Origin of the sequence: Paenibacillus sp. B2(2019), assembly GCF_008370385.1 — a bacterium.
In the GTDB taxonomy this organism is placed as follows: domain Bacteria; phylum Bacillota; class Bacilli; order Paenibacillales; family Paenibacillaceae; genus Paenibacillus_AQ.
The window spans coordinates 1-230686 of sequence record NZ_VTZR01000013.1 but is presented as its reverse complement, the minus strand read 5'-3'; the positions used below and the strand labels follow the sequence as shown (position 1 = coordinate 230686).

184 protein-coding genes, 1 pseudogene and 2 riboswitches (1 of these 187 cut by a window edge) are annotated in these 230686 nt (G+C 43.9%); of the genes and pseudogenes, 164 read left to right on the top strand and 21 right to left on the bottom strand.

Annotated elements, in window-relative coordinates; all coding sequences use genetic code 11:
- The 10 genes from PAENI_RS11815 to PAENI_RS11770 all read left to right on the top strand — a co-directional run.
- Positions 1-1215: the 3' portion of an ABC1 kinase family protein gene (locus PAENI_RS11815; protein ID WP_149645368.1), read on the top strand. The gene continues 453 nt to the left of window position 1, outside the view; 1215 of the gene's 1668 nt are visible here — the last part of the coding sequence; its start codon lies beyond the left edge, outside the window; it ends in the stop codon at positions 1213-1215.
- 394 nt (positions 1216-1609) lie between these two features.
- Positions 1610-3415 (top strand): DEAD/DEAH box helicase, encoded by a 1806-nt coding sequence (locus PAENI_RS11810; protein ID WP_076297932.1) that lies wholly within the window; start codon positions 1610-1612, stop codon positions 3413-3415.
- Positions 3416-3616: 201 nt separating this feature from the next.
- Complete coding sequence (locus tag PAENI_RS11805; protein ID WP_149645367.1) at positions 3617-4480, top strand: M15 family metallopeptidase; 864 nt, start codon at positions 3617-3619, stop codon at positions 4478-4480.
- 241 nt (positions 4481-4721) lie between these two features.
- Positions 4722-5198 carry a glutathione peroxidase gene (locus PAENI_RS11800; RefSeq protein WP_149645366.1) on the top strand — a complete coding sequence of 159 codons (477 nt, stop codon included), beginning with the start codon at positions 4722-4724 and terminating at the stop codon, positions 5196-5198.
- 250 nt (positions 5199-5448) lie between these two features.
- Entirely contained in the window at positions 5449-7083 is a 1635-nt protein-coding gene (locus PAENI_RS11795) for a formate--tetrahydrofolate ligase (RefSeq protein WP_149645365.1), read from the top strand.
- A gap of 337 nt (positions 7084-7420) precedes the next feature.
- The gene (locus PAENI_RS11790) at positions 7421-8785 is read left to right on the top strand and encodes an FAD-dependent oxidoreductase (protein WP_149645364.1); all 1365 of its coding nucleotides are present in this window, start codon (positions 7421-7423) and stop codon (positions 8783-8785) included.
- 276 nt (positions 8786-9061) lie between these two features.
- Positions 9062-9889 (top strand): formate/nitrite transporter family protein, encoded by an 828-nt coding sequence (locus tag PAENI_RS11785; RefSeq protein WP_042192534.1) that lies wholly within the window; start codon positions 9062-9064, stop codon positions 9887-9889.
- A 433-nt stretch (positions 9890-10322) separates the two neighbouring features.
- On the top strand, positions 10323-11543 hold the full coding sequence (locus PAENI_RS11780) for an MFS transporter (protein ID WP_076118992.1): 1221 nt from the start codon (positions 10323-10325) through the stop codon (positions 11541-11543).
- Positions 11544-11613: 70 nt separating this feature from the next.
- Positions 11614-12144 (top strand): GNAT family N-acetyltransferase, encoded by a 531-nt coding sequence (locus tag PAENI_RS11775; RefSeq protein WP_149645363.1) that lies wholly within the window; start codon positions 11614-11616, stop codon positions 12142-12144.
- A complete protein-coding gene (locus tag PAENI_RS11770) occupies positions 12125-12769 on the top strand; it encodes an MOSC domain-containing protein (protein ID WP_076285632.1) in 645 nt (214 codons plus the stop codon). Before PAENI_RS11775 ends, PAENI_RS11770 begins: the two co-directional genes overlap by 20 nt.
- Positions 12770-12862: 93 nt before the next feature.
- Here the strand turns inward: PAENI_RS11770 and PAENI_RS11765 are convergent, their stop codons facing one another.
- Entirely contained in the window at positions 12863-13411 is a 549-nt protein-coding gene (locus PAENI_RS11765; protein WP_076285633.1) for a GNAT family N-acetyltransferase, read from the bottom strand.
- A 230-nt stretch (positions 13412-13641) separates the two neighbouring features.
- Here PAENI_RS11765 and PAENI_RS11760 point away from each other — a divergent pair, with 230 nt between their 5' ends.
- Positions 13642-15348, top strand: a complete 1707-nt coding sequence (locus tag PAENI_RS11760) for a glutamine--tRNA ligase/YqeY domain fusion protein (RefSeq protein ID WP_149645362.1) — start codon at positions 13642-13644, stop codon at positions 15346-15348.
- 81 nt (positions 15349-15429) lie between these two features.
- Here the strand turns inward: PAENI_RS11760 and PAENI_RS11755 are convergent, their stop codons facing one another.
- Complete coding sequence (locus PAENI_RS11755; protein ID WP_405175197.1) at positions 15430-16662, bottom strand: MFS transporter; 1233 nt, start codon at positions 16660-16662, stop codon at positions 15430-15432.
- 369 nt (positions 16663-17031) lie between these two features.
- Here PAENI_RS11755 and PAENI_RS11750 point away from each other — a divergent pair, with 369 nt between their 5' ends.
- The 4 genes from PAENI_RS11750 to PAENI_RS11735 all read left to right on the top strand — a co-directional run bounded on the left by PAENI_RS11750 (position 17032) and on the right by PAENI_RS11735 (position 24096).
- Positions 17032-18888: an ABC transporter ATP-binding protein gene (locus tag PAENI_RS11750; protein WP_149645361.1), complete on the top strand. Its 1857-nt coding sequence runs from the start codon at positions 17032-17034 to the stop codon at positions 18886-18888.
- A complete protein-coding gene (locus PAENI_RS11745) occupies positions 18818-19498 on the top strand; it encodes a response regulator transcription factor (RefSeq protein ID WP_149645360.1) in 681 nt (226 codons plus the stop codon). The genes PAENI_RS11750 and PAENI_RS11745 overlap by 71 nt, the downstream gene beginning before the upstream one ends.
- On the top strand, positions 19491-20543 hold the full coding sequence (locus PAENI_RS11740; protein WP_149645359.1) for a HAMP domain-containing sensor histidine kinase: 1053 nt from the start codon (positions 19491-19493) through the stop codon (positions 20541-20543). The genes PAENI_RS11745 and PAENI_RS11740 overlap by 8 nt, the downstream gene beginning before the upstream one ends.
- 130 nt (positions 20544-20673) lie before the next feature.
- Positions 20674-24096 carry an S-layer homology domain-containing protein gene (locus tag PAENI_RS11735; RefSeq protein ID WP_262495581.1) on the top strand — a complete coding sequence of 1141 codons (3423 nt, stop codon included), beginning with the start codon at positions 20674-20676 and terminating at the stop codon, positions 24094-24096.
- A gap of 91 nt (positions 24097-24187) precedes the next feature.
- Here the strand turns inward: PAENI_RS11735 and moaA are convergent, their stop codons facing one another.
- Positions 24188-25189, bottom strand: a complete 1002-nt coding sequence (gene moaA, locus PAENI_RS11730; protein WP_149645357.1) for a GTP 3',8-cyclase MoaA — start codon at positions 25187-25189, stop codon at positions 24188-24190.
- Between the two features lie 415 nt (positions 25190-25604).
- On the opposite strand from moaA, the gene PAENI_RS11725 reads away from it, so the two are divergent.
- Positions 25605-26297 carry a TorD/DmsD family molecular chaperone gene (locus PAENI_RS11725; protein WP_042192508.1) on the top strand — a complete coding sequence of 231 codons (693 nt, stop codon included), beginning with the start codon at positions 25605-25607 and terminating at the stop codon, positions 26295-26297.
- Between the two features lie 557 nt (positions 26298-26854).
- On the opposite strand, the gene PAENI_RS11720 is transcribed toward PAENI_RS11725, so the two are convergent.
- Complete coding sequence (locus tag PAENI_RS11720; RefSeq protein ID WP_149645356.1) at positions 26855-30016, bottom strand: efflux RND transporter permease subunit; 3162 nt, start codon at positions 30014-30016, stop codon at positions 26855-26857.
- 114 nt (positions 30017-30130) lie between these two features.
- Positions 30131-31048, bottom strand: a complete 918-nt coding sequence (locus PAENI_RS11715) for a TetR/AcrR family transcriptional regulator (protein ID WP_149645355.1) — start codon at positions 31046-31048, stop codon at positions 30131-30133.
- Positions 31049-31274: 226 nt separating this feature from the next.
- Here PAENI_RS11715 and cls point away from each other — a divergent pair, with 226 nt between their 5' ends.
- Positions 31275-32783, top strand: coding sequence for a cardiolipin synthase (gene cls, locus PAENI_RS11710; protein ID WP_076285643.1), 1509 nt, complete (start codon positions 31275-31277; stop codon positions 32781-32783).
- Positions 32784-32840: 57 nt separating this feature from the next.
- Here cls and PAENI_RS11705 read toward each other — a convergent pair whose 3' ends face one another.
- The gene (locus PAENI_RS11705; protein ID WP_149645354.1) at positions 32841-34370 is read right to left on the bottom strand and encodes a phospholipase D family protein; all 1530 of its coding nucleotides are present in this window, start codon (positions 34368-34370) and stop codon (positions 32841-32843) included.
- Between the two features lie 187 nt (positions 34371-34557).
- Between PAENI_RS11705 and fni the strand changes: the two genes are divergently transcribed.
- The 89 genes from fni (at position 34558) to argH (ending at position 134805) form a co-directional block, all read left to right on the top strand.
- Positions 34558-35697, top strand: coding sequence for a type 2 isopentenyl-diphosphate Delta-isomerase (fni, locus tag PAENI_RS11700; RefSeq protein ID WP_149645353.1), 1140 nt, complete (start codon positions 34558-34560; stop codon positions 35695-35697).
- Between the two features lie 39 nt (positions 35698-35736).
- A complete protein-coding gene (locus PAENI_RS11695; RefSeq protein WP_234530757.1) occupies positions 35737-36210 on the top strand; it encodes a GNAT family N-acetyltransferase in 474 nt (157 codons plus the stop codon).
- A gap of 168 nt (positions 36211-36378) precedes the next feature.
- On the top strand, positions 36379-37731 hold the full coding sequence (locus tag PAENI_RS11690; protein ID WP_188114536.1) for a S41 family peptidase: 1353 nt from the start codon (positions 36379-36381) through the stop codon (positions 37729-37731).
- 143 nt (positions 37732-37874) lie between these two features.
- Positions 37875-38975 (top strand): redox-regulated ATPase YchF, encoded by a 1101-nt coding sequence (gene ychF / locus PAENI_RS11685; RefSeq protein ID WP_060625988.1) that lies wholly within the window; start codon positions 37875-37877, stop codon positions 38973-38975.
- Between the two features lie 234 nt (positions 38976-39209).
- Positions 39210-40283 (top strand): peptide chain release factor 1, encoded by a 1074-nt coding sequence (prfA, locus tag PAENI_RS11680; RefSeq protein ID WP_042192496.1) that lies wholly within the window; start codon positions 39210-39212, stop codon positions 40281-40283.
- Entirely contained in the window at positions 40276-41274 is a 999-nt protein-coding gene (prmC, locus tag PAENI_RS11675; protein WP_149645351.1) for a peptide chain release factor N(5)-glutamine methyltransferase, read from the top strand. Before prfA ends, prmC begins: the two co-directional genes overlap by 8 nt.
- A gap of 140 nt (positions 41275-41414) precedes the next feature.
- On the top strand, positions 41415-42599 hold the full coding sequence (locus PAENI_RS11670; protein WP_149645350.1) for an FtsW/RodA/SpoVE family cell cycle protein: 1185 nt from the start codon (positions 41415-41417) through the stop codon (positions 42597-42599).
- Positions 42600-42798: 199 nt separating this feature from the next.
- Positions 42799-43983, top strand: coding sequence for an FtsW/RodA/SpoVE family cell cycle protein (locus PAENI_RS11665; protein ID WP_149645349.1), 1185 nt, complete (start codon positions 42799-42801; stop codon positions 43981-43983).
- 83 nt (positions 43984-44066) lie between these two features.
- The gene (spoIIR, locus tag PAENI_RS11660) at positions 44067-44822 is read left to right on the top strand and encodes a stage II sporulation protein R (RefSeq protein WP_081382658.1); all 756 of its coding nucleotides are present in this window, start codon (positions 44067-44069) and stop codon (positions 44820-44822) included.
- Positions 44823-45029: 207 nt separating this feature from the next.
- Positions 45030-46271, top strand: coding sequence for an L-threonylcarbamoyladenylate synthase (locus tag PAENI_RS11655; RefSeq protein ID WP_149645561.1), 1242 nt, complete (start codon positions 45030-45032; stop codon positions 46269-46271).
- Positions 46272-46398: 127 nt separating this feature from the next.
- On the top strand, positions 46399-46971 hold the full coding sequence (locus tag PAENI_RS11650; RefSeq protein ID WP_042192488.1) for a manganese efflux pump MntP: 573 nt from the start codon (positions 46399-46401) through the stop codon (positions 46969-46971).
- Between the two features lie 47 nt (positions 46972-47018).
- Entirely contained in the window at positions 47019-47606 is a 588-nt protein-coding gene (locus tag PAENI_RS11645) for a low molecular weight protein arginine phosphatase (protein WP_042192486.1), read from the top strand.
- 48 nt (positions 47607-47654) lie between these two features.
- Positions 47655-47737: riboswitch (ZMP/ZTP riboswitch) on the top strand.
- Between the two features lie 74 nt (positions 47738-47811).
- Positions 47812-48396, top strand: coding sequence for a TIGR01440 family protein (locus PAENI_RS11640; protein WP_149645348.1), 585 nt, complete (start codon positions 47812-47814; stop codon positions 48394-48396).
- A gap of 113 nt (positions 48397-48509) precedes the next feature.
- Positions 48510-49757, top strand: coding sequence for a serine hydroxymethyltransferase (locus PAENI_RS11635; RefSeq protein ID WP_042192482.1), 1248 nt, complete (start codon positions 48510-48512; stop codon positions 49755-49757).
- Between the two features lie 421 nt (positions 49758-50178).
- On the top strand, positions 50179-50808 hold the full coding sequence (gene upp / locus PAENI_RS11630; protein WP_042131376.1) for a uracil phosphoribosyltransferase: 630 nt from the start codon (positions 50179-50181) through the stop codon (positions 50806-50808).
- 60 nt (positions 50809-50868) lie between these two features.
- Positions 50869-52029, top strand: coding sequence for a non-hydrolyzing UDP-N-acetylglucosamine 2-epimerase (gene wecB, locus PAENI_RS11625; RefSeq protein WP_042192480.1), 1161 nt, complete (start codon positions 50869-50871; stop codon positions 52027-52029).
- Positions 52030-52206: 177 nt separating this feature from the next.
- On the top strand, positions 52207-52440 hold the full coding sequence (locus PAENI_RS11620; protein ID WP_042192476.1) for an AtpZ/AtpI family protein: 234 nt from the start codon (positions 52207-52209) through the stop codon (positions 52438-52440).
- Complete coding sequence (locus PAENI_RS11615; protein ID WP_076285650.1) at positions 52433-52810, top strand: ATP synthase subunit I; 378 nt, start codon at positions 52433-52435, stop codon at positions 52808-52810. The genes PAENI_RS11620 and PAENI_RS11615 overlap by 8 nt, the downstream gene beginning before the upstream one ends.
- 29 nt (positions 52811-52839) lie before the next feature.
- Positions 52840-53607 (top strand): F0F1 ATP synthase subunit A, encoded by a 768-nt coding sequence (gene atpB, locus PAENI_RS11610; RefSeq protein ID WP_042192471.1) that lies wholly within the window; start codon positions 52840-52842, stop codon positions 53605-53607.
- A gap of 104 nt (positions 53608-53711) precedes the next feature.
- Positions 53712-53927: a F0F1 ATP synthase subunit C gene (gene atpE / locus PAENI_RS11605; RefSeq protein WP_060625974.1), complete on the top strand. Its 216-nt coding sequence runs from the start codon at positions 53712-53714 to the stop codon at positions 53925-53927.
- A 97-nt stretch (positions 53928-54024) separates the two neighbouring features.
- Positions 54025-54513, top strand: coding sequence for a F0F1 ATP synthase subunit B (atpF, locus tag PAENI_RS11600; protein ID WP_060625973.1), 489 nt, complete (start codon positions 54025-54027; stop codon positions 54511-54513).
- Entirely contained in the window at positions 54510-55061 is a 552-nt protein-coding gene (locus tag PAENI_RS11595) for a F0F1 ATP synthase subunit delta (RefSeq protein ID WP_060625972.1), read from the top strand. The genes atpF and PAENI_RS11595 overlap by 4 nt, the downstream gene beginning before the upstream one ends.
- Positions 55062-55072: 11 nt before the next feature.
- Entirely contained in the window at positions 55073-56584 is a 1512-nt protein-coding gene (atpA, locus tag PAENI_RS11590; RefSeq protein ID WP_042131369.1) for a F0F1 ATP synthase subunit alpha, read from the top strand.
- Between the two features lie 153 nt (positions 56585-56737).
- Entirely contained in the window at positions 56738-57607 is an 870-nt protein-coding gene (gene atpG, locus PAENI_RS11585; protein WP_042131368.1) for an ATP synthase F1 subunit gamma, read from the top strand.
- Positions 57608-57868: 261 nt separating this feature from the next.
- Positions 57869-59269 carry a F0F1 ATP synthase subunit beta gene (gene atpD / locus PAENI_RS11580; RefSeq protein WP_042192466.1) on the top strand — a complete coding sequence of 467 codons (1401 nt, stop codon included), beginning with the start codon at positions 57869-57871 and terminating at the stop codon, positions 59267-59269.
- Between the two features lie 103 nt (positions 59270-59372).
- Positions 59373-59789: a F0F1 ATP synthase subunit epsilon gene (locus PAENI_RS11575; protein ID WP_042131365.1), complete on the top strand. Its 417-nt coding sequence runs from the start codon at positions 59373-59375 to the stop codon at positions 59787-59789.
- 196 nt (positions 59790-59985) lie between these two features.
- Positions 59986-60243: a DUF1146 family protein gene (locus PAENI_RS11570; RefSeq protein WP_076285651.1), complete on the top strand. Its 258-nt coding sequence runs from the start codon at positions 59986-59988 to the stop codon at positions 60241-60243.
- A gap of 200 nt (positions 60244-60443) precedes the next feature.
- Positions 60444-61820 (top strand): UDP-N-acetylglucosamine 1-carboxyvinyltransferase, encoded by a 1377-nt coding sequence (gene murA, locus PAENI_RS11565; protein WP_149645347.1) that lies wholly within the window; start codon positions 60444-60446, stop codon positions 61818-61820.
- Positions 61821-62172: 352 nt separating this feature from the next.
- Positions 62173-63306 (top strand): stage II sporulation protein D, encoded by a 1134-nt coding sequence (spoIID, locus tag PAENI_RS11560; protein WP_262495580.1) that lies wholly within the window; start codon positions 62173-62175, stop codon positions 63304-63306.
- Between the two features lie 61 nt (positions 63307-63367).
- On the top strand, positions 63368-64102 hold the full coding sequence (locus tag PAENI_RS11555; RefSeq protein WP_042192459.1) for a M23 family metallopeptidase: 735 nt from the start codon (positions 63368-63370) through the stop codon (positions 64100-64102).
- 276 nt (positions 64103-64378) lie between these two features.
- Positions 64379-64666 (top strand): sporulation transcriptional regulator SpoIIID, encoded by a 288-nt coding sequence (gene spoIIID / locus PAENI_RS11550; protein WP_019915029.1) that lies wholly within the window; start codon positions 64379-64381, stop codon positions 64664-64666.
- Positions 64667-64795: 129 nt separating this feature from the next.
- Positions 64796-65794, top strand: coding sequence for a rod shape-determining protein (mreB, locus tag PAENI_RS11545; RefSeq protein ID WP_042192456.1), 999 nt, complete (start codon positions 64796-64798; stop codon positions 65792-65794).
- A gap of 47 nt (positions 65795-65841) precedes the next feature.
- Entirely contained in the window at positions 65842-66720 is an 879-nt protein-coding gene (locus PAENI_RS11540) for a flagellar hook-basal body protein (protein ID WP_149645345.1), read from the top strand.
- A gap of 52 nt (positions 66721-66772) precedes the next feature.
- A complete protein-coding gene (locus PAENI_RS11535; RefSeq protein WP_076285654.1) occupies positions 66773-67594 on the top strand; it encodes a flagellar hook-basal body protein in 822 nt (273 codons plus the stop codon).
- A 10-nt stretch (positions 67595-67604) separates the two neighbouring features.
- Complete coding sequence (locus tag PAENI_RS11530) at positions 67605-67841, top strand: DNA-directed RNA polymerase subunit beta (protein ID WP_042192450.1); 237 nt, start codon at positions 67605-67607, stop codon at positions 67839-67841.
- 257 nt (positions 67842-68098) lie between these two features.
- Positions 68099-68521, top strand: coding sequence for a 3-hydroxyacyl-ACP dehydratase FabZ (fabZ, locus tag PAENI_RS11525; RefSeq protein ID WP_042192447.1), 423 nt, complete (start codon positions 68099-68101; stop codon positions 68519-68521).
- Between the two features lie 47 nt (positions 68522-68568).
- A complete protein-coding gene (locus tag PAENI_RS11520) occupies positions 68569-70290 on the top strand; it encodes a phospho-sugar mutase (protein ID WP_149645344.1) in 1722 nt (573 codons plus the stop codon).
- Between the two features lie 134 nt (positions 70291-70424).
- Positions 70425-72461, top strand: coding sequence for a DUF5693 family protein (locus PAENI_RS11515; RefSeq protein WP_076297912.1), 2037 nt, complete (start codon positions 70425-70427; stop codon positions 72459-72461).
- Positions 72437-73573, top strand: coding sequence for a polysaccharide pyruvyl transferase CsaB (csaB, locus tag PAENI_RS11510; protein ID WP_149645560.1), 1137 nt, complete (start codon positions 72437-72439; stop codon positions 73571-73573). The genes PAENI_RS11515 and csaB overlap by 25 nt, the downstream gene beginning before the upstream one ends.
- 6 nt (positions 73574-73579) lie before the next feature.
- On the top strand, positions 73580-74335 hold the full coding sequence (locus PAENI_RS11505; RefSeq protein WP_262495579.1) for a WecB/TagA/CpsF family glycosyltransferase: 756 nt from the start codon (positions 73580-73582) through the stop codon (positions 74333-74335).
- Between the two features lie 116 nt (positions 74336-74451).
- Positions 74452-75579 (top strand): glycosyltransferase family 4 protein, encoded by a 1128-nt coding sequence (locus tag PAENI_RS11500; protein WP_060625958.1) that lies wholly within the window; start codon positions 74452-74454, stop codon positions 75577-75579.
- Between the two features lie 207 nt (positions 75580-75786).
- Positions 75787-79686: an S-layer homology domain-containing protein gene (locus PAENI_RS11495; RefSeq protein ID WP_223178938.1), complete on the top strand. Its 3900-nt coding sequence runs from the start codon at positions 75787-75789 to the stop codon at positions 79684-79686.
- 260 nt (positions 79687-79946) lie between these two features.
- Positions 79947-80288, top strand: a complete 342-nt coding sequence (locus tag PAENI_RS11490) for a hypothetical protein (protein ID WP_042131350.1) — start codon at positions 79947-79949, stop codon at positions 80286-80288.
- An 820-nt stretch (positions 80289-81108) separates the two neighbouring features.
- Positions 81109-83883, top strand: a complete 2775-nt coding sequence (locus tag PAENI_RS11485; RefSeq protein ID WP_188114535.1) for an S-layer homology domain-containing protein — start codon at positions 81109-81111, stop codon at positions 83881-83883.
- 85 nt (positions 83884-83968) lie between these two features.
- Positions 83969-84505, top strand: a complete 537-nt coding sequence (locus PAENI_RS11480; RefSeq protein WP_149645341.1) for a hypothetical protein — start codon at positions 83969-83971, stop codon at positions 84503-84505.
- A 153-nt stretch (positions 84506-84658) separates the two neighbouring features.
- Complete coding sequence (locus PAENI_RS11475) at positions 84659-84925, top strand: alpha/beta-type small acid-soluble spore protein (RefSeq protein ID WP_042192433.1); 267 nt, start codon at positions 84659-84661, stop codon at positions 84923-84925.
- Positions 84926-85267: 342 nt separating this feature from the next.
- Complete coding sequence (metK, locus tag PAENI_RS11470) at positions 85268-86470, top strand: methionine adenosyltransferase (RefSeq protein ID WP_042192431.1); 1203 nt, start codon at positions 85268-85270, stop codon at positions 86468-86470.
- Between the two features lie 201 nt (positions 86471-86671).
- Entirely contained in the window at positions 86672-90712 is a 4041-nt protein-coding gene (locus PAENI_RS11465; protein WP_149645340.1) for an Ig-like domain-containing protein, read from the top strand.
- Positions 90713-90940: 228 nt separating this feature from the next.
- Entirely contained in the window at positions 90941-93673 is a 2733-nt protein-coding gene (locus PAENI_RS11460) for a stalk domain-containing protein (RefSeq protein WP_149645339.1), read from the top strand.
- Between the two features lie 57 nt (positions 93674-93730).
- Positions 93731-94891: a sensor histidine kinase gene (locus PAENI_RS11455; RefSeq protein WP_042131343.1), complete on the top strand. Its 1161-nt coding sequence runs from the start codon at positions 93731-93733 to the stop codon at positions 94889-94891.
- Between the two features lie 4 nt (positions 94892-94895).
- Positions 94896-95618 (top strand): response regulator, encoded by a 723-nt coding sequence (locus tag PAENI_RS11450; protein WP_042131342.1) that lies wholly within the window; start codon positions 94896-94898, stop codon positions 95616-95618.
- 236 nt (positions 95619-95854) lie between these two features.
- A complete protein-coding gene (locus PAENI_RS11445) occupies positions 95855-96301 on the top strand; it encodes a glycosyltransferase family A protein (RefSeq protein WP_149645338.1) in 447 nt (148 codons plus the stop codon).
- 127 nt (positions 96302-96428) lie between these two features.
- Positions 96429-98432 (top strand): helicase-related protein, encoded by a 2004-nt coding sequence (locus PAENI_RS33025; protein WP_149645337.1) that lies wholly within the window; start codon positions 96429-96431, stop codon positions 98430-98432.
- Positions 98433-98689: 257 nt separating this feature from the next.
- Positions 98690-99247 carry a ComF family protein gene (locus tag PAENI_RS11435; protein ID WP_262495578.1) on the top strand — a complete coding sequence of 186 codons (558 nt, stop codon included), beginning with the start codon at positions 98690-98692 and terminating at the stop codon, positions 99245-99247.
- 168 nt (positions 99248-99415) lie between these two features.
- A complete protein-coding gene (locus tag PAENI_RS11430; protein ID WP_149645336.1) occupies positions 99416-99826 on the top strand; it encodes a TIGR03826 family flagellar region protein in 411 nt (136 codons plus the stop codon).
- Positions 99827-99928: 102 nt separating this feature from the next.
- Positions 99929-100213, top strand: coding sequence for a flagellar biosynthesis anti-sigma factor FlgM (gene flgM / locus PAENI_RS11425; RefSeq protein ID WP_042192418.1), 285 nt, complete (start codon positions 99929-99931; stop codon positions 100211-100213).
- Between the two features lie 12 nt (positions 100214-100225).
- The gene (locus PAENI_RS11420; protein ID WP_149645335.1) at positions 100226-100726 is read left to right on the top strand and encodes a flagellar protein FlgN; all 501 of its coding nucleotides are present in this window, start codon (positions 100226-100228) and stop codon (positions 100724-100726) included.
- 54 nt (positions 100727-100780) lie between these two features.
- Positions 100781-102364, top strand: a complete 1584-nt coding sequence (gene flgK / locus PAENI_RS11415; protein WP_149645334.1) for a flagellar hook-associated protein FlgK — start codon at positions 100781-100783, stop codon at positions 102362-102364.
- Positions 102365-102379: 15 nt separating this feature from the next.
- Positions 102380-103297 (top strand): flagellar hook-associated protein FlgL, encoded by a 918-nt coding sequence (gene flgL / locus PAENI_RS11410; RefSeq protein WP_188114534.1) that lies wholly within the window; start codon positions 102380-102382, stop codon positions 103295-103297.
- 15 nt (positions 103298-103312) lie between these two features.
- Positions 103313-103879: a DUF6470 family protein gene (locus PAENI_RS11405; protein ID WP_223178937.1), complete on the top strand. Its 567-nt coding sequence runs from the start codon at positions 103313-103315 to the stop codon at positions 103877-103879.
- A 107-nt stretch (positions 103880-103986) separates the two neighbouring features.
- Positions 103987-104433 carry a flagellar assembly protein FliW gene (gene fliW, locus PAENI_RS11400; protein ID WP_149645332.1) on the top strand — a complete coding sequence of 149 codons (447 nt, stop codon included), beginning with the start codon at positions 103987-103989 and terminating at the stop codon, positions 104431-104433.
- A 1-nt stretch (position 104434) separates the two neighbouring features.
- Positions 104435-104677: a carbon storage regulator CsrA gene (gene csrA / locus PAENI_RS11395; protein WP_149645331.1), complete on the top strand. Its 243-nt coding sequence runs from the start codon at positions 104435-104437 to the stop codon at positions 104675-104677.
- 231 nt (positions 104678-104908) lie between these two features.
- Complete coding sequence (locus tag PAENI_RS11390) at positions 104909-105721, top strand: flagellin N-terminal helical domain-containing protein (protein ID WP_149645330.1); 813 nt, start codon at positions 104909-104911, stop codon at positions 105719-105721.
- A gap of 76 nt (positions 105722-105797) precedes the next feature.
- On the top strand, positions 105798-106322 hold the full coding sequence (locus PAENI_RS11385) for a hypothetical protein (protein WP_149645329.1): 525 nt from the start codon (positions 105798-105800) through the stop codon (positions 106320-106322).
- A gap of 2 nt (positions 106323-106324) precedes the next feature.
- Positions 106325-108004 (top strand): motility associated factor glycosyltransferase family protein, encoded by a 1680-nt coding sequence (locus PAENI_RS11380; RefSeq protein WP_223178936.1) that lies wholly within the window; start codon positions 106325-106327, stop codon positions 108002-108004.
- Between the two features lie 6 nt (positions 108005-108010).
- Positions 108011-109012 carry an NAD-dependent 4,6-dehydratase LegB gene (locus tag PAENI_RS11375; protein ID WP_149645327.1) on the top strand — a complete coding sequence of 334 codons (1002 nt, stop codon included), beginning with the start codon at positions 108011-108013 and terminating at the stop codon, positions 109010-109012.
- Positions 109009-110160 carry a LegC family aminotransferase gene (locus PAENI_RS11370; protein WP_149645326.1) on the top strand — a complete coding sequence of 384 codons (1152 nt, stop codon included), beginning with the start codon at positions 109009-109011 and terminating at the stop codon, positions 110158-110160. Before PAENI_RS11375 ends, PAENI_RS11370 begins: the two co-directional genes overlap by 4 nt.
- A gap of 15 nt (positions 110161-110175) precedes the next feature.
- Entirely contained in the window at positions 110176-111306 is a 1131-nt protein-coding gene (neuC, locus tag PAENI_RS11365) for a UDP-N-acetylglucosamine 2-epimerase (protein ID WP_149645325.1), read from the top strand.
- Positions 111303-112382 (top strand): N-acetylneuraminate synthase, encoded by a 1080-nt coding sequence (gene neuB / locus PAENI_RS11360; RefSeq protein WP_149645324.1) that lies wholly within the window; start codon positions 111303-111305, stop codon positions 112380-112382. Before neuC ends, neuB begins: the two co-directional genes overlap by 4 nt.
- Entirely contained in the window at positions 112375-112998 is a 624-nt protein-coding gene (locus PAENI_RS11355; protein ID WP_188114533.1) for an acetyltransferase, read from the top strand. Before neuB ends, PAENI_RS11355 begins: the two co-directional genes overlap by 8 nt.
- Before the next feature lie 4 nt (positions 112999-113002).
- A complete protein-coding gene (locus PAENI_RS11350; protein WP_149645322.1) occupies positions 113003-114052 on the top strand; it encodes a nucleotidyltransferase family protein in 1050 nt (349 codons plus the stop codon).
- The gene (locus tag PAENI_RS11345) at positions 114049-114735 is read left to right on the top strand and encodes an acylneuraminate cytidylyltransferase family protein (protein WP_149645321.1); all 687 of its coding nucleotides are present in this window, start codon (positions 114049-114051) and stop codon (positions 114733-114735) included. Before PAENI_RS11350 ends, PAENI_RS11345 begins: the two co-directional genes overlap by 4 nt.
- A 298-nt stretch (positions 114736-115033) precedes the next feature.
- The gene (locus PAENI_RS11340; RefSeq protein WP_149645320.1) at positions 115034-115423 is read left to right on the top strand and encodes a flagellar protein FlaG; all 390 of its coding nucleotides are present in this window, start codon (positions 115034-115036) and stop codon (positions 115421-115423) included.
- A gap of 16 nt (positions 115424-115439) precedes the next feature.
- On the top strand, positions 115440-116999 hold the full coding sequence (gene fliD / locus PAENI_RS11335; RefSeq protein ID WP_149645319.1) for a flagellar filament capping protein FliD: 1560 nt from the start codon (positions 115440-115442) through the stop codon (positions 116997-116999).
- Positions 117000-117027: 28 nt separating this feature from the next.
- Positions 117028-117426, top strand: coding sequence for a flagellar export chaperone FliS (gene fliS / locus PAENI_RS11330; protein WP_149645318.1), 399 nt, complete (start codon positions 117028-117030; stop codon positions 117424-117426).
- Positions 117419-117754, top strand: a complete 336-nt coding sequence (locus PAENI_RS11325; protein WP_149645317.1) for a flagellar protein FliT — start codon at positions 117419-117421, stop codon at positions 117752-117754. The genes fliS and PAENI_RS11325 overlap by 8 nt, the downstream gene beginning before the upstream one ends.
- A 235-nt stretch (positions 117755-117989) precedes the next feature.
- A complete protein-coding gene (locus PAENI_RS11320; RefSeq protein ID WP_019915069.1) occupies positions 117990-118187 on the top strand; it encodes a cold shock domain-containing protein in 198 nt (65 codons plus the stop codon).
- Positions 118188-118573: 386 nt separating this feature from the next.
- A complete protein-coding gene (locus PAENI_RS11315) occupies positions 118574-120010 on the top strand; it encodes an S-layer homology domain-containing protein (RefSeq protein ID WP_188114532.1) in 1437 nt (478 codons plus the stop codon).
- Positions 120011-120239: 229 nt separating this feature from the next.
- Positions 120240-120788 (top strand): ribosome hibernation-promoting factor, HPF/YfiA family, encoded by a 549-nt coding sequence (gene hpf / locus PAENI_RS11310; protein ID WP_042131328.1) that lies wholly within the window; start codon positions 120240-120242, stop codon positions 120786-120788.
- Between the two features lie 279 nt (positions 120789-121067).
- Positions 121068-123575: a preprotein translocase subunit SecA gene (gene secA, locus PAENI_RS11305; protein WP_149645315.1), complete on the top strand. Its 2508-nt coding sequence runs from the start codon at positions 121068-121070 to the stop codon at positions 123573-123575.
- 364 nt (positions 123576-123939) lie between these two features.
- Positions 123940-125053 (top strand): peptide chain release factor 2 gene (gene prfB, locus PAENI_RS11300; RefSeq protein ID WP_143759238.1). Its coding sequence is split into 2 segments (ribosomal slippage): positions 123940-124011 and positions 124013-125053, totalling 1113 coding nucleotides; the frame shifts between segments, so codons are not numbered across the junction.
- Between the two features lie 151 nt (positions 125054-125204).
- Positions 125205-126089: a YitT family protein gene (locus tag PAENI_RS11295; RefSeq protein WP_042131326.1), complete on the top strand. Its 885-nt coding sequence runs from the start codon at positions 125205-125207 to the stop codon at positions 126087-126089.
- A gap of 175 nt (positions 126090-126264) precedes the next feature.
- Positions 126265-127320, top strand: coding sequence for an N-acetyl-gamma-glutamyl-phosphate reductase (gene argC / locus PAENI_RS11290; RefSeq protein ID WP_076285680.1), 1056 nt, complete (start codon positions 126265-126267; stop codon positions 127318-127320).
- A 20-nt stretch (positions 127321-127340) separates the two neighbouring features.
- Positions 127341-128573 (top strand): bifunctional ornithine acetyltransferase/N-acetylglutamate synthase, encoded by a 1233-nt coding sequence (argJ, locus tag PAENI_RS11285; protein WP_149645314.1) that lies wholly within the window; start codon positions 127341-127343, stop codon positions 128571-128573.
- Positions 128574-128614: 41 nt separating this feature from the next.
- Positions 128615-129445 carry an acetylglutamate kinase gene (gene argB / locus PAENI_RS11280; RefSeq protein WP_149645313.1) on the top strand — a complete coding sequence of 277 codons (831 nt, stop codon included), beginning with the start codon at positions 128615-128617 and terminating at the stop codon, positions 129443-129445.
- A gap of 70 nt (positions 129446-129515) precedes the next feature.
- Positions 129516-130802 carry an acetylornithine transaminase gene (gene argD, locus PAENI_RS11275; RefSeq protein ID WP_149645312.1) on the top strand — a complete coding sequence of 429 codons (1287 nt, stop codon included), beginning with the start codon at positions 129516-129518 and terminating at the stop codon, positions 130800-130802.
- Positions 130799-131767: an ornithine carbamoyltransferase gene (gene argF, locus PAENI_RS11270; protein ID WP_149645311.1), complete on the top strand. Its 969-nt coding sequence runs from the start codon at positions 130799-130801 to the stop codon at positions 131765-131767. The genes argD and argF overlap by 4 nt, the downstream gene beginning before the upstream one ends.
- Positions 131768-132059: 292 nt before the next feature.
- Entirely contained in the window at positions 132060-133295 is a 1236-nt protein-coding gene (locus PAENI_RS11265) for an argininosuccinate synthase (protein ID WP_042192353.1), read from the top strand.
- Positions 133296-133389: 94 nt separating this feature from the next.
- Entirely contained in the window at positions 133390-134805 is a 1416-nt protein-coding gene (gene argH, locus PAENI_RS11260; RefSeq protein WP_076285684.1) for an argininosuccinate lyase, read from the top strand.
- A gap of 77 nt (positions 134806-134882) precedes the next feature.
- Here argH and fliB read toward each other — a convergent pair whose 3' ends face one another.
- The gene (fliB, locus tag PAENI_RS11255; RefSeq protein WP_149645310.1) at positions 134883-136127 is read right to left on the bottom strand and encodes a flagellin lysine-N-methylase; all 1245 of its coding nucleotides are present in this window, start codon (positions 136125-136127) and stop codon (positions 134883-134885) included.
- A gap of 88 nt (positions 136128-136215) precedes the next feature.
- Positions 136216-136302, bottom strand: a pseudogene (locus PAENI_RS32590) (esterase family protein); the annotation flags it as partial.
- A gap of 292 nt (positions 136303-136594) precedes the next feature.
- Between PAENI_RS32590 and PAENI_RS11245 the strand changes: the two are divergent.
- The 3 genes from PAENI_RS11245 to PAENI_RS11235 all read left to right on the top strand — a co-directional run bounded on the left by PAENI_RS11245 (position 136595) and on the right by PAENI_RS11235 (position 139980).
- Positions 136595-137794, top strand: a complete 1200-nt coding sequence (locus PAENI_RS11245; RefSeq protein ID WP_149645309.1) for a phosphoenolpyruvate hydrolase family protein — start codon at positions 136595-136597, stop codon at positions 137792-137794.
- Positions 137795-137893: 99 nt separating this feature from the next.
- On the top strand, positions 137894-139102 hold the full coding sequence (locus PAENI_RS11240; RefSeq protein WP_042131317.1) for a Tm-1-like ATP-binding domain-containing protein: 1209 nt from the start codon (positions 137894-137896) through the stop codon (positions 139100-139102).
- A gap of 41 nt (positions 139103-139143) precedes the next feature.
- Entirely contained in the window at positions 139144-139980 is an 837-nt protein-coding gene (locus PAENI_RS11235; protein ID WP_149645308.1) for a phosphoenolpyruvate hydrolase family protein, read from the top strand.
- 181 nt (positions 139981-140161) lie between these two features.
- On the opposite strand, the gene PAENI_RS11230 is transcribed toward PAENI_RS11235, so the two are convergent.
- A complete protein-coding gene (locus tag PAENI_RS11230) occupies positions 140162-140950 on the bottom strand; it encodes an alpha/beta hydrolase (RefSeq protein WP_149645307.1) in 789 nt (262 codons plus the stop codon).
- Positions 140951-141138: 188 nt separating this feature from the next.
- On the opposite strand from PAENI_RS11230, the gene PAENI_RS11225 reads away from it, so the two are divergent.
- Genes PAENI_RS11225 through PAENI_RS11215 form a run of 3 tightly spaced genes read left to right on the top strand, consistent with a single transcriptional unit; the run spans position 141139 to position 144068 of the window.
- Complete coding sequence (locus PAENI_RS11225; RefSeq protein WP_149645306.1) at positions 141139-141729, top strand: type IV pilus modification PilV family protein; 591 nt, start codon at positions 141139-141141, stop codon at positions 141727-141729.
- Positions 141713-142258 (top strand): PilW family protein, encoded by a 546-nt coding sequence (locus tag PAENI_RS11220; protein ID WP_188114531.1) that lies wholly within the window; start codon positions 141713-141715, stop codon positions 142256-142258. The genes PAENI_RS11225 and PAENI_RS11220 overlap by 17 nt, the downstream gene beginning before the upstream one ends.
- Before the next feature lie 13 nt (positions 142259-142271).
- Positions 142272-144068 (top strand): hypothetical protein, encoded by a 1797-nt coding sequence (locus PAENI_RS11215; protein ID WP_149645304.1) that lies wholly within the window; start codon positions 142272-142274, stop codon positions 144066-144068.
- A gap of 70 nt (positions 144069-144138) precedes the next feature.
- On the opposite strand, the gene PAENI_RS11210 is transcribed toward PAENI_RS11215, so the two are convergent.
- Entirely contained in the window at positions 144139-148578 is a 4440-nt protein-coding gene (locus tag PAENI_RS11210) for a choice-of-anchor A family protein (RefSeq protein WP_188114530.1), read from the bottom strand.
- A 376-nt stretch (positions 148579-148954) separates the two neighbouring features.
- On the opposite strand from PAENI_RS11210, the gene PAENI_RS11205 reads away from it, so the two are divergent.
- The 8 genes from PAENI_RS11205 (at position 148955) to PAENI_RS11170 (ending at position 157427) form a co-directional block, all read left to right on the top strand.
- Entirely contained in the window at positions 148955-150619 is a 1665-nt protein-coding gene (locus tag PAENI_RS11205; RefSeq protein WP_149645302.1) for a GspE/PulE family protein, read from the top strand.
- A gap of 44 nt (positions 150620-150663) precedes the next feature.
- On the top strand, positions 150664-151713 hold the full coding sequence (locus tag PAENI_RS11200) for a type IV pilus twitching motility protein PilT (protein WP_149645301.1): 1050 nt from the start codon (positions 150664-150666) through the stop codon (positions 151711-151713).
- Entirely contained in the window at positions 151713-152918 is a 1206-nt protein-coding gene (locus tag PAENI_RS11195) for a type II secretion system F family protein (protein ID WP_076119116.1), read from the top strand. The genes PAENI_RS11200 and PAENI_RS11195 overlap by 1 nt, the downstream gene beginning before the upstream one ends.
- Positions 152919-153085: 167 nt before the next feature.
- Complete coding sequence (locus PAENI_RS11190) at positions 153086-153547, top strand: type II secretion system protein (RefSeq protein WP_149645300.1); 462 nt, start codon at positions 153086-153088, stop codon at positions 153545-153547.
- Between the two features lie 103 nt (positions 153548-153650).
- Positions 153651-154400, top strand: a complete 750-nt coding sequence (locus PAENI_RS11185) for a prepilin peptidase (RefSeq protein WP_149645299.1) — start codon at positions 153651-153653, stop codon at positions 154398-154400.
- Between the two features lie 14 nt (positions 154401-154414).
- Positions 154415-156040, top strand: coding sequence for a pilus assembly protein PilM (pilM, locus tag PAENI_RS11180; RefSeq protein ID WP_149645298.1), 1626 nt, complete (start codon positions 154415-154417; stop codon positions 156038-156040).
- Positions 156024-156629, top strand: coding sequence for a type 4a pilus biogenesis protein PilO (gene pilO / locus PAENI_RS11175; RefSeq protein WP_149645297.1), 606 nt, complete (start codon positions 156024-156026; stop codon positions 156627-156629). Before pilM ends, pilO begins: the two co-directional genes overlap by 17 nt.
- A gap of 195 nt (positions 156630-156824) precedes the next feature.
- Entirely contained in the window at positions 156825-157427 is a 603-nt protein-coding gene (locus tag PAENI_RS11170) for a DL-endopeptidase inhibitor IseA family protein (RefSeq protein WP_188114529.1), read from the top strand.
- 46 nt (positions 157428-157473) lie between these two features.
- Here PAENI_RS11170 and PAENI_RS11165 read toward each other — a convergent pair whose 3' ends face one another.
- Positions 157474-157875, bottom strand: coding sequence for a CBS domain-containing protein (locus PAENI_RS11165; RefSeq protein WP_149645295.1), 402 nt, complete (start codon positions 157873-157875; stop codon positions 157474-157476).
- Positions 157876-158032: 157 nt separating this feature from the next.
- Positions 158033-159460: a VanW family protein gene (locus PAENI_RS11160; RefSeq protein WP_149645294.1), complete on the bottom strand. Its 1428-nt coding sequence runs from the start codon at positions 159458-159460 to the stop codon at positions 158033-158035.
- A gap of 229 nt (positions 159461-159689) precedes the next feature.
- On the opposite strand from PAENI_RS11160, the gene ftsE reads away from it, so the two are divergent.
- From ftsE to PAENI_RS11135, 5 genes are all read left to right on the top strand, one after another.
- Positions 159690-160376: a cell division ATP-binding protein FtsE gene (gene ftsE, locus PAENI_RS11155; protein WP_042192319.1), complete on the top strand. Its 687-nt coding sequence runs from the start codon at positions 159690-159692 to the stop codon at positions 160374-160376.
- Complete coding sequence (gene ftsX / locus PAENI_RS11150; RefSeq protein ID WP_149645293.1) at positions 160366-161280, top strand: permease-like cell division protein FtsX; 915 nt, start codon at positions 160366-160368, stop codon at positions 161278-161280. The genes ftsE and ftsX overlap by 11 nt, the downstream gene beginning before the upstream one ends.
- Positions 161281-161310: 30 nt before the next feature.
- The gene (locus PAENI_RS11145; protein WP_149645292.1) at positions 161311-162618 is read left to right on the top strand and encodes a murein hydrolase activator EnvC family protein; all 1308 of its coding nucleotides are present in this window, start codon (positions 161311-161313) and stop codon (positions 162616-162618) included.
- 125 nt (positions 162619-162743) lie between these two features.
- On the top strand, positions 162744-164210 hold the full coding sequence (locus PAENI_RS11140; RefSeq protein ID WP_149645291.1) for a S41 family peptidase: 1467 nt from the start codon (positions 162744-162746) through the stop codon (positions 164208-164210).
- Between the two features lie 425 nt (positions 164211-164635).
- Positions 164636-165946, top strand: a complete 1311-nt coding sequence (locus tag PAENI_RS11135; protein ID WP_149645290.1) for a PDZ domain-containing protein — start codon at positions 164636-164638, stop codon at positions 165944-165946.
- 48 nt (positions 165947-165994) lie between these two features.
- On the opposite strand, the gene PAENI_RS11130 is transcribed toward PAENI_RS11135, so the two are convergent.
- Positions 165995-166648: a response regulator transcription factor gene (locus PAENI_RS11130; protein ID WP_149645289.1), complete on the bottom strand. Its 654-nt coding sequence runs from the start codon at positions 166646-166648 to the stop codon at positions 165995-165997.
- A 57-nt stretch (positions 166649-166705) separates the two neighbouring features.
- Positions 166706-167863 carry a sensor histidine kinase gene (locus PAENI_RS11125; RefSeq protein WP_149645288.1) on the bottom strand — a complete coding sequence of 386 codons (1158 nt, stop codon included), beginning with the start codon at positions 167861-167863 and terminating at the stop codon, positions 166706-166708.
- Between the two features lie 166 nt (positions 167864-168029).
- Between PAENI_RS11125 and PAENI_RS11120 the strand changes: the two genes are divergently transcribed.
- The 6 genes from PAENI_RS11120 (at position 168030) to PAENI_RS11095 (ending at position 176392) form a co-directional block, all read left to right on the top strand.
- Positions 168030-168965 (top strand): ABC transporter ATP-binding protein, encoded by a 936-nt coding sequence (locus PAENI_RS11120; protein ID WP_149645287.1) that lies wholly within the window; start codon positions 168030-168032, stop codon positions 168963-168965.
- A gap of 16 nt (positions 168966-168981) precedes the next feature.
- Entirely contained in the window at positions 168982-170154 is a 1173-nt protein-coding gene (locus tag PAENI_RS11115; protein WP_149645286.1) for an ABC transporter permease, read from the top strand.
- Entirely contained in the window at positions 170147-171307 is a 1161-nt protein-coding gene (locus tag PAENI_RS11110; protein WP_149645285.1) for an ABC transporter permease, read from the top strand. The genes PAENI_RS11115 and PAENI_RS11110 overlap by 8 nt, the downstream gene beginning before the upstream one ends.
- A gap of 117 nt (positions 171308-171424) precedes the next feature.
- Positions 171425-171748, top strand: coding sequence for an L-rhamnose mutarotase (locus PAENI_RS11105; protein ID WP_042192298.1), 324 nt, complete (start codon positions 171425-171427; stop codon positions 171746-171748).
- A gap of 222 nt (positions 171749-171970) precedes the next feature.
- A complete protein-coding gene (locus tag PAENI_RS11100; protein ID WP_042192295.1) occupies positions 171971-173125 on the top strand; it encodes a cation:proton antiporter in 1155 nt (384 codons plus the stop codon).
- Positions 173126-173377: 252 nt separating this feature from the next.
- On the top strand, positions 173378-176392 hold the full coding sequence (locus tag PAENI_RS11095) for an efflux RND transporter permease subunit (RefSeq protein ID WP_149645284.1): 3015 nt from the start codon (positions 173378-173380) through the stop codon (positions 176390-176392).
- Positions 176393-176891: 499 nt separating this feature from the next.
- Here the strand turns inward: PAENI_RS11095 and gcvPB are convergent, their stop codons facing one another.
- The 3 genes from gcvPB to gcvT all read right to left on the bottom strand — a co-directional run bounded on the left by gcvPB (position 176892) and on the right by gcvT (position 180920).
- Positions 176892-178352: an aminomethyl-transferring glycine dehydrogenase subunit GcvPB gene (gene gcvPB / locus PAENI_RS11090; RefSeq protein WP_076286983.1), complete on the bottom strand. Its 1461-nt coding sequence runs from the start codon at positions 178350-178352 to the stop codon at positions 176892-176894.
- A complete protein-coding gene (gene gcvPA / locus PAENI_RS11085) occupies positions 178349-179701 on the bottom strand; it encodes an aminomethyl-transferring glycine dehydrogenase subunit GcvPA (protein ID WP_149645283.1) in 1353 nt (450 codons plus the stop codon). The genes gcvPB and gcvPA overlap by 4 nt, the downstream gene beginning before the upstream one ends.
- A gap of 106 nt (positions 179702-179807) precedes the next feature.
- Positions 179808-180920 (bottom strand): glycine cleavage system aminomethyltransferase GcvT, encoded by a 1113-nt coding sequence (gene gcvT, locus PAENI_RS11080; protein ID WP_149645282.1) that lies wholly within the window; start codon positions 180918-180920, stop codon positions 179808-179810.
- A gap of 185 nt (positions 180921-181105) precedes the next feature.
- Positions 181106-181204, bottom strand: a riboswitch (glycine riboswitch).
- Between the two features lie 179 nt (positions 181205-181383).
- On the opposite strand from gcvT, the gene gcvH reads away from it, so the two are divergent.
- Positions 181384-181776, top strand: coding sequence for a glycine cleavage system protein GcvH (gene gcvH / locus PAENI_RS11075; RefSeq protein ID WP_076286985.1), 393 nt, complete (start codon positions 181384-181386; stop codon positions 181774-181776).
- A gap of 457 nt (positions 181777-182233) precedes the next feature.
- On the opposite strand, the gene PAENI_RS11070 is transcribed toward gcvH, so the two are convergent.
- Positions 182234-183070, bottom strand: coding sequence for a flagellar motor protein MotB (locus PAENI_RS11070; RefSeq protein WP_149645281.1), 837 nt, complete (start codon positions 183068-183070; stop codon positions 182234-182236).
- Positions 183067-183849, bottom strand: coding sequence for a flagellar motor protein (locus tag PAENI_RS11065; RefSeq protein ID WP_076286986.1), 783 nt, complete (start codon positions 183847-183849; stop codon positions 183067-183069). Before PAENI_RS11065 ends, PAENI_RS11070 begins: the two co-directional genes overlap by 4 nt.
- Positions 183850-184126: 277 nt before the next feature.
- Between PAENI_RS11065 and uvrB the strand changes: the two genes are divergently transcribed.
- The 7 genes from uvrB (at position 184127) to galU (ending at position 197476) form a co-directional block, all read left to right on the top strand.
- Complete coding sequence (uvrB, locus tag PAENI_RS11060; RefSeq protein WP_149645280.1) at positions 184127-186118, top strand: excinuclease ABC subunit UvrB; 1992 nt, start codon at positions 184127-184129, stop codon at positions 186116-186118.
- Between the two features lie 429 nt (positions 186119-186547).
- The gene (gene uvrA, locus PAENI_RS11055) at positions 186548-189421 is read left to right on the top strand and encodes an excinuclease ABC subunit UvrA (protein ID WP_149645279.1); all 2874 of its coding nucleotides are present in this window, start codon (positions 186548-186550) and stop codon (positions 189419-189421) included.
- 709 nt (positions 189422-190130) lie between these two features.
- Positions 190131-190340 carry a DUF2759 family protein gene (locus PAENI_RS11050; RefSeq protein ID WP_042192275.1) on the top strand — a complete coding sequence of 70 codons (210 nt, stop codon included), beginning with the start codon at positions 190131-190133 and terminating at the stop codon, positions 190338-190340.
- Positions 190341-190493: 153 nt separating this feature from the next.
- Positions 190494-191603, top strand: coding sequence for a S1C family serine protease (locus PAENI_RS11045; protein ID WP_262495577.1), 1110 nt, complete (start codon positions 190494-190496; stop codon positions 191601-191603).
- 27 nt (positions 191604-191630) lie between these two features.
- Positions 191631-193544 carry a stalk domain-containing protein gene (locus PAENI_RS11040; RefSeq protein ID WP_149645278.1) on the top strand — a complete coding sequence of 638 codons (1914 nt, stop codon included), beginning with the start codon at positions 191631-191633 and terminating at the stop codon, positions 193542-193544.
- Between the two features lie 206 nt (positions 193545-193750).
- A complete protein-coding gene (locus PAENI_RS11035) occupies positions 193751-196273 on the top strand; it encodes a U32 family peptidase (protein WP_149645277.1) in 2523 nt (840 codons plus the stop codon).
- Between the two features lie 315 nt (positions 196274-196588).
- Positions 196589-197476: a UTP--glucose-1-phosphate uridylyltransferase GalU gene (galU, locus tag PAENI_RS11030; protein ID WP_149645276.1), complete on the top strand. Its 888-nt coding sequence runs from the start codon at positions 196589-196591 to the stop codon at positions 197474-197476.
- A 72-nt stretch (positions 197477-197548) separates the two neighbouring features.
- On the opposite strand, the gene PAENI_RS11025 is transcribed toward galU, so the two are convergent.
- Positions 197549-200302 carry an O-antigen ligase family protein gene (locus PAENI_RS11025; RefSeq protein ID WP_149645275.1) on the bottom strand — a complete coding sequence of 918 codons (2754 nt, stop codon included), beginning with the start codon at positions 200300-200302 and terminating at the stop codon, positions 197549-197551.
- 156 nt (positions 200303-200458) lie between these two features.
- Between PAENI_RS11025 and PAENI_RS11020 the strand changes: the two genes are divergently transcribed.
- From PAENI_RS11020 to PAENI_RS10900, 25 genes are all read left to right on the top strand, one after another.
- Positions 200459-201262, top strand: coding sequence for an ABC transporter permease (locus PAENI_RS11020; protein ID WP_149645274.1), 804 nt, complete (start codon positions 200459-200461; stop codon positions 201260-201262).
- 15 nt (positions 201263-201277) lie between these two features.
- A complete protein-coding gene (locus tag PAENI_RS11015; RefSeq protein ID WP_149645273.1) occupies positions 201278-202588 on the top strand; it encodes an ABC transporter ATP-binding protein in 1311 nt (436 codons plus the stop codon).
- A 17-nt stretch (positions 202589-202605) separates the two neighbouring features.
- The gene (locus PAENI_RS11010; RefSeq protein ID WP_149645272.1) at positions 202606-204228 is read left to right on the top strand and encodes a class I SAM-dependent methyltransferase; all 1623 of its coding nucleotides are present in this window, start codon (positions 202606-202608) and stop codon (positions 204226-204228) included.
- Positions 204221-205132, top strand: coding sequence for a glycosyltransferase family 2 protein (locus tag PAENI_RS11005; protein WP_149645271.1), 912 nt, complete (start codon positions 204221-204223; stop codon positions 205130-205132). Before PAENI_RS11010 ends, PAENI_RS11005 begins: the two co-directional genes overlap by 8 nt.
- 14 nt (positions 205133-205146) lie before the next feature.
- On the top strand, positions 205147-206253 hold the full coding sequence (locus PAENI_RS11000) for a glycosyltransferase (RefSeq protein WP_188114528.1): 1107 nt from the start codon (positions 205147-205149) through the stop codon (positions 206251-206253).
- A 12-nt stretch (positions 206254-206265) separates the two neighbouring features.
- On the top strand, positions 206266-206952 hold the full coding sequence (locus PAENI_RS10995) for a PglD-related sugar-binding protein (RefSeq protein ID WP_149645269.1): 687 nt from the start codon (positions 206266-206268) through the stop codon (positions 206950-206952).
- Between the two features lie 24 nt (positions 206953-206976).
- Positions 206977-208116, top strand: a complete 1140-nt coding sequence (locus tag PAENI_RS10990) for a DegT/DnrJ/EryC1/StrS family aminotransferase (protein WP_149645268.1) — start codon at positions 206977-206979, stop codon at positions 208114-208116.
- The gene (locus PAENI_RS10985) at positions 208113-208856 is read left to right on the top strand and encodes a sugar phosphate nucleotidyltransferase (RefSeq protein ID WP_149645267.1); all 744 of its coding nucleotides are present in this window, start codon (positions 208113-208115) and stop codon (positions 208854-208856) included. The genes PAENI_RS10990 and PAENI_RS10985 overlap by 4 nt, the downstream gene beginning before the upstream one ends.
- 19 nt (positions 208857-208875) lie before the next feature.
- Positions 208876-209427 carry a dTDP-4-dehydrorhamnose 3,5-epimerase gene (gene rfbC, locus PAENI_RS10980; protein ID WP_149645266.1) on the top strand — a complete coding sequence of 184 codons (552 nt, stop codon included), beginning with the start codon at positions 208876-208878 and terminating at the stop codon, positions 209425-209427.
- Positions 209428-209457: 30 nt separating this feature from the next.
- Positions 209458-210480, top strand: a complete 1023-nt coding sequence (gene rfbB / locus PAENI_RS10975) for a dTDP-glucose 4,6-dehydratase (protein WP_149645265.1) — start codon at positions 209458-209460, stop codon at positions 210478-210480.
- Between the two features lie 23 nt (positions 210481-210503).
- Complete coding sequence (rfbD, locus tag PAENI_RS10970) at positions 210504-211367, top strand: dTDP-4-dehydrorhamnose reductase (RefSeq protein ID WP_149645264.1); 864 nt, start codon at positions 210504-210506, stop codon at positions 211365-211367.
- 152 nt (positions 211368-211519) lie between these two features.
- Complete coding sequence (locus PAENI_RS10965; protein WP_149645263.1) at positions 211520-212446, top strand: glycosyltransferase family 2 protein; 927 nt, start codon at positions 211520-211522, stop codon at positions 212444-212446.
- Position 212447: 1 nt separating this feature from the next.
- Entirely contained in the window at positions 212448-212897 is a 450-nt protein-coding gene (locus PAENI_RS10960) for a GtrA family protein (protein ID WP_149645262.1), read from the top strand.
- 18 nt (positions 212898-212915) lie between these two features.
- Positions 212916-214343 carry a DUF6056 family protein gene (locus PAENI_RS10955; RefSeq protein WP_223178935.1) on the top strand — a complete coding sequence of 476 codons (1428 nt, stop codon included), beginning with the start codon at positions 212916-212918 and terminating at the stop codon, positions 214341-214343.
- Between the two features lie 61 nt (positions 214344-214404).
- Positions 214405-215439 carry a glycosyltransferase family 2 protein gene (locus PAENI_RS10950; RefSeq protein ID WP_149645260.1) on the top strand — a complete coding sequence of 345 codons (1035 nt, stop codon included), beginning with the start codon at positions 214405-214407 and terminating at the stop codon, positions 215437-215439.
- Positions 215440-215596: 157 nt separating this feature from the next.
- Positions 215597-216496: a glycosyltransferase family 2 protein gene (locus PAENI_RS10945; RefSeq protein ID WP_410477465.1), complete on the top strand. Its 900-nt coding sequence runs from the start codon at positions 215597-215599 to the stop codon at positions 216494-216496.
- Positions 216493-217899, top strand: coding sequence for an undecaprenyl-phosphate glucose phosphotransferase (locus tag PAENI_RS10940; protein ID WP_149645258.1), 1407 nt, complete (start codon positions 216493-216495; stop codon positions 217897-217899). Before PAENI_RS10945 ends, PAENI_RS10940 begins: the two co-directional genes overlap by 4 nt.
- Before the next feature lie 121 nt (positions 217900-218020).
- Positions 218021-218887: a phosphatidylinositol-specific phospholipase C/glycerophosphodiester phosphodiesterase family protein gene (locus PAENI_RS10935; RefSeq protein WP_149645257.1), complete on the top strand. Its 867-nt coding sequence runs from the start codon at positions 218021-218023 to the stop codon at positions 218885-218887.
- Positions 218888-219049: 162 nt separating this feature from the next.
- On the top strand, positions 219050-219769 hold the full coding sequence (pcrB, locus tag PAENI_RS10930; protein WP_410477464.1) for a heptaprenylglyceryl phosphate synthase: 720 nt from the start codon (positions 219050-219052) through the stop codon (positions 219767-219769).
- A 160-nt stretch (positions 219770-219929) separates the two neighbouring features.
- Entirely contained in the window at positions 219930-222269 is a 2340-nt protein-coding gene (pcrA, locus tag PAENI_RS10925) for a DNA helicase PcrA (protein WP_076297846.1), read from the top strand.
- A gap of 78 nt (positions 222270-222347) precedes the next feature.
- Complete coding sequence (gene ligA / locus PAENI_RS10920; RefSeq protein ID WP_149645256.1) at positions 222348-224360, top strand: NAD-dependent DNA ligase LigA; 2013 nt, start codon at positions 222348-222350, stop codon at positions 224358-224360.
- 202 nt (positions 224361-224562) lie between these two features.
- On the top strand, positions 224563-225270 hold the full coding sequence (locus PAENI_RS10915; protein ID WP_076297845.1) for a response regulator transcription factor: 708 nt from the start codon (positions 224563-224565) through the stop codon (positions 225268-225270).
- Positions 225271-225289: 19 nt separating this feature from the next.
- Positions 225290-226402: a sensor histidine kinase gene (locus tag PAENI_RS10910; RefSeq protein WP_262495575.1), complete on the top strand. Its 1113-nt coding sequence runs from the start codon at positions 225290-225292 to the stop codon at positions 226400-226402.
- 64 nt (positions 226403-226466) lie between these two features.
- Positions 226467-227066: a hypothetical protein gene (locus tag PAENI_RS10905; protein ID WP_149645255.1), complete on the top strand. Its 600-nt coding sequence runs from the start codon at positions 226467-226469 to the stop codon at positions 227064-227066.
- Complete coding sequence (locus PAENI_RS10900; RefSeq protein WP_149645254.1) at positions 227063-228970, top strand: transglycosylase domain-containing protein; 1908 nt, start codon at positions 227063-227065, stop codon at positions 228968-228970. Before PAENI_RS10905 ends, PAENI_RS10900 begins: the two co-directional genes overlap by 4 nt.
- A gap of 3 nt (positions 228971-228973) precedes the next feature.
- Here PAENI_RS10900 and PAENI_RS10895 read toward each other — a convergent pair whose 3' ends face one another.
- The gene (locus PAENI_RS10895; RefSeq protein ID WP_149645253.1) at positions 228974-230230 is read right to left on the bottom strand and encodes an MFS transporter; all 1257 of its coding nucleotides are present in this window, start codon (positions 230228-230230) and stop codon (positions 228974-228976) included.
- Between the last annotated feature and the right edge of the window lie 456 nt (positions 230231-230686).

The following is a 230686-nucleotide window of genomic DNA, read 5'->3' as shown; positions in this document are numbered from 1 at the left end:
GTTCAGCGCCCTGGCATACTGCGAACGATGAGTAGGGATTTGGAAATTCTCAAAGATCTGAGCGCCCTTGCTGAGAAGCAGCTAGGCTGGGCGAGGCAATATCAGTTGTCCCGTATGGTAGAGGAATTCTCGAAATCTCTGCTTGGCGAGCTGGATTACGGCCAAGAAGGACGCAATGCAGAGAAAATTGCTCAACAGATGGATTATGACGGAGTATACATCCCGGATATTTATTGGGACTATACGTCAGCACGAGTGCTGACGATGGAATATGTGGTAGGGATTACGCTAAGTCGTCGCGATGAACTACTGAATAGCGGCGTTAAGCTTAAGGTTATTGCTCAACAGCTCGTGGAAATGATGCTAAGACAAATTTTCATTCATGGCTTTTTTCATGCAGATCCGCATCCAGGGAATGTTATGAGAATGGCTGATGGGAAGCTGGCTTTGATTGATTTTGGCATGATGGGGCGGCTGAACGAAGAGATGAAAGAGCAGCTGTCTGCGCTTGTCATCGCACTAATGCGCAAGAATACGGATGCGATGGTCCGGGCAATTTTGCGTCTCGGCGTCATCCCTGAGGATGCTGATCGAACGGCATTGCATAATGATATGGATCGACTTCGCGAAGAGTATTATGATGTTCCGTTTAGTAAGATGAGCATAGGTAAAGCGCTAAATGATCTGTTTGGCATTGCTCGCAAGCATCGATTAGTCCTTCCCCCGGATCTAACGATGCTTGGTAAGACGATGCTGACGCTTGAGGGTGTCATTAGCAACTTGGATCCAACGATTAGCATTTTAGAGATGGCAGAGCCTTTTGGACGGGAACTTGTGAAGCAGCGATTTAGTGGTCCCCGATTGCAGCGCAAGTTCCTTGGCGGCGTAGCCGATTTAACGGAGAGTCTTCTAGAGCTTCCTGGGCAGGCAAGGCAGTTATCCGCGCTAATTAGTAAGGGAAAGCTAAAGGTAGAGATTGCGGCACCTGAGCTGGAGCATTTGGAGCGAAAGCTGGACCGGGTTGGGAACCGCTTAGCGTTTAGTATTGTGATGCTTGCGTTCAGTATTATCATGGTTGGACTCATTATTGGAACTGCGATGCGCGGTCAGCCTTCAGTGTTATGGAATTTCCCTACAGTGGAGATTGGCGGCGTAGTAGCGCTTCTGATGTTCTTATGGTTGATCTTTGCGATTTTTAAATCGGGAAGGTTCTAACCTACAACTACAGGATAGAATAATTATTATTCTGCAGTTTCACACAAATGCCGTTCTATCAAGTACAATATAAAAGATAACTTTCTAAGCTTAACTTTACTTCTATTGTATAAAGTGGAATGGAACGCAAATGGAGTGCCGTCTAAACGTCCGGTGGATCGCTGCTGCCCAGAAACCGAACTTTGACCGCACTCTTTTAACGGGTCAAGGGATACATGGGACGGAAGAATGCCGGTGACGGGGTTCTTCCGCTTTTGTTTGAATATAGCTGAATCGGAAGCATACGCCCCCAAAAGGACAGTCAGGTAGGGGCTGCCTGAATAGGGCTTTGGAAGACGGAAGTTAAGTAAGAGATGTAATCAAATTTAACTGAGAAAATAGTGAGGTGGAGAATTTGCCGGGATTTAAAGAATTAGGTGTTTCAGAATTACTGTGTACATTGCTTCAAGGTCAAGGCATCGTTAAGCCTACACCAGTGCAACAGGAAGCAATACCGCCATTGGTGCAGGGTCTGGATGTAATTGCAAGAGCGAAGACTGGTACAGGGAAGACATTAGCTTTCTTGCTGCCAATTATGGACAAGATCCACACGGAGCGAGCTTATCCGCAGGCGCTAATTATGGCCCCAACACGTGAGTTGGCTTTGCAGATTACAGAAGAGGCACGTAAGCTGGCGCGTCATACGGATATTAAAATCTTGGCCGTTTATGGTGGTCAGGATGTTGAGAAGCAGCTGCGTAAGCTCGAAGGTGGCAGACATCTTATTATCGGTACACCGGGCAGACTGCTAGATCATATGCGCCGGGAGACGCTCGATCTTAGTGGCGTTAAGATGCTCGTTCTGGACGAAGCGGATCAAATGCTGCATATGGGATTCTTGGAGGATGTAGAGACCATTATTACGGCTGTTCCTTATCGCCGTCAAACGATGTTGTTCTCTGCGACGATGCCAGATCCGATTAAACGTCTCGCAGCTAATTACATGAAAGAGCCTCTGGATATCATTATTAAGAGTGGTTCTCCGATTCCGCTGGATAATATCAAACAGCAAGTCGTGGAAGTCTCGGATCGTAATAAAGAAGAGGCACTCAAAACATTGATTGAACGGGATCGTCCTTACTTGGCTATTATTTTCTGCCGGACCAAACGTCGGGTGTCCAAGCTGAACGAAGCACTCCAAGCAGCAGGTTATGATTGTGATGAGCTGCACGGTGATTTGTCTCAAGGTAAACGCGAAGGTGTAATGAAGAGATTCCGTGATGCGAAGCTGCAGCTTCTTGTAGCCACAGATGTAGCGGCTCGGGGGCTGGATGTCGAAGGTATCACTCATATCTTTAACTACGATATGCCACTTGATGTGGACAGCTATATTCACCGGATTGGCCGGACAGGCCGTGCCGGAGGCAAAGGGCTTGCGATTACGTTCACTTCTCCGCGTGAGCAAGATGGACTAGACTTGATCGAGCACGGCATTTCGCAGCGCCTGGATCGTCGCCGTTACGACAAGGATGAATTCGGCGTTGGCGAATTCGTCGCAGTACAAGGCGGCGGACGCCACGGCGGTCGCCAAAGCGGCGGCGCTGAGGCAGCACGCACGGGCCGCGGACCAAAGACCGGCGGCTCTGGCCGCGGCGGTGCTCCGCGCGGCGAAGGCGGAGCGCGGCAGGGTGGCCGCGGCCGCGGTAAGGAAGCAGGCGGCTGGGGTGCGCCTGCAGAAGGTCGCCGCGGCGGTCGTTCCGATGCGGCGGCTGGCAAGCGCGGTGGCAGCGGCTTTGATGCTGCCGCACCTAAGGGCGGCGGCAAGGCTGCCGGCGTAGTACGAGTAGGCGGCGGCTATGGCGCCTTCGCCTCCAGAGGCGATGCGCCAGCTAGCGGCAACGCAGCAGCGCCTAGCAGTGCCGGTTCGCGCGGTGCGAACCGGAAGGGCGGCCCAAGCACTGGCTACAGCGAGAACGTAGCCAGAGGTGCAGACGGCGGCGCTTACGTTGGCGGCACACCACGAGGCGGCTTAGGCAGCGGCTACGGTACGGGCCCGTCTAGAGGCGGCGGCAAAGGTGGTAAAGGTAGCAAAGGCGGCTATAGCGGTGCCAAGGGTGGCGCTGGTAAAGGCGGCCGCAACAGCGGAAATACGGGTTCCTCACGGGGTGGACGCGGCAGCTCCGGCGGCTTTAAAAGCGGCGGCAGAGGCACATCCAGATAATGTGAGTGGAATTTCATAACTAAAACTTGTTACCATAGGGAAGTTAGCGGACAAGCTAACTCCCTATGGTAACTTTATTTTGTAGGCACAATTATCCGAACGATATTTGTCTAAAAAAGGATCTTAGTGTAACATTTTTGAAGGAAAGCTTGTCTAATAGATAAATAGAGTGTTTCGACTTCGAGGAGGAAGATCTTGCAGATGTCTAAAAAATTAAAAATAATAATCTTGTTAATTGTCGTTATTGCTGTTGGGTGGGGGATTGGGAAGTATACGACGCCTTCTCCTTCTGCTTCAGATAGTAGCGGTTCCAATATAAATGTGCAGGATGATCTTCAAGCTAAGCCTGGTGAAGATGGTAATAGCACCGAAGAGGGCATAACAGACCCAGTGGTAGCTAATCCATCTAATACAACGGATCCCTCTGATCCGTCCGAACCGGATAGTAACGGAAAGGGAAATAGCACTGATGATTCTTTTAAAGAGCCTGACAGCATAGCTGTGATGGTGAATAAGGAGTATGGACTGCCGGAGAACTATAAGCCAACGGATCTAGTCTACCCGGAAGTACGGTTTACATTTAAAGAGAAAATCGAGAAGCGTATGATGCGTAAGGAAGCTGCCGAAGCATTAGAGAAACTGTTCGCAGGCGCAGAGGAAGACGGGATTTACTTGGCTGGCGTTTCGGCCTACCGTTCTAAGGAAACCCAAACAAGGCTGTTCAATCGTTATGTTGAGAAAGACGGAGAAGAACTGGCTCGTACTTACAGTGCCGTGCCTGGCTATAGCGAGCATCAGACAGGGCTTGCTATCGATGTCTCAGGAAGTGACGGAAAATGTGCTGCGGAGAGCTGTTTTGGTGGAACGAAGGAAGCGGAGTGGCTAGCGCAGCATGCAACCGAATATGGTTATATCATCCGCTTTCCAGAAGGAAAGCAGGACATTACAGGATATAAGTATGAGCCTTGGCATATCCGTTATGTGGGCAAGGATATAGCTACTTATATTGCGGATAAAGGGATTACGCTGGAAGAATATTATGATGTCGTACCCGTATCCAAATAACAAAGTGATAGAGAGCAGTCCTAAGAAATACATAGGGCTGCTTTTTCTATAAGAAATTATAAGTTTCACACTATACTGTATCCTCATATTTCTCGCATAAACGCTTACCGTCCTTTAGGGACGCCGAAGGCGTGTTTGCTTGTTCTTAGTGTTTACAGAAAGTGTCGATAAGTTGCAATCTGTTACAATTCGGGTAAGATACGTAGTGTAGTCTAAGTACATGGAAGGAAGGGGAATTAGGATGTCGATCTACAATTTTTCCGGCGTTACGCCTTCGGGTAAAGAAGTGTCATTTACAGAGTATGAAGGTAAGGTAGTGCTGATTGCCAATACGGCTAGTAAATGCGGACTTACACCGCAGTATGGGGATCTCCAGAAGCTATACGAGCAGTATAGGGATCAGGGACTTGTAGTATTAGGATTCCCCTGCAACCAATTTGCGGGTCAGGAGCCGGGTACAAGTGAAGAGGCAGAAGAATTCTGTCAGATTAATTATGGCGTTACATTTCCTGTGTTTGCCAAAGTGGATGTGAATGGACCGGATGCCAGCCCTCTTTTCAATTATTTAAAAGAGCATCAGCCGGGTACTGGTGACAGCAGTGATATCAGCTGGAATTTCACGAAGTTTCTTATTGATCGTGGCGGTAATGTAGTAGCTCGTGTTGAGCCAAAGGAATCGCCAGAAACGATGTCAGAACAGATTGAGTCCTTACTGTAGACCATTTAGGGTCTGATAAATTGTTATTTTACAAGTATCCTTTCGAGCTCGGTCTTTTGACCGAGCTTCGACGGGATTTTCTTTTTTACATAGGAATATGAAATAGCTACTTGGAAATTTGTTGTGATAAATTATACTTGACGCTTTACAGAGACCATGTATTCTTTGAAGAGAATGTAATGCCCATGCAAAATATGCATAAAGCGTGGAATACAGCAGGATAATAACGGCAGGAGGGTTCAATACAAGCATGAAGTTAATTACAGAGGTAGCAGCACAAGCGGGAATTGGCGAAGAGCATCTGGAACTATACGGCAAATATAAAAGTAAACTTTCACCGTCCTTATGGGAAGACATGAAGAACAAACCAGATGGCAAGCTGGTATTGGTCACTGCGGTGAATCCAACCCCTGCTGGCGAAGGGAAGACCTTAACAACCATTGGGCTGGCACAGGCATTGAACGCAGCAGGAGTAAAGACCGTGGCTGCCTTGCGCGAACCATCCCTCGGACCATGCTTAGGCATGAAAGGCGGTGCCACGGGCGGCGGCAAGTCACAGATCATTCCGGCAGATGAGATTAATTTGCACTTTACGGGTGATATTCATGCGGTGACTTCTGCACATAATTTATTGTCTGCGATGATTGACAATCATATCTTCCAAGGTAATGAGCTGGGTCTTGATCCGCAGCGTATCGTTTGGAAACGCGTGATGGATATGAATGATCGCAGTCTGCGGAATATTGTGACAGGGCTCGGAGATGGAAATGGAGCCGTGCGGGAAAGTGGATTTCAGATTACAACAGCTTCTGAGATTATGGCTGTATTATGCCTATGCGATAATCTGAGTGATCTCAAAAAGCGTCTGAACCGTATTTTGATTGGGTATGATCAAGAGGGACAGCCTGTAACGGCCGAGCAAATAGGGGCAGTTGAAGCGATGACAGCGCTGCTGAAGGAAGCAGTTAAGCCTAATCTGGTGCAGACCTTGGAGGGCACTCCTGTTATTGTACACGGTGGTCCATTTGCGAATATCGCCCATGGCTGCAGTAGTGTTATCGGTACTCGTTATGCACTCAAGCTGGGAGATGTTGTTGTTACGGAAGCAGGCTTCGGAGCGGATCTTGGTGCAGAGAAATTCATGGATATCAAATGCCGGCAAGCGGGTCTAACCCCTTCAGCGGCAGTGCTTGTAGTGACGGTGAAATCCTTGAAATATAACGGTGGTGTACCTAAGAATGAGCTCCAAACGGAGAACCGGACGGCGCTGCGCTCTGGATTGTCTAATTTGGAGCGTCATGTAGAGAATCTCGGCAAATTTGGGGTGCCTGTTCTTGTTGCCATTAATCATTTTGAAGGCGATAGCCCAGAAGAGATTAATGACGTTGTGGAGGCTTGTCGCCGATTGAACGTTCCTGCGGCAATATCCAAGGTATGGGCAGAAGGTAGTGCGGGCGGACAAGAGTTGGCTTCGGAATTAAAGAAACTTCTGGATCATAGCGACACTGAACGTTTTGCTCCTTTGTATGAGAATGAACTCGACATCTCTTCCAAAATCACCAAGATTGTTCGCGGAATTTACCGTGGTGCGGAGGTTAACTTTTCCCCTGCGGCCAAACGCAGCCTAGCGGTGATTGAGCGTCTTGGGTTAAATGATCTTCAAGTATGTATGGCGAAGACCCCTTATTCCTTCTCAGATCAGCCTAGATTGCTTGGCGCTCCAGAAGGTTTCACGGTAGGTATCCGTGATATTACCCTTTCGCTCGGTGCAGGGTTTGCTGTAGTGATTACGGGCAATATCGTTACGATGCCAGGTCTACCGGCTAAGCCAGCTGCTGAGGCACTATGGATGGATGAGGATGGCGTGATTCACGGTTTGGTGTAGATACAGTTTATGATCAGGCTTTTCCCTGTTGGTGTAGGGGAAAGCCTTTTTTTGCGCGTTATAAGAAAGTATATCCTGAGGGGGCAGAACATAATGTCCTACGCCCATGGCAAAGCTAACGAGGTCGCAATCGGCAGCAGTGACGGAAAATGCTTGAAATTGTGAACAATCTGAGAATATAGGCGAAAAGACTTGTAATGTGATAAATATCACAATATAATCAGTTTATAAAGTGAAATAAATCACAATTAACTCATCGGTGATCAGATATCTAATTTGGTCAGTCAAGCAATTCGAATATATAACCAGGTTGTCCATTTGAAGGAGGAAGAAAATAATGAAAGTAGCTGTCATTGGATGTACCCATGCCGGAACTGCCGCAATTGTAAATACTGCCAAGCTTCACCCGGAAGCCGAGATTACGGTGTATGAGCGTAATGATAATATTTCTTTCTTATCTTGTGGAATTGCTTTATACGTAGGTGGAGTGGTCAAGGACCCACACGGGCTGTTCTATTCTTCCCCTGAGAAGCTTGCTGAGCTTGGTGTAAAAACCAACATGCGTCATGAAGTGACCGTTGTGGATACGAAGTCCAAAACATTGCGTGTTCGCAATTTGGTAACCGGACAGGAGTTTGACGATACCTACGATAAGCTGATTATGACTACGGGATCATGGCCGATTGTACCAAAGCTCGAAGGGATTGAGCTGGAAGGCGTCTTGCTTTGCAAGAACTATGATCATTCCAATACCATTATAGAAAAAGCTAAACAAGCGAATAAAATCACAGTCGTAGGCGCTGGATATATCGGCGTTGAGTTGGTGGAAGCCTTCCAAATGAACGGAAAGCAAGTTACGCTGATTGATGGCGAAGATCGTATTTTGAATAAATATTTGGACCCAGAGTTTACTGCGCCGATCGAACAATCCTTTAAGGATCATGGTATTAAATTAGCGCTGAATGAGAAGGTAAGTTCTTTTGCTGGTGAAGGTGGCAAAGTTACCAAGGTTATCACAAGCGAAGGGGAGCATGAAGCGGATCTTGTAATTCTCTGCATCGGCTTCCGTCCGAATACTGAGCTGTTAAAAGGTCAAGTGGATATGCTGCCAAATGGCGCAATTCTGGTCAATGATTATATGCAGACTAGTTGCCCAGATGTGTATGCCGCTGGTGACAGCTGCGCGATTCATTACAACCCTACAGGTAAGCACGCTTATATTCCACTGGCAACCAATGCCGTACGGATGGGCACTTTGGTCGCACGTAACTTAGTGAAAGAGACGATTCCTTATATGGGTACTCAAGGGACTTCGGGCATTAAGATTTATGAAGATAATATCGCTGCTACCGGTCTTACTGAAGAAGGGGCTAAGGCTGAAGGAATGGACGTAGAAACTACCATGATTATTGACAACTACCGTCCAGAATTTATGCCAACCTTCGAGCAGGTGCAATTAAAAGTGGTATTTGATCGCGCCACACGCCGCGTTCTCGGAGCGCAAATCTTGTCCAAGACGGATTTGACGCAATCGATCAATACAGTATCTGTATGTATTCAAAATAAAATGACAATCGATCAGCTTGCCTTTATCGATTTCTTCTTCCAACCTCATTACAACAAGCCTTGGAACTTCCTGAATACAGTAGGCCTCGAATCGCTACCGGCATCAGTACCAAGCAAAGAGGCAGTAACCGTATAATTTAATTGCCTATGAACAATAAAGTTGGGTAAACCGGAGCCATATATGGCTCCGGTTTTTTTGTGATTGAAGCTGGTACTATTTACCTTTAAAATAATATGGAGCCTGTTCTTACAAATGTAATTATGGATGCGCTTTGTTAAATTTGACATGTCAGTGAAAAGTTTCACTTAGTTTTTCATTAAGTGATAATTATCACGTTAATGTGTTTTATGACACGCTACAATGGTCGTAAAGGAACAAATTTTAAGTAAATAGATGAAGGGGATAGGAATCATGGCTTATAATAAACCGCAGCAGATTGCCGCAGTCACGGTCGAGAACGGCATAAAAAAGGCGCACAATCCTTTAAGCACCGTACTAATTCTGGGCTTTCTGGGAGGAGCGTTTATCGCGCTCGGATTTTTACTGGATATTCGCGTCATTGCTGGCGCACCACATGAATGGGGATCCATCGCTAACTTTATTGGGGCAGCTGTCTTCCCTGTTGGATTGATTCTAGTACTGCTTGCAGGGGGAGAACTGCTGACGGGCAATATGATGGCTGTGCCACTTGCTTTTATGGCGAAGAAGATATCCTTCTGGGAAGTGGTTAAGAATCTCGTATTGATTACCCTGAGTAATCTAGCGGGAGCTTTGTTTGTAGCTTACTTTTTCGGTCATGTGGTTGGTTTAACCTCTGACGGTGTGTATTTGGAAAAATTAGTGGAGATGGCAGGACATAAGCTTGAGGCAGACTTCTTGCCGGCATTTGTTTCCGGTATCGGTTGTAACTGGCTCGTAGCTTTGGCGGTATGGCTCTCCTATGGAGCAGATAACTTCAGTGGCAAAATCCTCGGCATCTGGTTCCCAACAATGGCTTTTGTAGCTATCGGCTTCCAGCACGTTGTAGCCAACATGTTCTTAATTCCGGCAGCTATTTTTGAAGGTTATTTTTCATGGGGAGAGTACTTCAACAATTTTGTTCCGGTATGGCTAGGAAACTTGACGGGCGGTGCGATCTTTGTTGCGGCAGCTTATTGGATGGCTTACCTGCGCAAAGAGCCTGCATCTATTCAGTCCGTGGACAGCATGTCCGGCAGCGGTGTAAAAAAACACGCCTAAACCTATCTTATAGAGCACTCCTTAGAATAGTCGAGGGGTGCTTTTTGCTGTATAGACAAATAAAATCCGCCGTGATGTATCCGAGCTCGGGGGAACGAATTCGGATGCACAGCGAATTTTAAAAGGGGGAGTGTTTCTAGGCTCTATTACCCCGACTTTGTAATAACGAAACACTTCATTATTGTTTAGTCTACTTTACGGAAGACAGCGGCAACTATAAAATATAAATAGATAGTAGAAATCGGGAGGACTGCGGACGTGAAAGGTGCTACTTTTTTCTCAGCTACGGTAGAAGTTAGTCCTAAATAAGAGGTAAAGTATACTGAGACTTTATCACGATAGCACGTCAATGCGTCTGCTTGCCCTGAACCCTGTTTTGGGATAATACTGGATGGAATAATGACACATATATTACAGGGGATGTACACTACTTATGAAGTTTTTACAGAATTATCCTAAAGAAGTTAAGATATTTTTAATTGCTAGTCTTATTAATGCAACGGGTAGTGCACTGATGTGGCCATTGGTTACAATGTATGTTTTTGATGAGCTTGGACGCAGCATGTCGGATGCTGGATTAGTGATTCTTATTCAATCAGTTGGAGGAATTGTGGGTCAACTACTCGGGGGCTCACTCTATCATAAGGTAGGCGTTAACCGGTTGATTGTTGGAGCGCTGGGCATGAATGCACTTGCTCTTTTCACTTTGCCGGCAGCAAGTAACAACTGGACGTTATTTATGGTCGCGATGGGACTGGTAGGGCTCTTTAATTCACTGTCCTTACCTGCGATTCAGGCATTTATCGGCTTTCGTTTTACGAAGCAGCGCGGAGAGCTGTTTAATGTTATTTATGTCGCTAATAATATTGGTGTAGCACTGGGTACGGCATTAAGTGGTTTTTTGGCCGATATTTCTTATATGCTCAGCTTTGTGATGAACGGCGTAACTTCAGCGGTATTTGCGGTATTCTTTTTTGTATATCTCAAGAAAGTCGGAGGAGATTCTTCACAGGAGGTCGCAGAACACCAGAAGGCTGGTCCTGACAAACAATCTACCTGGAAGCTAATGGGGCATACACGAATTTATCTTTATATGGGTATTGCCTCGATGTTCCTACTATTAGGGAATTCTATCTGGAATACAGGGGTATCTCCGTTCATTATTTCTGAGGGCTGGCCTAAGAAGACTTATGGTTTTCTCTGGACGCTTAACGGAATTCTCATTTTTGCGGCTCAGCCGCTCGTAACAGTAATTAAACGCTGGTTCGCATCTACCTCAACGGCGCAAATGACAGTAAGTGCTCTATTTTATTTGGGTGGGTATGCTGTTCTTTTATGGATGCCGACTTATTCAGGTCTAGTGCTTGGGATGGTACTCGCTACGCTTGGGGAAATGCTGATATCTCCGGCCATGCCTTCCTTTATTTCGGATCATGCAGGTCGTAGTGCTCCTTTCTATTTAGGGCTAAGTGGAGGCATGGGGGCAGTCGGTAGGGTGATTGGACCATACTTGATGGGTAGGTTATACGATAGTGGAGGCTTAGCGCCTACCGCATGGTTGGCATGTGCGATGGCACTGCTGTCAGTAGGATTCTTTATCGTTCATGCGTATATCAACCGCCGAGGAAATTCATTGGAGCGGTCAATAGGATAGTTGAGCATAGTGGATTCAAATGATCTACTGTGAATTCTATAGAGGTGCAAGGCAAGGGGTGTACATCTTTATGAAACTTAGCAACAGGGATAGGTTTATAATAAGGTTCTCAGAGATTAAAGACGTGCGGGAGCTGATTCATCTGGATCATATGATCTGGACGGAGAACACTAGCCCGGGGCCATTACTGTGGCGTTCCCAAGAGGATTATCTACTGAATGCTCCCCCGGGTTCGCAGCTAGTAGCGCTAAAGGATGACAAGCTATGCGGATATGTTGGGTTTGGCTGCCCTAGTCGAATGGAGAGTAACAGGCATGTGTGCGAGGTCAATATTGCTGTTCATCCGGATTATCAACGTTTAGGTATTGGCCGGCAGCTCATAGAGGCTATTAAGGAACATGCCGCAGATAACGCCATTCGTAAGCTGCGTCTACGCGTATTATCCTGTAATGAATCAGCGCTTTCTTTTTATCGTAAATGCGGGTTTGTGGAAGAGGGACGTCTGCGGGAGGAGTTTTATCTTGGCGGTCGATATGTGGATGAAATCTTTATGTGCTGCATGCTGACAGGAGGAGAAGGATATGGAGATCATCTCACTTAATGTGGGGCGGCCGGTAACAGTGGATTATAGGGGGAAACCTTTGGAGACTGGGATTTATAAAATGCCTGTAGAAGGATCAGTTCAGCTAAATACCAATGGTTTTATCGGAGATGGTCAGGCGGATCTGAAACATCACGGGGGCCCTGACAAGGCAGTTTGTGCCTACCCCATCGAGCATTATCCCTACTGGGAGCAGCAGCTTGGGAAGAAACTGGAATACTCTGCCTTCGGAGAAAATATAACAACTGCCGGCTTATTAGAGACAGATGTGTGCATTGGCGATGTGTACGAAATAGGTACCACTGTGCTGCAGGTCAGCCAGCCACGTTATCCTTGCTTCAAAATCTCACAAAAGCATGGCCCGGCAGATCTCCCGGCTCAAGTGCTGGACACTAGATATAGCGGATTTTACTTGCGTGTGCTTCGTGAAGGAAAGATCTCAACCGGAGATGCGATTGTCAAAAAAGAAAGTGGAGCTGGCGATGCGTCCGTGGCGCATGTACTACATTTAATGCAAGTGGGGCTGCAAGAGGAAGCTGCACTGGCAGCTCTTGCGGAGCTAGGAACTCTCTCCGCCGTAGTGCGGAACAAGTTTCGAAAACAGCTGGGTCTGCCGGAGAGTTAAACACTATCTACAAACCAAAATAAGCCTGGAGGCGTGTGCCTTCCAGGTTTATTTCTATTTATGAGCTTATATGTGTTGCTTGCTTAGCCTAACTTAGCCGAGCAGCTGCCATTCACTACGCAATAAACCGTATACGGCATGGTTGACGTAGCCGTCAGGCAGTTTCTCTGACTGTCTAATCACACCCTCAAGGACAAAACCAAGCCGTTCCGGGATCGCCCGGCTGGAAACATTTCCGGTCGCGCAGCGAATTTCTACACGCTGCAGCTCCATTTCCAGTAGTGCATAGTCTACTAGCACCCGACAGGCACTGGTCATATACCCTTTACCTTCATATCCTTCACCCAGCCAGTAGCCGATCCCAACAGATCGGTTATGCCAGTCAATCTGGTGATACCCAATAACACCGGCGAGCTCACCGCGAACCCATAGTCCAGCGGTAAAAGCACCATTGTCAGTGCTTTGTTTAACCGCATTTTTGATGAAATTTAGAGTGTGGGCCTGTTCCGTAACGGCATCCACCCAAGGGAGCCATTGTCGTAGTCGTTCCCGTGAGTGCTCTACTAACGCGAACATGTGCCGAGCGTGCTCTGGCATTAACGGCTTTAACATCAGCTCTTCATCGATGACATAATTAAACAAGCGGTTGCCTCCTTTTCGGCACAAGGCCTTATGTATGATTATGGATTATTTCTTATGATTATCATGCTACTCTATCGCCCTGACAGAAGTCAAAAGGTCTAAAGACACTAAAAAATGATCCTTGCCTTGTGCCCCCTTTTATTGAACAATCTACGGTTAACGGGTATATTAGTAGGAAACATGTTTATACAAGAAGTAGTGTAACACTACAGAATGAAAGGTTGATAGCTGTGGAGAACCGTAGCACCCCCTCCAATTTTATTAAGAATGTTATTACCGAAGACCTCCGTACCGGTAAAGTAAAGGAAGTTATCACACGCTTTCCGCCGGAGCCGAACGGTTATTTACATATCGGACATGCCAAGGCGATCTGGATTAACTTTACACTGGCGGACGAGTTCGGTGGCAAGACTAACCTAAGATTTGACGACACGAATCCGGCTAAAGAGGATACGGAATATGTAAACTCGATTCAGGAAGATGTAAAGTGGCTCGGTTATGAATGGGAAGAGCTGCGTTTTGCATCTGATTATTTTGAGGAAATGTACAAACGTGCCGAATTATTAATTACAAAGGGCAAAGCCTATGTCGATGACCTCAGTGCGGATGAAATTCGTCAATTGCGTGGAACGCTGACGGAACCAGGAAAGAACAGTCCGCATCGTGATCGTAGTATCGAAGAGAATTTGGATCTGTTCCGGCGTATGCGTGCAGGCGAATTCAAGGACGGTGAGAAGGTTCTTCGCGCCAAGATTGACATGTCGTCACCGAACATTAACCTGCGTGATCCTGTAATTTATCGGATTACACATGCACATCACCATAACACAGGCGATAAATGGTGTATCTACCCAATGTATACCTTCGCTCATCCGTTAGAAGATGCTATTGAGGGGATTACTCACTCCCTTTGCTCGCTCGAATTTGAAGATCAACGTCCATTCTACGATTGGGTTGTAGCTGAATGTGAGATGCCAGCTGTCCCTCATCAATATGAATTTGGTCGTCTGAATCTGGCTCAAACGATGACTAGTAAGCGTAAGCTGAAGCTGCTTGTAGACGAAGGACATGTGGATGGTTGGGATGATCCACGGATGCCTACGATTTCTGGTCTACGCCGTAGAGGATATACGCCGGAAGCGATTCGTAAATTCGTGTATGAAGCAGGGATCTCCAAGAGTCAGGGTCTGGTGGACCTGCAAATGCTGGAGCACTTTATCCGTGAGGATCTTAAGCTAACTGTACCGCGTACTATGGCTGTGTTACGACCGCTTAAGGTTGTTATCACCAATTATCCAGAAGGTCAAACAGAATGGCTTGAAGCGGAGAATAATACTGAGAATGAGGAAATGGGTGTACGTCAAATTCCGTTCTCGCGTGAAATTTATGTTGAGCGTGATGACTTTATGGAGAATCCGCCGAACAAATATTTCCGGTTGTTCCCTGGCAATGAAGTACGTCTGAAGCATGCTTATTTCATTAAATGTAATGAGGTTATTAAGGATGAGAATGGCGAGGTAGTGGAGCTGCATTGTACGTATGATCCAGAAACGAAGAGCGGAAGTGGATTTACAGGCCGCAAGGTAAAAGGTACGTTGCACTGGGTTGAAGCTAGCCAAGCGGTTCCTGCGGAATTCCGTCTATACGAGCCTCTGATTTCTGCTGAAGAAGCGGATGAGGTTGTGGAGGTTGAAGGTTTGGATTCCTCGGTAGAGAAATCGGAGCCTAGCTTCTTAGATCAGCTTAATCCTAAGTCCATAGAAATCCTGCAAGGGTTTGTTGAACCTGCGCTTAAGGATAGCGTGGCTCAGGATAAATTCCAGTTCTTCCGTCATGGCTATTTTAATGTGGATAGCAAATATTCGGCGCCTGGACATCTCGTATTCAATCTTATCGTTTCACTGAAGAGTTCATTTCAGCCTCCTAAACAAGGCTAAACAGATAAATTAATCAAGGTAACAGCAAAAAGCAGGCTCAAACGTCCCGAATAGGTACGTTTGAGCCTGCTTTTTGTTGAATTATAATGCTTCGATGTCGAAGATCTCTTCATCTTCCTCTGAAGGGGGGCGATACCCTCCACGGCTAACAAAGAGCCACATGAAACCAAAGCCAAGCGTTCCAATAAGCGTCAAGAATACACCCGTCTGATACATGCTTTGTGCACCCAGATACTGATACATCCAACCTCCGAGAATACCTCCAATGAAACCGGATATCCCACTCCAGCTTAGGGTGTAGAGCGCTTGTCCGGAAGAGCGATAAGGCCGTGGAATCAGGAGCATCGTCAATTGGGTACCTACATAGAAAAAGCCGCCGAACGTTATGCAGTGTAAAATTTGAATGAACACCACTTGAAGGGCAGTAGTCGCATCAGCCATAAACCACCAACGCAGAACGAACAAACCACTGACCAATGCAAGCCAGCCGAGCAGAACAGAAATTTTGCGTTTCAGGAACCGGTCACAGAGAACGAATACGCCTACCTCCAAAATGGAGGAGAGGAATACGGCAAGACCGATCATTTTTTTAGAGCCGCCCAGATCCGTAATATACAAGGATATAAATGTGGTGTTCATAGTGTTTGGAATGGATACCAGAATACCAAACAATAAAAAGCACAAGAAAAAAGGATTGAAAATCAACTTACTTAAGCCCTTATACGGCATCGGAGCTCTCATAATGGTATGGTTAATTTTAGGCAATACAAGAACGGATAGGATTGATGCACCTAGTAACGCTGTAAGCAGATAGGTCAAGATAGATACATCAGCCCAATCCAGGATAAAGCCGGCGACAATCGCAATCACTGCCCACCCTATTGAACCCCAAAGCCGGAAAGAACGGAAGCGCTGATTAGTTCCGTCAATATAGCTGAGAATCATTGTGTTGCTTTGAGCAAATAGTGGTCCTTGGAAGAAATAGAACAAAATAATGGCGTTATAGATCGTTTCATATGTATTTGCTCGAAACATAAACTGTGAGAACACTAGCGTTCCGAATAACATTAGCAAAACGATACGCCGTATATTCTGAGAACGGTCTGTTAAGAACGCCCAAAATGGATTTGCAAATATGGATACTAGCGCTCCCATAGAGAATAAGACACCAATCTCTAATTTGTTCATCCCTACATCCAGCAGGTATAGTTGAAAGAAGCTGGTGAAGAGGACCATGGTTCCATATACAAAAAAATTGAACCATTTTAAAGACGTGATAGAAGATGGAATAACGCCTTTTCGCAAATGGTTCACTCCTTTCTCACTAAATATCTTGCATGGAGTAGAGTGGCCAATAGTAGGCCCTTCTATCACTGTAACACGTGTTGAAAAGGGATACAAACACCCTTTTTTACTTTTTTACATTATTTTGGGTTTTATTTATGTTTGAGACGATAAGCGACAAAAAATGCGTGAACGCGTGCGTAGAAGGTACAAACGCTAAGTGTAACGGGCGTTATTTTGGCCTTTGACTATTCCCGCAGGATGGGAAATGACAAGGCAGTATTGTCTGATCGGCGCGTTTAACTTCAGTTTACAATCTGCAGATAGGATGGGTGTAAGGCGAGAAAGATATTACTATGCTTTTCTCGTAGAGCTATTAAGAAAAGGGGAGTCATTGTCATGAAGAAATCCGAATCCAAGCGAAAGATGGCGCTGAAGCCGTTCTTAACGCTACTAAGAGAAACCAAGCCTTCATACGGCTTATTGGCTATAGCCATTGCGTTAAGCATGATATCGACATTGGTTAGTCTGGTCATCCCGATGTTCACTAAGAACTTAGTGGATGGCTTCTCTCTGGCCTCCGTGAGCAAGCTGCAGATTGCGGGTATAGCAGCTGCGTTTATTGCGCAGACCATTGCGGGAGGGATCTCTATCTATCTGCTCAATTATGCAGGTCAAAAGATGGTTGCAGGTCTGCGGGACCGACTGTGGCGTAAATTTCTAGTTCTGCCTGTGGCTTATTATAATGACAACCGAACGGGAGAAAGTGTCAGCCGCATGACGAATGATACAGGGATCATCAAAACGCTGATTTCTGAACATCTAGCCAGCTTATTTACCGGAGTGATCTCCATTGTAGGTTCGATCTCAGTTCTGCTATTTTTAAATTGGAAAATGACACTTGTTCTATTCACTGTTCTTCCACTTTCGGCGCTGATACTAGTACCACTTGGGCGGCAGATGTACAAAATTTCCAAGGGAATGCAAGATGAGACAGCTTCTTTTACTGCTACACTTAGTGGTGTTTTATCTGAGATCCGTCTGGTCAAATCCTCAGGCGCAGAGAAAAAAGAGTACGAGGCAGGCAAGACTGGAATTATGAACCTGCTTTCCTTTGGTATTCGTGAGGGCAAGATTAGCGCGATGATCAGTCCACTCGTCTCCTTTGTTTTTATGATGCTGCTTGTGGTCATTATCGGTTATGGTGGGATGCAGGTATCTTCCGGCGTCTTGACGGCTGGAGAACTGGTCGCCTTTATTCTTTATCTTATTCAGATTATTATGCCACTTACTCAACTGACTACGTTCTTCACACAGATTCAGAAAGCTAAGGGTGCCTCAGAGCGTATTATTGAGACCTTGGCAGCAGAAGAGGAAGTATATGAGGGACAGGAAGAGGCAAATGGCGCAGAAGGTCCGATCTCAGTAGAGGGATTAAGCTTTGGATATAAAAATGGTGAGAAGGTATTGAATGATGTAAGCTTCCAGATGCTTCCTGGTCAGGTAACGGCTATTGTCGGACCGAGCGGGGGCGGCAAGACCACTTTGTTCTCGTTGCTAGAACGTTTTTACGAGCCTCAGTCAGGTCTGATAAAGCTGGGTGACAAGCCAGTGTCTACATTCTCATTGCGTTCGTGGCGGAAGCTTATAGGGTATGTCTCGCAGGAAAGTCCACTGTTGGCTGGTACGATTGCTGAGAATTTAACCTATGGATTGGATCGTGACGTTAGCAGGGAGGAGATGCACGCAGCAGCAGCAATGGCTTATGCAGATGGCTTTATTGATGCCCTTCCTGAAGGATATAATACGGATGTCGGCGAAAGAGGCGTGAAGCTGTCTGGTGGACAGCGGCAACGGATTGCTATTGCTAGAGCACTGCTGCGGAACCCGAAGATTCTTATGCTTGATGAAGCCACTTCCAGTCTGGATAGCCAATCAGAAGCCGTGGTGCAGAAGGCACTGTCCAATCTGATGAAGGGTCGGACTACGATTGTAATTGCGCACCGTTTGGCTACTGTTGTAAATGCAGAGCAGATTATTTTTATGGAAAAAGGTCAAATTACCGGAAAGGGAAGTCATGAGGAACTACTGGAAAACCATGAGCTGTATCGTGAATTTGCCACCCAGCAGCTACAGATGAATAACCCCGAGGTTCAGGACATTGAAGAGGAGGCTCCAGTGCTACATGACAAAAATACTAGTAGTGGACGACGATCCGCACATCCGCGAATTGGTAGAAGTATTTCTGAGAGCTGAAGGAATGGATGAGATCTATGGAGCTTCCGATGGACTGGAGGCTCTTCAGATTCTGGAAGGTAATAACATAGATTTAGCTATTATTGATGTGATGATGCCCAACATGGACGGCTGGGAGCTATGCCGGCGGATGCGCCAGAACTATGATTTCCCGATTTTAATGCTGACAGCCAAAGGGGAAACCTCACAAATTGTAAAAGGCTTTGAGCTGGGTAGTGATGATTATTTGGTCAAGCCATTTGAGCCGGTTGTACTTATTGCGAGAGTAAAGGCGCTGCTTAAACGATATCAGATTTCTGCCGCGCAAAGTGTGACTGTAGGCCGATTGCGTATGAATCGCAAAACCTACGAGGTGTCCTCAGAGTATGGGGAAATTACCTTGCCGCTTAAGGAATTTGAGCTGTTGTTTAAGCTGGGCAGCTATCCGGGGCAAACATTGACAAGAGACAGGCTGATCGAAGAAATTTGGGGTTATGATTTTGAAGGGAATGAGCGGACACTCGATGTGCATATCAACCGTTTGCGTGAACGGTTCAATCAGGATAACTATGGATTCGTTATTCGTACGATCCGTGGTCTAGGGTATCGGTTGGAGGCTGAGCATGAATAAGTTTAAGGAGATTCTCAAGCGGATTGGGATGACTCTTGTGTATTTCGGTGGCGTTGGGATTAGCTGGAGTGCAGCTTATTTCCTGATGAACTGGATATATAGCAGGGTTGGGCGTCCCTCCTCGGAGTATGTTGTTCAATTAATCAGTGTGATGGTCGGTATTGTGATCTTGTTCCTGATGGCATTATTAACCTCAAAGTTTTTTCGGGGCTGGGAACGTGTTTTCTATAACTCGATCATCGAAGGTTTAGGGCGTATTGCTAAGGGTGATTTCGATGTGGTGCTGGATAATAAAAAGGACTACAGGGAATTCGGTGAAATTGTAGAGAGTATCAACGTAATGGCCAGCGAACTGAGCCAGATGGAGACTATGCGTCAGGATTTTATCTCCAATGTATCGCATGAAATCCAGTCTCCGTTAACCTCGATTCGGGGGTTTGCTCTTGCACTTCAGGATGAGACTGTAAGTGTGGAGAGTAGAAGGCATTATCTTAATATTATTGTGGCTGAGAGTACCCGTGTATCTGGGCTCAGTGATAATTTATTGAAGCTGTCCGCGCTTGAATCGGGCAATTTCCCGTTTGAAAGTCAGGTTTACCGTCTGGATAAGCAGCTTCGTGATACTATTCTGGCTTCTGAGCCACAGTGGCTGGAGAAAAATATAGAGGTAGAGGCCGAACTGGAAGAAGTGAATGTAACTGCGGTAAAAGATTTAATGACCCAGGTCTGGACCAATCTTCTTCATAACAGCATTAAATTCACTCCCCAGAATGGATGCATTCATATCAAACTTCGAACGGTAGATGAGCGGGTAGAGGTGGAGATTCAAGATAGTGGGATTGGTATCTCTGAAGAAGACTTACCTCGCATCTATGATCGCTTCTATAAGGCAGACAAAGCTAGAACAGCGAGCGGAGGCGGTAGTGGACTGGGTCTATCACTGGTTAAGAAGATCGTTGAGCTGCATAAAGGTAAAGTAACCGTGGCCAGCCGACCGGGTGAAGGAACGGCTTTTGTAGTGAGCTTGCCAATGCAAAAGAAATAAATCGGCAGTGTTTATGTAAATATGAATATTTACATAAACATGCAACAAAATCCGGCATGTCTTTACAATCTTCTACTATTCTAAATATAGAATAATAGAAAATTAAAAAGTCATCGGAGGATTAATCATTTTGAAGAAGAGCAAAATTCGCGTTTTTCTAACTAGTTCGCTTGCCGTATTATTGTTAGCACCCAACTTTTCATTACAGACAGTTTATGGTGCTTCAGGAGAATCAGCGCCTGATATCACGTCTACAGCCTCTGAACATTCTGGGAAATGGATGACAGGTGAATACCATGCACATACGTTTGAATCGAACGATGCTCAGGAGTCATTGAAAAGTGTGCTCGATGCTGCATTTGAACAAAATGGTTTTGACTGGATGGCATTGGCTGATCACCTTCGGGTATCTGACCGGGATGACGAAGGGGTGAATCTACCTGGCGGCTCCATTCCGATGTCTCAAGGTATTGTGGATTATCAGAATGAGAAAATTAAGAAGTTACAGGCAGAAGGCAAATATGCTGGAAAAATCATTTTTTCAGGCTTTGAGTGGGATATGCCCCAATACGATCATGCTGCAGTTGGGATTGTTACAGATCATCCAGGGTCTGCAGAAGCTTTGAAGGCCATTAATCAATTTGAATATTTATTTACTAATCGGGATGTAAGTATGTTCGATCCTGCAGATGTGGCTAAGTGGAGTGTAGCAGATAAGAGATCTTTTTCTACAAAAGAAGATACTCGCACAGCTATGAAATGGCTAAGTAGTCATTATCCAGATAGCTATGTCCTGATCAATCACCCCTCCAGAAAAAATGGTACAAGCTCGGAGCTTAAAATAGAGGATATCCGTGACTTTAACAATATCGATCCGAATCTTGTCTTCGGCTTTGAAGGTATGCTGGGCAATCAGATGGCGAGTGATCGGGGAGAGACGTCTGAGACTTACGGAGGTACAGACGTCAAGGTTGCACAGCTTGGAGGAATGTGGGACGCACTGCTGGGTGAGGGCCGCAGATTTTGGAATTTTGCTAACTCTGATTTTCATTTCAAAACAAAAAATGATCAATTTTCCAGCGGTTACTGGCCTGGTGAATATTCCAAGAACTATACCTGGGTGGATGGCTCCGATATTAACGCTGTCGTAGATGGCATGCGGTCAGGGAAATCCTTCTCTGTTTTTGGGGATCTCATCAACGCATTAGAGTTTAACGTGTCTGGAGATGGACAAGAGGAAGATATGGGTGGCGAACTGGACGTAAAACAAGGCGACGACCTAGAGCTTACGATCCGTTTCAAAAGTCCACAGCAAAATAATAATGGCGACGCCGTTAAGGTAGACCATGTAGATTTGATCTCCGGTGAAGTCCATGGCAAGGTTGATCCAGGTACACCTGATTACACCAAAGCGACTAACGATACAACAAAAGTGTTGAAACGCTTCACAAGCGAGGACTGGACTACAGATTCCGAAGGCTACAATGTTATTAAGTATAAGGTAGAGGCAGCGGACAAGGATCGTTATTTCCGGTTAAGAGGGACTAACCTTGGAACTGATGTTGCGGGAGAAACGGTTAACGGTGAACCGCAGATTGATCCAAAAAATAATACCGTCGATAACCTGACTCGTTTCGAAGAAATCAACGCCCGTAATTATAGTGATATGTGGTTTTATTCCAATCCGATTTTTGTGGATGTGGAGTCGTACAGCGATCAGCAGGCAGTTAACGATACTATGACTGCATTAGATCTAGGAGACACAAGCGCAGTAACTTCTGATCTAACGTTGCCTACTGAAGGCAAACACGGGACAAGTATTGTGTGGAAAAGCTCCAATCCGGTTCTAATGACGAACGAAGGTAAAATCATATACCAACCTAAGAAGGATACGAAGCTGACCTTAACAGCTACAATTCAGCGGGGATTGGCTACGGAAACGAAGGCTTTTGAAGTAACGCTAAGCGGAGATGATAGTATCACCCCATTGCTGCTTCATAGCACATTAAAGACTGAGAACGGACAAGCTTATTTAAGTGGTGACTGGACGAATCAGAGTGTTTCGGTAAGCGTGTATGCTAGCGTATATATTCCTGGTGCGGATGTATCCATTCAATTAGCGACTGATGTAAACGGAAATTTCCTGCCCTATGAAAGTGGGAAAGTGGTTGAGATTTCGGAAGAAGGCCAACATCAACTGCAATTCAAGGCAACGGATTCTTTAGAAAATAAGACAACATTGCCGCTTGCTGTGAATATCGATCGTACAGCACCTGTGATTACCCTGAAGGGGGATAGCCGTCTTAGTCTGACCCAAGGGGATGACTTCAAGGACCCGGGCGCAGACGTTACTGACAAGGTTGGGATTGCAGGCTCTATCCTGGTGACAGGAACAGTGGATGTTCAGACTCCAGGAACCTATACACTGAAGTACAATGCGACAGATTTGGCTGGCAATGCGGCTACTGAGGTTGTACGCACAGTAGTTGTAACTGCGGGCACTAGCAGTGGAGGGGGGAATAATAACGGAGGAGGCAGCGGACCAGTTGCAACTCCAGCTCCTACCGCGGCGCCATCTCCTACAGAGCAGCCTTCTACAACTCCGCGTGTGGAATTGGAGGTAAAAGCACAGCAGGGAGGAACGGGCACACTTAAAGACGTGGGCAGCTTTACGATTCCAGCTGGAGCGTTGTCTGGTAACAGCGAAATTGCCTTTTCGGTTATTGCTGCTGATGAGACACCAGCAATGGGCGCTCTTCAGGCTGTGAGTGCAGCAGTAGAGCTTACTAGTGACAAGGCAGGCATGCTCAATAAGCCTGTGGAACTGTCCCTCAATTACGATGCGGCCAAGATTACATCGGGGCATAAAGCAGCTATCTACTATTACAACGAGCAGCTTAAAAAGTGGATTTATGTTGGTGGTCAGAGTCAAACGGGTGGAACTATAACTGCAAGCTTAAATCAGCTTGCCAAATATGCTGTGTTTAATTATCAGGCCCCATCGATTACCGATTTGAATACACATTGGTCCACGGCGTTTACAGACCGTCTAATCGGTATGGGCGTCATGAAAGGGTACGAGGATCATACCTTCCGTCCGAATGAGGATGTTACTCGGACACAGTTCGCTTCTATGATTGTACGGGCGCTTGGTTTGCAATCAACAGGTAGCACAGTGAAATTCGCGGATCAAAGTGCGATTCCAGCTTGGGCTGCAGATGATGTAGCAGCGGCGGTAAATGCCGGAATCCTTCGTGGATATGATGTGAACGGGAAAATGTTCTTCGAGCCTTCAGAAAAGATTACCCGTGCCGAAATGTCAGTTATGCTCGCGAATGCTTTGAAGGCTAATGCCCATAAGCAAACGGATAAAGAGGGGGACTTCGCGGATCTTACCTCCATTCCACAATGGGCACAGGCATCTGTAAAAGCGGGTGTTGAAGCGGGTATTTTGGGTGGATTCGAGGATAACACATTCAGACCTGAGAACAATGCTACAAGAGCGGAGGCAGCAACGACGCTTTACAAGCTGCTCGAGGCTCTATATCTATAATAGTGGATGGTGAAGGCTATCCTTTAATCTCTAAATGAAACGCCGCTTTTCCCAGATGGCTTGGGGAAAGCGGCGTTTTTAATGAGACGGACTAGCCTCCAATTTGAGACATACGCCGAGCCGTCGGCGTGTGGCTTTGTGCTTTTTTCTCCAAGGCTAATGCCATTTCGTGGTTATGTGGCTTGTTACCCAGAGCTTTGCGGAATAAGGCCTGCACTGCTGCGGGATCGCTTATTAGGGGACGGACATTGTACTCATCTTCCCAATACAGACAAGCTTTGATATGGCCATCTGCTGTTAGTCTTAGACGATTGCAGTTATCGCAAAAGTGATCGCTTACGGGATGGATTAATCCGAACGTTCCTTGCGCTCCAATAACCCGCCGATTCTGGGAAGGGCCATTACCAGATGGCATCTCAGCTTCCTCGGTTTCCCTGCCGGCCGCAGTACAAGCTTCTATAACAGTTTCCAGCGGCAGATAGGATTGGCGCCAAGAATCAGTAGCACTTCCGATAGGCATGTATTCAATAAAACGTACATTTAGTGGACTGTTCAACGTAAGGGAGATGAAGTCTTTGATCTCGTCATCATTAATCCCTTTCATCAATACAACGTTAAGCTTGATCGGCTCCAGCCCGGCAGCTTGTGCTGCCTCGATCCCCTTTAGTACCTTGGAGACCTCACCGCCGCGTGTAATCATAGAGAAGCGATCTTGCCGTAAAGAGTCCAGACTGATATTCACCCGTGACAACCCGGCTTCTTTTAGCAGCGCTGCTTTAGCTGGAAGCATTAATCCGTTCGTAGTCAGTGAAATATCATCGATCCCCGGAATGGCAGATATCATAGTTACTAGCTTCTCCAGGTCTTTGCGTACAAGAGGTTCTCCACCTGTTAGCCGTACCTTGCGTAATCCAAGTGGTGCTAGCGATTCCACAACTGCGGTGATTTCCTCATAGCTCAGAATCTCGTCCTGCGGCTGGAATTCCATCCCTTCCGCTGGCATACAATAAATGCAACGCAGGTTGCAGCGGTCGGTAACCGAAATGCGGATGTAGTCATGTAAACGTCCAAAAGGGTCCGTCAGCGGCTCCATAGCGTTGCTCCCTTCATTTGTTGGTGTTTTGAATGCTTCCCGCCTTAAAAGGAAGCGAAGGTGTTTATACTTGTTTAGAATTTTAAAGATCGCTCGCGGGTACGTCAATGAGCAAACTATTGAACGGGTTAAACTCCCCCTATTTGAATAAGGAGGGTTGTGATTTAATTGCATAATAATGGACAAACTAAATAGAATGACAAAGCCGAAATAGACTTGCGAAAATGTGACAAAAGTACGACAAATGAAGTGATTAGTCATAGAATGCTCACGGAAAGCGTTTTTAATATCCGATATAATCTAGGTGCGGATTACTTTTACGTTCACTTTTGCGAAAACAGAAAGGATACCGGAAATTGCACGTCGATCATGTGACGGTGTGTGACCGGGAAACCCAATGAGGAGGATTTGCAAAATGACTATGCAAACTGTTCCATCGCTCGCCGTGCCGGAGGCATTTAGCCATTGGTTGGAAAGTCGGGGATTAATATATCAGCTTTTAGTGGATTTTTTGGGCAGAAAACCATCACTCTCACTTGTGGCTCAGTGGAGCCGCAATCGCAAGATGAGTGTTGCTGCAGAGATGACGGAAGGCGGACGGGAACTGAAGCGCTATCTGAGTCAGGAACCGAATAAGCTACCCCATATATGTGAGAAAGAGACCCAAGAATATAAACGGCTTATGCATGAACAGACAGTAAGCTCTTTTAAATTACGTGAAGCTGCTATTCTGGGTCGTTCTGAAGATTTCTGCAACGTGCTTGCTGATGTGTATACTTCCGCAGGAATTGTATTTAACAAATGTAATGGTGAAGCTGATGATCATATTGCTATTGAGCTGGAATTTATGGCAGTAATGCATGAGCGGATGTTGTACAATAGCTTCTCAATTAGAAGTGCTATGGATCTACTTGATATTCAGGTAGCCTTTTTGGAAGATCATTTATTGCAATGGACTCCACAGTTCTGTGAGAAGTTAAATGCAGCAACGAATAGTACGTTGTATTTGGGACTTTCCCATATGCTCGCTGAGTTTCTACCCCTTGATCTGCAGATGCTACGTTCCTGGAGAGCTTCGCTGGAGAGCAGTGCAACAGCAATGGTATAACAACACTATAATGCAGAGCCCGGCCTATAAATTAGGTCGGGTTTTTCTTGCTGTGGAAGTGTAAATAGTGATTTAAATGGAGGTCCAATTGGAGCAAGTAAATGAAAACCTGAGTGAAGTCCCAAATGACGATCCAATTGATGGTCTAGAAGAATAGTTAGGGAATTTCTCCCTGAAATTCTGAGTTTATTGATCACAAACCTTGTTATTAGGGAAAACCTCCCTATAATTCACCTGATTTGGCGCTAAATCAGGGAAATTAGCTAAATTACAGGGAGAAATTCCCTGATTTTATTAATTTAGAGCGATTATCGGAAATTTAGAGGGAGTTTTTCCCTAATTAGTTTTAGACCCACTGTCCACCGCACAACTACCCATCGCACAACCGCCTATCGTCAATCCCCCGCCCGCCCGTCCAACCACTCATCAACCACCTACAAAAGTCTAATGGGTTACTTTGCCCATTCCATAAAAAAGAAGCTGCCCCATAAGTAGTATTCACTACTTTGGAGACAGCTTCTTCATTTAGCATGTTTACTTGATATGCATCAAGTGTTCTAGTCAATTACCTTTTTACTGCGGAATTTCATCAGGAATTCATACACGACTGGCACTACTACAAGTGTCAGCAGTGTGGAGCTGATCAAGCCGCCGATAACGGTAACGCCTAGCCCTTTGGAGATGATCCCTGCACTGTTTTCAAGTCCTGTAACCAGTGGCAGCAATGCACCAATCGTTGCAAGTGCAGTCATCAGGATTGGACGTAAACGTGTGCCGCCTGCTTCAAGCAAGGCTTGACGTGTGGTCATTCCTTCTTTTTCCTTATGAATAACGCGGTCGATGAGGACAATGGCATTCGTGACTACGATACCAATCAACATCAGCGCACCCATGAGGGAGGAGACGTTTAAGGTTTCCCCAGCGATCAGAAGGGCTACGAGTACCCCGATAATGGTGAAAGGAAGTGAGAACAGGATAGCAAATGGAGCTAATCCACCGCCAAACGTAACCACAAGCACGAAGTATACGATGGCAATAGCAGCCGCCATAGCAATACCTAATTGACCAAATGTGTCATTGATCTGCTCGGTTACACCACCGAAGCTAACCGTCACGCCATCTGGTAATTCCATAGCATCTATTTTTTCCTTCACGAGGTTTGAAGCACTGTTGACGTCACTTGAAATAATCTCGGCAGTGACATCCACCTTCATTTTACCGTCCATCCGAGTAATCGAGTCAGGGGAAGAGCCGTTTTCAATTTTAGCGACTTGCCCGATTGGCACGGAAATGCCTAGTGGTGAAGTCAATGTAGCCTCTTCCATTTCTTTAATACTCTTATACGTTTCTTTATCAGTTTCGATATAGACTTTGTAGTTCTTGCCGTCCATTTCTACTTCTGTGAGTACTGGACGTGTACCTGCAGGAGCAAGCTTCATCGCAATTTGTCCCGCTGTAAGTCCAAGGGAGCTAAGCTTTTCTTGATCCGCTACAATCGTATATTGATCGTAAGCTTCTTTGAGACTTGTTTCGCCATCCTTGAAATTAGTGGTGTCAGCCTGTACGATCTTGGCGATCTCATCCGCTACCGGCTTAATTTGATCTAGTTCGTCTCCGAATACATTCACGGTTAACGTGCTTCCACCCATACCTCCGCTCATCATCGCGGACATATCGCCCCACACACCATCTGGGACTTCTGCGGTTAAGCCTTCGATCAACTTCTCTTTTACATTTTCGAAATCAGGAGTATTACTATCGTAAACGATGAAAAAGAGTCCTGAGTTGCTGGATCCGCCCATACCCATCGGGCCGCCGCCACCAATGGAATATTGCATTTTATCTACATGCTGCTGCGCTAAAATATATTTCTCAGCTTTCAGGCCTTGTTCTTGAACTTCTTCAGTTCTTTGTCCAGCCTTCGGTGAGTAGGTTAGCATAACCGTTTTATCCTCTTGGGAAGGCATAAAGCTAACGCCGATAGGCTTGATCAGGAACAAGCTGCCCGCCAGGAGCAGAACCGCTACTCCGAACGTAACGAGTTTATGGGAAAGACACCAGTTCAGAATCTTTTGGTAACCGGCAGACATTCTGTCTGGTTTCTCACTATGCGTCTTCTTACCTTTCAATCCGTTGCGGAACAGGGAGTGTGCCATTGCAGGAACCAGGGTAATCGCAACTACCAACGAAGCGAGCAGGGCGAAGACCATGGTTAAAGCGAAAGGCAAGAACAGCTCTCCAACCATACCACTTACTAGAGCAAGCGGTAAGAATACCGCGATGGTTACAATCGTAGAGGACATGATTGGTACGAACATTTCACGAGTGGCTGCACTGATTAATTCCCGGCCTTTTAGCTTCTCGCCAGATAACGAGAGTCGCCGGTATATGTTCTCTATGACTACAATCGAGTCATCGACTACCCGTCCGATGGCAACGGTCATCGCACCAAGGGTCATCATATTAAGCGTAATGTCCATTTGACGCAGACATAACACTGCGATCAGCAATGATAAAGGAATAGAGATGATAGAAATGATTGTCGAACGAATATTCCGCAGGAAGACCAAAATGATAATTACTGCGAAAAGGGCGCCAAATACAGCTTTGGACAACATTGTATTTACGGAGTCCTCAATCGGCTTACCTTGGTCAAGCAGAACTGTAAGGTCAATGCCTTTATATTGTGCTTTTAATTCTTCAGTTTTGTCCTTAACACCATTTACGACATCAACAGTGTTGGCATCGTTGGCTTTGACAATCTGGATACCGATCGATTCTTTACCATTCGTACGGGAGATCGATTCAGAATTACCAACAACCTCAATTGTAGCAAGCTCTCCCAGCTTCACGGTTGGCAATCCCATATTTGCAGCTCCGCCAGCAGCGCCTGCACCAGCAGCACTTCCAGCACCTGCATCGGCAGCGCCAGCTCCAGGAGCCCCAGCGCCAGCAGCGCTCGCTGCACCAGTTGGCATAACTGGAATGGTCACATTTTTAAGATCTTCAACGGTGGTGATGTTGCCATCCACAACCACTGCCTTTTGAGCTTTGTCCATCTCGAACAGTCCTAGTGGAACACGGAGGGAAGAGCCTTGAATGATCCCTTTAACCGTATCTTCAGTCAGTCCGTATTGCTTGAGCTTCTCTTGATTGAACTTAAGCGAAACTTCTTTAACGTATTGTCCAGAGATTTGAATAGAAGCAACACCCTCAACATCTTCAAGGGCAGGGCGAATATCGTTCTCGGCAATACGGGTTAGTTCCTCGAGATCTTCTGAATCCCCATTCGATAAACTAAGGGAGACGACAGGCATTGAGCTAAGGCTAAAACGGGAAATGGAAGGCTTTTGCACATTGTCTGGCAATGAGACCTCATTCAGCGCTTCGCGAACAGCTGCTGTAGCATTATCCAGATTCGTTCCATAATCAAACTCGATTTGGATACTGGAGGCATTCTCCAGAGAAGTGGAGGTGATTGTCTTTACACCATCCACATTGCGCAGCTTTTGCTCCAACGGTTTGCTGACATCATTAACGACGCCTTCTGGTGCAGCACCCGGATAAATGGTTGTTACGCTAAGATAGGGTATACTAATATTAGGTAAGGTTTCTTGCTTCATTGTCAGTCCGCTATACAAACCGGCAAATACAATAATTATCGTCAGAAGCCAAATGGCAAATTTGTTCCTGAGCGAGAAATTAATTAAGCTTTTCATAAGTGTTGTTTCTGCTCCTCTCGGGCCTTTTCTTTACGAAATAGGGCGCCATTTTGAAAATTTATAATACTCGCTATCCATGTTCTTCTCTCTCACGAACTCTTTATAGAGCAATTAACGAAATAAGCATGAATGATTTGAAAAAGAGGTAACCAGCTTCCTCAATTCTTCCAATGGTGTAGTGAGCTCTGAGCAGGATTGGAGGTTAGACAACATCCCCTGTATGATTGCTTTGCGTGGGTGTGGTAAGAGAACTTCACCTTCTAGAATGTTGAGTGATTCCAGCAAATCGGCTGACTCTTCGGGTTCTATACTATCTAATTTACTGACCACAGTCTTCATGTCCTTAATGATCTGCAGTGGATTCTTACGCTTACTCTCCTCATTCTCCTCCATCCAGCTTGCAAGAATAGTAGAGTTGATGAGAGGAGCCTGCTTACTTGTAAGAAGTCCAGCTACAATAATATCTAGCAGATTCATTAGATGATCAGCCATAACGGCAAGGGACAAGTGGGTATCCTGACGAAAAATAACCGCAATATATGACTTGATTAGTCCATGACCTACAATACATAAATCTCCGGTATAGGGAACGATGTCTTTTCCATAAAGGGTCTCCATCTTCACCTGAAACCAGCGCAAGAAGGAAGCATTGTTTCTACGTAGCCATTCCGGTACTTCAGTATCAAATCCTTTTCCGGCAACTTCCTGAATTTGACGCTGTAAGAACTCCCGTAATTCGTATACATGGCTCAGTAGAATTTCTATTTGATTCCTAAGCTTCTCACGCGGTGTTCTTTGGGTCTCTTGTTCTTCACGTAATAAGGGATCACGAATCATTCGGTAACAATAGAGAAAAATACTGCGTTCCAGTTCTTCTTTGGATTTGAATACTAGATACAAGCTTCCCTTCGAAATTCCGCATAATTCGGCGATCTCTTGCATGGACGTGGAAGAAGAGCCTTTCACAGCGAATAACTGCATGGCGATCTTAATAATCTGTTCCTGCTTGTCCACAGTTTTATCGCTCATTGGGGGGATAACCTCCTTTCTGACTACCCAGTTCTATAATTGACTAATTGGTCAAAATAATTATATTCGATCCATCCTGTCATTACAAATTTCAGAACAGAAGGGTTACAGTTTTGTTGTAAATAGATTTTTACACAGTAATTGTCTAGGAAGATATAGGTTCTTCATGTAATATATAAATGTGTCATTTTGGTGTTGCTTTTATGAATAAGAAGGTAGGTACAATATGAGAAGAGGACTTCAATCTATAATTATTATTGGGGCTTTCATAGCATTTTATTATTTTGGTTTTGGTATTTTTGGAAGTACTGCTGGAACGATTATTAGTATTTTCTCCACACTGACAGTCGTTTCAATTAGCTTGGCTATTTTTATGGAGAACCGTAATCCTTCTACTACGATGTCATGGATTCTTTTGCTTGCGTTGATCCCGGTGCTCGGTTTGGTCTTTTATTTTCTATTCGGACAGAATGTATTTAAACGTCGTAAATATGATAAAAAAGCACAAAGAGATCTTATGGCCTATGAGCGGATTGAGAATGACGCTTTGCGTACGCATCAAGATTGGTCGGTCTTTGACCCCTCGCGTCAAAAACTACTATTATTATCCAAGACTCTAGCACGTACCCCTATTTCCTTTGCTTCAGAGACGCGTATCCTAACCAATGGTGAAGAGACGTTTGGGACATTACTGCTAGAGCTGCGACAAGCGAAGCACCATATACATATGGAGTATTACATCTTCCGTGCAGATCACATTGGAACGCGTATTCAACAGATTCTGATCGCAAAGGCGCGTGCGGGAGTATCTGTCCGATTTATGTATGATGCTGTAGGTAGCTTTCAACTCTCCAGAGCCTTTTTGAAGGAGTTAGTTGACGCTGGAGTACAGGTGGCTTCGTACGGTAATTCCACCTCCTTTTTCTCTAGCCGGGTCAATTACCGGAATCACCGAAAAATCGTCGTCATCGACGGTGATGTCGGGTTCATGGGTGGACTCAATGTGGGCGATGAATATCTAAGCCGTAGCAAAACTTATGGATTCTGGCGTGACACCCATATGTTAGTTAGAGGTGAAGCGGTACGGACGATGCAAATCATCTTCTTGCAAGATTGGATGCATACTACAGGTGAAAAAATACTGGAGCAGGATTATCTCACACCACAGCTACACTTTATGACAGGGGACGGAGCAGTACAGATCATTGCGAGTGGGCCGGACAATGAACGCCGTGCACTCAAAAATATATTTTTCTCCATGATCACCTCAGCTGAAAAATCAGTTTGGATTGCCAGCCCTTATTTTATTCCGGACGAGGATATCCTGACTGCGATACGTGTAGCGGCTATATCTGGTCTAGATGTTCGCTTGTTATTCCCTGCTAAGCCGGATAAATGGATTCCGTTTCTGGCTTCGCATTCTTATTTCCCGGCATTGCTGGAGGCTGGAGTGAAGATTTATGAATACGAGAAGGGCTTTATACACTCTAAGCTGTTAATCGTGGATGGTGAAATAGCGACTATTGGTACAGCAAACATGGACATGCGGAGCTTCCATCTTAACTTTGAGGTAAACGCATTGCTTCTTCAGACAGAGAGTGTTACACGAATCGTTGCTGATTTTGAACGCGATTTATTGTCCACCACTCAGATTGTACATGAGACCTTTATGAATAAACGCATGGTGGTACGTATACTGGAATCTGCCGCCAGATTAATGTCTCCACTGCTATAACTTCATTACAGATTAAACCACCGCGGAGGGTGCTGCCTTCTCTGCGGTGGTTTTTGTTTAAAAAGTAGTAAAGCCCAGGTTAGTCTGCAGCCGGAACAGGATGTACTTGAACCAGGTCACATCGCTCTGGTAGGCCTCAAAAGGTAAAGTGAACGTATGACCCTCGTTATTCCATAGCCGATTAAAGTAGGCTTCCATATCTTTGAACAGCGGCTGATCTCGCTTCATAGAAATCCACAGATCATTCTCGAGATTGTAGTCATCTAGATTGCGTGTGGTGAAATTGGTGGAACCGCCAAGAACGATGGAGCTGCCGGTTTGTTTGGCGATAAAGAGCAGCTTTGGATGATATTGCTCTTTGGTTGTATTGTACCAACGAATAGAGATTTCACCGTTCGTGCGTTTGTTCAGATCCATGGCAACTGGACGGTTGGGGATCCCGATTTTATCGCGCCCGAAGGCGTTCTGATTTGGATCCAGAATTAGGTTTACCTTAGCCCCGCGTGATGTAGCCTCTACCAACGCATCCAGAATGGCATCATCAGCAAGATAAAACATCCCCATCCATACGGTATCCCCCTTCCGGGCGGACCTAATGCCTTGCAGTGCATATTTGTATACCTTTCCTTCTGTTAAATAGCGAACTTCTAGAGCTTCCGCTGATGGTAGGTTCTTTTCTTGGGTGAAATTGGGCTTATGAAGTAGCAATGGACCTGCATCTGAAAGATTGGCTGCCGCCTGCTCGGTCTGGAGAATATCGGCAATAATTGGACCTTGTACCTCCAAAGCAATATTGGAGTGGTAGGCGCTGGCATCGTGAACATTTCCAGAGGAAATTAGTGCAGTGTTCTCACTGACAATTACTTTGCGATGGTTCGCCTTCACATTCAGCAGCTTCAGATAAGATCGAGCGGTAATATCCGGTCCACCACTGGCCATAAGATTGGGGATAAAGCCCTTACCGGATTGTCCGAACAATTGAATGAAGGTGCGCCAGACGGCTGAATAGGCAGGTGTAGAATCCCGCAGCGAATTAACATCGGTCATGATGACTCGGATCCCCACGGCCTTCATTTCTTCCAGAAGATGATTGGGCGCCGAGTTGTAATTGGTATTGACCTCATCGGTGATGAAGACAATCTCCATTTCGGGATAGGTTTGCTTTTGTGAGATTAATTTATCTGTCAGCATTCGACTGACTGGAGGGAATGACTGATCTTCATGGGTATAATCATTGAACAGGAACAGGTCGATGACTAAGAACTCCCTTGACTCCTCGATGATATGTAGCATTCTCGGAAGAATTTCACTCTCTTGCTTACCTGTGTCCGTACCGTCTGGATAGGTTAGGTCATGCCAGAAGGATATATTATTCACTTTGTATATGGGACTTTCATAGGAAATCCCTACGGGTAGAGGTTTATGTGTCTGGTATATCATGACGCCGATTAACCAGAGAATTAAAATGACGCAAGCCCATATCACTCGTTTGCGGCGTCGTGAAGAGGTGCGTTTCTTTGGAGCAAAAGTATGGGTTCTATCTTGTATCGCTTGGGGCTGAACGGGTTGTTCACGATCTGATCTCATCGGAAGTTCCTCCTGAAAGTATTGCAGAGCACTTCCTTTATAATTATTATGCTCCGGCGTGTACCAACCTATTAACACCTAGTGGGTAGAAATGAAGCAACCCTCGTATTTCACTCACCTCATATTGTAAATTCATCTGGAGGGATATGTTATAATAAGTACAGTTTAGGAATAGGAGGAACGGAGCATGAATCATACGCCAGAAGAGGCCGTACCATATGATGCGAATAGGCAGTCTGGCGCGGATCATGGCAATGGCCTACCAATTGTAGAGGTTTCGGACAAGAAGTCTTTATTGCCTGCATCAAGGACAGGTGAACGCAAAATAGAGCATGTACGCCTTTGTCTAAATGAAGAAGTCGGTGGCGTTGGTGTGACTACGGGGTTTGAACATTACCGATTTCGGCATAATGCTCTTCCAGAGCTGAATTTCGATGATATATCATTGCAGACTACGTTCCTGGAACGTGAACTTCGTACACCGCTGCTGATCAGCTCGATGACAGGCGGCAGTGCAGCTACAGGAGCCATCAATGCCCGACTAGCAGAGGCAGCGCAGCGTCGTGGATGGGCGCTGGGGGTTGGTTCTGTGCGAGCGGCGGTGGAGCGCTCTGAGCTAACCGAAACCTTTTATGTACGGGACAAAGCACCTGATATACCGGTTATCGCTAATATTGGCGCCGTACAGCTGTCCTATGGTTTCGGGATTGAGGAGTGTCGCCGCGCTGTGGATATTGCTGGTGCCGATTTTCTTGTACTGCATCTCAATGGTCTTCAAGAGGTCTTCCAACCGGAAGGGAATACTGGCTTTGCTTCCTTACTATCGCAGATAGCAAAAGTATGCCGTGCACTTGAGGTTCCTGTAGGTGTAAAAGAAGTCGGCTGGGGCATTGACGGTGATACAGCAGCACATCTTTATAATGCAGGGGTAGCTTTTGTTGATGTAGCGGGTGCAGGTGGAACATCATGGAGTCAGGTCGAGAAGTTTCGGAGTAGAGACCCTATACGGCGCGCAGCGGCTGAAGCTTTCGCAGACTGGGGTACTCCAACCGCAGATTGCATTGCAGAGGTACGTGCTGTCTCCCCGAAGGGCGCATTGATTGGCAGCGGCGGCTTGAAGCATGGTGTGGATGCGGCGAAGGCATTGGCCCTCGGTGCTGATTTAGCAGGCTTTGGACGCAATCTTTTAGGACCGGCAGTAGATTCTGAAGAGGCGCTAGATGCTGCACTGGCTCAGGTAGAGCTGGAGCTTAAGATAGCAATGTTCGGCATCGGAGCTCCCGATTTAGCAACTTTACGTGGGACTTCCCGTTTAATACGTAAATAAAAGTATATGGTAAATATAGAAGTGAGGAAGTGAAAAAAGATGATGATTAAATTGGTTCATATGGATGAGTCTGCTTTTCAATTTTTCTTAGGTCAAGCTACTCGTGACTACGCTGAAGATAAGATTAAAGCCGGCGCTTGGGATCCTGAAATCGCGATGAAGCTGTCTGAGGAAGCTATAACACAGTCATTGCCCAAAGGATTGAACACAGATGGCGCTTATCTATACTCTATAGTAGAGATAAGTAGTGATAGCCAGGTGGGATATATCTGGTTTAATGTAAGTGAAGGTCGCAGTGGTCGAGAGGCTTTCATTTATGATTTCTACATTTTTGAACCGTATCAGAGCAAAGGTTATGGCAAGCAGGCTATGATCGCACTTGATGAAGAAGCCCGTGAGATGAACGTCACCAAAATCGGGTTACATGTCTTCGGTCAGAACAATCGTGCATTTGAGCTGTATAAAAAAATGGGATATACCGTAACCGACATTACGATGTCTAAAGATCTATAATGCTATCCGTGGAGACCTCGAAAGAGGTCTTTTTTGTGTTGTTCTAAGAAAACTAATGTAAATAATTGTGATAAATATATTTGAATTAGGAGGAATAGAAAAATATGATTATTAAATAAATTCCTGAAAATGGATTCAGCTATATGGAATATTGGAAGGGGGATTAAGGTGAGACCAAGGTTTGTATTACCAGCGGCTTTATCTGTAGCTGCAATACTGTTACTGGTTAGTTGCAACCGTGGGGATTTGCCAGGGAAAAAGCAATCTGCGTCGGGGCAAGTTCAGGCAAGTCCGGTTGCGCCGGTAGCCTCTTCAAAGGTAGCGGAAGAACAGCCAGAAGCGGCGTTGTCTCCATTGACAGTGGAACAAAGATTAGAGGATTTTGATTATATGTGGAAGATTATTGAGGAGAACTACCCTTTCCTAGAGGTAAATAAGCGTCTAAATGGAGAGGATTGGCTTGCGAACAAAGAGGAGTACCGCAATAAAATTGCAGCAGTGAAAAACGATCATGAATTTTTGAGGGAAATGACATTTGTACTTAGTAGATTGAATAATGGGCATACGAATTTTTTATCTAAGGAAGAATATCCATGGTTTCTAAACGCCTATGTTCAGGCAGGTTTTGGTTATGAGCCTTGGATCAACGTGTTTCAACAGCCAAATGTGTTGGCTCGTTACAACCAGAAACCTTTAGCGGAGCAGCAAAGCTCTAATGGCATCGTTAACGATATGAATAGTGGTGAGGCAGGGAGTCAGACAGGAAAGACTTCCGGGAATGTAAAAAAGGTTATTATAGAGCCAGAGCCAATAGCGTATCTAGGCATGCGAAGCTTTGCCGGAAGTCTCATGGAGATGGATAGTTCGGAGATTCGTGATTTTTTAATAGAAGTTAAAGATTATAAGACACTAATTCTAGATATCCGCGGAAATGGCGGAGGAAACAGCAATTACTGGAGAGCTCATATTGCTCCTCTGCTGATTAATAAACCTATCGAATACAATACATACTTACTTTATACAAGAGGCAACTATGCTGAGACCTTTATGCAGGCACGTCAGATCACAAGGGGGCAGCAGCCTATTACCAACATCAAAGACGAACAGTTGCCTAATTTACCATCTGAAGCATTAAAAATGTTCAAGACATATAGTAAAAATACAGATGTAGTAATCCCTCAAGAATCCGTTGGTTTTAAAGGGGAAATCTATTTGCTGGTTGATAGCTCTGTGTATTCATCAGCGGAAGGTCTTGCAGCCTTTGCAAAAGGCACCGGGTTTGCGACGGTTGTTGGTGGCAGAACAGGTGGGGATGGACTAGGGATGGATCCACTTGTCGTTGCATTGCCTAATAGCGGTTATGTATTCAGATTTTCCTTTGAGATGGGACTTAACTCTGATGGAAGCTGCAACGAGGAAGTGAAGACAGTCCCTGATGTGGAGGTTGATCCAGATACTTCTAAGCCCCTATTGGATCAGCCGGCGGTGCAAAAAGTATTGGAACTTGCCAAATCCCATTGAAATGTGCGCGCTTGGATAAGGCTGGATTGACACAACTGTAAGACATCCGGTGTTGCTGGAGAATATGTTCTAATATATAATGGTTTAGATCGTATTACTTATTCGGATGATCAATTTAGCTGAAAATAGGAGTTGTCATATAAATGGCTTTGAAAGCGGGAATCGTCGGTCTTCCTAACGTAGGAAAATCCACATTGTTTAATGCAATAACGCAAGCGGGAGCAGAATCCGCAAACTACCCTTTTTGCACGATTGACCCTAACGTTGGTGTCGTTGAAGTTCCGGACGAACGTCTTGATAAACTGACTGAGCTGGTACAACCTAACAAGACTGTACCTACTGCTTTTGAATTTGTTGATATCGCTGGTCTTGTGCGCGGTGCGAGTAAAGGTGAGGGACTAGGCAACAAGTTCCTAGCTCATATTCGCGAAGTAGACGCTATCGTTCATGTCGTTCGTTGTTTTGAAGATGAGAACGTTACCCATGTGGATGGAAAAGTAAATCCGATCAGCGACATTCAGACCATTAACTTGGAATTGATTCTTGCTGACATTGAGAGCATTGAGAAGCGGATTGAGCGTTCCCGTAAGAACATCAAAGGCGGCGACAAGAAATACGCTCAAGAAGTCGAACTGCTTGAACGCGTCAAAGAAGTGCTCTACGAAGATAAACCTGCACGTAGTATAGAATTGTCCGATGACGAGAAGGTTATTATCCGTGATCTTCATTTGTTAACATTGAAGCCTGTGCTGTATGCAGCGAATGTAAGTGAAGAAGAAGTAGCAAGTGCTGAGAATAATCCTTATGTGCAGCAAGTGCGTGAATTTGCAGCAACTGAAGGTGCTGAAGTTGTTCCGATCAGTGCTAAAGTAGAAGCTGAAATTGCCGAGCTTGAGGGCGAAGATAAAGCGATGTTCCTAGAAGAACTTGGGCTAGAAGAATCTGGTCTGAACCGTTTGATCAAAGCGGCTTACAAGCTTCTAGGCTTGTATACGTATTTCACGGCAGGCGTTCAGGAAGTTCGTGCGTGGACCATTCGTAAGGGAACAAAAGCACCCGGCGCTGCTGGTGTAATTCACACAGATTTTGAACGTGGATTTATCCGTGCTGAGGTAGTGGCTTACGCAGATCTTTTGGCAGCAGGCTCAATGAATGGTGCCAAAGAACGTGGTCAACTGCGTTTAGAAGGTAAAGAGTATTTGGTGCAGGACGGCGACGTTATGCATTTCCGTTTCAACGTTTAAGAGGACTGAAGCATACTAATGATAAGAGGGTCATCTCAGTCGGTAGAGGGTATCTACTGCTGGGATGATCCTTTTTTAAAATATAAGACATTTATTAAGGGATTTACGCGTACAGAACTGTAGCCATTTCACAATATCTTTGGTATAATATAAAGTCGTATATCTAATTTTATGACATATGTTTTAATCGCTTTATTTGCGAATTTGAAATTGAACTAGGAGAGGTGAATTCCCTTGTTGGACCGATTGCAATCCCTGGCGGACCGCTATGAGAAGCTCAGTGAACTGCTTTGTGATCCGGATGTTGCAAACGACAGTAAGAAACTGAGGGATTATTCCAAAGAACAATCAGACCTACAGCCTGCATTTGAGGCGTATACTGAATATAAGAGTGTAATGGAAGAGCTTGAAGCTGCTAAGCAGATGCAAGGCGAAAAGCTTGATGATGAGATGAAGGAAATGGTCAAGATGGAAATTGACGACCTTTCCAAACGTCAGGTAGAGCTGGAAGAGCAAATCCGTGTATTGCTACTGCCTAAAGACCCGAATGATGATAAGAACGTAATCGTCGAAATTCGTGGTGCAGCGGGTGGAGATGAAGCGGCATTGTTCGCTTCCGACCTTTATCGGATGTACACCCGGTTTGCAGATTCACAAGGCTGGCGCGTGGAGCTAATGGATGTCAACGCGAGCGATCTTGGTGGATTTAAAGAGGTAATCTTCCTTATTAACGGCCGCGGTGCATACAGTAAGCTGAAATACGAAAGTGGTGCGCATCGCGTACAACGTATCCCAGCGACTGAATCCGGTGGACGCATTCATACCTCTACTTCTACAGTATCGGTGATGCCGGAAGCTGAAGCATTTGAGATTGAAATCCATGATAAAGATATTCGTGTGGATACCTTCTGTTCAAGTGGTGCAGGCGGACAGTCTGTAAATACGACCAAGTCTGCAGTACGTGTAACCCATGTACCTACGGGCATCGTTGCTACCTGTCAGGACGGTAAGTCACAGAACTCCAATAAGGAAAAGGCGCTTCAAGTGCTTCGTGCCCGTATCTCCGATATGAAGCGGCAGGAAGAAGAAGCAAAGTATGCTGGTGAACGAAAGAGCAAAGTAGGTACGGGTGATCGTAGTGAGCGTATCCGGACGTATAACTTCCCGCAGAGCCGGGTTACAGATCATCGCATTGGCTTGACACTGCACCGTCTGGAGCAGGTTATGAACGGAGAAATCACTGAAATTATTTCGGCTCTTTCAATTGCTGAACAAGCTGATTTGATGGATAGTATGGACAATGGATAATAATGCTTTGAACGATGGCGTATTTGTCATGTCGGAAGTGAAAAGCATCCGGGAAGCCTTTGCGGAGGCTTCTTCTTTTTTGAGCCAGAGCGGTTGTAATGAACCGCAACGCAGTGCGCAATTACTGCTTGAGCATGCGCTTGGCTTATCCGGAGCGGCGTATTATATGGCGCTGGCGGATCCTTTTCCAGCTGCGATCAAGGAAGCGTGGGAGGCGGGAGTTGCCCGCCGTAGTAAGGGTGAGCCGGTGCAGTATATCATCGGCGAGCAAGAATTCTATGGGCGTCCATTTGAAGTGACGCCTGATGTGCTTATTCCACGGCCGGAGACGGAGCTGCTCGTCGAGGCGATTTTGCGGTACGGCGCGGAGCTTTGGCCGGACGGCACGGTTGCGCCGAGTGAAGCGGCGCAGGAAGAAGGCGCTGCTTCGTTAGCAGCAGCGGAAGATCGTGCGTTCGGCGCGGAAAGTGGACGCGCCGTACGGCCGCTGACCGCCGTCGATATCGGCGCCGGCAGCGGAGCGATTTCCGTCACGCTGGCGGCGGAAGCGCCGGCGTGGCGGGTTTGCGCCGGCGACATTTCGCCGGCGGCCCTAGCTGTGGCGAAGCGCAATGCGATGCGCTCCGGCACAGCTGTGGACTTTCGGCTCGGCGATCTGCTCGAGCCGTTCGCGGGGATGGAGACGGATATTCTCGTCTCCAACCCGCCGTACATTCCCGGCGAGGATATCGCCGGGCTTCAGCGTGAGGTGCGCGACCATGAGCCGCGCACTGCGCTGGATGGCGGAGCGGACGGGCTGGACCCGTACCGCCGCATGATGGGGCAGCTGGCGCTGCTCCCGGCACCGCCGCGCCTGATTGGTTTTGAACTCGGCTTCGGACAAGCCGAGCAGGTGGCTGCGCTACTTGAAGCGGCGGGTCATTGGAAAGAGATCATCACCATTAATGATCTGGCTGGAATTCCACGTCATGTGCTAGGTATAGCACGATAATACTGCATGCTGTGCAGGGGACTCCTGTTGATCGGGGAGTAAAATTGTATTTTCAACCCGACTTCCTTTACAATAGAATTTAACCGGACTTCTTGGTGAAACATAAAAGAAAGCCCAGATTTAGAGTAGGGAGGCAGAACGTGCTTCAGAAGATTAAAAAAATTGATGGTGCTATCGTAGTCGTTCTGTTATTGCTCATGACTGTCAGCATCTTCGCCATATATAGTGTGACTCATGGAAGAGAAAAGCTGGACGGACATCATATCCGTATGATGATGTATTATGCAATTGGCTTTATTGCTTTTATTGGAATGACCTTTTTAGATTACAGAATTTTAGTGAAATACGCGCTATATATTTATTTGGTTGGGATAGGTATCCTGGTCCTCGTCAGCTTTTTGGGCGAGACTAAGAATAATGCCCAAGGCTGGTTGTCCCTCCCTGGAGGACTGAGCCTTCAGCCTGCCGAGCTATTCAAGCTAATATTGATTCTATTTCTGGCAGCGATGCTTGTTCGTAAGAATAAGAGTAAACTCTTGTTTTGGCGGGATGTTGTGCCGCTCGGCCTCTTAACCTTATTTCCGTTTCTTATTGTCCTTACACAGAATGACCTTGGGAATGCCTTGTCTTACATTGTGATTCTTGCAGGTCTGTTGTGGATTGGAAATATTAAGTACACTCACGCATTAATCGCGCTGGTGATTGTAGCAAGCTCTGCGATTGCCGGAATTATGAGTTATATCCATTATCATGACGAAATTAAAACGTTTCTTAACGATATTGGCCGTTCGCACTGGATTGAACGTTTCGATCCATGGCTTGTTCCGGATAAAGCGACAGCGAAAGCTCTTTATCATACCAAAAACGCCAAGCTTGCGATTGCCTCAGGTGGGATGAGTGGAGAAGGCTATATGAACGGCAGCTCTGTTCAGACGGATCGGGTGCCTTATACGTATTCAGACTCTATCTTTGTGCAGATTGCCGAGGAATTTGGCTTTGTAGGTTCTGCATTTGTGCTGCTACTGTATTTTATCCTGATTCACCGAATGATTCTGATTGCGCTGGAAGCCAGAGATCGAGCAGGTCCATTTCTGATCGTCGGCATTGTCGCGATGATGCTGTATCAGATTTTTGAGAATATCGGCGCGTTTATTGGTCTGATGCCTTTGACAGGTATCACGTTGCCATTCATCAGCTTCGGAGGTACCTCCCTGCTTATTAACATGGCCAGCATTGGGCTGGTAATGAGTGTGCGTCTGCATGGTCAAGATGTAGAGGAAGATTTGCCTAAGCCTACTCCTTATGCAGCCGCCAAACAGGTTTAATCACTAAATCAAAAGATAACCGTCAGAAACTCATCTTTTAAGGATGGGAGCTGGCGGTTTTTTATTATGGGAAGTGAATCTCTGATATCGGGTGTATTACATAAATTTGGAATTGTGGCCTTGAATGCTCTACAATAGAAAGGAGAGACTTTCCTCAGGTGAGGGTGGTTGGAACCTTAATAGAGTAAGGGGTTTGCGTATGCTTAAAAAGCTCAAGAAGATCGATAGCGTGATTCTTATTGTTCTAGTTATGCTGATGGTGATTAGTATTCTTTCGATATACAGCGTGACTAATGGTAGATTAGTTCAGAAACTAGATGGGTTCCATCTACAAATGCTTAAATACTACATTGTAGGGTTTGTAGCGTTTTTTGTGCTTACCTTCGTGGACTATAGGATATTTGTTAAATATGCTCTTTATATTTACATCTTGGGTATTGGTCTGCTAGTGTCGGTTAGTTTTTTTGGTAAGGTAAAGAACGGTGCGCAATTAGGGCTAGAGATAGGTGGACTTAGCTTTCAACCTGCGGAGCTTTTTAAGTTGATATTGATTCTTTTACTCGCGTCCATACTGGTCCGTAAACAAGGAGCCACGCTAACCTTCTGGAAGGGAGTCGTTCCGCTGGCGCTTCTTACATTGCTCCCTTTTGGCATAGTTATTGTACAGAATGATCTCGGAAATGCGCTAAGCTACATCGTAATATTAATCGGTCTTCTATGGATCGGGAATATCAAAATTTCACATGCACTCATCGGATTACTAATCGTTGGCGGATTGGGTCTTGCAGGAATTCTGAGCTATATTCACTATCATGATGAAGCGGTATATTTTTTTGAGGAGACCCTTGGCAGGAAGCATTTAGTGGATCGTTTTGATCCTTGGCTCGTACCTGATTTGGCGTCAGATGATGCAAGCTATCACACGAAAAATGCTAAAGTGGCTATTGCCTCCGGAGGGATGAGTGGCGAGGGGTACATGCAAGGAAGCTCTGTGCAGAGTAACCGTGTTCCATATACCTATTCGGATGCCATATTCGTACAGGTTGCGGAGGAGTTTGGGTTTGTGGGTTCAGCGCTGCTGCTGTTGCTCTTTTTTATTCTTCTTCATCGGATGATACTGATTGCTCTAGAGAGTAGGGAGCGTAGTGGTCCGTTTTTGATTATTGGAATTACGGCAATGCTGCTATATCAAATCTTAGAGAATATTGGAGCTTTTATCGGCCTAATGCCGCTTACGGGAATTACACTTCCGTTCATCAGTTATGGAGGCACATCTCTTTTAATTAATATGGCCTGCATGGGGATTGTAATGAGTGTGCATCTTTATGGTCGGGATGTTGAGGAGGATTTGCAGTTGCCTAAGGCGCTTGCTGTAAAATTATAGATTTAATAGATTCATAGGTTTGCAGTCTCTCATCTCTGGACATACTACTAGCATGAGAGTTAAGAGGAGAGGGGCTGCGACAAATGAACGATAATCATATGGATAAAAGAGATTCCTTACGTGTAACTTTTAAGTATACTGCCATTTTAATTTGTTTTTTTATGATCGTTATCATGGCCTGGGAAGGTCAAAAAACCGATGCAGCAGTAGCCGAAGTATCGATTCCACAGGATTCTATCCGGCTGCGTATTCTGGCGAATTCGGACGGAACACAAGATCAACTAGTGAAGCGGCAAATCCGCGATACAATCGTAGAGCAAATGAACCAGTGGGTAACTGCACTTGAGGACCCACAGAGTTTAGAGCAGGCACGCGCTTTAATTAGAACTCATCTACCAGAGCTTAATGCACTGGTTGGATCGGAGCTAGAGAAACGTGGTATTCAATATTCTTATAAAGTTGAGCTGGGTGTAGTTCCTTTTCCGACCAAATTGTACGGTGGAACAGTCTATCCGGCCGGAGAATACGAGGCTGTTCGGGTAACGCTGGGTGAGGGAAAAGGGCAAAATTGGTGGTGCGTACTGTTTCCGCCGTTGTGCTTTATCGATGCGGGTTCCGGAGATGCAGCAGCGCCTGCTGCTAATAAAGGGGCGAAGACCGTCTCGGCTGCCGGGGCAGATAGCGGAGTTAAGGCGCAACCAGCAGTAGGAACAGCTGTACAAGCAGATTCTTCGGCAAAGGATGTTGCGGCAGCGGATTCCGCAGAGCCAGAGGTACGGTTCTTCGTTTGGGAACTGCTGCAAAACCTTTGGAACTGGATTAGCGGATTATGGTCGTAATGCTGATGTTAGCCCTTTGGTTTTGTGGAAATGGTCTATAGTTTTGAATCTAGATATGTTACTATTTCATAAGCAGATCGACTGCGGCGCCTTCATTGGGGCCGCTTTTTGGTAAGATTAGAGTTAATGAACCTCCAGAGTATTTATCCTAAGATTGCAAGAAAAGCTATTGTTCAATATATATCCTGTAGAAAGCCTGTGATGAGAATGAATGAACCACACGACCCTTTATTCGCCGTTCAGCGGCGGAGTGGAAATAGAAGTGAGACTGTATATTGGGAACTGGATTTGCTGGAAGATGCAGCTTCGGATTCCGGTGTACTTCAGCCAAGTGAGGAGAATAAGTTAGCCATCGTAGAGGCGGCAGCCATGCTTCGTGAAGGTGGAACGGTCGCTTTTCCAACCGAAACGGTCTATGGACTTGGAGCGGATGCACGGAATACTGCGGCAGTTGAGGCTGTTTTTGCGGCAAAAGGGCGACCGTCTGACAATCCCCTAATCGTGCATATTGCTGATCCAAGTGCTTTGGACGAGCTGGTTACAGAAGTGCATCCTACGGCTGCGGTATTGATGGATGCTTATTGGCCAGGACCGCTGACAGTTGTTCTTCCTGTTCGTGAGGGTGTTTTGTCATCCTGTGTAACGGCAGGACTGGACACGGTAGGTGTTCGTATGCCTGATCATTCGGTAGCTTTGGCGCTGATCAGTGCAGCGGGCTGTCCCGTTGCGGCACCTAGTGCTAACCGTTCCGGTCGTCCGAGTCCGACCTTAGCTTCACATGTGATGGAAGACTTGGCCGGATACATTGGCGGTGTACTTGATGGCGGCGCCGCCGGAGTTGGACTGGAGTCAACTGTGGTGCAGATGCAGCCTGATGGAAAGGTTGCCGTGCTTCGCCCTGGTGGGATTACTTTGGAGCAGTTAGCTGCTGTAGTGGGAGTAGAAGCCATTGCTGCTGAGCCAGCTGTTGTTAAAGAATTTGGAACTTCCGCAGCAGCGGAAGCTCCAGTAGCCACTGCGCCGAGGGAGCACCACGGTGCAGAAGCTGTTTCCGCCAGCTCGGCACCACGCGCGCCGGGCATGAAGTACACGCACTACGCGCCGCGCGGCTGGCTGGGTGTGGTGAGCGGATCTTCTCCGCAACGTGTTGCGGATGAAGCCGCGAGTCTACTTCAGGCGGCACAGCTGAGCGGCGAAGTGACGGGCTTACTCCTCTTCGAGGAGCATAAGCCCCTCTATCCCGCCGATCCCGCCGCCTGCGTTCTTTCCCTTGGCTCGTTATCCTCGCCGGAGGAAGGGGCACGCTCCCTATATGCCGCGCTGCGGCGCTTCGATGAAGCGGGAGCGACTTACATCTTGGCCGAGGCTTGTCCGTATACGGGCCTCGGCGTAGCTATTATGAACCGGCTTATGAAGGCAGCCGGTGGTTCCGTCATTGACGCCGGATAACCACGGCGACCTTTCTATCCAGCTATAGTGCAGGTTCTTCGAATCTGAAATCTCCTATGAAGTCATGATTACCCCCTTGTCCGCATATCGTTGTTGTACAAGATATTTCGGACTTGGGGGGTTAAGCATGGGCATAGGAGATGTATATGCCGGTTGGGGGCAGACAGTTACTATTGCTATAATGGCGATTGCATTAGGGATGGATGCCTTTTCGCTCGGAGTAGGGATCGGGATGAAGGGGATTCGTCTGCTGCATATTCTGCAAATGAGTGTGCTCATTGCTTTTTTTCATATGCTGATGCCTCTTCTAGGTTTATTAACTGGAAGTTATGTCGGACATTTGCTAGGTCAAGTAACAACTTATGCCGCAGGAGGGCTACTTGTGCTGTTAGGCGGACATATGGTGTATAACTCCTTTCGTCCGGAAGTGGTAGGTACGCGAGCTATGAATCACCGAACCTTATGGGGAATGCTGCTTCTATCACTCAGTGTAAGTGTGGATTCTTTTTCCGTTGGGGTATCCTTAGGGATGTTTGTGAATGGTGTACTTCTGACTATATTAGCTTTTGGTGCCTGTGGAGGTCTGATGTCAATTATCGGCCTGCTTCTTGGGCGGCATGTCAGTCGTGGACTCGGGGAATATGGGGAAGCACTGGGCGGGGCTATTTTATTGGGGTTTGGCTTGCTATTCATCTTTTGATACAATAACGGCATTACAATATTTTAATTTCATGGGGGTGCAAAAGCATGCTGCATATTTTATTCGTCTGCACCGGTAATACATGCCGTAGTCCTATGGCTGAGGGGCTTTTACGAAAGCTTGCGAAGGAACGTGGAATCGACCTGGAAGTGCGGTCTGCAGGTGTATCTGCCATTTCTGGTACTTCTATATCGAGACATGCTGCAGCTATTTTGCAAGAAGAAGGCATTCATGATCATTTAGAGTCGTCGCAATTAACGGGGCAATCCGTCGCTTGGGCCGATCTTGTGCTTACCTTAACCAGTGGACATAAGCAACATTTGCTACAGTATTTTCCGGATGCCGTAACAAAAACATATACATTGAAGGAATACGTGCATAACGAAGAAGCTGTGACTGAGGATATTAAAGAATTGGACAGCCTTTATGCAGATGCTGAGTTAAGCATAGCTCTAGGTGGTGAACCCAACGCAACGGATCTACAACGAATGATTGAAATCCGCCAGCGTATCCCAAGCTTTGATATTTCTGATCCATTCGGGGGTACGCGTGAAGATTATGAGCTTACTGCTGCTGAGATTCGCACTTCGTTGTTTAGTTTATTAGATAAACTGGAATCCTTACGCCATTTGTAAATGGTTGATTTTCAGTCGGCTTTGCTTTAAGATGAAAGTACAACTAATCGGTTCCGATGTAACTGGCGACAAATGTGGATCAAACCACGATGGAGCATCGGAATAAACGGCCGGTCGCCTGGGCAAAAGAGCAAATCCGCAGCTACCTGCGGACTGCTCTTTTTTGTTTAAATGAAGCTTGTTTGAAGCTTGAGGAGGTAGGGTGATGGACAAAGTTGTGGAGTTATCTTTAACTGAAGCTACTGTCACTGTGTTAAGGGAGTTGGCGGAAGCTGGTAACCTTGGATCTGGTAAAATTGTTGTCCTAGGAGTTAGCACAAGTGAGGTCGCTGGTGTCCGTATTGGAACCGGTGGTGCGCTTGAAGTCGCACAGCAACTGCTTGAAGGGGCTCGTTTGGTCGCAGCGGAAAAAGGATTTCATCTCGTTTATCAGTGCTGCGAGCATCTGAATCGTGCGCTTGTAATGGAACGCTCTTTGCTAGAGTCGCTTGGTCTAAATGAAGTTTCAGCTGTACCTATACCTGGTGCTGGCGGTTCGATGGCTGCGGCTGCCTATCGCTCTATGAAAGATCCTGTTCTGGCGGAAACGATAGAAGCGCATGCTGGCTTAGACATTGGTGAGACTCTTATAGGTATGCATTTGCGCCGCGTGGCAGTTCCTTTTCGACCGACCTTACGGTACATTGGAGCAGCTAGAGTGAACGCAGCATGGGCCAGACCTCCGCTTATTGGCGGCGAACGTGCGGTTTACCGCACTCTTGAACAGAGTGGTTCACAGGTTTGTGATTGATGAACTTAGATTTATGTTTTTGCAGAAACGTAGACCTAAAGCTTTTTCGTGGCGGGCAAATCGTTTCTATTTAAATACAACATATCTACACACACTAGGGAGGAAATAAGAACATGGAACAATTACGTAAGAGTGACCCGGCAGTACTGGAAGCAATGGAACTGGAACTGAAACGTCAGCGTGCCAACATTGAGCTTATTGCCTCAGAGAATATCGTTAGCGAAGCCGTAATGGAAGCCATGGGCTCAGTGCTTACGAACAAATATGCAGAAGGCTATCCAGGCAAACGGTATTATGGTGGCTGTGAAGATGTGGATATCGTTGAGAATCTGGCTCGTGATCGTGCAAAAGAATTGTTCGGTGCGGAACATGTCAACGTACAGCCTCACTCTGGAGCACAAGCGAATATGGCTGTATATCTCGCTGCACTTAACCCTGGCGACACGGTTCTTGGCATGAACTTGGCGCATGGCGGACATTTAACGCATGGTAGTCCAGTAAATGCTTCTGGATTACTCTATAACTTCGTAGCTTATGGTGTACAAGAAGATACTTTCCTAATTGATTATGACGAAGTACGCAAAGCAGCCTTCAAGCACCGTCCTAAGTTGATTGTTGCTGGTGCAAGTGCGTATCCGCGTATTATTGATTTCGAAAAGCTTGGTGCTATCGCCAATGATGTCGGTGCGTTGTTTATGGTAGATATGGCCCATATCGCAGGTCTTGTTGCTGCTGGTCTTCATCCGAGCCCGGTTCCTCATGCTCATTTCGTTACAACTACAACACATAAGACTTTACGCGGTCCCCGCGGAGGTATGATTATGTGCAGACAGCCATGGGCGGCTGCTATCGATAAAGCCGTATTCCCTGGTTCCCAAGGTGGACCGCTGATGCATGTCATTGCGTCAAAAGCAGTCGCATTCGGCGAAGCTTTGCTGCCATCCTTTAAGACCTATGCTGAGAATGTAGTGAAGAATGCAAATGTTCTTGCAGAAACACTGATAAGCGAAGGGGTTAACATTGTATCCGGTGGTACAGATAACCACTTGATGTTGCTTGATACACGTAACCTGAACATTACCGGAAAAGATGCGGAAAAAGTACTAGATTCCATCGGAATCACTGTGAATAAAAACGCAATTCCATTTGATCCTACAAGTCCTTTCGTAACAAGCGGTATTCGTATTGGTACACCTGCGGTTACTTCCCGTGGTATGGACGAGCAAGCTATGGTGGTTATTGGCCGCATTATAGCTAATGTTCTGAAGAATCCGAAGGATGAAGTGAAATTAGCTGAGGCAGCTCGTCAAGTTGCTGATTTGACGGATCAGTACCCACTTTATCCAGAACTGAAATACTAGTTCCTATTCGTATTCATTAATAAATTCACCTCCACCGAGTCCTGATTTTAGGGTTTGGTGGAGGTTTTTTGTTGTTTATTGTTCACAATATTATATGGGTGAATTGATGGAAAATCATGAAATCAATCATGAAAGTTCATGGAACTTTCATAAACAATAGTGAAAAAAATGTGAATAGTATGAAAAATGCAAATTTGCACAACCTAATCAAGGTTTTATTCCTGAAAAGGCAATGGAATTGCCAATCCTTACCTTTATAAGCGAAGGAAAATACAGGAGTAGGGGTTCAATATGGATACATGTGCCTTTCTAGGTGAAATGCGGCGATGGGAATGCTATAATAGACAGGATTTAGCCATAGAGAAGCAAAAGCGCTTTCTAGGGTTATAGACACGACTTACAATTACCGGAGGGACAGGAAATGGGAAAATTGGTGATTTGCGATCATCCTTTAATTCAACACAAACTAACATTTATTCGCGACGTAAGAACAAACACGAAGGATTTCAGAGAGCATGTTGACGAAGTTGCCACATTGATGGCTTATGAGATAACACGTGATATTCCTCTAGAAACCATTACAGTACAAACACCGGTCACTGAAACGGAAAGTAAAGTGATTTCTGGAAGAATGCTTGGGCTTATCCCTATTCTTCGTGCTGGTCTGGGTATGCTTGAGGGCGTTCTGAAGCTTCTTCCTGCTGCTAAAGTAGGACATGTTGGCTTATTCCGTGATCCGGACACGCTTCAACCGGTTGAGTATTACATCAAGCTTCCTACAGATGTACAGGAACGTGAGCTGATCGTAATTGATCCAATGCTAGCTACGGGGGGATCTGCGATTGCTGCTATTACCTCGCTGAAGAAGCGTGGCTGTACACAAATTAAAATGATGAACCTGATTGCAGCTCCAGAAGGTGTTGCTGCGGTTCAAGAGGCTCACCCAGATGTTGATATTTATGTAGCTGCGCTTGATGATCATTTGAATGAGCATGGATATATCGTTCCGGGACTTGGCGATGCTGGAGATCGTTTGTACGGAACTAAGTAAATAGTAATTCGTAATAGGATATAAGAAATTTGTTTATTTTTTGATGAGAGGGTAGGGGTTATGTCCAAAATTAAAGTGATGACTATTTTCGGAGTGCGCCCCGAGGCGATCAAGATGGCTCCTCTAGTTCTTGAACTGAAGAAGCATCCTGAGCACATCGAGTCAATTGTATGTGTAACAGCACAGCACAGGGAGTTGCTCGATCAAGTGTTGGAAGTGTTCAATATCACTCCTGATTACGATCTGGATGTGATGAAGGATCGTCAGACGCTTAATGAGATTACTATTCGAGTACTTGAAGGCCTGGAACCTGTACTCAGAGAGGTTAAACCTGATCTCGTATTGGTGCACGGGGACACATTAACGACGTTCCTTGCAAGCTATGCCTCTTTCCTGCAGCAAATTCAAGTTGGGCACGTAGAAGCAGGACTTCGGACATGGAACAAATTGTCTCCGTATCCTGAAGAAATGAACCGTCAGCTTACAGGTGTATTAGCAGACCTGCATTTCGCTCCAACGGATTGGTCAGCTAGCAATCTGAGACATGAGAACAAAAAAGAATCAAGTATTTATATCACAGGCAACACTGTAACCGATGTGTTTCAATATACCGTACAGCCTGATTACCGGCATCCTGTTTTGGATTTTGCTTCAGGAAAAAAACTTATTTTGATGACTGCTCACCGTAGAGAATCGCAAGGTGAACCGCATCGGAATATCTTCCGGGCAGTCAAAAGAATCGCTGATGAATTCGAAGATGTAGCCATTGTTTATCCTGTGCATCCGAGTCCTGCTGTTAAGGAACCTGCACATGAAATTTTGGGTGGACATCCAAGAATTAAGCTGATTGATCCGCTGGATGTCGTGGATTTGCATAATTTTTATCCGCATACCCACTTGATATTGACCGATTCTGGCGGTTTACAAGAGGAAGCTCCTTCATACGGAGTACCAGTACTTGTGCTTCGTGATACGACGGAGCGTCCTGAAGGGATAGACGCTGGAACGCTAGAACTTGTGGGCACGGACGAGGAGAAGGTGTATGCACGGACACATGCTCTTTTGACTGATAATGAGCTCTATCAGTCGATGAGTCGGGCCGCCAACCCGTACGGAGATGGCAAAGCCTCCCAACGAATTGTCAATGCGATTTTGCACCATTTTGGTGTAAATAAGGAGCGTCCTGAAGAGTTTCACAGAATGTTCACAAAAAATAAATAATTTCATTTAAAGTAATATCTGATCTGATTAAAATCAACATACAGTGAAACTGTACGGTTTATATGGTTTTGGAACATTTTGCTGTGATTATTTTCATGTTTTCAAGGGTTTTTGGGCAATGTTCAATGAATTGACAAAGACTCCAGAAATTCAGTAAAATTAGTTGGGATTGTAGCCATGAAAGAACAAAATAGCAGGGACAGCTTGTTACAGACCGCGCTTATCATTGGAAGTGCAGGCACTATACTCGCCGCTTACATTGTTATTGGTTTTTTTGCGGCAAGGTGGCTGAAAGACTTGATGGAGGGACCTAAATATTGGCTCGCTATTGGCACTATAACCGGAATGATTCTGGGAATTGTGAACGTCGTCCTGTTAATTAAAAAATTTTTGGGGGAGCAGAATGGATAATATGACTCCCATGATCAATACCGTCACTAGAGTTACGCTCGTCCTTATGGCAGGACTCTTAATGGGCTGGGCGCTTCATCATGAGACCAGGGATTTTACACTGGGCATGACTCTGGGTCTGGTGGCGGGATTGGTAAACTTTCGTTATCTGGCCGTCAAGGTTCGACGGGTAACGCAGTCGATTGCGAGCAACGAAGGGAATGCCTTCAGCCTCGGTTTTGTTACACGGATTAGCTTCGCAATTTTGGTCACCATGTTCGCGGTCAAGATTGAGCATTTCTCCCTGGTAGCAACTATTTCAGGCGTATTCATTCCTCAGCTTCTCGCCATTCCTGCGGGGATATATCTGAGTGTGAAGAACAAACTTTAACCAGATTAAAGAGAAAGGGGGATGATACTATGCATGAGATGCCGAAAATCTTTGTCGGGGGAATACCGATAGATATATCAGCCGTATTGATGCTTCTGATCAGTTGTACAGTAGTATTTGTGCTGGTGATGCTGTCGGTTCGTAAGCTTTCGGTTGAGAATCCATCTAAACTTCAGAATTTTATGGAATGGGTTGTTGAATTTGTAGAGGGTGTCATAAGCAGTGCCATGGACCTGAAGAAAGGAAAACCTTACATATCTTTGGGGCTAACGTTGATTCTGTTTATCTTTGTTTCCAACCTTCTTGGATTGCCTTTCTCAGTTGTAACTGAAGCACATGGACCTGTAACCGTGTTTGGCCATGTGATTGAAGCAACCAGGAACTTGGCGCATGGTGATCATGTTGAGATCTTATGGTACAAGTCGCCGACTGCTGACATTAATATCACTGCAGGATTGGCAATTATTGTGTTTATACTGATGAACTTCCTGGGCATTAAGCTCAACGGCAAGCATTATTTCAAACACTATATTGAGCCGTTTCCAATCTTTTTGCCACTGAACATTATCGAGAACCTGGCAAAACCAGTAGCTCTGGCAATTCGTCTATTTGCTAACATTTTTGCCGGAGAAGTACTAATTACAGTCATTTTGAAGCTGGGGATTCTCAGTATTCCGTTCCTGGCTGTATGGCAAGGCTTCAGTATTTTCGTCGGGGCACTACAAGCGTTTATCTTTACGATTCTGACGATGGTTTATATCGCACAGATGACGATTCACGAAGAAGAAGCACATTAATGAACTGCTGCGAAGGGAACGGTTATCGTCTGATTTTCTTTCGCGGGAGATATCTTATATCATTAAACACAATATGAACCAAAATTAAAGGAGGATATTTACAAATGGAATATTTAGCAGCAGCAATAGCGGTTGGTTTGGGTGCACTTGGTGCAGGTCTTGGTAATGGTATGATCGTTAGTAGAACAGTTGAGTCCATCGCTCGTCAACCAGAAGCTCGTAATGCGCTTCAAACAACAATGTTTATCGGTGTAGGTATCGTCGAAGTTATTCCGTTGGCAGCAACAGTTATCGCATTCCTAATCATGTTTTCATCTTAATAAACCGTATTTACGGTTTGGCGGGGACGGCCGATGCCATCCGCGCCTTACTTTTGTATACGTCCGCATGACGCGGTAATGGAAGGGAGTGACCTCAGTGGAAATTGTTTGGACAAACATCTTATTTTCAATTGTAGCCTTTGGGATTCTATATTTCTTGCTCAGTAAGTATGCGTTCAGCAAACTGTTCGCAGTTATGGAGAAACGCCGTGAGCTGGTAATGCAGCAAATGGATGAAGCTGCGAAGACTAGAGAGCAAGCGGTCGCGTATGTGGAAGAGCAGAAGCAGGCGCTGAACAGTGCACGCCAGGAAGCTCAACAGATTATTCAACAATCCCAAATTACTAGTAATCAACAGGTAGAACAAGCTTTGGCGCAAGCTAAAGTTGAAGCTGCACGCGTCAAAGAAGAGGCCGTGCGCGATATCGAGAACGAGAAGAATAAAGCAGTGGAAGAGTTGCGCAGCGAAATTGGAACGGCATCTGTTCGTATTGCTTCTAAACTTCTTAAGAAAGAAGTTAGTGCTAGCAGTGAGCAGGAGCAGCTTGTGAACCAATACCTCAATGAGGTAGGAGGCCGATCATGAGCCGCGATACGGTAGTTGCCAAGCGCTACGCTAAAGCATTGTACAGTGCAGCGGTAGAGAAGGGGATTACCCTTGAAGTAGAAGAACAGCTCAAGGCAGTGGTCGAAGTATTACATTCAGACCAAGAGGTACAGCGCTTTATTCTTGCGCCACGTATCTCGGAGTCCGACAAGCTGAAAGTGCTGCGCACAGCACTTCAAGATAAGCTCTCTCCTATTGTGATGAACATTGTAGAACTGTTAGTAGAGCGAGGCAGAACCGATATTTTTGCCGAACTGCTGGATACGTATATCAAGATTGAAGGAGACGCTCTTGGCATTGGTGATGCTAAGGTATACTCCGTTTATTCTTTAAGTGAAGAAGAACAAGCGGCTGTAGCTGCAGAATTCGGCCAGCTCGTAAACCGTAAAATTCGGGTTACGAATGTGGTCGATCCAAGCCTGCTGGGAGGACTGAAAGTTTATATCGGCGATACGCTGTATGACGGTAGTCTTTCTAGTAAATTGGAACGTCTCGAGAAATCCTTTAATGATAAGCATAGAAGATAGGGGTGAGGATATTGGGCATCAGACCTGAAGAGATCAGCACTTTGATCAAAAGTCAAATTGAGCAATATAAAGCCGATATCGAAGTTGCCGAAGTGGGCACCGTCATTCAAGTCGGAGACGGTATCGCTCGTGTCTACGGTCTGGAAAACGCAATGGCAGGCGAGTTGCTAGAGTTCTCCAACGGTGTAGTGGGCATGGCGCTCAATCTGGAAGAAAGCAACGTCGGTGTTGTTATTCTGGGTGAGTACAAGGAAATTCGTGAAGGCGATCAAGTAAAACGTACTGGACAAATCATGCAAGTTCCAGTTGGAGAGGCCCTTCTGGGTCGTGTTGTTAACGCACTCGGTATGCCGCTTGACGGTAAAGGCCCAATTCAAACGACGGAGTTCCGTCCGGTTGAGAATAACGCTCCTGGTGTTATCGACCGTAAATCGGTTCATGAGCCAATGCAAACTGGCCTTAAAGCGATTGATGCGATGGTGCCAATTGGTCGTGGACAACGCGAACTTATCATTGGTGACCGTCAAACAGGTAAGACTGCAATCGCAATCGATGCGATTATCAACCAAAAAGGCAACGGAATGAAATGTATTTATGTTGCCATTGGACAAAAACAATCCACAGTAGCACAGGTTGTAGAAACTCTCCGCCGTCATGGCGCGTTGGAATATACAATCGTTGTAACTGCTTCGGCTTCAGAGCCATCCCCACTGTTGTATATTGCTCCATACGCAGGTTGCGCAATGGGCGAGTACTTTATGTACAAGGGCGAACACGTACTGATCATTTATGATGACCTTTCAAAACAAGCTTCGGCTTATCGCGAATTGTCCTTGCTGCTTCGTCGTCCACCGGGTCGTGAAGCGTTCCCTGGTGACGTGTTCTACTTGCACTCCCGTCTTTTGGAGCGTGCGGCTAAGCTTAGTGATGAGCTTGGTGGTGGTTCATTAACCGCGCTTCCGTTCATCGAAACACAAGCATCTGACGTATCGGCTTACATTCCTACGAACGTAATCTCGATTACAGATGGTCAAATCTTCCTTGAATCCGATCTGTTCTACTCTGGTCAACGTCCGGCGATCAACGTCGGTATCTCCGTTTCCCGTGTAGGGGGCTCCGCTCAGATTAAAGCGATGAAGAAGGTAGCTGGCTCGCTCCGTTTGGATCTTGCTCAATATCGTGAACTTCAAGCTTTCTCACAGTTCGGCTCAGATCTTGATAAATCCACGCTTGCTCGTCTGAATCGCGGAGCACGTATGATGGAAGTTCTGAAACAAGGTGTAAATCAGCCGTTGTCTGTTGAACATCAAGTGCTTAGCTTGTACACAGCTGTAAAAGGATACTTGGACGATATTCCTGTTAAAGACGTAAAACGTTTTGAAAAGGAATTCCTTGCTTACATGGATAGCAGTGCTGCTGAAGTTGCTCAATCCATCAGAGATACCAAGGATTTGACAGCAGATAACGAAGCCGCTCTTAAAGCAGCGATTGATAAATTTAAAAGAGGCTTTGCTACTAGCTAATATAGATCGTACCTAAACGAATCTTACTAAGTGAGCTTTGGCTCTGCCGAAGCTCAGGCTATTACTTATAAAGTTGGCTTTGAATTCGTCAAAGCTAAGAAGATGCTTACGAAGTTAGCTTTGACTTCGTCAAAGCTTTAAGGTGGTGAAATCATGGCAAGAAGCATGCGTGATATTAAACGTCAAATTAAGAGTGTTCAAAACACAAGACAGATCACAAAAGCGATGGAAATGGTAGCCGCCTCCAAGCTGAGAAAAGCCCAGGAGAAGGCAATTGCCGCCCGTCCTTATGCTGAGAAGCTGAAAGAGGTTGTATCGAGCATTGCTGCCGGTACAGAAGGCGTTCAGCATCCCATGCTGGTCAGTCGCCCTGTGAAAAAAACTGGTTATCTTATCGTGACCTCTGATAGAGGGCTTGCGGGAGGATACAACGCTAATATTTTACGTAAGGTGACGATGCTCATCGCGGAACGACATAAATCCAAAGATGAGTACGCCTTGTTCGTTATCGGTCGTAAAGGCCGTGACTTCTTACGCCGCCGTGAATATCCGATTGTACAGGAAGTTACTGAGCTATCGGATGCGCCGAAATTTGCTGACATTAAGTCTATTGCTAATTCGGCAGTACAACAGTTTGTAGATGGTACGTATGATGAGTTGTACGTTTGTTACAACCAATTCGTCAATGCGATTACCCAGATCCCAACCGTAGATCGACTGTTGCCTATGGAAGGCGTAGGGAATCATGAGCATCATGAAGCGACTGCAAATTACGAATATGAACCTTCACCAGAAGGCGTACTCGAAGTATTACTTCCGAAATACGCCGAAACTTTGATTTATAGCGCAATTCTGGATGGCAAGGCCAGTGAGCTGGGTGCGAAAATGACAGCGATGGGCAGTGCAACAAAGAACGCGTCGAAAATGATCGGAGAACTTACCCTTACGTACAACCGTGCCCGTCAGGCGGCAATTACGCAGGAAATTACCGAGATCGTGGCCGGAGCGAACGCTCAGTCTTAAAAATACAAGAACAGTTAAGCAGCGTGCTTGACTTGCCTTGTATTTTACGAGAAACAGTGCCGCATGGAGCGATACATAGTATCGCCCGCTTCTGGAGTATGGCTCCTTAAGAACGGCACTGCAGTTCTTCTTAAAATATAAGAAAGTATAGGTTTTACACTATACAAAATGCTTATATTTCTACGAGAAACGGTTGTCATCTTTATATGACGACAACGTCGTTTCTTCTTGATGTAACAGCTTTCGAGGAGGGAAATGAAGATGAACAAAGGACGCGTTGTAAGCATTATGGGTCCGGTTGTCGATATTGAATTTGAACGCGGCCAATTGCCCGAGATATTCAACGCTATCAAAATTGAAACCGTCTTGGACAATGGTCGCCAGATTAACCTAACACTTGAGGTTTCCAATCACTTGGGAGACAATTTGGTACGTTGTATCGCGATGTCTTCTACAGATGGTCTGGTTCGCGGACTGGATGCAATTGACCAAGGTGGTCCTATTTCGGTTCCTGTAGGGGAAGCGACATTAGGCCGGGTATTTAACGTACTTGGAAATCCAATTGATAACGCTGGTGAAGTTGTTGCTGAAATAAAGAACCCGATTCACCGTTTGGCTCCGACATTTGATGAATTGTCGACACAAGCCGAAATTTTGGAAACAGGTATTAAAGTTATCGACTTGCTTGCACCTTACGCTAAGGGCGGTAAAGTTGGTCTGTTCGGCGGTGCCGGTGTAGGTAAAACAGTAACGATTCAAGAATTGATTAATAACATTGCTCAAGAACACGGCGGTATTTCCGTATTCGCGGGTGTGGGTGAACGTACTCGTGAAGGTAATGACCTTTATCACGAAATGACGGACTCCGGCGTTATTAAGAAAACAGCAATGGTGTTCGGACAAATGAATGAGCCCCCAGGCGCGCGTCTACGCGTAGCTTTGACCGGTCTTACTATGGCGGAATATTTCCGTGATGTAGAAGGTCGCGATACGCTGCTCTTTATCGATAATATATTCCGCTTTACCCAAGCAGGTTCCGAAGTATCCGCTCTTCTCGGACGTATGCCGTCCGCGGTAGGTTACCAACCAACCCTGGCTACTGAAATGGGTCAGTTGCAAGAGCGTATCACTTCTACCAAAAAAGGCTCCGTTACTTCCATTCAAGCAATCTACGTACCAGCGGATGACTACACTGACCCTGCTCCGGCAACGGCGTTTGCTCACTTGGATGCAACAACTAACCTTGAGCGTAAGATTTCCGAGAAGGGGATTTTTCCAGCGGTTGATCCACTGGCTTCCAGCTCGCGTCTGCTAGCTCCGGAAATTGTTGGTGAAGAGCATTACAATGTGGCACAAGGTGTTAAACAATTGCTGCAACGTTATACCGAACTTCAAGACATCATTGCCATCTTGGGTATGGATGAATTGAGTGAGGATGATAAGGTTATCGTAGCTCGTGCTCGTAAAGTTGAGCGGTTCCTGTCACAGCCTTTCCACGTAGCTGAACAGTTTACCGGCTTCAAGGGTAAATACGTGCCAATCAAAGAAACTGTACGTAGCTTTAAGGAAATCCTGGATGGTAAGCATGATGATCTTCCAGAAGCAGCGTTCCTTTTTGTGGGTACAATCGAAGAAGCGGTTGAAAAAGCGAAATCGATGTAACACTGAGCTTAGTGAATGCTTTCGAAGCGTGCTTTACTTCGTAAAGCTAAGTGTATGCTTTCGATGAGAGCTTTACTTCGTAAAGCTTTAAGGAGGAATGGAAGTGAATACCTTTTTGTTGGAAATTGTCACGCCGGAGCATCTCGTCTATTCTAAACAAGTGAATAGCTTGACAGTACGGGGAGTCGAAGGCGAGTTGGGTATTTTGCCGGGACACATTCCGCTTGTGACTCCACTTCAGGTTGCTCCGTTATCCGTCAAATCGGACGGTGTTACGATCTCCATCGCCGTTCATGGCGGTTTCGTTGAAGTGCATAAGGACAAAGTAACAGTGCTGGCCGAAAGTGCCGAACTGCCAACGGATATTGATGTTGAACGCGCCGAGGCTGCTAGAGAACGCGCTCAGCGCCGTCTCCAGACTCGTAGCAAACAAGATGATATCGATCACCGCCGTGCGGAGTTGGCGCTGCAACGCGCTGTTACACGGATTAAAGTGTCCACTGGTAAAGGACAACAGTAGGATATAAGCGGTCAAGCTCTAAGCTTGACTGCTTTTTTTGTTATAGTAATCTATGTAGTAAAGGTTAAGATTTCTTCATTTTTTTGGATATTGGCATTGAATTGTTTAAAAATTTGTAAAAGTACTGGATTCTTTTGCCCTGCACAAGTATGATATAAGAGTCGATTTCCGAGTAATACGAACACGGAGGGTTAGCATGGGGGATATATTGTCCAATGGATGGTCTAGTGCCGCTGGAACCAGCAGCATGATCTCAATGATTGTTTCTTTGCTCAGTGTTGTATTATCTTGGTGGGCATTGCAGAACCTTAAGCTGGATTTGGTCATAAGATATCCCAAGAGTCCTCAAGGAAGGCTGCTGCACTTGCTTCTGGCTATTGTACTTGGTCGTTTTGTTGCAGGATTCTTTCTGGATTACCTTAGCTGGAGTGGGATGATCCGCTATATGTTTTAGGAATATGTAGTTTGGTTATAAGTGTCATAGGTCGCAATGGTCAAAAAGTGTCGAATAATAAGGTTTTATTATGTCAACACTGAACTTTAAGGAACATGCCCGGCTGAATGGGCGTATTGATGGAGTATGCGAATTTTTTTGCAATTACTTTTAATCTAAAAAATAATTTAAGAAATAATGGACGCGGAGGGAAACCGAAAATGAGCAAATTTATCGTCCGCGGTGGCAACAGATTGACCGGGAGCGTGAAAGTTAGCGGCGCAAAAAATTCCGTATTACCGATCATAGCCGCCTCTCTATTGGCAGAAGAAGGAGTAAGCGTCATTGTGGACGCACCTCCGCTTGATGATGTAATGACGATTTCGAAAATGTTGGAATCTCTGGGTGCAGGGGTTACATATCAAAACGATATTATCCAGGTGGATGCTACAAACATCACTTCCTGTGAAGCACCTTATGAATGGGTACGGAAAATGCGGGCATCTTTTTTAGTCATGGGTCCTCTGTTATCACGGCTTGGTCATACAAGAATTTCTTTGCCTGGTGGCTGCGCCATTGGCACACGACCGATTGATCAGCATTTGAAAGGATTTGAAGCGCTTGGTGCAGAGATTAGTCTCGGCCAGGGCTACATTGAAGCGAAAAGTAACGGTCGCCTGCGCGGAGCCAAAGTGTATTTGGATGTAGCTAGCGTGGGTGCGACCGAAAATATAATGATGGCAGCGGCACTCGCCGAAGGCGTGACCGTGATTGAGAATGCGGCTAAGGAGCCTGAAATTGTCGACCTGGCCAATTATTTGAATGGTATGGGCGGAATCGTTCGCGGTGCGGGTACAGGTATTATCCGTATTGAAGGCGTAGAACGTCTGCATGGCGTTAAACATCATGTGATTCCTGACCGTATTGAAGCTGGTACCTATATGGCTGCCGCAGCAATTACAGGTGGGGACGTATATGTGGAAGGCGCAATCGCTGATCACTTGGGACCTGTTATTGCTAAGATGGAAGAGATGGGTGTGACCATTATTCCTGATGAGAATGGGGTTCGTGTAATTAGTGACAAACCTCTTAAAGCTGTTGATTTGAAGACTTTGCCGTATCCAGGCTTTCCAACGGATATGCAGTCACAAATGATGGCATTATTGCTGCGCTCTGAAGGAACTAGTGTTGTTACAGAAACTGTATTCGAGAACCGGTTCATGCATGTGGATGAATTCCACAACATGAATGCTGAGATTAAGATCGAAGGTCGCTCAGCAATCGTTACAGGTAATGCGCAATTGGTCGGAGCCAAGGTTTGTGCTACGGATTTACGTGCGGGAGCTGCGCTTATTTTGGCAGGTCTTGTTGCTGAAGGCACTACTGAGGTAAGCGGAACTCATCATATCGACCGTGGATATGTACATTTGGCTGAGAAGCTGTCTGGACTAGGTGCGGAAATATGGCGTATCTCCATGGAAGACACAGCCGCGCAAACGGTGAAGGACGAAACTCTTAAACCAGAAGTAGCCAAGAGCGAATCAAGCAAAAGCGATGAGGTTAAACCTCGCTTTCAGGTTCAAGCAACTTGGGTATAATATCAGTCATTAAGTGAGAACAGGCTGCAGTGATGCGGCCTGTTCTTTTTTTTAATATAAGAGTTTATATGTTCTACGCTATAAAATATCCTTATATTTCTCGCATAAACGCTTACCGTCCTTATAGGGACACCGAATGCGTTTTTGCTTGTATTATTAGAAAGTAAATCTGAATCCTCATCTAATGAGGATTTTTTTCGTTTGTAATTTTTTAACGCGGGGCATAGTGATAGATACGAGAAAGCTACTCTCTTTCTCTCAAATATTGTTCTAGTAGTTGCTGTAAATTCATATCTATAAGAATCAACAGTGACTCACGGAAGGAGCCATAGAGATGAAAGATTTCCGCTACTTGCGACGTAACAAGTCAACGCGCTGGCACTCGCGTCCCCTTGCTCCCCGGCTCAGGCGCCTCGGTCCCGCCGCCTGGCTCGCAGCGCCTATTCTGGCGGCGCTGCTGATTCCACTGGCGGTTGTCCCGCTGCACCGGGGACAACCGGCGCCTACGGCCTTGCCGACGGTAACGGCCTCACCAGCCGCACCAGCGGGGCCGGAGGCGGCTGCGCAGGAAGCGCCGCAGCCGAAGGTCTCCGTCTATTTGTCGCGTAGCGGACAAATAGAGACGTTGCCGCTGGAGGAATACGTCAGCGGCGTGCTTGCGGCCGAGATGCCGGCCAGCTTTGAGCTTGAAGCGCTCAAAGCGCAGGCCGTAGCGGCCCGCACCTTTATCCTTCGCCGCCTGCTGGCTGGCGACAGAAGCGGCGTCCCCGTTCCGGGGGCGGATGTAACAGATACGGTAAGCCATCAGGCTTACGTATCTAAGGATACGCTGGAACGGAAGTGGAAGCTCGGCGGAAGAAGCGCCGACCTCGCAAAGCTTCAGCGCGCGGTCCTTGAGACGCGCGGTATCATTATGACCTATAAAGGGCAGCCGATTACGGCCTCCTTTTTCGCCTCCAGTGGAGGATATACCGAGAACTCGGAAGAATACTGGAATGCAGCGATTCCCTATCTGCGCAGTGTAACTAGTCCTTGGGAGAAAGAGATTACCCCAAACTATGCGGTGACATCTACATTCACCATCTCAGAAATACTTACTAGACTTGGGTTAAACGACAGAGTAATTCCTGCTTCAAAAAATACTACCCAATCAGGCATGACAAAAAATATCTCTACTTCCTCTGAATTGCCGGTAGAAGTGTTGTCTCTCACCACTGGACATCGGGTTAAGGAAATCTCTATTGGAGGTACTATTTTTACTGGAAGAGAAGTGCGAGAGAAGCTAGGGTTACGTTCCAGCCAATTCAGTTGGGGGCGAAAAGGGAATAAAATCTATATAACTACCTTCGGAAATGGGCATGGTGTGGGAATGAGTCAGTGGGGAGCTAATGGGATGGCGAAGGAAGGCGGAACGGCTACTCAAATTCTCAAACACTATTACAGTGGTATCTCTTTTACGCAAATCTCAACTCTTCTGAAAAAATAACTTGAAAGATACGTATAAAAGATAGAAGCCCGGTAACACTGGTTACTGAGGTGATAACCATATGAATGAACAAGACAAAAACAAAACAAACCATGATGAATCTCTCAAAAAATCGCAGGGAGATTCAGGTGCTAAACCTTCTTCATGGAGCAAGATGTTATCTAAACGTTGGGTGTTCCCAGCAGTCTACACGGCGGCAGCGGCAATTATACTAACTTTGGTGTGGGTCTATCAGGATGCCGGCCAAAAACCGCTGGACACCGCCGCCACATCACAGCAAGTAGGAGCTTCAACTAACGAAGCTGGTACTGCAAACAGTAATCCAGATGCCCTTGAAGTTCTTGCTTCAGCGGAAAGCTTGGTTTGGCCAGTAGCCAATCCAGGTGAAGTAGAAGTGGTCAAACCGTATTATGATGAGAATGGTACAGAGGACAATCACGTTGCCGCAATGGTGCAGTATAACGACAAATTTATTCCTAATGTCGGTATCGATCTTGCCCGTGAAGACAACAATACGTTCGACGTCAAAGCAGCGCTTAGCGGTGAAGTTACTAGAGTGGACGATGTTGCAGTGTTAGGTAAGGTCATTGAGATTACCCATCAAGGTAATATGAAGACCGTCTACCAAAGTCTTGGCGAAACGAAAGTTAAACAAGGCGATGTTGTGAAGCAAGGAGATACGCTTGCAACCGCAGGTCGCAGTGAAATCGAGAAGGACCTTGGCAATCATGTACACTTTGAAGTGTATAAGGATGGCAAAGTAGTTAATCCATCTGAGTTACTGCCAGGTCGATAAGAATATTTACTGCAGGGGGCTAACGCCCCCTGTTATGCTTGTATGTAAATAAGGCTCTTCGTAAGCAGCATGCTTATAAAGAGCCTTATTTTTCTATGAGAAACGGTTATTGTCTTTAAAGGACTAATGACGTTCCGCCTTGCTAATAACAAGGCTTCTTGGGTTGTCCATTAAATAAAATGAGCCCTCATAGGCTTGTCATGTCTTGAAAGCGCGAATATATAAGCCCGCCCCTCATATAATGTACCAAACTATCCACAGTTGGGAGGCGGGAGCGTGCACGATTACATCAAGGAACGTACGATCAAAATCGGACGCTGCATCGTGGAAACCAGGCATACGGTCCGGACCATAGCCAAGGAATTTGGCGTTTCAAAGAGCACGGTGCACAAAGACTTGACGGAGCGTCTGCCAGAGATCAACCCTGATCTGGCTGATCAGGTGAAGCACATTCTTGAATATCACAAATCCATCCGACATCTTCGGGGGGGAGAAGCCACAAAAATTAAATATAAAAAAACGACGGGGAAAAAACGTGAGGTTGCTGTAGCATCAAAGCCATAAGATTTTCGGAAATTTAAGGAAATATTCAGCTTTAAAACATTGTGTAGTTCCCCTAAAGTATGTTATTTTTAAATTTAGTACTAACTGCTGTTTTTTCAATTAAAATAACACTTTGGGGGCTCTTTCATTATGTTTAGCAAGGATATCGGAATCGACCTCGGCACGGCCAATGTGCTCATACATGTTAAGGGAAGGGGAGTCGTTCTGGATGAACCTTCCGTGGTCACACTTGAAAGTGATACGAAGAGAGTCCTTGCGGTGGGAGAACAGGCACGTCGCATGGTTGGACGTACACCCGGAAATATAACAACTATCCGTCCTTTACGGGATGGTGTCATTGCAGATTTTGAAGTCACGGAAATGATGCTGAAGTATTTTATCGACCGTGTTGGCGGTCGCACCTGGTATTCACGGCCTCGCATTCTGATATGCGCCCCTACAAATATTACATCTGTGGAACAAAAGTCCATCCGGGAAGCGGCAGAACGTAGCGGGGCTAAGGAAGTATTTATGGAAGAAGAGCCAAAGGCCGCTGCGATTGGAGCGGGAATGGACATTTATCAGCCAAGTGGAAACATGGTCGTCGATATCGGTGGCGGAACGACGGATGTAGCCGTACTTTCTATGGGCGACGTCGTTACCGCTTCTTCGATTAAAGTCGCTGGAGACAAGTTCGATGAGGCCATTTTAAGATATATTAAACAAAAGTATAAATTGTTGATCGGTGAACGGACAGCAGAGGATATTAAGGTTACTATTGGTACGGTTCGACCTGGTTTGATGAAGTCCGAAATGGATATTCGTGGCCGGGACATGGTAAGCGGACTTCCCCAAACGCTCACTATTACGGCGGCTGAGGTAAAGGAAGCATTATGGGATCCGGTTTCTTCCATTGTGGCTGCAGCTAAATCGGTACTGGAGCGTACACCACCAGAATTGTCTGCGGACATCATTGACCGGGGTGTGGTTCTTACTGGTGGAGGTGCTTTGCTTAACGGATTGGACGAGCTACTCTCAGAAGAATTACATGTACCTGTTTGGGTAGCGGAAGACCCTATGCACTGTGTGGTAAAAGGAACAGGAATTATGCTGGACAATTTGGACAAGGTCGTTAAGAAAAAGTTCTAAGCAGCCGATATAAAAGGTAGCATTAGATTCGGAAGGAGACTACCTTCATGATAAGAGGTTTATATACGGCCGCTGCAGGTATGGTTGCGCAGCAACGTAGACACGATACGGCAACACAGAACATCGCTAACTTAAATACAACGGGATATAAGCAGGTTGACAGTGTTAATCATGCTTTTCCGGATGTCTTGATCTCGGCTATGATTAATGGCAATACCACGCCGGTGGGGCGCCTTAACACGGGAGTTTTTGCAGAACAGTCAATATCCCAATATTTACAGGGTGATTTAAGGGAGAGCGGCAAGTCTATGGATTTTGCTTTATCTACAGATTTGCAAGTCGCCGACCCTGTGACGGGTCAAAATATAGCCTTTGATGGTTCAGGGAAATATGTAAGTCCTGAGGGTGAGGTTATTTACCGTCCACAGGCTTTCTTTACCGTTCAGGATGCTGAGGGCAATAACTTATTTACCCGAAATGGAAGCTTCACGGTAAATGCGGCTACGGGAGAAGTGTTGAGCAGTGGAGGCTTCAAGGTTCTGGATTCCACTGGCAAGCCACTTGTCTTGACAGGAAATCAGGACACCCTTAAAGTGGACGGGCAGGGTAATGTACTAAATCCAGTAACAGGACTTCCGACAGGGACCAAGATTGGTGTGAGTGTAGTTACAAAGCCGCAGGAGCTTGTGCGTGATGGTAAAGGTGTGTTTCACGCTGATGATATAGCGGCGGCGGACATTCGTTACTCCAATGCAACTGATAACTTACAGGTGCGTCAAGGATATTTAGAGGGTTCCAATGTTGACCCTACTCAGGTTACTGTTGATTTGAATGCCGCATACCGGGCGTATGAAGCGAACCAAAAGATCGTCCAATACTATGATAGCAGCTTGCAGAAGGCTGTAACTGAAGTCGGCAGGGTATAAGTGCTGCTTATGAAATGGGTTTTACAGGTACAGCTTATAGGAGGTTTGATCTATGAACAACTCAACGATTAGTGCAGCAGTCTCCATGTCGAGCCTTCAGCAGCGGCTTGATATTATAGCGGATAATCTAGCCAATATGGATACAAATGGTTATAAGAGCAAGAAAGGCTCCTTTGAGGATGTGCTGACTCGTGTGCAGCAGCAATCGGATGACTATGATCAGCCGGGCCGCGCTACACCTCTAGGCTTTAATATCGGTTTTGGGACTTATGTGCCTTCGATTACGACTAATTGGGAAGAAGGCCCCCTTAAAGAAACAGGTAATCCAACCGACTTGGCGCTTCAGGGTAATGGGCTGTTTGGAGTTCAGGTCAATGGAACTACAGCTTATACAAGACAAGGTGACTTTCACTTTACGCCTGACACCACCGATGCAACAAAAATGGTCCTTGTAGATAATACGGGGAATCCGGTACTGAATACAGCAGGTAATCCTTTAACGGTCCCTGTGGGCGTGAATGCAGCTATCGATGAATCCGGTCGTGTATTAACGAAACAGTCAGAGAATGGACCTGTTCGGGTAGCAGGTACTATAATGATTGTAGAACCTAAGACACAGAATGCTTTAAAGGCAGTGGACGGGAATTTCTATATGCTTGCCGATGGAGTTACAGCACAGCAGGCTTTTGTACAAAGAGCGGCAGGTGAGGCGTCTGGAATTGGAGTACGCTCAGGGTGGCTGGAGCAGTCAAATGTCGATATGACCACAGAAATGACAGAAATGATGCAGATTCAACGTACGTATCAACTCGCAGCTCGGGCGCTTTCTTCCAGTGATCAGATGCTAGGTCTGGCCAATAACATGCGCGGGTAGAGGTGAAGGAATGGAACGTCAGAAAAAGGTGAAGTCGGAAGACAAACCAGAAGACAAGAAAGAGCCGAAGCGGCGAGGATTATCAAAATGGACACTCATCCAGTGGATTCTTATTCCTTTGCTTCTCATAGCTGCACTTGGAGGCGGACTGGTTGTCGGTTACGTTGTCCTTGGCAAAAAAGAGTTTAGCGATGTTCTACAATGGAGCACATGGAAACATGTCTATGATTTGGTTTTTGCTCCATAATTTAAGATGATAACGACTCCCTTCTTGCTTAAGGGAGTTTTCTTTTTTATACGGATAAATGTATAATGGTGGGGGGCCTCGGGCAGCAAAAAGGGCCCTCTCCGCCATGCTATCGCATCCGGTGGAGAAAGCCCCTTATCTCAACCTCCACTTCTGCAGGTGGTGAAGGATATATATAGTTTTTACCGAAGCTGCCTAAATTTATGCAGTTCGGCGAAGAATAAATGAAGTAACATCCGAAAGGAGTTTTGTTAATAATGCTGGATATCAACCAAATTCAAGAAATCATCCCCCATCGGCCCCCATTTCTGCTGGTGGACAAGATCACTGAGATTGAAATGGGTAAACGAGCTGTTGGCATTAAAAATGTAACGATCAACGAACCTTTCTTCGCAGGTCATTTTCCAGGTTATCCGGTAATGCCGGGCGTACTGATTACAGAAGCTCTTGCACAAGTTGGTGCGGTTGCTATTCTAGGGGTAGAAGCGAATCGCGGTCGGATTGGCTTTTTAGCCGGGCTCGATGGATTCCGTTTCCGTGGTCAAGTCGTACCGGGAGATACGCTCACTCTTGAAGTGGAGATTACTCGCCTTAAGGGCAGTATTGGAAAAGGACAAGCTACTGCGTCGGTTGAGGGGAAAGTTGTTGCCTCTGGGGAAATTATGTTTGCGCTCAGCTAATATTAATTAGCGAATATATATTATACATGGAGAAGGAGAGATTCTAAATGACTCAATTAAGCCCAAAAGCGGCAGAAACCTTATCTCGCTGGCTGGAGAACGCATCTGTTGATGAGTCTACGAAGGCGGAGCTGCGCGCTCTGGAGAACGAGCCACAGGAGCTCGAGGAACGATTTTATAGAGATCTGGAATTCGGTACAGGTGGTCTACGCGGTGTAATTGGTGCAGGTAGTAATCGTATCAATCGTTATACGGTAGGTAGAGCTACACAAGGTTTCGCTAAATATATTCTGGAGACGCATACTGGAGAGGGAAGACCTTCTGTTGTTATCGCTCATGACTCCCGTCGTTTCTCGCCTGAATTCACACTTGAGGCTGCTCTTGTATTGGCTGCTAATGGCATTGAGGCTCATTTATTCACTTCTCTGCGCTCAACACCTCAATTGTCGTTCAGCGTGCGCCATTTGAAGGCAACGGGCGGTATTGTTATTACTGCAAGTCATAATCCCCCTGAATATAACGGGTATAAGGTTTATAATTCTGAAGGTGGACAGCTTGTCCCTGACGAAGCCGAAAAGGTCATTTCTTACATATTAGGGGTTGACACTTTTGATGGTGTGAAACGGATTTCCCAAGAAGAAGCGGAGCTTCAAGGTCTGCTGCACTGGCTTGGTGAGAAGGATGACGAAGCGTTTACCGATACTGTCGCTGCGGTTAGTCTTGCAAGTGAAGAGATCGCCTCTACGCTTGGAAAAGACTTCAAAATCGTATACACCCCGCTACATGGTACTGGTAACCTGCCAGTCCGCCATGTGCTTGAGAAAATAGGTTTCACACAGGTGCATGTTGTACCTGAGCAAGAACAACCAGATTCCGAATTTTCCACTGTAAAATCACCGAACCCAGAAGAACGCGAAGCCTTTACACTGGCTATGAAGCTGGGCGAAGAGTTGAATGCAGACCTCTTAATTGGCACGGATCCCGATGCAGACCGTATGGGGGCAGTGGTTCGCGATAATGAAGGTAAATTTGTTGTTTTGTCGGGCAATCAATCTGGAGCTTTGATGATTCATTATTATTTGAGCCGTTTACAGGAACAAGGTAAGTTGCCTAGCGATGGTGCAGTTGTGAAGACTATCGTGACGAGCGAGATGGGGGCTGCTGTAGCCTCTCATTATGGTGCAACTGTATTTAATACGCTAACGGGATTCAAATATATTGGGGAAAAAATGACTCAATTCGAACAATCCGGAGATTACACATATCTTTTCGGTTATGAAGAAAGCTATGGTTATCTTGCAGGTAACTATGCTCGTGATAAGGACGCCGTTCTTGCGGCTATGTTGATCGCTGAAGCAGGTGCTTATTACAAAGCTCAAGGCAAAACATTATATGATGTTCTTCAGGAATTGTATGAGCAGTTCGGATACTTCTTGGAAAGCCTGGAGTCCCGTACATTGAAGGGTAAGGATGGCGTTGCGCAAATTCAAGGTATCATGAATGATTGGCGTACGAATGCACCACAAGAAATTGCGGGATCTGCCGTTACAGAGGTGCTGGATTATTCGCTAGGCTTGAATGGTCTGCCGAAGGAAAATGTACTAAAGTATTTGCTGGCTGACGGTTCATGGTTCTGCCTGCGTCCTTCAGGTACCGAGCCAAAGATTAAAGTTTATTTTGCGGTTGTGGGTGAATCCTTGCAGAATGCTAAGGATAAGGTAGCTACACTATCCAAGCAGGTTATGGCTCGTGTTGACGGGGAACAATAAAATAAGAATATAGATCGCGCTCTATATTGTGAAATTATATTTTTTACGTAGAAACGGGTACCGTCTCTAAAAGGATGACGATCCGTTTCTACTTTTGTAAAAAGAGTTTTGAAGTGAAAGAGGAGGTACTTTTGGTGCAGCAAAAATGGCAACGTTGGAATATTTCTTCCCGAAAGTGGCTGTGGATCATAGTTGTGGTTGGCGTTTTAGCTGCCTTGCCAGTTGTCTATGACCGTCTGCAGACGGAGAAGTCTTCCAAGACAGTGGAATTTGTATTTGATTACCGTGATTTAGTTGAAGTAGCAAGCTATCGCGCAAATCCGCAGGATTATATTTCCGAACAGTTAGATCGTCTAAAAGATGCTGGTGTTCAGAGTATGGCGATTTACGAAAGCACGCTGGAAGATTATCGGAAGGCGCGTCGTCTAATGATGTGGGGTGCGGCTGATATCGCTAATCTTACGGATACAATCATCCCGGTGAATGAGAACTATACTTATGTTCTTTTTACTAATCCTGATTACTACCAGGCCCTGGCGCCTGTCATTAAAGAGGCATTCGGTAATCTTGGGATTACTTCGAAGGAATGGAGTTTCCGCGGACAACAAGGTCTTATTATTGAGACTCCAATAGAAGATGCTACACTGAAGCCACTTCAGCCGGATCCATTTACACTGGAGATGCTGCATGACAAAGGGTTCACCATTGTACCGCGTCTTGTGGATTCTTTGACTTATAATAAAGCAACAGTTAAGAAGCTGTTAGATCGTTATGAAGAATTGGGTGTAAAACGAATCCTATTCGAGGGAGAGTCCGTTAAAGGGTTTAATGATGATGCCGATACGGGTAGTATCACTGACTTTGCAAATCTCCTTAAGGAACGTGGAATCGGAATTGCAGCGATTGAAAATATTAAGAAGCAGCAGAAGGGCTTTAACAAGCTTGCTTATTTGCTGGACTATAACGTAACACGGTTATACTCCCTTAGCGAAGGGGATTCTGCCTTAGATCCAAAAGTGATCTCAGATCGTTTCGCTCTGGCAACAAAGGATCGCAATATCCGCATGATTTATTTAAATACGATTCCTTCACGGAATACAGCTAAGGCACAGATTACAGATACGCTAGACAACCTTGTCACGAGTTTGAGTGATCCTGGTGGTGCCGTTGAGCAGATCAAAGACAATGGGTTTAAGTTAGGACAAGCTACGGCTTTTGAGGTTGTAGATTCGTCTTATCAGCGTTACTTCAAGTTAGTTGCGGTAGTTGGAGCAGTCTCTTTAGTAGCGCTGCTGATTTCATACTTTATTCCATGGCTTACGATCCCGGCATGGGTGCTAGGATTACTGGGAAGTGCAGGCCTGCTGGTCTTGAAACCAGAGCTATTTGAGCAGGCACTGGCGCTAGCGGCTGCGATAAGTGCACCAACCCTGGCGGTTGTACTTGCCATTCGTAAGGTTAATGAAATGGGACCTCCGCTACGGAACAATACCCTTACCTATAAGGCTATGAGCCCGCAACGTCGGTTTACGCATAGTCTGGTGCTTTATTTGAAGACGTCATTAATTTCTTTGAGCGCTGTGCCATTCGTGATCGCACTGCTCAACAACATAACCTACAGCCTAGTGCTGGACCAGTTCCGTGGTGTTAGTCTGCTCCATATGGCGCCTATCGGCCTTGTAGCACTTTATGTACTCCTCTATCGCGGAGAGTTTGTCTTTAACAAGACAGGTAAGCTGCTGCGTACACCAATCACATTAGCTATGGTTCTTGCCGCTATGGTTCTTGGGGTCGTAGGTATGTATTATTTAAGCCGTACTGGAAATGGTGGTAACGTAACACCTCTAGAAATGGCCTTCCGTACATTCTTAGAGAATACGGTTGGTGTCCGGCCGCGTAATAAAGAGTTTTTGCTCGCACATCCGTTATTAATTCTGGGTGCATTCCTGGCCTTTAGATATCGGAATGCAGCATTTATCATGATCATTGCCGTAATTGGTCAGCTCTCCATGGTGGATACCTTTGCACATATTCATTCACCTGTTCTGATCTCGCTGGTTCGTGGATTGCTCGGTCTTGGACTCGGACTGATCATTGGTGTAATTGCCGTAATCGTATGGCAGATTGCAGAAGGGTGTTGGAAACGATGGTCGCCACTCCTAAAAAGATAGTTATCTCTGGTTACTATGGTTTCCGTAACAGTGGAGATGAGGCGGTGTTGCAGTCCATTCTAATTGCACTGCAGAAACAGTCTCAAGCTTTGGGTATATCCATTGAGCCTATAGTGCTGTCCATTGATCCTGAGTGGACGAGCGCCACATACGGAGTAAAATCCGTGCACCGGATGAAGCTTGTTGAAGTCCGTCAAGCGATTTATGAGAGCGCTGGTCTGATCAGCGGTGGGGGTAGCTTGCTGCAGGATGTCACAGGTAGCAAGAGTATTCCTTACTATTTAGGTATTATCAAGCTTGCGCAGTGGATGGGGAGACCAACCTTTATCTATGCTCAAGGTATCGGACCAGTGAATCGCAAGCTTTTTCACCCTTTAATCAAATCCGTGTTTCGTAAATGTACTTATATATCTGTGCGGGATGAACAATCCCGCGAGCTTCTCCTATCTATGGGACTGGAACAGAAAAAGATAGAGGTTGTTCCCGACCCGGTTATGGGCTTGTCTTTGCCAGAGGACACGGATGCTACTACACAATCTTCAGAATTATCTAATTCACTTCCGGTAATCGGGATATCGGTACGTTATTGGGAGCAAGACCGCAGAGAACTGGAGGCTCTTGCACAAGGCTTGATTAAGGCCAACCGTGAGGTTCCGTTACATTTGCGATTCCTCCCTTTTCACACCCCTTCGGACAATGAGGCTTCACGTTATCTGATGGATAAGCTGAAGGGAAGTATAACCGAGCATGGTGGGCAGGTCAGTATTTGTGAGGATGCCATTCACCCGCAGCATATGCTAAGGGAAGTGGGACAATGCGATGTTCTGATTGGTATGCGACTTCATAGCTTGATCTACGCGGCTGGAAGACGTGTTCCACTGATTGGTATTTCTTATGATCCGAAGATCGATCATTTTCTGGACAGAATTCAGACCCATCCTGTTGGAGCAACGAACACACTTGATGCTGAACATGTTGCTGCCGAGATTGTTCATCTTTTGAACACAGGACAGGAATGGAGAGCGGCACGGGAAGATGTCATTTCCAAGTTGATTCAAGAAGCAGAGGCACCAGCTCGGCAAATCGTAGAATATTTTCACCATAAAGGATGATCTAAAGTGAAAGCAGAAAGCGCGGTACCTACAGTTCCTATTTTTGGAATTAGAGTCTCGAAAGTTGATATGGCAGCAACAGTTGCCTATTTGACGGAGGCTGTTCATACCCGTATCCCGCATCAAGTGATTACAGCTAATCCAATTATGGTTATGGCTGCACTGGAAGATCCAGCTTATATGGATATTATGAAATCGGCTGAATTGGTTGTCCCCGATGGGACAGGCGTTGTATGGGCTGCTAATTATTGTAATGAGCCGGTATCAGAACGGGTAGCAGGTTATGATCTGTTACATGAATTGATGCGGCAGGGTGAAAGATATAGTTGGAAGGTATATCTTCTAGGTTCTACGCCTGAAGTGATTCAGGAAACCGCTGAAAGGTTACAATTGCAATATCCGGGTGTTATCATTGCAGGATATCACGACGGTTATTTTGGTCCGGATGCAGATGAAGAAATTGTTGCTGGAATCGTTAAGGCTAATCCTGACTTATTATTTGTTGCCAGAGGTGCGGATAGTCAGGAACCTTGGATTGCTAAATATAAGACCAAACTGGGCGTTCCGATCATGATGGGGGTCGGCGGCAGCTTTGATGTGATCTCTGGGAAGAGCAAAAGAGCGCCAATAGCCTTCCAAAAAATGAGAATAGAATGGTTGTACCGTCTCCTAAAAGAACCTACACGGTACAAACGAATGCTTGCACTGCCGAAATTCGCATTAAAAGTGGTGCGTGAGAAAGATAAAGTAACAAAAGTCTAGCAAAATGCCGATATTCACCTAGAAAATGAGATAAATAGCCTAAATAAAGGATTGGAATTTGTTTTTGTAACAGCGTATAATTCAATGCGGTAGAGAAATGGGGGTCGACTGATCAAATGTTAATCATATACATCGCTGGATTTATCGTATGCATGGGACTCGCACTTGGCCTCACACCTTTGGTGAAGAAATTCGCCATTAAGATTGGTGCAACAGATGTGCCGAATGCTCGTAAAGTGCACACGAAAATTATGCCCCGCCTTGGCGGATTAGCTATTTTTCTAGCGTTTGTGTTAGGCCTGCTTGCCGTATTGCCGATTATTCCATACGAGTTCACTCCGCGGGAGGTCAACTTCATCAAAGCGCTGCTATGTGGTGGCGGACTGATTGTACTTATCGGGGCACTCGATGACCGATTCGAATTATCAGCAAAAGTGAAGCTACTGGGCCAAATTATCGCAGCCTGTATCGTTGTTTTCGGCTTTGGTATTACTGTAGATTTTGTGAATATTCCATTTAACAATACGTATTCCTCACTGGAGAGCTGGATTGCTATCCCGCTTACGATTTTCTGGATTGTCGGTGTTACCAATGCCGTTAATCTGATCGACGGGCTGGACGGGCTTGCGGCTGGTGTATCAGGAATTGCAATTGCTACGATTGCGGCAATGGCTTTCGTGATGGGAAACACCATGGTGGCAATGCTGTGTCTGTTGCTTCTGGGTAGCATCATCGGATTCCTGTTCTTTAACTTCCATCCTGCTAAGATTTTCATGGGTGATACGGGTTCACTGTTCTTAGGCTTTTGCTTGGCATTACTTGCTTTGCTAGGATTTAAACAGATTGCAGTGGTTTCGTTTATTACACCTTTGCTTATTATCGGTGTACCATTGTCGGACACGTTCTTTGCGATCGTGCGCCGTAAGCTGCAAAAGAAACCAATCTTCGCACCAGATAAAGGTCACTTGCATCACTGTCTTCGCGAGCTTGGCTTCAGCCACCGTCAGACTGTACTTATTATTTATGGTATTGCTGCATTTTTCGGTATCCTAGCTGTCATTCAATCATCAGCAGCTCTATATGAAGCGAACTGGGTTACGTTCGTGGTCATTTGCATCATGCTATTCTTCCTGCAGATTGGTGCTGAAATCACAGGTTTGATCGGCAAGACTAAACGTCCAGTGATTAATTTCTTTTTAAGAATGCGCATGAAAGTGAGTCAGGAACGCGGATCTAAGCTGTAAGCTGCACTTTATAATAATTATAGAAACAACTAGTTCTCATTACGTAAAAGCCTATCCTGTCACAGGATGGGCTTTTTACGTTCTTAAAATTAGCTAAAAAATGTTTTTTCTATAAAATTATTAAGCAGTATTCCTTCAAATTATCATCTTATGTACCGATAAAATAGTTAACGTCAACAAAAGGGAGAGATTAATGACATGCAGCGCATGAGAAAGACATTTATATGGTCGCTACTGTTTGCTTTAGTAGTAACTTTAGTCCCCGCTGGACTTATGAATACCGCAGAGGCGGCAGATAAGCCCACCAGTTATTTTACACCTGATAATAAAGTTTTACGAAATACAGTTGATCTGACACTATTACCGTCAACAACTACAACCACTCAAATTTCCAGAACTAATGTATTGCAAGTAACCGATGCGAGCTTGAAGGTTTCAGGAACCTATACAAAGGTAACCAGCTCTACACTGGGAGCAAATGTACAACTTTTGAGCTGGGATCAGCAAGCTGGAAAGTGGGTTGAAGACCCTACACATGTGATGCCAGGTGTTGTTCAGTTGGATGTTGATAGCCCGGAAAACCGGTTTACGGCAAATTTGACGCTGTATCCGGGGATTAACCGAATTACGTTGACCGGGTCGCAGGGTAGTAATGATCGTTCTGAGGCTTTTTATGTTCTTTTTGATAAGGTACCTTATGTTGAGAAGCTTCAAGTATTAGGCGGTTCTGACAAGCTTGACCTGAACGAAGGTGCGCAGCTTGTAGTAGCAAACTCAGAAATCACTTTGGAAGGTAAAGCGCAAAATGCAACAAAGGTTACTGTTTCCATTAATGGTGAGGGTGCATCAGCTACCTCTCTATTGCAGGACGGAACCTTCTTCTCACAGCGAATGCAACTTAAACCAGGTGTGAATGAGCTGAAGCTAGTCGTAATGAACGGCTCTGATACACTGTCCTTTCAATATACGATATTTTATTTTGATGAGAAGAATCCCATTGTTAAATTATACTTAGTGGATTCGTCTAAATATGGACAGGATCTGCTTGGCAAAGATGAGCCGATATTTACGGAGAAGGCGGACACCGCCAATGTATTTGTTCAGATGATGGTTCCGGACAATGCCGGGATTCCATTTGCTGGTTCTGCAGTTGTAAAGCTTGATAATGCGGTGGTGACTCCTTCTTATGGAAGTGGGATGACTATTGATTCTAGTGGTAAATTGGAATTAATTACTGGGTCTGAAATTTTGGTCCCTTCTCCGAAGAAAGATTCGCCTTCATATCGTCTAGTGACATTCAGCATTCCACTGACTATGCAGAAAGACAATGCAGCTAATATTTTAGCAAATCAAATTCACGCTCTTTCGGTTGCTTATGGGACTAAAACAATAAATCGTTCCGTGGATTTTCAATACATGCAGGGAAAAACGGTTATCACTGATATGAGACTTTTAGAAGGATCTGATTTCTCAGATCCTAATGCTACTATTCCACCAGGTGTATCGCTAAATGGAGCAAAGGTGAACTCCAGTGAGTTCTATATTCGGGTCAAAACTAATAGCAAACCTAATGATACTACGTTACTTGCCAGCTATTTACCTTTATCCACTAAGAACCTAGCTCCTGAGTTGGTTAAGACAATATCAGATACTGAATATATTTACAGAATAAAGGATTTTCAAAATGGTAATCAGACGGTCCGCTTTAATTTTAAGGGTTCTACTGCGACTAAAGATGTTAATATTTCCTTTGCATCAAAGAACTACATCTATGTCGCTAACCTCACTGATGGAGATACTTATACTATTAATTCAGATGCAAGCAAGACACTCAAGGTTAAAGGGCAGTATATTGATTTCCAAAATCTAAACAGTAAATTCTTTGTAGCTGAAATGTATGTTAATGGACTAAAAGTTAAAACAAGCACCGATCCTTGGGTGGACAAACAAACAGGTGATTTTGAAGTTGAACTAGCGGTTAACGCTACAGCGGGTCCGTTGGTATATGGAGAGAACAAAATCATCTTTACTGCAACAGGTATTGATGACAAGGGACAGACAAGAGAAGTGCGCAAGGAATTACGTATATATATTATAGATGAGAACGTGTCAACGATCAGTAAGTTCCAACCTGCTGTTGGTACAGGAAGACCGGACTTTCCAGAGCGAGATTTTCCATCAACCGATCCACGACTTGCTAAGCTTTTTAATTTAACACCAGATTTCATTTATAAAGATAATATTTATACAACAAGTTTGAAGACGTATGATTTAGTTCTTCGAGGAAGCGGAGCGGTTAAGCTCAATTTGAATTTGGGTACTAAAAATATTGTTTCTATTGATATTCCTACAAATTCACAGACGGCTGAGACTCCTACTTTTCCTCCAGGTAGCGAATACACTTATAACTTTGCAGGAAATCAAAAAGATTTTATTATGCGAATCCAAGATCTCACTAATGATGCACCAGGAACGTATATATACACACTTGAACTGATTAATAGCACAGGAGCTAAGACCAGTCGGAAGCTAGAGATTGTTAGAGAAGTAAGTGCGTATCGCCTTCTTTCACCTCAGCCTTCTGTAGGTACTCAATATGTTGTGAACAAAAACTTCATTCACTTCGATATTGAGGCTGAAGGAGCTACAGATGTTATCGTAGATAAGGAACGCGCGGTTAGACGTACTGACTTGGGGGCTAATAGATTTGTATTAGATTATGTGGGCTTAAAACAAGATAAAGCCAATCCTATTAAGATTTCAATTGTTCGCGGAGGAGCAACCACGACAGATACCATTTCCGTATTCTATACGGGGACTGTAGGTGTCGATTCACAGTACATGGCACCTAAGGTAGCGGATAAATACAGCGTGTTTAACAAGGCATTAGAATTAAATTTCCCTAAAGGAACGGTAATGCAAAGTACAGATAGACGGAACCTCACGAAATATTATCCTGACACGAAGTTGCGTTTTGGGATTGCAGAGCCGAAGACAGGTGTAGTAGAACGCCGTAATGATTATGGAAATGTTATTGGTTTCCCTGAGACGTTTGAGGACAGTGGTATTCCTACATGGAAGATTCCTGATGAGTTTACTCTTCGTTTTAGCTCCGATTATGAGACTAATAACTTTGGACGCATTTCGGAAATGTACTGGATTAGTGGTGGATTAGGAGAGTTGGGCACAGTCTCAACTGCAGGATACATTCCTGCTACAAACGGATTAGCTCCATATTCTGTAGATGGTTTGTTTGGTGATCCGCAGATTCCCGCTGAACGCAGAATTACACCATCCAAACGCGGTACACTGACCCTTTCGTTTGACTCTAATGTAGTAGTGGAGGCAGGTACCCAAGTTACTGTATTCAAATATAATGATAAACGGGAATGGGAAAATATTGGAGGTACTGTAGATACCAATAAACACACAATCACCGTTCCGTTTGATGAATTTGGATACTATACCGTTATGAAGATGAGCCGAGGATACAACGATGTTACGAATCATGCTTGGGCCAGAAATATTTTGAATGCTTTGTACTCTAAAGGAATTATGAATAATCTTCGGTTTGAGCAATTCGGAACAGATGATCAGACGACAAGAGGAGAGTTCGCAACACTTCTTGTTAAAGGATTGAACCTTCCGCTTAATTATGATGATAAGAAGACATATGCGGATCTTGTACCCGGAGCAAGCTCAATTACTTGGGACTATGCCCATATTGAGACAGCGGCAAGAGCAGGTATCGTTACTGGACTCTCTGATGGTGTATTCGGACCAGATCAGCCGATTACCAGGGAACAAGCAGCTGTAATGATCGCCAGAGCACTTAAATTGAAGCTGGCAGTGAATGATCAGAAATTAAAAGACAATGTCGCCAAGTCATTCATGGATTCCGGTAAGATAGAATCCTATGCATTGTCTGCTGTTCAAGCAGTATCGAAAGCCAAAATCATGAATGGAACTGAAGTGAACACTCCAGGACAGAAGAAGCCTTCATATAACTTTAATCCTAAGTCCAACATGACCAGAGCTGAAGCTGGGAAAATTGCTGTTGAACTATTGAAAAAGAGTACTACTATATTCCCTAAAAACCTGAGCTAGAGGGAAGGCTTCATATTGTATAATTTTATTACAGAGGGCTGTTTAGTCGCCCTCTGTTTGTTCATTTTTCAGCCACTATATATTAGGTATACTTTATATCTGATTACCATTTGGGTATAATAAAAAAAAGAAAAAGCAAAGTTTTGAAGAGCACGTGGATTTATACAGCTTAAATTACCATTTAGACATCTTTGTAATCTGCTTCGATTTACGATACAATAACTGAGAAAATATTATTTTCTGAAAGGTGAAAGCCAAACATGAAACCGATTTTAGCAAAAGCACAGTTGGATTACATGAAAGCCAAGAATATGTTTGAGAATAGAGCAAAAGTGTTAGAAAAGGAAATTGCGGCTAAGCGGGCACTACAGGAGATTACGCAGGAGGTTATGGAGGAGCTTGTGCAGGCTACAGGATTCCATGATTCTTACAATGAGCTTGTCGTTGCTGAGAACGCTCTGATCGAATGGTCTCATACTACAATTAAACATGAGAAGAGCTACCGCGAGAATCGCGCAGCTATTGATGCAATGTATGACAATGTAAACTCAAGTCCTGAAAAGCGTCAGGAATTGATCCAGTTATCTATGAAGATTCGTTAGACCCTACTGTAATAGAAGTAAGCGCCGGCAACGGCGCTTTTTTGTTGCGTTCAGCATGATGCTACCTTTATGGGAAGCACCGAATGGTGAAGGTAAATAGTAGCCATTAGCTTACGAATCATCAAAGCAATGAACCAGGAGGCAAACCAAGGAAGAACATGTTTGATCAAACCTATAAGCGAAGGTATTTAGATTATAGCTTTAAGAGCCGAAGCTCGGATGAGGAGCCTCCATATAATCAGACTACGGTGAATGTGAGTAATCAGGTCTTTTCGCCCCTTTATACTCAAATTTTGTAGGAATGTTTAAATAAATGGCACTAGTGTTAATGATACTTAGTAAATATTGCATAATGACGTTTAGAAAACGACTATGGTATACTATTTTCCGTGGCAACCCATGATTAACAATAGTTAGTAGAACATACATATGTATCTTCTATTGGGATTGTACCGGGAAACAAAAAAAAGAAAAGATTTTTTTGAGAAACCGCAACTTTTCCAAATCTTCTGCGTTTAAGGTGTAGAGTCATTTACACAGGCAGTTGAAATTAACCGGTGGTAAAGCCAATTTAACAAAATGGAAAAATTAGCTTTACGTGACTTGAGGCACATTGTATAATACTTAGGTATAATTAGGAATCTAGTATTGTCATGTCCTGATCATTGTTTACCAGTTTCTGTGATACCCGTCACAGACATTATTTATACTTAATTTGCTCAACTCTGGAAAGGGGGTGCATCGGCTAATGAGTGACACGAGCTACTCAACTAAAGAAAAATCTCAGTTTATGAACGTCCAAGGAGGAGAAAAAAAGGTTATGAAGAAAATTTTATCCGTAGCATTATCTACAGCAATGGCATTCTCGATGTTTGCCTCTGTAGCGTTTGGTGACGCAGCAGCAACTCCGCAACAAAAATTTGACGCTTTGGCAGCAAAAGGTATTCTCAATGGGTACCCAGATGGTCAAGCTCACCTTGAAAAAGATCTTACTCGCGCTGAATTCGCGAAGATCGTTACTAAATTGTTCGATCTTACTGAAGTAACTAACAAATTGTCTTACAAAGACAAAGGTTACAACGCTAAGAACTGGGCAGTTCCTTACATCGAAGCTGTTACTGCAGCTAACTTGATGCAAGGTAAAGATACTGTTAAAGGTATCTTCGACTACAACGGTAAAGTAACAGTTGAAGAAGTAGCGGCTGTATTGTTCCGCGCTTTGAAACTTGAAACACCAGCTACAACTGACAACACTGCATCTGCATGGGCTAAAGGTTATGCTCAAGCAGTAATCAATGCTGGTCTGATTGCAAAAGACACTAACTTCAAAGCTAACGCTAGCCGTTCTTTGGTAGTTGAAACAGCTTATGCAGTTGACCAATTGACAGCAGCTCCTACTGTAGCTTCTGCTGAAGCAGTAAGCCCAACTAAAGTAGTTGTTACTTTCTCTGACAAAACTACTACAACTGTTGAATTGACTACTGCTCTTGTAGCAGGCGTTGAAACTACAATCAACTTCAAACACAACAACCACGATTACACTACAAAAGTAACTTTGGCAGCTCCTAAGGTTGTTTCCGTAGAAGCTCCAAATGCTAAGCAAGTTGTAGTTAAATTCAACCGTTCGATCGATACTGATACTTTGGCTGAGTCCAGTAAAGTTATCGATGGCGTTGTAAAAGTAACTAAGGTTGGCAACAAAGAAGATGAAGTTGCTAATGCAAATGTTTCTTTCAATGCAGACAACACTGAAGCTGTAATTACTTTGCCGGGCGTTAAAGCACTTAAAGGTAACTACACAGTTGTTGTAAGTGACGCTGTGGCTACTACTGCTGGCGAAAAGATTCCTGCATTCACTTCGTTGTTGACTGTAGCTGATACAGTTGCACCAACTGTTGCATCTGTTAGCTCCACTGCTAAAGCAACAACTAAAGATGTTTATGTTAAATTCAGCGAGCCGGTTAAAACAACTGGTATTATTGCTTACGTAAATGGTAAGAGTGCTTCTGTATCTGTTCAAAATGACACTTACACTGAGTTCAAATTGACTGCAGATACTTTGGAAAGCGGTAAGACTTATGACGTATCGCTTACAAACGTTACTGACTATGCTGGTAATGTAGCTAACCCTAACCCAATCAAAACTACAGTAACTGTAGTGTCTGATGTAGCTGCTCCAGTAATTAAGAGCGTAACAGCTATCAGCGACAAATTTGTCGAAGTTGAATTCGATAAAAACGTTGAGCGTGCTTCCCTGGTAGGTAATGTTCGTTTGCTTAACGCTGTAGGCGAAAGCCAAGGTACTTTCCGTGTAGTTACTTCTGACAATGGTAAGAAGTTCACTTTGGAAACTCCTTTGAGCAGCTTCCCTAGCTCTGGTACATTTACTGGATCAGTTCTTTTCGGAGCAACAGTTAAGGATACTCTGGGTAACATTCTAGGAACTGAAACTAAAAAAGATATCACCTTTACTAAAGATACAGTAGCTCCTACAGTAACTACTGCTACTTACACAACTACTGCAACTAATAAAGGTCTTGTTCTTAAATTCTCCAAAGATGTCGTTTATGCTGGTAAAGGTGATGTATACCTGATCAACGAAAAAACTGGTGAATCCACTAAATTGACACACAGCGCTAGCAGCGTAGTGGGAAGCGGCAAAACATTTACATTGACTGGCGTGAATGTTCCTGCTGGATCGTACTCCGTACGTTTGCCACAAGGACTATTCAAAGATAAGTCCTTCTCGGCTAATGAGTCCACTGCAACTGTATTGACTGTCTCTATCGGTAGTGCTTCGAATGATACTACTGTGCCAGCATTGTACAGCTTCAATGCTGATAACAGTGGCATCGTGTTCAAAGATAGCCAACTGACTGTAGGAACATCAACTTATGGCGACATCACAATCGAAGTTAATCTGTATGATGCAGGTGGCTTGAATAGTGCTTCCATTAGAGAAATTAATAGTTACACATTAGGTAACAAAGGTCTTCCTAATGGATCTTTCGTAACTATCGATACTTTAAATGCTAGTGGTGCGAAGATTGAAAGTGCAACTAACCCAACTTATGCTCGTGCATATGTACACATTCCAAGCTCCAGTGTTGAGAAGACTGATAACTATGAATTCGTAGTTAACGGTGTTACTGATGTAGCGGGCAACCCGATCGATGCTTCCGCTGCTAAGAAGACAGGTAAGTTGACTAGCAGAATTGCTCCAGTATTCAACTCTGCTGTAGTATCCAGCGGTAGTTCTACTGAACTGATCCTCGGATTCACTAAGGATCTGAACGAGAAGACTACTCAAGTTGATATGTTGAGAGACCTGAAATTCTTCATCAACTCCGATACAACCGCTGTTGATCAAAACGATATCGTTTCAATCACTAAGATTGAGTATGGTTCTGACAAAGGCAAATGGTCTGTTAAGTTCAAAAAACATGCCATCGACAACAAAGTAACAACAAACGAAGTACTTGACCTTAATAGTAATGATGTTAACAGAATCGTAGTTAAAGTCATTAAAGACGCTAAACTTATTGATACTGATTACAACGTTATCAAAGGTGAAACAGAAATCTCCGCTAAGTAATCTCCGATTACCGAAGCACAGAATAGCCTCTTCGGAGGCTATTCTTTTTTTATAGGTTTTTACCCCCATAAGAGGAGGAATTTCATTGAAATCCGTATGGAAAGTATCAACGGCAGCTTTATTGCTGGCTGGTGGTGTATGGGCTGGATCACTGTTGAATGTTACTGCTGAAGGTGCAGGTGTGGGTTCACAGCCTGGAACAGCAGATGACCCAGTGGTTACCAAAAGCTATGTTGATCAGCAAATTCAGAAAGCACTTACAGGTGGTACAGGTACAGCTCCAGTAGCTACAGCTACTCCGAGTCCAAGCTCAGCTCCAACAGCTACAGCAAACCCGACTACTAGCAGTAATGAATCCGTAATTGTCGATGTGAAACCAGGACAAACCTTAATTGCTTCCGCAGGCGCTGAATTTATCGTTCGTGCGGGTAAAGCGGTTATCTACTCTCAGGATGCAAATGGTGTTGCTGATTTAACGGATGGTAAAGATCTTGCCAATGGAGTAGCTGCACCGACTAACCATTTATTATCTTTCCCTCGTGATGGTCGTGGTATTACTGTGCAATCAGGACAAACTCTTGGCCTTGTTGTCATGGTTCGTGGTGGATATACACTAAAATAATTTGTAATAATATATATTCATAATGCCCGTAAAAGTACTTAATCATACCTTCAAACTGATTTCCAAAGTTACAAATCATTGGCGCGATTGAAGAGTAGCTGTTCGACGCACAATATTCCTGTAATCTTACAAATTCACAGGAGGTGCTGTAACATGGCACGTAACAATCGTACAGTGGTACCGGAAAGTCGGGCAATGCTGAAGCAAATGCAATATGAGATTGCAGCTGAATTTGGTTTATATGGAGCGCATTATGGAGGCGGAGCAGACACAGAGTTTGCTTCTGAATTAGGAGCAATCGGAGGTAGTGGTTCTGGCCGTCGCCAGTATCTTGGACATCTTAGCTCAAGAGATAATGGCTCTGTTGGCGGAGAAATCACGAAGAGACTCATTAAGCAAGCCGAACAGTCTCTTCTTTAATAATATCAGGGGTGAAAGAATACTTATTAATCCTATCTGATATTACTTTTTAATACTGTGGAATCAATATTTATACTGTGATGGAGGGGCTTCGGAGTAATTGACACCACCTCCTAAATAAGATAATATGACTTTTGAGGAAAGCCTTAGACCTTTTCCATATGGGAAAGGTTCATTTTTTTGAAGAGTTTAGTGAATATAAACATGAAATACTGCAATCATCCTTCATAAAAAGAACAGGCCCCTGAGTTTCTTTGTTTTATAGTTTTTATTAATTTGGCCTGTGATTATTAAGGAACTCCTTATACAGTGTCAGACTAACCATAAGGGAGGTTGTTATACTTGTCTATTAAAGGGCGTCATTTGTTTACTTCTGAGTCCGTGACGGAAGGGCATCCGGATAAAATCTGTGACCAGATTTCCGATGCGGTATTGGATGCGTTTTTAGCTAATGATCCAAATGCACGTGTAGCCTGCGAAGTAGCAGTAGCAACTGGTCTTGTTTTGGTGATCGGGGAAATCAGTACTAAATCTGAGTATGTAGATATTCCTGCCATCGTACGCAATACCATTAAAGAAATTGGCTACACTCGTGCAAAATATGGTTTTGATTATAATACTTGTGCAGTGTTGAGCTCACTTAATGAGCAGTCAGCTGATATTGCTCAAGGCGTAAACTCTGCTCTCGAGCACCGTGATCCAGCACAATTGGCTGAAGAAACAGCAAATATTGGTGCTGGCGATCAAGGCTTAATGTTCGGTTTTGCTACGAATGAGACACCAGAACTGATGCCGTTACCGATCGCTTTATCTCACCGTATTGCTCGTCGCTTATCTGAAGTTCGTAAGAACGGAACCTTGGAATATTTGCGTCCTGACGGGAAGACACAAGTTACGATCGAATATCAAGATGAGAAGCCTGTACGCGTGGATGCTATCGTAGTATCTACACAGCATGCAGAAGAAATTTCTCTTGAACAAATTCAGGCAGATATTAAAGAGCATGTAATTATGCCGGTTGTTCCTGCGGAACTGCTCGATGCTGAAACTAAGTATTTTATTAACCCAACAGGACGATTTGTGATTGGTGGTCCTCAAGGGGATGCTGGTTTGACTGGACGAAAAATTATCGTTGATACGTATGGCGGATATGCTCGTCACGGCGGCGGCGCATTCTCTGGTAAGGATCCAACTAAAGTGGACCGTTCTGCGGCTTATGCAGCTCGTTATGTGGCGAAGAATCTTGTAGCTGCAGGTCTAGCTGATAAATGTGAGATCCAGCTTGCTTATGCCATTGGTGTGGCTACTCCTGTCTCGATTAATGTGGATACATACGGAACAGGTAAAATCAGTGAGGAAAAGATGGTTCAACTGATCAGCAACAACTTTGATCTTCGTCCTGCAGGAATTATCTCTATGCTTGATTTGCGTAAACCGATCTATAGACAGACTGCAGCATACGGCCATTTTGGACGGACTGATGTTGATCTACCTTGGGAACGCGTAGATAAAGCGGAATTACTCAGAGGTCAAGCAGGATTGTAGTTAATTATATGTTCTTATAATTCTTTAAGCCCGCAAGTTGGCACTTAGTGTCAGCTCTGCGGGCTATTTTTATGTAATGGACAGAATTAGGATTGATTCTAATCATAGAGAAGTAGACTACTAAACTTTGTAAGCCCTTTAACCGAAATATAAGAATATACATAAAGACGTTAGTATGGTTTGAGAGGAGTCTATCACGGCATGAAAAGAAAAATATCAATATGGACGGCAATTTTTCTAGCAGGAGAACTGGTACTTGGAGCAGGGTATCCTTCTATCGGAATTGGAATATCGGCAGTACATGCTGCAGCGGAATTTGGCATTAGTGTGTCGCCAGCACCTGGAGCAACCTATGTAAATATCGGGTCATCTCTTAAATTAAGCTTTGATCGTCAAGTAAACCCACAGGCTGGAGAAATTACCATCACGGGTCAGGGTGATAGTACACCTTTTGTGACGATTCCTATTGGTAGTTATGGTTTAATTGGTAGTTCAAAAGATTACGAGCTTAAATTAGGGCCAAACCAACAATTCACTCCGAATAAGGCATACACGGTCACAATTCCCAAAGGATTGTTCAAAGATAACGAGGGTAATGATTCAGGACTTACTTCATGGGCATTTACCACCGCTCCTGAGAGTAATACGGCTATCACGGCAGGCAACTTTTCACCGGCTAGTAATGCAAGAGTAGATGCCGGGAGTTTAAAGGAACTTAGTCTGACACTAAATAAGCAGCTGTTAAAAGGTGGGGGCTCTATCCGAATCCTGTCCTCAGCAGATAATACAACAGTGCAAGAGTTCAGAATAAAGGATGATGACACTAGAGTTAACGTTCTGACTGATGCTAACTCTACTACAGTTAAATTAACGTTGGAGAAAGCGTTGGCGGCCGGAGGGAATTACTATGTTCTTATTGATGCCTACGCTTTTAAGGATGTTGATAATAGAACGTTCTCTGGTATTTCTAGCGGCAATGTATGGAGTTTCTCTACAAAAGGTGTAGCTGAAATTCCAATGACTCCATCCCCGGCTAATGGTACAGTCGGTATATCTACCACAGGAGCGCTACAGCTCACTTTTGACCGTCCTATGATGCCTGCATCAGGTGTAATTACGGTGTCCCCAGGGGCAGCTAACGATGCTAGAACAAGATGGCTTAATGTGAACTCCCCAGCCGTTACTGGAGGAAGCAGCAGAACCATAACATTGAATCCAGCGTCATCAGCCTCACCTCTGCTAAACGGCACACAATATACAGTTACGATCCCCCAGGGTGCTTTTTATGATCAAGATGGAAATGTATTTCCTGCCTCGGGCCCGTACACTTGGACCTTCACAACGGTATCTTTGACTGGACTTGGCGTAAGTGCTTTGAATCCATCTGATCGAAGTGAATCTATTGCTAACAACAGATCCTTTTCGATCGCTTTTAATCGGGATGTGAATTATAACAGTGCAGTGGCCAATGGTGTGGCTCTATATAAAAACGGAGGATCTCAGGTGCCGGTTAACGTTACTCGGAGTACCACTACAGCTAAAGAATTTATAATCACACCTTCTGTAGCGTTAGATAGTGATTCAACTTATTACATTGATATCGCTAAAGGGGCTTTTGTAGACGCAAGTGATGCCAACGTTCTATATGAAGGATTAAGTGGTAAGAATTCATGGAGCTTCAAGACCTTGTCTCTGGACAAAACTGCTCCACAGCTCACATCTGCACAGCTTGAGAATAACCGAACGATTCGTCTGAAATATAATGAGTCGCTCAATTCATCCATAGCGTTGTTGACCTCAAGCTTTGGAGTTACGGTGAATGACGAGAATCGAGCGATTGAAAGCGTCTATATTCAGGGAGACAGCGCTTATCTGGTGCTGAGTACAGGAGTAGCTGTTGGGCAGATTGTAAAGGTCAGCTATAATGGCGGACTGCGGACCATTCAGGATCCAAGCGGAAATGCGGCGAGCACTTTTAGCTCTAAACAGATCACGAACTCCATCGAGTCCTCCATGCCGACACCTAAAGATGGGAGAATCACAGGGAGATCCGTAATATTAAACTTTAACGATACACTAAAATCAGTTTCCTATTACGCTCATAACCAGTTCTCAGTGACTGCAGATGGAAGCTCACTTGGGGTCAACTCGATCAGTTCCAGTGGCAATACAGTATATTTAACATTGGCTAGTGAAGCATCAAATGGACAGAATGTTCGGGTATCCTATTATGCAGGTTCTTATCCTTTGCAAAATTCTTATGGACAAAATATTGCGGACTTTACTGATTTCAATATCCGTAACAGTAACGATACGATTGCGCCAGTGTTTCAAAGTGCAACCGGAGGCGGCACTAAAATCATTTTGAATTATAATGAAGGCTTGTCTACAACCAATCTCCCACTGAATAGCCAATTCTCTGTTTTAGTGGGCAGCACGCCTAATTATGTAACTAATGTATCGGTCAGCGGCACTCAGGTTACTTTAACGCTTCAGAAAGCGCTGACGTTGAATCAGAATGTGACCATATCTTATGTGCCGGGTTCTGCCGGGGTGAGCGATTTGAATGGAAACCGAGCGGCGTATATTAACCTGCAGCCTGTATCCATTTCGGAGAATAGCGGCACCACTGTTCCGGAGATTAATTCAGCGGCCGTGTCGGGTGACGAGCTAACAGTTACTTTTGCAAAAAATATGCAGGCATCCGGTTCCCTCTTCACCAATCAGTTCGGAGTTAGAGCAGATAGCAGCAGCGTAGGAGTGCAATCCTACTATATCTCAGGCAATATTCTGAAGATAACATTATCCTCAGCAGTAAAAACCGGGCAAGCTGTCGACTTATCCTATATGTCTGGTAACGGTATGATTAAGGATTTGAGTGGGAATATACTATCCTCATTCTCAGCAATATCAGTTCAGAATCTAACCGGCGTGACCACCGGATCTGGAAGTCGTCCATCCTATCTGGGAACACTTGCAACGAGTGAGTTTGGAAAAGAGTATCTACTGTTAAAGAGCGACTCCTCACAAATTGTGGATGACCGTTCTTTATACAATCAATCCGTAAAAAGATATATTATAAACGCAGATCGAATAGCTGCAAGTTATGAATATCTGAATAAGCTGAACAATGATATATTAGTTTTTGAGGTTCCTTCCACCGAGCAAGCAGCTTTTGTATCCGTTCCGCTAAAACCATTGCTCGATGCGGTAAATCGTAATAAAAATACTAAGTTTATGATTCGTCATGGAGATAACCTATTTAGCGTAGGGCTCAATGATATGGATATGAACGGGCTTGCGAGCAGCCTAAACTCGGACAGTAAAAATATTTCGCTCGTGTTTCGCTTGGATAAAGTTCCAGCAGGCACATTTACACCTTTTGAGCAAAAGCTGCAAACGTTGGGTATGCGAACCGTTACTAGTCTCATGGATGTACGTGTGACGGCGATCGTTAGCGGTAATTATTCGAATGCCAAGGCACTGGCTGTACCAGGAGAATACACCGTACGTACTACTTCTTCGTTAAATAGTGCGCAGACATCTGTAGTCAGATTAGATCCTTCTTATGACGATGCAGCTTATCTACCCACAAAAATCAGTACGGTAGGCAGCTATACGATTATTCGTGCTCGAACCAATGGTAATCAGGTGCTAGGGACCTTCTTGTCCCTCCGGACTTTCACGGATATGAGTAAGCACTGGAGTAATGCGATTGTAGCTGAGCTTGGCGCTAAGAGTATTATCGATAGCAGCTACGGCAATGCGTTTAATCCGGAGAAAAAAATTACCCGCTCTGAGTTTGCTGTTATGCTTAGTCGGGGTCTGGGTTTGCTCGGAGATCGTGAGACAGCACAACGCTTCCGGGATGTGCGGCCTTTCACACAAACAGGAGATTATATTGGTGCAGCGGCTAAGGCTGGAATTATTACAGGGAATACGGATGGTACTTTCCGTCCGAATGATAATATAACACGCGAGCAGATGGCGATCATGATGATCCGTGCGATGGAATATACCAATCATCCTATTACACTAAGCGGTACTTCTGCCTCAACACTTGCAAAATTCAAGGATAAGGCAAAGATTCAGAATCAAAGTGCGGAGTTCGTCGCAAAGGCAGTGCAATCAGGGATTATTTTGGGCATGACAGTAAGTGAATTTGGGCCCCAAGGCAATGCCACCCGTGCTCAAGCTGCCGTGATGTTACAACGGATGCTGAAGCAGGCTGATTACTTGTAAACAACTCTTATAAATAACCAAACAATTGGTAAAGCCCGGCAATTATGCCGGGCTTTTTTTGTCGTCTAATTATGACAGTTTTGACTCTATAAAGCTTGAAATCTCTCAATTTCGCAACTTTTTGGCTTATTTTCAGTCTATTAAAAGAGTACTAGAAAAATAGGAACCAGTTTCCAGACATTGATATGGACTGATAGAGTACAAAAGAGATGGGAGAGTTACGTTGAAATGAATGAAGTTTTCATGGAGAAGAAGAGTAGCGAGGTTGTACGGGGAATAAGATTATCTTCCACTAAAAAGTGGATTGCTGCTTCATTGGCTGGTGTGTTATGGATTATGCCGGTAATCGGCAGTGAAGGTATGATGCTGTTTGGTCAGGGGTCTGCACCAATCGCAGCTGCAGCCACAGCTCCTTTTAAAGTAAGTAAGCTGGGAGAAGAAGTGATTACTTCGGGCGCTATTATGATGAAATATAAATATACTACTACACGTTCTGGAGCGAGTGCTTCTGGGCTTGCGGATGTCATTCGTGTAGATCTTAACAATCCATATGTTTCTTTAGATGTAATGACTGGTAAAGGTGGAAACCTGACTACGCGGCAAAGTACTGGCGGGATGGCCAAGGAAACTGGAGCCGTGGCCGCAGTAAATGGCGATTATTTTAATACAGGTGGAGAGGGTGCTCCGATCGGTGGACAAGTATCAGGTGGAGTACTGGTGTCTACCCCTTCACAATTGGATGGAATGTATGCCTTTGCAGTGACAAAAGATCGCAAACCTATTATTGACGAGTACAGCTTTGAGGGGATGGTAACCGCACCAGATGGCGCACAGTTTGAGATCTCCGGTATCAATAAAGGCGCTTATAGCCCTGAAGGCGGAAGCTCGACTTATAGTCATGCTAATGCTATGTATATCTACACAGATGTATGGACTGCACTCGACCGCCCTAAAAATAGCTCTACCACTCCAACAGAGGTACTTGTTGAGAATGGTGTAGTTACTCAAATCTCAGAAAATGCTGCACTCCCTATGGCGGTTCCAAAGGGAGCTTATATTTTGCGGGCACATGGCTTAGCCGCACGATATGTTACTGCCCATTTGACGGTAGGACAACCTGTAACAAGTGTGTATTCCCTGAAATCTAAGACTACACAGCAATCGCTAGATCCTGCGAGTCTGCAAACAATGATTGGCGGACATACGATTCTAGTAAATAACGGAAAAGCAGCAACGTTCTCTCGTTCTACTAGCAGCATTGGAGGCTATCGTGCTCGTACGGCTTTAGGATATTCCCAAGACGGACGTTATGTATATATCATAGCTACTGAGAAAAATGGTAATAGTTCAGGGATGTCTCTAACCGAACTGCAATCATTTATGACGAATATTGGAGTCTGGAAAGGTCTTAATCTCGATGGAGGCGGCTCTACAACGATGGTAGACCGGCCCCTCGGTGAAACCTCTACTACACTCACTTTTAATACAGAGTATGGCACAGAGCAACGTAGCATTGTTAACGGGCTTGGTGTCTACACTAACGCACCACAAGGTGAAGTGAAAGGAATCAAAATTAGCGGAAGTTCCGCACTGCTGGTTGGACAAAAGGCAACGTATTCTTTAAAAGGTTATGACACTTACTACAACCCTATTGATGTAGCAGCGGGTAATCCTACTTGGGTATCAAGCGGCGGAAGCGCAACGGTAAGTGCAGGTGAAGTAACGGCAGTGAAGCCAGGTACCGTTACCTTAACGGCTAAAAGCGGTTCTGCAAGCGCCTCTACAACTGTTACAGTTCTGGGTGGTAATGATCTATCCAGTATGAGTGTAGGTACAGCTACAGCGCCACTGACAGCCGGAACTACTGTGTCGGTCCCTGTTACAGCGGCAACGAAAAGTGGAACAACTATCAATGTTCCGGATTCAGCACTGAAGTGGGAGTTTGTAGGCTTTAAGGGAGCCGTGAAAGATGGCAAGCTTACTGTAAACGCCGTTGATGCAGGGGTTACTACAGGTTATGCTATTGCCCGTTATGATGGATTTAGTGCAGTGGTTGTATTATCAACAGCAGCAGCTACAACATGGGAAGATTTCGAGAAGGTAAGCTATCCAATCGACTTTACTACCAATGTTCCAGCGGTACAGGGTGCTGCGACGATAGTGGATGGAACGGCTGAAAGAGTAGGCTCCAAGGTGCTGTCACTCAGTTATGATATGACGGCTGGCAGTGGCAAAATGTATGCTTATGCTCAGCTGAATGGTACAAGCGGAAAAACAGTTCCAGCGCTTGCGACTTCGATGTCGGTTGATGTAATGGGCGATATGAGCTTGAATTGGCTGCGCGCTGAATTTGTAGACAACAGTGGAGCCACAGCCTATGTAGATCTTGCGAAGATTATCGATTGGAATGGTTGGAAGAACATTAACATCGACTTGTCAGGCTCAGGCATTAAATTCCCTGCAACGCTGAAGAGACTCTATGTAGTCAACGTAGAGGAAGGCCAAGATGAACGGGCGAAGACGGGTACTGTTGCCGTTGATAATATCAAGTTTACAATGCCATCGCTTTCTAGTGATGCAGGCTTACCGAAAGGTACGGCTTCCATGAGCATTGGCTCGAAAGCAATGACCGTAAACGGAACAAAGAAAGCTATTGATGTAGCTCCAATTGTAAAAGACGGTAGTACTTATGTGCCAATTCGGTATGTTCTTGATGCTTTCGGAGGCAGCGCTACTTGGGATCAGGTGAATAAGAAGATCATGGTATTACGCGGAGCCAAGGCACTGGACCTTACCGTAAATAAAAAAGAATATCTGCTGAACGGTAAACGTCAGAGTGCTGAAGTAGCACCAATCATTTTACAAGGTAGGACTTTAGTGCCATTAAGACTAGTTTCTGAACAGCTAGGATTAACTGTAAAATGGGAACAGAAAACGAAGACCGTAACTATCGAATCGTGATATGTTAATATAAAGGAAAACCTTTATAACGATTCGATAGAAAAGGGGCAAGCATCCGTGGAATTTCAAGCCGATGCGATTGATCGCGTCATTAAAAATACCATCGACGTGATGGAGAGCAGCAAGTATCAGATTTTTGAAATATTGCAGGTTGCGCGTGATGAACTTGCTGCACTCAACAAAGAACTGCAGCGGGTCATGGACGAAACGGATGAGACTTTGAAAAAAGTAGACAAGCTGGAGCTGCAGTATCACCGCTCCAGAATCCGGCTGACAGAGGTCAGCCGGGACTTTGTCCGCTACTCGGAGAAGGATATCCGTATTGCCTATGAGAAGGCTACGGAGCTACAGCTCGAACTCATGATGACGCGTGAGCGAGAGGTCTATCTTCGATCAAGACGTGATGAATTACAAATGCGAGTGCGCAGTGTCGAAAATTCTGTAGAGCGCGCAGAGTCAATTGGTTCGCAAATGAGCGTAGTGCTCGAATATTTGTCGGGAGAACTAGGTCAGGTGACGAGAATTGTCGAATCTGCGAAGAACAGACAGATGATAGGACTCAAGATAATCCTGGCTCAAGAGGAAGAACGGAAGAGAATTGCCCGGGAAATTCATGATGGTCCTGCTCAAATGCTGGCGAATCTAGTCCTTAGGACGGAAATTGTAGAAAGAATGCTGGTAAAGCAGGAATTTGGGTTGGTGCAGGACGAAGTAATAGATTTGAAAGGACAGGTTCGATACAGCCTGGAAGAAATGCGTAAGGTCATCTTTAATTTACGACCGATGGCTCTCGATGATTTGGGATTAATTCCGACTTTGCGGAAATATGTGCATGATTTTGAGGAGAAGACGAAGCTGAGGACGACCTTGGAAACCAGAGGTCAGGAACATCGACTATCTTCAGCCATGGAGGCAGCGGTATACCGATTGGTCCAGGAGGCTTTGTCTAATGCAGCTAAACATGCCTACCCGAGTTTCGTATTGGTAGAGATTACTTACCAAGCGCAGTTAATTAAGATAGTGATTAAGGATAATGGATTAGGTTTTAATGTGCAGAAATTAAAAAATCCGCAGGGCAATCGTGAAAGCTTCGGGCTAGTAGGTATGCGGGAACGTGTAGAGCTGCTTGAAGGCAGAATGGAAATCATATCAGCCGAGAATCAGGGGACAACAATCGTGATCCACATTCCGACGAACGTGGAGAAAGGGAAGGAGTAATGTGATGGAGAACTTAAACTCTACTAAAACGCCCATTAAAGTTCTTTTGGCGGATGATCATCAGCTTTTTCGTGAAGGGCTGAAACGTATTTTGAATATGGAGGAGGATATCGAAGTCATCGGTGAATGTGGTGACGGTATCCAGGTCTTAGAGTTCTGTAACGGAACTAAACCAGACATCGTACTGATGGATATTAATATGCCTATTGAGAATGGCGTGGAGGCCACTCAAAAACTGCGGGAAATGTTTCCGGAGGTTAAGGTAATTATTTTATCGATTCATGATGATGAGAGTTATGTGTTTGAAACCCTTCGTAAGGGTGCCAATGGTTATTTATTAAAGGATATGGAGGCTGAGTCCCTTATTAATGCGATCCGTTCGGTCTGTGAGGGACACGCTTTTATTCATCCAAAGGTTACCGGAAAGCTAATCAATCAATTGCGGCGCATGACTTACCTTAATGAGACTGGAGTAGCTGCTGATACGGTAGTGAAGGAAGCCGGTGTTAAGTTTGTGGCCGGTGACAACAATCCTCTAACACGTCGTGAAGCAGAAGTACTTCGGCTGATGGCGGAAGGTAAGAGTAACAAAATGATCGGTGAGTATTTGTTTATTAGCGAAAAAACGGTCAAAAACCATGTTAGTAGTATTTTGCAAAAAATGGAAGTCGATGATCGTACGCAAGCAGTAATCAACTCGATCAAGTATGGTTGGGTAACCTTATAAAAATTTTTACAGATTTACGGTACATATAGGAATGAAACCAAGGAGAGCACAGCTTATTCCTTTAAAATATAAGAAAGTATAAGTTTCACACCATACTTTATATCTTATATTACTCGCTTAAACGCTTACCGTCCTTGCAAGGACGCCGAAGGCGTTTATGCTTGAAGGAACTCTGGGCAGTCACCGACCTTTTAAAGCCGGCATATAGTGTTGGTATACAGAGGAGGTGCATCTCCATGGTAGCCCAGTTGATATGGATTGCGGCTGTTTATGTATCCGCTGCAGTGATTATTCATATGCTGCATAATCGGCAGAAGGTGCGGCAGACACCGCAGTCCGTGAAATGGATTCATTATATTTTGATTACCCGCAATCATGCATCTGTTGTAGAATGGTACATTCGGGCGCTGACATTTCAAGCTTTTTTAACCGGAAAACGATTTCGAGTAACGTTCATGGATGATAGCTCGAGCGATGGAACCCTTGGAATTGTTTCCAGGCTGGCTGATAGTGGCTGCTCTATCGATCTTGCAACATCTATGTACACTTTTCAGGTGAGTGAAGAAGAGTTGCAGCAACAAGGGATTGTGGTAGACTTGCGGTTGTCAGGGCAGTCTGTTTCGTTGCCTTTTATGGGGATGGCAGGAAGTAGGGGATGCGAATCAAAGCGCGACAGATTTTAAGTGAATATGTGAGTAACGGGTGAAGCACACTCTCCAAGAAATGGAGGAGTGTGCTTTTTGCGTTTGGCGGTAAGGGGAGTGTTGTGGGAAAGAGTGATTAATGGTGAAAGTTAAGGAGGCGGATTTTATGCGAGCGGCTGTGTATGCCTTGAAATGTAGAGGGATCTGGAGTATTTGGATTTCTTTAGATCTTACAGTAGATAGATGGTGGTGGTCTGGCGCTGGACCGGAGCGTCAAGGCAGAGGCTTAGTAACGCTGGACAAATTGGTCTTATTATCTCCTGCACTGCCGCTGGGGTGGGTGGTGAAGCTGCGCGATTGTTTTAAACAAAGGGACGGAATGAGGAACTGGGGGGCTAAGGAGTGGGGTCAATACGTAAGCAGTGTTCTTGAGTCTGAGTTGAAGGAGGAAAGGGAAGCAGGAGGAATGGGAAAGGAAGAGTGGCTTAGTGATGGGGTATCGCTATGGTGGCTTCCTGAACAAAGTGGGGGATTTATAGAACCGTCTAGAAAGAATAATGATTGCAGAGGGAATGATTTCGATTATGCTTTACTGGAATCGGAGGCAGAACAACTATCGTGGGTTGTGGCCGGCCGCTCTTTACTGCAGCCGGAAATAGAAACGCTGCTGGCAGAGAGGTTGCCAGAGCTGACAGGTCGTTGGCGCCAGGCGGCACAACTGGCGCATTTGCAGGGGCGGCTGGAGTTGACAGCAGCCATAGGTTGTGATGCCCCGGCTGCGCACGGGGCGAGGCCCCGCCAGCTCCCTGCGGGTGCTGGCGCTCTGGTGCGTGCGGCGGCTAGGCTGCCGCACGCATTGTGGCGCGGCGCTGTCGCTCGCCGCGCGGTTTCGCGCTGCCTGCGCTGCGGCAGCGCCCCAACCGGCCGCACGGCATGCGCCGCGTGCGGCCTTATGGGCTGCGCCTATTGCGAGGCCTGCCTCGCACTTGGGCGCAGCCGGGCTTGCGCGCTGCTGCTGCGCAGCGCAGCGCTTCCGGCCGTGCGGTGCACGGCCGCCCTTGACCCCACCGCGGCCGCAGGCCGGTGGGGGCTAAGCCCAGCGCAGGCGGGAGCCGCTGGCGCTGCGCTGGGTTTTCTGGCGGAGCGGCGCGAGCGCTCCGCCAATTCGTGCCCAGAGCGGTTCCTGCTCTGGGCGGTGACGGGAGCCGGGAAGACGGAGATGATCTTCCCGCTCCTAGAGGCCGTACTCGCCGCCGGTGGGCGGGCGCTCGTAGCGACGCCGCGACGCGACGTCGTACTTGAGCTCGCTCCGCGGCTCGCGAAGGCTTTCCCGGCGGAGATTCTCGCCGTGCTTTACGGCGGCAGCGCAGAACGCTGGGTGAGTGGTCGCTTAACGCTCGCGACCACCCATCAGCTGCTGCGCTTCCATCGAGGCTTTGATCTCGTTATCATAGACGAGCTGGACGCGTACCCCTACCACAATGATCCTATGCTGGCTTATGCCGCAGAACAAGCCTGTAAGGTAGAGGGCTCTTTTATCTACTTATCAGCCACACCACCACAAGAAATGCAGCGGTTGGTCCGGTCAGGCAGACTTCCACATGCCAGAGTACCTGTCCGTTTCCATGGTCATCCTTTGCCTGTGCCACAGCATCTGACCATGACATCTGTTCAAACATGCCTAAAGCGTGGGATGTTACCTAGATCTCTAATATATACGCTTCGTAAGTCGCTCGAGCGCGAGGCGCAAATCTTTTGTTTTGTTTCTCGTATTGCACATATTGAAGGATTACTGCTTCTGCTTCGTCGGAGCTTTCCCGGCGTAGTTATCGAGGGTACCTCCTCCAAAGATCCCTTCCGGGCAGAGAAGGTAACTGCTTTCCGCAGCCGCGCGATCACCCTATTAATAACAACTACGATTCTGGAACGGGGAGTTACAGTGCCACGCAGCGATGTATTTATTTTGGATGCGGATAGCGATCTCTTTGATGAAGCCTCCTTGGTTCAGATGGCGGGTCGTGCCGGGCGATCTAAGGATGATCCTGCTGGGTGTGTTGTATTTGCCTCTCCCCAGTGGACCCGATCACAGCGTGGAGCGATCTCCCAGATCCGTACTATGAACATCATCGCTCGCCGCAAAGGATATATCAGTAAGGATGTGACGAGATGAACTCTCTGTTCTCATGGTTAACTAAATCCCAGGCACTCTTGTCCCCTTCCGTAACTCCATGCTTAACTTGCGGCAAGCGCAACCCTGGATCCTCGCAATTTCCTGGAGTTTGCAGGAATTGTGTAGAATCCATTCCTTGGATACGCTCCCCACGCTGCTTGAATTGTGGTCGGCATGTGGGCTGTCCTGACTGTACCCGCAGTAGTGAACCGTCTCCGATTATTTGTAATCGAAGTGCAGTGGCTTACACTAGTGTTATGCGAGAATGGTTGGGTCAGTATAAATATCGCGGGAATGAACGGTATGCCCCTTTACTTGGCCTCATGCTGGATAGAGCCTATCTAACCCTAAAAAAAGAGAAGCAGAGCGCTCTTTTATCCCGAAAACCATCCATCATCCATCGTTCTTGGTCTGCTGATTTGTTAGTGCCAGTGCCTGTCAGTGATTCCCGGCTTATGGAGCGAGGATTTAATCAAGCGGAAAGATTGGCTGATGTGCTATCCAGATGTAGGAAGATTCCACAGCTTCCGCTGCTGATCCGCACACATCATACGGGAAAACAGAGCTTTAAGAGTCGGGCAGAACGACTAGCGGATATGAAGCATGCTTTTGCAGAGAATCCGGCAGTAACAGCACAATTTGCAGATTGGATGAAACGGGAGGTACCTCTAAATCGTCCTGTTCGGATTATTATTGTTGATGATATTTATACAACGGGCAGTACCATTCGTGCGTGCGCTGAGATCATACAACAAATAGGTTCAGATTATGGTTATGCGGTAGAGGTGTATAGCCTAACTTGGGCACGTTCCTGAGGAGAGCGAAATGCATGATTGTGAACAGCCCATTCACTTTTTGAAGAGATCCATGCCCGTAATAGCGTTTCTTCCGTCCCATAGACGAATTCTTTGCAATCATGTAATCTAGGAGCATAAGGATATTATGCGTTGTACAGAATGTACGGAGAGGAGCGGCTGCTTGTTATGAATCTAGACAATTGTCCAAGGTGCGGCCGGTTGTTTGTTAAGAATCTTATGGGGTTGTGCCAGCCCTGCATCAAAGAGCTGGAGCATGAATATGAGATCTGCGTGGATTATTTGCGGGAGAACAAAGGAACCAACATTCAAGAGCTGTCCGATGCTACGGGAATTTCGATAAAGGAGATCACCCGCTTTATTCGAGAGGGCCGGATATCTATAGCAAATGCTCCTAATATGATGTATCCCTGCGAGGTGTGTGGAACGCTGATTCGCGATGGGCATATGTGTGATAGCTGCCGTTCTCGGCTAAGGAAGGATCTCACCAATGCCGTCAAGGAAAGTGCTGCTGGGGATTCTACCAAAAAGACAACAGACGGTGCATATCGTGCCATAGACAAGTTACGTGACCTATAAAATCTGCAAAAAAACGTTTGCAGCTATAAAGAATGTTTCAGTCTACGCCGATAAACTTAGTAAAGATTATCGGCTTTTTTATATTAGAAGGAAGGTGAAGTTATGAAAATTAACGAGACCGGACGAATTAACGCGATGAATCCGTATCAACGCAGCGCGGATGCGCAAAGGCAGGAACAAATGAAGAAAAGTTCACGCAAGGATGAGGTTTCGATCTCTGATGAAGCAATTCAGCTCTTGCAAGCACAGAATTCTGGTAATGATGCTGAACGTGCACTTAAGATCGACAGTTTGAAGCAACAGGTCTCCGCAGGTACCTATCAAGTAGATGCAGCTAAGCTAGCAGAGAAACTCGCCCCATACTTTAAGCAATCCTCCGAGAATTAGGTGAAACCATCCATGGCATTGACGACATTAATAGAACTATTGGAGCAGCTGGACGAAGTGCATAACCAAATGCTGGAGCTGGCCGCTGAGAAAAAACAGACGATTATGGACAACAAGGTGGATGCCTTAATCGACATCCTGAACCGTGAGTCCAAATTAATGAAACTGATTGGACAGCTCGAGGAACAGCGAATCGCGGCAGCATATACCGTTCTGCAAGGCGTGGGTATTCGTTCCAACCTGAACCTGAACCTAACTGAGCTGTCCAGACTTATATTTGACCCTGAAGACAAGGCACGACTGCTGCATATTCAGCAGAAGCTTTCTGGCACTTTGCACCGCTTGAAAGAAGCAAATGAGCTTAATCAGAAGCTGATAGAGCAGTCGCTTACTTTTATAGATTATTCTTTGGATCTGCTGGTCGGAAGACCGAATCAGGATATCACATATCATCGTCCGTCCGATAAGGGCAATGGCGTAAATCGGTCGGGGATTTTTGATGCACGAGGCTAGAATTGTACTGATGAAGTGTTCTGCTGGAGCAGAACATAAGGAGGAGTAAGAAGCATGACATCCACATTTCACTCGATAGAGACCGCGAGACGTAGCCTTTTTACTCAGACCGCAGCTCTTAATACGACTGGACACAATATCGCAAATGCGAATACCGAGGGTTATACTCGTCAACGTGTAAATATGAAGGCTGCTTTACCTATTGAAGCGTATGGATTTAATAAATCTACCGTTCCTGGTCAAATGGGTACAGGGGTGGAATTTTCATCTATCGATCGGATTCGGGAAATGTTTCTGGATGATCAGTACCGTGGTGAGAATTCTGCATTTGGTAACTGGAAACTTCAAGCAGATACCCTCTCTAAACTAGAAGCGATTGTGAATGAACCATCGGATACAGGTATCCGTACAGTTCTAGATAACTTCTGGAAATCATGGTCTGACCTTAGTAAAAACCCTGAGGATCCTACTGCTCGTAAGATTGTAGTGCAAACTGCACAATCTTTGACAGATGCCATGAATTATATGAGCACGCAATTAGATAATCTTGATCGGGATCTAACTACTAATATTGAGGTTAAAGCAAAAGAGGCTCAGGGTTACCTGACCGCTATCGCAGACTTGAATAAATCGATCTATAAGATCGAAGGTATGGGCGATCAGGCGAATGATTTACGCGATCAACGCGATCTGATGGCAGACAAGCTATCCAAGATTGCTAATATTACCGTTGTGGAGACGGAAGCTGGTTATAACGTTTCACTGGGTGGACAGCCACTGGTAGAGGGTGGAGAAGTTACTGCAACCGTAGATAGTGCATTTCTTAATAATGCTTATGCCGCTGGAACTTTGAAGGGCGGCGAGGCTTACGGAATGATTTTCTCCAAAAATACTTATGTTACCGACTACAAAAAACAACTCAACGATATGGCTAGCACGATTGCTACTGGTAACGTTGAAATTACAATACCGGCAGGTTCCAATCTTCCTGAGGGTACGGTGTTGACTAATGATGCTAAGATTACTCAAGCGGATGGCACCGTAGTTACTTTGGCCGCTGGTCAGGCAATGCCTAAGGGAGCAACGATGTATGAGGACGCTAAGACCATTGTCAAAGGCTTGAACGGACTCCACAAGTTAGGTTATGCGATGGATGGAAGCGCTGGTCGTGATTTCTTTGTAACCTCTGGTGATGCTGGAACGATCAAATTGAATCCGGAAATTGCTGCGGATGTAAACTTATTCGCAACCTCGCTACGTACAACTGTTGATGCTGATGGCAACACGCAGGTTGTTAAAGGAAATAACACCTTGGCTCTTTTATTGACAAACCTCAAGGATAGTAAATTCACTACGCCGGACGGTAAAGTTAGCAATACTGTTGGTGGACTTCTAGGCTCTATGGTTGGCCAGTTGGGTATTCAATCGCAGGAGGCAGCGCGTCAAACCGATAACTCAGATTATCTGGTAGAGCAGGTTAACTCCCGCCGTCAATCTGTCAGTGGTGTATCGCTGGATGAAGAAATGTCGAATATGCTAGTATTCCAACATGCTTATAGTGCCGCTGCGCGTTTTATGACTACTTTTGATGAACTGCTTGACAAATTGATTAATTCCACCGGCACAGTCGGCAGATAAAAGGAGATATAGCGTATGTTGAGAGTAACCTCTAACATGATGAATTCACAGCTTCTGCTTAACTTAAACCGTAATGCACGTACAATGAACGATACACAGTTACAGCTTTCAAGTGGACAAAAAATTAACAAGCCTTCCGATGATCCAGTAGGGATCACGTATTCCCTACGCTACCGTGCAGAGCTTTCATCTAATGAGCAATATACCAAGAATGTAGATAGCGCACTTTCCTGGTTAGATTATAATGATACTGTTCTGGGACAGGCTGGTGATGTTGTTCAGAAGATTCGTGAACTGACAGTACAAGCTGGGACCGGAACTAATCCGCAGTCCGCACTTGATAGTATCAATTCAGAAGTGTTGCAGTTGAAAGAACAGCTTGTGGATATTGCTAACAGCACACTAAATGGTAAATATATCTTTAATGGTGAACAATACAATACCAAACCTTATGATTTTGCTAAAGGTGCAGATGGCACCTATGATGTAACTAAGCCGATTACTACAGATACTGGGCAGATTCAGTTTATTGTAGGTGAGGGTGTACGTATGCCTATTAGTACCAGTGGCAATGACGTATTTGGCAGAACTGGTGAAGCGGATAATTTATTTACCATTATTAATAATATTTCGGGTGCCTTACAAGCGGGTGATATTACTGCAATATCTAATCAACTTACAAATATTGATACGCGCATGGAGAACCTATTAACGGCCCGTTCAGAAATAGGAGCTAAGGCTAATCGTGTAGAACTAATGCAGGAGCGTCTGAGTGACTTAAACATCAATCTTACTGATTTGCAGGCCAAGACGGAAGATGCTGATTACGAAGGTTTGATTATGCAGTCGAAGATTCAGGAAAATATCTATAACGCCTCATTATCTGTAGGTGCAAAGATTATATCTACAACTCTCGTGGACTTTATCAGATAACGGAGGTGGTTCTTGTTGCTTCAGCCGATATTGCAAATCCGTCAGACGCCTGCTGTGATTGGGATTGATGCCGATCCGGGCACCTATTCGATTTCTCAGCCTAAAGCTGAAGTCAATGTAAATACCACACCCGGACAACTAACGGTTCAATCCACTCGGCCTGAACTTACCATAGATCAATCTCGTGCATGGGCAGCCTATAATGGCGGTAATTTGTTTGATATGAACAAACGAATCTATTCCGGCATTCAGCAGCTGTATCTTCAGGGTATAGCTAGAAAGGTTGAGCAGGGGAATCGGATGGCAGAGTTTTTTAAACCGGGTAATACGATTGCAGAAGTGTACGGCACAGATACCGAACCTAATTCATTTCCAGAGATTCGTGGACCAGCATCATATGATAATGTCGATATTCATTTTGAGACTAGAGCCCCCAAAATTAATTTTCGGGCCGCCCATGTTGATATACAGGTGGAAAGACGTAGTCCTGAGATTGAGTATACCCGAGGCAAGTTAAATATATATATGCAGCAATATGCAACCATACAGTTTTTTTTACCTGAAATTAACGTTCAATTGTAGGTCTTTAAGCTATAGATGTGCTGGGAAGCACCTCTATAGCTTTTGTGCTATATATGGTTTGGTAGTAGTATTTTTATGATGCCAGTTATTTTGAGGAGTGAACAACTTTGATTATAGAAACACTATCTTGGGGCGAAATTGATGTAGATGAGGACCAGTTATATCATTTTCCTAAAGGATTACCAGGTTTTGATGAAGAAACAGACTTCGCTTTGATTGCTGTGGAGGAGACACCTTTTTGGTACTTACAGTCTGTGAAGGAAAAGGGATTGTCCTTTTTGCTAAGTGATCCATTTGTTTTTTATCCATCTTATGAATTTGATCTTCCAGATGATGAGGCGGAAGAACTAGGGATCGACAAAGAGGTTGTCGTTCGTTGTATCATTACTCTGAAGGAACAAGTTGATCAGTCTACGATTAATCTTCTTGCACCCATTGTATTGAATCCAGTGAAGCATGCTGGGAAACAAATCGTTCTGCATAGAGCTCCTTATCATACTAAGCACAGCCTTTTGCTGGAACAGTCGGTTATCGATGGAAAGGACGGTGTATGATATGCTTGTACTTACCCGCAAAAAAGGTGAATCCATCGTTATTCAGGAGCAGATAGAGTTGACGATCCTAAGTGTGGAAGGTGATATAGTAAAGGTGGGCATCTCGGCGCCTAAGCATGTCGATATTTTCCGAAAAGAGGTATATCTTTCTATTCAAGAGGCTAATCGTGAGTCTGTTGCTCCTATACAGACTGATTTGAATGCCTTGATCCATCGATTTCGTGGAGAGAAGAAGAGCGATTAATAGACGTATTTAAATACGTAGAATCTAGAACCTAGGGCTGCCCAAATGCAGACTTAGGTTTTTTTTTGGTTTTAGAAATATTTTTGAAAAAACTTCGAATTACTCTAAACTGTTGGGCATACGCCGTCGATATATGTAGTAGACGTTGAACCTGCAGGGCGGCCGACCTTAAAGGTTCGGCGTTTACCACATGGATGTGGAACTAACTTAATTTCAGGGAGGAAATATCAAATGATTATCAACCACAATATCGCCGCAATGAACACACACCGTCAGTTGGGTGTAAACACTGCCGCAACTAGCAAAAATATCGAAAAGTTGTCTTCCGGTCTTCGTATCAACCGTGCAGGTGACGATGCAGCTGGTCTCGCAATCTCCGAAAAAATGCGTGGACAAATCCGCGGTTTGGATCAAGCTACTCGTAACGCTCAAGATGGAATCTCTTTGATTCAAACAGCTGAAGGTGCATTGAACGAAACTCACTCTATCCTGCAACGTATGCGTGAGTTAGCGGTACAATCTTCGAATGATACGAACACTGATGCCGATCGTACAGAGCTTCAAAAAGAAGTTACAGCTCTTACGGCAGAAATTGATCGTATTTCTACTGATACAGAATTCAATACTCAAAACCTACTTAACGGTAAGTTTAGTGGTAAAAAAATTCACATCGGTGCGAACGCTAGTCAGACTTTGTCCGTGAGTATTACAACTATGGGAGCAAAAGCACTTGGCGTAGATGCTATCGATTTGTCAAAACAAAGCTTAGCCAATAAAGCTATCACTTCTATCACTAAGGCGATTTCACGTGTGTCTGCACAACGTTCATCTTTAGGTGCGATTCAGAACCGCTTGGAGCACACAATTAACAACTTGGGTACATCTTCTGAAAACCTATCGGCTGCTGAATCCCGTATTCGTGACGTTGATATGGCGAAAGAAATGATGAACCAAACTAAGAACTCTATCTTAGCTCAAGCAGCACAAGCAATGTTGGCTCAAGCCAACCAACAACCTCAAGGAGTTCTTCAACTTCTTAGATAATAGTTTGAGTTAAGATTATAATGAGGTAGATGGCGTAATCGCTATCTACCTTGTTTGCTAAAGAGGAGAATGAAAAATGACCTATTATATTAATGGAGAAAAGTTCAACCAGAAGGAAAGCCTCCAAGAAACTTATCAAGATATGGTTTTGTATCTAAATCAAATTTCATCAATAATTGTGGATAATGCGGGAGTGCCTCTCGATGAATTGGATATTAAGGATCTTTTGAAAGGACATAACAATCCAATCTTTGAAACAAAGTTAATTATTGAGCATGAACAAGAAGTGCTTCAAAACGTGCATCAGTTTTCAAAAGAGCTTTTATTAACAATTGAGAACTTGAATTTGAAAAGTATTGAAGATATATTGTCAGCGTTTTCTGAGTTGTCTGCTACATTATTAGAGTTATCGAATGTGGATAGTTATTTTAAGTTCAATAAGATTAGCAAGACAAATATAGAATTAACTGTGAGACAAGCGGAACAAAAAATAGTGGAAAATGATTACTCATCTATTACTGAGATTATCGAACTAATCTACTCAGAATGGATTGAGGATTTTATAGAGGAATTAGAAACCAGAAAGGGAATCAATCAGTGAGTATGTATGAAATAACAAGTGGAACAGCAGATGATGGAAGTCAGATATACATTTATAAATCAGAGGGTATAAATCTGCCGTTAAATTCTAAAATCTCTCCTAAGAGAGAGATAGCTAAACTTTTGAAAAAGGAAATATCAGAGAAGAATAAAATTACTTTTGTAATAGGCATTGGAAATGGTGAGATTATAGAAGCCCTTCATGCAGATTATCAAGATATTCCGAAAGTAATTATCATAGAGCCTTTCAATGAAGTTGTATTGAATGAATCTACATTGAATACAATTAAAATCAGTAAAAATATAGAATTCTACTATTTTAGAGACTTGCTGCCTATAATGATAACCACTATTATAGAGCAGTTTAGAGGTCTCTCTTCGCAAATCATTATTCATCCTAAATATGACCAAACGGAATCCCAATTCATAAATGATACTTTGAAATTAATAGAGAAAAGTTTAAGTCTGTATGTAATCAATAATAATACAGTGAATTTTTTTAAGAAAAATTGGATCATAGAGCCGATATTAAACGTAGTTTACACCTATGAAATGGATCCGATAGATAAGTTGTTGAGAGAGTTTCGAGGAAAAGGAGCTATACTAGTCTCTTCTGGACCATCCTTAACGGATAATATTGATCTTATCAAAAAAACAAAAGATCATATGTATGTTTTTTGTGTAGGCTCTGCTTTAAGGGCGTTGTTGAAATATGATATTCATCCCGATTTTGTTGTTTCGATTGACGCTAGTTTAACAAATTATGAAGCTCACTTCAAAGGACTTAATTATGAAGGTATTGCTATATTTGATACGATGACTCATCATTTAATTTTGGAAAACCATCAAGGACCGGCTCTGAAAATGTTAAGTGAGATGGATGGTATTACGGGAAGTTTATTTCCTGAGATGACTCGATTCATATCCGTCGCTTCGGTCGCTATTTCTACCTTAAACCTAATTTATCAACTTGGATTTGAAGAAGTGTATTTAGTTGGGCAGGATTTATCTTTTATTGATAAGAAGTACTATGCCGAAGGTATAACAATACATGAAGGAGTTAGGATAGAAGAAGAATTGTGGGTGGATAGTAATGACGGAGGAAAGGTATTAACTTCTGAGACGTTATATGCACAGATAGATTCATTCAATCAATTAACGAATCTTATAAAAGATCATATCAAAATGTATAATCTTTCGAAAAAAGGTGCGAAGATTAATCATGTTCCTTATATCAACGCCGAGAAGATTGATTACCATAGGTTTGTAAAAGATGTGGATTTCTCTGTTAATCAAAACATAAAGAATAACAAGGGAAAAGAAAAAGCAATTGAAGTAATAAAAAATCTATATCAAATTCTTGATTTAGTAAAAGTAGAAGAAAGAAAAATGAAAAAAATACGTGAAAATGTAGTCAATATTTCCGATATAAGAACATTATTGAAAAGCGTGAAGAAGCTTAGAAAAGAGCCGCTGGTTGAAGGTTCTTTATTAAATCAGCTAATAGATGATGTTCAAAGAATAAGTAATCATTTTGAATACAATTATAATGAGACCCAGACTACAAATGATCAAAGAAAAGAAATGAGAGATAGTATTCACGTACTGTTTATAAAACTAAAGAAATATTTAGAGTTATTATTAAACGATGAAGAGATTCAAAAGTTTTATTCTAAAGGGTGAATGTAAATGAAGAATAAGGTATTAATAACAGGAGCGGACGGATTTATCGGCTCGCATTTAGTAGAAGAACTTATACGCCAGGGATATGATGTACGAGCATTCGTCTATTATAACTCATTCAACTCGTGGGGGTGGCTTGACTCATCATCAGATGATGTTAAGAGAGAGTTAGATGTATTCTCAGGTGATATTCGTGATCCACATGGGGTAAAAGAAGCCATGAAGGGTTGCGATATGGTTTTACATCTGGCCTCATTAATTGCAATTCCTTATTCTTACCATTCTCCAGATACGTATGTAGATACAAATATAAAAGGAACATTAAATATACTTCAAGCAGCACGTGAGCTTGGCGTATCTAAAGTAGTTCATACGTCAACTAGTGAAGTATATGGAACTGCTCAATATGTACCTATTAATGAAGAACATCCTTTACAGGGACAATCACCGTATTCTGCATCGAAAATTGGTGCGGATCAAATGGCGTTATCTTTTTATCGTTCGTTTGAAACGCCAGTAGCAATTATCAGACCGTTTAATACGTATGGGCCACGTCAATCTGCACGTGCTGTTATCCCGACGATTATCACACAGCTTGCATCGGGTAAGGAGAAGATCAAACTGGGTGCTTTAAGTCCGACGAGAGATTTTAATTATGTTAAAGATACTGTCAGTGGGTTTATTTCAATTATGAATAGTGAAAAAGCACTTGGTGAAGTGATTAATATAGGTAGTAATTATGAGATTTCAATAGGAGACACAGTTAAGGCTATTGCTGATGTAATGGACAAAAAACTTGAAATTGAAACAGATGAAGTTCGCTTTCGTCCTGAAAAAAGTGAAGTGGAACGATTGTGGGCAGATAATCAAAAAGCGAAAGAATTGCTCGGCTGGGAACCATCATACGGTGGAATAGAAGGATTTAAACGTGGATTGAAAGAGACAGTTGATTGGTTTACAGATCCCACGAATTTATCAAAATATAAGGCAGATGCATATAACATATGAACAAGCAGTGGCAGGAAATAATTCAGGGCATAAAAGAAATTTATGGTAATAAAGATTTTATTCCCTTACATGAGCCGACCTTCAGTGACAAAGAAGTTGAGTATGCAACGGACTGTATTCGAACAGGGTGGGTCTCATCTGTTGGTAAATATGTCGATGAGTTTGAGAAGAGGCTTGTAGAATATACAGGTGTGAAGCGAGCTGTTGCTGTTGTTAATGGTACTGCTGCTTTGCATATTGCGTTAAAAATTGCTGGTGTGCAGGCGAATGATGAGGTTTTTATGCCGGCGCTTACATTTATAGCAACAGCAAACACGGTTTCATACTTACAGGCAGTTCCTCATTTTATTGATGTTTCTGAAGAAACATTAGGCATTGATCCCAAAAAACTTGAAGAATATATTCGAGAGATTGGTGAGATACATAATAATCAGCTCATTAATAAAGTGACGGGCCGTGTAATACGGGCTATAGTTCCCATGCATACATTTGGTCATCCTGTAGATATTGATCCGTTAATTGATGTTTGTAAACGGTATAATCTTGTTCTTGTCGAAGATGCAGCGGAATCACTGGGTTCTTATTATAAGGGAAAGCACACGGGGGGATTTGGCCTTGTAGGCGCGCTCAGTTTTAATGGTAACAAAATCATGACCACTGGTGGCGGTGGAGCGATATTAACGAATGACGAACAACTTGCAGATTATGCAAAACATATTACTACAACTGCCAAAATACCGCATCGTTGGGAATACCGTCATGATGAGATAGGGTATAATTACCGAATGCCCAATATTAATGCGGCTCTAGGATGTGCTCAAATTGAAAAGATGGATGTATTTCTTGCGAAAAAAAGAGCGTTAACTCAAAGTTATAAAAAGTTATTTGAGCAAATAGATGGAGTAGATTTATTTGTAGAACCTGCTTTTGGAACGAGTAATTACTGGCTTCAAACCATTATCCTTGATTCGGAGCAACACAGTCGTGATGACGTGCTAGATTTATTGAATAAGGATGGAGCAATGGCAAGGCCAATTTGGACGCCAATGAATGAGTTAACTCCTTATATGCATTGCCCAAAAGGTGATTTGACAGTGACAAATGAGCTGAATAAAAGAGTTATTAACATTCCATCGACTCCTCTTTGAAAGGGGTAATCAACTATGAATAAACGTAAAATTTGTGTTGTCACTGGAACACGATCTGAATATGGGTTGTTGTATTGGTTGATGAAAGAAATCCATTCTGATGCTGAATTGGAACTACAATTAGTTGTTACTGGGATGCATTTATCTCCTGAATTTGGCCTAACTTATAAGCAAATTGAGGAAGATGGATTTACAATTGATAAAAAAGTAGAGATACTCTTGTCATCAGATACCTCTGTAGGTGTAGTTAAATCAATTGGAATTGCAACAATAGGATTTGCGGATGTACTTGATCAATTAAAGCCTGATTTAATTGTTATCTTAGGAGATCGATTTGAAATGTTGGCTGTGTCACAGGCTGCACTAATCATCGGTATCCCGATTGCACATTTACATGGTGGAGAGTTAACCTTTGGCGCATTTGATGACTCTATTCGTCACTCTATCACTAAGTTGGCTACGTGGCATTTCACTAGTACCGAAGAACATAAACAACGAGTAATTCAACTTGGTGAATCACCAGATCGAGTGTGGAATGTTGGTGCGTTAGGAATTGAGAATATTTTAAAGGTGCCACTTTTATCAAAAGATGAGCTATACAATCAGTTAAGTCTTGATAAAAACAAGTCACTTTTGCTTATTACATATCATCCTGAAACACATGGAGATAGGGATGGAATTCATCCGTTATTAAGGGCTTTAAGTGAATATTCAAATGTGAACTTGCTCTTTACAAAAGCGAATGCCGATAATGGTGGACGTTATATTAACGAAGAGATCGAAAAGTATACTAAACAAAATGAGAGTGCCTTCTTGTTTGATTCGCTAGGGCAATTGCGATACTTGAGTGCAGTTAAACATGCTGATTCTGTTATTGGTAATTCATCCAGTGGGCTCATTGAAGTCCCCTATCTACAAACGCCTACTGTAAATTGTGGTAATAGGCAGGCGGGCAGACAAGGACCGTCATCGGTTTTTGATGTTGAGTTAGATGAAGGATCTATTAAAAATGGCATTGAACAAGCTCTGCAATATGCTGGGCCTTATGAACAGCTCTTTGGTGATGGAAATGTTTCTCGCAAAATAGTGGAAATTCTTAAAGATATACCTTCCTATTTGATTCAGAAGGAGTTTTATGACTTATGAGCCATCAAGTATATATAATCGCCGAAGCTGGTGTGAATCATAATGGTTCTCTTGATCTTGCTTTTAGACTAGTTGATGCAGCAGTGCAAGCTGGAGTAGATGCGGTAAAATTTCAAACCTATAAGACAGAAAATCTTGTCACCAAAAATGCAAAACAGGCAGAGTATCAAGTGGAGAACATTGGAGAAGAGACATCACAATTTGCAATGTTAAAGAAATTAGAACTTTCGTATGAAGAGTTTTTTCAAATTAAGGCTTATTGCGATGAGAAAAAAATTGAATTTCTATCTACACCCTTTGATCGTGAAAGTATCGATTTTTTAGTAGATGAACTCGCGATTCGTACTGTGAAAATTTCGTCTGGTGAATTAACAAACACACCGTTCGTTCATTATATTGCTACAAAACGTAAACCAATAATTTTATCAACAGGTATGGCAACTATTGAGGATATACATGAATCTTTGTCCTTCATTGCTTACGGTCTGGCGTATCCAACAGATGAAGTGAAAATAGAAGCTGTGCAAAAGTTTTACCCCTCCTCTGAGGCAAAGAAGTGGTTGAAGGATTATGTAACGGTATTGCACTGTACAACTGAATATCCAACTCCGTACGGAGATATTAATTTGCAGGCGATTGATCATTTAACAAGAGAGACCCAATTAGATGTGGGTTTATCTGATCATTCAGAGGGGATATACGTGCCTGTAGCTGCGGTTGCCCGTGGTGCTCTGGTTATTGAAAAACATTTTACAACAAGTAGGCTTTTACCCGGACCAGACCACCTCGCATCCTTAGAACCAGATGAATTACAAGAGATGGTGAAGGCAATCCGCATTATTGAACACTCATTAGGAGATGGAAATAAAAAGCCAACTATCAAGGAGCAGACAAATCAAATCGCTGCTCGTAAAAGCTTAGTAGCTGCGAAGTCAATTATGATTGGAGATACTATTACTAAAGAAAATTTAACTGTCAAAAGACCGGGAAGTGGTATGGCTCCTTCACAATATTGGTCACTAATCGGTAAAAAGGCATCGAAAAGCTATAGTGAGGATGAGCTAATTGATGAGTAAGCCTGTTATCCTTATTGGAAACGGTGGCCACGCCGCGGTCATAACTGATATTTTGTTACAGCAAAAACGCTCAATTATGGGTTTCACAGCACCGGAAAAACAAGAGAATCGTTTTGGACTTTCATATCTTGGCACAGATAAAGTCATTGACTCATACAATATTTCTGATATTGAACTTGTACTTTGTTTAGGTTCTATTGGAGTACCTTATATTAGAGCGGATATATTTCAGCAATTTAAAACAAAGGGTTATACATTTTCCTCAGTCATTCATCGAAATGCAATTATTTCTCCTTACTCAAAATTAGGTGAGGGTGTGCAAATTATGGCGAGTGCTGTTATTGAATCTTTTGCAAGTGTTGCCGATAATACTATTATAAACACATCTTCAAGTATCAACCACGACTGCTCAGTTGGAAGTAGTTGTCATATTGCGCCGGGAGTTACACTTTCTGGAAGCGTGATAGTCGGTGATTTAACACATATTGGAGCAGGATCGACAATTATTCAAAACGTTCAGATTGGAAGTCAAGTAATAATTGGAGCAGGATCGCTAGTTTTGCAAACGATAAAGGATAGAAGCAAGGCATACGGAACTCCCGCTAAGGAAGTGTAGAATAATGACAAAGTGGAGAAAAATTTTGATAAGCCCTCAAGTAACGATTTTGCAAACTATGAAATTAATTGATGATTCTGCACTACAATTCGCAATAGTCGTGGATGAAAACAGGTGTTTACTTGGGACGGTTACAGATGGCGACATTCGCCGAGGACTCCTAAAGGGTTTATCTTTAGATACTTCAATTCAAAAAGTCATGAATGAAACTCCTATATACGAAAACGCTGGAAAGAAGCAGTTTTATTATAGAGAAGTAATGAAAAAGTTGAAATTAAAGCAGCTGCCGATTGTAAATCAAGAAAAGCAGATTCTAGATGTTATTTTTGTGGATAATGTAGTAGAAACTTCGCAAAAAGAGAATACCGTTATATTAATGGCTGGCGGTCTTGGGACGAGACTTCGTCCTTTGACGGATCATGTGCCGAAACCTATGTTGAAAGTTGGAGACAAACCTATTTTAGAAACAATTATTGAAAGTTTTAAAGGTTTTGGATTTACTAATTTCATTTTGTCGGTAAATTATAAGAAGGAAATAATTAAAGATTATTTTCAAGATGGATCTCATCTCGATGTAAATATATCATATATAGAAGAAACAAAGAGGCTCGGTACAGCAGGTGCATTGTCACTTATAGTCGAGAAGCCCGAGCATCCTTTTTTTGTGATGAATGGAGATCTTTTGACTAAAGTTAACTATGAGCAGCTACTCAATTTTCATAGTGAAACCAATTCTGTTGCGACAATGTGCGTAAGGGAGTATGAGTATCAGATACCATATGGTGTTTTAGAGATGGAGAATCACCGCTTGTTATCAATTGAAGAGAAACCGATTCATAAAAGTTTTGTTAATGCAGGTATTTACGTTTTAAGTCCTGAGGTTTTAAAAAATATTCCTCAAAATGAATTTTATGATATGCCGGATCTTTTTAAGAAATTGATGAATGAACAAATAGAAGCCTCAGCTTTTCCCTTGAGAGAGTATTGGCTTGATATAGGGCGCTTGGATGATTATGAAAAGGCTAACTATGAATTTTGTGGAGGCTTAGTATGATAAATAATAAAAAAATACTAGCCATTATCCCCGCACGCGGTGGCTCAAAAGGGCTTCCAAGAAAAAATATTCGTGAATTAGCAGGGAAGCCTTTGATTGCATGGACGATAGAGGCTGGGCGAAAATCTAAATATATTGATAGGTTAATTGTATCATCAGAAGATTTCGAAATAATCGAAGTAGCAAAGAAATATGGAGCAGAGATCCCTTTTGTTCGCCCAAAGCATCTTGCAGAGGATGAATCCTTAGGATTGGATCCGGTGTTTCATGCATTGAGAGAGTTACCTGGCTATGATATTGTAGTTCTACTACAACCGACATCACCATTGCGCTTAACTGAGGATATTGATGCTTGTATTGAACAACTAATAGATTCAGGGGGGCCTGCATGCGTCAGTATGACGGAGACAGAAATATTACCCTATTGGATGTATACTTTGCAAGATAGTGGATTAATGAAACCTATTATTACAAAAAAAGAAATCGGAATTAGACGGCAAGATTTACCACCTGTTTATATTTTGAATGGTGCGGTTTATGTTGCAGAGACAGAATGGTTGTCTAGAGTAAAGTCATTTATAACAGAAGAAACCTCAGCGTTTATTATGCCTAATAACAGATCTTATGATATTGATACCGAAGAAGACTTCTTGTTGTGTGAGTGGAAGATGAACAAGGATTAGGTATATTGTTTTTTTGTGAGAGCATTATGTTTAAGAATAATATATATCTAATCACCTTTTATGGCTTCTCTACGGAGAGGCTTGTTTTGTTTTTATGTTCAAAAAATAAGCTCCCATAAAGAAAACTACTAACCTTGACAATATTACCCATATTCAGACTCGACGATCCGGAGATTATAAGTTGATCCATAATCTAGAGAAACATATATTTCTATATTCTCAAGGATAAGTCCTAAAGTATCCCTGAAACTAGCCGATATATAAAGTATAATATGAGCGTTGTTGGAGGTCGGGGTATATGAATGTACAGTTTTCTTTTTCTGCTAGTTCTATGTCGGTCGGACAAAGCAGGCATGAGGTAACATCTAGCGCTGAATCGGAAAAGGTCCAAAGTAATCCGGTTACTATTCGAGATGCTAAAGATATCAGTCTGAAAGAGAAGCAAGGTGATAACATAACTGTTGCTGAGGAACAGCTTATCCGCACCATTGAGCGAGCAGTGAAATCTCTACAGGGGCCCCAAACCGCGCTAGCAATCAGTATCCACGAGAAAACGCATGATATTATTGTCAAAGTGCTTAATAAGGAAACCGGAGAACTTATTCGTGAAGTGCCACCAGAGAAGACTCTTGATTTAGTGGCTAAAATGATGGAAATTGCAGGTATTCTTGTAGACGAAAAAATATAATGTAGGGGGTACTAATTTGGTTACAAGAATTAATGGGTTTTCAGGGATGGACATAGATAGTATGGTCAAGAGTATGATGGCCGTCAAGCGTGCCCCCTTGGACAAACTATATCAACAAAAAGAAATTTTAAATTGGACTAGAGATAGCTACCGTGAGATTAGTAGTAAACTATATGATTTTAGAGTTAATAAGTTATCGGATAAATATAATTTGTCATCTGCATTAAACTCAAATAAAGCAATTGTTACTGGTAATACCGTTGCAGTAAAGGCCGAGTCGACAGCCACCGCGAACGGAATAGATATGGATGTCACAGTAAAGCAGTTAGCAACAAGTACTACGTTGGAGACAAATGGAGTAGGGCTAAATAAAACTGGGAAAACTACATTGGCAGAACTGGCAACAGGCAAAGCTTTCAGTGACCTTACTGATGCAGAAAAGGAAAAAGACTATACTATAAATATTAATGGTGTCAGCTTCAGTAGCTTGAATGATGCAACGAAATCTTTATTCACCGGAGCTACCTCTATTTCTACTTTAGTTTCAACAATTAATGCTGACAGTAAAGCCGGTGTAATAGCTAGCTTTGATGAGATTACAGGAAAGTTGGTAATTCGATCTAAGACAAGTGGTGCTCCGAGTAATGATCCGACAAGTGTAGATGGTAAAATAGTGTTAGGATCAGATAACACTATACTTAGTGATGTATTTAAGGGCATAAAGCAATATACCAATCAAGATGGAAGTTTGTCGGACACAAAACCTGGACAAGATGCTGTTATTAGCATAAATGGTTCAAACGATATAAAACAAAAGAGTAATACGTTCACTATAAATGGGGTACAACTAACACTACTCGCTGAAACTGGTACAAATGGAACCTCTAAGATCAGTAACCAATCCGATCCAGATAATTCTATTAAAACAATAAAAAGTTTTATCGAAGATTATAACAGTTTGCTTGGATTGTTTAACAAGAAAGTGAATGAAGCTAAATATAGTGATTTTACTCCTCTGACGGATGAACAAAAGAAGGAAATGAAAGAAAGTGAAATTCTAACTTGGACTCAGAAGGCCCAAAGCGGGCTTCTTAAAAATGATGACATCTTAAGATCAACCATATCGTCCATGCGTATGGTTATCTCTGAAAAAATGGGTAAGCTGAGTGAGTTGGGCATTACAACGGGGAGTTATTCTGAGGGCGGAAAATTAATAATTAATGAAGCGAAGCTCAAACTAGCGATTAGTAATAATCCTCAAAGTGTAATAGATTTATTCCAAGGTTCTGCTAGTCAGCCCAATGAGGGGCTTTTTGATAAATTAGGAGATACATTAGCTAAGCCATTGGAAAGTATCTCTATACGTGCGGGTACTAACAAGTATACTGCTGACGTCACTAGTACATTCAAAGAAGAGAGTGTTATGGGCAAAAAGCTCAAAGACTACAATACTCGAATAAACAACATGCTGACAATATTAACAAATACTGAAAAACGTTATTATAAACAGTTTTCAGCGATGGAGACAGCCATGAATAAACTAACGACACAATCTTCCAGTCTGTTCTCCAGTTAATATAATTATTATAAAGAGGGTGAGTTTTTTGATTAGATCTCCATATGAGACATACCGCAAGTCTTCAGTCCAAACCTCAACCCCTGCGCAGTTGGTGATCATGCTGTATGATGGAGCGATCCGCTTTGTTAGAACGGCAATTGATGGACTTACAAAACAAGACTTTGAGAAAACAAATCTTAATTTCGGTAAGGCCCAGACAATTATGAGTGAGCTGATGTCTACATTAGATCATTCCTATGAAGTTTCTAAGAATTTGTTCTCACTTTACGAATATACAAATCATCTATTAATTGAAGCCAACATCCGCAAGAGCCCAGAAAAAGCGGAAGAGGCCATTGGCTACCTTACAGAACTTCGGGAAACTTGGCTACAAGCATCCAAAATCGCTGCAGGCCAGGGACAGGCTGAAAGTGCTCATGGATGAGTTAATTCAAAGCCTGAAGGAACTAACCTTAGATATCACGGATAGACTCTATGAGACTACCTATGAAGAGTTAGAATTTTTTGTCGAGGATCGTCAGGAGCTTGTCGACTCTATTGCAGAACAAGCCGAAATTTGTAAGGCGACGCCCGCACAAAAACAAGAAATAAATCGAATTTTGGAATACGATAATGTGATCTTAGACAGAATGAACGCCCTTCGATTGGAAGCCCAGGACTGGTTACAGAAGCGTAATCAGGCCAAAGTACAGCGTAGCGCATACGAGGCTGCTTACACTCCAGATAGTTTTCTAATGGACCGCAAAAAATAATTTATTTCGGTGTTTCACTATAGGAGTAGACGGGTATTAAATACCGTCTGCTCTTTTTTTGATCCTTACGCCGCAGCTATTTCTTGATTATGGTAAATTAAACGTCCTATTTTACGTGGTAAATTATTGCATGTAAACATTTACTTTTCCAATTGACAATGAAGAAGTTACGGTGGTATAGTCGATTTGTGAGCAAGACTCACGTTCATCTGATGACGAAGGGAATGTTTAATCAATGGAAGGTAAAGTAAAATGGTTTAACGCAGAAAAAGGTTATGGTTTTATCGAGACTGCAGACGGTGGCGACGTATTCGTACACTTTTCCGCGATTCAAACTGATGGTTTCAAGACTTTGGATGAAGGCCAATCCGTAGAGTTCGATATCGTTGAAGGTGCACGCGGACCACAAGCAGCTAACGTAATCAAATTATAATCATACGGCTAAGCCGACCTACATATAAGTAGATGGTTAGCAATTTAGACAGCGCTAGCAAGGATCTTGGGAATTCTCCCGAGATCCTTTTTTTGTGTGCTTGGGGCCCCCGCAAAGTACCTGATATGCATCGAAGTAAAGCTCCACTTTGTGGGGATATTTTGTGTGTTCATAAGCCTCTATCAAGGCAGTTAATAGAAAGAAAATAGCGTACTTTGTAAATTTTTAATATGGAAAATGTTAGAATTCTCCGAAATGTGGGTAATAGCTTTACGTTGAGCTGTTTATCTTACCTCGACGCACACTATGTTAGCCTAGGCCAATACTTCCAAGAAGAGATTCTTATAGCCTACGCTATCAAAACTTTTAGGAGGATGATTAGCAGGATGAAAAAGAAGTTGCGCGGTCTTATGACCGGAGTTTTAGGAGTTAGTATGTTATTAGGATCTCTTGGCAGCGTATCTGCCGCCTCCGTACCTAAGGATATTCAAGGTCACTGGGCCCAAGCTCAGCTCCAGGAATGGTTAGATAGTGGATACCTTGGAGGATACCCAGACGGTACAGTTAAACCCAACAAGGCAATTACGCGTGGTGAGTATGTGACTCTGGTAAATCGCCTGTTCGGTTTTAAAGAAAAAGCAACTGTAAGCTTTAAAGATATGAAAAGCACAAACTGGAACTACAGTGAAGTGGCTAAAGCCGTGGAAGCTGGTTATATCGGAGGATACGAGGATAATACGTTCCGTCCTAATAGTCCGCTCACAAGACAAGAGGCAGCAGTAATGGCTGCGAAATTACTTAAATTGAGCACCAATACCACTACTAGCAAATTTAAAGACAATGCACAAATCGCAGCATGGGCAAAAGGTGCAGTATCCGCTGCAGCGGATAAAAAGATTATTAACGGTTATCCGGATGGAACCTTCGGTCCTAAGAGATCGTTAACACGTGCAGAGGCTGTAGGTATCATCAATACCTCGGTCATCTATTACCCAGGTAGCGGGACAGGTGGTGGAGTAATTCCTACCCCAACGCCAACGGCTACTCCGACACCAACAGCTACGCCAACGCCAACAGCTACTCCAGGTGGAGGAAGTGGTGGTGGATCTGGCGGCGGTAACGGTGGTGACGGAAATGTCACAACACCAACCGTAAGTGGGGCAACCTATGGTAACGTTGGTTCGGTAACAGCCGATGTATACCTGACATCTTCCGTAACGGGCTCAGTGTACTATGTTGTAGCTCCTTATACTGCTAACGTAAGTGCACCGAGTGCATTGCAGGTGGAAAAAGGACAAATCAGCAATGGAACTGCAAGCGGAATTCATGGTAGTGTTGCAACTGTAACCAACACAACGGTTACATTCTCTGTTTACGGATTGAATCCTGGGACAGAATATGCAACATATATCGTAGCAGCTGATGCATCTGGCAATCTGTCTACTGTAACAACCGTTCGTTTAACTACTGCTCAGGCAACTGCAAACTCGATTACGCTTTTTGAACCAGGACAAGTAGGTACTGTTACAGCAGATGTATATGTTAAATATGGTGCGACAGGTGGCACTCCAACACCGGTAAGATATGTAGTATTGCCGGCAAATGAAAAAGCACCTAGCGCAGCACAAATTTCTTTAGGGCAGAATAGTGCTGGTACAGCATTGACTGCACCATGGACGGACACGCTTACGTTCGCTCCTGGTGTAAAACATACGCATACTTTGACTGGATTGACAGCTAATACTGCCTATAAGGTATACGTTATTACAGGAACAGGTACACAATTGTCACCTGTAGAAATCATTCAAATTCATACCAAGTAACTTAATCTTATACTGTCTCAGTTTGGGAATATAAGAATGGAATTCGTACTATAATAACGTCAGGTTTACTCTTGGTCCGGTGAGGCGAATAGTTGCTCTTACCGGACTTGTTTTATTTGTGAACACTACGACAATATTTGTTATCTAATTGTAAGGGCTGTAAGGAATTACTTTTTACTTAGGCTTAACAATTTGGTATAATGAAGGTGTAACTAAAGGAGGAGTGGCCATGCAATTCACCATTCGAGGTCAACAAATTGACGTGACCGACGCTTTGAGAGAGTATGTTGATAAGAAGCTCAGCAAACTTGAGAAGTATTTCGAAGCACCCCCTACCTCTGAAGGGTCTGTGACGCTTGGCGTAGTTCGCGGCCTTCATACGGTGGAAGTAACCATTCCGCTTGCTGGCGTGACGCTTCGTGCGGAAGACCGCAGCGATGACATGTATGCTTCCATAGATGCCGTTGTGGACAAGCTGGAACGTCAAATTCGCAAACACAAAACGAAGATCAATCGTAAGTTCCGTCAAGAGGGACTCAAGACGCTGTTTGTGGATGGAGCTAGTACCGCTGTTGCTGTAGAAGAACAAGATTATGATGATTTAGAAGTTGTGCGGAACAAACGCTTTACGATGAAGCCGATGGATGTAGAAGAAGCGATTCTTCAAATGAACATGGTAGGACATAATTTCTTTGTGTTTTCCAATATCGACACCTCGGAAGTAAGCGTAGTTTACAAACGTGATGATGGTAAATATGGACTGATTGAACAGGGCTAAGATACAATGATGCCAGTTATGCTCTAAGTATAAAGGGCCTCGAGAGTTAGTCAGAACCTAAGAAATTTAAACCGAGCCCCTATTCGCTTGCAGCGAATAGGGCTCTTGTGCGTATAAGCGACTATATTTGAAAAATGTGGCTGATACACCTTGTATTGCGGCATCTCTTACAAACTGTTACAATTTATGAAGCAGCGGAATCGAATTTATAAATGGCCCTTTCAATTTTGTGAGGATGGGCTCGGTTCCACCATCTGTGTTGCATGAAAGGGGTTAACCATGCTAGGACTTGTAAAGAAAATATTCGGAGACACCAACGATCGTGACGTTAAACGTCTCATGAAGACAGTCGATGTAATTAATGGATTGGAACCGGAATTTGTAAAGCTATCTGATGAACAGTTACAAGCTAAGACAGCAGAATTCCGTGCCCGTATTGAAAAAGGCGAAACTCTGGAAGAAATTCTTCCTGAGGCATTTGCAGCCGTACGTGAAGCTTCTAAGCGGACACTTGGTATGCGGCATTTTGATGTGCAGTTAATTGGTGGTATGGCTCTGCATGAAGGCCGAATCTCCGAGATGAAGACTGGTGAAGGTAAGACACTAGTAGGTACATTGCCAGTGTATTTGAATGCTTTGCTAGGTAAAGGCGTACACGTAGTAACGGTCAATGACTATTTGGCTCAGCGCGACAGCGCACAAATGGCACAAATCTATAACTTCCTGGGCATGACGGTTGGGGTTAACCTGAGCGGTATGGACCATGCTGATAAACAAGCTGCTTATGCCTGCGATATTACGTATGGCACAAACAACGAATTTGGTTTTGATTATTTGCGTGACAACATGGTGCTTTATAAAGAGCAAATGGTTCAGCGCCCTCTGTATTTCTGTATTATTGATGAAGTGGACTCTATTCTTATTGATGAAGCACGTACACCTCTTATTATTTCCGGACAAGCTGAGAAGTCTACAGAATTGTATTTTTCAGCAGACCGTTTCGTGAAAAAGCTTAAGGCTGAAGAAGACTACACAGTTGATATTAAGGTGAAGTCTGTAGCCTTGACTGAAAAAGGTGTGGCTACTGCTGAGCGCGCTTTTGGTATTGAGAACTTGTATGATCACAGTCATGTAACTTTGAATCACCATATCGTCCAAGCCCTAAAAGCAAATGTAATTATGCGTCGTGACGTAGATTACGTTGTAAACGAGGGTGAGGTCGTTATTGTTGATGAATTTACAGGACGTCTAATGTCAGGTCGTCGCTATAGCGATGGGCTGCACCAAGCGATTGAAGCGAAGGAAGAAATCGAAGTACAGAATGAGAGTATGACTCTTGCAACAATCACATTCCAGAACTACTTCCGTATGTATCGTAAACTCGGTGGTATGACAGGTACAGCGAAGACTGAGGAAGAGGAGTTCAAGAAGATTTATGGTCTTGAAGTTCTTCAAGTCCCTACGAACAAACCAAATCAGCGTGTAGATATGCCAGATGTGGTCTACAAGAGTGAGAATGGTAAGTTCAAGGCTGTCGTGGAAGAAATTGTAGAACGTCACAAAAAGAACCAGCCTGTACTGGTCGGTACAGTGTCGATCGAGAATTCAGAGCTCGTTTCTGAAATGCTGAAGCGCAAAGGTGTTAGACACCAAGTGCTTAACGCGAAGCATCACGCTGCGGAAGCAGAAATCATTACCCATGCAGGTCAGCCAGGTACAGTTACGATTGCTACCAACATGGCTGGACGTGGTACGGACATCGTTCTGGGTGAAGGTGTGACAGATCTTGGAGGTCTGCATATCATTGGTACAGAGCGTCATGAATCGCGCCGGATTGATAACCAGCTGCGCGGTCGTGCGGGTCGTCAAGGTGACCCTGGTTCAACACAATTCTACTTGTCGCTTGGCGATGAGCTCATGAAGCGTTTTGGTGCTGACAACGTTCTGACTATGATGGATCGTCTCGGATTCGAGGAAGATCAGCCGATTGAGAGCCGCATGATCACGCGTGCTGTAGAATCTGCTCAGAAACGTGTTGAAGGTAATAACTTTGATATCCGTAAAGTCGTATTGCAATATGATGACGTGATGAATCAACAGCGTGAAATTATTTATAAACAACGCCGTGAGATTCTGGAGTCCGATAATATTAAAGATATCGTGCTTGAAATGATCAAGCCTGTAATTGAGCGTATCGTTCTAGCACACTGTAGCGATGATATTCCTGAGAACTGGGAACTGCAAGAAGTTGCTGATTACGTAAACAGTAAGCTTCTTGAAGAAGGTGCTTTGACCCGTGATATTCTATGGGGCAAGGAAGCAGAGGAAATCATCGAGTTCATTTTCGAACGCGTGCTTGAGAAATATGCTGCACGTGAAGAACGTCTGGGTTCAGAACTCGTACGTGAATTTGAGAAGGTAATCGTGCTTCGTTCCGTAGATAGCAAATGGATGGATCATATTGATGCAATGGATCAATTACGTCAAGGGATTCACTTGCGTGCTTACGGTGGTACGGATCCACTTCGCGAATATCAATTCGAAGGCTTTGAGATGTTTAATACTATGACTGCTACGATTCAAGAAGAAGTAGCTACTTATATTATGAAGGCTCACATCGAGGCGAATCAGGAACGCCAATCCGTTATTGATGAAGACAAGATCTCTACAAACAGCGAACCTGTTGAGAAACGTCCGGTTCATGTTGAGGCTGTGACTGGCCGTAATGATCTTTGCCCTTGCGGAAGCGGCAAGAAGTACAAGAATTGCCACGGTCAAAACGCATAAGACAAACGTTTAGTAGCGCTCATATTCAGGTGTTGAAGATGTAAGTCTTTAACCCTGATCTCTATGGGTATACTAACCATAAAGAGCGGCTGGGCCCGGGGGTATCCCCCGTTTACGGCCCAGTCGCTTTTTTGGATCTTTAGCACTTGAGTGAATGTGGAATGGAGAGAAGGTTTGGAACTGGAGAAACGGAGTGTTCGCCTTTGTTTCGGGATTCCAACCGCTATGCGGTTATCAATTCAAGGAATCTGGAAATAACAGCGATCGGAAGTCCAATCCTTCTCGGAATGGCTGAACATTCACTCATTACTAACTTTCCAATAGCGAAGACCGTAACAACCCATTTTGAAAGGTGAAGTGACCTATGATAGAACCAAATGTAAAGCAAGATCTGCGTGAAATAGGCAAGAAACTAACTGACCTTAGGGGGTCTCTTTGACTTAGATCTTAAGCAAGAGATGATTTCTAACTTTGAAGAGAAAATGGCGGCTCCAGGATTCTGGGATAATAGTGAGCAAGCGCAGAGTGTAATCGCTGAGATGAACGCTGTGAAATCTTCCGTAGATCAATACGAGAAGCTTCAACAGGAATACGATGATGCTGCGATGATGGCAGAGCTTGCGGATGAAGAGGGCGATGAGGATCTGGCAACAGAAATCGGAGAGACGATCCGTAGCCTAGGTAGTAAAGTGGATGAATTCGAGCTGCAATTGCTGCTTAACCAACCGTACGACAAGTTAAATGCTATTCTTGAGCTTCATCCAGGTGCAGGCGGAACAGAATCCCAAGACTGGGGACAGATGTTGCTGCGTATGTACACACGTTGGGCTGAGAAACGTGGATTTAAGGTTGAAGTGCTCGATTATTTACCGGGTGATGAAGCAGGAATTAAGAGTGTTACACTGCTTATCAAGGGCTTCAACGTATATGGATATTTAAAAGCTGAGAAGGGTGTCCATCGACTAGTGCGGATTTCTCCGTTTGACTCTTCGGGTAGACGCCATACCTCTTTTGTGTCCTGTGATGTCGTTCCGGAAATTACGGATGATGTAGAAGTTGAGATTCGGACTGAGGATCTTAAGATCGATACGTATCGTGCGAGTGGCGCCGGTGGACAGCATATCAATACCACGGACTCTGCGGTACGGATTACTCACTTGCCGTCGGGCGTAGTGGTAACCTGCCAGAACGAACGTTCACAGATCAAGAACCGGGAACAAGCGATGAAGATGCTGCGTTCCAAGCTCTATGAGCGCAAGCTGCAAGAGCAGCAGCAGCAATTGGATGAGATTCGCGGCGAGCAATCCGAAATCGCTTGGGGCAGTCAGATTCGTTCCTATGTATTCCATCCGTATAACATGGTCAAGGATCATCGTACTTCCGTGGAAACAGGTAATGTGGGTGCAGTAATGGACGGAGACCTGGACGCATTCATTGATGGGTACTTGCGTAGCCAGATCAAGGTTGAGGCGGATTAAGGGATTTTTTCGGGAATATAGGAAAGTATAAGCTTACTCCATACTTTATCTTTATATTTTTTTAGGGGAAACGGATACCATTCTTTGATATGGATGGAATAGCCGTTTCTTCTTACGTAGAGCAAGATGACACTTTAAGGAGCGCCATGAAATGCAAAAAATCAATTCTCGCAATAAACCCCCGCTGATTCCACTGAATGGACCCGTCCGTCATGTGGTGGATACAACGCTTATTCTGATCGGTTCGCTAATCACGGCACTGGGGTTTAATCTTTTTTTTCTGCCTAATCATATAGCTTCTGGTGGTGTATCGGGTCTTTCTGTATTGGCTGAAGCTTGGTTTGGGGCTGAACCGGCATTTACGCAATGGGCACTTAATATCCCGCTGTTTGTGCTCGGAGTAATCTTCCTGGGTAAACAATACGGCGTTCGCTCGTTGCTCGGGAGCTTTGTATTGCCGCTATTTATCTTGTTGACAAAAGATTTGCCTACACCGACAACCAATCCACTTTTAGCCTCCATTTATGGCGGTATCTGTGTGGGGGTGGGACTTGGCGTTGTGTTCCGCGGACGGGGCTCAACAGGTGGACTTACGATTTTGGCGCAGATCATTCAAAAGATATCCGGTCTCAGCTTCTCAGTTTCCGTTGTGTTGCTGGACGGGACGGTTATTGTGCTGGCTGCATTTATACTCGGCATGGAGCAGGCGCTGTATGCGCTGATCGGATTGTTTGTTACAGGTAAGGCCATTAATGCAATAGAGGTAGGCTTCCGTTATACGAAGGTTGCTTATATTATCTCGGACAAGACAGATGAAATATCTGCGGCGATATTAAATGATCTGGATCGTGGTCTGACAAAGCTGGACGCACATGGCGGGTACACTGGAGATGCACGTACCGTTCTGATGGTAGTGGTAGGTCAGAATGAAGTATCAAGGCTAAAGGCGATTGTCCAATCCGTAGATACAAGTGCATTTGTTATAATTACCGAAGCACATGAAGTGTTAGGCGAAGGATTTAAAAGAGAAGCGTAATCTCTCCTACAGGGGAGGCGACGCTTCTCTTTTTTTCTAAATGAGGTTATATTTAGGATGAATAAAGTTCACATATTGTGTTGTATTTATATTAATAGGGATGTATAATAATACATATTTCTAAGACGGTATGCATTATATTAAATAATATATTCAGGATAAGCAGGAAGTGGGGATGACAGTGGAAGGCAAGCTGAGGGCGGCGATTGTTGGATCAACGGGTTATGGAGGCGTAGAGCTGATTCGGCTACTACAAAGTCATCCTAAAGTAGAGATTACTTCGGTAATTTCCTCATCTAGTGCAGGGGATGCGATAGAGGAAGGGTTTCCTCATTTGACGGGCATTATTGACCGAAGGCTGGATGGCGTTGATCCGGCGCAGATGGCTGAGCGGGCGGATGTGGTTTTTACGGCTACGCCATCTGGTGTAAGTGCAAAGCTGGTGCCGCAGCTGCTGGAAGTTGGACTTAAGGTCGTAGATCTATCCGGTGATTTCCGATTGAAGGATGGCGCAGAGTATGAGCACTGGTACAAACATACGGCTCCTGCTGATGAGTACCTAGAACAAGCTGTGTACGGACTTTGCGAGGTGTTCGGAGAGCGAGTGGCTGGGGTTGATTTTATATCTAATCCAGGCTGTTATCCTACGGCTACACTTCTTGGACTAATTCCTGCGATTCAGGCAGGCTGGATTAAGCATGACAGTATTATTATTGATGCCAAATCCGGGGTTACCGGAGCAGGACGCGGAACGAGCCTGATGGTGCATTATGCAGAGATAAACGAGAACTTAAAAACTTATAAAATAAATAAACATCAACATATACCAGAAATCGAGCAGACGCTCACGGAGATTGCTGGAGAAAAGGTAACCGTAACGTTCACCACACATCTCGTGCCTATGAGCCGAGGTATTATGAGTACGATGTATGCAGGAATGACGGGCAATTATACGGAGCAGGATTTTGTGAATTTATATCGTGAATATTATGCGGGCAGACCTTATGTGCGGGTGCGCGATGTAGGTGTGATTCCAGCGACAAAAGAAGTTAGCGGCTCTAATTATTGTGATATCGGATTTGCGACAGATGCTCGTACAGGGCGGGTGACCATAGTCTCCGTCATTGATAACGTTGTAAAAGGTGCGGCAGGTCAGGCAATACAGAACCTTAATTTGATGATGGGATGGGAGGAAACCCTTGGCCTCGGTTACACACCTGTGTATCCATAAGGATCAGCGGTACAAATAACATGAGCGAGATTGAATTATTTACTACCTTGGAAGGTGGAAGCATTACTTCACCTAAAGGATTTAAGTCCGGAGGACTGCACTGTGGATTGAAAAAAACAGACCGCAACGATCTCGGAGTCATCCTATGTGAGGTTCCAGCTACGGCTGCTGCCGTATATACGACAAATGTTTTTCAGGCGGCTCCTCTGAAGGTGACGCGAGAAAGTCTTGTGAACGGAACGTTGCGGGCGGTAGTCGTGAACAGCGGGAATGCTAATGCCTGCACAGGTGAACAAGGCGAGGCCGATGCTTATGAGATGCGCGCTGCTGCGGCTCAACATTTGGGTGTAGAGGTTAATGATGTTGCTGTCGCTTCGACTGGTGTGATCGGTGAGCTGCTGAAGATGGATTGCGTACGTAGCGGTATTGCTGCAATACCAGAAAAGCTGGACGGTGGGGCTGCTGGAGCGGAGGAATTCTGTCAGGCCATACTTACAACTGATTTAGTTAAAAAAGAGGTTGCCGTGAAGGTGCTTGTTGGCGGTGTAGAAGTTATTATTGCTGGAGCTGCGAAGGGCTCCGGGATGATTCATCCTAACATGGCTACCATGCTCGGTTTTATGACTACAGATGCTGATATTTCAGCAGAAGATTTACACAGTCTACTTCGTTCTGCTACGAACGTTACTTTTAATATGATTACAGTTGATGGTGATACAAGCACGAATGATATGTTAGTGTCGATGGCGAGTGGGCTTGCAGGTAATGAGAAGCTGACTCGATTTCATCCGGATTGGGACGCTTTTGCTGCTGGATTCACTTATGTGTGCCAGACGCTTGCCAAAGCGATTGCTCGAGATGGCGAAGGTGCAACTCATCTGATTGAGGTTCAAGTGAATGGTGCTGTTCATGACGAAGCTGCTTCAGCGATTGCCAAGACAGTGGTGGGTTCTAGCCTAGTGAAATCTGCTATTTTTGGAGCGGATGCGAACTGGGGACGGATTATTGCTGCGGTTGGACGCGCGGGTGTGCCAGTATCGCCGGAGCGTGTGAACATTTCGTTAGGTGATATTGAGGTGCTACTGCACTCGAAGCCGGTTGCTTTTGATGAGGAGAAGGCTTTGGCCTATTTGCAAAAAAGTGAAACTGTGCTGATCACTGTAGATTTGCATGATGGAACCGGAAAGGCTACAGCTTGGGGCTGTGACCTAACTTACGATTATGTGCGTATTAACGCTGCATACCGTACCTAATTTGTGGCGGCTTAAGCCCACAAGGGAAGGATACCGAACTTATGACGCTAAATAGCGAGCTTGAACTTATAGATGCATTAGATGGTAGTGGATTGTTTGTGATGAAATGCGGCGGCAGTACGCTGGCTGCTCTTCCTGATTCTTTTTTCGAAGATTTACGAGATTTGCAGCAGGAAGGCATTCAGCCTGTAATTGTTCATGGCGGAGGGCCAGCCATTTCAGAGAATCTAGCAAAGCTAGGCATTGAAAGCAGCTTCGTGAACGGTCTGCGAGTAACCACCGAGGCAGTACTAGATGTCGTAGAGATGACGCTGACAGGGAGTATCAACAAGGCGATTGTAAGGCGAATTCAAGGAAGTGGCGGTCTAGCTCTAGGGCTATCCGGCATCGATGGAAATATGATTACTGCTAGACCCGTAGCTAATAGCGCTGAAGTAGGTTTGGTAGGCGAAGTAACGGAAGTGAAAGCTGATATCGTAACAGGGATTATAGGTATGGGATATATTCCTGTCATTGCACCTATCGGTGTAGATGCTGCAGGTCAGCGCTACAATATTAACGCAGATACAGCAGCAGGGGCAGTCGCTTCTTATGTAGAGTCTCCCCAAATGATCGTAGTTACAGATGTGCCTGGCATTATGAGTACGGTGGAGGGGCGAAAGGTTGTGCTTCCATCCGTTACCGTACAGGAAATCGAAGCTTTAATTGAAAGTGGAGAAATCTACGGCGGCATGATCCCAAAAGTACGGGCAGCTATCGATTGCATTCAAGGCAGCGTTTCAGAGGTTATCATTGTGGATGGAAAAGAACCGCGGGTGCTTAGCCGAGTACTGCAAGGTGAAGCGATAGGCACACGTATTATTCGTTCGTAGAATCATAGATGAATATCAATTAGAGGTGCAGCCTGGTACACAGGAGCACAAGGTGGGAGAGTGACTTAGAATGAGCAAGCTTACACAAGTGGAATTGGATTCGCAAGCAGGGGCACAGCAGACCGATACAGTAGGATCAGGTACACCGGATGTTGCAGCAGGCAAGCTGAGCGCGGTATTCCCTTCTTACGCCAGATATGATCTCAGCTTAGTTAAAGGCAAAGGCACTTGGGTATGGGATGATAAGGGCAATAAGTATCTTGATTTCACAAGTGGATTAGCTGTGACCAGTCTAGGTCATGCTCCTGAAAAAGTCGGTGCGAAGCTGAAGGATCAGATTGATACGCTCTGGCATGTCTCGAACCTGTTCCATATTCCTGGACAGGACAAAGTTGCAAATCTTTTGACAGAAAATAGCTGCGCTGATCAAGTGTTTTTCTGCAATAGTGGGGCAGAAGCGAATGAGGCTGCAATTAAGCTGGCTCGTCGTTACCACCAGAAGGTAAAAGGTGTCGACCGTTATGAGGTCATCACATTTGAACAATCCTTCCATGGACGTACATTAGCCACACTGACAGCTACAGGTCAGCAAAAGGTAAAAGAAGGCTTCCTGCCGCTTCCAACAGGCTTCAAGACGGTGCCCTTGCATGATCTCCCGGCGTTGGAAGCTGCTATCGGTGATCATACCGCTGCTATCATGCTGGAGATGGTGCTTGCAGAGGGTGGCGTGCTAGAGGTAGAACCAGAGTTCTTGAACGCTGTAGTGGCACTGTGCAAGAAACACGGATTGCTTCTGATTGTAGATGAGGTACAGACAGGTATGGGACGTACAGGCAAGTTGTTCGCTCATCAGCATTATGGAATTGAACCAGATATTTTCACTTTGGCTAAAGGGATTGCTAGTGGGTTCCCAGCGGGCTTAATGCTTGGCAAAGGGTATTTGCGTGAAGCATTCTCACCTGGCAGCCATGCATCCACCTTCGGAGGAACACCGCTTGCAACAGCGGTTATGGCAGCGACGATTGAGACGATGCTGGAGGATGAGCTTCCACAGCGCGCCGAGGAAATGGGTAAATACCTGACAGGTCTTTTGAAAGAGAACCTGGCGGACTGTTCTTTTGTGAAGGATATCCGTGGTAAAGGACTGTTAATCGGGATTGAATGTCAATCACCAGTGGGCGATATTGTTTTGGCTGGACAAAAGAAAGGCCTGTTGTTCGTGACAGCGGGTCCTAATGTCCTTCGCTTGCTGCCTAATCTATATGTAAGTAAAGAGGAGATCGACCAAGCGGTAGACATCGTCTCCGAACTCATTCATACTTATGCTAAACAAGCAAACGGGGAGGTAAGCTCATGAGTCAGGGCGTACAGAGTAACAAGCACACCATTGCGCAGCAACTGAAAGGCCGTGATTTACTGGAGCTGAACGATTACAGCCCGGAGGAAATTACGTATCTGATTGATTCGGCGATTGAGCTGAAGAAGAAGCAGAAAAATGGCGAAGAATTTCAGCCGCTGAAGGGGAAAACGATTGGTCTTATTTTTGAAAAATCCTCTACTCGTACGCGCGTGTCGTTTGAAGTTGGAATGTATCAGCTGGGAGGGCATGCCCTTTTCTTGAGCAAAAATGACATTCAGCTTGGACGCGGTGAAACGGTTGGCGATACAGCACAAGTAATGTCACGTTACCTCGACGGAATTATGATCCGTACCTTCGGCCATGACAAAGTAGAGGATCTGGCTCGTTATGCTTCTATTCCAGTAATCAACGGTCTGAGCGACCTGGCACATCCTTGCCAAGTGCTGGCGGATTACCAAACCATTTATGAGCACAAAGGAAAGCTTAAAGGCCTGAAGCTGGCTTATATCGGCGATGGAAACAATATGGCGCATTCTTTGATGATTGGCGGAGCTAAGCTGGGCTTGGACGTATCTATTGCCGGACCGGAAGGTTATGAGCCGGATGCAGCGGTTGTCGCAGAAGCTCGTGAGATCGCTAAAGAAACCGGAGCAAAGATTGTGGTCACTCGCAGCCCGCAAGAAGCCGTACAAGATGCTGACGTCATCTATACCGATGTGTGGGCGAGCATGGGCTTCGAAGAGGAGCAAAAGGCGCGTGAAGCGGCATTCAAGGACTATCAGGTCAATGAGGAGCTTGTAAAAGGCGCGAAGAGCGATTATCTCTTCCTGCACTGCCTGCCAGCCCACCGTGAGGAAGAGGTCAGCACAGGCGTGATTGATGGCCCTAACTCTGTCATCTTTGATCAGGCTGAGAACCGCCTGCATGCGCAAAAGGCTTTAATGGCTGCCCTAATGGGATAAGGAATTTAAATAATATAAAATATAAATCACTATATAAATTGAATTAATGTTGAGCGAAGTTAGGTTTTGGACGATGGAGTAATGGAGCGGAATTTTTGGAACTGTAGGAGCGTAGCGTTCGCCTTTATCATCAGATTTCATCCGCATAATGCGGTTTGAAATAAAAGAAATCTGATGATAACAGCGACCGGAAGTCCAAACATTCCGCGTAGTTACGATTAATCGTTAAAGTGCTAGCGAGAGCACAGTTATTTTAATTTATATAGCCCACACGAAAGGAAGTTGCCACACCATGGCTAAAGAAAAAATTGTACTCGCCTATTCCGGCGGACTAGATACATCCGTTATTTTGAAATGGCTTAAAGAAACTTATGATGCTGAGATCATCGCCTTCACAGCCGATATCGGCCAAAAAGAAGAGCTCGACGGTTTGGAGGAAAAAGCACTAGCAACCGGCGCATCGAAAGTATACATCGATGACCTGCGCGATGAGTTCGCTAGCGACTTCATCTACCCTATGTTCCAATCCGGCGCGCTTTACGAAGGCCAATACTTGCTCGGAACTAGTATTGCTCGTCCACTAATCGCTAAGCGCATGGTGGATATCGCCATCGCTGAAGGCGCAACGGCTATCGCGCACGGCGCGACAGGCAAAGGGAATGACCAAGTGCGTTTCGAGCTTGGCGTAGCTGCCTTGGCTCCGAACATCAAGGTGATCGCACCTTGGCGTTTGGAAGAGTTCCGCAATCAATTTCCGGGTCGTGCGGAAATGATCGCTTATGCGGAAGCTAATGATATTCCGGTACAAGCCTCTGCGGCGAAGCCGTATTCGATGGACCGTAACCTGCTGCACATCAGCTATGAGAGCGGCGTATTGGAAGATCCTTGGTTCGATCCAAGTGCACCTGAGAACAAAGGAATGTTCCTACTGAGCAACGCTCCAGAGGATGCTCCGGATGAAGCGGAATATTTGGAACTCGATTTCGTTAAGGGAGACTGCGTAGCGCTGAATGGTGAGTCCTTAAACCCACTTCAAGTGATGGAGAAATTGAACGAGCTAGGCGGTAAACACGGTATCGGACGTGTAGATATGGTTGAGAACCGTTTTGTCGGCATGAAGAGCCGTGGTGTGTATGAGACTCCAGGTGGAACAATCCTGTTCGTCGCTCATCGCAAAATGGAGTCCATCACGATGGACCGTGAAGTGATGAACCTGCGTGACAGCCTGATCACTCGTTACAGCACTTTGGTGTATAACGGTTTCTGGTTCGCACCAGAGCGTATTGCATTGCAAGCTCTTGTAACACAGAGCCAGCAAAATGTAACAGGTACTGTTCGTCTTAAATTGTACAAAGGCAACATCATCGGCGCTGGAGTGAAGAGCCCAGTCAGCCTGTACAACCCTGAAATTGCAACGATGGAAGCTGATCCTACACAAGCTTATGATCAAGGGGATGCAACTGGTTTTATCCACTTGAACGCATTGCGCCTTAAAGTTTCTACTGGTGTAAATGGAGCTTCGAAATAGAACGATAACATAAACTTAAACGGGCAACCCCGAAGGCCGTTCCTCCCGTCAGGATAGGAGCGGCCCTCTGGCGTCCAAGAGGAGGAAACTACAGGTGAGCAAGCTTTGGGGCGGACGGTTTACTAAAGGAACAAACAAGCTGGTGGAGGAATATACGGCTTCCATTGGATTTGATAAGGCTTTGGCCAAAGAAGATGTACAAGGTAGTCTGGCGCATGTCACAATGCTGGGCAAATGCGGAATCCTTCCACAAGAAGATGTGGAGACGATTAAGCAAGGTCTGAACAAAGTATTGGACAAGGTTAACGCTGGAGAGGTTGTTTTTTCCGTAGCGGATGAAGATATCCATATGAATATTGAGAAACATCTGATCGAGGAAATTGGTCCGGTTGGTGGTAAACTGCACACAGGACGTAGCCGTAACGATCAGGTGGCGACGGACATGCACCTTTATTTACGTGGTCGTGTAGTTGAGCTAGTTAGCTTGCTGCATGAATTGCAGGAAGCTTTGATCGAGCAGGCCAAAGATAATGTAGAGACGATCATCCCTGGTTATACGCATTTGCAGCGGGCACAACCGATCCTGTTTGCTCACCACTTGCTGGCTTACGTATCCATGTTCCGCCGCGATGCAGAACGTCTGACGGACAGCTACAAACGGATCAACGTGCTGCCACTCGGAGCAGGAGCGCTTGCAGGAACGACCTTCCCGATCGACCGCCATTTTGTGGCCGAGCAATTGGGCTTTGACAGTGTGTATGAGAACAGTCTGGATGCTGTCAGCGACCGCGATTTCATCGTGGAGTTCTTGGCGAATGCAGCGCTTGTTATGACACATCTATCCAGACTCAGTGAGGAATTGGTACTGTGGAGTAGCACAGAGTTTAGTTTCGTGGAGCTGGATGATGCATTCTGCACAGGCAGCAGCATTATGCCGCAGAAGAAGAACCCGGACGTACCAGAACTGGTACGGGGCAAAACAGGCCGCGTTTACGGCAACCTGATTGGCTTGCTGACCGTACTGAAATCACTGCCACTGGCGTACAACAAGGATATGCAGGAAGACAAAGAAGGCATGTTCGATACCGTTACTACACTGACTGGTGCACTGCAATTGTTCGCGCCGATGATCTCCACCATGAAGGTGAACAAGGGACGTATGCGTGAAGCCGTGAACACGGACTTCTCGAATGCAACGGATATCGCCGACTTCTTGGTAGGCAAAGGTCTTCCTTTCCGCCAAGCACATGAAGTAATCGGAAAAACAGTGCTCTACTGCATTAACGAAGGCAAGTTCCTGCTGGATCTGACGCTGGAAGAGTTCATGCAATTCTCACCGCTGTTCGACGAGAATATCTATGCTGTTCTTCAACCGGAAGCTGTAGTTAACGCCCGTAACGTTTATGGCGGCACAGCCACCGTTCAGGTGAAAGCTGCAATCGAACGCGCGGAGCAGGCACTGCACGAAGCTAATGAATGGGTTGTAAAACACGGTGACGCTATATTGTAAGTAAAATTAAACATAAATCCCGCCTCGCATACCTTGTAAGGTTGTGCGGGCGGGATTTTTTATTTATAAGCATTTTTTTAGTTATTTATTAGAATAGCCATATATGCCATGGAGGTGTATTCATTTCTCTTAAGCAATTCAATAACCCTATTTAAGTACAAGGAGTCGTGCTCAACCGTCTTAGCAAAGGATTGAACTAATTTAATCACGTGGTTTACTCCGAAGTCTCCCTTATGATGACCTGCCATGCCAATCAAATGTAATTTGATTAAAGAATAATGAACCACAAGCAGAATATAGGAGTCGAAAATATCCGTATTATTTGTACTTGGGAATAGGTTCTTGTATACATAATTCACTAAATAATTCTCTAGTATATATTCATTAGGTGTCATAAAGGGGGCATAGTATTCACTGTACGCCAGTTGGTATCTTTTTGTAACTTCTTCAACTGTTGAATCTTTCGTATATTGAATCCCTTCAAGTAATTCACTAAAGCATTCTATATATCGATAACTCTGTACCCCTGTGTTCATACGAATATCAGTCAGTTCTTTTAAGAGCTGCATTTGAATAGTTGTTGATGTGGTGATACCTGCCAAAGCATCCTGGAAGCTTCCATCTTCGATCAAGCTACTGTAGGAAGAAATTTGTTGAGGGATATCATCTAGTCGTCCTTCTAAATGGTATCCCTGTATTTTCTGGTAGAACATTCCAAGGATTATTAATCTATGTGCTATGGAATAACTTCGATTCTGTAAGACTTGTATTGTGAAAATTCGCAGATCCCAAAAATAACCATCTATTTTTTTTGAAGACATTTCTCGGTTTGTATTTATTTGCTTATTCATAAAATTTCGGACGTTTATGGATTCTTCAATCTCATTAAATTGAATACCAATTGGGTTTAACAATACCAAACGAGCCACCTCAGGACATGACAACGTGGCCGATTTCTCCAATGTTTCATTAACCTGGTTTGTGGTTCGAGGGTAAGTACTACAAACATTAGACAGATAGTCCTCACCTAGAGTCTTATGAATAGAACATAATTTATCTTCATTTAGAAGGGGGCAAGCTGAATTAGAATCCATCACTATTTTTGCATAATTAATTTCTGATGCATTGGAACGTCTGCGTTTTATATGTTTGTTTAGTAGAGGTTTCATTTCTCTATCGCTTACGTTTTTATATTTCTTATAGGTTTTCTGATCAATATCTACTCGCCAGCCTACGCAGCAAGTATCTTCACAATCAGATCCAATGCAAGAGAAATTCTCTAAGTATTCTGGCACAAGAACAACGCGCTTTTTTTCTATCATGATAGTTTCTCCCTTAAAGTTTAGAATGCCATATAGGTTTATTATCGGCAGATATCATGATCAAATGAAGATGCACCCGAACTCTGAACTATACACTGTTCAATGGCAACCAAGCCAATACATCGCGGATTTTGGTATCCCAATAGCCCCATTCATGGTTGCCAGGACCTTCCTCCTAGGTTTAGTAATGGGGAGTGAAACACGGTGACGCTATTTTGTAAGCCGTATAAATACCAAATCTCGCCTCATACCATAATAGGTGGCAGGCGGGATTTTTTTAAATATAAGGAAGAATAAGTTTTACACCGATACTTTATGTCCAATATCTCTCACTTAAACGCTTACCATCCTTATAAGGACGCCGAAGGCGTTTATGCTTGTTATCTAAATAAGCTAATTACAACATAACTGGATTCACAGTGTTCTTTACGGTTATCCTTAGATTAGGGATAGGAGGGTGCGTAAGTATGAGTAGAGAGCAAATCCTAGACGAGCTTAGATCACAATTAGAACTGGGGAATCATATTATTGGAGTAGCCACAGGTGCGGGAATAACGGCAAAGTATGCGAAGCAGGGTGGAGCAGACTTCCTTCTGATGTTAAACTCGGGTAAATTCCGCCAGATGGGGAGGAGCTCTCTCGCTGGGATTTTGCCATTTTGCAATAGTAATGATATGGTGATGGACTTTGCGTCTAGAGAGATCATACCTTTGGTAAGAGATATTCCTATTATTTTTGGCCTTAATGCAACCGATCCGACAAAAGATATGGAGACCTATATCTGTGAAATAAAGAATAAGGGATTTTCCGGAATTAATAATTACCCCACGGTTGGATTAATAGATGGTCAATTTGGAGAAGCGCTCGAAGAAGAAGGGAATGGTTATCTACTTGAAGTAGAAGCTATAAGAATAGCACACGAAAAAGATTTGTTTACCATAGCCTTTGTATTTGACGAAATCCAAGCCGCTCAGATGATCGAGGCAGGAGCAGATATTATTTGTGCACATTTAGGCTTAACCGAAGGGGGATTATTAGGAGCCAAGAAGGTATTCTCGCTGGAAGCTGCCAAGGCTAAGGCGGACAAAATTTTTAATACATGCAATGCGCTAAAGCCAGATTTAATTAAATTGGTGTATGGTGGTCCCGTGAAAACGCCAATTGATGTGCAGTATATGTACAGTAATAATCAAAATTTGATGGGGTATATCGGGGGCTCTGCTTTTGAAAGAATTCCCTCGGAGAAGTCCATTACTAATATAACTAAAGCTTTTAAAGTGTCAGGGACGCTGGATGAAGATGATTTTATGGTCAAAATGTTAGATGGCATCACAAAGCACTATGATTATGTTGAATTTGTAAAAGAATACGTAACCCAAAATTATATGAATGAGATCTTGTTTGCAGATTTAGCTAAAGTGGCCCATGTATCCCGAAGTTACTTAAGTAGTTTGTTTACCAAAAAAGTAGGCTGCAGCTTTCAAACGTATCTCGTACAATTTCGGATGGATAAGGCAGCGGAAATATTACATAGAGACCATATCCAGTTATCTGAGCTAGCGCCATTAGTTGGGTACCAAGACTATGCGCAGTTTAGCAAAATGTTTAAGAAGTATAAAGGGTTCTCTCCAAAACAATATAAATCTAACATAAACACAAAAACATAAGACATAAAAGCGTTTTCATTGATAAACCAAAGAAGTATGATTAACTCATAAGTTGATCATGCTTTTTTGTTGCAGATATTTGAAGAGGAGGTTGAAGAAATGAAGACGATTGCCATTGCCGGAACTTTTGACACCAAGGGTGAAGAATATCTCTACATTAAAAATTTGCTGGAAAGCTTGGAGCTAGGTACGTTTACGATTCATACGGGTGTGTTTGAACCCACTTTTACACCGGATATCTCTAACCGAGAAGTAGCAGCAGCCGCGGGTGTAAGTATAGATGAGCTCGTTGCCAAGAAAGATAGGGCACTGGCAACAGAATTATTAGCCAAAGGTATGGAAAAATTAGTACCTGAATTATATAAGCAAGGCAAATTTGATGGAATTATCTCCTTTGGGGGCACTGGAGGGACTTCACTTGTAACCCCTGGTATGCGGGCATTGCCTATTGGTGTACCAAAAGTGATGGTTTCGACCGTAGCTTCAGGGAATACTGCTCCATATGTAGGCACTAGTGATATTGTCATGATGCCATCCGTAGTGGATGTTGCTGGACTGAACTCCATTTCAACAAAGATTTTTACCAATGCGGCCTTCGCCATCGCCGGTATGCTTAAATTTGAGAATAAACAAGTGATAGAGAAAAAACCATTAGTAGCTACAACAATGTTTGGGGTAACAACCCCCTGTGTGACGGCAGCCCGTAACTATCTTGAAGCTAGAGGATATGAAGTGCTTGTATTCCATGCAACAGGTGTAGGTGGCCAGTCCATGGAAGCGCTAATCGAGGCTGGTTTTATTGAAGGTGTATTGGATCTGACCACAACTGAATGGGCGGACGAAATTATTGGCGGTGTGCTAAATGCTGGACCTCATCGGTTAGAAGCTGCTGGAAAACATCATATTCCACAGGTTGTGTCGGTAGGTGCACTTGATATGTGCAACTTTGGCCCTTATGATACGGTACCCGAGAAATTTGCTGGACATAAGTTCTATAAGCATAACCCTACAGTTACTTTGATGAGAACAACGGTAGAAGAGAATGAAGCCATCGGTAAGAAGCTTGTCGAGAAATTAAATATGGCCAAAGAAAAAACGGTATTAATGTTGCCTCTTAAAGGGATATCCGGCATTGATGTTGCAGGGGAAGCCTTTTATGGCGTAGAGGAAGATCAAATGTTATTTGATACCTTGAGAAATGGTGTGAACAGAAATGTTGTCGAGGTTATCGAAATGGATTGTGCCATTAATGATGTAGAGTTTGCAGAAGCAGCAGCTCAGAAGCTAATAGATCTCATGAGCAAATAACACTAACACAGAACATTTAAATAATGATGGAGGCGTTACACATGAACAAAAATACAAGAACTGAAATCATGGCGAAGTTTAGAGAAGAAGTAGCAAATGGAAAGATTCTTTTAGGTGTTGGGGCTGGCACAGGGATTACTGCAAAAAGCAGTGAAGCTGGCGGAGCGGATATGCTGATTGTTTATAATTCAGGAAGATACAGAATGGCAGGTCGTGGATCACTCGCGGGGTTATTATCTTATGGAGATGCCAACCAAATCGTAGTCGAAATGGGCTCTGAGGTTTTACCTGTTGTGAAAAATACTCCCGTATTAGCAGGCGTATGTGGAACGGATCCTTTTAGAGTGATGGAGGTTTATTTAAAACAACTTAAGGAACAAGGTTTCAGTGGCGTGCAAAACTTCCCAACCGTTGGTTTGATCGATGGCGTATTCAGACAGAACCTTGAAGAGACTGGGATGGGGTATGGTTTAGAAGTAGATATGATTAGAGCAGCGCATGAATTGGATATGCTCACCACTCCTTATGTATTTGATCCTGAACAAGCTAAAGCTATGGCAGAAGCAGGCGCAGATATTCTGGTGGCGCATATGGGCTTGACTACCAAAGGTACAATTGGAGCTAAGACCGCTCTTACTTTAGATGATTGTGTAGAAAGAATTGAAGCGATTATTAAAGCAGGGAAAGCAGTAAATCCCGATATTATGGTTATTTGTCACGGTGGACCGATTGCTGAACCAGAAGATGCGGCGTATGTAATTGAACGGGCAGAAGGTATAGACGGATTCTTTGGTGCATCGAGTATTGAAAGATTTGCTGCTGAAAAAGGAATCACAGAACAGACTGGATTATTTAAAAAAATCACCAAACAAGCATAAATGCCTTCGGCGTCCTTATAAGGACGGTAAGCAATTAAGCGAGAAGTGTAAGGATAAAGTAGTGTGAAACGTGTACTTTATCCTTATATTTTAAAAGAACCCTCCGAAGAGGGCAATCTGGGTAGAACAGATATTAAGGTGCAGCTTATGGCTGCATCTTTTTGTTGTCTATTAGAAGAAGCTAGTTATTACTCAACGGGAGCCAAGCCAATATATCGCGGATTTTGGCATCCCAGTAGCCCCATTCATGGTTGCCAGGACCTTCATCGTAGGAGAAATCAAGGGAGGTTGCTCGGCATGCATCGCGGAATTTCAAGTTATCTGTGTACAGGAAATCTTCTGTGCCACAGCATTGATACAGCGCTGGTTTCGGTCCCGTGGAGCGGTTCACTTCCTCAAGCAGCCATAGAAGGTCTTCGGGCGTTCCGGCGATATCTTCTGTTCCGAAGATCATTTCGTATTCTTTGCTTTTGACGGTAGGATCTTCCGCGTTCATAAAATTATGCGCCATATCAAGTGCTCCTGACAGACTCGCTGCCGCTGCAAAAGACTCCGGTTTACGCAGTCCCAGCTTGATCGCCCCGTAACCACCCATCGATAGTCCAGCTACAAAGTTCTCCTCACGTTTATCTGACAGTGGGAAAAACGAGCGTGCAAGCATCGGCAACTCTTCACTAATAAAGGTCCAATAACGGCCGCCAACCGCCATATCCGTGTAGAAACTGCGGTGCACATTCGGCATAACTACAGCTATTCCCATCTCTGCTACATATCGTTCTATAGAAGTCCGGCGAAGCCAGATCGAATCATCGTCTGACAAACCGTGCAGCAAATACAGCGTAGGGTGAAGTTCACCTCTAGTTACGTTGCTCATCCCGATTTGTGTGGTTGTTTTTTGCGGCAAAATTACAGTCATTGAGGTATTCAATCCTAGTACTTCCGAATAAAATTTGCACTCTATTAAAGCCATTTCATCCATCCCCTCTCTTTCCAAATGATAGCACAGAGCAAAAGTGAGAGATATTGTAGAAATATCTGAATTATAAGGGTTTTGAGGATTGCTGTAGCTGGATATGAGAGAATATAATGGAAGTAGAAAATTAAGGAAAAAACGTGCAAATATGAAAGCATTCTCGTAGGCGGGAGGAAGAAAGTAGGATGAAATCAGGCCTAAAGCAGGAAAAAGGATTTACATTGATCGAAGTGCTGGCCGCTATTGTGATCTTATCGATAATTTCACTGGTACTTACGTCTTACTTTACAAACGCCATGAGTTACTCTAAATCGAATCAAAACAAGACGATTATGGTCAATCTGGCGCGGAACGCGCTGTTTTATGTGGAGAAGCAGGATTTTGAGAAGATGAGTAGTTTTTTTGTAACAGATCCACTAGAGCAAAAGAAAATTGTAGAAGCAGGTGGGGAAACACCCATGATCAAGGCTTCAGAGTGTACAACGAAATTAACATGCGTATATAGCGATATTTTTGTGAATTCAGGAGCACTACCAGATGTATTAAATCCAGTCATTAACAACATCAAATATGAGATTAATATTCGCTACCAGTCCCAACTTCATCAGGAGATGCAAGAGGGAAAGGATAGTGGTGGAGGGGTCGATACTCGTAAGAGTGAAATGGCACCCTATCTGATACCTGTCGAGGTAGAAGTGAGTGGGAATGGAGGGCCAGGAGGGGAAACGTACACTACGGTGGTGGAGGGATATATTACGGATGAGAAGATTCGCTAACCGTCTAAAAAATCAGCAGGGTTTTACTCTAATTGAAATGATCGCAGCCCTTACTATCTTCTCCATGGTTGTAGGGATTATTTCTATGGTGACGATGTTTGGGTTTCGAAGCTATCACAAAATAACGATTGAGAACTCTCTTCGTGAGGAAGCAGATTTGATTATGTCATCTATCATTAATGAATTATATGTATTCGGGCCTACTAGAGTGGAGAATACGACAGATGGATTGAATTTGATAAAGGATTCAGATGGTGTGATATCTACGCGAACTATTCAATTTGTTACTTCTGAGGGCGGGGAAGGTGGCATTACTACACTTACCATTAATAGTGTCATAAACGATCCTCGTACCTCAATTCATTCCGATCTTTCTGGTTCTACGATTGTTTCTACCAATTCTAATGGTACGGGTTGCAAGGTTAATGTACCTTGTAGAAGCGGACTAGTCGATATAAAACTACTTCTAACTCAGCATTACGATGGAAGGACATATGATATGGAGATGGTGAGCAAATTTGGTTTTTAGGAGGAATCACACAATGACAGGACAATCATCACGGTCTACCCGCGTCAGAATAGCTCATACTAGTTTGCAATGCTTAAAGGAAGAGAGAGGCTCGGCACTTGTACTGGTCATGTTCATTGTACTGATTCTTACTATTCTCGGTCTGAGTGTACTTAGTGCTACAGTGGGCGGTGCACAACGGACGGAGACGCGTAAAAATGATGTGCAAAGTCTACACTTAGCTGAAAAAACGCTTGATGAGGCTGTGGCGTATATTACATCGAGCTTAAATAAAAAGATAGAGAGTAATGTAGATATGAGCCAAGAAGACTTGGATCAGGCTATAAAAAAGTTTTTGGAAACACTTCCAACCACACTTCCAGATACACTTTCGGCAGGCCTTAAGGCAAGTACTGGTTTGGCAAACGCAAGTGGGAAGATAAATGGAGTTACATATCCGAAAGAGGCAACGATTGGAAATGGACAGTTGGTCAGATACATAGTGACTATCAAATCGGAGGCTGAAGTTAACGGGGTCAAGCGTAACCTTAAGCAAAGGGTGTTTATAGACACTTTTCCAGATTTTCTTAAATACACTATAGGGTCAGAAAAGAATCTTACAATTAATGGAGCTCCATTAATTATTGGAAATATTTACGCAGGAGATACACTAATTATCAGCGACAAGGCTGAGTACATCTATAGAAAGAATGGTGGTTCGATAGTATCACGTCCCTTTGAGCTGGATGGGGAGGCGCATGTCCAATCCCTTGATAAACTAATTTATAGGGAAGCTGGAAAAAGTGATATAAAGGCTTCTGATATTACAGAAGAAACTTCTATGAATGGCAAGATTCCTCAAGATAAGGTGGGAATTAGAAACCGTCGAACGTTTGTAGAAGTTAATGTTGAGGGTTCATTTGTGGATAAAGTAGCGGAAGCAATAGGGGCGGGGGCTGACAGAACTACGATTAGGAATAAGCTTGCTGAAGGCGAACTAGCATCTTATTTAGCAGGTATGAATCTTTATAATTTTGATGCTATTGACCAGGTTGACTTGATCAAACCAGTTCTTATGGATGATTCGCCTGAGGCTCAGGAGGACTTTGTTGAGAAGATGGTGGAATACAATGAAACAGTAAACATTATAAAGAATCCAACCAAATCAGTTATTTATAAAGGAGATTTGGATCTGGACGGCAGTGGAGACTTTCCGGGTATTTTATATTCAGAAGATGACAAAAACACAACACCATCTCGTAAGTGGTTCATTGTAGACGGAAATCTAATCATTGATAATTATGGTAATGAAAAAGCAGTGCAGATATGCGCTAATATTTTGGTGACTGGAAAGGTAGAAATTAGAGGGAACGTTCAAATTGATTCCACCATGTTTATACTTAAAGAACCCTCGACTATTAATGGGATCCTCGAACATACTACATTGGTGGAAGATGCAAACCTTCAAGGCTTGGGTGATAAGGAACTAGTATTGATCTCCCGTGGGCCAATACTAATTAATCGCTTGGCCGCCTTCAGTAACACTCCTACTCAGTTAGATGCCTTTTTCTATACAGATTCTGAAGCGGATTTATATGGTGTAGGATCTATGTTCTCGCTTAGTGGAGGATTCTTTGCAAAGGGCAATCTTACTATAAATGCTGTGCGGGGAACAGCTGTAGGGAAAGACAATGAAATTGTAATAGACAACAACAGCAAGTTAATCCGATTTAAGGCAGCTTATAACGATAAGATCTTTGAAGATCAGAAGGCTGGACTTCCTCGTGTGAAGACAGTGAACATTAGCGTAGAAGACATGCAGTTGGAGTAGGCTATGATATAAATGTGGAATATAAAACCCCCGAGACGCAGTATCTTTGCGACTCGGGGGTTTTGCCTTTTTAGTAACGATCTTCGTTCTCTACAATTACCTCTACAGAGGCTTGGATTTTAGGGTCTTCAATATACGAAACAGTAATAGTGGCTTTCCCCTTCTTTAGACCGGTTATTTTACCATCTGCTGAAACCGTCAGGATGGCTGTGTTGCTGCTTGTCCAGAGGAGTTTATCTTTAAAGTCATTTTTGATTAAGCTTTCTGGCCAAAGCACAAGACCGTTATTAAATAAATCTCTGGAATTATCCGGCCCAACTCCTATTTTGAATGGCGCGGGTAATGATAGGTTAGTTAATTTAACCCCAATTGCTATTTCTTTAAAGGCTTCAATAACAGGGGAGGATCCTTTTACAATCACTTTGACCTTGACTGATTTGGTAAACACGTTGCCCTTTAACTTTATAGTTTTGTTATCAGGGGTAGGTACGTATGTTGCATAATTACTTCCATCACCTTCCAGGTTCCATACGTATTCAACAGGATCGGAATTCTCTACAGGTTGATCGACAGACACATTTAACGGTATCTCGCTTCCAATATTCACAAAAGAATCGCCGTTAATCCTTATCTCACGAACTGGATTAGTAATTTTAATAGTAAGTTCTTCAGTATCGGCTACATCAGGTTTTCGGTTTGTTTTCACCTTAGCTACAATAGTCACAAATCCAGATCGTTTAGCCTGCAAGGTGGCGTTACTTCCGATGGATGGATCAGAATTCTTGGTTATCGTTGCATCGGCTGAATTAGATCCTGGCTTGATGGACCATTCGTAGCCGGTTATCGTTTCTTCAAAGGGCTCATAGCTAGCTTCGAAGGAAACTTTCTCGCCGACTATAGCGTGATCTGCTCCCTTAATAGTTAAATCAGGTGAAACCACAGTTACTATTGCAGTGGTAGAAACCTTGCTACCATCGTTTCTTACATCTCTTGCCGTAATCACTAGTGTTGCTTCTCCGGCTCTCAGACCTGTTATGACCCCTGTATCTGTAACTGATACAGCATCTGGCTGCATGGATAACCAAATTACTTCTTTATTGTTGGCATCCTCAGGCGTTATGACCGGTAGAAGTTTCAGTTCACTACCTACCCGAATCCGAGTATCTTGAAGTTGAATGTTCGCTACTTTAACGATCGCTTCAAAGGAGATCGGAGAGAAGCTTATTGTTACCCGGTCCCGTGTGACTGGTGTCGGATTCGGTAAATTCCCAGTGAATGAAGACAGAACAATACTGTGCCCACCATTATATGGAGAAATGGATTTTCCGATTACCGAGCCAACAATATCACCTGTAAAAGATATATTTGCTAGTGGAGCCAGAACTGAACCATAAATTTTGTATCTATGAAGGTTCAATGAAGTGGCTTCATAAAAATTGTATAAAACGTTATTACTGCTCACTCCTACAAGGGTATTGGAGCCATTGCTGACGGTTACATTCTTTCCAGGAATATTGACAACAGTAGTGGAACTATGTGGTGTATCAATGATCAGACTTTTAATATTTCCATTGATCGGTGTTACATAAAAGACGTTAAGGTTAGGATCAATTCCTTTTAGAGTGATGGTGTGCTCCGGACCTGTTGGTTGGGCAGTCTCCGGTAATGTTGCATACGATAATGAGCGACTTTTCAGGCCTTTCGCAACCTCAGCGAAATTAATGAACTTATCTTTATGCAGGGTTTGTCTAAGGAGGTAATCTGGAGCAGTTATACTACCTCCGTAATAAGCCATCCCATTTAGAGTACCGCCATCTAAGCTCAGGTTTCCACCTGCCACAATAGTCGCAGTAGTTTCGGTATTCGTTAATGATTGCCCTACACCAAAAGAGTTGATATATATATTCCCACCTGCTGCTATGCGCCAGTTATTGGTGAATCCAATGTTTCGAAAATCAATGTTCTCTAGCATAAAGATTGAATAATCATTAGCTATGCCGAGTGAAGTAATTGGAGCGTTGGATCCAGGGAAAGTAAGCGCCTCTGCATGAATATCCTCATAAGTAATCTTTGAATTATCTAGCAGGTATAATTTCTTTTCTTGCGGAACTGCTGTAAGACTAAAAGTGATAGTAGTACTGTTTTCTGGCGTATAAGATTTGACGTTGTTACTCTCTGTTAACTTGTAAGTGATGTTTCCTAGATTTTTTCTTAAAGTATATCCTGTGCTTAAAGTACCGCTCTTGGTCATACCATCCGGGAGAGGTTCGCTAAATTCCAAATTCGGAGGAAACTTTTCTTCAAACTGAACGTCTGAAATCACTAGGTTATTAATTCCTTGTTCACCGGGATCAACAGCAAGATAGGGAACAGAGTTTGGCGTTACAGTGTACGTAAATATAATCGGCTTACCCTTCTCAACAGTAGCGGAAGGCTGTGTACGTTGAATCGTGAGGTTCGAATCGATCTTTTGTACAGTCACGTTTACGATTTTAGTTGAGAGTGCGCCTTGTTTGTCCCAAGCAGTAATCTCGATTTGAAGATTTCCACCTGCAGGGAGAGGGTTGTTAAAAGCCTGAGTAACTGTCTCTCCAGATAAAATTGCCTTCTCGTTCATTATGTAGCCGGCAATTACATTGTCGTTTTGTTTAAACTTTACACTGGTAAATAGGTTCTTGTCCTTCAAATCCCAGTCATCGACTGTATAACTGACGACCAGTTGGTTCTGATACGAAGGCTTTATACTGTTGTCAGAGGGTGTGTGCACTGTGATTTCCGGAGCATGATTAGCACCTGTAAATGCACGGTACATCGTATTTACGAACAACTTTTGTTCCCACTTTGGAAAAGACGTTGCTTCAGTTTTTTTATAAGACGTTCCAATGATATGTCCGGTTCCTGAGTAAGTCACATTTCCTTTAGAATACGTATAGTAATGGTTCCAGCTATCATTGCTATCACGGTTACTACCAGTGATATTGTACCAAGGGGTCACTGAGGGGTCCTCTAAGTCAAGGGTGAAATATTGATTATGTGTACTGGCTACAGTATTCCTACCATCTTGAACACTTAAATTAAAAGGATATTGTGTGAGTAACCCATCATTCACAGGAGTAATAGATGTTGATGTGCTTGGAGCATTTAATCCCAAGTTGGTCTGAGGGGTGGTTTGACCGGTAATTCCTTGGAACTTCTTCGTCCATTGGCTGCTATTGTTGTTGCTGGTATTAATATAAATAGTATCGTGAGTGAACATGGCAGATTGTTTAGTTTCATTTATGAATTTTAATACGGCATCCGCCGAAAGTTCGTTAATTGGAGCTTTTTCATTGTATATATCCCGGAATCCAAATAGGAGCATGTCGTATGTGCCGTTCAAACCGTATTTTGGTGTAGAACTTTCCTTATTCTTAATGTAATCGTTGAATTGAGTCATTGTTTTTGTATCGATAACCAGTTCGTAGTCTTTGTCTAGGCTATTTAGAAAACTGGAATCCATAACTAATTCATTATTAATGAGTTGGCTGTCATTATTTCCATCAGGTAATATCTGCAATACATTAACCATCGTCTTCTTACCCTTAAATTGAATAGTGCCGGTAGTGAAATCACTTAGAACCTTTTGATTCAAAGAATCTACTGCCTCTAGCTTCCAATATAATAGACCTGAATAAGTCTTAGGAAGCTTATATTTGATTTCACCGGTTGGCGAAGTGCTCAAGGACGTGGTAGCAACGACTTGATCTTCAGTCATTTTTATGGACTTATCTAAGCCCAGATAGAGCTTAACAAGTATAGGATTCGTTCCTAAATTAACATTTGAAACATTGAACTTGAATGTGAGCTCGTCGCCGGGCGTATAGATCTTGGGCACAGTCGCACCGTATTCGATAATTTGACTCTTGTTAGTAATGTTTAGTTGAGGTCTTTGCTTCATTTTGGACAAATAAGTGGAATTACTTTTTTTCAATTCGGAGATAAAGGCATTTAACTCAGAATCATTGAAGAATAGAACATTGGATTTTGGGGTTAATGCCTGGTATGTATTAAAGGTATTATATAAAATTCCGTTCTGTGTTGGAGCTGAGAAGGGCTGCTTGTGGAAAATTACATATAACCCCTTATTAATAAAATAATCGGTGATTTCTTTCGCTTTTAAATTAGTTATGTCATTCATAACTGCTTTGGTATTATGATCTTTTCCGGAGACCCCACTCGTACTGTAAGTCCCCTTCCCGATATAAACCGCATCGTATCGCCCGTCCAGATCATCCCGCAGCGCCACAAAGCGCTTCATACTCATCGTGTCAATCGTAAGGTTAGATATTCCCGTTTTTAGAGACGCAAGTTCACTAATCCCACTCTCCGTAATCTCCAACATTCGAATCTGATAATCATTTGAACTGGCTTCTACATTCGTGAAGTGATTTTTGAGTGGCAGAACAAGCAGAAGGAGAAGCAAGATCGTTACTGTAAAAAGATAGATCCGTTTGTTAATGGCAAATTTCATGGTCATCTCTCCCTGATTGTTAAATATTGGTATATATGGTCGAATCGTATGTTATATATGCTAGTTTGCGACAGCTTTTTCAGCTGATTTCATTGTAAAATTATCCAATCTATGTTATATACATTCTAGGACATTCAGCATTGATAGACAACATAAATCTATTGAAATATACCTATAAATTTATTACTAAAGTCCCAAGTCTATTGAAAAATACGCTACTTTGACAAAAATGATGAATCCGTATTTATGGAAAAAATTATTTTCGTATTTTGCAGAAATAGAACTGGTAATTTATCTTTTGTTTATTCCTAATATTATCCATTAACGAGGTCGGCATAAAGGTATAACCAATAACGGCATACGGAGCTGAACGGACATGGCCATCGCCAAAAAGAGACTTGGAGATTTGCTGGTAGAAAATAATATTATTTCTCAGGAACAGCTGCTTGAAGCACTTGCGGAACAGCGTAAAAGCAAGCGTAAGCTTGGCGATCTGCTAATCTCTCAAGGCTATATCACGGAGCAGCAGCTGATTGAAGTGCTTGAATTCCAGCTGGGTATTCCGCATGTCAGTTTATTTAAATACCAGATTGATCCTGCGATCACACAGATTATTCCTGAAAGTATGGCTAAGCGTTATCAGGTACTTCCCTTCTTAAAAGAAGGCGGTAAGCTGATGGTTGCGATGGCCGATCCGCTAGATTATTTTGCGATAGAAGATTTGCGAATGAGTACAGGGTTCCGGATCGAACCCGCTATTTCCACTAGGGATGAGCTACAGCGGGCGATTGCGCGTCATTATGGCATGCGTGATTCTATGAATCAGATGCTAGTAGAGCTCCCGACACAGGAAGAAATAGAAGAAACGGAGATTACAGACGAGGACTCTCCAATTGTCCGTTTGGTCAACCAGATGATTCAGCAGGCTGTTGCTCTGCGGGCGTCTGATATACATATGGATCCAGGTGAGAATAATCTAACGATCCGCTACCGCATTGATGGAACTTTACGGACAGAGCGCATTATTCCTAAGCAAATGCAGGGCTTTATCACCGCTCGTCTGAAAATAATGGCCCGACTGAATATCGCAGAACGACGTTTGCCACAAGACGGCCGAATCAAAATGCAGTTTGATTACAAAATGGTAGATATTCGTGTATCCTCATTGCCGACGATGCACGGAGAGAAGATTGTACTGCGGTTGCTAGATTTAAGCACTGGTGTCAAATCTGTAGATGCTTTGGGATTCAGTGAGGGGAATGCAGAAGCTTTTAAGGAAATGATTGCTCGTCCTTATGGAATTCTGCTAATTACTGGACCTACAGGTAGTGGAAAAACAACGACTTTATATTCAGCGCTGAATCAACTCAATGTAGAAAGTGCAAATATTATTACTGTTGAAGATCCAGTGGAATACCAGCTTGAGGGTGTAAACCAGGTACACGTAAACTCAGCTATTGGTTTAACCTTTGCCGCGGGACTACGTTCGATTCTCCGACAAGATCCGAATATTGTAATGGTCGGTGAGATACGCGATGCAGAAACTGCTGAAATTGCGGTTCGCGCCTCATTAACGGGTCATCTAGTGTTGTCTACTTTACATACAAACGATGCGATTAGCTCCGTCTCTCGACTGCGAGATATGGGAGTAGAGCCTTATTTAATTGCCTCCTCATTAATTGGTGTGGTAGCGCAGCGGCTCGTTCGCAAAATCTGCACCGACTGCAAAGAAACCTACAAACCGTCTGAGCAGGAAGCGATTATGCTACGTAGCTTAGGGTTGCCAGCGGATGAACTACATCGTGGTCGAGGTTGCGGTAGCTGTAGCAGTTCTGGTTATCGTGGTCGAATAGCGATTCATGAGGTACTCAGCATTGACGATCATTTGCGGCAGCTTATTACAAACACTGCTTCTGTAGAGGAAATGCGTGTCGCAGGTAAGGCGCGTGGACTTGTTCAACTGATGGATGATGGCTTACTCAAAGTTAGTCAAGGGATTACAACGCTTCAAGAAGTAATGCGCGAGACGGTCTCACATTAGGGTCTATTAGGTTCTTTTCATTTTAAAAATAGGGGGAGCAGCCGATGCCAACGTATACGCGGGATATTAGACAGCTTTTGCAGACGGCTTACTCCTCCAAAGCTTCCGACTTACATATCTCTGTAGGCTCGCCTCCGGTGATACGTATGGATGGAATGCTTCACCCACTTGAGGGTGCACCAGTAACAGGTCATGAAGCGGCAGAAATGGCAGAAGCGCTGCTTGGCAGTGAACGAAACGAAGTGTTTCGGAATGCAGGTGAGGTGGATTTCTCTTATCCGCTGGATGGCGGCGTAAGATTTCGGTTGAATGTCTATCGTCAGCGGGGTGAGATTAGTATTGCTGCCCGAGCCATTCCTGCAGAGATTCCGAGTCTAGAACAACTGTCGATGCCTCCGATTTTGTCCACTTTGTCACTTAAACCACAAGGTTTGATATTAGTTACAGGGCCTACGGGCAGCGGTAAATCCTCTACGTTAGCAGCTATGCTGAATTACATTAACAAGACCGAAAGCAAGCATATTGTGACACTTGAAGATCCTATAGAATTTCTGCATAGTCATGGAACCTGTCTGGTAGATCAACGTGAAGTAGGCAGCGACACAGCTAGCTTTGCGAGCGGACTACGTTCTGCATTACGTCAGGATCCGGATGTTATTCTCGTTGGAGAGATGCGGGATTTGGAGACCATTACAGCAGCAGTTACTGCCGCGGAAACAGGTCATCTTGTGATGGCAACCTTACATACAACAGACGCACCACAGACAATTGATCGAATTATTGACGCTTTTCCGGGTCATCAGCAGGGGCAGATCCGTTCACAGCTAGCCTCAGTATTACTGGCAGTTGTCAGTCAGCGCTTGTTTCCAAGAGCTGGAGGACGGGGGCGGATATGTGCAACAGAGATCTTAGTGAATACACCTGCCGTAGCCAATCTCATTCGTACCGAAAAGACACATCAGATTAAAAATGTGATGCAAACCGGACGCTCGCAAGGCATGCATACGTTGGACATGAGTATCCGTGAGTATTTATCACAGGGATTCATTGAACCAGTAGCAGCTAAGGCGTTTATGACGGAGGTGAGTAGCTGATGCCTCTTTTTGAATATCAAGTAAAGACAACCGCAGGCAAGTCCATTAAAGGAAAGCTAACCGCAACAGATAAACCCACGGCAATGGAGGAGTTACGCAAACGGGGCCTTACGGTATTCTCGCTGATCGAACGCAAAACAACGATTCTATCGATGGATATTTATATCGGTAATCCGGTCAAACCGCTTCATTTCATTATTTATTGTAGGCAGTTTGCCACGCTTATGCGTGCTGGAGTGTCGATTGTAGATGCAACGCGTATTTTGGCGGAGCAGACTGAGAGTAAGCCTCTACGCAAAGCGCTAGTAGATGTTAACTCCAGCCTGATGCGTGGGATATCGTTCTCACAAGCCGTTCAGGATCATAAAAAAATCTTCCCGCAGCTATTCGTCAGCATGATCCGTGCCGGTGAGGAATCAGGTGATATTGAGGGGACGCTCGACAGACTGGCGATGTTTTTTGAGAAGCAGCATTCCACGACGGAGAAAATCAAATCTGCGCTCACTTACCCGATTACCGTCGGGGTGATGGCGATTGGAGCGGTTATATACCTCCTCTGGGCGATTGTTCCACAGTTTGTAACGATGTTCGAATCGATGAATGCAGAGCTTCCGGCGATTACAAAGATGGTATTGGCACTTAGTAAAAGTATTCAAGGTCAATGGTATTTCTGGATACTCGGAGTTCTCCTCCTAGTGATAGCTTTTCAGATTACAAAACGAACAGAAAAGGGTGCCTACGCACTTGATTATGCCAAGCTGAAGATTCCAGTGTTCGGTAAATTGAATCAAAAAGGCTCGATTGCTCAGTTTACGCGTACTTTTTCATCTCTATATGCCAGCTCAGTTCCGATCCTGCAATCCTTGGTGATTGTAGAAGAGGTAGCAGGAAATAAGGTCATTGGGGGATTTATCCGTAGTGCCGGAGATTCGTTGCGACAAGGAAACCCACTATCTGAACCGTTGAAAAAAGCCTGGGTCTTCCCGCCGCTAGTTACACAGATGATTGCGATTGGTGAAGAGACGGGGGCACTCGATACGATGTTATCTAAGGTTGCTGACTTCTATGAGATGGACGTAGAAAATACCGTTGATCGTCTGAAGTCACTGCTTGAACCATTACTGATTGCTTTTCTAGCAGGTGTTGTAGGTGTGATTGTGGCCGCCATTATGCTGCCGATGTTCAGTCTGTACGGCAATATGTGAACCTTGTGGTTCCTTGAAGATATTGAGAGGGGTGACGCCCAAGGAATCGGGGCAGGGTCGCTGATCTTTGCTAGCGCTAGACAAGGAAGGACGAGCATTGTAGCGGGATTCACGGAAATAAAAGATATAGGCTGTACCATCACATACCACTTAGAGGGGGAAATAAAATGTTAGCACAAGCCATTAAGAGAAGATTGAGCAAAGAGGAAAATCAAAAGGGGTTTACGCTGATCGAGCTACTGGCGGTTATCGTTATTTTGGGAATTATTGCGGTTATTGCGATACCTTTGATTGGGAATGTAATTTCCAATGCAAAAGAAGATTCTGATGTAGCAACAGCTCGTCAAATTTATGATGCTTCAAGATTATATATTGTTGGTGAAAAAGATGGGAAGTTTAATGATGATACTGCTGCTGTAACAGTAACTCTTATAGAAATGCAAGATGAAGGTTATCTAGATAAGGAGATCAGTCTTCCAAGTTCAAAAGCAAAGATCACTGAGGCAACAGTTAATTATACCAAGGAAGGACAATTGGATAACATTGTAATTAAACCAATAGCAGCTGGTGCAGATAAAACAACAGGTGTTTTTACAGCTAAACAAGTCTTAAGTTCTAAAGCAAAATAATATATAACTTCATACTGTTATTATATTCCATTTATTTGTTTCCTTAAGGAATCGGACTTCCCGATTCCTTTTTTAAAATCCAGAAAGCCAACAGAGGACATCCATGACGATATTCATCGCAAGTTACATCACCTTACTGGGCCTGATTCTAGGCTCCTTCTATAATGTAGTGGCACTACGGGTGCCAGCTAAGGAATCCTTGCTTAATCCACCGTCACATTGCCCGAACTGCAATACGCGGCTAAAGGGGCGGGATTTGTTTCCGGTGATAAGCTACATGCTGTCAGGTGGCAAGTGTCGTTATTGCGGTACAAGGGTGTCGCCTTTATACCCGCTAGGAGAAGCGGCAACTGGTTTGCTTTTTCTATGGGTGTACTTACAATTTGGTCTGACGGGGAAGGGAATCCTCGGGTTCGTGTTTGTGAGTTTAGCGGTTATTGTGACGGTTGCGGATTTGAAGTACATGCTGATTCCGAACAAGGTATTGCTATTCTTTTTGCCGATCCTGCTCATTCTTGTATTGCTCTTTCCAGAGGGGCCGTTATGGCATCACTTGCTGGGAGCTTTACTTGGGGGAGGGGTTCTTATCCCCTTTGTTCTGTTAGGTGGAATGGGAGCTGGAGATGTGAAGTTATTTGCGCTGCTGGGCTTGGTGATTGGATTTCCGAATGTTATTTTGACTTTTCTGATGTCTTGTCTGCTTGGGAGCGTGGTCGGAGGACTGCTAATGCTGCTCGGAATCATCAAACGCAAACAACCGGTTCCCTTTGGTCCGTGGTTAGCAATAGGTGCTTTAATTAGTTACGGATATGGTTCACACATCATTAGCGCGTATCTCTGGCTCATCGGATAGGAGGACATCGACATATGCTTGGATTAGGCCCTAAAGTGGCCGGGCTTTCAATTGAAGCTACCGGAATCCGTTATATTAGTTTTAAGAATAAACAGTCATGGGAAGTCCGCAAAAAACGGTATCTCCCGCTCCTTCCAGGCATGATCATAGAGAATCAAGTTGCGGATAGCGAGGCGCTTTATGACCGGGTCAGGCAGTGGGTGAGGAAGGAAGGGTTAAGGGGCAGCAAGGTTTCCTTGTCGATTCCACCTTCGCAGATCATCATCCGCAAAATGAGTATCCCAAGTACCAACGATAAGCAGGTAGAGCAACTCGTAAAGCTGGAAGTGGAGACGGGACTGCATTTGCCTTTTGAAAATCCTGTTTACGACTATGTGACGCTCGAGGTAGATGAGGAGCATAGCCATTTGCTCGTATTTGCCGCTCCACGGAAATCGATACAGGATTATGTAGAGATTTTGGAGCGTGCGGGTCTGCGAATAAGCAGTGTTGAAATTTCGGCAACCGCCTTGGCGCGAAGTATAGCAACTGGACATGGGGAAAGCTTTGCGGAAACGATGTTGATTAATCTAAAGCCATCCGTCATGGACGTTTATATGTTTAGAGACGGGAATCCGGTATTCATTCGTACGATTAACTTGCTTGATCTGCATAAAGGTAGAAATGTTGCGGCATTGGAATTTATGGCAGACAGTGAAGTTTTGGCAGAAACAGCAGTTGCTGTGGAAGAGCAATTATCACCGGAACAAATGGTGGAGATCACTGCGGAAATTTCGCGGATGCTCAGCTTCTACCAATACAGCTTGCACGATGGCTCGACTCGTATCAAAAACTTAGTTATAACAGGTGTCCCATCCATTCGTAAACAGCTAGATCTAGAGCTTCAGCAGTCGCTGGCAGAACTCGACATTACACCGATAAGCCTAGACCAGATGGGTAAAGATGCTGTATCTGATCTTGAGCTAAATAATTACCGAGTAGCAGCAGGGACAGCTCTAAAAAGCATCATCAGCGTGGACACGATTGACCTACTGCCAAGAGAAGATCGGGAGACGTTATTATTCCCCTATGTGACCATGGGTCTTGTGGCGATCTGGCTAGTGGGAACGATTGGGACGGGGATTTATTTTTCGGCTAATAAGGGTCAAATCTCTAATGGTAAAGAGGAGCTGCAAGGCTTGCAGGATCGCAGTTTAATGCTACAGGTAGAGCTTGGGAAGCTTAAAAACAGTGGACCTGGGCAGTTAGATCGGAAGACGGCAATCGCAGAGATTCAGAACAATAAGGTAATTGCTGTTCCTATTCTAGATGAAGTAGTCGCAGGGCTGCCGCAGGGTGCTTTTATCCGTGACATTAACTACACCTACCGGACATCAATTGACCTGACTGTAAATGTACCTACTATGGTAGATGCCTCTAACTATTTAAGACAGCTGCGTCAGATGTCCTTCACGGTGGATGCTTCTATTTCGAAGCTGACCGAAGGGACTGTGGATCAGAGTGCGGGGCCAACGAATGCAGCCACTTCCTTAAATATGTATACAGCCATTTATAAAGTAAACTTATTAGCAAATAATCAACAGACAAATGGAACGGATGAAAGCCAAGAGGAGGTGAACAGCGATGGAACAGTTCAATAAGTATCGCTCTCCAATCGTACTGGGTGTATTGATTTTGTTCTTGATGCTGTTTGCCTTTTATATGCTGGGTGTTCAACCGACAAATAAAGAAATATCTGCACAGAACGCCGAGATCAGACAGCTGGAAAAAGAAGCAGAGATTCTTCAAACTAAAATTAATGAACTAAAAAGCAGCACTACTTCTTTAGATTCCGAACAACAGGAACTTCTGGCAGCACTCCCGAAAGGCGATGACAGCGAAGGATTGATTGATGATTTACGAGCGGTTGGGATGTCCTCACAGGCACGCTTAAAGGATGTCAGCTTTATTTTGGATGAGGCTAATCCGATTCAGCAAATGACTGGTTCGGCTGAAGTGCTGTTCCCGACGATCAAACAGATCAAAATGACTGCTGTAGTAGAGGGCACCTATACAAGTATACGGCAGTGGATGGAGGAGCTACAAACGCTGGCCCGTATTGTGAATGTAGACTCGTTTAATTTCCAGCAATCCTATGAAGAGCGATCTAAGGATAGTCCTGAAAGTATCTTGACGGCTAACGTAGCTTTCACAGCTTATTATGAGGTTGCTACTCCATCTTCGAATTAGATCTCTAACCGTTGTAATAACACTATTTCACGACTCCACTTTTCCTGTAAATCAGGAGGGTGGATTTTTTTCGTTACTATAAAATATAAATGCGTTTTCATTCCTCTGTTTATTGGGTATTTTAGCTTGCGGGGTGCATAAGCTGGAACAGTGGCTATCGCCTGTATTTTTCAGATGACAAAGGAGGAATTACGAATGAACAAAAAGTGGATGATTGGTTCGTTGGCCCTTTCCATAGGCCTGATCTCAGCAAGTGGAGGAGCTATGGCAGCTTCACCGTCAGCAGGAAGTACGGAAATCAAGAAGGTGGCTGTGTCTGCGCCTGGGAAAGAGGGCCCTGCTACCATCAATAATTTGACGGTGAAGAGCATCATACCGCTCGTAGTCCATGCAAGAGCTCTTTATTTCTATAGTAATCGAGGCGGGAATATCTTCCCGATAGAAACCTTCACGTATAGAGCGCAGGAGTACCGTTATCTTTCCAGTGACATTGGCACAAAGACGAAGCTGATGAATTACATAAAAAAAGCCTACACTCACAATGCAGCGGCATATTATGTGCAGACTCAATTTTTGGAGTATAACGGAAGAATGTCGCAGGTTAATGCAGATGTGGGCAATTTATTAATGTATGAAAAAGCCACCGCCCGCATGCTCTCTAAAACTGCGACAACCGCTGAATTTGAACTGACTGTTCCTTATCCAGGTGCGCAGGAAAGCAGTGAGTCGGTGTATGTGAAGCTGAAGAAAGTGGAGGGATACTGGAGAATCGACACGTCACCGGATATTCTTTTCTGAGGAAAGGGGAAGGTATTAGAGGAAAGATGATGGCAGGGGCTATGAACTAACTGCGCTTCAGGTCAGAGATATAGACAACACCTGCGAATTTGCCTTTACGGGTAATGATGACACAGTCATTCTTCATAGGATCTGGGCGGCTCATAGCAGTAGCTAATACGGATTCAAGTGGAGTGGAGATATCAAAAATGAGTGGCGTTTTGTTCATGAGCTTCATGGCAGGTTCTTTGTAGAACAGATCTACTCCTGATCTTCCGGTGGCTTTTAAAAAGAAACGGTCGCACATTAACAATCCAAGCGGTTCATTCGTGGCGTTACAGACGATGATGCATTTGGATTCTGGGTGCTGGAACATTACGCGAAGGGCTTCTCTGCAAGTACGTGAGGCAAAAATAGCAGGTGCACTGCGGACAATATTAGAGAGAACATTTACAAGAGCTGTTGACATGGTGTTCATCCTTTCTGATTATAGATCTATTTCTAATGTACCCCCGAATCGTAAATTTTAAAGGCGAGAAAGGTCATCTACAGGTAAAATAGATGCACAAGCAAAAACGGTCAGAACCTCACGAGGTCTGACCGTTTTTTTTTTTTTTGTAGGTAATCTATTCACTTCGAACGCCATCCTCTACCAACTGCTTTCTAGGTGCTTCTGGAATAACAGATTTGCTTACGCCTCCACGATTGATGGCGATTAATCGTTTTTGTGCGTAATACACGTCACGTGATAATTTCTTTACCTCAGTGGATTTACCGTCAACAAACCGGGTGCTGTAAGTCTCAACAACATATCCGGTCTTCCCATTTTGTATAACGCGTGAGCCTCCACGGGGGAGGGAAGGGTCGTTTACGTACTTGTCGACTGGAGGCAGCACCTCTACGATTTGTGAGTGGACCTTATATGTAACATTTTTCGGAAAAGTACCGAAGAGCTTGATCGATAGTGATCGACCTTGCACAGCAGCTTTAATGACTAGATATTTGCCAGTCGTATTGCGAAAACGGAAGTTGATATAGCCTTCAGCAAAGGTGGCATCCTGGCCTTTGGGTAGATAGTTGACCGGCAAGGAGTGATTGCGGCGCTCCACAATCTCCAGTCCGGTGCGCAAAGCGGCATTGTACAGCGTACTGGAAACTTGGCAGATTCCGCCGCCGACGCCGGCTTGTAGCTTACCGTTCACAATGACTGGTGCTTCGCGGAAGCCGTATTCTATTTTTGCTTTTTCAATAGCTTTGCCATAGTCGAAAACGGCTCCAGGTGGGAGCACGGTTCCGTTCACAGCTTTGGCTGCTGATTCGACGTTGTAGATTCGGCCAGGTCCACTTGCTCCGAGAGAGGTGCTGAATTGCATGATTTTTCGCTCAATGCCTTGCTCCTTTAGAGCATTTAGAGTGATGTCCGGTTGTAATATGGTTAATGGAACTTCCAAAGTAATTCCCTTCTCTTGCAGCGAGAGTAGTCGACTAAAACGAGTGGGGGCAGCGGCCCATAGTGAGGTCACCATTCCTGTCCAGTCTACCTCAAGGGAAGTCTTCTCGGACGTATACACTACACGATCATCCCCGGTAATTCGCCGCGTAGCATCTACTGGATCACCGAAGGATTCTCTCTCCCAAGCGGGACTTAGGATGGTCTGTAATTGAGCAATATCCAGATGGGCTTCAAGACTCCAATTCTGGGGGAAGCTGTAGCGGGCTTTTACACGATCCCATAGCCTCCCTTCCGTAAGATCTTGTAGACCTTGCTCAAAAGCAGCGGCTTCATAGGTCATTCCAGCTTGTTTAAGCTTGAGGGTAAGCTCAGAATTCCCTTCGACCTGCAACACAAGGGGGATAGATTCAAGGGCCTGTAGCTTTTTCTCCAGTTCGGAACGTACCTCTGAGATATTCAGCCCGCCCACTTCCCATCCGGCAAGGGTTGTACCTTTTGGGAGCGTGTTTTTATGGCCATATAGTTGAAGTCCCCCATAGATTAATGAGCCGATAAGAATGAGTGCAATGACTATTATGAGGGTAAGATGGATTTTTTTCATGAATAATCTCCTTCCTGAATGGCTTCTGCGAGCGGCACAGTAGGTGCTTTTTATATGTATATGTACAGACATTACAAAACTTTCGAATAGTGGGGCAGTTACGGGGTACTCAATCGGTTACAGATTTGTTACAATAGATACATTGCGGAAATATTGAAGTTTATGGAAACTTAAGCTGTACCCTGTCGATTCACACAAGTGGAAAATGTCATAATTGGGAAGTGAGAAAATGATTGAAATGCAAGATGTATGGAAGACGTACCCTAACGGAACTCACGCACTGCAAGGAGTTTCAGTAAAAATTGACCGCAATGAATTTGTGTATGTTGTCGGTCCATCCGGCGCGGGTAAATCTACTTTTATGAAATTGATTTATAGAGAAGAAGTGCCAACTAAAGGTCAAATTTCTGTGGGAGGCTTTAACATAGGGAAGCTTAAACAACGTAAAATCCCATATGTGCGCCGTAATATCGGCGTTGTGTTTCAAGACTTTCGGTTATTACCAAGGATGACAGCGTATGAGAATATTGCTTTTGCCATGGAAGTTATTGAAGCCCCGAAGAAGGTCATCAAGAAACGTGTGAATGAAGTTCTCGATCTGGTTGGACTCAAAAATAAAGCAAATCGTGAGCCCTCACAGCTCTCAGGTGGAGAACAGCAGCGTATTGCAATTGCTCGGGCTATTGTTAATAACCCATCTGTTATTATTGCGGACGAGCCTACAGGTAACTTGGACCCTGAGACTTCATGGGGCATTATGCAGCTGCTGGACGAAATTAATTTTCGTGGAACAACAATTGTAATGGCTACCCATAATAGAGATATCGTGAATAAAATGCGCAAGCGGGTGCTTGCGATTGAGAACGGAAACATTGTGAGAGACCAGGCGAGAGGGGAATATGGCTATGAGTTTTAAGACCTTCTTGCGACACTTGCGGGAAGGCTTCAAAAGCGTATTCCGTAATGGCTGGATGTCGATTGCTTCGATCACTTCCATCGTCGTCTCTCTTTTTGTCCTAGGTGTATTTATTCTTCTTGTTCTTAATGTGAATGCTGTAGCGGATGAGGCAGACAGCCAGGTACAGATTAATGTGCATTTGGCACTAAATGTAGATCAGAAGTTGCGTGAGACTTTGCAGACTGAAATTGGCAATATGCCGGAGGTCAGCAAGATTACGTTCATCTCCAAGGATCAAGGACTTAAAGATCTCCGTGCAGATATGGGTGAGGACGCGGCTGAGCTTCTGGAAGGGTTCGATGAAGACAATAACCCTCTCCCAGATACGCTTAAGGTAGAAGTTGTCGAACCTACTACGGTATCATTTGTGGCTGAGAAGATTGAAGCACTCAACAAGACACATACTGATCAGCCCATTTACAAAGTGAAATATGGCAAGGGCTCGATAGAAACCTTGTTCAAAATAACACGCGCTGTACGAAACATTGGTTTTATTTTTGTAGCAGGTCTGGGGCTCATGTCTATGTTCCTCATCTCTAATACGATTCGGGTTACGATACTTGCTCGTCGTAAGGAGATTGGCATTATGAAGCTCGTAGGCGCGACAAATTATTTTATTCGCTGGCCTTTCTTTATAGAAGGGGCATTGATCGGTCTGATCGGATCGCTCATTACCTCCGTTGTCTTGTATTTGGGTTACAGCACTTTGGAATCGACCGTACAGGGAGATCCTATGCTCCAATTGCAGCTAATTCCGTTCGATAGTATTTGGATGCTGGTCGTCGGTGTACTAGTTGGACTCGGCGTGTTGATCGGCGTCTGGGGAAGTACGGTTTCTATTCGTAGGTTCTTGAAAGTTTAATATTAAAAAGTGAAGGATGGGGAGTGCGAGTTGAAGAAGATTGCTGCCGGACTAGCCGTAATGTTACTAGCTGTCACTATATTCCAGCCCTCTGATGGATATGCCAAAAAAACAAGTGTTGCCGAAATCGACAAGCAGCTAAAACAGCTGCAAAAAGAGGTGCAGGAAGCTAAGGCGCAGCAGGAGAAAGCGGCGTCCCAAACGCAGGAAGCACAGCATTATAAGAATAAGACGAATCTCAATCTGCAGTATGTCTTACAGCAAGTGGATCAAGTTAAGGGCAAAATGACCGAAATCTCTACCCAAATTTCCGATACAGAACAATCTCTGAATGTTACGGCAACGGAACTGGATAAAGCAGAAGCACGGGTTACCTCCAGAGAGGAAGTCTTAGGATCCCGTGTTCGGCTAATGTATACCGATGGAGCGGTTTCTTACCTGGATGTTTTGCTCTCATCGACAAGCTTCGCTGATTTTCTGGACCGCGCGGATTCACTTAAGATGATCGTGGATCAGGATCAGGAGCTGCTAGTGCAACATAAGCTGGACAAGCAGACGGTTATAGAAAAGAAACAGGAGCTCGAAGGACAATATGCTCAGGCCAAGCAGCTGTACACTTCTTTGGAGCAACAGAGAAGTCTGCTGAAGGAGAAAGAAGCCGAGAAGCAGGAGCTTATCGCATTCTATGATAAGCAAATTCAAGAAAGTGATGATTTAAGTGAAGAGCAGGATGAAAAGCTGGTCAAACTGGCAAGCGAACGCTCTGCGCTGGAAACGCAAAAGGATAAGATTAAGGCAGAGGAAGCCGCTCGCAGAGCAGCAGCGGCTAAGGCGGAAGCGGCTCGTAGAGCTGCGGCGGCTGCCAAAAAGGCTGCAGCTGCAGCTAGTAAGGGAAGCAGTAGTTCTAGCTCCAGCTCTAGTGAAACGGGATATTCAGGCGGAGATGGACCGTTTCTACTTCCTGTAGGATCCGCAAGGATCTCGTCCTCTTATGGACCACGGACACATCCGATCACAGGTGAGAGGGGTAAAGTACACACCGGGGTCGACTTTGCGGTTCCACAAGGAACCAGTATTCATGCAGCTGATTCTGGAACAGTAATCGTAGCTGAATGGTATAGCGGCTATGGTTATTGTGTAATTATTGATCATGGAGGCGGGGTTTGGACCCTCTACGGACATATACGCAAAGGCGGTATTAGGGTTAGTTCTGGGGATAAAGTTAATCGCGGAGATGTGATTGCTGAATCTGGTTCCACAGGTAATTCAACGGGTCCTCACCTTCATTTTGAAGTGCGGATTGATGGTAAGACAGTGAATCCTATGCCTTATCTCTAATTTTTAGCGAACTTATAACTCATATTATTTGATTGTACGGCATATACTGGAAGAGATACCGTACCTTTCAGGACGGACTTAGGATGTTGTTTACAAGATGGACAAGAAGGGACGGTGGGAACATCATGTTAAAAAAAAGCACCGCGGCGTTTATGATTATCGCCGCCCTGCTATGCGGTAGTTTAGTAACCTTGGGCGTGACGGGTTATACTCATGTCTTTGGACAAGCTGCAGGACAAGGATTAGCCTCTGCGTTGCAGGTTGCAGGTCTACAGCAGAAGGAATCCCAGAAGCTTGGGACTGCCCTCAGTTTGATTGAGAGCAATTACTACGAGACGGTAGATCGGGAGAAGCTGATAGATGGTGCTGTCAACGGTATGATGGAAGCGCTAGGCGATCCCTATTCCAACTATATGGGTAAAGAAACTGCTGAGAAATTTGAAGAGAGCATTGAGGGCTCCTTTTCAGGTATCGGTGCAGAAGTCTCTTCGGATAACGGTAAAGTAGTCGTGGTCTCCCCAATCAAGGGTTCACCTGCTGAAAAAGCAGGAATTCAGGCCAAAGATATCATTCTATCCGTTAACGGAGAATCGCTGGAAGGCATGGATCTAAATGCCGCTGTTGCGAAGATACGTGGACCTAAGGGTAGTAAGGCTACTTTGAAAATACAACGTTCCGGCTCTGTAGAGCCTCTGGAGTTCGCTCTGACTCGGGATGATGTAAAGCTTGAGACGGTCTACTCAACCATGGAAAAAGACGGAGTAGGGGTAATCGAGGTCACTCAGTTCTCCCTAAATACCGCAGAACGATTCAAGGAAGAGATTGGGAAGCTAGAGAAGCAAGGCATGAAGGGATTGGTCATCGATGTCCGTAATGATCCGGGCGGTGTCCTCCCGATTGTTATTGAGATGGCTGAAGAGTTCGTTCCAGCTGGTAAAAACATAGTTCAAATTGAATACAAAGATAAAAAACGCGAAGTTAGCACCTCCAAGGGGTCGAGCAAGGCTTATCCAGTGGTAGTACTAATGAATAAAGGTAGCGCGAGCGCCTCGGAAATATTGGCGGGTGCCTTGCAGCAGTCAGCGGGAGCCAAGCTAATTGGTGATAATTCATTTGGTAAAGGCACGGTGCAGACAAGCTTTGATAAACAGCTTGGAGATGGCAGCTTGCTGAAGGTTACCATTGCTAAATGGCTTACACCGGACGGCACATGGATCCACGGAAAGGGAATCAAACCGGATATCGCAGTAGCGCAGCCGGATTACTTCTCAGTGGCTCCGATTAACAAGAGCGTGACGCTGCAATATAACATGAACAACGGTGATGTAAAGAGTGCACAGACGATGCTGGATGGCTTAGGCTACAAGCCTGGTCGCAAAGATGGCTATTTCGATACTGGCACTAAGAATGCAGTGAAGAAATTCCAGAGTGAAGCGAAACTTCAAGTCACAGGCATGATTGATGCCAAGACTGCGGAGGCGCTGGAGGTGGCACTGATCAAAGTGATCCAGGACCCTGCCAACGACAACCAACGGAATAGAGGGATTGCTGAAATTCAGAAGGAAATTAAGGCGGCAGCGTCGAAAAAGTAAGAAGGCTGAATTCAGCCTTCTTTTTTTCTAGATATATTTAATCGTTCGAGGGTATAGCGCACACGGTGTAGTTCAAAGCTGCTGATGGTTGACTAATTAGTAAGGATAACCGCCGAATAAACCTGCAATAATACATTTTTTTTATGGTACGAGAATGGCCGAAACAATAATTCCTACGAATCTGCAGTAATACTTGCTCCATGAGGAGCTTTCGAGCTATAAGTGAAGTTATTCCTGTACATTTGCAGTATTCGCGCTTAATGAAGAGGATATCTGTACAAAATGCTGCACTTTTACAGGCTTTCTATAGTCTAGCCAAAGTGAATGGTATGAATGAATAAGAGGGATGAACATTTTCACTCTGGTATGTGAACAGGGGTTCATGAAAGTTTATTTGTAGAGTAGGAAGGAGTGTGACGAACAGTTTGAATGTGATTCAGGAATGGTTAGGAAGCTTGGGCACTGCGTTCTTACACTTATTGATCCAGCCATATTACTATATTGCTATTATATTTATTGCGTTGTATTACCGTCGGCAGGTGGCATTAGAACGTAAGCTAATTCATGTGAAGTTACATAGCTGGGGTCAAGAAACGTGGCGAACGGTGTGGAGCGGGCTGGTAATGGGACTAGTGGTTTCTATTGCAGCCATATTGTTAGGGGTATCCTTATCAGGTACAGCTGTGGCCTGCATTTGGGTAGTTAGTATTCTGTTGTCGCTATTGCGTGTGCGGTATTTGTGCTTCGCTTATTCTATAGGTCTGCTAGGCGTGATTCAATTTGTACTGTCTTTCTTTCCGGATGCCTTACATAGCGGAACGGTCGGGAATATTACAACAGCCATACGGGAGATGGATATTCCCGCATTGCTAGTGCTAGCTGCGCTACTGCACATGGCGGAGGCGCTGCTAGCCCGCTGGCAAGGGGCGAAGCTTGCGACGCCCCTCTTCTTGAAAGGCAAGCGCGGCATGGTTGTCGGCGGCTATCAGCTGCAGGCTTTCTGGCCGCTGCCGCTGTTCCTGCTGATCCCTTCGGGCGCAGGAACGGATCTGCCATGGCAGCCGCTGCTGGGCGGCGGGCTTGGCATTGTCTCTTTGCCCGTCATCATCGGCTTCAGCGAGATGACGCAGGGCATGCTGCCCGTGCGCAAGGCGGCCCGCACTTCAGGACGGCTGCTGATGTACAGCATCGTCCTGCTCGGCTTAAGCCTGCTTGCCGCTTGGTGGAGCCCGCTGACCCTGCTCGCGGCGCTCGCAGCGATAGTGCTGCACGAAGGGTTAAGCTGGTACAGCGCTCTGGAGGAGCGCAGCATCAGCCCCATCTTCGTGCATCCACCGCGCGGCCGCAAGGTGCTGGCCGTGCTGCCGGGCAGTCCCGGACAGGAGCTGGGCATTCTGCCCGGCGAGATTTTACTGAAGGTCAACGGGGTCCTGTTGACCGATGCCGCGCAGCTACATGAGGCGCTGCGCATGAATCCAGCGTTCTGCAAGCTGGAGGTGCAGAACCGTGAAGGGGAGAGCAAATACCTTCAGAGCCCGATCTACGACGGGGACCATCATCAGCTCGGCATCATTCTGGTACCGGAGACAGATGGAGCGGTTACTGCGGAGGCGAAGCCATCCAGCATCTTCAGCATCATCGCAATGAAGACAGGTACTCGCAGCCGGAATCTTCCGAACGGCCGACTCAAACGGAACAAAGCCGCTGAAGCCAACAAGGAATCGGCGGAAGGATAACTAAAGCCCGGACTCTGGAATTCGAGTCCGGGCTTTTTTGTAGAACTCCTATCCACGCCCACCCTTCAAATAGAAAATAGCGATTTGCGTACGATCTCGCAGCTCTAATTTACTTAGAATATCCGTTATGTAATTTTTGACTGTACCCTCGCTAAGAAACAACTGTCCGGCGATTTCTTTGTTGGTATGCCCCTCAGCGATTGAGGCGACAACGGCCAATTCCATTTTGGTCAGTCCGAAAGATTCCAGTGGCTGTACCTGTGGAGATTCAGGACGGGCCGCGGGCTGTAGAAAGGTGGTTAGTTTGCGCGCGATATCAGGGTGGATTAGCATGTTGCCTTCATTAACTGTTTTGACACCTTGTATGATACGGTCAGGCGGTATGTTTTTGAGTAAATATCCACTGGCACCGTTCCGCAGCGCCTCAATGATATACTCATCGTCATCGAAGGTAGTTAGCATCAGTATCGAAACCTGAGGAAAAGCCTGCTTAATTTTCTCTGTCCCTTCAACACCACCGCAGCCTGGCATCCGAATATCCATCAGAATCACATCCGCCATATCTCCCGCTTGGAGCAAATTCAAGGCCTCGTTTCCGTCACTTGCAGCTCCGATCACTTCAATATCGGGGTCCATCCCTATCAGTACTTGCAGACTTTGACGAATAAAAGGATCGTCATCTACAATCATCACCTTAATCATTAGCGTAGCTCCTTCTTCATAATATAGATTTCTTTTTTGCTTCAAGTCCTACGTTGCCTATACAATCTCTCCCTGCTTATAAATGGGCAACCGCGTAACAATGGTGAATTGAGGCTCCTGCCGCCATTCCAAGGTTCCGCCGATCAGATGTGTTCGTTCGAACATTCCTTTCATCCCGACCCCTCCACTTTCCGGCAGTTTGGTTAGTTTATTGCCTTCGGGAAGCGTCCCGTTGTTGCTGACCTCCATCGTAACTCCAGTATCACTAAAGTCGACTTTAATCGAAATCGCAGTTGCATTTCCGTGACGTAGGGCATTGGTTATGGCTTCTCGGGCGTTCTTATACAAGATCACCTGAATACTAGGATATAGCGGGTAAGGTATCCCGTGCACTTGGTATGAGGTCTCGATTCCCGTATCGCGGCCGATCTCTTCTAGCAGACGGTCTAACGCATAAGCTCCCTCTAATTGTGGCGTATAGTTGATACGCTTCACTGCAGAGCGCATATCGTCCATGCTGGCTGACAATTGATCTCGAATGAGCTCCATCATCTGCATTCCGCTTTCAGGGGAGGTGGGTAAGGTGAGTAGCGCGGCTTCCATCATCATTTTAATGCGGATGAGGCGGTGGCCGATATCATCATGGAGCTGGCGGGAGATGCGAACCCGTTCTTTGGACTGGGCTGCATCTTCTATTTGGGCGTTAAACTCCAGCAGTCGGTTGCGGGCTTCATCCAGCTCGAAATGCTTTTTTCGCAGCTCATCGTAAAGATTGAGGGTGTTCTCACGGCCCCGACCCGCCCTCTGTAACAATTCGTTGAGATAGGCGATGAGCAGAAAAGTAATATTGATGAATGTGATTATAAGCTTTGGAGAATCCCAGAGCGCTATGTTCAAGGTAATCAGATGCACAACCGTAAACACGAGAGGTACTGCTTGGGGCTGAAGTCTAGAATAATAAAGTAATGCTGAAATGGCCGGGAAAATCATTATGCTGCCGTACTGGTAACATAACCAGGCAGTGAACAGTATTTCCACAATGCTTATTAAGGCATGAAAGGAACTGGGTAGCTTTGGCACCATGACCGCAAGGAATAGAAGCATCAGAATATGCAACGTGAAGATTCCATAGTCGGCATATGGGTAGATGTAAATGCTAATACAAGCAGGAATTATGATGAGTAGGTATCGCAATAGGGTCAGTTCTCTAGTCACACCTAAGACATCCTTTATAGAGTTTCTTCTAATCTTAGCATATTCGCCTACTTCTTCAGGAGATGACTTAAGTCACCTTCAAAAGATGACTTTTCGTACCTCCGTGGTCAATCCCTTTAAGCTAAAATTGTAAATATAGAAGCGCAAAGACAGGAGCGATGAAAAGATGGCAATCGCCGTATTAACCGATGTGGTGAAACGATATGAAGGTAAATTAACAGTAGATCATGTGAACATGACGATAGAAGAAGGAGAAATCTTTGGCTTGCTAGGCCCGAACGGAGCGGGTAAAAGTACAACGATCAGTATGATCTGCGGCTTGCTTAAGATTGACGGGGGAGACATTGTTATCGACGGTCTGCCCGTGTCCTCGAAATCACTTGAGGTGAAGAAAAGAATTGGTTTGGTTCCACAGGAATTAGCCTTATACGACACGATGACAGCGGCGGATAACGTTACCTTTTTCGGAAGATTGTATGGTTTGCGTGGCAAGCTCTTGAAGGAACGGGTAGAAGAAGCTCTTACGTTCACAGGCCTTAGCGACCGTGCTAAAGAGAAGCCCTCAACCTTCTCCGGAGGGATGAAGAGACGTCTGAACATTGCCTGCGCTATTATGCATCGTCCCAAGCTGATTATTATGGATGAACCTACCGTGGGGATTGATCCGCAATCTCGTAATCATATCCTTGAATCGGTTAAAGAGCTCAATCGACTCGGATCAACGATTATTTATACCAGTCACTATATGGAGGAGGTTGCGGCCATTTGCGATCGGGTAGCCATTATGGATAAAGGGCATATCATTGCTTGCGGTACGGAAAAAGAACTGCGAGAACGCGTTGCCAAGGAAGAAAAAATCGTCATTAAAGCTGCTAATATCACACCGGAGCTTGTTCAGGAGCTGACGCTTCACCCTAGAATTAGACGCGTAGAAGCAAAGGATGAAGTAGTCGAGCTGCATCTGCCTTCTTCACAAGGGGAGCTACAGGACATCCTTTTTATTTTTGCCAAGCATAAGGGGATTATCGGCTCGCTAAATATTGAAGAACCTGATCTGGAGACGTTGTTTCTAAACTTGACCGGAAGGACCTTAAGAGATTAAAGGGGGGATTATTCTGATGAATACTTGGACGATTATGATCTATGAGCTACGAAGACTATTTAGCTCACGTTCTATGATATTAAATATGTTTTTGCTGCCCCTGTTATTGATCTTTCTCTTAGGTGCTTCGCTCTCCGGTGTCGTTGGTGACAAAGGCTCCACTACTATTGATGTTGTGCGAGTGGCTGTTGTTAATCTTTCTGGTGAGGGCTATGAGAGCTCGGCGATGATGGATGGCTTTTTGAAGTCAACAGAGCTTAAGGATATCATTACTCCGGTTATGGTGGGTAGTCGAGAGGCGGCAGAAAGCGGTCTGCGAACAGGAAAATATGGTTATGCGGTTGTTGTTCCTCCAGGCTTTGATAGTAAGGTACAGAGCGGTGAAGCCGCACAGCTTGAATTTATACTGGGCCAAAAAAGTACAGATAACAGGGTGGCAGGGACGGTCTTCGATAATTTTCTGAGGAATCTTAATTATAAACAGTCTGTGGCGATGACACTGGGTCCAGAAGCTTTGAACGTTATGGCACCTAGTTCCATCAGTAATGAGCCTTCCGTAAAGCTTGGAGAACTGAGCGAGGGAGGATATTCATATACTTCTTCCCAGTTCTATGCGGTATCCATGATGCTGATGTTTTTGCTGTATAGCGGCTTGACGGTATGTACTTCTCTTTTTAATGAAAAAGAAAATCATACCCTTTTCCGGATAAATTCAATGCCAGTCAAAGGCTCAGAACTGTTTATTGGCAAAATGCTTGGTGTGGGTGTTGTAAGTATAGTACAGTGCGCAGCGATTATTATTCTGACGAATGTGCTGTTCGGTGTGAATTGGGGGAATCGCCCCGGCTTGTTACTACTATTTTGCCTGCTGATGATTGTGGCTTCAATGACCTTATCTATCGTTATTTCTATGTTCAGCAAGACTGGAGCAAGCGCAAGAAGTGTGGTTACGGTACTCACTGTAAGCATGACCTTCATTAGCGGGGGAATGGCACCACTTCCAGAATCGTGGGTGAACTCTATAGGGACGTTTACGATTAATCATTGGGCAATGCAGGCTATTCTGAAAATGATGTTACATGCCGATGTATCGCAAATCATGCCGAATTTGGGAGTGTTATCGCTGATCTGCCTAGTGTTGTTCAGTGCAGCGGCTATTTCGTACCGGAAGGTGGGTTATCATGGATAAAATCTTAACGATTGCCTGGAACATGGTGAAACGAACCATTGGTACTAGGAAGGGGGTGCTCATCTATATTCTGCTTCCTTGTATTGTACTTGCAGGTATTGTTTCCGTTACTGGAACGATGGGAGAGAACCTAGCTGTTGTGCTGTATTCGAATATGGATAACGGGGCAGCAGGTAAGCATTTGCTCACTGAACTAAAAAATTCCGGAGAATATAAATTTGTAGAAAAGACTGACGAGACTGCTTTAAGAGAAGGCGTAGTCGATCAGAATGGAGAAGCGGGGATTCTAATTCCAGCAGGCTTCACTTCGGCACTACTTGCTGGAGAAGAACCACAAATTAGTGTGTATGAGCTGAAGACGAATGAAACTTCCGTTATGATTAAATTAAAAGCGAGCGCAATTGCTGATGAAATGAGGAGTACGGCCGCGATCATAGGGGCAGTTAATAACGGATCTAGCGACGTTGACGCACAGTTCACTACGGTTATGCAAAGAGCGGAACAGCACAGTATAGGCAGCATTCGAACTGATTATAATCTATATCCTCGGGAGGGACTGGGTGTCGTTACGGGCTTAACGCTAATGTTTCTCATGAGCCTGGTCACGAGCTCTGTGTCTCTGATTATGGATGATCGGAAAGGCCGGACCATGATGCGAATGTTCAGTGCTCCGGTTCGTTCTTACGAGATTGCTATTGGTAATTTTCTGGGTAGCTTCATGGTCGGACTGATTCAGATCGTGGTAGTGCTCGCCTTAGGTCGCTGGGTGCTGCACTATGATTATGAAGTTCCAATCTATCTATATTTCCTTGTTCTTGCGGCATTTATGCTGGTGTCTATGGGGATCGCGAGTACAGTGGCAGGATTAATTCGTAATCCTAATAATGCTGGTATGCTGAATTCCCTTATTATCACACCGACTTGTATGCTTGGCGGCTGCTTTTGGCCTTTATCCATTATGCCGGACTATATGCAGAAGGCGGCTAACTTTGTTCCGCAAAAATGGGCCATCCAAGCGGTCGACATCGCTGCAACCGGTGGGGGCTGGAATGAGTTGTGGTTACCCTTTGCCATCTTAGGTCTTATGGCTGCTGTGCTACTGGCGATTGGTTCTGCCATTCTCCGCCCAAGTGAAGCGGGAATTAATGCTTAGAAAGCATAAGACTAGATATTCATAGCTTGGGCTGTTACCTTCAGGTACAATAATAGGTATCAAATGTATTTGATTCTTATTATGTGCAATAGAGGACATTTCTAGGAGGATGAACAGATGAGCAGCAATAAATTGGCTTGGACATGGCGGGTGAAGGAAGAATGTCTGGAAGAGTATGTAGCGATGCATTTAAATCCTTGGCCAGAAGTTTTGGAGGAGCACAGTAAGGCTGGTATTTCTAACTACTCTATCTTTCAGAATGGTAATCAATTTTTTTATTGCTTTGAATGTGAGGATACGGAAGCGGCTTTCGATTACATTGCTAAAAGTGACGCCTGCAACCGATGGAATGCCATTACTTCAAAGATGGTTGAAGGGTCATTTGATTTCAATGATGAGGTGCCGATGTTGCCTTTACGTGAAGTGTTCTATCTAAAATAGTGAAGCTGATTCTTTATTAACTAAAATTTGCATAAGGTAAAATATCGGCGTATTTTGTTTACAGTCTTTTATATTACGGTTATAATATATTTAATATTGTTTAATTGAATAATTTTTTGTTTTTTGGAGGAGCCTGTCAACAAGGGCTCCTCTTTGTCTTTTTTTGGCTTGGAGATGTCCCTGGTTGGCAGTTCTTATATACAACAAGGGAGTGGATGAAACATGGAGTTTGTTCTATATCTTATGCTGATTATACTATTCACCAAGCTAGCTGGTGATTTATCTGTACGACTGGGACAACCGTCGGTACTGGGTAAGTTAATTGTCGGTATTATACTAGGTCCTGCGGTACTGGGTTGGATTCAAAATGGAGAGTTTATTCATTATTTTTCGGAGATCGGTGTTCTATTGTTAATGTTTATAGCAGGGCTTGAGACTGATCTGGATCAACTGCGCAAGAACTGGAAGTCAGCTTTCGCAGTAGCCGTCGGAGGTATTATTTTACCTTTTCTAGGTGGATTCGCCATCGGAGAAATGTTTGGTTTTGCTTATCATAATGCTATGTTTATGGGTGTCATTCTTAGTGCAACATCGGTCAGTATATCGGTCCAGGTACTGAAGGATATGAATAAGTTGAATACACGTGAAGGTTCTACCATTCTGGGAGCCGCTGTAGTCGATGATATTCTGGTTGTTATTTTGCTCGCTGTATTAATGAGCTTTTTCGGCACAGGAGAATCAGTGTCCATTGGTCTTTTAATTACGAAAAAAGTGTTGTTCTTCGCTGTAGCGCTTGTTGTGGGTTGGTTCGTTGTGCCGCGGGTTATGAAATGGATGGCTCCGTTAAAGGTGACAGAGGCTGTTATCGCAGCGGCGCTAATGATTTGCTTTGCGTTCGCGTATTTTGCTGAAATTATGGGGATGGCAGGCATCATCGGTGCTTTTGCAGCTGGGATTGCTATTTCACAAACCTCCTTTAAGCACACTGTGGAATCTAAGCTTGAGCCTATTGCCTATTCGATTTTTGTGCCGGTCTTCTTTGTCAGTATCGGACTTAATGTTTCCTTTGAAGGGGTTGGCAGTCAACTAGGATTCGTCCTCTTGTTGACGGTGATTGCCATTCTGACCAAGTTGTTCGGCGGTGGTCTGGGTGCGCGTCTTACAGGATTTAATAACCATTCGTCGCTTATTATTGGTTCAGGGATGATTTCGCGGGGGGAGGTTGCATTGATCATCGCGGCAACAGGTCTGCAAAGCGGATTGTTGCAGCAGCAGTATTTTACTTCCGTAATTATTGTTGTCATTGTAACTACACTTGTAACACCACCACTCTTAAAATATATGTTCCGCGATCCAGTGCGCGCTAAACAAAAATAATAATCATAGCAAAAGGGTGTCTCGAAAGCCATTTTACATGGCTTTTGGGGTGCTCTTTTTTTGTTTGCTCTAATTCCCTATCCTTCGGAAGGAGAAAGCCCCCGGTCTTAAGACTGAGTATAAAACCAGCCGTAGGGCTGTTTTGACTTCGACCAAAAATGTCTAAACTAAATCTCGGGATGGAAAATAATACATAATGGGGCAGTCATAAGAGGAGTACCAGAAATATACGGGGTGGAAGGGGAAACGATAATGAAATGGTTAACCAAATGGTCGTTCGGTAACAAGGCGGCGGTAGGGCTTTTAGTGGTAATGGCGCTTGTAGTGGGAGGGCTGAGCTACACTTCGCTACCGATGGAATTTATGCCAGAGGCAGATAATCCACAAGTGACTGTAACGGTGCTCGGTCCGGGTCAAGATGCCCATGCAATGGAGACGAAGGTTACGAAGCCGATTGAGGCTGGGGCCGCTTTTGTAAAGGGAAAGAAAGAAATACTGTCCACTTCCGGAGACGGATACGCACAGGTGAATATTTTTTATGACTCAAAAACAAATATGAAGGATGCAGCTGGGGAGGTGCAAAAGGTTGTAGATTCGTTGCAGTTCCCTGAAGGTGTGATGGCTCCTTTTGTACTTCAACTGAATACTTCCATGATTCCCGTGTCGCAGGTAACCCTTTCGTTTGACGAAGGTCTGACTAAAGAAAACCTTAAGCTTGCGGAAGAAACGATCATTCCAGAGATGCAACAAGCAGAAGGTGTAGCCAACGTCGCCTTATATGGGAAAGTAACTCCGCAAGTGCGAGTGAAGCTAGATCCAAAATTAATGGCTGAGAAAGGAATTACGACACCTCAAGTACTAGGGTTACTTCAGGGACGTAATGTATCGGCATCTCTTGGAGAGCAGACGATTGGTGGTCAGACAGGTAACGTTAATGTGGTTTCTACAATTGATAGTATCGATACTCTAAAAAAGCTACCCGTATCCTCGGGTGTTAAGCTGCAGGATATTGCTGCCGTCGAATTGAAGGAAGATCAAGAGAGCGTTAGCCGCTCGAATGGGAAAGATGTTCTTTTCGCCATAGTAACCAAAGAAGCTAATGCGAATGCAGTAAGTGTCGGAGATCATATACAGGATACCGTAGCACATATTAACAAAACCATTCCAAATGCAGAGGCAGCGGTCGTATTCAGCACATCAGATATGGTGGTTACCTCGGTGAATAGTATGATGCGTGAAGTATTGCTCGGCGCGCTGTTCGCGACGATCGTAATTTTACTGTTTCTACGCAACCTGCGGGCAACACTGATTACGGCGGTTTCTATTCCGCTTTCACTAGCGGTTACCTTATATCTGCTTGATATATCCGGCATAAGTCTGAATATTATCACACTCGGAGGTGTGGCCGTTGCGGTCGGTCGCTTGGTTGATGATAGTATCGTAGTGATTGAGAACATTTACCGTAGGCTGCAAAAAGAACCTTTCTCCCGTGAAATGATTATAAGCGCAACTGGGGAAGTGGCTAGAGCGATTACTTCATCTACGATTGCAACGGTAGCGGTATTTCTGCCGATGGGTCTTCTGCGTGGTAGTTTACAGGCGTTTCTACTTCCGTTTGCCTTAACAGTCACGTATTCATTGCTTACTTCACTCGTTGTAGCTTTGACGGTAGTGCCACTGTTAAGCTCATGGCTGCTGAGAAGAACTTCAATGAAAGAACACGAACCGTCTAAATGGTTCACTCGATTCCTCGATTGGAATCTGCGCCGGAAATGGATAACTTTATCGCTAGGTCTTCTCCTTCTGATTGGCTCCATCGCTGCTTACGTGACTATGCCAAAAGGCGCGCTTGATGCTTCAGATGCCAGCTATGTCTCTGTTCAGTTGAATTATCCGAAGGATGTTCCTGTCAAAGAGATTTTAGAAAAAGGAAAGCAGTTAGAGCAAGATTTGATGAAACAGCCTGAAGCGGAAACGGTGATCATGCAATCAGGGAACAGTGCAGATGCGGCCCAGTGGGGATCCGTCAGCTCGGAGACCTTAGTGGACTATACCGTTGTGATGAAAAAAGGTGCGGATGCGCAAGGCTTCATCGATCATGTCCGTGATGTGAAGGATTCCTACGCTGGGGCAACACTTGTTGCTAATCAAATGAGTATGATGGGTTCAAGCTCCACTAGCGAATATATTGATATCGTGGGTGATAATCTTACAGATATTACTGCTGTTGCAGCAGAAGTTACGAATAAGTTGAAGACTGTGGAGGGTATTCAGAAGGTCAGTAGCAATATGGAGGATACCAAACCTGTCTTTACATTTAAGGTAGATCCAGCACAGACGAATGCACAAGAAATTACCATGCAATTGTCGGCTATGCTGAATCCGATCCCTATGGGGCAAATCGAACTGGACGGTACACTTGCAGGAGTAGTGTTAGATCCTATAGCTGAGCCAAAGTCGGAGCAAGATTTAAATTCAATGACGCTCATGACTGCTGAAGGTCCAAAGCCGTTGTCACAACTAGCAACCTATGAGGTTCGGAATGAACCAGCACTGTTGTTCCATAAAGATGGGAAGCCATATGCGAGAATTACAGCGGAAGTGGATCCGAAGAAAGTGTCTGAAATCGGAGCGGATATTAAAAAGCAAACCGATAGTCTTACCCTTCCAAAGGGTGTGACTCTATTTGCAGGCGGAGCCTCGGTTGATCAGTCAGAGGATTTCGCTGACCTTGGTATGACAGCGCTAATCTCCATCGGGTTGGTGTATCTGATCATGGTCCTCACCTTCAAAACCCTTCGTGCTCCGCTGGCAATCATGTTCTCCTTGCCTTTGGCTGCGATTGGGGCGATTGTTGGACTGATCGTATCCGGCGTAACACCTGATTTCACTGCCCTGTTCGGGGCTCTGATGCTAATTGGTATCGTCGTCACGAATGCGATTGTGCTTATCGACCGTATTAAGCAGAATGAAACGCATATGGGTATTCGCGAAGCCATTCTGGAAGCGGCAGGAACACGGATGCGCCCGATTCTGATGACGGCTATTGCTACCATTTGTGCCATGACTCCACTGCTGTTCGGCCATGCCGAGATGGGCAGCATCGTCTCGCAAAGCTTGGCGATTGTGGTCATCGGTGGCTTGACCGCGGCAACGCTGCTTACGCTAGTTGTGGTTCCAGCGATTTACGAGCTGTTCTACTTCCGTAAATCGGCTAAGGAGCGCAAAGGCGTGGCGAAAGTAGAAACTCCGACGCATGGTGCGTAATATCAAAAAGTTATAGTGATAAACAACTGAAACAGGCCCTTCTCAGACATTTTAATGATGCTGGGAAGGGCCTTATTATTTAGAAAATGAGAATTTACTTGCGTATTTGGATAGGGCGAGAGATCTAAGTTTTGATTTTATAAATAATGATTTTTACAACGATATACAACGCATTTAGCATAAATAATATGAAAGGGATGATAGAGAATATTCTATGGGACGAAGATAAGGCGGATAGCATAAATAATGCGAGGAGCAAATAGGGAAGGGACAATAAATATTTTCTGTGGAATACATTATGGACAAATTCAAATTTCACAAGGAATACATTCCTTTCTAATGGGAAAACGCTACCCTCGAAATTAGGATATCATAACTCCTGATTTTTGCGAAGGTGCAGGCCGAGTAGATCATAGTGTTGATTTTTATTCGCATACAAAAAAGCTGGCCGACGATAACTGATATCGTGGCCTGCTTTTTTAATATTGCTCACTATCTATTAACCGCAAGAACAATTCAATACCGGCTTACGCGCAGCCTGTGTCTCATCCAATCGGCTAATCTCTGTGGTATGAGGTGCGTTGATTACGATTTCCGGTGTCTCCTGCGCTTCTTTTACGATCTGGATCATCGTATTAATGAAGCCGTCGAGCGTTTCTTTACTTTCGGTTTCCGTCGGCTCGATCATCATACATTCCTCAACAGTCAGAGGGAAGTACACGGTTGGCGGGTGGTAGCCGAAGTCGAGTAATCGTTTAGCAACGTCTAAGGTGCGCACCCCATACTGCTTGAGGTTTTTGCCGGACATTACGAATTCATGTTTACATACGCCCGGATATGGGATTTCAAAATACGGCGCCAGACGATGCATCATATAGTTCGCATTCAGCACGGCATTTTCGGATACCTCACGCAGTCCGTCTGGACCATAGGTGCGGATATAGGCGTAGGCACGAACGAGAATACCAAAGTTGCCGTAAAAAGCTTTCACGCGTCCAATCGATTCAGGTCCGCCGAAGTCGAGTGAGAAGCTGCTATCTTCGTTTTTCACCACAGTTGGTTGTGGTAGGAACGGAATCAAGATGGATTTTACGCCGACAGGTCCGGCTCCAGGGCCACCACCGCCGTGCGGGGTGCTCATTGTCTTATGCAAGTTCAGATGCACAACGTCAAAGCCCATGTCGCCAGGGCGGGTAATGCCCATAATGGCATTGGAGTTGGCTCCATCGTAATAGAGTAAGCCGCCTGCTTCATGCACGATCTCAGCAATCTCGACGATTTGGGTCTCGAACAAGCCGAGTGTGCTTGGGTTAGTCAGCATCAGTGCGGCTGTGTCACTGCCAACAGCTGCTTTGAGTGCTTCAAGATCAACCATCCCTTTATCTGTGGAAGGGATCGTGATCGTTTCAAGTCCTGCTGCTGAAGCACTAGCAGGATTGGTGCCGTGTGAGGAATCCGGCACGATAACCTTCGTGCGGGTCTCCCCGCGGCTTTCATGGTAGGCGCGGATCATCATGAGGCCGGTCCATTCACCATGAGCACCTGCGGCAGGCTGTAAAGATACAGCATCCATGCCGGTTAGTGCAGACAAGTCATTTTGCAGGGTATACATTAATTCCAGTGCGCCTTGAATGCTTTCTTCTGGCTGGTAAGGGTGGATCTTAGCTAGGCCTACGATGCGGGCAACATCTTCGTTAATCTTCGGATTGTATTTCATCGTACATGAACCGAGTGGATAGAAGCCGTTATCTACGCCAAAGTTGCGGCGTGACAAGGAAGTGTAGTGGCGAATAACATCCACTTCCGATACTTCTGGAAGCACAACGGGTTCGCTACGGAGTAAACCTGATGGAATCAGAGATTCTAAGCTTTCTTCCTGTGGCACATCGCACAGTGGCAAAGAATAGGCCGAACGGCCGGGCCGGCTTAATTCAAAAATTAGACTTTGCTCCGGTTTCATAAACAGCCCTCCAGTGCGCTAGCGAATTGGTCGATTTCGTTTTTGCTTCTTTTTTCCGTAACGGCTACCAGCATATGTCCAGCAAGTTCAGGATAATCACGGCCCAGATCATAACCGCCTAGATAACCTTCCTTCAGCAGCTTCGAATTAATTGCACTTACGCTGCTTCCCTCCGGAAGCTTCACGACAAACTCGTTAAAGAATGGGGAGGAAAAGGTAAGTTCAGCCTCTGTTAGTTCGCTTAGTTTATTAGCGGCGTAATGACTTTTACGAATGTTCAGCTCGCCTACTTCACGCATCCCTTCTTTACCCATTACGGACAGGTAGACGGATGCGCAGAGTGCGAGCAGCGCCTGATTGGAGCAGATATTCGATGTCGCTTTTTCACGACGGATATGCTGTTCACGAGCTTGGAGTGTCAGAACGAAGCCGCGTTTACCGTTACGGTCAACAGTTTGACCAACGATACGACCTGGCATGCGGCGCATTAAATGCTCTGCTACAGCGAAGAATCCACAGGTTGGACCTCCGAGGGAAGCGGGAATACCGAGTGGCTGAGCGTCACCGACTACGATGTCGGCTCCGAGCTTACCTGGTGTTTCTAGTACGCCAAGAGCGATCGGATTTGCACTGACGACGAACAACCCTTTAACAGCATGGATCAGTGGCTCAACGGAGCTAAGATCTTCGATGCTGCCAAAGAAGTTAGGCGATTGCATCAGTACTGCAGCCGTATCACCATCAATGGCCTCAGCAAGCTTAGCCTGATCGGTAACACCGTCTTTATAGTCAATCTCCACTACCTCAAGACCCCAAGCATTAGCCGATGTGCGTAACACTTGGCGCGCTTCAGGATGAACGGTGCGGGAGACAATTAATTTTTTGCGTTTGGTAGCACCAGCTGCGAGGACGGCTGCTTCGGATAATGCGGTTGCGCCATCATACATACTGGCATTGGCTACTTTCATACCGGTTAGTTCGCAAATGTAGGATTGGAATTCGAAGATCGCTTGCAGTTCGCCTTGGCTGATCTCCGGTTGATAAGGGGTGTAAGCAGTGTAGAATTCTGAACGGGAAATGACATGGTTGATCACTACAGGGATGTGATGGTCGTATAATCCGGCGCCGAGGAAGCTGGCGTGCGAATCGAAGTCAGCATTTCGGTCAGCGAGACCTTTCATGTGACGTAGCAGGGCGTACTCATCGAGTGGTTCAGACATCGGCATAGTGCCTTGATAACGGACGGCTTCAGGGATATCGGAGAACAGCTCATCTATGGACTGAATCCCGACGGTTTCCATCATCTCTACGCGGTCCTGTGCTGTCATGGGCAGATAACGGTGCTTCATTAAGGTTTCACTCCTTGGCTTTTTTAAAATATAAGAAAGTACAATTTTCACGTTATACTTTATCCTTCTATTTCTCGCTTAAAAGTTCACCGTCCTAATATGGACGCTAAAGGCGTTTATACTTGTAAAAAGGGGCCTTAATCACGACAGCCTTAAGCTGCTTGCCACGTATCTCTACGAAAACCTCTGTGCCTATTTCACTGTAAGCTGTATCCAGCAAAGCTAATCCCAGGTTGCGTTTCAGCGTTGGAGATTGGGTTCCGGTTGTGACCTCTCCGATTTTGATGCCGTCCGCATAGACCGGGTAATGGGAGCGCGGAATGCCTCGATCAATCATTTCTAGACCGACAAGGCGGCGGGGAAGACCGGCTTCTTTTTGCTGCACTAGCGCATCGCGACCGATGAAGTCCGCTTTGTCCAGCTTCACGAAGAACTGTACTCCAGCTTCAAGAGGCGTGATGTCAGCCGACAGCTCCTGACCGTACAGTGGCAATTTTGCCTCGAAACGAAGCGTATCCCGTGCGCCCAGTCCAGCAGGTGTTAATCCGTGAGGAGAGCCTGCTGCGAGAAGGCCGTTCCATAACGTTGCTGCCCCATCCAGCGGAGCGTAAATTTCGAAGCCATCTTCACCGGTATAACCCGTACGGGAGATCAGTACTTCTACACCGCAGACGGTTGAGCGTTCGATGAAGTGGAAAGGCTTGAGCGTTGAGATCGGTGCATCAGTAACTTCTGCGAGTATGGTCTCTGCCAGCGGACCTTGCAAGGCGAGCAAAAGCGTCTCGTCAGAGACATTAGTGAGTGTGACTTCACCGAATTCAGAGGTCAGATGCTCTTGCAGCCACTGGAAGTCCTTATCGATGTTGGAGGCATTTACGACAAGCATATAACGGCCTTCACTTAGTCGATACACGAGTAAATCGTCGACCACACCGCCGTTTGGATAACAGAGCAGCGTATATTGCGCCGCACCATCGGTAAGGCGGCTGACATCGTTGGTCGTCATTTTTTGTAAAAAGGCTTCAGCGCCGCTTCCGATCACCATGAATTCACCCATATGCGATACATCGAACAGTCCAGCCTGCTGGCGAACAGCCTCATGCTCCTTCACGATACCTGTAAACTGTACTGGCAGCTCCCAGCCGCCAAAATCAATGCACCTGGACTCCGAATAAGCGGAATAGAGATCATAAAAAGGTGTTCTTTTCAAAGCATCCATGTCGTCACTCCCCTAGTCTGATTACATACGAAAAAAAGGACAGGCAGAAGCAATCATGCATAAATGCACTAATCGCTTTCTGCTCTGTCCTTTGTACCTGAGAGTTACCCTGCGTAACTAACATGCAAGTTTCCCCGTTGGTGACCTGACGCACCCAGCCTCGCGTCTGATGCTCTCCAGAGGTACGTCCGACAAAGGTCCTTTTGCCTGAGAGATTCACCCCTGTTAGGGCTTACTCCTTCGGCGCCGTCTTCAAGTGAGACAGTCTCTCCCTATGCCATCATCCGCAACTGTATTTGTTTCTTATGTCTCCATTAAACGGGTATAGGAGGGCGCTGTCAACAAGAAAAAGTCAAAAAAACGACAAATTTATTTTACTGTTAGTAATATTGACATTATGCTCCGGGATCACTTAGGCTATAACTAAATTTAGAATTCCAATTTGGAAATGAGGCGGCTTGAAATGAGTGAAGTTTTAGATAACCTTCTTTACAGCGAAGAGCATGAGTGGGCACAGCAAGTGGAAGGACGCGTAGTACGTGTTGGGATTACGGATCATGCTCAGCATTTGTTAGGCGATATCGTATTTGTGGAATTTCCAGAAGTGGGTTCGGCCATTTCAGCTGGCGACAGCGTAGGTAGTATCGAATCCGTTAAGACCGTATCGGAACTCTATTCACCCGTCTCTGGGAAGGTTACCAAGATTAATGATGGTTTAGAAGCTAGTCCAGAGCTAATTAATGATAAGCCGTATGGTGAAGGTTGGATTTTTGAAATTGAAGTGGACGGAGAGTATGCTGATGCTGTAAAAGGACTGCTAGATGCAGCTGGATATCGTGCATTGGTAGGGGAGTAATTCTAATTTTTTTCTGAATATTAATTTCACCGAATGTGATATTTATAGCAGCAAGTTTCCGTTTTTGGGGACTTGCTGTTTGGTGTTTTTATATAGATAGTGGTGGTGAATTTTTGAGTTAAATCCTGGGACTGTTTGGAATTATGGGATTTTATTTAAAAGCGAATCTACTGATTGTGGAATTAGGGAAAACCTCCCTTATTTTAGACGAGTATAGCGTGACACTAAGGGTTTTAGGGAATTCCTCCCTAAAATTTCAGTGAAAAGCGCTATTTCTGACTAAATAGGGTATTAATCAGGGAGGAATTCCCTAATTCTGTGCCTGGACAAGGGAATAGGCAGATAATCAGGGAGTATTTCCGTAATAAATAGTGGCGAGCCCATTTTGGTATGTTGATAAGCAGATTCGCTCCTGCACAGGCCTAGCTATTGTAACTAGCTCTGAGTAAAACATTTTTTATGCACCCTCTTGAAGTTGACGAAGCACAATGATCTCTACACGGCGGTTCTTTTGCTGACCTGCTGCCGATGTATTATCCGCGGTGGGCTGGGTATCAGCATAACCTGCGTATTGAAAATTGTCGGGATTCAATCCCTCCCGATCTAAGAAAAAGCGAAGCACTGACAGCGCACGAGCACCAGACAGCTCCCAGTTGTCGTTATAGTGAGAAGCTGAAGATACTGGCGTATTGTCGGTATGTCCTTCAATGCTGATCTTTGCGCCGATATCGCTGAATAAGCCAGATAACTGCTGAAGAGCAGGGAGGGCTGGAGACTTCAGGTCTGCCTTACCTATATCGAAGAGAAACCGGTCACTGAGTGTGATTTCTATCCCCTGCGGTTTGTCGGCAACAAAAATTTGTTCTCCAAGATTATTTTCCTCTACATAGTTCGTGATCACACCCATTAATTCAGCAAGTTTAGCCTCTTGTTCTCGAAAAGCAAGTTCACGTGCCGAAGGTATTTCGTTCTCCGTTTGTTCAGCAGATCCAGCATTCGGTCTCGCAGTTGCAGCTGCATTCCCATTCCCGTCTGTACTTTCCGGTTTGTTCTCAGTTGATTTCCCAGCATCTAAAATGCCGTTCCCACCCTCAAGGACAGTGCTGCCAGACTTGAAGGTCTCGGATAATGAGCCTGTCACGATGTTATATTTGTCAGTATCCAGGCTGCTCATCGCATACAATATAACGAAAAAAATAAGTAAAAGTGTAATTAGATCAGCATAAGTAATCATCCAACGGTCGCGGCTTTCCCGAGTCTCTACACGCCGCTTGCGCCGGTCTCTTTGTCTCATAGAAGGCCTCTAGTTTCCGCACGGTCATTCGTGTCCGTGTCTGAGATGAATGAGTTCAGTTTTTTACGCACCAGCAAGGGGTGATCCCCGTTCTGCAAAGAAAGAATGCCGACGAGTAGCATTTCCATACTATGTAGCTGGCTTTGACTGCGGGATTTGATTTTGGAAGCGATGGGTAAAAATATTAAATTAGCGATGGCAACACCGTACAGTGTTGCGGTAAATGCAACTGCGATAGATGTGCCCAGATTTGACGGATCTGTAAGGTTGCCAAGTACACGGATGAGGCCCATCACCGTCCCGATAATTCCCATCGTTGGTGCATATCCACCTGCAGCTTCAAAAATCTTAGCATAGTTCTCATGCTTCAATTCTTTAGCATCCATTTCTAATTCAAGAATCTGTCTTACCTGCTCAGGATCAGTACCGTCCACAATAAGAAGTAGACCTTCACGTGTAAAAGGGTCCGGATGTTCTTCAGCTTGTTTTTCTAACATTAGAACGCCGCCGCGACGGGCCACGGTTGCCATTGCAATGAGTTCTTCTGCTTTTTCTACATCACGATCAGGGTTGCTACCGAAAGCCATGCGTAATGCTGTTGGAATGGAGCGCAGCTTAGATGCCGGGAAACTGATCATAACGGCGGCAAACGTACCCCCGAACACAATCAAAGCTGCATTAAGCTGCAGCAGTCCTGAGAGGCTTCCGCCTTCCCAGAGATAGCCGCCGATTAACGCAGCCAGTCCAGCCAATAGGCCGATTATTGAGGTAATATCCATGCTTCAAGCTCCTAACATTTCTATGTATTATGGTTTGCAACGATCTAGTCAACACTGTATAATGAACGGGAACACATATTCTTATCTTCCATATTTTTTAATTATAAGAAAGTATAAGTTTCACGTTATACTTTAATCCTTATAATTCTCGCACAAACGCTTAACGTCTTTTAGAGACGTCAAGGGCGTTTTAGCTTGCCATCGTATGGAGAGAGAACATTCAGACAACAATTATAATATATTAATCTAGTTTAGACGATAGAGGGGAGACGGGCAAATGAGTGATATTGTCGTCAGTACAAAGACTTTTGAATTGGAGTCCGAGTATACACCCCAGGGCGATCAGCCTCATGCCATAGAGGAATTACTACAAGGCATCCGGCAGGGCAAGAAGCACCAGACGCTGCTGGGCGCGACGGGTACGGGGAAGACGTTTACCGTTGCACAAGTTATTTCCAAATTAAACCGCCCGACGTTAGTTATTGCGCACAACAAGACTTTGGCTGCCCAACTGGCGAGTGAGTTTAAGGAGTTTTTTCCGCATAATTCGGTAGACTATTTCGTCAGCTACTACGACTATTACCAACCAGAGGCGTATATTCCCTCCTCCGATACTTATATCGAGAAAGACTCCAGTATTAATGAAGAGATTGATAAATTGCGCCACTCCGCAACGAGCTCCTTGTTCGAACGGCGTGACGTTATTATTGTGGCGAGTGTGTCTTGTATTTACGGCCTCGGTTCGCCGATGGAATACGGAAGCTTGCTTTTGTCATTGCGGGTAGGGATGGAGAAGCCTCGAAATGAGATTTTGAGCAGGCTAGTGGATATCCAGTACCAGCGTAATGATATCAATTTTGTACGCGGAACCTTCCGTGTACGTGGTGATGTGGTTGAGATTTTCCCGGCATCTCAGGGTGAACATGCCATTCGGGTCGAATTGTTCGGTGACGAAATTGAACGAATCACTGAGATTGATGTACTGACGGGTGAACTGATCGGGGAGCGCGATCATGTCGCTATTTTTCCGGCGTCTCACTTTGTTACCAAGGAAGAAACGATGCGGGTGGCACTGGTCAACATTGAAAAAGAGCTGGAAGACCGCTTAACGGTTCTTCGTGACGCAGGAAAGCTTCTTGAAGCTCAGCGTTTGGAACAACGGACACGTTATGATATTGAGATGATGAAAGAAGTGGGCTTCTGTTCTGGGATTGAGAACTATTCCGGACCGCTCACCTTCCGTGAACCAGGGGCAACACCGTATACATTAATGGATTATTTTCCGGATGATATGCTGATCGTTATTGACGAGTCCCATGTAACGCTTCCGCAGATTCGGGCGATGTATAACGGTGACCGGGCGCGTAAGACGGTACTGGTAGAGCATGGTTTCCGTTTGCCGTCTGCGCTGGATAACCGTCCACTCCAGTTCGAGGAATTCGAAGAAAAGGTGAAGCAGATCGTGTATGTTTCAGCGACACCTGGACCCTATGAAATGGAGCACTGCGACACCATGGTGCAGCAGATTATCCGGCCTACAGGTCTTTTGGATCCGATCATTGAGGTTCGTCCTACAGAGGGACAAATCGATGACTTGATTAGTGAAATTCGTGATCGGGTGGAACGAGATGAACGTGTACTCGTCACAACGTTGACGAAGAAGATGTCGGAGGATCTGACGGATTACTTTAAGGAAATTGGGATTAAGGTTCGTTATATGCACTCTGATATCAAAACGCTGGAGCGGATGGCGATCTTACGTGATCTTCGTCTTGGTACATTCCATGTTTTGGTAGGCATTAACCTGCTAAGAGAAGGTCTCGACCTCCCAGAAGTATCGCTGGTCGCTATTCTCGATGCTGATAAAGAGGGCTTCCTTCGTTCCGAACGCTCCCTAATTCAGACGATTGGTCGTGCGGCCCGTAACTCCGAGGGTCGTGTAATCATGTACGGTGATCGAATCACTGATTCGATGGAGAAGGCGATGAGCGAAACGTCGCGTCGTCGCGCCATCCAAATCGCCCATAATGAGAAACACGGCATTACCCCAACCACCATTAATAAAAAGGTGCGTGACATCATCGAGGCTACGAAGGTTGCCGAGACTAAAGCGGATTACCTCACGGGTGTTGGTGGCAAGATGAATAAGAAAGAGAAACAAAGCCTGATCCAGCGTCTGGAAGCTGAAATGAAGGACGCTGCGAAGAACCTGCAATTCGAACGCGCGGCAGAGCTGCGTGACGCATTGTTGGAGCTTCGGGCCGAGTAATAAACCTCAAATGCATCACCGATATTTAAAATAAGTAATTGAACGGTGCTGTCCTGGCCGTTCTTTTTGAATAAATAGATGGACGCGTATCCCATAGGGACAGCGCTCCACAACGCTTTTGGCACTTACGCGCATCCCGTAGGGACAGCGTTCCGCAACGCTATAGTAGTTGCGATAATCTCGCACTTCCCGCTCTTAGCTAGTATGCGCCTAACGTCCAAGCGGTCCCGTAGGGATAAGCGTTCCAAGCACCACTGTCACTAAGTCCCGTCCCACCAGCCTCCTTCGCCAAAAAGTGCAGGTGTCCAGAGGGTGCAACCCTTGGGGCCCTCCCTTGGAAGGGAGGGTTTGGGAGGGATCGAAAACGCTTTTAATAAAGCTCTGAAATCGTTAAGACTTTGATATTTGATTCATTAAGGAGAGGTTCCGTTGGCGAACGATAATATTGTAATTAAAGGCGCGAGAGCGCACAATCTCAAAAACATCGATGTGACGATTCCACGTGACCGTTTCGTCGTGCTGACGGGGCTGAGCGGCTCGGGTAAGTCTTCGCTTGCATTTGATACGATTTATGCTGAAGGACAGCGGCGTTATGTTGAATCCTTGTCAGCTTATGCTCGTCAGTTCTTGGGGCAAATGGAGAAGCCGGATGTGGATTCGATAGACGGATTATCCCCGGCAATCTCTATTGATCAGAAGACAACAAGTCGCAACCCGCGCTCCACAGTTGGTACGGTTACTGAGATCTATGACTATCTCCGGTTGCTTTTTGCTCGAATCGGTCACCCTCATTGTCCAGAGCATGGAATTGAGATTACTTCCCAGACCGTTGAACAAATGGTAGACCGGATTATGCAGTATCCAGAGAAGACTCGTTTGCAAATCCTAGCGCCTATTATTTCAGGACGTAAAGGTGAACACAAAGGACTCTTCACAGATATTTCTAAGCAAGGGTTCGTACGTGTGCGTGTGGACGGTGAGCTAAGAGATCTGTCTGAGGATATTGAACTTGAGAAGAATAAAAAACACACCATAGAAGTTGTTGTAGACCGGATCGTCGTTAAAGACGATGTGGAGACCCGGCTGACGGATTCACTGGAGACGGCACTTAAACTTTCGGGCGGTAAAATCCTTGTGGATATCATCGGTCAGGAAGAGCTGCTGTTCAGCTCTAATTTTGCTTGTCCGATTTGTGGTTTCAGTATTGAAGAGCTGGCACCACGTATGTTCTCCTTCAACAGTCCGTTTGGAGCCTGCACAGAGTGCGATGGACTTGGAATGAAGATGGTGGTCGATCCAGATCTGCTTATTCCTGATGCTGAGAAATCCATTGAAGAAGGTGCTTTTTTAGCTTGGACTGGAAGTACTTCTAATTACTATCCGCAATTTCTAAAGTCCGTGTGTGAGCATTTTAATATTCCACAGAACGTTACAGTGAGCAGTTTAACACCTGATCATATGAATAAACTACTGCATGGTACAGGTAGTGAGAAGGTTCGCTTCAAATATGAGAATGATTTTGGACAAAAGAAAGATGCGATGGTTGCTTTTGAAGGGATTATTCCGAATCTGGAGCGTCGTTACCGGGAGACCGCATCTGACGGTATTCGTGAATTTATCGAAGGATTTATGAGTGCTAAGCCTTGTCATGTCTGTAAGGGTAAACGTCTGAAGAAAGAAATTTTGGCGGTTACGATCAACGAACAAAATATTTCGGATATTACCGATCTCTCGATTGGTGACTGTCAGCATTGGTTTGAAGAAATAAAGTTAAGTGAGAAAGAGACAGCTATCGCCAATCTCATTCTTAAGGAAATCTGCAATCGGCTGGGATTCCTGGTGAATGTCGGATTGGACTATTTGACACTTAGCCGCGCAGCAGGCTCGCTATCTGGTGGTGAAGCACAGCGTATCCGGTTGGCCACTCAGATCGGTTCCAGTTTGATGGGTGTACTGTACATTCTGGATGAGCCAAGTATTGGTCTGCATCAACGGGATAATGATCGCCTGATCTCTACGCTTGCTCATATGCGTGACCTAGGCAATACGTTGATTGTTGTAGAACATGACGAAGATACGATGATGGCAGCGGACTATATTATTGATATCGGACCGGGTGCGGGTATTCATGGTGGACAAGTTATGGCGCAAGGAACACCAGAAGAGATTATGAAAGATCCGAATTCTTTAACCGGTGAATATTTAAGCGGTCGTAAGTTTATTCCAGTTACCGCTAAGCGTCGTGCTACCGATGATCGTTGGATAGAAATTCGTGGCGCTAAAGAAAATAACCTGAAAAATGTGAATGTGAAGATTCCATTGGGTGTATTTACGGCGGTGACTGGTGTGTCGGGCTCCGGTAAATCTTCACTTATTAACGAAATTCTGTACAAGAGCTTGGCACGGCAGCTAAATAAGGCTGTGAAGGTGCGTCCGGGTCAGCACAAAGAAATTCGCGGCTTGGAAAATCTCGATAAAGTTATTGAAATCGACCAATCACCAATCGGGCGTACACCACGCTCTAACCCAGCAACCTATACTGGCGTATTTGACGACATTCGTGATCTGTTCTCCAAGACAAATGAAGCTAAGGTGCGCGGTTTCCAAAAGGGACGGTTCAGCTTTAACGTTAAAGGCGGACGCTGCGAAGCTTGCCGTGGGGACGGAATTATCAAGATTGAGATGCACTTCTTGCCTGACGTATACGTTCCTTGCGAGGTATGTAAAGGTAAACGTTATAACCGGGAAACACTAGAAGTGAAATATAAAGGGAAAAACATTTCCGACGTACTGGAGATGACAGTAGAGGATGCTACAGAGTTCTTCGTGAATATCCCGCGTATTCATCGTAAAATGCAAACGCTGATGGATGTGGGTCTTGGCTACATTAAGATTGGTCAGCCAGGTACAACATTATCCGGTGGTGAAGCGCAGCGTGTGAAGTTGGCTTCTGAGCTATACCGTCGTAGTACAGGCAAGACACTCTATATTTTGGATGAGCCTACAACAGGTCTGCATGTGGACGACATTGGTCGTTTACTTGAAGTATTGCACCGCTTGGTGGATTCCGGAGAATCGGTTCTTGTCATTGAGCATAATCTGGACGTTATTAAGACTGCTGATTATATCATCGATATGGGACCAGAAGGCGGCAGTGGCGGCGGAACCGTACTGGCAACAGGAACACCAGAGAAGATCATTACTGTTACGGAGTCTTACACAGGTAAGTATCTGAAGCCAGTTCTGATTCGTGATACAGAGCGTACTGAAGCGCTTATGCTTGAGACGGCGGAAACTACCTAAGCTATAAATAGCTGGATAGTATAACTACTAAATAATAAAGGTCGCGGCAATTTGCCGTGGCCTTTATTGTTTATTGTCCAAAATTATTATTTTGGGAAAACAATTGATCGGTACAATTGCTGGTAGTCACCAGTAAATTAGAGCCTTTATCCGTTCTGATGTGAGTTTTCTAGTAAACGTTATATGACTCCTATAAAAAGAATACTAAATAATAGACGGGATAGGCATATGTAGGGCATGTCCGTCGTAAGATTTAATGAGGAACATGCTGTTGCTGTAAGTATACTTAATGGGTAATAGAATAACTGTAGGCTCGATGGTTCCTTGAAAAATAAATAACTAATTGTAATATACATTTTGTTCTATTAAAGGCTTCAGCTACTAGATTGGGGAAGCAGCCTTAGAACTAAAATCAAACCGATAATCGGCTAATTTGAGGGGGCTTAATCCATAACTGATACTTCATTTCATCACCTTCAAAAAATAGAGCATTACTCGTTAGGTTGTATCGCTTTCGCCGGAAAATACCAAACGTCAATGAACAAAATCATTAATTTATCAGATTTTGCAGCGATAAAATATTTTTTTTGCGACAAATACATAATTTTTCTACAAAACCTATTGCATCGCCCAAATGGTAGCGATAACATAGAAGAGGATATGGGGAATACTGGATCTTGCTTGACAACATTTTTGAGGAGGTAAGGTAATGCTACTTGCAGAAGTTGCCGCGCAAGGACCGTCTAAATTTCATACCTTTGATGTTTTTATGATTTTATTCACTATCCTAATTTTGGTTGGAGTCGTTCGGTTACTGAGAGCTCCCCAAAAGAACAAGTTCGCCATTGCTTTCGGAGCGGTTAGTTTGTTGGTTTTTATAATCTCTGACTATGCCATGGTGATGCATTGGTTAAGTTAACGGAAGAATTAAATTGAACAGCTTTGCACCAAAAGACTCCTTTAACGCCGTGGGCGCATTGAAGGTGTCTTTTTTTCAAATTATATAATGTAAAATTAATCCATTCGCAGAGAGAGGGTCTGGTGAAGGTTGATGAGGATTGGGGAGAAGCTGGTGAAGAAAGGAATGGGCTTGCTGCTGTGCGGTTTGTTGCTGTCAGGAGTATGGAGTGAGTCGGTTTATGCGTTGGGTGATACGACTAAGACGGTTAGCGCGGCGACCACAATCCAGAGAGACAAAATCAAAAATTCAACAGCAGCGGAAGACCCCGTACCAGGGATTATTAAAAGTATCACCCCCTCCGTAGTGGGCATTATCGGCAAAGACGATAGTGGGGGGGCTAGCGGACCGGATGATCGATACAATCTGACGCATGGTTCTGGCATTATTGTGAAATCGAATGGATGGATTGTAACCAATGCACATGTCATCAAGGATCTGCAGAATGCCTTGGTAGTGACGTCGGACTCCAAAACCTACAGCATTAAAGAAACATATCTAGATGAAGTTAGTGATCTGGCCCTGATCAAAATCAATGCCACCTCCCTTAAACCTGCAAAGTTTATTCCATCGACCGGCAAAACCGTTGTTGGTGAGAAGGTAGTGGCCGTCGGAACACCGATTAGCTTTTCTCTAAGGAATTCAGCGACCGTAGGGGTTATAAGTGGCCTTAACCGTGAAGTAGCTGCGGCTTATCGTCTGATCCAAAGTGACACAGCGATTAATCCCGGGAATAGCGGGGGCCCGCTAGTGAATATGAAGGGCGAAGTGTTGGGAATAAACAGTCTGAAATACTCAGCGGTGGGCGTGGAGAATATGGGCTTTTCAATACCGTCGGATACCGTACAGTATATTATGAACCAGCTTTTTAAGTACGGTGAAGTAAAACACCCGAGTCTTGGATTGGAGTTAGAGCCGAGTTGGTCCTCGATTGTGGGCTTGCCAACGCTTGATCCCCTGACTGTAACCAAAGTGATTTCTGCTGAAGCACGCAAGGCGGGTGTTGCCGAAGACGACGTCTTGTACAGCATTGACGGCCACCGTGTGGTCTCACTAGTTGATATTAATGAATTGTTTAAAAGCTATTCTCCAGGTACAACGGTACGACTGGTTATGCAAAGTGATGGGGATATCGTCATCCGTAAGCTGGTACTCACTCAGGGTGATCCCCTATTAAGTGAAGAGGGTTCAGGAGCAGATGGAGACGAGCATACGGAAGAGTGATCAGGAAACTCGAGAGGGGGACGGAAAATGGGCTTTAAAGTTTTAAAACAAGGATTGTGTGCGATGCTGGCCTTATTATTGCTATTTTCTATATTACCGATACCAACCGCACGGGCAGCAGAAACAGACAAGCTGCAGTTGAGTCTTAAAGTTGGCAGTACTTCTGCTACGGTGAATGGCAAGAAGGTGACTATCGAGCGGCCTTATATGGAGAACGGAACGGTTATGGTACCGCTCGGGGTTTTTAAAAAGACATTTGGCAGCACGGTTTCCTTAGAAGGAAATGATGTAGTGAAAGTAACGTACGGCTCTCATACAGGGTTAATGACGATTGGTAGTATTAGTGCCTGGAAGGATGAGACTAAAGTTAAACTCACCTCCGCGCCTCGGATGGTTTCAGGTGTGTTGATGGTGCCGCTGCGTTTTGTGGCGAGTGTACTAGGTGCAACCCTCTCCCAGGGTAACGGTGGTGAGCTGATCATTACCTTAGTTCCTGCAGATAATGAAGGCGATGTGCCAGTGGATACTGGTATTGATAGCGATGTGGGGAAGACGCAAATTGGGAACAGTTATTTTCAATGGACACTAAATTATCCTTCTGGACTGATTACTGGAAATAGCGGTGGTGATGAGAGTGTGGCTACCTTCTCCAGTGCGGACAATCTTTATTATTTGGAGATTCATGCAAGTGATCAGGCAGTTGCTGTTGATGCAGATGGGCTATTAGAACAACTAGTCCGGGAAGTCGAGTTAGGCAGTGAACTGATATTAGACCGGGAGTCGTTCCCGAAAGCCTCTGTACCCTATGCACGATTGGTCAGTAAAGATTCTAGCGGAGCACTCTGGGAAAACAGGCTGATCTATGCTGAAGGTAGACTTTACGAGATTTATTTGACAGATGAGAAAGCCACTAATTATAAGGATTTAGCCAAATATGCGGGGTTACTGAGCTCTTTTCGGCCCTCTTTTGACACTAAAGATAACAAAATCCGTGATCTCTCTACCGTAAAGAATGGCTTAAGTGAAGCTTATAATGAGGACTATGGTATCTCACTACAGGTTCCTGCCGCTTGGACTAAGGATGACCAGCATTTTTATTATGAAAGCAAACAAGGAAGTCATTTGAGTGTGGCGATTACATCGGCACCTGCTGGTTCTACACTAGAGAGCTGGGCTGAAGAGTTGAAGACAAAAACGCAGGAGAACTTTGTAGCGGACGCTTATGTTTTTAAGGATAGCATGAAGTCTGAAATCTCCGGCGTACCTGCGCAAATAAGTGAGACACAGCTGAATTTCGGCAACGGTTGGGCGACAGAATATCAGGCACTCGTACTCAAGAATGGGTACCGTTACTATTTCGAATATGTGACACCTGCTGGACAAGAAGACGATAAGGCCAAATTTAAAGCCATTATATCCTCTATTGATATTGATTTTGATCTGTTGAAGGAGAACTTCGGGCGACTCGCTAGCGATGACTATAAGACAATCAAGAATAAAACGATAACCAAAGTATCTAAAAGATACGGCTATGCCATCGACATTCCACGTTTATGGACACCCGATCAAGATGTATTCGAGACACAGTTGGTAGAGTATCGGTTCATCGGAGGACGTTTCCAGATTAACTCGAAACCTGAAAGCTCAGACGATTATGCGGTGAATATGCTCAAAGATTCTTATCAGAATAAAAATAATGATCCTAAAGGTCCTCGCATTGAAAGTATAGTGGAGTCTACCTTTGCTGGTGTTCCTGCTACGATCCTTACTGTGCATCAAATCAAGAATGGTGTTCCTCTCCGCAGTAAGCACGTTATTTTTGGTAAAAATGAGGTGGTCTACACGATTACTGTTACGCTGAATGATGCCAATGCTACTGCAGAACAGCAAGCTTTGTTGGATAAAACGCTGCAGTCGTTTCGGTTTACAGGGAATGAGTAGTTTAGAGGTGTTTGGAGTTCATGACTAACTAATAGTAGAGTGTAATTCAATTAGATGAGAACGTCCTTGTAGCCAAAATGGCATGGGGCGTTCTTTTCTTTATATAAATGTTGGTAAACACATGGCGCTGAGATGTGATATTTGATACAATTATCAAGTTAATCAACTAGAAATGACCCGCCACATGGCGGTTTGGGAGGATATAAATGAAAGAGCAACAAATACGCAGAGAAGACGTGGAGCTATTGGCACCTGCAGGTGACTGGGACTGCATGCGTGCGGCGGTAGCGAACGGAGCGGATGCTATCTTTTTTGGCGTAGAGAAGTTTAATGCACGGGCGAGAGCGAATAACTTTCGCATGGACGAGCTGACGGAAATTATGGCGTTTTTGCATAGCTATGGTGTGAAGGGTTTCCTGACCTTTAATATACTGGTTTTTGAAAATGAATTGTCTGATGCGAAAGAACTGATTGACGCTTGTGTAGATGCTGGCGTGGACGCAGTGATTGTACAGGATTTAGGTTTGGTCAAAATGATCCGTGAAATCTCACCGGATTTCCCGATTCATGGTTCGACGCAGATGACCATTACTTCACCGGAGGCGGTCGAGTTCACTAAGCCTTTCAGTTTGGAACGTGTGGTACTCGGTCGTGAGAACAATCTGAAGCAAATTAAGACGATTGGGGAACAAGCCCGTCTGCCGATGGAAGTATTCGTGCACGGAGCCTTATGTGTCTCTTATTCGGGTCAATGTCTAACTTCGGAAATGTGGGGTGGACGTTCCGCCAACCGTGGAGAATGTGCCCAAGCATGCCGTCTGCCTTATGATCTGATGGTGGATGGAGAAGTTAAACCAATGGGTGATGTGACTTATTTGCTCTCTCCTAAGGATTTGGCAGCTATTGATCTTATGCCTGAGCTGATCGAGGCGGGTGTAACTTCTTTCAAAATCGAAGGGCGCCTCAAGAGCCCGGAATACGTTGCGAATGTAGTTAGTAAGTACCGTAAGGCAATTGATCGGTATTTTGATGGCGATATGTCCAAACCATCGAAGGAAGAAGTTCGTGAACTGCAACAAAGCTTCTCCCGCGGTTTCACGCATGGTTTCCTAGATGGAACGAACAATAAAAAGCTCGTAGACGGCACTTTCCCGAAAAGCCGTGGTGTATATCTCGGAACGGTTGAACAAATTCTTCGTGATGGCGTTGTCTGCCGTATTCATGCACCTCTTAAGCGGGGAGACGGAATCGTGTTTGATGCAGGGGATCCGACGAAAAAAGAAGAAGGCGGACGCGTTTACGACCTTCGTCGTAAAGGTGTGAAGCTCGAAGGTGAAGCCGGAGAAGGCTGGATCATCGACATCGTAGCCGGTCGTAATGATGTGGATCTGCGTCGTCTAAATGTCGGTGACCGCATTTGGAAGACAAATGACCCTGCGTTAGACAAGGCGCTGCGCCAGACTTATGAGACAGAGAAGCCGTACCGGGTATTCCCGGTACATGTGCGAGTGCAGGGCTGCGTCGGCGAGAAGCTGACCACCTGGTGGACGGACGTTCAGAAGAACGTTACCGTCCGTGTGGACTCGGAGCTCGCGCTGGAAACAGCGCAAAAGCGTCCGATGGATGCCGCGCTGCTGGAAGAACAATTCGGCCGCCTGGGCGGAACCGTGTTCCAGCTTGACGCGCTAGAGTCGCATCTGCAAGGCGACGTGATCGTCCCTATGCGCGAGCTGAACAGCATCCGCCGCCAAGCGGTGGAGCTGCTTGCGGGCGAGCGCCCGAAACCGCCCGTGTACGTGAAACGGGCGATCGAGGTCTACGGCGACGCTACCCGCAGGGGTGTCGCTCCGCAGCGCGCTGGTGAAGCGGAGCTCACCGCGCTGTGCCGCAGCCTGCCGCAGGTGCAGGCTGCGCTCGAGGCCGGCGTGAGAAACATCTACGCCGACTTCGAGTTTATCAAGCAGTTCCCGGCAGCGGTAGATGCGGTACGGGCTGCAGGGGCCAGCATCGCGCTGGCCACACCGCGCATTCATATGCCGGGTGAGAACGGCTACCACGCCAATATTCTGCGCCTGCAGCCTGATGCCGTGTTAGTACGCAATACCGGCGCGCTGTATTATTATCTGCGCCGCCGCCAAGAGCAGCCTGATGCCGTGCATCCACGCCTGATCGGCGATTTCTCATTGAATATTGCCAATCATAAGGCAGTGGATCTGTTCCTTGAGGCAGGCTGTGACATGGTAACACCATCCTATGACTTGAACATTCAACAGATGGTCGACCTGCTTGAACATAGTGATACCTCTCGTATGGAGATCGTAATCCATCAGCATTTGCCGATGTTCCACACAGAGCACTGTGTATACTGTACCTTCATGAGTGAAGGCACAGACTTTACGAACTGTGGTCGTCCATGTGAAGAACATCGCGCTTCTTTGCAAGACCGTATTGGAATGTCACATCCAGTTCGTGTGGATGAAGGCTGCCGTAATACCGTCTATAATGCAGTTGAACAGTCCGGTGCGGAGTATTTGAATAATTTCCGTGATCTAGGCGTATCCTCGTACCGCGTGGAGTTCCTGGAAGAGACACCAGAGCAAGTGGCTGAGGTAATTAGCCTCTATAGCCGCGCACTTCGTGGCGAAATCTCTGGTACACAGGTATGGAAGAGCTTGAAGGCTACCAACCAGCTGGGGGTTACACGGGGACAATTGGTTAACGCGAAGTAATAAGGGTTAAAGGTATAGGGCTAGGTGACTACCGGAGGGTGCTCTGGTGTTGCTTGGCCCTTTTTTGTAGATACCCTCTCGTCCTCTTTGTTACTTGCATATACTAGATAATATATAGGTGAGAGTTAGCAAAGGGGGGGATCTTGTAAAAGACTTATATAATTTCTCCCTCTCCGATTTGATTGGAATAGATATACAAATATAACAAACACTCTGACATTAATCTGTTATAACTGCTATAATTAAAGGAAATATGCCATTTTACTATACAGAGTATTTAAGATGGAAGAGTAACCGACAGAAGGAGTTAATGTGATGAAGATCCGTAAAGCCATTATCCCCGCTGCAGGTCTTGGTACCCGTTTTTTGCCTGCAACTAAAGCAATGCCTAAAGAAATGCTACCGATAGTAGATAAACCGACGATCCAATATATTGTCGAAGAAGCAGTTGCTTCGGGAATCGAGGATATTATTATCGTGACGGGGAAAGGGAAACGTGCGATTGAAGACCATTTCGACAACTCTTTTGAACTAGAGTTTAACTTAGCAGAAAAGCAGAAGTGGGAACTTCTTGAATCCGTTCGCAAATCCTCCGAAATGGCTGATATCCATTACATTCGCCAAAAAGAACCAAGAGGTCTTGGACATGCGATTTGGTGTGCACGTAAATTCATTGGAAATGAGCCGTTTGCTGTTCTGCTAGGTGATGATATCGTTGAAGCGGATAAACCGTGCCTCAAACAGATGATAGATGTTTATGATGAATATAAATCTTCAATTGTAGGCGTTCAACCCGTTCCATGGGAAGAAGTATCGCGTTATGGTGTTGTAGACGCTTCGCCTTTGGCAGAACGTGTCTACAAGGCAAATCGTCTAGTAGAGAAGCCTAAGAGAGAAGAAGCCCCCTCAAATCTAGCGATTTTGGGACGATATATCTTAACTCCACGTATCTTCGATATGCTTGGCGAGCAGCAGGTAGGTGTAGGTGGAGAGATTCAGCTTACGGATGCCATCTCCCGATTAAGTGAAGTAGAGCGGATTATTGCTTATGACTTTGAAGGTAAACGTCATGACGTTGGTGAGAAGATGGGCTTCATTCAGACCACCATTCATTATGCACTTCAGCATGAAGAGCTTAAAGATGATTTACTTCGATATATGAAAGAGCTTATAGATAGTGAAGTTGCTAAGGCAGGGCTTTAAATAGAACTCATATCATTGAAAAAAGCGTGCCGCTGTAATTACAGCGGCGCGCTTTTTTGATTTCTTTCTGTTTTAGAATTGTGAATTTGCGATGGCCTCGATTTGTGCTGCTTCCGCAGGATCAGCTGCGATCAGTGAATTGTATATCGCCTGATCTTCGCCACCAGTTTTCGTCAATGCAGCAAGGTACCAACGGGCAATTTCACGATTCGTTGCATCTGCGAAATCTTGGCTTAAGGCCGGTTTCAAGATAGAGATTGCTTTTTGTATCTGTCCAGACATATATTGCATTTTTGCTATCTTCAGTGTTACATCCGGAGTAAATGTTTTCGAAGGATCATTATCCGCAAGTACCTGATTATAGGCCAAAAGCCCAACGACAAAGCCCGCTTTCATGTTATCTATTCTATCTGGATTATCTTGTTGTGCATAAGCTGCCTGCCCCAAATCAAATGAACGGCTGATTAGTGAACTGTACCAATTTATATCCCACGGAGTTTCACCGTTCATTATATCCGTGTAATTAGGATCCGAATTAAGCTTCAGAGTTGTCTTGGCTGCATCCTCTTGTCCGGATAAAAGTTGCATTTTTCCAACGTTTAAAGCGATAGTTGGTGTTACTGAGAAAGGACGCCCTTGCAATTGTTCTGGTGGAAGAGTCTTCAAATGTTCTATACCAGTGAGAACATGATTATATGCTTCTTGAGCTTCATTGAAATACGCTTGTTTTTTTGTCTCATCCTTTTGGTTAAGGGCTTGCTGACCTAATGCAAAGGAACGGCTGATGAGAGTATCATACCAACTAATATCCCAGTTGAACTTATCAGCATTATCACGGTAAACACCGTATGCAAGATCATTTTGACCTTTTAAATCATAGTAGCTCACCATTTGAGCTAAAAGATATTTGTTGTACGGCTCATCTTTTAGTGCTCGAGTTAATACATTATGAGCCTCTTCAAGAAATTGCTCATCTTGCGTTTGATTGAATACCGTCATATCCAAAGCAGATAATGAGATGGCGGATTCAGGATGATTAGGACGGGTTTTTAAAGATTCAACCAGCGGTGCTTTAATTTCTTCGTATGAAGTACTTACTCTAATCAGATTCTTACCCTTTAGAGCAGCATTACTGGAACCGATATAGCTAATCGAGAGGAATAGCAAGAATATAGTGCCTACCGTGAGAACAGCGGAATATCCAAGCCGCAAACCAGTTTTATTCCAACTTTTACGTAGCTGTTTGCTATCCATTACAACTGCCATGCCCGCAAGTCCAAGGAAAACGAGTATTCCCATAAAGGCATAACTCATATTGAAATCAAGTAGACTATGCACAAGAATGGATAATGCAATGATTAGATAAAAGAAACCATTCTCAAAATCATTTTTATCGCGTTTCACATACCCACGAATATACTTATAGAAAATATACAAAATGAACCCCATAAATACGATGAAACCAATGATGCCAACCTCAATCAAGTATTGTAAAAAGAAGTTGTGCACTTGCCGGCTAGTGTAAGGGTTGTTCTGATAGTGCTCATATAGTGAGGACCAGCCTCCGCCACCAGCACCAAGGATTGGATAATCCTTAACTACCTTCATGGCATCTTTATAAAAAGTAATCCGTTCAAGTACGCTATGTTGTTGGAAATTGATGTTCTCAAGACGAGTCTCCATATTATCAGGCAAGATACTTTTTGCACTCGTACCGATAAGTAAGAAAGCTACAATTGCTACTAGAGCGACAGATCCGAGCGGAATCCAAAGGCTTGTCCGTTTACGTGAAGACCAATTACTCAGCTTCTTATGCAGCCATGGAGCGACAAAACGCTGAATGACCCAAGATAGGCCAGCCACAACTAGTGAAGCTCCTAATAGATATGCCCAACCTTTTAAAGCGGAAGAAGAAGTGAAATTCGCGTTTAACTCTATTCCTAGATTAGTTACGGGTGTCGTAATGAGCAAAGATACAATACCGGCAACTCCTAGATGCAGAATCCAAAGGATTTGCTGTGCAGGTTTTAGGAACAGAAGTAGAAGTATGAATACTACAGGTAGCAGGACCAAGCCACCGCGAGATAAGGTTAACAAGATCGACACAATGATGGGCACTAACATAAAGCCATGAGTCAACGTTCCATACCATTTTTTAGAGCGAATAAGCACGAATATTGCTACAAAGAGAAAGGCCATTAAGAATGCAGCGTATGTATTCGCATATTGAAAGATCGAAGTCAGACGAAGTCCGTTAGAGTCCGTCATTACTGCATCTAAGTAGATATTATTTCTTACGGTGTTTGAGAACCAACCCACTAGAGCTCCCGCTAGTTTGTTACTCCCCAACCAATTTAGTAGTCCAAACCCTACTATGAAATAAGCAATTGCTAGAATGGCATTTTGAATGACAACATTTACTTGCTTTTGCTTCAAGAGATAAAAGGCTATAATGAAGACTGCAACATACATGCTCTGAATAAACAGCATATTCATCGCCGTATAATGCGAAACTGCGACAAACAATGATAAAGCGTAGGTCAGAGGCAGTAAGATAGAAGCTGAAGCTACTAAGTCCCTCTGTTCATCTAGTTTGAATTTTTTGTAGTATAAGCCAAGGCAGACTAGCAGCAAAAGGCCGCTTAGTAGTGCTGATACATAGATTGGCTTCTCGAAGTCTAATTGTTGTCCGTTAAATAATCCCACTTGAAATGGGGCCCAACACAAAAATAAAATGAAAGCAACAACCAATGCCCAGATCGGAATTGCTATCTTTTCAACATTTCTCGACTGAGCGGCGTTTTTACCGTATACTGGTTTCGACACGTTATAATCTCCTTTTCCTGTAGGTACGTGGATATTTTAACATATGTAAGGCGACCTAACTACTTTTTATCATTAATAATAAATACATTAATAATAAATGTATTGGTATTGAATGCAATAATAATATATATATGATTTTACTAAGGAGACGCACAAATGAGGAAAGAACCGTACATTAAGAGGATCAAAAATATATGTTCCTTAACTAAAAGTTTAGCTATTAATGATTTCAAATCAAAATATGCAGGCTCATATTTTGGATTGTTATGGGCGTTACTAATGCCATTAGTTACTATACTGGTTTATTGGTTTGTTTTTGAAAAGGGTTTGAAGGTCAGCGCCCCGGCTGATTTAAACGCACCTTTCGTTTTATGGTTTGTATCTGGGATTATACCTTGGTTCTATTTTTCTGAAGCATTAACAACAGCGACACATAGTTTCTTAGAGTATAATTATTTAGTTAAGAAGGTTGTTTTTAGAATTGAATTATTACCATTGGTAAAGATATTCTCGGCATTCTTAGTACATCTGTTTTTCATTATAATCTTATTCTCCTTTTTTATTAGTTATGGTTATCCAATTAGTTTTTTTTCAGTTCAAATTATATATTATACCCTATGTAATATAATTCTCATTTCTAGTATATCTTGGTTAACTGCAGCAATTACTCCATTTTTTAAAGACTTCTCGTACGTATTGTCTATTATTTTGCAGTTTGGTATGTGGTTAACGCCAATTCTTTGGTCTGTAGATGTTTTGTCTCCGCATATGATTTTTTTGTTTAAATTAAATCCATTCTATTATATCGTAGAAGGTTTTCGAGATTCTATGATTAATAAAATTTGGTTTTATGAGAAATACAAATTGACACTTTACTTTGCATTTGTAGTGATAGTTAATTTTGCTATATCAATAAAAGTATTTAGAAAACTTAAACCACATCTTTCTGATGTGCTTTGATAAGGTGGTTTGGAAATGGAAACTATAGCGATCAGCGCTCAAAATGTCAGCAAAACTTATAAACTATATAAAACTCCTATGGATAGGCTCAAGGAGTCTTTATTTTATCGAAAGAAGACATTGTATTCTGAGCACCATGCTCTTCAGAATCTCAATTTCACTATAGATAAGGGAGATATTGTAGGTATTATTGGAGAGAATGGTTCTGGTAAATCAACTTTGTTGAAAATTATAACCGGAGTATTAACGCCATCAAGTGGTATCTCAGAAGTGAATGGAAAAGTAGCTGCACTTTTGGAGCTTGGTGCCGGATTTAACTTTGAGTATACAGGTATTGAAAATATCTATTTAAACGGTTTGATGATGGGTTTTAAAAGAGAAGAAATAAAAGAAAGACTTGAGCAAATCCTCTCGTTTGCAGAACTAGGTGAGTATATTTATCAACCAGTTAAAACATATAGTAGTGGTATGTTTGCGAGGTTAGCCTTTTCTGTTGCTATCAATGTACAACCTGATATTTTAATAGTCGATGAGGCTCTGAGTGTTGGAGATATGTATTTCCAAGCGAAATGTATCACAAAAATGAAAGAATTATTTCTCCAGGGAGTTACAGTTTTATACGTAAGTCACGATTTGAACTCTGTTAAGTCCTTGTGCAAAAAGGCTATATATTTAAAAAATGGAAATCTTGAAGCTTACGGAGACGCTGAAAAGGTAGTAGATATGTATGCTAAATATGTTAGAGATCAAATGAACAATAATACTAAGGGGAGAGTGAACTCGGAAGATAAACTGTACCATCTAGATGAGGTTTCTCTGGATGACAAACTTGTCTTCAAAGAGAATGCTGAGTTTATGGAGAAAGTGGAATATTTTAGGCAGGGAACCCGTGATGCAATTTTAACAGAGTTAGAAGTATTAGATAGCAACAATAATCCAGTTATAACAGCTGATTTTAATGACAAAATTAAAATTAGAATGCATATAAAATTTGATAAAAAATGTCAAATTTCTGTTGGGTATCATATTAGAGATAAACAAAACATCGAATATTTAGGTAGTAATACTTTGATTGAGGAAATCGGCGAAATATCTGGCGAAGCAGGTCAGAAGATAATCATTGAATTCAAAACGCGCTTACCCTTAGTAGAAGGAATGTATAATTTTTCTACTGTTCTTTCTACCTCAACTATAAAAAATAGAACATCGTTATTCGTAGACTATACAGAGAACTCATATATATTTGAAATGCGCGAAAGGGATCCTTATAAGATCTGGAACAAGTTGTATATTCCAAATGAAATACAGATAAGTAGAGTTAATTAGGAGGTGAATTTTGAGTTGTGATTCCATTTCATCAATTTCAACGTTATAAGATGGTAGAGATTATTTTTGAATTATTGGGGATTAAAGAACTTGAGCTTTCTATTCTGGAAGTAGGGGCGAATGAACATAAGAATTTAGAGAATTTTGTTGAAAATAAGAATATAAAATATTTGGATTTACTCCTTCCTGAAGAGTTATTAAATGATCCATCATTCATACAAGGTGATGCTACTAACCTTAGCTTTGATAATAATCACTTTGATTTTGTTATTGGGCTGGATGTCCTTGAACATATTCCTCCGAAAAAGAGAAATGATTTTTTATCTGAAATTGAAAGAGTATCTAAATATGGATTTATAATTTCAGCGCCGTTTACAAATAACGGGATAGAGGAAGTGGAAGAGAGATTAGGTGCTTTTTTTCATTATTTATATAATGGTGAAATACTATGGAGTAAAGAACATCAGGAAAATGGTTTGCCTGATTTTCAATTAATTAAAGATAAGATGGATGAATTTAATGGAGAGTGGAATCAATTTAACCATGCTTCTATTTTTCTGTTCGAGAAATTTATGCAAATGGAATTTAAGACAGGATTACATCCTGATATATATGAGTACTGGAATACGGTAAATAGTTTTTACAATGAAAAATTATTTTATAAAGATTTTAATAATGAAGAATCAGTACGTACGTTTATTATATATGGCAAAAATGGATTCGAAAAAAGAATTGATAACTTGCCTTCGCTTTTCAAAAAAATAAGTGCAGAAATGACCTCGGAAGATTATGCAATGATATCGCATCATGAAAATATGATTGACTTTATGTCAACTCGTAAAATGAATGCAGATAACAACAAAAAAAATGGAGGTGATCTTGATAAAGGTAATTTATACCTTCAAATATACTGGGATGATGGGCAGGGGTACAGTGAATCAAAAAGTGAATCTTTTAAAGTGGAAAAATCCCAAAAAATATTTCAGGTTAATTTCGATCTTCCTGCTTTAACCAATAAGATTAGAATAGATCCTTCTGCTACTAAGTGCATTATTGAAATTTTAGATTTAGAATTAACAAATCAAGATAATTTAAAAAACAAAGAATATACACTGAGTTCAAATGCTTTCTCTACAGAGAATAACCAATATATGTTTCTTAATAATGACCCTCAAATTGTTATTGAGGTTATGCAAGGCACTTATATTAGATCAGTTTCGTGTCTACTTAAATATAGTACTCCTGTATTAGATATATCAGAGGATTTGATTTCAAAATTACAAGCGAATAGTGATTGGGAATATACTAAATATAAATATATGAATTTTGTAAATAAATTACGGATGAAGAATCAAACTCTCAAAAGAAGGATTAAGACTTTAAATTTAACAAATGAAGATCTGATACAGAGAAATCAAGAAATGCAAGAAATGAATGAGTCACGAGAAAATTGGTTTGATGATGAGTTTAAGAAGAAAGATGAAGTACTTAAAATGATCGAGTTGAATAATTTGGGGATTTCAAAAGAGAAAAGTGAATTAGAAAAAGAAATCGAAGCTATTAAGAATAGAAAGGCCTATAAGTTAATAACAAGATTAGAACCAATCATTGATAAATTAAGGAGAAGAAAAAATGACTGATTCAATTACAAAATGTAGTATTCTATTGGTGACATATAATCACGAGAGTTATATCAATCAAGCAATAGACAGTATTCTAGAACAAGAAACGACGTTTGATTATGAAATTGTAGTAGCAGATGACTGCTCAAAAGATAGTACTATGAGTATAATTCAGCAATATGCTGAGAATCATCCTGGGAAATTTAGAATTTTAGCTAATGAGAGTAATTTGGGGATAACGCTAAACTATAAGAGAGGCTTTGCTGCATGTAAGGGAGAATACATAGCTATTCTAGAAGGTGATGATTTTTGGACTGATCCTTTGAAAATCCAAAAACATGTGGATTTTCTAGAGTCTAATAAAGCTTGTGTTATGACCTTTAATCAATTTGTGGTACATGACATGAAGAAAAAGAGATATAATGTTCAACCTTGGAATTGGGATCATAGTTTCCAGTTGATCACAGTCTCTGAACTTGTACTGGACAATTTTATAGGTAATTTCTCTACTTGCGTATATAAGGCTAAGTATTTGAAGCAATTAGATAGCTCTTTATATGAGTTGACAGTTTATGACTGGATGACGAATATAATGGTAGCCCAGAATGGACTGATTGCCTATCTCCCAGAAGTGATGTCTGTGTATCGCTTGCATCCGAACGGGACTTGGAGTCAAAAGAAGGAATTGGAAAAGTTGAAAGATACTATTTCCTTGATAGAGCAGTATGATAAATATCTAGATGGTCTGTATCATGAAGAGTTCAATGCTCATAAAAGAAGACTTCAGGATAGAATAGATAATATAGATGGTCCTTTGATTATTACTAGTAAAGAGAGTATTAAACAAAAAGTAAAGAAATACCTTCCTCCATTTGCAACATCTCTCTTAAAAGGTATAATACCCCCAAAATTTTATAAATAGAGCAGGTGCAGAAATTGAAAAGTATTAATCCGAAAGTTTCTATAATTATTCCATCCTATAACCATTCAAAATTCATTGGAAAAGCTATAGAGAGTGTTTTAAACCAAACGTATCAAAATTTTGAATTACTAATTATTGATGATGCATCACCTGACAACTCTGTAGATGTGATAAAGAAATATGAAGATCCCAGGATTAAATTTTATGGATTTGAAACAAATCAGGGAGCAGTTGATACACTTAATCATGGAATAATAAACTCATCATCAGAGTATATTGCTTTATTAAACTCAGATGATTATTGGGAAATAGATAAATTAGAGAAACAAGTGCACTTTTTAGAAGAAAGTGATAGTGTGGATTGTGTTTTTTCAGACGCCAATTTCATTGATGAAGCAGGAAGAGTATTATCAAAAACAGATTATTTTTGGGCAGATGCATTCACTCAAAACAATAAGTCTTCTGGGCAATGGTTAAAACAATTATTTTATAAATTAAATTGCTTTTGTCATCCATCGATGCTTATTAAAAAGGAAGTATATAACGAAGTTGGATTGTATGATCCGAGTTTGAGGCAATTACCGGATTTTTCAATGTGGATAAATGTTATTAAAAAATTCAATATTCATGTAATGGAAGAAAAATTAGTTAACTTTAGAATATTATCTAATGAAATGAATACTAGTTCTGTTACTTATGAAAATAGAATTAGGAATAAAAATGAGCTTTTTATTATTATGAGTAACTTTTTTGATGAAATAAAAGACGAAGATTTTGTTGAAGGTTTTCTAGATGAATCGAACGCCTTATATACGAAAGAAGAAATTGAATGTGAAAAAGCATTCGCTTATTTAAAAGAAATATCTCCTGATATAAAACCTATTTACGTTCTTATTGGTTTACGAAAACTTAGCATTCTTTTGAAAAATGAAAACACAAGAAGAGTTTTAAAAGAAAAGTATAATTTTAGTGCCAATGATTTCTTCGCATATACTGGTAAACTTGATATTATTGATGTGTTTGAAACGTCATTTCATCAGGTAGTAGTGGAAAGTGCTAAACGGAAAATACAAAAAGATACAAACCTATATTCAACGATCAGGAAATTTTTTAAAAAATAGGAGCCGGTAAGCATGTCAAATGAGTGGAATGGATTACCGATTGTTATTTATGGTACTGGAGGGTGTGCTAAAGAAATCAAAGCTTTAATAGATGAAATAAATGATTATTCGTATACTAATATATATCATTTGGTTGGTTTTGTGACTAATGATCCAAATGAAATTGGTAAATCTATTGAAGACGTAGAGATTATTACTTCTAATATGGAATTTTCCGGGTATAGCGACAAATTCCCGGTAATCGGTGTGATAATTGGTTTAGCGGATCCAAAGGTTAAAGAAAAGATATATCAAGAAATTATGGATTTAAATAAATCGAATATTGTTTTTCCTAATTTAATACACCCTCTCTCTAAATTGTCTAAAAGTTCTAATAATAATATGGGGTATGGAAATGTAATCTGTTCAGGAGTAAATCTTACTGTTAATGTGAAACTAGGGAATTTTATATTATTAAATCGATCCTGTAATATTGGTCACGATTCTACGGTTGGTGATTTCTGCACTATTAATCCTGCAGCAGTCATCTCAGGGAATGTGTCTATAGGTGAGTTAACATTAATTGGTGCAGGAGCTTGTATTAGAGAAAAAACTAATATAGGTAATAAAAGTATTGTTGGGTTAGGGGCAATAATAATTAAGAATGTTGAGGATTCTACAATAGTTATTTCTAAGGCTGCAACAAAAATGTCTACATGATTTATAAGTGGAGGGCAACTCATAATGAATGAATTAATTAAATTAGAAACACCTGTCAATGTAACAAAGACTTATATGCCTCCTTTTTCGGAGTTTACTGCAGAAATTGAACGTCTCTGGAATAATTCTTGGATTACGAATAATGGAGAGTTGCACCAAGAATTCGAGAAAAAGCTAATTGATTTTTTATCCATCAATAATGTTAGTCTTCTCGTAAACGGACATTTGGCTTTAGAAACAGCCATTAAGACTTTAGGGATCACTGGTGAGGTTATAACTACTCCGTTTACATTTGCTTCAACAACTCATGCTATTGTCAATAATAATTTAAAACCAGTTTTCTGTGATATAGATTTAAGTGACTATAATATTGATTGTACCAAAATAGAAGCACTTATTAATGAAAATACGAGTGCTATAATGCCCGTACATGTATTTGGAACTCCATGTAATGTAGACGCTATTGAGAGGATTGCTCAGAAATACAATTTAAAAGTATTATATGATGCTGCACATGCATTTGGGGTTGAGATTAATGGTAAACCTATAAGTCAGTTCGGAGATATTTCGATGTTTAGTCTTCATGCTACGAAACTCTTTCATTCAATTGAGGGTGGAGTATTAGTGTATAAAAATGACGAATATAAAAGAATAATTGATCTTTATAAAAACTTTGGTATTAGCGGTCCTGAAACTGTTGAAATTGTTGGGTATAATGCAAAAATGAATGAGTTCCAAGCAGCAATGGGACTCGTGAATTTAAATCATATTCAGGAAAATATTGAAAAGAGAAAACTGGTAACAGAAAAATATGTAGACTTACTTGGGGAGATTCCAGGAATAAGTCTTCTGGATTACAAAAAGTCAAATATAGTTTATAACTACTCTTACTTTCCTATTGTAATTGATAAAGAAAAGTACGGAGTATCCAGAAATACTCTATATGAAATCCTTCGGGATAATAATATTTTCACTAGAAAATACTTTTATCCTTTGGCAACTGATTATAGTTGTTTTAAAGAGGAGTATTCAAATATTGAATTGCCTAATGCTAAGAAAATAAGTGATAACATCCTAACTCTACCTATATATCCTGATTTAAGTTATGACATAGTTGATTTAATATGTAAAAATATAGATATGATTCATAGAAGGTCATTATGAAAGGCATAATTCTTGCTGGAGGTACTGGTTCTCGTCTATTTCCTTTGACTAAAGTTACTAATAAACACTTGCTACCTGTAGGTAAATATCCTATGATATTTCATTCCGTATATAAGTTAAAAAAAGCTGGAATAAATGATATCCTCATTGTTACTGGTAAAGAGCATATGGGTGATGTGGTTAACCTATTAGGTAGTGGTCGTGAAATGGACGTGTGCTTTACATATAAAGTACAAGATGAAGCAGGTGGGATTGCACAAGCTTTAGATTTAGCTGAGCAATTTGTTGGTAATGATCAAATGGTTGTAATACTTGGAGATAACGTCTTTGAAGATGATATTACGCAATATGTACAGAACTTTGTTGATCAAAAACAAGGGGCTAAAATATTGATTCAAGAAGTATCTGATCCCAAAAGATTTGGTGTTCCAGAACTTCGTAATGGGCGAATTATTTCAATTGAAGAGAAACCGGCTGAACCAAAATCGAATTACGCAGTAACCGGTATCTATATGTTTGATAGTCATGTGTTTGAAATAGTTAAAACCTTAAAGCCATCCGCACGTGGTGAATTAGAGATCACAGATGTAAATAATGCATATATTGTAAGAGATGAGTTAACCTATGATATTCTGCAAGGTTGGTGGACAGATGCAGGTACGCATGTATCCTTAGCTAAGGCGAATGAACTAGCACAATCTGTTGTGTTTGGAAATGAGTTCGGTAAGCTGAAATTATAATGGTGAAGGAGGAGAGGCTATGAAGGTAATTCCTCTTCAACTGTTTGGTGCAAATTTAATAGAGCCTGTGGTTCATGGTGATAATCGTGGTTTTTTTATGGAAAGTTATAATGAAGAAATAATGAACAAGCTAGGTATAACTCATAATTTTATTCAAGACAACCACTCCCTATCTGCTGAGGTGGGTGTTTTGCGTGGTCTCCATTACCAGCTTAATCCCAAATCTCAGACTAAGTTAATTCGTGTCTTATCGGGTGCTATTTACGATGTGATTGTTGATATCCGTCGTAACTCGCCTACCTTTGGGCAATGGGTAGGTGTAATACTTAGCGAATATAATAAGCGACAGTTGCTTGTTCCGAAAGGATTCGCTCATGGCTTCTGTACATTGGTACCTAATACCCAAGTGTTATATAAGGTGGACGAATATTATTCCCCTGAGAATGATCGTGGCATATTATGGAATGATCCAGCACTGGGTATTGATTGGCCAACTTCTAGTGCGATATTATCGGATAAAGATCAACGTCATCCTTTACTGAAGGATGCGGAGTTAAACTTCGAAATGTAAACATCTCATTGAACAAAAGGTGGGTTATAAATGAAACTGCTAGTTACTGGCGGAGCTGGGTTTATCGGCAGCAACTTTGTGCTGTACATGCTGCAACAACACCCTGATTACGAAATCGTCAACGTGGATGCATTGACTTACGCAGGTAATCTGGAGAACCTAAAATCGATCGAGAATCATCCGAACTATACGTTCGTGAAGGCTGATATTACAGATGTTACTGCGATGGATGAACTGATTAGCCAGAGTGTGGATGTCGTTGTCAATTTCGCGGCGGAGTCGCATGTGGATCGGAGTATCTTGGAGCCGGAAGTGTTTGTGAAGACGAACGTACTTGGAACACAAGTGCTTTTGGATGCGGCGAAAAAATACAGTATCGCTAAGTTTGTTCAAGTATCTACGGATGAGGTATACGGATCACTGGGAGCGACTGGATTATTCACCGAAGAAACTCCTTTGGCTCCTAACAGTCCATATTCAGCGAGTAAAGCAGGCGGAGACTTGTTAGTACGTGCATATCACGAAACGTTTGGACTGCCAGTGAATATTACCCGCTGCTCAAACAATTATGGCCCGTACCAATTCCCGGAAAAGCTTATTCCGCTCATGATCTCCCGCGCACTTGCTGATCAAGCGTTGCCTGTTTATGGCGATGGAATGAATATCCGTGACTGGTTGTATGTTGAGGATCATTGCAGCGCGATTGATCTGGTTATTCACAAGGGTGTGAACGGCGAAGTCTACAACATTGGTGGTAATAATGAACGTACGAATGTGCATATTGTAAACACGGTATTGCAGGAATTAGGCAAGCCTGATTCTTTGATTACTTATGTTCAAGACCGTCCAGGTCATGACCGCCGTTATGGTATTGATCCAACTAAGATTATGAATGAACTGGGATGGACGCCGAAACATACGTTTGAAACAGGTATTAAAGAAACTATCCAATGGTATCTAAATAACCGCGAGTGGTGGACCCGTATTCAATCTGGGGAATACCAAAAATATGCTGAACAGCAATATGGTGATCGTTTAGGTGACTCATTGTAATTTTGATACGGGGGTAACTAGCTATGAAGGTACTTGTTACAGGTGCGGCCGGACAACTAGGTCAGGACGTAGTTTTACTGCTCCAGCATCAAGGTCACGAAGTGTTGGCTTGCGATCGTCAAGAGATGGATATTACTGATCTGGATCAGTGTATCCAAGTTATTGGCGGTTTTGGACCGGATGCGGTTATTCACTGTGCTGCTCATACGGCAGTAGATGCGGCAGAAAGTGATGTTGATGCAGCTTATTTAATTAATGCTACTGGCAGCCGAAATGTAGCGCTAGCTTCTGAAAAAGCTGGAGCTAAGCTGGTGTATATTAGTACAGATTATGTGTTTGATGGTATGGGAGCACAGCCTTACCATGAATACGATAATACAGACCCTAAGAGTATATACGGCAAATCGAAACGTGCGGGTGAGGTGCTCGTTCAATCCCTCTCCTCTAAGTATTTCATCGTACGAACATCATGGGTTTACGGTAAATACGGGAATAACTTTGTCAAAACAATGCTAAAGCTTGGCCAAGAAAAGCCAATGCTTCAAGTTGTTGATGACCAAAAAGGTTCGCCTACTTATACAGTCGATTTAGCTCGATTCTTGCTTGAGCTTGTCCAAACTGAGAAGTATGGTGTATACCATGCGTCAAATAGTGATTCTTGTACCTGGTTTGAATTTACACAAGCGATTTTTGTAGAGGCTGAGGCTATTTTGGGTTTGAGTTTTACTGCCAAACTTAACTCTTGTTCTACGGAACAATTTCCACGTCCTGCACCACGCCCTCGTAATTCTGTGATGGAGCATTTGTCAATACGAACAAACGGTTTTCAGGATATACGTCACTGGCGTGAAGGTTTGAGAGGCTTTCTGCTAGAACTTAAAAAGTAATAGTGATAGCATTAACCCCGGAATGGGAAGAGAACTAGGTCATTGAATAGCCCTTATTTAGTATTAGGTACTAAATAAGGGTTATCGCTTATTTATTAATTAATGTTGAACTGCCATATTGGTATTAAATATAAAAGGATGAGTCATGAATTATGGAGATTATAAGCATTTGTATCCCTTGTTATAATGAAGAGAAAAGTCTTCCTATTTTTTATAATGAAATAATACGGATTGCTAAATTAATGAACGAGGTTGAATTTGAATTTGTTTTTGTGGATGATGGGTCATCTGATAACACTTTAGATATTATTAAAGATCTTGCTAAAGCAGATAATCGCGTTAGATTTATATCTTTCTCACGGAATTTTGGAAAAGAAGCAGCTTTATATGCAGGTATTAAATATTCAAAGGGCGATTATGTTGCAGTAATGGATGCGGATATGCAGGATCCACCAGCACTCCTTCCTAACATGCTTAAATCTATTAAAGAGGAAGGATACGATTGTGCTGCTACAAGAAGAAATTCAAGAAATGGTGAACCCGTAATACGTTCTTTCTTCGCAAGAATGTTTTATAGAATCGTAAAAAAAATATCAAAGGCTGAAATTATTGATGGAGCCCGCGATTTCCGACTAATGACTCGTCAAATGGTTAATGCAGTATTATCAATGGGAGAATACAATCGCTTTTCAAAAGGTATTTTTGGTTGGGTAGGTTTTAAAACCAAATGGTTTGAATTTGAAAATATTGAAAGAGTAGCTGGGGAGACTAAGTGGTCTTTTTGGAAGCTCTTTATTTACTCGATTGAAGGAATTGTCGCATTTTCTACTGTTCCACTTGCTCTTTCTTCACTAATAGGTTTATTTTTCTGTTTTGCTTCTTTTGTTCTTATTATAGTTATTATTTCTAAAACTTTATTATGGGGGGATCCTGTAACTGGTTGGCCTTCGCTAGCATCCATAGTTTTTTTTGTTGGAGGAATTCAACTTTTTTGCACTGGAATTATAGGGAATTATTTGGCTAATATTTATCTGGAAACAAAAGGGCGTCCAATATATATAGTAAAACAAGAAGGATAGCATGAAAAATATAGTAACGGAAAAGACACAAGAGGTATGTATGAAACTAACTAACAATAAGCTTATAAGGTTCTTAATCGTTGGTGTATTTAATACGATTTTGGGCGCAATTACAATGTTCCTGTTGTATAATTATTTTGGATTTGGGTACTGGAGTTCAAGTGCATTGAGTTATTTATTTGGTGGGGTTATAAGTTATTTCTTAAACAAGACCTTTACTTTTAAATATGGAAACTTCGACTACAAATCATTTTTTCAATTCTTTTTAGTAAGTTCAGTATCTTATTTAGTTGGTTTTCTAATATCTAAGCGACTAATGCTAGAAATTATAAATTTACTTTCTTTAAAATTTTCAGTAGAAACTAATGAACAATTAGCAATGTTATTCGGTATGGGGTTATATACAATTTTGAACTATTTAGGTCAGCGTTTATTAGTATTTAGAAAATAACCGTAAAGGATTTGACATATGATAGATCATATAAAAAAGTTTTCCAATAAATATAATGTTACATTACTGTTTATATTTTTCTCAATTATAATGTTTATAGTGAATCTACATGTGGATAGTAATATTTCAGATGATATTGAATTTAAAAAGGCTCTAACTGATGTGAGTTCTTTTGAATTTGTGAAAAATTACTATTTAAATTGGAATGGCAGAATTGCGATTAATTATTTTCTTACAAGTATAATAGTTCTAGACCCAATTGTTTGGAAAATACTCAATACAATGATTTTTATCTTGTTATTTTTTACTATGTATAAGATTGTATTAGCCATAACTGGAGATAGAAAAGAGAAAAAGGCATACTTGATAATATCTATTTGCCTGTCCATTTTTTTATTACCTGATGCGGTTTTTTGGAGTGGTAGCATTTGGGTTACTGGATCTTTTAACTATCTGTGGCCTACTGCTCTTGGTTTATTTAGTTTAATCCCTATAATTTATAATTATTTCGAGAAGGAGTATAATAATAAGTTAATAATTTTTAATTTATTGGCTGGGATATATGCTGCTTACTCAGAGCAAATAGCTGCGATTGTGATTACCTTTAGCACAATTCTAATTTTACTTTCTGCTCTTAAGAAAAAGAAAATACATATACCTTCTATACTTGTTTTAGCAGTTGTCATAATTAACGCTATTATAGGTTATACAGCACCTGGGAATGTCAAAAGATTTGCCTCGGAAGCTTCATTATTCCCGGAATATGAAACATTTTCCGTGTTTGGGAAATTATTTTATGGGTTGTTTTATAGCCTTTGGCATCTTGTTAATGAGGCTAGTTCTATAATGTTTATAATCTCATTACTCATTACAATATTGATGTTCACAAAAAATAAAAGAATAATGTATAGAATAATGTCCTTAGTACCTGTGGCATATTTCGGTATACGTATAATTTCTGCAAAAAGCAGACCAGGGAATGTTACTACGGCATTTGATCAAACTCTTGAAATGTTCAATAAAAGCAATAAAATTTCTATGTTTGATAATTTATATGATCTCCCCAAAATATTCAGTGATTATAATTCAAAATCAGTAAGTATGAATGTTTCGATATTATTGGGTTTACTAGTTTTTCTTTGTATAGCCTTGTCTATTGTGAAGTTATTTGGAAATTCTAGGATAACAATTGTGAGTTTTCTCTTTTATATGGCTGCCTTAGCCTCAAGTATTGTTATTAGTTTTTCACCAACTATATATGCCTCAGGGCATAGAGTTTTTTATGCGACTGACATTCTCTTATTAATACTACTAGCGACTTTACTTTCTGTTTTATTAAATACTATAACAGAGTCAAAAGCTCTATTTAGAATTTGGATTTATTATGAAGCTATTTTAGTTTTTCTGGCACTGAGGCATCTCACTTTTTATATCATTCTTTATTGATAAGAACAAATTTTAAAAAAATCTTGAATAATGTCAACATCATAAAGATCTGAGGATTATCATGCTTACCAAAACCGTTAGTGTACAACTAGTTACATATAATAGTACTGATGATATTGTAGATTGTTTAAAGGCAGTCCTTGCACAGGATTATCCACTAAAATGTATTGTGATTGTGGATAATAACTCTACAGATGATACTATAGAGAAATTAAGAGAAGCATCAAGCTTTGTCGATCTTATGGGTAAACCCCTTATGGCTATCTTCCGGGATGAGGAAATCTTAAATATTGATAAAAAATCATCTGAAATCACTGACCTACAATTGTTTGTATATCAGAACTTATGTAATACTGGTTTCGCCCATGCTCACAATAAGGCTATCAGTGTCACAGATACTGACTACGTACTTGTCCTAAATCCAGATCTGATACTAGCGAAGGATTACGTATCTAGATTAGTTACACGCCTGGAGGAGAATCCGTTAATCGGCAGCGCCACAGGCAAGCTTTTGCTGAAGGCGGATCATGGGCTGGTAGACAGCACAGGTCTCCGAATGAACAGAGCACGCCGTGCATTTGATCGCGGTGCGGGTGAGCCAGCTGACCAATGGACGCAATCGGGTCCTGTATTCGGTGTATCTGGAGCGGCTGCGATGTATTCTCGACGGATGATCAACGACATAAGTGTTGATGGCGAGTTTTTTGATGCAGACTTTTTTGCCTATAAGGAAGATGTGGATGTGGCTTGGAGGGCGGAGATATTCGGCTGGCAGGGATATTATGATGCTGAGGCGATCGGGTATCACGAACGTGGCTGGAAAACGTCTGGTCGTAACACTAAGCCTTTGTTCATCCGACGAATATCTTACATTAACCGCTACAAAATGATCTACAAGAATGAACCGACTCGAACTATGCTGAAGACAATCTTCATTTCTCTCCCCTATGAAATTGCAGCTCATGGTTATATGCTTCTGAGAGAGCCACAGTTAATTACAGCGTGGAAGTCCTTTTTTACTCAGCTCCCTGCGTTAAAAAAGAAGCGGGAGTATATACAAGCCGCGATAAAAGAGAGAAAGAAACACGAAAGCTGAACCACATCTGGAAAAACCTCCCTGAAACGTCACCTCCTCTCAGGGAGGTTTTATGTTATAATTATTGTCGGTAGATTACTATATTTGTCAGGAGCGTTACGCAGTGAATGTAGATGTAAGTATACTTATTGTTAATTACAACACGTGTCGCCTGACGATGGATTGTCTCAGGTCGGTGTATGACTCTGCAACGAACTATTCCTATGAGATTATTTTAATAGACAACAATTCCAATGATGATTCGGTAGAGAAGATTAGTAGAGAGTTTCCAGGTGTGATCTTGATCGCAAATAACGACAATGTCGGCTTCGCTCGTGCGAATAATCAGGGGATGGAAGCTTCATCCGGACGGTATGTTCTCTTGCTCAATTCAGATACGGTAGTACGTAAGGATACACTGGAGACGATGATATCCTTTATGGACAGTCGTCCCGATGTAGGTGCGTCAGGATGTAAGATTATTTTGCCTGATGGGTCGCTGGATAAAGCTTGTAAGCGGGGATTTCCAACACCGTCGGCTTCCTTCTATTATGCTTTTGGATTTAGTAAGCTGTTTCCGGATCGTCCGAGGTTTAATGGTTACCAGTTAGGATATTTGGATCCTGATCTTGATTACCCGATAGATTGTCTGGTTGGTGCGTTTATGCTGCTGCGGCGGGAGACGATTGACCAGGTGGGGGGATTGGATGAGGAATTCTTTATGTACGGTGAGGATTTAGATTGGTGTTATCGTATTAAAGAGGCTGGATGGGGGATTTATTATTATCCTAAGACTTCTATCGTGCATCTTAAAGGTGGCAGTGCCAGACGCAGACCGTTCAAGATCGTCTATGAATTCCACCGGGCAATGATTTTATTTCATCGTAAGCATTATAGTAAGAAGTACAACAGTATGATAAATGGAACAGTATATGCTGGAGTTGGCGTAAAGTTCGCACTTTCTCTTTTGCGGAATGCCTTAATCTCTCCTAAAAGAGTTCCATCACCTGCACAGAGTCTTAACTCCGCTAATGAAACAGGTGCACGTAACGAAAAGAATACTGAGGTGAATTTATGATTCGGCGTAATCAGAAATTTTTGACACAGCTCTATATGGTGGCTGACTTTCTTGTCATCCAGCTGTCCTTCCTTATAGCCTGGTGGCTAAAGTTTAGAAGTGGATGGATGGAGTATGAAAACCCGTTGCCTGTAGAGTCGTACGCTTACTGGAGTATGATTTATGGCGGAATTGCAGTGTTAATCGGTATACTGCTGTCGCTGTATTTGCCGAAGCGTAAGAAACGGTTTGTCGATGAATTCATTAAGATTTTCCAAGTGCATATTATGGGCATTTTCATTCTGCTTGGTCTGATGTTTTTCGTGAAAGAAATAAATATCTCCCGAACATATCTAGCTCTTTACATGGGATTGAACATTCTTTCTATTATGCTGTACCGTTATGTATTGAAGAAAATGCTTAAATCTTTTCGAGAAAAAGGCTTCAACCGACAGTTTGTACTTATCATCGGTGCAGGTACGCTAGGCAAAAGATTCTACAATAATCTAGAGCAATACCCTGAGCTTGGATATGAAGCGATTGGCTTCTTGGATGACTATCATACTTGGGATGGAATTGAAGAACAACGATATAAACCGATTCTTGGAACAGTCGACCAGTTGTCTGGAATGCTAGAGATGCTGCCTGTGGATGAGGTTATACTTGCGCTGCCACTTGATGCGCATTCGAAGTATCCTTTAATTATTGCGGCCTGTGAAAAAGCAGGTGTACGCACATTGATTATCCCTGACTTTTTCGACTACTTACCAGCCCGCCCTTACTTTGATAACTTTGCAGGCATGCCGATGATTAATGTTCGTGATATTCCACTAGATATGACGGGTAATAAGATGGCAAAACGATTGTTTGATATTGTGTTCTCCTTGTTCGCAATTATTATGATATCTCCTGTGATGCTTATCGTGGCTCTTGGTGTTCGACTGACCTCTCCGGGACCGATTATATTCCGGCAGGAACGTGTGGGACTGAACCGTCGTAATTTTATGATGTATAAGTTCCGCTCCATGAAGATGCAGCAGGATGGTGAAGAGGATACAGGTTGGAGTACGCGGGAAGATCCTCGTAGAACAAGATTTGGGACCTTTATCCGTAAGACAAGTCTAGATGAGCTTCCGCAATTTTTTAATGTGTTGCTGGGACATATGAGTGTGGTGGGACCTCGACCAGAACGCCCATATTATGTGGAACAGTTCCGTGATGAAATTCCGAAGTATATGGTTAAGCACCATGTAAGACCTGGGATCACAGGTTGGGCTCAGAGTAACGGACTTCGCGGAGACACTTCCATCGAGGAGCGGATCAAACACGATATTTTCTATATCGAGAACTGGTCTTTACTGTTTGACATTCGAATTATTTTCAAAACGATTCGCAACGGCTTCGTCAACAAAAATGCTTATTGATTCCTGCACTTATTTTGGATTTATTAAACTTTTATACGATCCCCGTTTCTACCTATGGTAGAGCGGGGTATTGTTTTTCTATTGTTTCATAATCTAAACTTCGCAAAGGAAACTATCAACTATGGATAAGAAAAAGATTGTTGCTACCGTAATTGTAATTGGAGCTCTTATCATGTTACTTGTAATCGCTTTTAGTAATGAAGATGAACAGCCTGCAAGCGGCTTTGAAGCTCACAAGGTCATAGCACATGCCATGGGTGGCATTAACGGGCATACATACACCAATGCTTTTGAAGCATTTGTTGCTAATTATGCACAGGGAACTCGCGTATTTGAAGTAGACTTGTTATTATCGGCTGATGATCAGCTAGTAGGTAGGCATGAGTGGTCAGGCAACATGAGCAAGCTTTTAGGTCAGTTGGATGTTCTTCCTGCTAATAAACAAGGGGTAGTACTAGATTTTAAGGAATTCATGGACAGTCCAATCCTGAATATATACTCCCCGATCGATGTCGAGAAATTGCTTGATCTGATGCAGCATTATCCAGATGCTTATATCGTGACCGATACGAAAGAAATCAAACCCGAACTTATAAATAAACAATTTACATTGTTGGTAAAAGCGGCGCAGCGCCGGGATCCAGCCATATTAGATCGGATTGTTCCACAAATATATAATCAGTCGATGCTTGATGAGATCAATAAGGTGTATTCTTTTCCAGAAGTGCTTTACACTCTGTATCAATCCAAGGATACGGATGAACAAGTTATTGAGTTTGTTAATAAAACAGGTGTGGATATTACCATGCCAGTTGGCCGAGCCACCAAGAGCTTTGTTAAAAAGCTGAAGAAGGCTGGCGCTCGTGTATATGTTCATACAGTAAATGAAGAAGCTGAAATTAGGGAACTGGCCCGTATGGGCGTGGATGGTTTTTACACTGATTTTGTACCCGAAGAGGATTTGATTAACATCTCAGGTGTACGTTGAAATCTTAGACTACTTATTACCATTAAAAAATACGAAAAAATGTTCGCATTTTTGTTCGCTTTAAATTGACACACCTGCTGTGCTGGCATAGACTAGATCTATATCTTTTGCGGCGGCAGGAGTGTCTTTGTCTTGCCCAAATGACTATTAAGGATGATTCTCATGAAATCAGTGCAGCAAATGATCAAACCTTGGCGGCATGTATTTAAGCTAGACCCTGACCGGATGATTTCGGATGAGGATTTGGAGGCCGTTTGCTTATCTGGCACGGATGCCATACTGATAGGGGGCTCTACAGGAGTAACCTATGAGAATACAGTGGATCTCTTATCAAGAGTAAGAGGGTTTGAGTTACCCTGTGCACTAGAAGTATCCGAACTTGAAGCTGCTGTGCCTGGATTTGATCTTTATATGATCCCTATGGTACTTAATACACCTGATCCAGCCTGGATTGTAGGCCATCATCGCCGAGCTATTGAACGCTATGGATTTATGATTCCATGGGATTCTCTCCTAACGGAAGGTTATATTGTGCTGAATAGTGACTCTTCAGTTGCACGGATTACGGGGGCTGAGACGGCCATTGATGCTGAAGAAGCGGCTGCTTATGCTCAGGTTGCAGACAGGTTGATGTCACTGCCGATTGTTTATCTTGAATACAGCGGTAGGTTCGGGGATATGGAGACCGTGCGGACAGTGCGCGAAATGGTGGAGCAAGCCCAACTTTTTTATGGTGGGGGCATTACTTGTGAGGCAGAAGCCGAGCAGGCAGCAGCTCTATGTGATACAGTAGTGGTCGGCAATATTATTTATAGTGATGTACAGCAGGCACTGCTGACAGTTGCAGCTGTAAAAAAGACAGTACAAGAGCAATTCGATTAAAATATAAGAAAGTATAAGTTTCAAGTTATACATTATCCTTATACTTTTCGCCTAAACACTTACCGTCCTTATAAGGACGCATAAGGCGTTAATGCTTAGTGGTTATTTTTAGGACTACTTATGATTTGTGATTTTATATTTAGAAAGGAGCATGTTACACATGCAACTTATTAGCATACAAGACGCAGTAAGTCGACTGAATCCTCCACAAAGACAGGCTGTCGAAACTACTGAAGGACCACTTTTGATTATGGCTGGTGCGGGCAGTGGGAAGACGAGAGTGTTGACTCATAGAATTGCCTGGCTGATTGCCAATCGAAAGGCGCCGCCTTGGGCGATTTTGGCGATTACGTTTACGAATAAAGCTGCGCGGGAAATGCAGGAACGTGTATCTAAGCTTGTCGGACCTGAGGGAAGAGATATCTGGGTATCCACCTTTCACTCTATGTGTGTTCGGATTTTGCGGAAGGATATCGAGCGGATTGGTTTTACCTCCAACTTCTCCATTCTGGACTCTACAGATCAGTTATCCGTAATACGTAACTGTATGAAGGAACTGAATATTGATACAAAGAAATTCGAACCAAAAGCTGTGCAGGCCATCATTAGCGCATCCAAGAATGAGCTGATCACTCCGGCGCAGTATGAGCAGAAGGTTGGCGATTATTTTGAAGGCTTAGTTGCAAAGGTATATAAGATGTATCAAAGACGTCTAAGAAGCAATAACTCGCTTGATTTTGATGATTTGATTATGAAGACCATCGAACTGTTTAAGGAAGTTCCCGAGGTACTTGATTTCTACCAAAAGAAATTCAAATACATCCACGTGGATGAGTATCAGGATACGAACAGAGCGCAGTATATGTTGTGCCGTATGCTCGCTGATAGCCACCACCGGATTTGTGTGGTAGGGGATAGTGACCAGTCGATTTATCGCTGGCGCGGAGCGGATATTACGAACATTCTTAATTTTGAAGAGGACTATCCAGAAGCGAAGACCATTCTTCTAGAGCAGAACTACCGTTCAACTGCTAATATCCTGAATGCAGCCAATGGTGTGATCGCACTCAATAGTGGACGTAAGCCGAAGAAGCTGTGGACCGATTCCGAGGAAGGCGCCAAGATTAAGGTGTACCGGGCGGACTCCGAGCATGATGAAGGTTACTTTGTAACCGGAGAAATCAGCAAAAATGTGAAACAGGGTCAAGCCTACCAGAATCATGCGATACTGTATCGTACGAATGCCCAGTCACGGGTAATCGAGGAAATTCTAATTAAATCTGATATTCCATATCAAATCGTAGGCGGGATTAAGTTCTATGATCGTAAAGAAATCAAAGATCTGCTCGCTTATTTACGCCTGTTGTCTAACCCTGATGATGATATCAGCCTGACGCGTATTATTAATGTACCTAAGCGGGGATTAGGGGATACAACGGTTGGTAAGCTGGCAGCTGCGGCTGGTGAGCGTGGTGTTTCTATTTTCCGCGTACTGCAAACTGTAGATGATTTGGGCTTTGCCGGACGGACGCGGAATATGCTAGTAGAGTTCTACGATATGATTGAAGCTCTGCACCGTATGGTGGAGTTCTTGTCCGTAACAGAACTGACGGAAAAAATACTGGAGATGTCACAGTACCGTTTGGAGCTGCAAAATGAAAACACTCTCGAATCTCGCTCGCGACTAGAGAATATCGATGAGTTCTTGTCCGTGACGATGGAGTTTGAAAAGAATAACGAGGACAAGTCGCTTGTCTCCTTCCTCACGGATCTTGCACTTATCGCAGATATCGATAGTGTGAATGATGATGAAGAGGATCGTAGTGACGCTGTAGTCCTGATGACTATGCACAGCGCCAAAGGATTGGAGTTTCCAACGGTATTTATCGTCGGGATGGAAGAAGGCGTGTTCCCGCACAGCCGAGCCTTCCAAGACAACGATGAGCTCGAAGAGGAACGCCGGCTTGCGTATGTAGGGATCACCCGCGCCGAGAAACAATTGTTTCTCTCTTGTGCGCGGATGCGTACGCTCTTTGGGCGGACGACGGCGAATCAGCCGTCCCGCTTCATTGAAGAGATTCCGGAGGAGTTGAAGGAAGATACCGCGAAGACACAGGACCGCTTCCAACGCGGAGGCTCGGAGGTAGGCGGTGCTTATGGCGGACGCGGCTTCAGTGGCGGCAGTCGTGGGAACTTCGGCGGCCGAGGTGGAGCCGCTGGTGCGGCGCCGATTGGCAGCGGAAGTACGGCGTCAGCAGCGACAAGCAAGAGCAGCGTGACCGTAACCTCCGGAGGCGCTCAGCGCGCTACTGGAGCAGGGGCTGCAGCAGCTGGCGAATACAAAGCGGGTGATAAGGTTTCGCATGGCAAATGGGGTACTGGCACCGTTGTAGCTGTGAAGGGCACCGGGAATGATACGGAGCTGCAGATTGCTTTTCCGGCACCAGTGGGTGTAAAACGACTGCTTGCAGGGTTTGCACCGATTACCAGGGTGGAATAATAGTAAGAAACGATTAACGAACGGATATTTAGACCACGCTAACCATTAGGAAACTTATTGACGGAGGGATGTACCTGCATGGATGCTATGCATGTGATGGAAGAGCTTGTTGCGGAGTTAAATAATTATAATTACCACTATTACACGCTGGATGCTCCGCTAGTCAGCGATAAGGAATACGATGTTTTATACGACAAGCTTGTAGCACTGGAGGCTGAGAGTGGCTTCGTACTACCGGATTCACCTACACAACGTGTAGGTGGAGAGCTGCTTAAGGGCTTCACGCCGCATCGGCATCTGGCTCCGCTTTGGAGTCTCGATAAAGCACAGAATATTGAACAGCTGCGGAGCTGGAATACGCGGGTACTTCGTTTAGTGAATGAGTACAATCTTAAGAACCCAGGCAACCCTCTACCTGATCCTTGTTATGCAGTAGAACTGAAGTTTGATGGCTTGACGCTGAATCTAACCTATCGGAATGGTGTTCTCGAACAGGCATCGACGCGTGGTAATGGTGTCATTGGGGAAGGAATACTTGCTCAGGTGAAGACCATTAAGTCTGTTCCATTAACGATTCCTTTTAAAGAAGGTGTCATTGAAGTACAGGGCGAAGGGATTATGAATCTGTCTGTGCTGGCTGATTATAATACCCGGGCTGCAGAGCCGCTTAAGAATGCGCGTAATGCGGCAGCAGGTGCACTGCGTAATCTTAATCCGAAGACTACTGCAGAACGTCGTTTGAATGCATATTTCTATAATGTAGGTTTTGGAGAAGGTGTAGAGTTCGCCGATCATCAGGAGATGATGGATTTTCTACGGAATAACAAATTCAAAGTAAATCCTTATCTGACTTACTGTAATGATTTCGATGATGTGACTGAGCAGCTTGCTGGAATCGAGGAGAGTCGTTCAAGTCTTGATTACCTCATTGATGGAGCGGTGATCAAGGTGACGGATTTCCGTATTCGTGAAGTTCTTGGTTACACTGACAAGTTCCCTCGCTGGGCAGTGGCTTATAAATTTGAAGCTGAAGAAACAACGACCGTGCTTGAGTCTGTTAGCTGGAATGTAGGACGTACAGGTAAAGTGACTCCTTTAGCTCGTGTTGAAGCCGTAGAGCTTGCTGGAGTTACCGTACAGAATTGCACATTAAATAATGTGGGCGATATTGAGCGCAAAAACTTGAAATTCGCCTTAGGTTCACGAGTGTTTATTCGGCGTTCTAATGATGTTATCCCGGAAATTCTCGGCAAGGTAACAGAAGAGAATGACGGAGGAGAAATTATTTTCCCTGAGGATTGCCCGGCTTGTGGATTTCCGCTAGAAATGCGCGGTGCTCATCTTTTCTGTAATAATAAGCTGAACTGTAGACCGCAAATTATTAGTCGGATCACCCATTTCGCTTCACGAGATGCGATGGATATTGAGACGTTTAGTGAGAAGACGGCAGGTCAGCTCTACGACGAGCTTAATGTTCATGATTCTGCGGATCTGTATGAATTGTCCTTTGAGCAGCTTGTACAGCTGAACCGTTTCGGGGAGAAAAAAGCACAGAATTTGCTGCAAGCGTTAGAGGATAGCAAAGGTCGCGATCTCGCCTCATTCCTCTTTGCGTTAGGAATCCCTAACACAGGTAAAGCAACAACTAAGATGCTGGCTGATCATTTCCGCGATCTGGATGCTGTGATGCAGGCTAAAGCGGAAGAACTTGCCGAGTTGCCAGACATTGGCGGGATTGTCGCCGAGAGTATTGTTAACTTCTTCGCAGATCCTATAGTTGTGGCGAATGTTGCTCGGTTGCGGGCGCTCGGGGTTGAAGCAAAAGCTCCTGAGGCCCCACGTCCTGTTAGCACGGATTCCTTCTTTAGCGGAAAAACGGTAGTGTTGACCGGTTCATTACAAAAGCTTACACGTGACGAAGCCGCCGAACGTCTGGAAGCACTCGGAGCGAAGGTGTCTGGAAGTGTATCTAAGAAGACGGATTTGGTTATTGCCGGCGAGAAGGCAGGTAGTAAACTGGCCAAAGCACAGCAGCTGGGCATTCAGGTCATCGAGGATGAGGATGAGCTGATTCGACTGCTGGAGATGTAAGCATATTTTTACTAAATTCTAAAAGGGTACCAGTTCCATTTCGTTTAAGTACGAGTGGAGCGGGTACCCTTTTTTTGCGTAACCTACTTATTGTCGTTCGATTTTAAGTACATGTTTCTATTTTCGAGGAAAAACGTTCAATGGATCTGCTAATATAGAAGCTAAAGATAATTATTACTATATTTGAAAGGAACCCCCTCCTGTGAAGAGAGAAACGATATTGTTAGTAGATGATGAGAAGGAAATTGTAGAGCTGTTATCGATATACCTCTGTAATGAGGGCTATCGCCTGCTTAAAGCTTATGATGGGATGGAGGCACTGGCGTGTCTGCAGAAGGAAGAAGTAGATCTGATTATTCTTGATGTCATGATGCCTAAGATGGATGGATTAGCTGCATGTATGAAGATCCGTGAAGAGCGGAAGATGCCAATTATCATCCTTTCAGCCAAAAATACGGATATGGACAAAATCTCAGGACTTAGCATAGGAGCGGACGACTACGTGGGCAAGCCGTTTAATCCTTTGGAGATTGTGGCACGAGTTAAGTCACAGCTGCGTCGTTATCACGCTTTCAATAAAGATAGTAATAGCCTAGGGAATGACAGCAAACTGAGCTTTGAAGATTTAACTATAGATACGTCTAAGCATGAGGTACATATAGACCAGCAGAAGATTAAGCTGACCCCCCGGGAATTTTCTATTTTAGAGCTTTTGGCAAGGCACCAAGGTCAAGTGCTTAGCTTAGAGCAGATATACGATAAGGTGTGGAACGAACCATTTTTAGATGGGGGCAATACTGTTATGGTACATATTCGTAACCTCCGCGATAAAATCGAAGTGGATTCGAAGCGCCCCCGTTATATACAAACTGTCTGGGGAGTTGGCTATAAATTAGATGGACCTTCCTGAAAGGATTAGGTGAGGCTTCTTGAATTCAAAATATATAACTACGATTCGTTGGAAGTTTATATACGCCTTTTTACTCAGTGTGCTTTCCGGTGGATTACTGATGTTTGCAGGTTACCAGCTCGTTAATTTCATGATCTATCTGAATCCAGTGTCAGAGTCGGCTCCCTATTCACGTATCTTACGCTGGATCATTAATCATATTGGCTCTATGCCACTGCTGACCGCAGTTGGTATTATCAGCTTTTTGCTGTTCTTTTTTATCTATACTCGTAAAGTAGTACTGTATCTGGAGGAGATCACCAAAGGAATTCGGGAAATCACAAGCTCCGGGATGTCGCACCGAATTGAAGTCAGAACCACGGACGAGCTGGGAGTGCTGGCTGAGAATATTAATGAAATGGCTGAACGTTTGCAGCACTCCGTGGAAGAGGAACGTAAAGCAGTGAATGCAAAAAATGACTTGATCACTGGCGTTTCACACGATTTACGGACGCCACTTACCTCTGTCCTCGGTTTTCTGGAATATATCGAGCAAGATCGATGCCAGGAAGAAGTAGAAATACGATATTACGTGAGTATAGCCTACAACAAATCCCTTGTGCTGCGTAAACTGATCGACGATCTTTTTGAATATACACGCGTAAATAGTGGAGAATACCCTCTGGTTATGGAGCGATTAGATTTAAAAGCATTTATACGGCAGCTAGCGGAGGAGTCAGTTCCCGAACTAACAAAGGCTGAAATGACCTATGAGATTGATGACCAAGCTGGTGAGTTGTGGATAGAGGCTTCCCCTAAAGAATTAGTTCGTGCATATGAAAATTTGATTACAAACGCGATCCGTTACGGTAGAAGCGGCGGGAAAGTGGAGATTGGTTTCAGTAAAAGTGGAGATGAAGCGGTTGTCCGCATTAGCAATTTTGGAGAGATGATTGCAGAGAGCGATATTCCGTTTATTTTTGAACGATTCTATCGAGCAGAGAAGTCTCGTTCACAGCATACAGGCGGTTCAGGCCTAGGTCTTGCCATTTCCAAAAGTATCATCGAACGCCACAATGGCGTTATTTATGTAGAAAGCTCCCCACTTCGGACGGATTTTATCACCTATTTCCCATTCTTCATAGAATCTTAAGAAAGCTCTTGGCGGGTTCTTAAGATTTGGAAGATATCCTTGTGAGCACAAGGAGGGAATGACTATGCACAAACTTCGGACGGTTCGCATCCATTATCTTTATATTTTTATAGGGAGTGCTCTTTTGAGTGCTGCCTTTCTTTTTGCTGTCCAGCGGGCTGTTGCTTTGCTGTATGCTCATTATTCGGGGAAATCAGGCGTCTTTTTTGTTCGTCTTATTCACTGGGTTATTAATCATATTGGAAAAGTCCCCTGTGCGATTGCTTTATTTGTTCTAATCTTCAGTGGGCTGTTTATTCTCCGTTCACAAAAAATTGCCGATGATTTGCATACGGTATTGGTTGGGACCTCAGAGTTGGCAGACAAGGGAGCAACAAAAGAAATTAAGGTCCTCTCTGGAGGAGAATTGGGTCAAATCGCCGCTAACCTGAATCGCATGCAAAGAATTGAAGTTCCGAATAGAGGCGTAGTACCAGAGACAATGGAGGAGACGCCAGCTGTAGCTTTATTGATAAGAACTCGGGCAATTATCCGTACTCTCCGTGAGGTAGAAGAGGCTAGCAATACAGATGATGGGGTGGAAGCACAAACGCTTCTTGAAGCAGCGAGTGTTGAAGCCCGTAGTATGGAGCGGTTCTTAGAGTACCTGATTATAGAATCATGAATGCCGTTACCGAAAAAAAACAAAGTGTAGCCCATTCAGGCAAGGATGGCAGATGGATCGTGCGTACCCGGATACTCCGTCTGGGATATTTATTATTTGATGGGAGTATCATTGGAATAATAATAGCGCTCGTGGGTTTGCTTTACGTATTTCAATACGGCGGGCAAGTGGTTAAACAGCAAGAGGATAAACTTCAGCTGCCGGAATCGAGCATCATTAAGACCTCGGACGGGACGACATTACGAATGATCCCTTTACCGGGCTCGGGGTATAGACATTCAGCGGAGCTGGAGGAGATGCCTGCATTATTGATAAATACGTTTTTAGCGGTGGAGGACCGGCGCTTTTATAGCCACCAGGGATTAGATTATAAAGGGATTTCTCGCGCTTTTCTAAATAATATTGTGGATATGGATCTCTCCGAGGGCGGGAGTAGTATTACTCAGCAGCTAGCTCGCAATCTTTATTTGAATAGGAACAAGAATGTCATACGTAAGCTAAACGAAGCATCCATTGCTCTTGCATTAGAGAGGCAGTTATCAAAACGAGAGATTCTAGGGCTTTACCTTAATCAGATTTATATGGGGCGTGGACAATATGGAGTAAAGGCAGCTGCGGAGCGTTACTTCGGCGTATCCGATTTGAAAAAACTAGAAATATGGCAAATCGCCACCCTGGCGGGAATCCCTAAAGGACCGTCTATTTATAATCCGGTAGACAATAGTACATTATCCAAAACAAGAAGGAATCTCGTTCTACAGATCATGCTAGATCAAGGACTGATCACTAATGAACAAATGCGTGAGGCTAGAGATAAACAATATCACCCTCCCGCCGCAAACAAAGAAGAAGTCATTGGTGTGCATTATGCGGACGCTACGCTTAAGGAAGCGGCTCAGATCACTGGGAAGTCTGTGGAGGAGCTTCGAACGGGTGGCTACACTATCGTTACAGGGTTGAACATTAAAGCACAGCAGGCGCTAGAGCAGGCTTTTCTTAAGGGTTCTTCTTTCCCACCTGACGGAAAAGATCAGCAGGTAGAAGCAGCTATGACCATAATGGATCATCGTACAGGTGAAGTGGTGGCACTGATTGGCGGGCGTGAACAAAACGAGGGGAGCTTGAACAGAGCTACAATTGATGCGCGGCAGCCAGGCTCCAGCTTCAAGCCGATCATTGATTATGGACCCGCGCTAGAGAGCGGGAAGTATAGCCCGAATAGTATACTGTCTGACCGAAAATACGCTTATGGCAATTATGTACCTGAGAATTTGAATGGTGTGTATCAAGGTCAAATCACAATGAGTAGAGCGCTGCAAAAATCCGTGAATGCGCCAGCTGTTTGGCTTTTGAAACAGGTTGGAATCTCTTCTGCACGGCAATTCGCAGCCAAATTAGGAATTGTACTGACGGAGGAGGATAACCATTTATCAATAGCTTTAGGAGGGCTTCATAATGGGGTATCGCCACTTAAAATGACACAAGCCTATGGTGTCTTTGCTAATGGAGGTAAATTCAATGAGGCTCATATGGTACGCACGATAATGGATTCAAAAGGGAAGGTTGTGTATTCACATCTCTCCGAATCACGGCAGGTAATATCGCAGCGAACCGCAGAGGCAATGACGATGATGCTACGTAATGTTGTCAATGAAGGAACGGGCAAAAAAGCGCAAATGAACAGGCCTGTAGCGGGGAAAACCGGAACAACCCAATTGGATCTGCCAGGCGTGAGCAAGAAAGCTAACCGGGATTTGTGGTTTGTTGGTTATACTTCGGAATGGACAGCTGCAGTGTGGATGGGGTTTGATCGTACAAATAAGGATAATTATATGACAGAGGGCAGCGGGAAGGCTGCCGCTCTATTTTCTACAGTCATGAGTAAGGCGTTAAGTGGTTACTGATGTTTATTGAGCGGCCCATTCTTCTAGTTTCTCGTCTCTAGGAAGCAGGAGAGCAAGGAAACCCAAAAGAGGTAGGAATCCACAAGCTATAAACACTTTTGAAATTCCAATGCTGTCAATCAGATTGCCGAGTACCAAGGAGCCAATTCCTCCGAGCCCAAAAGCAAGACCAGTGATTAACCCTGAAACTGTTCCGATATTGCCTGGATAAAGCATCTGAGCATAGATTACAGTAACAGAGAAGCTGGACAAAAGGATGAAGCCGCCAATCAGCAGGAGTATAGCTGCCCACATTTGGTTCACGAAGGGTAGAGCCAGCGCGAAGGGCACTGTTCCGACCATAGAGAGAAGAATGAGATTACGCCGTCCGAAGCGGTCAGCCAGTGGGCCTCCAAAGAATGTACCGACAGCTCCAGCTGCCAGATACATAAAAATATAGATTTGGGCCTTATCAAGCGTCATTTGATATTTGTCCATTAAATAGAAAGCGTAGTAACTTCCGATAGAAGCGCCGTACCAAGATCTTACAAAGACTAGGAACACAAGGATGATTGTTGCCGTTCGAATACTTTTGCGGCGGGCAGGATCAATTGCACGAGCTGTTGACTTCTTATGAAACGTATATCCTGCATCCAGCATCTCTCGATACCAGCGAGCGACATAGGTCTGGACGGCGATTCCGGCAGCCGCAACGATAGTGAAGCCAAGAGCGCCGATCTGCCCAAAGGGAATGAATATCCATTTCGTGAGCATTGGTCCTAAAGATTGTCCAGCATTGCCGCCGACTTGAAAAATAGATTGCGAAAGACCTTTCCGCTGACCGGCAGCCATATGAGCAACACGCATGCCTTCGGGATGAAAGGTAGCAGATCCGAAACCGATCAGCATGACGGAAAACAATACAAGAATATAGTTGTTGGCATAAGCCAATAAAAGTACGCCTAGAAATGTGCTGCACATACCCAGTGGTAACAATATAGGACGAGGCTTACGATCTGCCGCATACCCAATGACTGGTTGGATAACGGAGGACGTCATGTTTAAGGCAAAGGAGATCCACCCAATCTGAGCGAAGGAGAGCATCAAGTTATCTTTGAGAATAGGAAAGATTGCAGGGATGACTGCCTGAATAGAATCGTTAAATAAATGAACAAAGCTGACAGCCAGCAAAATCTTATAGATTGTTGCTTGCTGCAGATTACGCTGCTCCTTGTCCTTGGTGTTTGTTTGGGTCGCAGCACTAGATGGATTGTTTTTCATTTAGACTCCTCTCGTACGTATCATTAGAAGTTAATATATGGTATTACGATAAATTCTATTTAGCCATAAATTAAGGATTATTGGAAACAATTTGTGTTGGTTTGTGCTAGTTTGAAAGTATTTATTCGTAGATTATTTTTATTTCAAAAAAAGCTTGCAAACATAAGAACAGCATGGTATATTATCTCTTGTGCTTATGACGCATCGAACAAATGAAACACAAACGATGAAAAAATAAGTTGACAAGAAATACGACAACATGATATACTCTAATTCCTGTGCAAGAGACAGTTGATGTCGAAATGCCGGGAGCAAGTTCTTTGAAAACTGAACAAATGGAACGCGTTAATTTTTAAAAGATTCATTTAATGAATCGTCAGTTTCAAAATGAGCATATCGCTCTTTTCAATACTAATTGGAGAGTTTGATCCTGGCTCAGGACGAACGCTGGCGGCG

Bases quoted from the DNA above. Each gene is read 5' to 3' on its own strand.
- PAENI_RS11225 (WP_149645306.1), top strand. From the start codon at position 141,139: ATGAAATCAGGCCTAAAGCAGGAAAAAGGATTTACATTGATCGAAGTG.
- PAENI_RS11220 (WP_188114531.1), top strand. From the start codon at position 141,713: ATGAGAAGATTCGCTAACCGTCTAAAAAATCAGCAGGGTTTTACTCTA.
- PAENI_RS11430 (WP_149645336.1), top strand. From the start codon at position 99,416: ATGAATCTAGACAATTGTCCAAGGTGCGGCCGGTTGTTTGTTAAGAAT.
- PAENI_RS11140 (WP_149645291.1), top strand. From the start codon at position 162,744: ATGTTAAAAAAAAGCACCGCGGCGTTTATGATTATCGCCGCCCTGCTA.
- csaB (WP_149645560.1), top strand. From the start codon at position 72,437: ATGGTCGCCACTCCTAAAAAGATAGTTATCTCTGGTTACTATGGTTTC.
- PAENI_RS11265 (WP_042192353.1), top strand. From the start codon at position 132,060: ATGGCTAAAGAAAAAATTGTACTCGCCTATTCCGGCGGACTAGATACA.
- PAENI_RS11520 (WP_149645344.1), top strand. From the start codon at position 68,569: ATGACTCAATTAAGCCCAAAAGCGGCAGAAACCTTATCTCGCTGGCTG.
- wecB (WP_042192480.1), top strand. From the start codon at position 50,869: ATGTCCAAAATTAAAGTGATGACTATTTTCGGAGTGCGCCCCGAGGCG.
- PAENI_RS10965 (WP_149645263.1), top strand. From the start codon at position 211,520: ATGGAGATTATAAGCATTTGTATCCCTTGTTATAATGAAGAGAAAAGT.
- PAENI_RS11800 (WP_149645366.1), top strand. From the start codon at position 4,722: ATGTCGATCTACAATTTTTCCGGCGTTACGCCTTCGGGTAAAGAAGTG.
- argB (WP_149645313.1), top strand. From the start codon at position 128,615: ATGACGCTAAATAGCGAGCTTGAACTTATAGATGCATTAGATGGTAGT.
- murA (WP_149645347.1), top strand. From the start codon at position 60,444: ATGAGCAAATTTATCGTCCGCGGTGGCAACAGATTGACCGGGAGCGTG.
- ychF (WP_060625988.1), top strand. From the start codon at position 37,875: ATGGCTTTGAAAGCGGGAATCGTCGGTCTTCCTAACGTAGGAAAATCC.
- PAENI_RS11705 (WP_149645354.1), bottom strand. From the start codon at position 34,370: ATGAGATCAGATCGTGAACAACCCGTTCAGCCCCAAGCGATACAAGAT.
- ligA (WP_149645256.1), top strand. From the start codon at position 222,348: ATGGATGCTATGCATGTGATGGAAGAGCTTGTTGCGGAGTTAAATAAT.
- secA (WP_149645315.1), top strand. From the start codon at position 121,068: ATGCTAGGACTTGTAAAGAAAATATTCGGAGACACCAACGATCGTGAC.
- PAENI_RS11540 (WP_149645345.1), top strand. From the start codon at position 65,842: ATGATAAGAGGTTTATATACGGCCGCTGCAGGTATGGTTGCGCAGCAA.
- PAENI_RS11325 (WP_149645317.1), top strand. From the start codon at position 117,419: ATGGATGAGTTAATTCAAAGCCTGAAGGAACTAACCTTAGATATCACG.
- PAENI_RS11005 (WP_149645271.1), top strand. From the start codon at position 204,221: ATGACTGATTCAATTACAAAATGTAGTATTCTATTGGTGACATATAAT.
- PAENI_RS11320 (WP_019915069.1), top strand. From the start codon at position 117,990: ATGGAAGGTAAAGTAAAATGGTTTAACGCAGAAAAAGGTTATGGTTTT.
- PAENI_RS11500 (WP_060625958.1), top strand. From the start codon at position 74,452: ATGTTAATCATATACATCGCTGGATTTATCGTATGCATGGGACTCGCA.
- PAENI_RS11350 (WP_149645322.1), top strand. From the start codon at position 113,003: ATGACAAAGTGGAGAAAAATTTTGATAAGCCCTCAAGTAACGATTTTG.
- flgK (WP_149645334.1), top strand. From the start codon at position 100,781: ATGACATCCACATTTCACTCGATAGAGACCGCGAGACGTAGCCTTTTT.
- PAENI_RS11230 (WP_149645307.1), bottom strand. From the start codon at position 140,950: ATGGCTTTAATAGAGTGCAAATTTTATTCGGAAGTACTAGGATTGAAT.
- PAENI_RS10990 (WP_149645268.1), top strand. From the start codon at position 206,977: ATGAATGAATTAATTAAATTAGAAACACCTGTCAATGTAACAAAGACT.
- gcvT (WP_149645282.1), bottom strand. From the start codon at position 180,920: ATGGATGCTTTGAAAAGAACACCTTTTTATGATCTCTATTCCGCTTAT.
- PAENI_RS11665 (WP_149645349.1), top strand. From the start codon at position 42,799: ATGCTTAAAAAGCTCAAGAAGATCGATAGCGTGATTCTTATTGTTCTA.
- gcvPA (WP_149645283.1), bottom strand. From the start codon at position 179,701: ATGAAGCACCGTTATCTGCCCATGACAGCACAGGACCGCGTAGAGATG.
- PAENI_RS11185 (WP_149645299.1), top strand. From the start codon at position 153,651: ATGACGATATTCATCGCAAGTTACATCACCTTACTGGGCCTGATTCTA.
- PAENI_RS11110 (WP_149645285.1), top strand. From the start codon at position 170,147: ATGGATAAAATCTTAACGATTGCCTGGAACATGGTGAAACGAACCATT.
- PAENI_RS11745 (WP_149645360.1), top strand. From the start codon at position 18,818: ATGACAAAAATACTAGTAGTGGACGACGATCCGCACATCCGCGAATTG.
- PAENI_RS11235 (WP_149645308.1), top strand. From the start codon at position 139,144: ATGAACAAAAATACAAGAACTGAAATCATGGCGAAGTTTAGAGAAGAA.
- PAENI_RS11795 (WP_149645365.1), top strand. From the start codon at position 5,449: ATGAAGTTAATTACAGAGGTAGCAGCACAAGCGGGAATTGGCGAAGAG.
- argJ (WP_149645314.1), top strand. From the start codon at position 127,341: ATGAGCGAGATTGAATTATTTACTACCTTGGAAGGTGGAAGCATTACT.
- PAENI_RS11375 (WP_149645327.1), top strand. From the start codon at position 108,011: ATGAAGAATAAGGTATTAATAACAGGAGCGGACGGATTTATCGGCTCG.
- PAENI_RS11105 (WP_042192298.1), top strand. From the start codon at position 171,425: ATGAGCAGCAATAAATTGGCTTGGACATGGCGGGTGAAGGAAGAATGT.
- PAENI_RS11615 (WP_076285650.1), top strand. From the start codon at position 52,433: ATGGATAATATGACTCCCATGATCAATACCGTCACTAGAGTTACGCTC.
- PAENI_RS11720 (WP_149645356.1), bottom strand. From the start codon at position 30,016: ATGAAAAGCTTAATTAATTTCTCGCTCAGGAACAAATTTGCCATTTGG.
- neuC (WP_149645325.1), top strand. From the start codon at position 110,176: ATGAATAAACGTAAAATTTGTGTTGTCACTGGAACACGATCTGAATAT.
- PAENI_RS11245 (WP_149645309.1), top strand. From the start codon at position 136,595: ATGAGTAGAGAGCAAATCCTAGACGAGCTTAGATCACAATTAGAACTG.
- PAENI_RS11655 (WP_149645561.1), top strand. From the start codon at position 45,030: ATGAATGAACCACACGACCCTTTATTCGCCGTTCAGCGGCGGAGTGGA.
- PAENI_RS10995 (WP_149645269.1), top strand. From the start codon at position 206,266: ATGTCAAATGAGTGGAATGGATTACCGATTGTTATTTATGGTACTGGA.
- fliB (WP_149645310.1), bottom strand. From the start codon at position 136,127: ATGATAGAAAAAAAGCGCGTTGTTCTTGTGCCAGAATACTTAGAGAAT.
- PAENI_RS11775 (WP_149645363.1), top strand. From the start codon at position 11,614: ATGAAACTTAGCAACAGGGATAGGTTTATAATAAGGTTCTCAGAGATT.
- PAENI_RS11770 (WP_076285632.1), top strand. From the start codon at position 12,125: ATGGAGATCATCTCACTTAATGTGGGGCGGCCGGTAACAGTGGATTAT.
- PAENI_RS11445 (WP_149645338.1), top strand. From the start codon at position 95,855: ATGGTAGCCCAGTTGATATGGATTGCGGCTGTTTATGTATCCGCTGCA.
- PAENI_RS11695 (WP_234530757.1), top strand. From the start codon at position 35,737: ATGATGATTAAATTGGTTCATATGGATGAGTCTGCTTTTCAATTTTTC.
- PAENI_RS11120 (WP_149645287.1), top strand. From the start codon at position 168,030: ATGGCAATCGCCGTATTAACCGATGTGGTGAAACGATATGAAGGTAAA.
- gcvPB (WP_076286983.1), bottom strand. From the start codon at position 178,352: ATGAAACCGGAGCAAAGTCTAATTTTTGAATTAAGCCGGCCCGGCCGT.
- spoIIR (WP_081382658.1), top strand. From the start codon at position 44,067: ATGAACGATAATCATATGGATAAAAGAGATTCCTTACGTGTAACTTTT.
- PAENI_RS11435 (WP_262495578.1), top strand. From the start codon at position 98,690: ATGCGAGAATGGTTGGGTCAGTATAAATATCGCGGGAATGAACGGTAT.
- PAENI_RS10895 (WP_149645253.1), bottom strand. From the start codon at position 230,230: ATGAAAAACAATCCATCTAGTGCTGCGACCCAAACAAACACCAAGGAC.
- PAENI_RS11490 (WP_042131350.1), top strand. From the start codon at position 79,947: ATGAAACCGATTTTAGCAAAAGCACAGTTGGATTACATGAAAGCCAAG.
- atpD (WP_042192466.1), top strand. From the start codon at position 57,869: ATGAACAAAGGACGCGTTGTAAGCATTATGGGTCCGGTTGTCGATATT.
- fabZ (WP_042192447.1), top strand. From the start codon at position 68,099: ATGCTGGATATCAACCAAATTCAAGAAATCATCCCCCATCGGCCCCCA.
- PAENI_RS11295 (WP_042131326.1), top strand. From the start codon at position 125,205: ATGCAAAAAATCAATTCTCGCAATAAACCCCCGCTGATTCCACTGAAT.
- PAENI_RS11020 (WP_149645274.1), top strand. From the start codon at position 200,459: ATGAGGAAAGAACCGTACATTAAGAGGATCAAAAATATATGTTCCTTA.
- PAENI_RS11595 (WP_060625972.1), top strand. From the start codon at position 54,510: ATGAGCCGCGATACGGTAGTTGCCAAGCGCTACGCTAAAGCATTGTAC.
- PAENI_RS11355 (WP_188114533.1), top strand. From the start codon at position 112,375: ATGAGTAAGCCTGTTATCCTTATTGGAAACGGTGGCCACGCCGCGGTC.
- flgM (WP_042192418.1), top strand. From the start codon at position 99,929: ATGAAAATTAACGAGACCGGACGAATTAACGCGATGAATCCGTATCAA.
- PAENI_RS11065 (WP_076286986.1), bottom strand. From the start codon at position 183,849: ATGGATATTACCTCAATAATCGGCCTATTGGCTGGACTGGCTGCGTTA.
- cls (WP_076285643.1), top strand. From the start codon at position 31,275: ATGAGAAGAGGACTTCAATCTATAATTATTATTGGGGCTTTCATAGCA.
- ftsX (WP_149645293.1), top strand. From the start codon at position 160,366: ATGAGTTTTAAGACCTTCTTGCGACACTTGCGGGAAGGCTTCAAAAGC.
- PAENI_RS10940 (WP_149645258.1), top strand. From the start codon at position 216,493: ATGATTCGGCGTAATCAGAAATTTTTGACACAGCTCTATATGGTGGCT.
- hpf (WP_042131328.1), top strand. From the start codon at position 120,240: ATGCAATTCACCATTCGAGGTCAACAAATTGACGTGACCGACGCTTTG.
- PAENI_RS11535 (WP_076285654.1), top strand. From the start codon at position 66,773: ATGAACAACTCAACGATTAGTGCAGCAGTCTCCATGTCGAGCCTTCAG.
- PAENI_RS11465 (WP_149645340.1), top strand. From the start codon at position 86,672: ATGAAAAGAAAAATATCAATATGGACGGCAATTTTTCTAGCAGGAGAA.
- fni (WP_149645353.1), top strand. From the start codon at position 34,558: ATGAATCATACGCCAGAAGAGGCCGTACCATATGATGCGAATAGGCAG.
- PAENI_RS11070 (WP_149645281.1), bottom strand. From the start codon at position 183,070: ATGAGACAAAGAGACCGGCGCAAGCGGCGTGTAGAGACTCGGGAAAGC.
- gcvH (WP_076286985.1), top strand. From the start codon at position 181,384: ATGAGTGAAGTTTTAGATAACCTTCTTTACAGCGAAGAGCATGAGTGG.
- PAENI_RS11715 (WP_149645355.1), bottom strand. From the start codon at position 31,048: ATGAGCGATAAAACTGTGGACAAGCAGGAACAGATTATTAAGATCGCC.
- mreB (WP_042192456.1), top strand. From the start codon at position 64,796: ATGTTTAGCAAGGATATCGGAATCGACCTCGGCACGGCCAATGTGCTC.
- PAENI_RS11345 (WP_149645321.1), top strand. From the start codon at position 114,049: ATGATAAATAATAAAAAAATACTAGCCATTATCCCCGCACGCGGTGGC.
- PAENI_RS11190 (WP_149645300.1), top strand. From the start codon at position 153,086: ATGTTAGCACAAGCCATTAAGAGAAGATTGAGCAAAGAGGAAAATCAA.
- PAENI_RS11650 (WP_042192488.1), top strand. From the start codon at position 46,399: ATGGGCATAGGAGATGTATATGCCGGTTGGGGGCAGACAGTTACTATT.
- pcrB (WP_410477464.1), top strand. From the start codon at position 219,050: ATGAAATCAGTGCAGCAAATGATCAAACCTTGGCGGCATGTATTTAAG.
- PAENI_RS11640 (WP_149645348.1), top strand. From the start codon at position 47,812: ATGGACAAAGTTGTGGAGTTATCTTTAACTGAAGCTACTGTCACTGTG.
- PAENI_RS11620 (WP_042192476.1), top strand. From the start codon at position 52,207: ATGAAAGAACAAAATAGCAGGGACAGCTTGTTACAGACCGCGCTTATC.
- PAENI_RS11015 (WP_149645273.1), top strand. From the start codon at position 201,278: ATGGAAACTATAGCGATCAGCGCTCAAAATGTCAGCAAAACTTATAAA.
- PAENI_RS11805 (WP_149645367.1), top strand. From the start codon at position 3,617: ATGTCTAAAAAATTAAAAATAATAATCTTGTTAATTGTCGTTATTGCT.
- PAENI_RS11050 (WP_042192275.1), top strand. From the start codon at position 190,131: ATGCTACTTGCAGAAGTTGCCGCGCAAGGACCGTCTAAATTTCATACC.
- PAENI_RS11790 (WP_149645364.1), top strand. From the start codon at position 7,421: ATGAAAGTAGCTGTCATTGGATGTACCCATGCCGGAACTGCCGCAATT.
- PAENI_RS11750 (WP_149645361.1), top strand. From the start codon at position 17,032: ATGAAGAAATCCGAATCCAAGCGAAAGATGGCGCTGAAGCCGTTCTTA.
- PAENI_RS11645 (WP_042192486.1), top strand. From the start codon at position 47,019: ATGCTGCATATTTTATTCGTCTGCACCGGTAATACATGCCGTAGTCCT.
- PAENI_RS10950 (WP_149645260.1), top strand. From the start codon at position 214,405: ATGCTTACCAAAACCGTTAGTGTACAACTAGTTACATATAATAGTACT.
- PAENI_RS11495 (WP_223178938.1), top strand. From the start codon at position 75,787: ATGAGAAAGACATTTATATGGTCGCTACTGTTTGCTTTAGTAGTAACT.
- PAENI_RS11390 (WP_149645330.1), top strand. From the start codon at position 104,909: ATGATTATCAACCACAATATCGCCGCAATGAACACACACCGTCAGTTG.
- PAENI_RS11160 (WP_149645294.1), bottom strand. From the start codon at position 159,460: ATGAAAAAAATCCATCTTACCCTCATAATAGTCATTGCACTCATTCTT.
- PAENI_RS11420 (WP_149645335.1), top strand. From the start codon at position 100,226: ATGGCATTGACGACATTAATAGAACTATTGGAGCAGCTGGACGAAGTG.
- prmC (WP_149645351.1), top strand. From the start codon at position 40,276: ATGGATAATAATGCTTTGAACGATGGCGTATTTGTCATGTCGGAAGTG.
- PAENI_RS10960 (WP_149645262.1), top strand. From the start codon at position 212,448: ATGAAAAATATAGTAACGGAAAAGACACAAGAGGTATGTATGAAACTA.
- PAENI_RS11555 (WP_042192459.1), top strand. From the start codon at position 63,368: ATGAATGAACAAGACAAAAACAAAACAAACCATGATGAATCTCTCAAA.
- neuB (WP_149645324.1), top strand. From the start codon at position 111,303: ATGAGCCATCAAGTATATATAATCGCCGAAGCTGGTGTGAATCATAAT.
- PAENI_RS11240 (WP_042131317.1), top strand. From the start codon at position 137,894: ATGAAGACGATTGCCATTGCCGGAACTTTTGACACCAAGGGTGAAGAA.
- argC (WP_076285680.1), top strand. From the start codon at position 126,265: ATGACAGTGGAAGGCAAGCTGAGGGCGGCGATTGTTGGATCAACGGGT.
- ftsE (WP_042192319.1), top strand. From the start codon at position 159,690: ATGATTGAAATGCAAGATGTATGGAAGACGTACCCTAACGGAACTCAC.
- argD (WP_149645312.1), top strand. From the start codon at position 129,516: ATGAGCAAGCTTACACAAGTGGAATTGGATTCGCAAGCAGGGGCACAG.
- PAENI_RS11340 (WP_149645320.1), top strand. From the start codon at position 115,034: ATGAATGTACAGTTTTCTTTTTCTGCTAGTTCTATGTCGGTCGGACAA.
- PAENI_RS10900 (WP_149645254.1), top strand. From the start codon at position 227,063: ATGAATGCCGTTACCGAAAAAAAACAAAGTGTAGCCCATTCAGGCAAG.
- flgL (WP_188114534.1), top strand. From the start codon at position 102,380: ATGTTGAGAGTAACCTCTAACATGATGAATTCACAGCTTCTGCTTAAC.
- PAENI_RS11450 (WP_042131342.1), top strand. From the start codon at position 94,896: ATGGAGAACTTAAACTCTACTAAAACGCCCATTAAAGTTCTTTTGGCG.
- atpE (WP_060625974.1), top strand. From the start codon at position 53,712: ATGGAATATTTAGCAGCAGCAATAGCGGTTGGTTTGGGTGCACTTGGT.
- PAENI_RS11780 (WP_076118992.1), top strand. From the start codon at position 10,323: ATGAAGTTTTTACAGAATTATCCTAAAGAAGTTAAGATATTTTTAATT.
- atpG (WP_042131368.1), top strand. From the start codon at position 56,738: ATGGCAAGAAGCATGCGTGATATTAAACGTCAAATTAAGAGTGTTCAA.
- atpB (WP_042192471.1), top strand. From the start codon at position 52,840: ATGCATGAGATGCCGAAAATCTTTGTCGGGGGAATACCGATAGATATA.
- PAENI_RS11740 (WP_149645359.1), top strand. From the start codon at position 19,491: ATGAATAAGTTTAAGGAGATTCTCAAGCGGATTGGGATGACTCTTGTG.
- pilM (WP_149645298.1), top strand. From the start codon at position 154,415: ATGCTTGGATTAGGCCCTAAAGTGGCCGGGCTTTCAATTGAAGCTACC.
- PAENI_RS10935 (WP_149645257.1), top strand. From the start codon at position 218,021: ATGGATAAGAAAAAGATTGTTGCTACCGTAATTGTAATTGGAGCTCTT.
- PAENI_RS11570 (WP_076285651.1), top strand. From the start codon at position 59,986: ATGGGGGATATATTGTCCAATGGATGGTCTAGTGCCGCTGGAACCAGC.
- PAENI_RS11530 (WP_042192450.1), top strand. From the start codon at position 67,605: ATGGAACGTCAGAAAAAGGTGAAGTCGGAAGACAAACCAGAAGACAAG.
- PAENI_RS11210 (WP_188114530.1), bottom strand. From the start codon at position 148,578: ATGAAATTTGCCATTAACAAACGGATCTATCTTTTTACAGTAACGATC.
- PAENI_RS11215 (WP_149645304.1), top strand. From the start codon at position 142,272: ATGACAGGACAATCATCACGGTCTACCCGCGTCAGAATAGCTCATACT.
- PAENI_RS11095 (WP_149645284.1), top strand. From the start codon at position 173,378: ATGAAATGGTTAACCAAATGGTCGTTCGGTAACAAGGCGGCGGTAGGG.
- galU (WP_149645276.1), top strand. From the start codon at position 196,589: ATGAAGATCCGTAAAGCCATTATCCCCGCTGCAGGTCTTGGTACCCGT.
- PAENI_RS11040 (WP_149645278.1), top strand. From the start codon at position 191,631: ATGGGCTTTAAAGTTTTAAAACAAGGATTGTGTGCGATGCTGGCCTTA.
- PAENI_RS11165 (WP_149645295.1), bottom strand. From the start codon at position 157,875: ATGTCAACAGCTCTTGTAAATGTTCTCTCTAATATTGTCCGCAGTGCA.
- PAENI_RS11785 (WP_042192534.1), top strand. From the start codon at position 9,062: ATGGCTTATAATAAACCGCAGCAGATTGCCGCAGTCACGGTCGAGAAC.
- csrA (WP_149645331.1), top strand. From the start codon at position 104,435: ATGCTTGTACTTACCCGCAAAAAAGGTGAATCCATCGTTATTCAGGAG.
- PAENI_RS10985 (WP_149645267.1), top strand. From the start codon at position 208,113: ATGAAAGGCATAATTCTTGCTGGAGGTACTGGTTCTCGTCTATTTCCT.
- PAENI_RS10955 (WP_223178935.1), top strand. From the start codon at position 212,916: ATGATAGATCATATAAAAAAGTTTTCCAATAAATATAATGTTACATTA.
- PAENI_RS11130 (WP_149645289.1), bottom strand. From the start codon at position 166,648: ATGATTAAGGTGATGATTGTAGATGACGATCCTTTTATTCGTCAAAGT.
- uvrB (WP_149645280.1), top strand. From the start codon at position 184,127: ATGAGTGATATTGTCGTCAGTACAAAGACTTTTGAATTGGAGTCCGAG.
- PAENI_RS11315 (WP_188114532.1), top strand. From the start codon at position 118,574: ATGAAAAAGAAGTTGCGCGGTCTTATGACCGGAGTTTTAGGAGTTAGT.
- pilO (WP_149645297.1), top strand. From the start codon at position 156,024: ATGGAACAGTTCAATAAGTATCGCTCTCCAATCGTACTGGGTGTATTG.
- PAENI_RS11385 (WP_149645329.1), top strand. From the start codon at position 105,798: ATGACCTATTATATTAATGGAGAAAAGTTCAACCAGAAGGAAAGCCTC.
- PAENI_RS11195 (WP_076119116.1), top strand. From the start codon at position 151,713: ATGCCTCTTTTTGAATATCAAGTAAAGACAACCGCAGGCAAGTCCATT.
- rfbC (WP_149645266.1), top strand. From the start codon at position 208,876: ATGAAGGTAATTCCTCTTCAACTGTTTGGTGCAAATTTAATAGAGCCT.
- rfbD (WP_149645264.1), top strand. From the start codon at position 210,504: ATGAAGGTACTTGTTACAGGTGCGGCCGGACAACTAGGTCAGGACGTA.
- PAENI_RS11100 (WP_042192295.1), top strand. From the start codon at position 171,971: ATGGAGTTTGTTCTATATCTTATGCTGATTATACTATTCACCAAGCTA.
- PAENI_RS33025 (WP_149645337.1), top strand. From the start codon at position 96,429: ATGCGAGCGGCTGTGTATGCCTTGAAATGTAGAGGGATCTGGAGTATT.
- PAENI_RS11725 (WP_042192508.1), top strand. From the start codon at position 25,605: ATGACTATGCAAACTGTTCCATCGCTCGCCGTGCCGGAGGCATTTAGC.
- argF (WP_149645311.1), top strand. From the start codon at position 130,799: ATGAGTCAGGGCGTACAGAGTAACAAGCACACCATTGCGCAGCAACTG.
- PAENI_RS11115 (WP_149645286.1), top strand. From the start codon at position 168,982: ATGAATACTTGGACGATTATGATCTATGAGCTACGAAGACTATTTAGC.
- PAENI_RS10945 (WP_410477465.1), top strand. From the start codon at position 215,597: ATGGATTGTCTCAGGTCGGTGTATGACTCTGCAACGAACTATTCCTAT.
- PAENI_RS11205 (WP_149645302.1), top strand. From the start codon at position 148,955: ATGGCCATCGCCAAAAAGAGACTTGGAGATTTGCTGGTAGAAAATAAT.
- PAENI_RS11370 (WP_149645326.1), top strand. From the start codon at position 109,009: ATGAACAAGCAGTGGCAGGAAATAATTCAGGGCATAAAAGAAATTTAT.
- PAENI_RS11635 (WP_042192482.1), top strand. From the start codon at position 48,510: ATGGAACAATTACGTAAGAGTGACCCGGCAGTACTGGAAGCAATGGAA.
- PAENI_RS10905 (WP_149645255.1), top strand. From the start codon at position 226,467: ATGCACAAACTTCGGACGGTTCGCATCCATTATCTTTATATTTTTATA.
- PAENI_RS11460 (WP_149645339.1), top strand. From the start codon at position 90,941: ATGAATGAAGTTTTCATGGAGAAGAAGAGTAGCGAGGTTGTACGGGGA.
- rfbB (WP_149645265.1), top strand. From the start codon at position 209,458: ATGAAACTGCTAGTTACTGGCGGAGCTGGGTTTATCGGCAGCAACTTT.
- upp (WP_042131376.1), top strand. From the start codon at position 50,179: ATGGGAAAATTGGTGATTTGCGATCATCCTTTAATTCAACACAAACTA.
- pcrA (WP_076297846.1), top strand. From the start codon at position 219,930: ATGCAACTTATTAGCATACAAGACGCAGTAAGTCGACTGAATCCTCCA.
- PAENI_RS11170 (WP_188114529.1), top strand. From the start codon at position 156,825: ATGAACAAAAAGTGGATGATTGGTTCGTTGGCCCTTTCCATAGGCCTG.
- PAENI_RS11475 (WP_042192433.1), top strand. From the start codon at position 84,659: ATGGCACGTAACAATCGTACAGTGGTACCGGAAAGTCGGGCAATGCTG.
- PAENI_RS11200 (WP_149645301.1), top strand. From the start codon at position 150,664: ATGCCAACGTATACGCGGGATATTAGACAGCTTTTGCAGACGGCTTAC.
- moaA (WP_149645357.1), bottom strand. From the start codon at position 25,189: ATGGAGCCGCTGACGGACCCTTTTGGACGTTTACATGACTACATCCGC.
- PAENI_RS11035 (WP_149645277.1), top strand. From the start codon at position 193,751: ATGAAAGAGCAACAAATACGCAGAGAAGACGTGGAGCTATTGGCACCT.
- PAENI_RS11380 (WP_223178936.1), top strand. From the start codon at position 106,325: ATGTATGAAATAACAAGTGGAACAGCAGATGATGGAAGTCAGATATAC.
- PAENI_RS11485 (WP_188114535.1), top strand. From the start codon at position 81,109: ATGAAGAAAATTTTATCCGTAGCATTATCTACAGCAATGGCATTCTCG.